This window comes from Micrococcaceae bacterium Sec5.7 (assembly GCA_039636785.1).
Taxonomy (GTDB): Bacteria; Actinomycetota; Actinomycetes; order Actinomycetales; family Micrococcaceae; genus Arthrobacter.
In genome coordinates this window covers 2,989,881-3,217,429 of record CP144169.1, presented here as the reverse complement: position 1 = coordinate 3,217,429, position 227,549 = coordinate 2,989,881, and the positions used below count along the sequence as shown (strand labels likewise).

At 64.0% G+C, this 227,549-nt stretch carries 214 protein-coding genes and 11 pseudogenes (2 of these 225 cut by a window edge); 108 read left to right on the top strand and 117 right to left on the bottom strand.

Translation table 11 applies throughout. From position 1 onward, the window contains the following. A protein-coding gene (locus tag V3C33_15375; protein XAS66841.1) for a sugar ABC transporter permease crosses the window boundary here: on the bottom strand, positions 1-567 show its 5' portion. It extends 378 nt beyond the left edge of the window; 567 of the gene's 945 nt are visible here — the first part of the coding sequence; the start codon lies at positions 565-567; its stop codon lies off the left edge, out of view. A 223-nt stretch (positions 568-790) separates the two neighbouring features. On the opposite strand from V3C33_15375, the gene V3C33_15370 reads away from it, so the two are divergent. Next, positions 791-1,993: a Gfo/Idh/MocA family oxidoreductase gene (locus V3C33_15370; protein ID XAS66840.1), complete on the top strand. Its 1,203-nt coding sequence runs from the start codon at positions 791-793 to the stop codon at positions 1,991-1,993. Positions 1,994-2,007: 14 nt separating this feature from the next. Continuing rightward, on the top strand, positions 2,008-3,027 hold the full coding sequence (locus tag V3C33_15365) for a LacI family DNA-binding transcriptional regulator (GenBank protein ID XAS66839.1): 1,020 nt from the start codon (positions 2,008-2,010) through the stop codon (positions 3,025-3,027). An 80-nt stretch (positions 3,028-3,107) separates the two neighbouring features. Here V3C33_15365 and V3C33_15360 read toward each other — a convergent pair whose 3' ends face one another. The 5 genes from V3C33_15360 to acs all read right to left on the bottom strand — a co-directional run bounded on the left by V3C33_15360 (position 3,108) and on the right by acs (position 9,389). Continuing rightward, positions 3,108-3,896 (bottom strand): DeoR/GlpR family DNA-binding transcription regulator, encoded by a 789-nt coding sequence (locus V3C33_15360; protein ID XAS69757.1) that lies wholly within the window; start codon positions 3,894-3,896, stop codon positions 3,108-3,110. Between the two features lie 57 nt (positions 3,897-3,953). Next, positions 3,954-4,871, bottom strand: a complete 918-nt coding sequence (locus tag V3C33_15355; protein ID XAS66838.1) for a carbohydrate ABC transporter permease — start codon at positions 4,869-4,871, stop codon at positions 3,954-3,956. Further along, positions 4,868-5,839 carry a sugar ABC transporter permease gene (locus V3C33_15350; protein ID XAS66837.1) on the bottom strand — a complete coding sequence of 324 codons (972 nt, stop codon included), beginning with the start codon at positions 5,837-5,839 and terminating at the stop codon, positions 4,868-4,870. Before V3C33_15350 ends, V3C33_15355 begins: the two co-directional genes overlap by 4 nt. 14 nt (positions 5,840-5,853) lie before the next feature. Further along, entirely contained in the window at positions 5,854-7,164 is a 1,311-nt protein-coding gene (locus V3C33_15345; protein ID XAS66836.1) for an extracellular solute-binding protein, read from the bottom strand. 227 nt (positions 7,165-7,391) lie between these two features. After that, positions 7,392-9,389, bottom strand: coding sequence for an acetate--CoA ligase (gene acs, locus V3C33_15340; protein ID XAS69756.1), 1,998 nt, complete (start codon positions 9,387-9,389; stop codon positions 7,392-7,394). Between the two features lie 587 nt (positions 9,390-9,976). Here acs and V3C33_15335 point away from each other — a divergent pair. The 4 genes from V3C33_15335 to V3C33_15320 all read left to right on the top strand — a co-directional run bounded on the left by V3C33_15335 (position 9,977) and on the right by V3C33_15320 (position 13,582). Then, entirely contained in the window at positions 9,977-10,351 is a 375-nt protein-coding gene (locus V3C33_15335; protein XAS66835.1) for a hypothetical protein, read from the top strand. A 263-nt stretch (positions 10,352-10,614) separates the two neighbouring features. After that, positions 10,615-12,021: a hypothetical protein gene (locus V3C33_15330; protein ID XAS66834.1), complete on the top strand. Its 1,407-nt coding sequence runs from the start codon at positions 10,615-10,617 to the stop codon at positions 12,019-12,021. Positions 12,022-12,095: 74 nt separating this feature from the next. After that, positions 12,096-12,905, top strand: coding sequence for an endonuclease III (gene nth, locus V3C33_15325; GenBank protein XAS69755.1), 810 nt, complete (start codon positions 12,096-12,098; stop codon positions 12,903-12,905). Continuing rightward, complete coding sequence (locus V3C33_15320) at positions 12,902-13,582, top strand: CoA pyrophosphatase (GenBank protein XAS66833.1); 681 nt, start codon at positions 12,902-12,904, stop codon at positions 13,580-13,582. The genes nth and V3C33_15320 overlap by 4 nt, the downstream gene beginning before the upstream one ends. Here the strand turns inward: V3C33_15320 and V3C33_15315 are convergent. The 4 genes from V3C33_15315 to V3C33_15300 form a co-directional block, all read right to left on the bottom strand. Continuing rightward, positions 13,579-13,776 carry a DUF1508 domain-containing protein gene (locus V3C33_15315; GenBank protein ID XAS66832.1) on the bottom strand — a complete coding sequence of 66 codons (198 nt, stop codon included), beginning with the start codon at positions 13,774-13,776 and terminating at the stop codon, positions 13,579-13,581. The two genes, V3C33_15320 and V3C33_15315, sit on opposite strands and share 4 nt — an antisense overlap. A 225-nt stretch (positions 13,777-14,001) precedes the next feature. After that, positions 14,002-14,964 (bottom strand): CHAD domain-containing protein, encoded by a 963-nt coding sequence (locus V3C33_15310; GenBank protein XAS66831.1) that lies wholly within the window; start codon positions 14,962-14,964, stop codon positions 14,002-14,004. Between the two features lie 788 nt (positions 14,965-15,752). Beyond that, a complete protein-coding gene (locus V3C33_15305) occupies positions 15,753-16,694 on the bottom strand; it encodes a hypothetical protein (GenBank protein ID XAS66830.1) in 942 nt (313 codons plus the stop codon). A 1,378-nt stretch (positions 16,695-18,072) separates the two neighbouring features. Continuing rightward, the gene (locus V3C33_15300; protein XAS66829.1) at positions 18,073-19,794 is read right to left on the bottom strand and encodes a bifunctional 3'-5' exonuclease/DNA polymerase; all 1,722 of its coding nucleotides are present in this window, start codon (positions 19,792-19,794) and stop codon (positions 18,073-18,075) included. A gap of 205 nt (positions 19,795-19,999) precedes the next feature. Between V3C33_15300 and ssd the strand changes: the two genes are divergently transcribed. From ssd to V3C33_15265, 7 genes are all read left to right on the top strand, one after another. Further along, on the top strand, positions 20,000-21,250 hold the full coding sequence (ssd, locus tag V3C33_15295) for a septum site-determining protein Ssd (GenBank protein ID XAS66828.1): 1,251 nt from the start codon (positions 20,000-20,002) through the stop codon (positions 21,248-21,250). 56 nt (positions 21,251-21,306) lie between these two features. Further along, a complete protein-coding gene (locus V3C33_15290) occupies positions 21,307-22,557 on the top strand; it encodes a TadA family conjugal transfer-associated ATPase (protein ID XAS69754.1) in 1,251 nt (416 codons plus the stop codon). Then, the gene (locus V3C33_15285; protein ID XAS66827.1) at positions 22,554-23,390 is read left to right on the top strand and encodes a hypothetical protein; all 837 of its coding nucleotides are present in this window, start codon (positions 22,554-22,556) and stop codon (positions 23,388-23,390) included. Before V3C33_15290 ends, V3C33_15285 begins: the two co-directional genes overlap by 4 nt. Next, on the top strand, positions 23,387-24,034 hold the full coding sequence (locus tag V3C33_15280; GenBank protein XAS66826.1) for a type II secretion system F family protein: 648 nt from the start codon (positions 23,387-23,389) through the stop codon (positions 24,032-24,034). Before V3C33_15285 ends, V3C33_15280 begins: the two co-directional genes overlap by 4 nt. 155 nt (positions 24,035-24,189) lie before the next feature. Beyond that, positions 24,190-24,519 carry a DUF4244 domain-containing protein gene (locus V3C33_15275; protein XAS66825.1) on the top strand — a complete coding sequence of 110 codons (330 nt, stop codon included), beginning with the start codon at positions 24,190-24,192 and terminating at the stop codon, positions 24,517-24,519. Next, entirely contained in the window at positions 24,516-25,046 is a 531-nt protein-coding gene (locus V3C33_15270) for a TadE family type IV pilus minor pilin (GenBank protein XAS66824.1), read from the top strand. Before V3C33_15275 ends, V3C33_15270 begins: the two co-directional genes overlap by 4 nt. Further along, a complete protein-coding gene (locus V3C33_15265) occupies positions 25,043-25,414 on the top strand; it encodes an Rv3654c family TadE-like protein (protein XAS66823.1) in 372 nt (123 codons plus the stop codon). The genes V3C33_15270 and V3C33_15265 overlap by 4 nt, the downstream gene beginning before the upstream one ends. A 12-nt stretch (positions 25,415-25,426) precedes the next feature. Here V3C33_15265 and V3C33_15260 read toward each other — a convergent pair whose 3' ends face one another. Both V3C33_15260 and V3C33_15255 read right to left on the bottom strand, forming a co-directional pair. After that, positions 25,427-27,835: a DEAD/DEAH box helicase gene (locus tag V3C33_15260; GenBank protein ID XAS66822.1), complete on the bottom strand. Its 2,409-nt coding sequence runs from the start codon at positions 27,833-27,835 to the stop codon at positions 25,427-25,429. Positions 27,836-27,898: 63 nt separating this feature from the next. Then, positions 27,899-28,591 (bottom strand): GNAT family N-acetyltransferase, encoded by a 693-nt coding sequence (locus V3C33_15255; GenBank protein XAS66821.1) that lies wholly within the window; start codon positions 28,589-28,591, stop codon positions 27,899-27,901. A 253-nt stretch (positions 28,592-28,844) separates the two neighbouring features. Here V3C33_15255 and V3C33_15250 point away from each other — a divergent pair, with 253 nt between their 5' ends. Further along, the gene (locus V3C33_15250) at positions 28,845-29,738 is read left to right on the top strand and encodes a rhodanese-related sulfurtransferase (protein ID XAS66820.1); all 894 of its coding nucleotides are present in this window, start codon (positions 28,845-28,847) and stop codon (positions 29,736-29,738) included. Positions 29,739-29,793: 55 nt separating this feature from the next. On the opposite strand, the gene V3C33_15245 is transcribed toward V3C33_15250, so the two are convergent. From V3C33_15245 to V3C33_15225, 5 genes are all read right to left on the bottom strand, one after another. Continuing rightward, positions 29,794-30,375, bottom strand: a complete 582-nt coding sequence (locus V3C33_15245) for a hypothetical protein (protein ID XAS66819.1) — start codon at positions 30,373-30,375, stop codon at positions 29,794-29,796. 168 nt (positions 30,376-30,543) lie between these two features. Next, on the bottom strand, positions 30,544-30,987 hold the full coding sequence (locus V3C33_15240) for a hypothetical protein (protein ID XAS66818.1): 444 nt from the start codon (positions 30,985-30,987) through the stop codon (positions 30,544-30,546). Positions 30,988-31,036: 49 nt separating this feature from the next. Next, the gene (locus V3C33_15235; GenBank protein ID XAS66817.1) at positions 31,037-31,834 is read right to left on the bottom strand and encodes a hypothetical protein; all 798 of its coding nucleotides are present in this window, start codon (positions 31,832-31,834) and stop codon (positions 31,037-31,039) included. Further along, complete coding sequence (locus V3C33_15230) at positions 31,723-32,193, bottom strand: hypothetical protein (GenBank protein ID XAS66816.1); 471 nt, start codon at positions 32,191-32,193, stop codon at positions 31,723-31,725. Before V3C33_15230 ends, V3C33_15235 begins: the two co-directional genes overlap by 112 nt. A 196-nt stretch (positions 32,194-32,389) precedes the next feature. Then, positions 32,390-33,376 (bottom strand): NYN domain-containing protein, encoded by a 987-nt coding sequence (locus tag V3C33_15225; protein ID XAS66815.1) that lies wholly within the window; start codon positions 33,374-33,376, stop codon positions 32,390-32,392. A 202-nt stretch (positions 33,377-33,578) separates the two neighbouring features. On the opposite strand from V3C33_15225, the gene V3C33_15220 reads away from it, so the two are divergent. From V3C33_15220 to V3C33_15205, 4 genes are all read left to right on the top strand, one after another. Then, the gene (locus V3C33_15220; GenBank protein ID XAS66814.1) at positions 33,579-34,337 is read left to right on the top strand and encodes a MerR family transcriptional regulator; all 759 of its coding nucleotides are present in this window, start codon (positions 33,579-33,581) and stop codon (positions 34,335-34,337) included. Positions 34,338-34,361: 24 nt separating this feature from the next. Further along, positions 34,362-34,514 carry a hypothetical protein gene (locus tag V3C33_15215; protein XAS66813.1) on the top strand — a complete coding sequence of 51 codons (153 nt, stop codon included), beginning with the start codon at positions 34,362-34,364 and terminating at the stop codon, positions 34,512-34,514. Between the two features lie 509 nt (positions 34,515-35,023). Next, positions 35,024-35,506 carry a hypothetical protein gene (locus V3C33_15210; protein XAS66812.1) on the top strand — a complete coding sequence of 161 codons (483 nt, stop codon included), beginning with the start codon at positions 35,024-35,026 and terminating at the stop codon, positions 35,504-35,506. A gap of 159 nt (positions 35,507-35,665) precedes the next feature. Further along, on the top strand, positions 35,666-37,390 hold the full coding sequence (locus V3C33_15205; protein XAS66811.1) for a methyltransferase: 1,725 nt from the start codon (positions 35,666-35,668) through the stop codon (positions 37,388-37,390). A gap of 82 nt (positions 37,391-37,472) precedes the next feature. Here V3C33_15205 and V3C33_15200 read toward each other — a convergent pair whose 3' ends face one another. After that, on the bottom strand, positions 37,473-38,783 hold the full coding sequence (locus tag V3C33_15200; protein XAS66810.1) for an MFS transporter: 1,311 nt from the start codon (positions 38,781-38,783) through the stop codon (positions 37,473-37,475). A 79-nt stretch (positions 38,784-38,862) separates the two neighbouring features. Here V3C33_15200 and V3C33_15195 point away from each other — a divergent pair, with 79 nt between their 5' ends. The 5 genes from V3C33_15195 (at position 38,863) to V3C33_15175 (ending at position 44,936) form a co-directional block, all read left to right on the top strand. Further along, positions 38,863-39,558 carry a winged helix-turn-helix domain-containing protein gene (locus V3C33_15195; GenBank protein XAS66809.1) on the top strand — a complete coding sequence of 232 codons (696 nt, stop codon included), beginning with the start codon at positions 38,863-38,865 and terminating at the stop codon, positions 39,556-39,558. 126 nt (positions 39,559-39,684) lie between these two features. Next, the gene (gene topA, locus V3C33_15190; protein ID XAS66808.1) at positions 39,685-42,411 is read left to right on the top strand and encodes a type I DNA topoisomerase; all 2,727 of its coding nucleotides are present in this window, start codon (positions 39,685-39,687) and stop codon (positions 42,409-42,411) included. Positions 42,412-42,530: 119 nt separating this feature from the next. After that, a complete protein-coding gene (locus V3C33_15185; protein XAS66807.1) occupies positions 42,531-43,004 on the top strand; it encodes an SseB family protein in 474 nt (157 codons plus the stop codon). Positions 43,005-43,078: 74 nt separating this feature from the next. Then, entirely contained in the window at positions 43,079-44,086 is a 1,008-nt protein-coding gene (locus V3C33_15180; GenBank protein ID XAS66806.1) for a Ppx/GppA phosphatase family protein, read from the top strand. Between the two features lies 1 nt (position 44,087). Further along, positions 44,088-44,936 carry a sugar phosphate isomerase/epimerase gene (locus V3C33_15175; GenBank protein ID XAS66805.1) on the top strand — a complete coding sequence of 283 codons (849 nt, stop codon included), beginning with the start codon at positions 44,088-44,090 and terminating at the stop codon, positions 44,934-44,936. A 125-nt stretch (positions 44,937-45,061) separates the two neighbouring features. Here V3C33_15175 and V3C33_15170 read toward each other — a convergent pair whose 3' ends face one another. Continuing rightward, positions 45,062-45,493 (bottom strand): ester cyclase, encoded by a 432-nt coding sequence (locus tag V3C33_15170; protein ID XAS66804.1) that lies wholly within the window; start codon positions 45,491-45,493, stop codon positions 45,062-45,064. A 602-nt stretch (positions 45,494-46,095) separates the two neighbouring features. On the opposite strand from V3C33_15170, the gene proC reads away from it, so the two are divergent. Continuing rightward, on the top strand, positions 46,096-46,929 hold the full coding sequence (gene proC / locus V3C33_15165; GenBank protein XAS66803.1) for a pyrroline-5-carboxylate reductase: 834 nt from the start codon (positions 46,096-46,098) through the stop codon (positions 46,927-46,929). 105 nt (positions 46,930-47,034) lie between these two features. Here the strand turns inward: proC and V3C33_15160 are convergent, their stop codons facing one another. The 3 genes from V3C33_15160 to V3C33_15150 are packed head-to-tail and all read right to left on the bottom strand — an operon-like array spanning position 47,035 to position 50,536. Next, positions 47,035-48,414: an MFS transporter gene (locus V3C33_15160; protein XAS66802.1), complete on the bottom strand. Its 1,380-nt coding sequence runs from the start codon at positions 48,412-48,414 to the stop codon at positions 47,035-47,037. Positions 48,415-48,423: 9 nt separating this feature from the next. Then, positions 48,424-49,110, bottom strand: a complete 687-nt coding sequence (locus tag V3C33_15155) for a TrkA family potassium uptake protein (GenBank protein ID XAS66801.1) — start codon at positions 49,108-49,110, stop codon at positions 48,424-48,426. Continuing rightward, positions 49,103-50,536, bottom strand: coding sequence for a potassium transporter TrkG (locus V3C33_15150; GenBank protein XAS66800.1), 1,434 nt, complete (start codon positions 50,534-50,536; stop codon positions 49,103-49,105). Before V3C33_15150 ends, V3C33_15155 begins: the two co-directional genes overlap by 8 nt. Positions 50,537-50,640: 104 nt before the next feature. Between V3C33_15150 and V3C33_15145 the strand changes: the two genes are divergently transcribed. From V3C33_15145 to gdhA, 3 genes are all read left to right on the top strand, one after another. Further along, entirely contained in the window at positions 50,641-51,852 is a 1,212-nt protein-coding gene (locus V3C33_15145; GenBank protein ID XAS66799.1) for an acetoin utilization protein AcuC, read from the top strand. 97 nt (positions 51,853-51,949) lie between these two features. Then, positions 51,950-52,477 (top strand): metalloregulator ArsR/SmtB family transcription factor, encoded by a 528-nt coding sequence (locus V3C33_15140; protein XAS66798.1) that lies wholly within the window; start codon positions 51,950-51,952, stop codon positions 52,475-52,477. A gap of 130 nt (positions 52,478-52,607) precedes the next feature. After that, on the top strand, positions 52,608-53,948 hold the full coding sequence (gene gdhA, locus V3C33_15135; GenBank protein ID XAS66797.1) for an NADP-specific glutamate dehydrogenase: 1,341 nt from the start codon (positions 52,608-52,610) through the stop codon (positions 53,946-53,948). Positions 53,949-54,028: 80 nt separating this feature from the next. Here the strand turns inward: gdhA and V3C33_15130 are convergent, their stop codons facing one another. Beyond that, on the bottom strand, positions 54,029-55,396 hold the full coding sequence (locus V3C33_15130; GenBank protein ID XAS66796.1) for an alpha-hydroxy acid oxidase: 1,368 nt from the start codon (positions 55,394-55,396) through the stop codon (positions 54,029-54,031). A 106-nt stretch (positions 55,397-55,502) separates the two neighbouring features. On the opposite strand from V3C33_15130, the gene V3C33_15125 reads away from it, so the two are divergent. Continuing rightward, positions 55,503-56,222 (top strand): FCD domain-containing protein, encoded by a 720-nt coding sequence (locus V3C33_15125; GenBank protein XAS66795.1) that lies wholly within the window; start codon positions 55,503-55,505, stop codon positions 56,220-56,222. Here V3C33_15125 and V3C33_15120 read toward each other — a convergent pair. Together V3C33_15120 and V3C33_15115 are read right to left on the bottom strand one after the other, a co-directional pair. Next, entirely contained in the window at positions 56,219-56,401 is a 183-nt protein-coding gene (locus V3C33_15120; GenBank protein ID XAS66794.1) for a hypothetical protein, read from the bottom strand. The two genes, V3C33_15125 and V3C33_15120, sit on opposite strands and share 4 nt — an antisense overlap. A gap of 28 nt (positions 56,402-56,429) precedes the next feature. After that, the gene (locus V3C33_15115) at positions 56,430-57,443 is read right to left on the bottom strand and encodes a LacI family DNA-binding transcriptional regulator (protein ID XAS66793.1); all 1,014 of its coding nucleotides are present in this window, start codon (positions 57,441-57,443) and stop codon (positions 56,430-56,432) included. A gap of 366 nt (positions 57,444-57,809) precedes the next feature. Here V3C33_15115 and V3C33_15110 point away from each other — a divergent pair. Continuing rightward, positions 57,810-58,337 (top strand): annotated as a pseudogene (locus tag V3C33_15110) (aldehyde dehydrogenase (NADP(+))). Positions 58,338-58,404: 67 nt separating this feature from the next. On the opposite strand, the gene V3C33_15105 reads toward V3C33_15110, so the two are convergent. The 6 genes and pseudogenes from V3C33_15105 to V3C33_15080 all read right to left on the bottom strand — a co-directional run bounded on the left by V3C33_15105 (position 58,405) and on the right by V3C33_15080 (position 64,277). Beyond that, positions 58,405-59,622 carry an NADP-dependent isocitrate dehydrogenase gene (locus tag V3C33_15105; GenBank protein XAS69753.1) on the bottom strand — a complete coding sequence of 406 codons (1,218 nt, stop codon included), beginning with the start codon at positions 59,620-59,622 and terminating at the stop codon, positions 58,405-58,407. A gap of 79 nt (positions 59,623-59,701) precedes the next feature. Next, positions 59,702-59,929, bottom strand: coding sequence for a hypothetical protein (locus tag V3C33_15100; GenBank protein XAS66792.1), 228 nt, complete (start codon positions 59,927-59,929; stop codon positions 59,702-59,704). Next, entirely contained in the window at positions 59,914-60,672 is a 759-nt protein-coding gene (locus V3C33_15095) for a class I SAM-dependent methyltransferase (GenBank protein ID XAS66791.1), read from the bottom strand. Before V3C33_15095 ends, V3C33_15100 begins: the two co-directional genes overlap by 16 nt. Before the next feature lie 283 nt (positions 60,673-60,955). Continuing rightward, positions 60,956-62,683, bottom strand: coding sequence for a SulP family inorganic anion transporter (locus V3C33_15090; protein XAS66790.1), 1,728 nt, complete (start codon positions 62,681-62,683; stop codon positions 60,956-60,958). After that, a complete protein-coding gene (locus V3C33_15085; protein XAS66789.1) occupies positions 62,680-63,057 on the bottom strand; it encodes a metalloregulator ArsR/SmtB family transcription factor in 378 nt (125 codons plus the stop codon). The genes V3C33_15090 and V3C33_15085 overlap by 4 nt, the downstream gene beginning before the upstream one ends. 165 nt (positions 63,058-63,222) lie before the next feature. Next, positions 63,223-64,277, bottom strand: a pseudogene (locus V3C33_15080) (M24 family metallopeptidase). Between V3C33_15080 and V3C33_15075 the strand changes: the two are divergent. From V3C33_15075 to V3C33_15015, 13 genes and pseudogenes are all read left to right on the top strand, one after another. Beyond that, a pseudogene (locus V3C33_15075) lies at positions 64,251-64,523 on the top strand (ABC transporter substrate-binding protein). The pseudogenes V3C33_15080 and V3C33_15075 overlap by 27 nt on opposite strands. A 361-nt stretch (positions 64,524-64,884) precedes the next feature. Beyond that, complete coding sequence (locus V3C33_15070; protein XAS66788.1) at positions 64,885-66,741, top strand: methyl-accepting chemotaxis protein; 1,857 nt, start codon at positions 64,885-64,887, stop codon at positions 66,739-66,741. Continuing rightward, positions 66,738-67,187 (top strand): chemotaxis protein CheW, encoded by a 450-nt coding sequence (locus V3C33_15065; GenBank protein ID XAS66787.1) that lies wholly within the window; start codon positions 66,738-66,740, stop codon positions 67,185-67,187. The genes V3C33_15070 and V3C33_15065 overlap by 4 nt, the downstream gene beginning before the upstream one ends. Continuing rightward, positions 67,184-69,247: a response regulator gene (locus V3C33_15060; protein XAS66786.1), complete on the top strand. Its 2,064-nt coding sequence runs from the start codon at positions 67,184-67,186 to the stop codon at positions 69,245-69,247. Before V3C33_15065 ends, V3C33_15060 begins: the two co-directional genes overlap by 4 nt. Further along, positions 69,244-70,290 (top strand): chemotaxis protein CheB, encoded by a 1,047-nt coding sequence (locus V3C33_15055; protein XAS66785.1) that lies wholly within the window; start codon positions 69,244-69,246, stop codon positions 70,288-70,290. The genes V3C33_15060 and V3C33_15055 overlap by 4 nt, the downstream gene beginning before the upstream one ends. Further along, positions 70,287-71,489, top strand: coding sequence for a protein-glutamate O-methyltransferase CheR (locus V3C33_15050; GenBank protein ID XAS66784.1), 1,203 nt, complete (start codon positions 70,287-70,289; stop codon positions 71,487-71,489). The genes V3C33_15055 and V3C33_15050 overlap by 4 nt, the downstream gene beginning before the upstream one ends. Further along, entirely contained in the window at positions 71,486-71,866 is a 381-nt protein-coding gene (locus V3C33_15045; GenBank protein ID XAS66783.1) for a chemotaxis protein CheW, read from the top strand. The genes V3C33_15050 and V3C33_15045 overlap by 4 nt, the downstream gene beginning before the upstream one ends. A 41-nt stretch (positions 71,867-71,907) precedes the next feature. Continuing rightward, positions 71,908-72,858 (top strand): diguanylate cyclase, encoded by a 951-nt coding sequence (locus tag V3C33_15040; GenBank protein ID XAS66782.1) that lies wholly within the window; start codon positions 71,908-71,910, stop codon positions 72,856-72,858. A 345-nt stretch (positions 72,859-73,203) separates the two neighbouring features. Beyond that, the gene (gene bioB / locus V3C33_15035; protein XAS66781.1) at positions 73,204-74,229 is read left to right on the top strand and encodes a biotin synthase BioB; all 1,026 of its coding nucleotides are present in this window, start codon (positions 73,204-73,206) and stop codon (positions 74,227-74,229) included. A gap of 208 nt (positions 74,230-74,437) precedes the next feature. Beyond that, on the top strand, positions 74,438-75,778 hold the full coding sequence (locus V3C33_15030) for an adenosylmethionine--8-amino-7-oxononanoate transaminase (GenBank protein XAS66780.1): 1,341 nt from the start codon (positions 74,438-74,440) through the stop codon (positions 75,776-75,778). After that, a complete protein-coding gene (locus V3C33_15025) occupies positions 75,775-76,944 on the top strand; it encodes an 8-amino-7-oxononanoate synthase (protein ID XAS66779.1) in 1,170 nt (389 codons plus the stop codon). The genes V3C33_15030 and V3C33_15025 overlap by 4 nt, the downstream gene beginning before the upstream one ends. Continuing rightward, positions 76,941-77,624 carry a dethiobiotin synthase gene (bioD, locus tag V3C33_15020; GenBank protein XAS66778.1) on the top strand — a complete coding sequence of 228 codons (684 nt, stop codon included), beginning with the start codon at positions 76,941-76,943 and terminating at the stop codon, positions 77,622-77,624. The genes V3C33_15025 and bioD overlap by 4 nt, the downstream gene beginning before the upstream one ends. 38 nt (positions 77,625-77,662) lie before the next feature. Further along, a complete protein-coding gene (locus tag V3C33_15015; protein XAS66777.1) occupies positions 77,663-78,823 on the top strand; it encodes a cytochrome P450 in 1,161 nt (386 codons plus the stop codon). Here V3C33_15015 and V3C33_15010 read toward each other — a convergent pair. After that, positions 78,807-78,971: a Beta-galactosidase C-terminal domain gene (locus V3C33_15010; GenBank protein ID XAS66776.1), complete on the bottom strand. Its 165-nt coding sequence runs from the start codon at positions 78,969-78,971 to the stop codon at positions 78,807-78,809. The two genes, V3C33_15015 and V3C33_15010, sit on opposite strands and share 17 nt — an antisense overlap. Positions 78,972-79,113: 142 nt before the next feature. Here V3C33_15010 and V3C33_15005 point away from each other — a divergent pair, with 142 nt between their 5' ends. The 4 genes from V3C33_15005 to V3C33_14990 all read left to right on the top strand — a co-directional run bounded on the left by V3C33_15005 (position 79,114) and on the right by V3C33_14990 (position 81,907). Continuing rightward, the gene (locus tag V3C33_15005; protein ID XAS66775.1) at positions 79,114-79,806 is read left to right on the top strand and encodes a hypothetical protein; all 693 of its coding nucleotides are present in this window, start codon (positions 79,114-79,116) and stop codon (positions 79,804-79,806) included. Positions 79,807-80,091: 285 nt separating this feature from the next. Then, positions 80,092-81,225 carry a 3-deoxy-7-phosphoheptulonate synthase gene (locus V3C33_15000; GenBank protein XAS66774.1) on the top strand — a complete coding sequence of 378 codons (1,134 nt, stop codon included), beginning with the start codon at positions 80,092-80,094 and terminating at the stop codon, positions 81,223-81,225. Positions 81,226-81,390: 165 nt separating this feature from the next. Beyond that, positions 81,391-81,603, top strand: a complete 213-nt coding sequence (locus tag V3C33_14995; GenBank protein XAS66773.1) for a helix-turn-helix domain-containing protein — start codon at positions 81,391-81,393, stop codon at positions 81,601-81,603. A gap of 205 nt (positions 81,604-81,808) precedes the next feature. Beyond that, entirely contained in the window at positions 81,809-81,907 is a 99-nt protein-coding gene (locus tag V3C33_14990) for an AURKAIP1/COX24 domain-containing protein (GenBank protein XAS66772.1), read from the top strand. A gap of 319 nt (positions 81,908-82,226) precedes the next feature. Here the strand turns inward: V3C33_14990 and V3C33_14985 are convergent, their stop codons facing one another. Beyond that, a complete protein-coding gene (locus tag V3C33_14985) occupies positions 82,227-83,045 on the bottom strand; it encodes an HAD-IB family hydrolase (protein ID XAS66771.1) in 819 nt (272 codons plus the stop codon). Between the two features lie 78 nt (positions 83,046-83,123). Here V3C33_14985 and V3C33_14980 point away from each other — a divergent pair, with 78 nt between their 5' ends. Beyond that, complete coding sequence (locus tag V3C33_14980) at positions 83,124-83,378, top strand: glutaredoxin family protein (protein XAS66770.1); 255 nt, start codon at positions 83,124-83,126, stop codon at positions 83,376-83,378. Between the two features lie 90 nt (positions 83,379-83,468). After that, positions 83,469-84,164, top strand: coding sequence for a redox-sensing transcriptional repressor Rex (locus tag V3C33_14975; GenBank protein ID XAS66769.1), 696 nt, complete (start codon positions 83,469-83,471; stop codon positions 84,162-84,164). Between the two features lie 80 nt (positions 84,165-84,244). Here V3C33_14975 and V3C33_14970 read toward each other — a convergent pair whose 3' ends face one another. The 3 genes from V3C33_14970 to V3C33_14960 form a co-directional block, all read right to left on the bottom strand. After that, complete coding sequence (locus tag V3C33_14970) at positions 84,245-84,910, bottom strand: hypothetical protein (GenBank protein ID XAS66768.1); 666 nt, start codon at positions 84,908-84,910, stop codon at positions 84,245-84,247. Positions 84,911-85,228: 318 nt separating this feature from the next. After that, a complete protein-coding gene (locus V3C33_14965) occupies positions 85,229-85,891 on the bottom strand; it encodes a hypothetical protein (GenBank protein XAS66767.1) in 663 nt (220 codons plus the stop codon). 441 nt (positions 85,892-86,332) lie between these two features. Then, positions 86,333-86,881, bottom strand: coding sequence for a YceI family protein (locus V3C33_14960; GenBank protein XAS66766.1), 549 nt, complete (start codon positions 86,879-86,881; stop codon positions 86,333-86,335). A gap of 220 nt (positions 86,882-87,101) precedes the next feature. Between V3C33_14960 and V3C33_14955 the strand changes: the two genes are divergently transcribed. Genes V3C33_14955 through ccsB form a run of 5 tightly spaced genes read left to right on the top strand, consistent with a single transcriptional unit; the run spans position 87,102 to position 92,133 of the window. Next, positions 87,102-87,782, top strand: coding sequence for a histidine phosphatase family protein (locus tag V3C33_14955; GenBank protein XAS66765.1), 681 nt, complete (start codon positions 87,102-87,104; stop codon positions 87,780-87,782). Between the two features lie 15 nt (positions 87,783-87,797). After that, a complete protein-coding gene (locus V3C33_14950) occupies positions 87,798-88,439 on the top strand; it encodes a TlpA disulfide reductase family protein (protein XAS66764.1) in 642 nt (213 codons plus the stop codon). 15 nt (positions 88,440-88,454) lie between these two features. Continuing rightward, entirely contained in the window at positions 88,455-89,210 is a 756-nt protein-coding gene (locus V3C33_14945) for a cytochrome c biogenesis protein CcdA (GenBank protein XAS66763.1), read from the top strand. Further along, positions 89,210-90,970, top strand: coding sequence for a cytochrome c biogenesis protein ResB (locus V3C33_14940; protein ID XAS66762.1), 1,761 nt, complete (start codon positions 89,210-89,212; stop codon positions 90,968-90,970). Before V3C33_14945 ends, V3C33_14940 begins: the two co-directional genes overlap by 1 nt. Next, positions 90,970-92,133 (top strand): c-type cytochrome biogenesis protein CcsB, encoded by a 1,164-nt coding sequence (gene ccsB / locus V3C33_14935; GenBank protein XAS66761.1) that lies wholly within the window; start codon positions 90,970-90,972, stop codon positions 92,131-92,133. The genes V3C33_14940 and ccsB overlap by 1 nt, the downstream gene beginning before the upstream one ends. Positions 92,134-92,354: 221 nt before the next feature. On the opposite strand, the gene V3C33_14930 is transcribed toward ccsB, so the two are convergent. Together V3C33_14930 and V3C33_14925 are read right to left on the bottom strand one after the other, a co-directional pair. Further along, positions 92,355-93,278 (bottom strand): hypothetical protein, encoded by a 924-nt coding sequence (locus V3C33_14930; protein ID XAS66760.1) that lies wholly within the window; start codon positions 93,276-93,278, stop codon positions 92,355-92,357. Between the two features lie 195 nt (positions 93,279-93,473). Beyond that, on the bottom strand, positions 93,474-93,893 hold the full coding sequence (locus tag V3C33_14925; protein XAS66759.1) for a PLD nuclease N-terminal domain-containing protein: 420 nt from the start codon (positions 93,891-93,893) through the stop codon (positions 93,474-93,476). A gap of 143 nt (positions 93,894-94,036) precedes the next feature. Between V3C33_14925 and V3C33_14920 the strand changes: the two genes are divergently transcribed. Further along, positions 94,037-94,387 (top strand): DUF4229 domain-containing protein, encoded by a 351-nt coding sequence (locus V3C33_14920; GenBank protein XAS66758.1) that lies wholly within the window; start codon positions 94,037-94,039, stop codon positions 94,385-94,387. Positions 94,388-94,440: 53 nt separating this feature from the next. Here the strand turns inward: V3C33_14920 and V3C33_14915 are convergent, their stop codons facing one another. From V3C33_14915 to V3C33_14895, 5 genes are all read right to left on the bottom strand, one after another. Continuing rightward, positions 94,441-95,322: a 1,4-dihydroxy-2-naphthoate polyprenyltransferase gene (locus tag V3C33_14915; protein ID XAS66757.1), complete on the bottom strand. Its 882-nt coding sequence runs from the start codon at positions 95,320-95,322 to the stop codon at positions 94,441-94,443. Between the two features lie 80 nt (positions 95,323-95,402). Next, on the bottom strand, positions 95,403-96,596 hold the full coding sequence (locus V3C33_14910) for an AMP-binding protein (protein ID XAS66756.1): 1,194 nt from the start codon (positions 96,594-96,596) through the stop codon (positions 95,403-95,405). A gap of 25 nt (positions 96,597-96,621) precedes the next feature. Beyond that, positions 96,622-97,575 (bottom strand): 1,4-dihydroxy-2-naphthoyl-CoA synthase, encoded by a 954-nt coding sequence (locus V3C33_14905; protein XAS66755.1) that lies wholly within the window; start codon positions 97,573-97,575, stop codon positions 96,622-96,624. Positions 97,576-97,596: 21 nt separating this feature from the next. Next, a complete protein-coding gene (locus tag V3C33_14900; GenBank protein XAS66754.1) occupies positions 97,597-98,037 on the bottom strand; it encodes a VOC family protein in 441 nt (146 codons plus the stop codon). A gap of 126 nt (positions 98,038-98,163) precedes the next feature. Beyond that, complete coding sequence (locus tag V3C33_14895) at positions 98,164-98,925, bottom strand: lysostaphin resistance A-like protein (GenBank protein ID XAS66753.1); 762 nt, start codon at positions 98,923-98,925, stop codon at positions 98,164-98,166. Between the two features lie 325 nt (positions 98,926-99,250). Between V3C33_14895 and V3C33_14890 the strand changes: the two genes are divergently transcribed. Beyond that, on the top strand, positions 99,251-100,951 hold the full coding sequence (locus tag V3C33_14890; protein XAS66752.1) for an ABC-F family ATP-binding cassette domain-containing protein: 1,701 nt from the start codon (positions 99,251-99,253) through the stop codon (positions 100,949-100,951). 114 nt (positions 100,952-101,065) lie between these two features. On the opposite strand, the gene V3C33_14885 is transcribed toward V3C33_14890, so the two are convergent. Beyond that, entirely contained in the window at positions 101,066-103,045 is a 1,980-nt protein-coding gene (locus V3C33_14885) for a hypothetical protein (protein XAS66751.1), read from the bottom strand. Further along, positions 103,045-103,497, bottom strand: a complete 453-nt coding sequence (locus V3C33_14880) for a hypothetical protein (protein ID XAS66750.1) — start codon at positions 103,495-103,497, stop codon at positions 103,045-103,047. The genes V3C33_14885 and V3C33_14880 overlap by 1 nt, the downstream gene beginning before the upstream one ends. 376 nt (positions 103,498-103,873) lie before the next feature. On the opposite strand from V3C33_14880, the gene V3C33_14875 reads away from it, so the two are divergent. Continuing rightward, positions 103,874-105,334, top strand: coding sequence for an amino acid permease (locus V3C33_14875; protein XAS66749.1), 1,461 nt, complete (start codon positions 103,874-103,876; stop codon positions 105,332-105,334). A 111-nt stretch (positions 105,335-105,445) separates the two neighbouring features. Here the strand turns inward: V3C33_14875 and V3C33_14870 are convergent, their stop codons facing one another. Beyond that, the gene (locus V3C33_14870) at positions 105,446-106,552 is read right to left on the bottom strand and encodes an FAD-dependent monooxygenase (protein XAS66748.1); all 1,107 of its coding nucleotides are present in this window, start codon (positions 106,550-106,552) and stop codon (positions 105,446-105,448) included. A gap of 25 nt (positions 106,553-106,577) precedes the next feature. Further along, positions 106,578-106,887, bottom strand: a pseudogene (locus tag V3C33_14865) (NDP-hexose 4-ketoreductase). Positions 106,888-107,260: 373 nt separating this feature from the next. Between V3C33_14865 and V3C33_14860 the strand changes: the two are divergent. The 3 genes from V3C33_14860 (at position 107,261) to V3C33_14850 (ending at position 110,806) form a co-directional block, all read left to right on the top strand. Then, a complete protein-coding gene (locus tag V3C33_14860; GenBank protein ID XAS66747.1) occupies positions 107,261-108,574 on the top strand; it encodes an ISAs1 family transposase in 1,314 nt (437 codons plus the stop codon). A gap of 145 nt (positions 108,575-108,719) precedes the next feature. Further along, positions 108,720-109,238 carry a hypothetical protein gene (locus tag V3C33_14855; GenBank protein ID XAS66746.1) on the top strand — a complete coding sequence of 173 codons (519 nt, stop codon included), beginning with the start codon at positions 108,720-108,722 and terminating at the stop codon, positions 109,236-109,238. Positions 109,239-110,200: 962 nt separating this feature from the next. Next, positions 110,201-110,806: a hypothetical protein gene (locus tag V3C33_14850; GenBank protein XAS66745.1), complete on the top strand. Its 606-nt coding sequence runs from the start codon at positions 110,201-110,203 to the stop codon at positions 110,804-110,806. A gap of 181 nt (positions 110,807-110,987) precedes the next feature. On the opposite strand, the gene V3C33_14845 is transcribed toward V3C33_14850, so the two are convergent. The 6 genes from V3C33_14845 to V3C33_14820 form a co-directional block, all read right to left on the bottom strand. Beyond that, positions 110,988-112,198, bottom strand: a protein-coding gene (locus V3C33_14845) for an IS3 family transposase (protein ID XAS66744.1) whose coding sequence is annotated in 2 segments (ribosomal slippage) — positions 110,988-111,940 and positions 111,940-112,198 — 1,212 coding nt in all. Because the reading frame shifts where the segments join, the coding sequence is not laid out codon by codon here. Between the two features lie 27 nt (positions 112,199-112,225). Further along, positions 112,226-113,155, bottom strand: a complete 930-nt coding sequence (locus tag V3C33_14840; GenBank protein XAS66743.1) for a Gfo/Idh/MocA family oxidoreductase — start codon at positions 113,153-113,155, stop codon at positions 112,226-112,228. A gap of 26 nt (positions 113,156-113,181) precedes the next feature. Continuing rightward, positions 113,182-113,604: a hypothetical protein gene (locus V3C33_14835; protein XAS66742.1), complete on the bottom strand. Its 423-nt coding sequence runs from the start codon at positions 113,602-113,604 to the stop codon at positions 113,182-113,184. Positions 113,605-113,926: 322 nt separating this feature from the next. Next, the gene (locus tag V3C33_14830) at positions 113,927-114,484 is read right to left on the bottom strand and encodes a nucleoside deaminase (protein XAS66741.1); all 558 of its coding nucleotides are present in this window, start codon (positions 114,482-114,484) and stop codon (positions 113,927-113,929) included. 78 nt (positions 114,485-114,562) lie between these two features. Beyond that, positions 114,563-115,033, bottom strand: coding sequence for a cyanase (gene cynS, locus V3C33_14825; protein ID XAS66740.1), 471 nt, complete (start codon positions 115,031-115,033; stop codon positions 114,563-114,565). Positions 115,034-115,066: 33 nt separating this feature from the next. Then, positions 115,067-115,726, bottom strand: coding sequence for a carbonic anhydrase (locus tag V3C33_14820; protein XAS66739.1), 660 nt, complete (start codon positions 115,724-115,726; stop codon positions 115,067-115,069). A gap of 427 nt (positions 115,727-116,153) precedes the next feature. Here V3C33_14820 and V3C33_14815 point away from each other — a divergent pair, with 427 nt between their 5' ends. Beyond that, on the top strand, positions 116,154-116,567 hold the full coding sequence (locus V3C33_14815) for a nuclear transport factor 2 family protein (protein ID XAS66738.1): 414 nt from the start codon (positions 116,154-116,156) through the stop codon (positions 116,565-116,567). A gap of 176 nt (positions 116,568-116,743) precedes the next feature. Here the strand turns inward: V3C33_14815 and V3C33_14810 are convergent. The 6 genes and pseudogenes from V3C33_14810 to V3C33_14785 all read right to left on the bottom strand — a co-directional run bounded on the left by V3C33_14810 (position 116,744) and on the right by V3C33_14785 (position 121,244). Continuing rightward, a pseudogene (locus tag V3C33_14810) lies at positions 116,744-117,106 on the bottom strand (transposase domain-containing protein). Between the two features lie 259 nt (positions 117,107-117,365). Then, positions 117,366-117,656 carry a hypothetical protein gene (locus V3C33_14805; protein ID XAS66737.1) on the bottom strand — a complete coding sequence of 97 codons (291 nt, stop codon included), beginning with the start codon at positions 117,654-117,656 and terminating at the stop codon, positions 117,366-117,368. A 481-nt stretch (positions 117,657-118,137) separates the two neighbouring features. Continuing rightward, a complete protein-coding gene (locus V3C33_14800; GenBank protein ID XAS66736.1) occupies positions 118,138-118,842 on the bottom strand; it encodes a class I SAM-dependent methyltransferase in 705 nt (234 codons plus the stop codon). A gap of 255 nt (positions 118,843-119,097) precedes the next feature. Next, positions 119,098-119,508 (bottom strand): recombinase family protein, encoded by a 411-nt coding sequence (locus tag V3C33_14795; protein ID XAS69752.1) that lies wholly within the window; start codon positions 119,506-119,508, stop codon positions 119,098-119,100. Between the two features lie 89 nt (positions 119,509-119,597). Next, positions 119,598-120,698 (bottom strand): IS30 family transposase, encoded by a 1,101-nt coding sequence (locus V3C33_14790; GenBank protein XAS66735.1) that lies wholly within the window; start codon positions 120,696-120,698, stop codon positions 119,598-119,600. A 132-nt stretch (positions 120,699-120,830) separates the two neighbouring features. Further along, positions 120,831-121,244, bottom strand: a complete 414-nt coding sequence (locus tag V3C33_14785) for a helix-turn-helix domain-containing protein (protein XAS66734.1) — start codon at positions 121,242-121,244, stop codon at positions 120,831-120,833. A gap of 82 nt (positions 121,245-121,326) precedes the next feature. Here V3C33_14785 and V3C33_14780 point away from each other — a divergent pair, with 82 nt between their 5' ends. Further along, positions 121,327-122,142 carry an NAD(P)H-binding protein gene (locus V3C33_14780; protein ID XAS66733.1) on the top strand — a complete coding sequence of 272 codons (816 nt, stop codon included), beginning with the start codon at positions 121,327-121,329 and terminating at the stop codon, positions 122,140-122,142. Positions 122,143-122,401: 259 nt separating this feature from the next. Here V3C33_14780 and V3C33_14775 read toward each other — a convergent pair whose 3' ends face one another. Further along, on the bottom strand, positions 122,402-123,001 hold the full coding sequence (locus V3C33_14775) for a GNAT family protein (protein ID XAS66732.1): 600 nt from the start codon (positions 122,999-123,001) through the stop codon (positions 122,402-122,404). Positions 123,002-123,105: 104 nt separating this feature from the next. Between V3C33_14775 and V3C33_14770 the strand changes: the two genes are divergently transcribed. Beyond that, positions 123,106-123,750: a class I SAM-dependent methyltransferase gene (locus V3C33_14770; protein ID XAS66731.1), complete on the top strand. Its 645-nt coding sequence runs from the start codon at positions 123,106-123,108 to the stop codon at positions 123,748-123,750. A gap of 240 nt (positions 123,751-123,990) precedes the next feature. Here the strand turns inward: V3C33_14770 and V3C33_14765 are convergent, their stop codons facing one another. The 5 genes from V3C33_14765 to merA form a co-directional block, all read right to left on the bottom strand. Continuing rightward, positions 123,991-124,305, bottom strand: a complete 315-nt coding sequence (locus V3C33_14765; protein XAS66730.1) for a transposase — start codon at positions 124,303-124,305, stop codon at positions 123,991-123,993. A 406-nt stretch (positions 124,306-124,711) separates the two neighbouring features. Next, positions 124,712-125,656, bottom strand: a complete 945-nt coding sequence (locus V3C33_14760) for a cytochrome c biogenesis CcdA family protein (protein XAS66729.1) — start codon at positions 125,654-125,656, stop codon at positions 124,712-124,714. 13 nt (positions 125,657-125,669) lie between these two features. Further along, positions 125,670-126,263, bottom strand: a complete 594-nt coding sequence (locus V3C33_14755) for a TlpA family protein disulfide reductase (protein ID XAS66728.1) — start codon at positions 126,261-126,263, stop codon at positions 125,670-125,672. Further along, positions 126,260-126,946 (bottom strand): organomercurial lyase MerB, encoded by a 687-nt coding sequence (gene merB / locus V3C33_14750; protein ID XAS66727.1) that lies wholly within the window; start codon positions 126,944-126,946, stop codon positions 126,260-126,262. Before merB ends, V3C33_14755 begins: the two co-directional genes overlap by 4 nt. A gap of 29 nt (positions 126,947-126,975) precedes the next feature. After that, positions 126,976-128,418: a mercury(II) reductase gene (gene merA, locus V3C33_14745; protein XAS66726.1), complete on the bottom strand. Its 1,443-nt coding sequence runs from the start codon at positions 128,416-128,418 to the stop codon at positions 126,976-126,978. Between the two features lie 155 nt (positions 128,419-128,573). Here merA and V3C33_14740 point away from each other — a divergent pair, with 155 nt between their 5' ends. Both V3C33_14740 and V3C33_14735 read left to right on the top strand, forming a co-directional pair. Further along, positions 128,574-128,963 (top strand): heavy metal-responsive transcriptional regulator, encoded by a 390-nt coding sequence (locus V3C33_14740; GenBank protein ID XAS69751.1) that lies wholly within the window; start codon positions 128,574-128,576, stop codon positions 128,961-128,963. A 133-nt stretch (positions 128,964-129,096) separates the two neighbouring features. Beyond that, positions 129,097-130,476, top strand: a complete 1,380-nt coding sequence (locus V3C33_14735; GenBank protein XAS66725.1) for an MFS transporter — start codon at positions 129,097-129,099, stop codon at positions 130,474-130,476. A gap of 135 nt (positions 130,477-130,611) precedes the next feature. On the opposite strand, the gene V3C33_14730 is transcribed toward V3C33_14735, so the two are convergent. Beyond that, on the bottom strand, positions 130,612-131,226 hold the full coding sequence (locus tag V3C33_14730) for a hypothetical protein (GenBank protein ID XAS66724.1): 615 nt from the start codon (positions 131,224-131,226) through the stop codon (positions 130,612-130,614). Between the two features lie 163 nt (positions 131,227-131,389). On the opposite strand from V3C33_14730, the pseudogene V3C33_14725 reads away from it, so the two are divergent. Next, positions 131,390-131,761, top strand: a pseudogene (locus V3C33_14725) (IS21 family transposase). A gap of 356 nt (positions 131,762-132,117) precedes the next feature. Here V3C33_14725 and V3C33_14720 read toward each other — a convergent pair. Further along, positions 132,118-132,687, bottom strand: a pseudogene (locus tag V3C33_14720) (IS21 family transposase). Positions 132,688-133,092: 405 nt separating this feature from the next. Between V3C33_14720 and V3C33_14715 the strand changes: the two are divergent. Beyond that, entirely contained in the window at positions 133,093-134,193 is a 1,101-nt protein-coding gene (locus V3C33_14715; GenBank protein XAS66723.1) for a hypothetical protein, read from the top strand. Positions 134,194-135,363: 1,170 nt separating this feature from the next. Here the strand turns inward: V3C33_14715 and V3C33_14710 are convergent. The 7 genes from V3C33_14710 to V3C33_14680 all read right to left on the bottom strand — a co-directional run bounded on the left by V3C33_14710 (position 135,364) and on the right by V3C33_14680 (position 140,642). Then, positions 135,364-136,026 carry a DUF2064 domain-containing protein gene (locus V3C33_14710; protein XAS66722.1) on the bottom strand — a complete coding sequence of 221 codons (663 nt, stop codon included), beginning with the start codon at positions 136,024-136,026 and terminating at the stop codon, positions 135,364-135,366. Then, positions 136,026-136,175 (bottom strand): hypothetical protein, encoded by a 150-nt coding sequence (locus V3C33_14705; protein ID XAS66721.1) that lies wholly within the window; start codon positions 136,173-136,175, stop codon positions 136,026-136,028. The genes V3C33_14710 and V3C33_14705 overlap by 1 nt, the downstream gene beginning before the upstream one ends. A gap of 596 nt (positions 136,176-136,771) precedes the next feature. Then, positions 136,772-137,776, bottom strand: a complete 1,005-nt coding sequence (locus V3C33_14700; GenBank protein ID XAS66720.1) for a radical SAM protein — start codon at positions 137,774-137,776, stop codon at positions 136,772-136,774. Next, a complete protein-coding gene (locus tag V3C33_14695) occupies positions 137,770-138,582 on the bottom strand; it encodes a PhnD/SsuA/transferrin family substrate-binding protein (GenBank protein XAS66719.1) in 813 nt (270 codons plus the stop codon). Before V3C33_14695 ends, V3C33_14700 begins: the two co-directional genes overlap by 7 nt. Then, positions 138,579-139,730 (bottom strand): acyl-CoA dehydrogenase family protein, encoded by a 1,152-nt coding sequence (locus tag V3C33_14690; GenBank protein XAS66718.1) that lies wholly within the window; start codon positions 139,728-139,730, stop codon positions 138,579-138,581. Before V3C33_14690 ends, V3C33_14695 begins: the two co-directional genes overlap by 4 nt. Further along, complete coding sequence (locus V3C33_14685) at positions 139,708-140,109, bottom strand: hypothetical protein (GenBank protein ID XAS66717.1); 402 nt, start codon at positions 140,107-140,109, stop codon at positions 139,708-139,710. The genes V3C33_14690 and V3C33_14685 overlap by 23 nt, the downstream gene beginning before the upstream one ends. After that, on the bottom strand, positions 140,106-140,642 hold the full coding sequence (locus V3C33_14680) for a TQO small subunit DoxD (protein XAS66716.1): 537 nt from the start codon (positions 140,640-140,642) through the stop codon (positions 140,106-140,108). Before V3C33_14680 ends, V3C33_14685 begins: the two co-directional genes overlap by 4 nt. A 552-nt stretch (positions 140,643-141,194) precedes the next feature. Here V3C33_14680 and V3C33_14675 point away from each other — a divergent pair. Further along, positions 141,195-141,536: a YciI family protein gene (locus V3C33_14675; protein ID XAS66715.1), complete on the top strand. Its 342-nt coding sequence runs from the start codon at positions 141,195-141,197 to the stop codon at positions 141,534-141,536. A gap of 360 nt (positions 141,537-141,896) precedes the next feature. Here V3C33_14675 and V3C33_14670 read toward each other — a convergent pair whose 3' ends face one another. The 7 genes from V3C33_14670 to V3C33_14640 all read right to left on the bottom strand — a co-directional run bounded on the left by V3C33_14670 (position 141,897) and on the right by V3C33_14640 (position 147,376). Next, positions 141,897-143,126, bottom strand: a complete 1,230-nt coding sequence (locus V3C33_14670; GenBank protein ID XAS66714.1) for a sigma-70 family RNA polymerase sigma factor — start codon at positions 143,124-143,126, stop codon at positions 141,897-141,899. Positions 143,127-143,130: 4 nt separating this feature from the next. Beyond that, on the bottom strand, positions 143,131-143,493 hold the full coding sequence (locus V3C33_14665) for a YciI family protein (GenBank protein ID XAS66713.1): 363 nt from the start codon (positions 143,491-143,493) through the stop codon (positions 143,131-143,133). 349 nt (positions 143,494-143,842) lie between these two features. Continuing rightward, on the bottom strand, positions 143,843-144,283 hold the full coding sequence (locus V3C33_14660) for a VOC family protein (GenBank protein ID XAS69750.1): 441 nt from the start codon (positions 144,281-144,283) through the stop codon (positions 143,843-143,845). A gap of 365 nt (positions 144,284-144,648) precedes the next feature. Continuing rightward, entirely contained in the window at positions 144,649-145,218 is a 570-nt protein-coding gene (locus V3C33_14655; GenBank protein XAS66712.1) for a GNAT family protein, read from the bottom strand. A 72-nt stretch (positions 145,219-145,290) separates the two neighbouring features. After that, positions 145,291-146,112, bottom strand: coding sequence for an MBL fold metallo-hydrolase (locus V3C33_14650; GenBank protein ID XAS66711.1), 822 nt, complete (start codon positions 146,110-146,112; stop codon positions 145,291-145,293). Between the two features lie 176 nt (positions 146,113-146,288). Then, positions 146,289-146,630 (bottom strand): YciI family protein, encoded by a 342-nt coding sequence (locus V3C33_14645; protein ID XAS69749.1) that lies wholly within the window; start codon positions 146,628-146,630, stop codon positions 146,289-146,291. 113 nt (positions 146,631-146,743) lie between these two features. Beyond that, a complete protein-coding gene (locus V3C33_14640) occupies positions 146,744-147,376 on the bottom strand; it encodes a TetR family transcriptional regulator (GenBank protein XAS66710.1) in 633 nt (210 codons plus the stop codon). A 121-nt stretch (positions 147,377-147,497) separates the two neighbouring features. Here V3C33_14640 and V3C33_14635 point away from each other — a divergent pair, with 121 nt between their 5' ends. Continuing rightward, positions 147,498-149,237, top strand: coding sequence for a CocE/NonD family hydrolase (locus V3C33_14635; GenBank protein XAS66709.1), 1,740 nt, complete (start codon positions 147,498-147,500; stop codon positions 149,235-149,237). Positions 149,238-149,243: 6 nt separating this feature from the next. Beyond that, positions 149,244-149,930, top strand: coding sequence for a hypothetical protein (locus V3C33_14630; GenBank protein ID XAS66708.1), 687 nt, complete (start codon positions 149,244-149,246; stop codon positions 149,928-149,930). A gap of 407 nt (positions 149,931-150,337) precedes the next feature. On the opposite strand, the gene V3C33_14625 is transcribed toward V3C33_14630, so the two are convergent. Both V3C33_14625 and V3C33_14620 read right to left on the bottom strand, forming a co-directional pair. Beyond that, positions 150,338-151,081 carry a dienelactone hydrolase family protein gene (locus tag V3C33_14625; protein XAS66707.1) on the bottom strand — a complete coding sequence of 248 codons (744 nt, stop codon included), beginning with the start codon at positions 151,079-151,081 and terminating at the stop codon, positions 150,338-150,340. A 189-nt stretch (positions 151,082-151,270) separates the two neighbouring features. After that, complete coding sequence (locus tag V3C33_14620; GenBank protein XAS69748.1) at positions 151,271-151,447, bottom strand: CsbD family protein; 177 nt, start codon at positions 151,445-151,447, stop codon at positions 151,271-151,273. Between the two features lie 126 nt (positions 151,448-151,573). Between V3C33_14620 and V3C33_14615 the strand changes: the two genes are divergently transcribed. The 5 genes from V3C33_14615 (at position 151,574) to V3C33_14595 (ending at position 155,810) form a co-directional block, all read left to right on the top strand. Then, a complete protein-coding gene (locus V3C33_14615; protein ID XAS66706.1) occupies positions 151,574-152,032 on the top strand; it encodes an SRPBCC family protein in 459 nt (152 codons plus the stop codon). Continuing rightward, positions 152,032-152,694 carry a pentapeptide repeat-containing protein gene (locus tag V3C33_14610; GenBank protein ID XAS66705.1) on the top strand — a complete coding sequence of 221 codons (663 nt, stop codon included), beginning with the start codon at positions 152,032-152,034 and terminating at the stop codon, positions 152,692-152,694. The genes V3C33_14615 and V3C33_14610 overlap by 1 nt, the downstream gene beginning before the upstream one ends. 235 nt (positions 152,695-152,929) lie before the next feature. After that, the gene (locus V3C33_14605; protein XAS66704.1) at positions 152,930-154,141 is read left to right on the top strand and encodes an acetyl-CoA C-acyltransferase; all 1,212 of its coding nucleotides are present in this window, start codon (positions 152,930-152,932) and stop codon (positions 154,139-154,141) included. Continuing rightward, on the top strand, positions 154,141-154,929 hold the full coding sequence (locus tag V3C33_14600; GenBank protein XAS66703.1) for an enoyl-CoA hydratase/isomerase family protein: 789 nt from the start codon (positions 154,141-154,143) through the stop codon (positions 154,927-154,929). The genes V3C33_14605 and V3C33_14600 overlap by 1 nt, the downstream gene beginning before the upstream one ends. After that, a complete protein-coding gene (locus V3C33_14595; protein ID XAS66702.1) occupies positions 154,926-155,810 on the top strand; it encodes a 3-hydroxyacyl-CoA dehydrogenase family protein in 885 nt (294 codons plus the stop codon). Before V3C33_14600 ends, V3C33_14595 begins: the two co-directional genes overlap by 4 nt. A gap of 43 nt (positions 155,811-155,853) precedes the next feature. Here the strand turns inward: V3C33_14595 and V3C33_14590 are convergent, their stop codons facing one another. Further along, the gene (locus V3C33_14590; GenBank protein XAS66701.1) at positions 155,854-156,255 is read right to left on the bottom strand and encodes a type II toxin-antitoxin system VapC family toxin; all 402 of its coding nucleotides are present in this window, start codon (positions 156,253-156,255) and stop codon (positions 155,854-155,856) included. Next, positions 156,252-156,608, bottom strand: coding sequence for a type II toxin-antitoxin system Phd/YefM family antitoxin (locus V3C33_14585; protein XAS66700.1), 357 nt, complete (start codon positions 156,606-156,608; stop codon positions 156,252-156,254). Before V3C33_14585 ends, V3C33_14590 begins: the two co-directional genes overlap by 4 nt. Positions 156,609-156,667: 59 nt before the next feature. On the opposite strand from V3C33_14585, the gene V3C33_14580 reads away from it, so the two are divergent. Continuing rightward, positions 156,668-157,276, top strand: coding sequence for a GNAT family protein (locus V3C33_14580; GenBank protein XAS66699.1), 609 nt, complete (start codon positions 156,668-156,670; stop codon positions 157,274-157,276). Positions 157,277-157,313: 37 nt separating this feature from the next. On the opposite strand, the gene V3C33_14575 is transcribed toward V3C33_14580, so the two are convergent. Beyond that, entirely contained in the window at positions 157,314-158,222 is a 909-nt protein-coding gene (locus V3C33_14575) for an SGNH/GDSL hydrolase family protein (protein ID XAS66698.1), read from the bottom strand. 243 nt (positions 158,223-158,465) lie between these two features. On the opposite strand from V3C33_14575, the gene V3C33_14570 reads away from it, so the two are divergent. Beyond that, on the top strand, positions 158,466-158,993 hold the full coding sequence (locus V3C33_14570; GenBank protein ID XAS66697.1) for a tyrosine-protein phosphatase: 528 nt from the start codon (positions 158,466-158,468) through the stop codon (positions 158,991-158,993). 91 nt (positions 158,994-159,084) lie between these two features. On the opposite strand, the gene V3C33_14565 is transcribed toward V3C33_14570, so the two are convergent. Beyond that, positions 159,085-160,128, bottom strand: coding sequence for a VOC family protein (locus V3C33_14565; GenBank protein XAS66696.1), 1,044 nt, complete (start codon positions 160,126-160,128; stop codon positions 159,085-159,087). 93 nt (positions 160,129-160,221) lie between these two features. On the opposite strand from V3C33_14565, the gene V3C33_14560 reads away from it, so the two are divergent. Together V3C33_14560 and V3C33_14555 are read left to right on the top strand one after the other, a co-directional pair. Further along, positions 160,222-161,184, top strand: coding sequence for a YafY family protein (locus V3C33_14560; GenBank protein XAS66695.1), 963 nt, complete (start codon positions 160,222-160,224; stop codon positions 161,182-161,184). Positions 161,185-161,314: 130 nt separating this feature from the next. Next, on the top strand, positions 161,315-163,936 hold the full coding sequence (locus V3C33_14555) for a trypsin-like serine protease (GenBank protein XAS66694.1): 2,622 nt from the start codon (positions 161,315-161,317) through the stop codon (positions 163,934-163,936). Positions 163,937-163,993: 57 nt separating this feature from the next. Here V3C33_14555 and V3C33_14550 read toward each other — a convergent pair whose 3' ends face one another. Further along, positions 163,994-164,425, bottom strand: a complete 432-nt coding sequence (locus V3C33_14550; protein XAS66693.1) for a PaaI family thioesterase — start codon at positions 164,423-164,425, stop codon at positions 163,994-163,996. 147 nt (positions 164,426-164,572) lie between these two features. Between V3C33_14550 and paaZ the strand changes: the two genes are divergently transcribed. Beyond that, the gene (gene paaZ, locus V3C33_14545; protein ID XAS66692.1) at positions 164,573-166,693 is read left to right on the top strand and encodes a phenylacetic acid degradation bifunctional protein PaaZ; all 2,121 of its coding nucleotides are present in this window, start codon (positions 164,573-164,575) and stop codon (positions 166,691-166,693) included. Positions 166,694-166,808: 115 nt separating this feature from the next. Next, positions 166,809-167,216: a VOC family protein gene (locus tag V3C33_14540; protein XAS66691.1), complete on the top strand. Its 408-nt coding sequence runs from the start codon at positions 166,809-166,811 to the stop codon at positions 167,214-167,216. A gap of 89 nt (positions 167,217-167,305) precedes the next feature. On the opposite strand, the gene V3C33_14535 is transcribed toward V3C33_14540, so the two are convergent. The 6 genes from V3C33_14535 to V3C33_14510 all read right to left on the bottom strand — a co-directional run bounded on the left by V3C33_14535 (position 167,306) and on the right by V3C33_14510 (position 173,796). After that, the gene (locus V3C33_14535; GenBank protein XAS66690.1) at positions 167,306-168,586 is read right to left on the bottom strand and encodes a haloacid dehalogenase-like hydrolase; all 1,281 of its coding nucleotides are present in this window, start codon (positions 168,584-168,586) and stop codon (positions 167,306-167,308) included. A gap of 191 nt (positions 168,587-168,777) precedes the next feature. Beyond that, positions 168,778-169,524 (bottom strand): DUF427 domain-containing protein, encoded by a 747-nt coding sequence (locus V3C33_14530; protein ID XAS66689.1) that lies wholly within the window; start codon positions 169,522-169,524, stop codon positions 168,778-168,780. A 144-nt stretch (positions 169,525-169,668) separates the two neighbouring features. Further along, complete coding sequence (locus V3C33_14525; protein XAS66688.1) at positions 169,669-170,289, bottom strand: TetR/AcrR family transcriptional regulator; 621 nt, start codon at positions 170,287-170,289, stop codon at positions 169,669-169,671. 41 nt (positions 170,290-170,330) lie between these two features. Continuing rightward, the gene (gene paaK, locus V3C33_14520; protein XAS66687.1) at positions 170,331-171,677 is read right to left on the bottom strand and encodes a phenylacetate--CoA ligase PaaK; all 1,347 of its coding nucleotides are present in this window, start codon (positions 171,675-171,677) and stop codon (positions 170,331-170,333) included. A 7-nt stretch (positions 171,678-171,684) separates the two neighbouring features. Then, entirely contained in the window at positions 171,685-172,149 is a 465-nt protein-coding gene (locus V3C33_14515; protein ID XAS66686.1) for a hotdog fold thioesterase, read from the bottom strand. A gap of 267 nt (positions 172,150-172,416) precedes the next feature. Next, on the bottom strand, positions 172,417-173,796 hold the full coding sequence (locus V3C33_14510; protein XAS66685.1) for a hypothetical protein: 1,380 nt from the start codon (positions 173,794-173,796) through the stop codon (positions 172,417-172,419). A 578-nt stretch (positions 173,797-174,374) separates the two neighbouring features. Here V3C33_14510 and pta point away from each other — a divergent pair. From pta to V3C33_14495, 3 genes are all read left to right on the top strand, one after another. Beyond that, complete coding sequence (pta, locus tag V3C33_14505; protein XAS66684.1) at positions 174,375-176,534, top strand: phosphate acetyltransferase; 2,160 nt, start codon at positions 174,375-174,377, stop codon at positions 176,532-176,534. An 8-nt stretch (positions 176,535-176,542) separates the two neighbouring features. Then, the gene (locus tag V3C33_14500; protein XAS66683.1) at positions 176,543-177,700 is read left to right on the top strand and encodes an acetate kinase; all 1,158 of its coding nucleotides are present in this window, start codon (positions 176,543-176,545) and stop codon (positions 177,698-177,700) included. A 169-nt stretch (positions 177,701-177,869) separates the two neighbouring features. After that, positions 177,870-178,436: a GNAT family protein gene (locus V3C33_14495; GenBank protein ID XAS66682.1), complete on the top strand. Its 567-nt coding sequence runs from the start codon at positions 177,870-177,872 to the stop codon at positions 178,434-178,436. A gap of 64 nt (positions 178,437-178,500) precedes the next feature. Here the strand turns inward: V3C33_14495 and V3C33_14490 are convergent, their stop codons facing one another. The 3 genes from V3C33_14490 to V3C33_14480 are packed head-to-tail and all read right to left on the bottom strand — an operon-like array spanning position 178,501 to position 181,495. Continuing rightward, positions 178,501-180,033, bottom strand: coding sequence for an EAL domain-containing protein (locus tag V3C33_14490; GenBank protein ID XAS66681.1), 1,533 nt, complete (start codon positions 180,031-180,033; stop codon positions 178,501-178,503). Beyond that, a complete protein-coding gene (locus tag V3C33_14485; GenBank protein XAS66680.1) occupies positions 180,023-180,439 on the bottom strand; it encodes a hypothetical protein in 417 nt (138 codons plus the stop codon). Before V3C33_14485 ends, V3C33_14490 begins: the two co-directional genes overlap by 11 nt. Continuing rightward, on the bottom strand, positions 180,440-181,495 hold the full coding sequence (locus V3C33_14480) for a hypothetical protein (GenBank protein XAS66679.1): 1,056 nt from the start codon (positions 181,493-181,495) through the stop codon (positions 180,440-180,442). Between the two features lie 169 nt (positions 181,496-181,664). Here V3C33_14480 and V3C33_14475 point away from each other — a divergent pair, with 169 nt between their 5' ends. Further along, positions 181,665-181,811: a hypothetical protein gene (locus V3C33_14475; GenBank protein ID XAS66678.1), complete on the top strand. Its 147-nt coding sequence runs from the start codon at positions 181,665-181,667 to the stop codon at positions 181,809-181,811. A gap of 67 nt (positions 181,812-181,878) precedes the next feature. Here the strand turns inward: V3C33_14475 and V3C33_14470 are convergent, their stop codons facing one another. Then, positions 181,879-183,477 (bottom strand): ATP-binding protein, encoded by a 1,599-nt coding sequence (locus tag V3C33_14470; GenBank protein ID XAS69747.1) that lies wholly within the window; start codon positions 183,475-183,477, stop codon positions 181,879-181,881. A 215-nt stretch (positions 183,478-183,692) separates the two neighbouring features. Here V3C33_14470 and V3C33_14465 point away from each other — a divergent pair, with 215 nt between their 5' ends. Together V3C33_14465 and V3C33_14460 are read left to right on the top strand one after the other, a co-directional pair. Continuing rightward, the gene (locus tag V3C33_14465) at positions 183,693-184,079 is read left to right on the top strand and encodes an STAS/SEC14 domain-containing protein (protein ID XAS66677.1); all 387 of its coding nucleotides are present in this window, start codon (positions 183,693-183,695) and stop codon (positions 184,077-184,079) included. A 5-nt stretch (positions 184,080-184,084) separates the two neighbouring features. Then, positions 184,085-184,912, top strand: coding sequence for a class I SAM-dependent methyltransferase (locus V3C33_14460; protein XAS69746.1), 828 nt, complete (start codon positions 184,085-184,087; stop codon positions 184,910-184,912). Positions 184,913-185,126: 214 nt separating this feature from the next. Here V3C33_14460 and V3C33_14455 read toward each other — a convergent pair whose 3' ends face one another. Continuing rightward, positions 185,127-185,414, bottom strand: coding sequence for a GIY-YIG nuclease family protein (locus V3C33_14455; GenBank protein XAS69745.1), 288 nt, complete (start codon positions 185,412-185,414; stop codon positions 185,127-185,129). A gap of 569 nt (positions 185,415-185,983) precedes the next feature. Then, complete coding sequence (locus tag V3C33_14450; GenBank protein XAS66676.1) at positions 185,984-188,227, bottom strand: S9 family peptidase; 2,244 nt, start codon at positions 188,225-188,227, stop codon at positions 185,984-185,986. A gap of 170 nt (positions 188,228-188,397) precedes the next feature. On the opposite strand from V3C33_14450, the gene V3C33_14445 reads away from it, so the two are divergent. Continuing rightward, complete coding sequence (locus tag V3C33_14445) at positions 188,398-188,751, top strand: hypothetical protein (protein XAS66675.1); 354 nt, start codon at positions 188,398-188,400, stop codon at positions 188,749-188,751. A gap of 22 nt (positions 188,752-188,773) precedes the next feature. Here V3C33_14445 and V3C33_14440 read toward each other — a convergent pair whose 3' ends face one another. Beyond that, on the bottom strand, positions 188,774-190,471 hold the full coding sequence (locus tag V3C33_14440) for an alkaline phosphatase D family protein (GenBank protein ID XAS66674.1): 1,698 nt from the start codon (positions 190,469-190,471) through the stop codon (positions 188,774-188,776). Between the two features lie 170 nt (positions 190,472-190,641). Here V3C33_14440 and V3C33_14435 point away from each other — a divergent pair, with 170 nt between their 5' ends. Together V3C33_14435 and V3C33_14430 are read left to right on the top strand one after the other, a co-directional pair. After that, positions 190,642-190,947 carry a helix-turn-helix transcriptional regulator gene (locus V3C33_14435; protein XAS66673.1) on the top strand — a complete coding sequence of 102 codons (306 nt, stop codon included), beginning with the start codon at positions 190,642-190,644 and terminating at the stop codon, positions 190,945-190,947. A 73-nt stretch (positions 190,948-191,020) separates the two neighbouring features. Beyond that, positions 191,021-192,169, top strand: a complete 1,149-nt coding sequence (locus V3C33_14430) for a HipA domain-containing protein (protein ID XAS66672.1) — start codon at positions 191,021-191,023, stop codon at positions 192,167-192,169. Between the two features lie 76 nt (positions 192,170-192,245). Here V3C33_14430 and V3C33_14425 read toward each other — a convergent pair whose 3' ends face one another. Together V3C33_14425 and V3C33_14420 are read right to left on the bottom strand one after the other, a co-directional pair. Beyond that, positions 192,246-193,346 (bottom strand): LCP family protein, encoded by a 1,101-nt coding sequence (locus V3C33_14425; GenBank protein XAS66671.1) that lies wholly within the window; start codon positions 193,344-193,346, stop codon positions 192,246-192,248. Between the two features lie 92 nt (positions 193,347-193,438). Next, positions 193,439-194,059 (bottom strand): low molecular weight phosphatase family protein, encoded by a 621-nt coding sequence (locus V3C33_14420; protein ID XAS66670.1) that lies wholly within the window; start codon positions 194,057-194,059, stop codon positions 193,439-193,441. A gap of 206 nt (positions 194,060-194,265) precedes the next feature. Between V3C33_14420 and V3C33_14415 the strand changes: the two genes are divergently transcribed. Both V3C33_14415 and istB read left to right on the top strand, forming a co-directional pair. Further along, positions 194,266-194,412 (top strand): hypothetical protein, encoded by a 147-nt coding sequence (locus V3C33_14415; GenBank protein ID XAS66669.1) that lies wholly within the window; start codon positions 194,266-194,268, stop codon positions 194,410-194,412. Further along, positions 194,409-195,216: pseudogene (istB, locus tag V3C33_14410) on the top strand (IS21-like element helper ATPase IstB). The gene V3C33_14415 and the pseudogene istB overlap by 4 nt, the downstream one beginning before the upstream one ends. Positions 195,217-195,403: 187 nt before the next feature. Here istB and V3C33_14405 read toward each other — a convergent pair. From V3C33_14405 to V3C33_14395, 3 genes are all read right to left on the bottom strand, one after another. Continuing rightward, a complete protein-coding gene (locus V3C33_14405; GenBank protein ID XAS66668.1) occupies positions 195,404-195,658 on the bottom strand; it encodes a hypothetical protein in 255 nt (84 codons plus the stop codon). Beyond that, the gene (locus tag V3C33_14400) at positions 195,655-195,978 is read right to left on the bottom strand and encodes a hypothetical protein (GenBank protein ID XAS66667.1); all 324 of its coding nucleotides are present in this window, start codon (positions 195,976-195,978) and stop codon (positions 195,655-195,657) included. Before V3C33_14400 ends, V3C33_14405 begins: the two co-directional genes overlap by 4 nt. Positions 195,979-196,103: 125 nt before the next feature. After that, positions 196,104-196,226: a hypothetical protein gene (locus V3C33_14395; protein ID XAS66666.1), complete on the bottom strand. Its 123-nt coding sequence runs from the start codon at positions 196,224-196,226 to the stop codon at positions 196,104-196,106. Positions 196,227-196,649: 423 nt separating this feature from the next. Here V3C33_14395 and paaA point away from each other — a divergent pair, with 423 nt between their 5' ends. The 7 genes and pseudogenes from paaA (at position 196,650) to galU (ending at position 202,917) form a co-directional block, all read left to right on the top strand. Beyond that, positions 196,650-197,669: a 1,2-phenylacetyl-CoA epoxidase subunit PaaA gene (gene paaA, locus V3C33_14390; GenBank protein XAS66665.1), complete on the top strand. Its 1,020-nt coding sequence runs from the start codon at positions 196,650-196,652 to the stop codon at positions 197,667-197,669. A 230-nt stretch (positions 197,670-197,899) separates the two neighbouring features. Further along, positions 197,900-198,172: pseudogene (paaB, locus tag V3C33_14385) on the top strand (1,2-phenylacetyl-CoA epoxidase subunit PaaB). Beyond that, a complete protein-coding gene (gene paaC / locus V3C33_14380) occupies positions 198,169-199,035 on the top strand; it encodes a 1,2-phenylacetyl-CoA epoxidase subunit PaaC (GenBank protein ID XAS66664.1) in 867 nt (288 codons plus the stop codon). The pseudogene paaB and the gene paaC overlap by 4 nt, the downstream one beginning before the upstream one ends. Positions 199,036-199,046: 11 nt before the next feature. After that, on the top strand, positions 199,047-199,604 hold the full coding sequence (gene paaD, locus V3C33_14375; protein ID XAS69744.1) for a 1,2-phenylacetyl-CoA epoxidase subunit PaaD: 558 nt from the start codon (positions 199,047-199,049) through the stop codon (positions 199,602-199,604). Positions 199,605-199,618: 14 nt separating this feature from the next. Beyond that, entirely contained in the window at positions 199,619-200,845 is a 1,227-nt protein-coding gene (gene paaE, locus V3C33_14370; protein ID XAS66663.1) for a 1,2-phenylacetyl-CoA epoxidase subunit PaaE, read from the top strand. A 239-nt stretch (positions 200,846-201,084) separates the two neighbouring features. Continuing rightward, complete coding sequence (locus tag V3C33_14365) at positions 201,085-201,864, top strand: enoyl-CoA hydratase/isomerase family protein (GenBank protein XAS66662.1); 780 nt, start codon at positions 201,085-201,087, stop codon at positions 201,862-201,864. Between the two features lie 162 nt (positions 201,865-202,026). Continuing rightward, entirely contained in the window at positions 202,027-202,917 is an 891-nt protein-coding gene (galU, locus tag V3C33_14360; GenBank protein ID XAS66661.1) for a UTP--glucose-1-phosphate uridylyltransferase GalU, read from the top strand. Here the strand turns inward: galU and V3C33_14355 are convergent. The 8 genes from V3C33_14355 to V3C33_14320 all read right to left on the bottom strand — a co-directional run bounded on the left by V3C33_14355 (position 202,914) and on the right by V3C33_14320 (position 212,452). After that, positions 202,914-203,318: a VanZ family protein gene (locus V3C33_14355; GenBank protein XAS66660.1), complete on the bottom strand. Its 405-nt coding sequence runs from the start codon at positions 203,316-203,318 to the stop codon at positions 202,914-202,916. The genes galU and V3C33_14355 overlap by 4 nt on opposite strands. A gap of 248 nt (positions 203,319-203,566) precedes the next feature. Further along, positions 203,567-204,163 carry an LPXTG cell wall anchor domain-containing protein gene (locus V3C33_14350; protein XAS66659.1) on the bottom strand — a complete coding sequence of 199 codons (597 nt, stop codon included), beginning with the start codon at positions 204,161-204,163 and terminating at the stop codon, positions 203,567-203,569. A 159-nt stretch (positions 204,164-204,322) separates the two neighbouring features. Further along, positions 204,323-206,218 (bottom strand): DUF4012 domain-containing protein, encoded by a 1,896-nt coding sequence (locus V3C33_14345; GenBank protein ID XAS66658.1) that lies wholly within the window; start codon positions 206,216-206,218, stop codon positions 204,323-204,325. 2 nt (positions 206,219-206,220) lie between these two features. Continuing rightward, positions 206,221-207,534 (bottom strand): UDP-glucose/GDP-mannose dehydrogenase family protein, encoded by a 1,314-nt coding sequence (locus V3C33_14340; protein ID XAS66657.1) that lies wholly within the window; start codon positions 207,532-207,534, stop codon positions 206,221-206,223. Between the two features lie 71 nt (positions 207,535-207,605). Next, a complete protein-coding gene (locus V3C33_14335; protein ID XAS69743.1) occupies positions 207,606-208,976 on the bottom strand; it encodes a sugar transferase in 1,371 nt (456 codons plus the stop codon). A gap of 131 nt (positions 208,977-209,107) precedes the next feature. Further along, positions 209,108-210,082 carry a GDP-L-fucose synthase gene (locus V3C33_14330; GenBank protein XAS66656.1) on the bottom strand — a complete coding sequence of 325 codons (975 nt, stop codon included), beginning with the start codon at positions 210,080-210,082 and terminating at the stop codon, positions 209,108-209,110. Next, positions 210,082-211,110, bottom strand: coding sequence for a GDP-mannose 4,6-dehydratase (gmd, locus tag V3C33_14325; protein XAS66655.1), 1,029 nt, complete (start codon positions 211,108-211,110; stop codon positions 210,082-210,084). The genes V3C33_14330 and gmd overlap by 1 nt, the downstream gene beginning before the upstream one ends. A 37-nt stretch (positions 211,111-211,147) precedes the next feature. Then, on the bottom strand, positions 211,148-212,452 hold the full coding sequence (locus tag V3C33_14320; GenBank protein ID XAS66654.1) for a glycosyltransferase family 4 protein: 1,305 nt from the start codon (positions 212,450-212,452) through the stop codon (positions 211,148-211,150). A gap of 746 nt (positions 212,453-213,198) precedes the next feature. On the opposite strand from V3C33_14320, the pseudogene V3C33_14315 reads away from it, so the two are divergent. Continuing rightward, a pseudogene (locus V3C33_14315) lies at positions 213,199-213,931 on the top strand (transposase). A 160-nt stretch (positions 213,932-214,091) separates the two neighbouring features. On the opposite strand, the gene V3C33_14310 reads toward V3C33_14315, so the two are convergent. After that, a complete protein-coding gene (locus tag V3C33_14310; GenBank protein XAS66653.1) occupies positions 214,092-214,973 on the bottom strand; it encodes a glycosyltransferase in 882 nt (293 codons plus the stop codon). Between the two features lie 64 nt (positions 214,974-215,037). Beyond that, positions 215,038-216,372 (bottom strand): oligosaccharide flippase family protein, encoded by a 1,335-nt coding sequence (locus V3C33_14305; protein XAS66652.1) that lies wholly within the window; start codon positions 216,370-216,372, stop codon positions 215,038-215,040. Between the two features lie 904 nt (positions 216,373-217,276). Between V3C33_14305 and V3C33_14300 the strand changes: the two genes are divergently transcribed. The 6 genes from V3C33_14300 to V3C33_14275 all read left to right on the top strand — a co-directional run bounded on the left by V3C33_14300 (position 217,277) and on the right by V3C33_14275 (position 224,582). After that, entirely contained in the window at positions 217,277-218,776 is a 1,500-nt protein-coding gene (locus tag V3C33_14300) for a polysaccharide biosynthesis tyrosine autokinase (protein ID XAS66651.1), read from the top strand. A gap of 362 nt (positions 218,777-219,138) precedes the next feature. Continuing rightward, positions 219,139-219,702 carry an alpha-1,2-fucosyltransferase gene (locus V3C33_14295; protein XAS66650.1) on the top strand — a complete coding sequence of 188 codons (564 nt, stop codon included), beginning with the start codon at positions 219,139-219,141 and terminating at the stop codon, positions 219,700-219,702. A gap of 65 nt (positions 219,703-219,767) precedes the next feature. Next, positions 219,768-220,643, top strand: coding sequence for a glycosyltransferase family 2 protein (locus V3C33_14290; protein XAS66649.1), 876 nt, complete (start codon positions 219,768-219,770; stop codon positions 220,641-220,643). A 1,650-nt stretch (positions 220,644-222,293) separates the two neighbouring features. Then, positions 222,294-223,292: a putative colanic acid polymerase WcaD gene (locus V3C33_14285; GenBank protein ID XAS66648.1), complete on the top strand. Its 999-nt coding sequence runs from the start codon at positions 222,294-222,296 to the stop codon at positions 223,290-223,292. Positions 223,293-223,314: 22 nt separating this feature from the next. Continuing rightward, the gene (locus V3C33_14280; protein ID XAS66647.1) at positions 223,315-223,995 is read left to right on the top strand and encodes a glycosyltransferase; all 681 of its coding nucleotides are present in this window, start codon (positions 223,315-223,317) and stop codon (positions 223,993-223,995) included. A gap of 68 nt (positions 223,996-224,063) precedes the next feature. Beyond that, the gene (locus tag V3C33_14275) at positions 224,064-224,582 is read left to right on the top strand and encodes a serine acetyltransferase (GenBank protein ID XAS66646.1); all 519 of its coding nucleotides are present in this window, start codon (positions 224,064-224,066) and stop codon (positions 224,580-224,582) included. Positions 224,583-224,656: 74 nt separating this feature from the next. Here the strand turns inward: V3C33_14275 and V3C33_14270 are convergent. Next, positions 224,657-224,776: pseudogene (locus V3C33_14270) on the bottom strand (transcriptional regulator). 344 nt (positions 224,777-225,120) lie between these two features. On the opposite strand from V3C33_14270, the gene V3C33_14265 reads away from it, so the two are divergent. The 3 genes from V3C33_14265 to V3C33_14255 all read left to right on the top strand — a co-directional run. Next, the gene (locus tag V3C33_14265) at positions 225,121-226,251 is read left to right on the top strand and encodes an acyltransferase (GenBank protein ID XAS66645.1); all 1,131 of its coding nucleotides are present in this window, start codon (positions 225,121-225,123) and stop codon (positions 226,249-226,251) included. A 313-nt stretch (positions 226,252-226,564) separates the two neighbouring features. Then, a complete protein-coding gene (locus tag V3C33_14260) occupies positions 226,565-226,735 on the top strand; it encodes a DapH/DapD/GlmU-related protein (GenBank protein XAS66644.1) in 171 nt (56 codons plus the stop codon). Between the two features lie 4 nt (positions 226,736-226,739). After that, positions 226,740-227,549: the 5' portion of an acyltransferase gene (locus V3C33_14255; protein ID XAS66643.1), read on the top strand. The gene runs 363 nt beyond the window's last position; 810 of the gene's 1,173 nt are visible here — the first part of the coding sequence; the start codon lies at positions 226,740-226,742; its stop codon lies beyond the right edge, outside the window.

Genomic DNA, 227,549 nt, shown 5'->3' with positions numbered 1-227,549 from the left:
CATATGGCGCCAGACGTTGACGAACGCGATGGTGGGGATGGCCCACTGCTCGCTGCCGAAGAAGGCGATGCGCGGCAGCCCCAACCAGTTGATGACCTCGTTGACGATGCCCAGCTGGTAATCGAGCATCCAGAACCAGAGCAGGGCCACGATCACATTGGCCACGAGGAAGGGGAGCAGCAGGGCGCCGCGGATGAACGTCGACTTGGCGACGCGGTGCATCAGCAGGGCCAGGCCGAGCGCGATGACGGTCTGGAACCCGATGTTCAGGGCCACATACTGGACGGTCACGGTCATGGCGTTCCAGAACAGCTCATCGCCGAGGATCGAGGTGTAGTTCTTGACCCCGATCCACTCCGGTTCCCCCAGGATGCTGTATTCGGTGAAGCTGAGGTAGACGCCCCGGATGGTGGGAATCAGGAAAAAGGCAACGAACCCGATCATGGCCGGGAAAATGAAGAAAAGCGCGATCCTCAGGTCTCCGCTGCGGCGCCTGTTTTTCCTGGCGGGGGCAGGCTGCCCGGCCCTGCCGGCCGTTGGATCCGGAAGCTTGGTGATGGTGGTCATCTTCGACCCTCCTGAATGTGATGTGGATAACAACTGAGATTGAATCTACACGAGTAGATATTTGCATGCAAGCCTGTTTTGCTTTTAATTGTTGAGACTTTATACGGGTCATTTGAAAGTTGTTGACTCGTGTAGATTCCAGTGAAAGACTCTTCTGAAGCCCATGTGGGCTACTAAGCAGCTGCCGGCCGTCTCGGATCGGGCAGCCCCAGAAAGGTAAACAATGACGTTTTCAATCGGAGTCGTCGGCGTCGGCCAGTTCGGCGGCCATTTCGCCCACCTCTTCAAGCTCCACCCCGGTGTCAGCGAGGTCTACGTCGTGGACGAGCGCCCCGAACGTGCCGCGGCGGCGCAGGAGCGCTGGGCGCTGGACGGCACCAAGGCGAGTTTCGAGGAGCTGCTGGCATCCGACGTCGATGCCGTGGCCATCTTCACGCAGCGCTGGACTCATGGGCCCCTCGTGGAGCAGGCGCTGCGCGCCGGCAAACACGTGTACTCGGCCGTGCCGATGGCCGTCTCCGAAGAGGAGATCCAGCGCATCATCGAAGCGGTGAAGGAAACCGGCCTGGTTTACGCCATGGGGGAGACCAGCTACTACAATCCGGCCACCGTCTATGCCCGGAACCAGCATGCAGCCGGCAGATTCGGCCGGATCTTCTACAGCGAGGGTGACTACGTCCACGACATGGACCTGGGCTTCTACGACGCCTACCAGTACAGCGGAGGCGAGGACTGGAAAGCGACGGCCAGCTACCCGCCCATGCTGTACCCCACCCATGCCATCGGCGGGGTCCTCGGTGCGGTGCCGGCACATGCCGTGAGCGTCAGTTGTGTCGGCGTCAAGGACGACCGCAACGACGGCGTGTTCGACAAGGACATCAGCATGTTCGGCAACGACTTCTCCAACGCCTCAGCGCTTTTTGAGCTGAACGACGGCGGTGTGATGCGCACCAACGAGATGCGCCGGGTGGGTTACCCCTCACACATCCGTGAATCCCGTTTCCGCTTTTTCGGCACGGACGCGAGCTTCGAGCAACTGGCCAACGTCACCGTGTGGCAGGACAAGAAGGATATCCACGATGTCTCCGAACAGATGGAGACCAAGCCCAGCATTTCGGCGGATGATCCCTCCCTGGCGGACGTTGCCCCCGAACTACGTGACGCCTTCATCTCCGGGCTGGCGCCGGTGCATGACCGCGGCAGGCTGCCGGAAGAGTTCCTGGGCGCGCCCAACGGGCACGAGGGCAGCCACCAGTTCCTCGTTGATGATTTTGTCACCGCCGTCAATGCCGGCATGCTCCCGCCGGTCAACGCCTGGGTGGCGGCGCGCTTCACGCTCCCCGGAATTGTGGCGCATGAATCGGCACTGAAGGACGGCGCACGCCTGCCCATCCGCGACTTCGGCGATGCGCCCGGGAGCCAGTAGCTAGCATGTATCTCATGACGACCTCGGCAGTGCCCACCCCGCGGACACCGGTAACCCGCAAAGATGTTGCCCGCTACGCAGGGGTGAGCACCGCCGTCGTCAGTTATGTGGTTAATGGCGGACCCAAGAAAGTGGCGCCGGCAACGGAGGCCAAGGTGCAGGATGCCATCCGTATCCTGGGCTACCGGCCCAATGCGGCGGCGCGGGCGCTCAAACTGGGGTCCAGCGAAACCATCGGCCTGGTCATCCCGGACAACAGCAACCCGTTTTTTTCCCTGCTCGCACATGCGGTAGAGGACGCGGCTGCCGAGCTTGGCTATGCTCTGTTGCTGACCAACTCGGACGGGAACCCGGCCAAGGAACGCCAGCACATCCGCAACCTGGCCGCCCGCCAGGTGGACGGTGTGGTGCTGGCCAGCGTCCTGTTCGAACCGGATCTCGCAGACCTTGAATCGGCCGAAATCCCCTCGGTGCTGCTGAACCACGCGGGCGAGGCCCCCGGATTCAACAGCGTGGGTGTTGACCTGGCAGCCGGCGCCCGGATTGCCGTTGACCACCTGATCGGCCACGGACACACAAACATCGCACTGGCCATGGGGTCCAACGTGTCCAACTCTCTAGACGGACGCGAACAGGGCTGGCTGCAGGCTCTCGCGGCGGCCGGGCTGCCCGAGGGGCCGATTGTGCGCGGAGATTTCAGCCGGCCCGGCGGCTACGCTGCGGGGAAGCGGCTGGTAGCCGCAGCCAACCGGCCGACGGCGGTATTTGCCAGTTCCGATATGCACGCGATAGGCATCCTGCGGGCCATCCGCGAGGCCGGGCTGTCTGTTCCCGGAGACATCGCCGTGACGTCCTTTGACGGTTCCGTTGAGGCCGAATACAGCTGGCCGGCCCTGACCACCGTGGAGCAGCCGGTGCGCGCCATGGCGGAAGCCGCAGTGGGTGCACTGGTGGGCGCCGCCCGGGGCCAGGAACCGCAACACCGGATCTTCCCCACCGAGCTGCGCACACGGCAATCATGCGGCTGCCCCTGAGCCGTCCGAACGCTGAGCCGTCCGGATCCCGAGCCGCGCTGAACCGGTGCGGAGGTCCCGACGGGCTCGACCGCCGGTGATCAGACGGTGGCGATCCTGAGCCGGCTGACCTGCTCCCGCAGGATCCGCTGGGCGTCGCCGGAAAGCCCGGAGTCGCTGATGACTTCATCCGCCTCTTCAAGCGCGGCGATGGTGCTGATTCCGAATGTTCCCCATTTACTGTGGTCGGCCAGAACCACCAGTTTGCGCGCTGCGGCAACAAATGCCCTGTCCGTTTCCGCCTCCATCACGTTGGGTGTGGTGAATCCTGCGACGGCATCCATGCCGTGGACGCCGAGGAACAGGAGGTCCAGATGCAGCTGTTTCAGGGCGGCGGTGGCGATGGGTCCCACCAACGCGTCCGACGGCGTGCGCTCGCCGCCGATCAGGATCACCGTTGAGCCGTAGCGGGCTGCCCCGGAGGACGATCCGTGGTGGAAGAGATCGGCGATCCGCACAGAATTGGTGACAACTGTAATGCGCGGGCCCTTGACGAGTTCCTTGGCCAGCGCCCAGGTGGTGGTTCCGGCGCTGAGCCCCACGGCCATGCCCTCGTGCACCAGCGTGGCAGCCTCCACGGCGATGGCCTGCTTTTCCGCCGTCAACTGGGTGGATTTCAGTTCAAAGCCGGGCTCGTGGGTGCTGGCTTCCCCCGGTAGCTTGGCGCCGCCATGGATGCGCTCAACCTGCCGGGACTCCTCGAGCTGCTCGATGTCCCGGCGCACTGTCATCAGCGAGACGCCCAGTTGCTGGGCGAGGTCCGAGACGCGGACGACGCGTTCGCGCTGGACAGTTTCAATAATGGCTTGGTGGCGTGCTGCGGGGAGCATGGATTCCCTTTCGGACGGAAGGACGGCGCGGGCCGGAACGGCAGCTTCCATCATGGCCTAACCCTTGCTGGCACCAAGAGTCAGCCCGGCAACAAATTGGCGCTGGAGCACCAGGTAGATGATCAGGGTGGGAATCACCGTGATAACGGCCCCGGCAGCCAGCAGGTTGTAGTCGTTGAGGAACTGGCCCTGCAGGTTTTTGATGGCGGTGGTGATGGGCAGGCGGTCACCGCTCTGGATGAACAGCAGCGGGAAGAAGAAGTCGTTGTAGATGAAGATGACTTCCAGGGTGCCCAGCGCGGCGAACGCCGGACGGCACAGCGGCATGATGATTTCCCAGTACTGGCGCCAGATGCCGGCTCCGTCCACCAGGGCAGCCTCGGTCAGGTCGGCCGACAGCGCCTTCATGTAGTTGGAGAGAACGAAGGTGCAGAAGCCGATCTGGAAGGCGGTGTTCGCGGCGATGACCGAGATGTACGTATTGAGCATGTTCCCGGAGTCGCTGACCGAGTACGGCACCTCGAAGTGTTTCATCATCTCGAAGAGCGGCGCCGCCAGCACCTGTGGCGGCAGGAGGTTGCCGGCTGTGAACATGATGAGCAGGGTGACGTTGAACTTCCAGTTCACCCGGCTCACGGCGAAGGCCATCATCGAAGCGAGCAGGAGCGTCAGCAGCACGGCCGGTACGGTAATGATCACCGAATTCCAGAAGTACCTGATAAAGCCGCCCTGGTTCCAGGCCTGGACAAAGTTGTCGAAGTTGAAGTCGCCTCCGAAGCTGAAGTAGCCGTATTCGTTGGTGGACTCGACGGGGCGCAGCGCTGTGTACACGGACCAGCCGAGCGGGATGAGCCACATCACGGCCATAACGCTCAGGAATATGTGGGTGCCGTAATGGCGTCTGGGCCGGCTGCCCGAACGCGTTTCCCCGGAAGCGTTGCTGCCGGGGCGGGTCCGGCTGGCTGTGGTGCTCATGCTTTGTTCTCCTTGCCGAAGGTGCGGCTTAGGTAGAAGACGATCGGGACAAGGGAGATGACCAGCAGCACCACTGCCAGGGCCGAGCCGACGCCGATCACCTGGCCTTCGCCCACCAGGTTCTGGATCACCAAGGCGCTGAGGAGTTCCAGGCCGTTGGTGCCGCGGTTGATGACATAGACGACGTCAAAGGCGCGCAGCGATTCAATGATGGTGATGACCACGATCACGATGTTGACCGGACGCATGGCTGGGAAGACCACCCGGAAGAATGACTGATACGCGTTGGCGCCGTCGATCGATGCTGCCTCGCGCAGGGTGGGATCCACGCCCTTGAGCCCGGCCAGGTACAGCAGCATGACGTAGCCCGAGTGCCGCCACGTCGCGGCAACCATGGCCGCCCAGATGTTGACTGAGGGATCCCCGAACCAGTCCACGGCCTGCGGTGTCCCCGCTGTGCCCAGCAGGAAGTTCAGCAGGCCGTTGTCCCGCTGATAGAACAGCTGCCAGATGATGCCCACGAGCGCGAGGGACAACATCACGGGGGCAAAGAAGATGCTCTGGTAGATCCTGCTGCCGCGGATGTTCTGGTCCAGCAGCACAGCCAGGAGGAGCCCCAGGGGAGTGGCAACCAAAGCCAGGAAGCCGAGCCACAGCAGGTTGTGCCCCATGGCAGGCCAGAACGGCGGGTAGTCCTGGGTGATGAACCGGTAGTTGTCCATTCCGGCGGTCCTGATGTTGCCCAGGTCCAGGCCGTTCCAGCGGGTGAAGCTCAGCCCGACGGACATCAGGGTGGGCAGCCAGATGAGTACCAGCTGGATCAGGGTGGGGATGCCCACCATGACGGCCAGAACCAGCTTGTCTCTTTTGGAAAGTCTGCGGACCCTGCCGGAGCGGATGCGTTTCGCGGGCCTTCCTGGTTCCGCCCGCGATCCGGGTGGAACCAGGTCCCGTGCTGTGGAGGTCATTGAACGTTCCCCGCTTACTGCGCCGCGTAGAGCGTCTTGGCCTGGGCCTCGAGGTTCTTGACGTCCATCTTGCCGTCCTTGATGAAGGTCTGCAGGGCCGGGATCATGACGTTATTGGCCATGGCCGGCAGCGCATCCCGGTCAAAGAACTGGCTGATGTACTTGGCGTTGGCGATGGTGTCCGCATTCTTCTTGTTCAGCGGGGTGAACTTGGACGTGTCCGCTCCCTTGGCCGTGGCGATGTTGGAGGGATCGACGGCTGCGTAGGCGTCCTGGGCCTCGGGAGTGCCCATAAAGGCCAGGAAGTCGCGGGCCGCCTTGTTCTCGCCGCCCTTCTTGGAGAGCAGCAGGCCGTCGATCGGAGCCTCGACGGCGTCCATTCCTTCCATGGCGATTTCGGGGAACGGGAAGAAGTCGATGTCGGCCAGGACCGCCGGGTCAGTGAACTGCTGGGTCACGAACGATCCCAGCAGATACATTCCGGTCTTCTTCGCTTCCAGGGCCTTGGCGGCATCCTGCCAGGTCTGGCCCAGAGCTGCCGGATCCTGGAACGGCAGCAGCGCGGACCACGTGTCAAAGACGTCGCTGACCTTCTTCTGGTCCCAGGATTCCTTGTGGGCGCAGAGGTCCACGTGGAACTGGTAGCCGTTGAGCCGCATGTTGATGTAGTCGAACGTGCCCATGGCCGGCCAGCCGTCCTTGTCCGCGAAGCCGATGGGGATGATCCCGTCCGCCTTCATCTTGGTGGCGAGGGTCTTCAGCGCATCAAATGTCTTGGGTACCTCGTAGCCTTTTGCTGTCCAGAGGCTCTTCCGGTAGAAGAATCCCCACGGGTAGTTGTAGTTGGGGACGAGGTACATCTTGCCGTCCGGGCCGGTGGAGGCCTTCTTGAGGGCATCCGAGTAGTTGGCGCCGATCGACTCCCAGACGTCGTCGATGGGGGCCAGCAGCCCCTTCTCCGCGTAGAACTGCATGCGGTAGCCGGCGAACCACGTGAACGTGTCGTCCGGGGAGCCCTGCAGGTAGGAGTTGATCTGGTTCTGGAAGTCGTTGTGCGGCACCACATTCGTGGAGACTTTCTTGCCGCTCTTGGCCTCGAACGCGTCGGTGACGGCCTTGTAGGCCTTCTTGGGGACCGCATCCGAGGAACCGGAACCGAAGGTCAGTCCGGTGGATTCCGAACCTCCCCCGGAGGGGCCGCTGCCGCCGGTGCAGGCAGCCAGCAGGGGGATTCCCGCAAGGCCTGCCGCGCCGACGCCCATGGTCTTGAGGATGGTCCTGCGCCCCGGGGCGGCTGCCGCGGACGGTTCCAGAAATGCTGCCATGTTTCTCTCCCTTGAAAATCAGCTGCATGTGAGACGCCTCACATGACAACGACTATAACCTCTCAAAAGGGATCAGGAAAGAACGGAAAACAACAAATTGGTGATGAGTATCCGGTTAAACGTGTCATCCGGCGGTTGAACTTGTGGAAACCAGGTTTCGACAGGCTCAACCACCGGATGACCGGTTCAATCACCGGATGACGGGTTTGACCACCGGAGGGCGGTACCTACTTTTTCAGCGAGTTGGCGATCTGCTGCATGACCGTGTTGTCCGCCAGGGTGGTGGCATCGCCCACCTCGCGGCCCTCGGCGACGTCCTTGAGCAGGCGGCGCATGATTTTGCCCGACCGGGTCTTGGGCAGTTCCGGCACCACCAGGATGGTCTTGGGCTTGGCGATGGGGCCGATTTCCTTGCCCACGTGGTTGCGCAGTTCCTGGACAATTTTGTCGCCGGAATCCACGGCGTCCCCGCGGAGGATCACAAACGCCACCACGGCCTGGCCGGTGGTCTCGTCCGCGGCACCGACAACGGCGGCCTCGGCCACTGCCGGGTGGCTGACCAGCGCCGATTCGATTTCCGTGGTGGAGAGCCGGTGGCCGGAAATGTTCATCACGTCGTCCACGCGGCCAAGGAGCCAGACGTCGCCGTCCTCGTCCTTTTTGGCGCCGTCGCCGGCGAAGTAGATGTTCTCGAACCGGGACCAGTAGGTTTCCTTGAAGCGCTCAGGGTCGCCCCAGATGCCGCGCAGCATGGCTGGCCACGGTTCACGGATGACCAGGAAGCCGCCGTGGCCGTCCGGAACGGATTCGCCGAGTTCATCCACCACGTCCACGGCGATGCCGGGCAGCGCAACCTGGGCGGAGCCGGGCTTGGTGGCCGTCACCCCGGGGAGCGGGGCGATCATCTGCGCGCCGGTCTCGGTCTGCCACCACGTGTCCACGATGGGCGCCTTGTTGCCGCCGATGACCTCGCGGTACCACATCCATGCTTCGGGGTTGATGGGTTCGCCCACGGAGCCGAGCACACGGATGGAGGAGAGATCATACTTGTCCGGGATATCCCGGCCCCACTTCATGAACGTCCGGATCGCGGTGGGCGCGGTGTAGAGGATGGAGACCTTGTACTTCTCCACGATCTCCCACCAGCGGCCCTGGTGCGGGGAATCCGGGGTGCCCTCGTACATGACCTGGGTGGCGCCGTTGATGAGCGGCGCATAGGCGACGTACGTGTGGCCGGTAACCCATCCGACGTCGGCCGTGCACCAGAAGACGTCTGTCTCCGGATGCAGGTCAAAGACTGCCTTGTGCGTGTAGGCGCCCTGGGTGAGGTAGCCGCCGGTGGTGTGCAGGATGCCCTTGGGCTTGCCCGTGGTGCCGGAGGTGTAGAGGATGAACAGCGGGTGCTCGGAGTCATGGCCGACGGCAGTGTGCTCGGTGGAGGCGGCACCAACGGTGTCATCCCACCACTGGTCGCGGCCCTCGTGCCAGTCCACGTCCTGGCCGTTGCGCTTCACCACCACCACGTTCCGGACGGAGTGGCCGTCCTTGGCCAGCGCTTCATCAACGGCGGCCTTGAGGGCGCTGGGCTTGCCGCGGCGGTAGGTGCCGTCCGCTGTGACCACGAGCCTGGCCTCGGCGTCGTCGATCCTGGAGCGGAGCGCGTCAGCGGAGAAGCCGCCGAACACCACGGAGTGCACGGCGCCGATCCGGGCGCAGGCCAGGATGGTGATGACGGCTTCGGGGATCATGGGCAGGTACACGGCCACGCGGTCGCCCTTGGAAACGCCCAGGGACTCGAACGCGTTGGCCGCCTTCTTGACCTCTTCGGTCAGCTGCGCGTACGTGTAGGTGCGGGTGTCGCCGGGTTCGCCCTCGAAGTAGATGGCGACCCGGTCGCCCAGGCCGTTTTCCACGTGGCGGTCCAGGGCGTTGTACGCGGCGTTGACCTCGCCGCCCACAAACCATTTGGCGAACGGCGGGTTGGACCAGTCCAATGCCTCGGTGAAGTCCTTGCTCCAGGTGAGCAGTTCGCGTGCCTTCTTCGCCCAGAAAGCCGGGCGGCCGGCGTCGGCCTCCGCGTAGTCGGCTGCGGTGACCACGGCGTTGGCGGCGAACTCTTCGGACGGGGCAAACTTGCGGTTCTCGTGGAGCAGGTTTTCAAACGCATCGCCCTGCTGGGAGTCGGTGGCAGCGGTGGCCGTCGAGCCGGGGGTGTCCTGGGACATGGTGAACCTCATCATTCATCGATCCTTGCTGCGCGGGACGCACCGCCACCATGCCGCGCCGTGCCGCTGTGCGCGACGTCCGGCAGCGGCCGATCACGGACATTCCGCAAAGAGCTGTTCCGCCATAAAGACTAGCGCCTGACTCCGCCGCTACGTGTCCCCGGTCACAAGCAGCGCCGTGAACGGCGTTTATTAAGCGTTGAATGGTGCTCCGGCCGGGTCCTGGAGGAGTAGATTACGACGACGAACTGCCGGGTTGCGCCACCGGTGCGGCTCCGGAGATGGCGAAGACGCGTCGGAAGTTGGGGGAGAGATGAGATTTTCGGTGCCGACGCCGCACAACCCTGGCCGCAGGGCATGGTGATCAGGGTAAATGACGTCCCGCATCACCTGCTCATCCTTTTGTTCGTCCGGCAAGCCCGGGGTATAGGCACCGCCGCGGACGTCCCTGAGCTTGACCCGCTTCCTGAGGCCGGTGATTCGAAGCTGCCGGATTCAGCCACCGTTGCAGAGTGGGATGAGCGTTCATCGCATGGGACCGGGCCTGGGAGTGGTACAGCGTCGAGGATCCGAACCCGCCACGACTGATGTCACCTGAAGAAATCCGTGCCGCATCCAGGCCGGGGGAGAATCTTCATCCGGTCATGCCGCCGTTCTGGTGGGCGGGGTACGGCGCGGTCGGAATCGATCAAGGGGCCTACAACGACTGGGAGCAGAGCCTTCAAATTGTGCCGCTCAAAAGGGCCGGGGATTCGCCATTGAGGCAAAGCCTGCCTGCCCTGATTGCTGCCTGGGAGGGCGGCCTGGACACCGTGATCATCGTTCCCTATGCCAGGTACTTCGCACGCCGCACCACAACGCGCCACCTGCTGGTTTCCCGTTCCGCACACGACAACCCGGCAGAGTTCACCCGGGCACTGGGAACCCGCCCTGAACGGGGCGGCCGGAAGGGACTGGCTTAGCGCATGTTGTGCCACGATTGAACCGACTCCCACTCGCTGCCGGAGTGACGTGGCGGACTCCTGGTTTCCGGGCTGTCGGCTAGTGATCGGCCAAGCACTTGGCTAGGCTGAGATGGAATTGTGACATTCGATGGAAGCAGCCGGACCGCGCGCGGTCCGGTGTCTGCCTGCCATTAGACGGAACTCTTTGGACGAGCAGACTTTTGAATGAGCAGTCTTTTGAATGACGCAGCCCAGAGTGCCGCCACGCTAAGGAGAACAGAATGAACAACCAGAGCATTGGCCAGGACCACGGCCAGTCGGGAGACGCGCCGAAGAGCGCGCAGCCAGGTGTGCAGCCTGACTCCGCCGGACCCCAGACAGGCCAGAAGGTAGCGGCCACGGCTGGCGGCAGTAAAACGGCCATCCGTAACGAAGCTGTGCTCGGCCCGTTCACGGTGCGTGACCTGACCGTTTTTGCAGCCACGCTGATCCTTTTTGTAGCCTCGCTGCTCCCGATGTTCACCGTCCGCTACAACCTGTGGAACATGGGCAGCCTTTTCTTCCTGGGGCTGGGAATCGTTCTTCCCCTGATTGTCACCGCACTGTTCGTCGCCCGGCGGCTTTCACCGGAAACCACGGTGCGCGTCGGCTCGCTTTCAATTGACCAGTTGGGCTCCGTGGTGGCGTCCTTCGCCGTGGCCTTCTTCTTCGTTGCGGTTGCCGCCGCGTTTGTCCCCAGCATGCTGGTGGCGCTGATCGGCTCTCTTCTTTTATTTGCCGCCACGGTGCTGGGCCGCTTTATCCCGTTCTTCGCCGGCGACTTCCAGAACCGCGCCGAATTCCCGGCCCACATTGTGGCCCGGGACGCTGCAGCCCCCACACGCAAGCCCAAAGCGCCCCATGAACCCAAGGCGCCGAAGCAGGCAAAACCGTCAACGGACGGCCCGACGGAGGGTGGCCCGGTATCGCAGGCCGGCACCCCCGCAGCCCACACCGGAGTTGTTCCGGGCCCGGCGGGAACGGCGCCTGACTCGGCTGCCTGGCCGGCCACCAACACAGCTCCCGGGGCTCCCGGAACCGGGGCCCCCGCCGTCGTTCCTTCTGCAACAGAGCCGTCTGTTTCTGAGCCACCTGCCGCAGATGCTTCTGCCCCGGAGCGGTCCTCTGTCTCCGAGCCGTCCCCTTCCGAGCCTTCCTCCTCAGCGGCTTCAGCCGCCACGTCTTCCGCCACACCGGCCGTCGCAACACCGCCGGCCGCCGAAGAGACCCGGCTGGATGGAACACCGGTAACAGCCGGGTCCCCAGCGGACAGCGGCAACGGGGCGGACGCCGCCGGACATGCCGGGAACGGTACCCCCACGGAATCCGCCGCCAAACCGGCTGCCGCTGAGCCCCTCGCTGCCACCACGGCGAACCCGCTGGTCAGGTCGCACAGCCCGATCGGCGCAACCGTGGATCCGGCAAGCCGGCCCGAGGAATCAGATCACCAGCCCGTTCACGAGGCCTTCTGGTTTGCCGTGTCGCAATACCGCACGGCTGTTGACCCGCGGACCGGCGCACCGGTTTTCGGGATTGAGCCCGGCGGCTGGGTGCTGGCACTCGAGGACCGCGGACACGAATTCCTCGTCCAGCACACGGACGGCCGCGTGGGCGTACTGCGCGATCTCAGCAACATCGAACGCGGCTAGCCTGACGCGTGGACACCTCCCGCACACCGAAATCCGGTATCGCCCAGCGAGTCGCAGCCAAGCCCGGCACGCCGCTGCCCGGTACGCTCAAGCCGCAGCCGTCCGGCGAGTCAGAGCTGGCGCTCAAGCGCCGGGCGCGCAGGATCAACCGGGCGCTCGCTGAGCAGTATCCGTACGCGCATGCCGAGCTGGATTTCCGGAACCCGTTCGAGCTGGTGGTTGCAACCGTGCTGTCCGCCCAGACCACCGATGTGCTGGTCAACCAGATCACCCCGCTCCTGTTTGCCAGGTATCCGGATGCGCGGAGCATGGCCGAGGCTGATTCCGCGAGGCTGGAAGCCATCATCAAGCCCACCGGTTTCTTCCGCGCCAAGGCACGGAACCTGATGGCGCTGGGCACGCGGCTGGTGGATGAGTACGACGGCGTGGTGCCGGGGCGGCTGGAGGATCTGGTGACGCTTCCCGGTGTCGGGCGGAAAACCGCCAACGTGGTGCTGGGGAACGCATTCGGCATTCCGGGAATCACGGTGGACACACACTTCGGGCGGCTGGCCCGCCGGTTCGGGTGGACGGAGTCCGAGGATCCCGTCCGGATCGAATTCGATGTTGCCGAGCTCTTCGAGCCCAAGGACTGGACCATGCTGTCGCACCGCGTGGTTTTCCATGGCCGGCGTGTCTGCCATTCCCGCAAACCGGCCTGTGGCGCCTGCTCTGTTGCTAACTGGTGCCCGTCGTATGGTGCCGGCGAGACAGACCCGGAGAAGGCCGCGAAGCTGCTGAAGTATGAGCTCGCGCCGGGCAAGGAAGCACTCCTGGCGCAGTTGCTCGCGGAAACCCACCGTGCCGCGGAAATCCGCATGGAGTCACAGAAGAGACCACAATGACGGCCCGCCAGGACCTCGTTGACCTCGTCGAGGCGATCCACGCGGGGACGGGTCCTGCCCGGAATCCGCAGTTGCGGGCGCTCTCGGTTGACCGCGCGGTTGCCCGCGAGGCGGCTGTACTGATGCTGTTCGGCGCACTGGACGATGTTCCAGCCGCGTCCGGAAAGCCCCTGGCGCCGGCGGATCTTGATGTCCTGCTGCTGGAACGCGCCCATACCCTGGACTCCCACCCCGGGCAGGTGGCATTCCCCGGCGGCAGCATCGACCCTAAGGACACCTCCGCTGTGGCGGCTGCCCTGCGGGAAGCCGAAGAGGAGACGGGGCTCGATTCCGGCGGTGTCGAAGTGCTCGGCGTGATGCCCCAACTTGCGCTGCCCCGGAGTAATTTCCTGGTGACGCCCGTGCTGGCGTGGTGGGCGGCGCCGTCGCCGGTGCGGGTGGTGGACTACGGCGAATCCGCGCAGGTTTTCCGGATCCCGGTCCGCGACCTTTTGGACCCTGCGAACCGGCTCACTGCGACCGTCAGCCGGCTGGGCCAGACGTTCAGGAGCCCGGCTTTTGCAGTCAACGGGGTAGTGGTGTGGGGTTTCACCGGACTGATCCTGAACGAGCTGTTTGACCAGCTGGGCTGGGCCGTTCCCTGGGACGCCACGCGGCTGCTTGAGCTGGACCTCTAGTTCTGCGGCTGCTGCTGACGCAGGTCCACCACGATGCCCGTGGCGGCATTTTCACGCATCGCATTGATGCCGGCCACCACACCGCTGATGTGCTTGAAATGCGGAGACACGGCCACAATATTGCCGTCGCCATCCGTCAGCCGGAACCTGAATGATTCTGAGCCATCCCTGTGTATTTCGAACTTGCCCGCCATAGGTACCGAACCTCCCCCTGCTTATGCTGCATCGCATCCACCGGCCGTAGATGGAAGAACGGCCCGATCTCTTTGACCATAGCCGGGGCTACGACACTCAGCCAGCTACTGCCGGGTACGTTACACAGTTGGACGTATTCCGCTTCTGATGACTGATTGACTGGCAACCCGCCAGGGTCGCCGTTAAGGTGCAGGTGCCGGTGCCGGTGCCGGTGCAGGTGCCGGTCAGCGGGCCAGTGCCGACGCGGGTGCCGGTACCGGATTCATCGCCGCGGCGCGGTAATACTCCACTTCGGCGTTTGCTGCGCGGTGGCTTTCCAGCTCATCCAGCGCGGCCGCGTCCCGGGAATCAATAGAGTGGACACCGGCGGCCTGTGCCAGTACCAGGCGGGACACCACGGCGTCGTGCTGCTCGCCCAGCAGCCGCTGCAGCGCGATTGCCGGCTGGACGATCGCCAGCGCGGCACCCTTATAGCCTGGTGCAACAGATTCCGCCGCGTACCGCAGGCACTTGAGCTCCTTCCGGACCTCGTGGAGGTCCCGGTTGTGCCGGTCTTCCGGGACTTCCGCCAGCGATTGCTCCATGTACTGCTGAACCCGCTCCCACCGATCCTGAAGGGCAGCTGTCACAGCACGCCGGGGGATGCGATTGCGCGCCTTGGCCTCCGTGGGTGATTCATCTGGCGGCCGGGTCTCGAGAGCCTGCCGCAAGCTCAGGAGCGCAGGGTAGCCGCGCCTTGCGACCCCTCCCGCTCCTGTCACGGCGGCTGCCCGTTGGGCTGCGTGCGCGTTGAGTGCCTCCACAAACCCGCGGAGCGCCGACATACGGCGCCACGACTCCCTGGTATCCAGGGCCAATGTGAGCCGCTGCGCCAGAACGTAGGCGTCCCGGGACTCGCCCAATTGCCTGGCCAGCTTCTTCAAGCGTGCGACGTCGTCAGCCGGCAAAGCGGGCAGCAGCGGCTTGAAGCAGGTGGTCACCGAGCGGAAGCGGCGCAGGGCGAGCCGCGCGGCGTGGATGGCTTCGGGGTCCGCCGCTGCAGCCAGCGGCAGGTATTCCTCGAGCTCAGTCAGCTGGAACGTCAGATACTCGTTCAACGCCGTGCCGGGGCGCACCTTTTTGCCTGTGGGCTTGCCGTTGGATTCTCCGTGGCCTTTGCTCTTGGTGTGTCCATTGCCGTGGCTCATGTGGTCAGTTTCCTCTGCCGCTCCGGCTCGGGCAAGGAACCGAGTTGACTCATCTAATACCTCCGCGTAGTGGGGATCGTTGCCTCATCTGGAAATCTCCGGCTATCTGATGCTTTCGGGCCGGGTTTCGGGGTACGCCTGACGGATGGAGCTTTCGATGAGTGAGCGTAAGGCTGTGACCAGGAAGCTGGCTGTTGAATAATCGCGTGCAGCAAGCAAGCGCAAGTCCCAGATCCTGGACGAGCTCACCGCGCTGACGGGATGGCACCGGGACTATGCCAGGACGTCGTTGGGCGGGGCGTTCAGGCTCAGGGTGGTTCGTCCGCGGCCACCGAGGCAGGCCAAGTACGGTGCCGTAGCTGCGGGCCGAGAAGGCCCTGGACCTGACCGATGCACAGCCGGTGCTGCTGGCCGGGATGAGCGCTGCAATGATCGACCGCCGGCTCGCCGCCTCAAAGTGCATCGGCGGCGGATGATCCGCCTGCGTGTGTGCGGGAAAGCAGAGCGGTTCATGCCGCGACCGCGACCGCGACACGAGAACATCGCGGCCCTCAAGGCACCACGACGGCGGAACGCCCTATGCCACGAACCCGTAGCCGTCACCGGTCAGATTCATGTGCAACGCAACCACCCGGCGATGCAGGGTGGATTTTCAAGAAAGGCCTCGTCGTTTTTCCGTGCAGCCGCACCAGAAGAAGTGAAGGCCCCGAGACGGCGGAAAGCATCCAGCGCACGCGCAGCAGCAGGATCGGAGGCAATGACATGCGGGGGCCGGAAGACCATTGGGTTCAAACGAACTTTGTTCGGCGCGCCCAGACTATGGCGCAGCATGCCGCGATGGAACACAATCCCAACATCATGAGCAGCAGCCCTACTCCCGCGGGGACGGGGAACATTGCCCGCGGGGTGAAGCCGCCCCAAAAATTGAAAACCCACTGTCCCGCGGTCGAAAGAATATTCCTCGGATCATAGGGCCCTGCGAAGGGTGCCACCATCAGTAGCGCGAATGCCAGGAGCGATGGAAGCACTATGGACCTCGTTGCCAGCCCTACGAAGAATCCAAGCTGTCCGAAGAAAAAGGCAGTGGCGGCGCTAAAGCCAATCTGCGCCGCCGGGTTGTTGTTCCCGGCAGCCTGGACATCAAAGGAGAAGTCAAAGTTGGTACCGGTAAGGAAAACTGCCTTCAGTATGGGAGCGGCCGCGATGCTTAGAGCCGCGCACAAAAGCACTGAAGCTATGGCTGTAGCCGTGATCATCATGACTTTTGCCAGCACGTATGGGCGCCGGCCTTGAACACTTACGCGCTGCTTTAGGATCCGCTGACGGACGTCGGTTACTGCCACTGCGCACCCGTATGTAAAAAAGAGTATAGGCAGGACGATAAACGTGATCATTTCCAGACCCGTGCCGATGGAGTTGAGCCCATCAAGTGCCCTGTGGGCGTTGTATGCGGTTTCATAGTCAAATCGGAGAGGGTTGTCCATGACCTGTTGGTTTCCCTGCACCGATATGTTGAGTGGGTGATTCATGGCGTCGCCAAGGCTGATGCCGTTGGCCTCCGCTTGAGCCTTAGTCGACAGCAGTCGATCCAGGGAGGACGCGGCATTGCTGACGCTCCCGCTAAAGGCTGCACCGAGTGACAAGACGGTGATGACCAACGGCGAGAGAAGCATCTTGCTCCATGCTTGGTACCTAAGTTCAGTTCTGAGAGAACGGAGTAGCTTCGTCATCGCGGGCTTGCTCCTTCGTCGGACGCGCGGGTGAGGGACTCGGCGGGTACCCGCCTAATGCCGGCCGGGCCAGCCGAATACAACGTGCTAGCCAGCCCCGCATAAAAATCCAAGTAGTGGTCAGAGACAATGACGCACCGCGTCTGGGCGGCATGTTCGAGTTGATCCCGAAGTGTCTTCCTCCCCGTCGCATCCAGGCCGGACGTTGGCTCATCCAATAGAATGCAAGGCCTGGTATCCAAGAAGGCAGCGGTGAGCGAGAGCTTTTTACGCTGCCCGAGTGAGTATGACTTCGTCTTTTTCTCAAGCCGATCTCTCGATAGAAGCTGAAACGTCGAAGAGTCAGACTTGAGTCGGTTCAGAGCTATGTCCAGCAGGGCACTCAGGTTCTGTAGCCCTGTCAACTCATTGTGGGCGGGGGCGTCGTCGAAAGCGAAAGAAATGTAGTCCGCTGCCGGCTTCTCGTTCCATGTGATCGAACCTTGGTATGTCTCTAATCCTGCTATGCATTTGAAGAACGTGGTCTTACCCGCCCCGTTGTCACCTGCAATGAGGTGAATACCTTTGGACGGGAAAGTCATTGTCAATGATGCGATGACGGAGTTCTTCCCATACGCCTTGGACAGATCTTCGATATGTAGCAACGCGCCTCGATCTTTGGGGAGGACCGGCCACCTGCTGTGGCCGGCCCCAGTATTTCAGCTGGATTCAATCACTGTGATTGCCATGTGTACCACGCGCCGTCACCGTAGACATTGGCATGCTGGAGCAAAATCCGGTGGTAGACGTTGACGTTTCCCCACGGCGTCGGCGCGCCGACACCCGCGTCAGTGCGTGCATTCCAGCTATGCTGCCATCGGCTTGCGTAGCTGCGGCCTATGCCAAGAGTCTGAACGGTGTTCAGACCGAATGCCCCTGCGCTCTGGTATCCGTAGCTAGATACGACTCTGCTCCAGTCGAAGTAGAAGTCGACATTCGCCTGGGTGTAAAGAGCCCAGTTGCCCGCATAATGGGACGCTCGTCTGTAGGCTACGGACATAGACATAGGTGTGATGCCGGTCTTTGACTTCTTAACCTTCGCCGGGGCTGGAACCGGGGCCGCTGAAACTGATTGCGTGATGGTGATGTCTTTGAGCGTTTGTTTGCTGTCAGGCAGCGCCGCGGTATCGTCCGCAATCGAGCTCTGAACCGGCCAACGCCGCCAGCGCGATAGTTGAAATGCCCGCTCTCATACCTCTACTCATGATCCCCCCGAATCTTGTAGTTGGTTGAAGCTGACCGAGAAAGAGTGCCTGAGGCCACCTGTAGATAAACACATCGAATAGATAAATACAAGCCGTGCGGCAGGGCCGATTTTTCTAAAATCAGCCGAGCCGCGTTACTTGGCGTTGTCGTAGGAGTCCACTACGGCCACACTGACCGGGAACTCCACAGGGATCCGGCCGAACAGCAGCTCCTTCGCGGCGTTGGCGGCTTCTTCGATGGCCTGGATGCACGCGTCCACGGAAGCCTCGGGCGCATGGACCATCACTTCATCGTGCAGGAAGAACACGAGCTCCCCGGTAGGGGAGCCTTCGGAACGCATGGTGCGGAGCCGCCGTCGTAATTCAGCAAGCCAGCACGCAGCCCAGTCCGCGGCGGAACCCTGCACCACGAAGTTGCGGGTGAACCGGCCACGGGAGCGCGCGATCGAGTCCGCCCGGCGCTGTTCCTCGGCGGTGCTGGACTGCTGGCTCTGGAACCAGCGTTCGGACGGCGGCGGGCTGCTGCGGCCCAGGCGGGAAGTCACGGTCTTGCCTGCCTCACCGTCGCGCGCGGCCTGCTCCACAAACCCTACGGCGCGCGGATACGTACGGGACAGCTGCGGCATGAGCCGGCCGGATTCTCCTGTGGTGGCGCCGTAAATGGCGCCAAGCAGTGCGATCTTTGCCTTGGCCCGGTCGCCTCCGAAACCCTGCGCGGCGATGCCCGCGTAGAGGTCCTTGTCCCGGGCGGCCTCGGCCATTTTGGAGTCCTGGGCCAGCGCCACCAGCACGCGCGGCTCCAGCTGGGCGGCATCCGCCACGATCAGTTTGTGGCCCGGATCGGCGTGCACGGCGCCGCGGATCTGCCGCGGAATCTGCAGGGCACCGCCGCCGCGCGACGCCCAGCGGCCGGACACCACACCACCTACCACATATTCGGGCTGGAAGCGGCCGTTTTTCACCCAGGCGTCCAGCCAGGCCCAGCCGTTCGCCGCGTGCAGCCTGGCCAGTTTTTTGTACGCAAGCAGCGGCTCGATGGCCGGGTGGGAGGATTCCTTGAGCTCCCACTGGCGTGTGGTTTTCACCTCGATGCCGTTCCGGTGCAGGGCCCGCATAAGCTCCTGCGGGGAGTCCGGGTTCAGGCCTGGCGAATTTAACAGTTGCCGCAGCTCGGCGTTGAGAGCCTCCAGCTTGGCCGGGCGGTGGCCGCTGGGAGGGCGCGGGCCCAGATACTCCGCCAGGATCTGCTCGTGCAGCTCCTCCCGCCAGGGCACCCCCGTGTGCTGCATTTCGGCAGCGATCATGGCGCCGGCGGACTCCGCCGCCAGCAGGAGCTGGAGGCGCTGCTTCCGGTTGCCTTCCGGATTCGCTTGGGCAAGTGCGTCCTGCTGCGCGGCATATTCGATGCGGAGGCCCTCCAGCGAATGCTGCGGTGCCGTGGCGTGGCCGGGTGCGTCGAAGAGCGAGCCCTGGTCCGCCGGAGGGGGCGGTGGCTGAAGGGAGCGGGGCGGCTGCTGGAGACCGTCATCAAGCGTGGGTTTTTCGGCGTTCCTGGCATAAGGAGTGTGGGACGTGAACTCCGAGCAACTCAGGATGGCGCCGCACAGCGTGAGGTCGTAACAGCGTTCCAGCTCCACGCCCGCGCCAAGCAGCGCGGGGTACCACTCCTGTGTGCGGTGCCAGATCCAGCGCGGGCGCGGCTTTCCGGGATCACGGTTTTCGAGGTCACGCACGACGGCGGCGAGCCCTCCGGCGCTGATGACCCGCGGTTCCGGGTTGTCTGGGTGCGGTGTTCCTGCCGCGGTGAGTTCCTGTAGAGCTGCGCCGTCGGTGTGGGCGGCGAGCAGCAGATGCATAGGCTCAATTCTGCCCTGCTGCGGGCGCGGTTCCGCGCGCGAACGGCCGCTTCGCGGACAGCTGGCGTCCGCATGTGCCGAAGATTCACCTGACGTGCCGGCCGGAGCCTCCCACCCGTCCTCCACAGGTGCCGCACTTTCCGGGTTGTCCACATAGCCCCATCCGCCCCTTATTCTTCGTGCCCGCGCCGGGAACAGTGGCTGCATGAGCAGGCACCATCAACAGAATCCAGGGTCAACTACCCCCTCCGGCCTGGCCGGTCCGGTCGCCGGTCCGCCCGGCGCCCCGGTCCTTGGCCGGCCTCCGGGGTCGGCGCACGGGCTTTCCCAGGGCCGTTCTCCGCGGCTGGCACAGCGTGCCCAGGAGGCGGCCAGAGGGCCAGGTGCCTGGCTTCCCGCCGATTCTGCCGAAGTCCTTCTTGTCACCGGCTTCGACTTCCTCCGGGGAGAAGTTGAGCGGATCGTGGCCGCGGCCGGCGGGCAACTGAGGGTTGTGGCCGACGTCGCCGAGGCCGCGCAGTTCTGGGACACGGCCGCCGCCGTGCTGGTGGGGAGCGATGTCCGCGAACTGCCTCCCCGCCGCAGGGCTCCTGCCGTGCTGGTGGGTCTGAGCGGCGAGGGAGACAGCCTGTGGCATCTTGCAGCAGCACTGGGCGCAGAGCGGGTGGCGGTCCTCCCGGACGCCGCGGCGTGGCTGGCTGAGTATCTCAGCCGATCGAGGTCGCCCGAAGCCGGGGGACTGGTGCTCGGGGTAACCGGCGGCTGCGGCGGCGCCGGCGCCACCACCGCTGCCATCTGGATAGCGCAGGCCGCGGCAGGGCTCGGCGCCCGGGTGCTGCTGGTGGACGGCGACCCGTGGGGCGGCGGACTTGAGCTGGCCCTGGCCGCCGAGGAATCGCCGGGGCTCCGGTGGCCGGACCTGTCCGACGCCAGCGGCAGTATTGATCCCGAACAGCTTTCGGACGCCCTGCCGGTGGCGGGAGGCTTCTCCTTCCTGTCATGGCCGGGCAGCCGGGACCGGCCGGCAACTGTGGATTCCGCCACGGTGGGCGGGGTGCTCGATGCCGCCCGACGCGGCTACGAGCTGGTGGTGGTGGACATCGGCAGGGGTACGGAGCCATTGCGTAACTTCGCCTGGGACTGCGACCGCATCCTGGTGGTGGCGCCGGCCCAGCTGAAGGCAGCCGTAGCGTCCGCCCGCTTGCTCCAGGAACTTCCACCGGTGGAGACCGCCTTGGTTGTCCGGGGGAAAGCAGGCGCGGCCCTGGACGGTTCGCTGATTGCCGATTCCGTGGGATTGCCGCTGCACGGGGTCATGCCGGAAGTGCGCGGTGCGGCTGCGGCGACGGAACTCGGGCGCCTATTGGAACTCGGAAAACGGCGGGGTGTCCGCCGCTTCGCCGCCTCGGTGCTGGACCTGCTCGTCGGTGACCTGGCTGCCGGTGACCTGCCGTGAGCGGGTACTCGCCGGTTCCTCCTTCCCTGGGCGTCCGCCGCCGGCAGGCCCGTGTGATGGACTCCGGGTTGCTGGAATCTGTCCGCGAATCGGTCATGGCAGACGCCGGACCCGTGACCCCTTCCCGCGTCGCGGCTGCAGTGCAGGCCACGGGCAAACTGCTGGGAACGTCAGGGTCCCTTGCCGCCGTCGAGCGCATCAGTGCCGAACTGAACGGGCTTGGCCCGTTGCAGCAGCTCACCCGGGATCCGACGGTGACCGACATCTTTGTTAATGCCCCGGACTCGGTCTGGATTGACCGCGGCAAGGGCATTGAACGGGCTCCGGTGGCGTTTGCCGGCGAAGCACAGCTCCGCGCGCTGGCGTCCCGCTTGGTGGCTGCCGGTGGCCGCCGTTTGGACGACGGTTCGCCGTGCGTGGATGTCAGGCTCGACGGCGGCTACCGGGTCCACGCTGTCCTCCCTCCGATCTCGACCGTCGGAACGCTGCTGAGCATCAGAATCCGGCGGGAACAGGTGTTCTCCATGGACGAGCTGCGCGCGGGTGGAATGTTCACTCCGATGGTCCAGGATGTGCTTGAACGGGTGGTGGAGCGGCGGCTGAGTTTCCTCATCAGCGGCGCCACCGGCTCCGGCAAGACCACCTTGCTGTCGACGCTGCTGGGGCTTTGCTCTCCCGGGGAACGGCTGGTGCTCATCGAGGATGCCTCCGAACTCAATCCGGTCCACCCGCATGTTGTGTCCCTTGAATCCCGCCACGGAAATCTGGAAGGCGGCGGCGAGGTGGACCTGGGTGAACTGGTGCGCCAGGCACTTCGGATGCGCCCGGACAGGCTGGTGGTGGGGGAATGCCGCGGCGCCGAGGTCCGCGAACTGCTCACCGCGATGAACACCGGCCACACTGGCGGTGGCGGCACCATCCATGCCAATACAGCTGCCGCCGTCCCCGCCCGGCTCACGGCGCTGGGTGCGCTCGCCGGACTGGGTCAGGACGCGGTGCGGCTCCAGGCTGCCAGTGCGCTGGATGTGGTTGTCCATGTGGAGAGGTCGGCTGGGCGGGGGCGCCATGTTGCCTGCATCGGCGTAGTGGGGGACGAAGCCGGCGGGCTTGCCGTAACTGCTGCCCTGGAAGTCCACGGCAGCAACGTGAGTTTTGGTCCGGCATGGGCTACCTTGGCTGAGCGACTTGGACTGGACAGCGTCGCACTTCCAGATGGCGCTGCCCTGCCGGCCTGCGCGGCTCGTCCAGAAAACGGTGTCTCGCGGCTCGGCGAGCGGATTCCAACCGGATCAGGGGCTGCCGCATGATTCCCCTGTTGATGACGGTCATTGGCTTGGCGCTGTGGCTCGTCCTGCGGCCTCCGCGGGGGCTGGCTGCTCGAGTGCGTTATGCACTGGGCGGACGGTCTGCCAGGGACGAGGGCACAACGCTCGCTGCCAGGACCATCCGACGGCGTTCCGGCCGGATCGGGGCCTTCGGAGGGGCCGTGCCGGCCGGTCGCTTCAACCGGGGAGGGGCACACATCTCCATGACGCTGGTGGTCCAGCAGCTTGCCGCTCTGTTGAAGGGCGGGCGCACACCGGCGCGGCTCTGGGACGAACTGTGGCTGGTCTACGCCGTGGCCGGTGATCCTGGCGGGAGGCCGGCCGGCCGCACCGAGGGTCCGCGAATCAGTCCCGGATCCTTGTCCATGCTAGCCGCTGCCCGCGCCGCCGCCCTCCGGGGTTCCCCCGTTGCGGACGCCATCCGTTCTGCTGGAGCGGCAGCTTTCCCCCAATCAGGCGGCCGCGAACCCCGGATCTGGTCGGAGCTGGCTGCATGCTTTGACATCGCAGAGGCCAGCGGATGCCCTCTGGCGGATGTCCTGACCCGATTCGCAGCCCAGCTTGAAGTCGAGGACGACGCTGAGGCCGCGAGGCAGACAGCCTTGGCCGGGCCAAAGGCCACGGTCAGCCTGCTCACCTGGCTTCCGCTGCTGGGGCTGGGGCTGGGAATCGCGCTGGGCGTTGACCCGCTGGCCATTCTGCTTGGCACACCCCTGGGCATGGCTGCCCTCGCCGCCGGCGTTGCGCTGACCGTCGCCGGCCGGATCTGGTCGGCTCGGCTGGTCCGGTCCGCAGCCGGTGCAGGGTCGCCATGACGGGCGCACTGTTGCCGGGCGCATTTTTCCCGGGCGTCCTGATGGTGGCCCTTCTCGCCGCAGCTGCTGCCCTCGCGTTCACGGACCGTGCCCGGGTGCGGAAACGGTTCCTCAATCGACGGCGGAGTTGGAGCGGCACCGACGGGGCAGAAGTACCCGGCGGCGGGGACGGTGCGGACAAACCAGAGGGCTCGCGGTCCACTCGGCAGGGCCTGCGTGACACCGCCATGATGCTCGAACTCGTTGCCGCCATGCTCGACGCCGGATCCGGCATTGGCCGTTCCCTCGAACTCGTGGCCGCGTCGGCGTCGACTGAATACGGCCGTTCGCTGCGTCCTGTGGTGTCGGCGCTTGCCATCGGCGCCGACTGGGAGACAGCTTGGCGCAGCTCCGAGGTCCGATCGCCGGAAATCCTGGCGTTGCGGGATGCGCTGGGCTTTGCCGCACTCACGGGAGCGCCTTCGTCTGCCATCCTCTACGCGCAGGCTGCCAGGATGCGGCGCGAGCGCTTCAGAGCCGCGGAGAAGCGCGCTGCATCGCTGGGCGTGAAGCTGGTGATTCCGCTCGGGCTGTGCTCGCTTCCTGCATTCATCTGCCTGGGCGTCGTGCCGGTGCTGCTTGCCCTGATCCCGGCCGGAGCCTAGGCAGAAGTCTTCCTCCACAGGGATGTCCATCCCTCCACAATCAGCGCCTACAAGGTTTTATCCACTTAGCCGAACTCAACTCTTACCGGTTTGATTCCGGGCCGGGAGAGTCGGAACAACCGGTAAATCAGCCGGGACCAATGAAAGGGAACACCATGTCAACCAGTTCAAATAACCTCGGTGCAAACAGCGCCCGTCCAAACACCGCCGGTCCGGGCAACACGGGAGCTAATCCGGTGGCGCAGAAGAAACCGGGGCAGGCCGACGTCCTGGAGATTTACCCGGGCGCCAGCGAGGAGCCACGCGTCCGCAGCCGCACGCGCAAGGGTCTGACGGGCTCCGAGACCGGGATGGCTACCGCAGAATATGCCATCGCCACTTTGGCAGCTGTGGGGTTCGCCGGGCTGCTGGTCTTCATTCTTCGGAGCGACGAAGTCCGTGGATTCCTGCTGAACCTCATCCGTACGGCACTGGCCTTGCCGTGACCCCGGTGCATCGCGGCGATGACGTCCGCGGGCGGGGGAATGCCCGCGGCGCCGTCAACTCCGGCCGGGGCGGAACATCCCGAACCGGGGACAGGTCCAGGGGCGCGGTGACAGCGGAGCTAGCGGTGGTCCTGCCGGCAGTTCTGCTGCTCCTGGCGCTGCTGCTGGCTGGATCCGCCGCCGGAGTAACCCAGCTGCGGCTGGAGGAAGCGGCCAGGGCGGGTGCACGGGCGCTCGCACGAGGCGAAAGTGCAGGGGCGGTGGATGGGATTGTCAGGACGCTTGCGGGGGCTTCCGCCTCCGCGGCTGTGGTGGCCGACGGCGAATGGCTCCGCGTGACAGTCTCGGACCGGGCGGGTGGACCGTTCGGCTCCACGGTGCCGTGGACACTGACGGCCAGAGCCTCGGCGCGCGCCGAAACAGCATCATCGGCCGCGGCGAGTTTGCCGCTCGCGGCGGTGGTCGCCCCGGTGGCTTTTGTGCACACCGTGGAGTCGCGCTGCTACGGCCGGAGTGCCGTTGCATGAGGCCGGAAGCGCGCGGCGTATTGCCGGATCATTCGGAACGTGGGTCCGGCACTGTGCTGGCTGCCGGCCTGGCCATGGTGGTCATGATAGCCATGGCCATGCTGCTCCTCCTGGCGCAATCGGCAGTGATGGCCTCCCGCGCTGCAACAGCGGCAGATCTCGCTGCCTTGGCTGGCGCAGACGCGGCGCGGGAAGTGACCACTGGTGAACCGTGCGCGGTTGCGGCCGAGGTGGCAGCGCGTCACGATGCAAGGCTGCTCAGCTGCAATGAAGGAGGTGGCCAAACAGTTGAGGTCCGGACAGAGTTGACGGCCCGGACCATGTTGGGCGCGGCAACAGGCCGTGCCAGAGCCGGACCTCCGCCCTGAGTCCCCGCCGGCCTAGAACGCTGGCAGCGGGCCGGGCTGCCCGGCCAGCTGCCCTGGTTCAGGCCCGGCTTCCAACAGCTCAGTAGCGTCCTTCAACAACACCTCGATGAGCGTGATCGCCGCAGCCTTGTCCAACGGGTTGTTCTTGTTCCCGCACTTCGGTGACTGCACACAGGACGGGCAGCCGGATTCGCACTCGCAGGCTTTGATGGCGTCCCGGGTGGCAGCGAGCCAGACCTTGGCCTTGTCGAAGCCGCGCTCGGCGAATCCTGCGCCGCCGGGGTGTCCGTCATACACAAAGATGGTGGGCACCCCGGTGTCCGCGTGGACCGCAGTGGACACCCCACCGATGTCCCAGCGATCGCTCGATGCGACCAGCGGCAGCAAACCAATGGCGGCGTGTTCGGCAGCATGCAGGGCACCCGGGAACTGTGCCTCAATGAGTCCGGCGCCGGTCAGCGAACGGTTGTCCATCACAAACCAGACTGCCTTCGTGAACAAATCCCTGGCGCCAAGCTGCAACGGCTCCTCGCCCAGAATCTCATTCGAAATCAGCGCCTTGCGCTGGAACGAGACCACCTGTGTCGTCACTTTCACATCCCCGAAGTGCACGGCAACATCGCCCCACTGGGCCGTTCGCTGCGTTTCCAGCACCTCGATCTGGGTGACGTCCCGGGCCGTGGTGTAGTAGTCAGGGTTCGCCCGGCGCACCATAACGCAGTGGTCGTCCTCGTTCAGGTGCTCCACCACATAGCTGTCGCCCTGATGCACATAAATGGCGCCGGTGTGCGCCTGATAGTGGGTCTGCGGCGAATCCATGGTGCCCAGCAGTGAACCCGTATCCGCATCCACAATGCTTACAGGTCCGCCGCCGTCGGCCCTCAGATTCACCATCGCGGCAGCGCTCTGCGGATGCGTCCAGAACCAGCCTGCCGGCCGCCTGCGCAGGTATCCCTGGGCCACCAGCTGGTCCAGCAGTTTCTCCGCAGTGCCGCCGAACAGCCCCAGCTCCGCCATACCGATGGGAAGCTCGGCGGCCGCGGCACACAGATGCGGGCCCAGTACGTAAGGATTGGAGTGATCAAACACCGTGGCCTCAACAGAGACGTCAAATATGGCTTCGGGGTGGTTCACCAGGTAGGTGTCCAACGGATCGTCGCTGGCCACAAAGGCAGCAATGGCGTCCTGGCCCGCGCGCCCGGCCCGGCCGATCTGCTGGAACAGCGATGCCCGCGTCCCCGGCCAACCGGCAACCAGCACGGCATCCAAGCCTGATATGTCGATGCCCAGCTCGAGCGCCGAAGTACTGGAAACACCCAGCAGCTCGCCGGACCGCAGCGCACGTTCCAGGGCCCGCCGTTCCTCAGGCAAGTAACCGGATCGGTAGGCCGCCACGCGCTGGGGCAGGCTGGGATCCACTTCGTTCAGCAGGCGTTTGGTGATGGAGGCGATGGTCTCGGCCCCGCGCCGGGACTTGATAAAGGCGATGGTCCGGATGCGGGAGGAAACCAGATTGGCCAGCAGATCGGCGGTCTCAGCCACGGCCGTCCGGCGTTCCTTGGCCCCGTTCTCACCCCGCAGCTCGGTCAGGGCAGGCTCCCAGAACGCCACAGTGGTGGAACCGTGGGGCGAGAAATCTTCGGACACCGCACGGACGGGCGCCCCGATCAGCCGCCCGAAGGACGTGCCGGGTTCGGACGCCGTGGCCGAAGCCGCAATGAACACCGGACCGGGATGGGAGGTGCCGGCGCCGTAGTACGTGCAGATACGGCGCAGCCTGCGCATCAGGTTGGCCACGTGCGAGCCGAACACGCCACGGTAGCTGTGCGCCTCATCCACAATGACGTACCGCAGCCTGCGGAAGAAGCCGGCCCACCACGGATGGTTGGGCAGAATGCCGAAGTGCAGCATGTCCGGGTTGGCCAGGATGAAGTTGGCGTGGTCCCTGATCCAGCGGCGCGAGGCCGGGTCAGTGTCGCCGTCGTATGTTTCTGCCCTGACGGTAGGTAGCTTCAGCGCGCGGATGGCGGCCAGCTGATCAGCAGCCAGGGCCTTGGTGGGGGACAGGTAAAGGGTGACGGCGCCGTCGTCGTGGATTTTGCCCGGTTCGGAGAGCACCCGGAGCTCCGAGCGGTGGATCGCGTCCAGCGCCGGCAGCTGGTAGGCCAGCGACTTCCCGGAAGCCGTGCCCGTGGCGATCACCACATGCTTTCCTGCATGGGCGAGGTTGGCGGCCTGGATCTGGTGACGGTAAGGCTCGTGGATTCCGAGGGAACCGTAGGCCGCCACGAGATCGGGATGTGCCCACTCCGGCCAGGGCTCATGGACCGCGCGGCGGGCGGGGATGGTGCGCACATGACGGAGCTGTTCCGGGTCCGGGCCGCCGCCCAGCAACGGGATCAGCGAGTCATGTGGGTTCACCTCAACATTCTGTCACCAGGGCAGAAATCGCCGGCCGGCGGATCCCGCCATCCCGGCTGGAAGTCAGCCGACGGAAAGGTCCGAACCCTCTCCGGATGCGGACAGCATCAATACCTTGCTCACCGGCTTCCACCCCAGGTGCGAGTACAGCTTCTGGCCGTCCAACGAAGCCAGCAGCAGGCCGTCTTCAACATCGTGTTCGAACGCCTGCGCGGCAAGGGCTTTCATGATGAAGCTGCCTAGCCCGCGGCGCTGGAAGCCCGGTTCGGTGACGATTTTGTCGAATACGGCGGTGTGGCCCACCACCAGAACACGCCCGCTGGCGGCGACGGTTTCTGCTGAATGGACCACGGCATGGTGGACGCCGTTGGACTCGGAAGTTGCCAGCGAGAGGTCGTCGGCGGAAAGCCAAGGGTCCTCGGCGTCCTGGGTTTCCATGTCCACGATCATCATGCTCTGGGATGCCGACGTCACGTTCAGCCCGTGTTTTTGGGCCAGGAACATGTAGCGCGCGACGTCGTTGCTCAGGATGGTGAGGATCCTCGCCGGCGCCTCTGCCGTCTTCGTGGCCAGCTCTGCGAACTCGGAATCCGAGGGATCGTGCGCAAAATATTCCCAATCCTGCGTGGTGTCCGCCCGAAACGCGGCGGGGAAGCGACCTTCAGTGCTGGTCTCATAACCGCGGCAACCGGCCCAGCCGGTTACCCAGACTTCTAGAAGGTGGGTGATGTCTTCAACCATGGCATCTGGACTCATGAGATGAGACTATTCCAGCGCTGCCACAAGCAACAGGGCTAAGTCGCGGATACCAGACTTGCTTATGCAATTGTGACCGGACCGGACCAAGCCAGATGCAAGCGACGCCGGCCACAGCCGCGGAACTTCAGCACCCCCGCAGCGAGCCGGCGTACCGGATGCCACTCCCGTTGCCCGTGTTCATCGCTGCCACGATCGCGCCTGCGGGGAGCCTGGTTCCGCAGGTTTCCGGGCACCAAGTACCCTTAAATACGTGGCTTTGAACCGAATTGTGCTCTTTTATGGCTTTACCCCGATCGCGGACCCCGACGCTGTGCGTCTGTGGCAGCGCGCCCTGTGCGAGAAACTCGGCCTGACCGGCCGCATCCTGATTTCCAAGGACGGCATCAATGCCACAGTCGGCGGCGAGATGGGTGCGGTCAAGCAGTACCTCAAGACCACCCGCGAGTACAAGGGTTTCCACGGCGTCGACGTGAAATGGTCCGACGGCGGCGCGGAGGACTTCCCGCGGCTGAGCGTCAAGGTCCGGGACGAGATCGTCTCCTTCGGTGCGCCCGGCGAACTCAGAGTCGACGCGAACGGCGTGGTGGGAGGCGGCAAACACCTGCAGCCCGAGGAGCTCCACGATCTGGTGGACGCCAGGAAGAGGGGCGGCGAGGAGGTGGTGTTCTTCGATGGCCGCAACGCCTTCGAGGCGCAGATCGGCAAGTTCAGGGACGCCATTGTTCCGGATGTCGCCACCACCCACGACTTCATCAAGGAACTCGATTCCGGCAAGTACGACGCCCTCAAGGACAAGCCGGTTGTCACCTACTGCACCGGCGGCATCCGCTGCGAAGTGCTGTCCAGCCTGATGGTGAACCGCGGCTTCAAAGAGGTCTACCAGCTCGACGGCGGCATCGTCCGCTACGGCGAAACCTTCAAAGACAAGGGCCTTTGGGAAGGCTCCCTCTACGTGTTCGACAAGCGCATGCACCTGGAATTCAGCGAGGACGCCAAGACCATCGGCGAGTGCGTCCGCTGCTCGGCACCCACCAGCAAGTTCGAGAACTGCTCTAACCTCAGCTGCCGCACGCTTACCCTGTACTGTGCCGGGTGCGCGTCGAACCCGGAGACCCTGCGCTGCCCGGAAGGCTGCGCCGCCTGACCTGGTGATCGGGTCTGTTGAGTCCGGGGGCGCGGCAGGCTCAACGCGTGGGCGCTCAGATCCGGCTGACGCGGTACGCGAAATTCGAGGCCGACTGGGAATCCACCCGCACGGTGAGCAGCGTATCTGCGCTCAGATACACCACGTTCACCCTGGATGTTCCGCAGCGCAGGCTGAGGTCCACGAGGGCAAATTGGTCGTCCCGCACCGTGAAGGAAACCCGGCGCTGGCTCCGGCACGCGAGAGTCAGCGCGTATGTCCCGCTGGGCAATTGGCCGGTGGATTCCGTCCTGACGTGGCCGGCTGCCAGCGACCCGAAACTGCTGCGGAATTGCTGCCCTTCAGCGTCCGGCAGGACCTGCGCCGCCCATGCCTCCAGTTCCGCCCCGGACACGGGCTCGTTCAGGCGGGGATCCTGAGGCAACGCGGCGCTCGTGAACGGCGGTGCCGCTGATGAAACCGCGGAATCGGGCAGAGGTTCCCGGCCGTCGTCATACGAATACTCGCAGCCGGTCAGGACAGCGCCGGCACACAGCGCAACGCAAAGTACGACGGCGGCTGCCGGGGTGCGCAATGGAGGCACCCGGGGTGCCGGCCAACGGGGAGGACGCACCTTGGCCACATGCGCGGTGGGCATACTCTGACTTTATGCCCGTGCTTGGCTCCAAACCATAGGGGCAGCCGGTCCGTCCGCCGCCCGTGTGTCTCACGACGTGCAACGTGACAGAACCAGTCTTGAGCTGAACCACATGTTGCGTGACGCCGCGCAGCCGAACGTGAGCTCCAGCAGGGTTCCGCCGCCCAGTTACCAGGCGGCCACCAGCTGGTAGGCGTAGATGAGCGGGGCGTCCACACTGGAGGCGCTGATCGCCACTGGGCCCGGCGCCGGCAGGGTTACTTTCACGGTTTCGCGGCTGCCGTTACACGCTGCGCCGGTGTCCACCAACTTCTTGCCCGCGGAGCTCACGGCTAAAAACGCCTTGCCGCCGCCGTCGCATGTCAGGGTCAGCGTGTAGCCGCCCGCGGCAACGTTGGGCGTTTCCCGGACGACCGGATCCCGGTTCAGAATCTTGCCGGAATCCTCCAATATCATCCCGCCTGCGGACGGCAGCGCTGTGGCTTTCCAAGCAGGAACATCGGCGTTTTCAATCGAAACGGCCGCAGAGCAGGCGGTTGCGGCCAGCAGCACAACGGCGGCGCCGGCCGCCCCGGAAACGGCGCGGAGGAGCACCGGAGGAAGTTTAGCCATGCCTCCAATTTACCCGCTGAACCTTGGCATGACTGACGCCCTGCCACGCCTACCCCGCGATCAGCTCGGGCACCAGCCCCTGATGCAGAGCCAGATACACCCTGTCCCGCAGGCCGTTGGCTTCCTGGTCAGTCAGGGTGCGGTCCAGCGGCTGCAGCACCAGCCGAAGCAGCACGTTCACCTCCCCGGGAGCCATGCGGAGGCGTTCGACGGCGGCCGGCGGCAGCTCCGCCGTCGGCGTCACCGCTTTGACCTCAAGCGTTGCCAGCACATCAGCATCACCACCGAGAGCGCTGCGGGCGAGGTCGCCGAGCCATTCGGCGTCGGCGTCTGCCGCGTTTGCCAGCACCAGCGAGAGATCCCGCCTGACCTCCGGCATCACCGAGACAGGCCGGTACGGCTGCAGATCCAGCAGCTGCGCCTGGACCTCCGGGCTTTGCGAGCGCAGGAGCCGGATATCGCCGATCCCCTTCCGCAGCATCAGAGCCCGGTCCAGGCCCATGCCCAAAGCCAGCCCTGCCCAGCGCCGCGGATCCAGGCCGGAACCGCGGAGGATCGGCGCGGCCACCAGCCCGCACTCGGCCAGCTCCAGCCATTCGCGGCGTCCGTCCGGCAGGGCGATCTGCACATCCAGCTGCCGGCCCGCGGCCGTATAGCTGTGTTTCGAAGGCGTGGCGCGCCACCGCACGTCCGGATACTCTTCGGCGGGCAGCACGGCTTCAACCACGGCGGCCATCATGGTGTGCAGCTCTGCGGCCCCCAGCAGCCCACGCGATTTGATCCGCCACAGGTCCACCTGGTGCGGGGCACCCACATGGGTGCGGTCAATCGCGTCTCGACGGTACACGAGGCCAGGGAGCACATGCAGCTGGTCGTAATAGCCGAGTTCGTCCCGGAGCGAGTCCAGCAGCGCCGGGATAGCGGCGACGTGTGGCTGCGGAGCATAACCGTGGGGCTCACATGGCGGGAGTAGCGCGAGTCCCGGGTGACGTCGTCGGGCGAATATCCCAGGCGGTCGTAGTTGTGCGAGGTGGCCACCAGCGGATTGATCCGGTGGGTCTGCGACGGCACGTCCCAACGCCGTTCCAGGGCGACGACCACCTCTGCCAGGAGCAGCTGCATGGCGTGCGGGCCGGCGGCAGGATCGGACAGATCGCGGAGGGCCAGGGCGGAATTGAGGTCAGTGAGGGAAAGGTAGTTTTTCATGGCAGGGTCCTTGGGTTCAGCTGCGGGAGGGGAGTTCACCCTCAGCCGCTGAGCCGGACGGACCACGGCAGCTGCAGTTATGCGCGCGACAAGTAGCCCGTGCGGCCGGGAAGCGGCCGAGGGCTCATAAATCGCTGCTGCATACGCATGCCCCAATGATTCCCTGCGTGACCTGAATCCGCAAGGCGGAAAGCTGTTAGACCAGTTCGTCGAGGCGCCGCCAGAACGTCGCGCGGAGGGCTTTGCGGATGTCTTGGATGTCGGTCTTCGTTTCGCCGATCTTCGCGGCACAGTCCTTGATGAGGACGCGGTCAATATCCGGCGGCAGCAAAGGACGCTCGGCCAATAGTTCATTGATTTCAAGCTGGGTGACGCTCCCATGCCAGTTGTTCGCGAGGCTGACGGCCACCTGCTCCGCAGATTCAACCAGATCAAACCATGGGCTGGGAGTAGGAGCAGCACCCGATTCCGTTGAGTACACGGGTTCCCTGCGAACGGCAGGATGCGGCCTGGCCACTTGTATGGCACGCCGCGGCCCGGGCGAAGGAACCGGCCGGGTGTGCCCGTCGGCTGAGCTGACCGGGAGGAGGACGTTCGGCGCAGTTGTGGCAGGGGCGGGGTCGCTGAGCTGGCCGGATTTCGCGAAGCACCCGTCCAGCAGTGACTGCGGAAGGGTTGCAATGTCGTCAACCTGCAGGGCCAGGTGTTCCGCCACGGCCGTGACGCCCAGTCTGTGTCCTTGATTCTCGATGCCAAGCAGGACCACTTTCATGCCGAGGTCCTGGGCGGCTTCGACAGCTTCGGCGAGATCGTCGTCGCCGGACAGCAGGTATGCGACGTCGGCCGACCGGTTACGCGCCACCCCCACGAGGTCGAGGCCGAGCTTCAGGTCAACCCCCTTCTGTTCGCCGTTGTACGACATCCGTCCCAACCGGACCTTCACCCCGGGAAGAAGCCCAATCCGTTTGTGCTCATCGCTGAACAGGCCGTCCTTCGCGGCGTCGTACCAGTACGTTCTGAGCAGGTCACGATCATCCCTCTTCCTCACGAAACTCTGGATGCCGTCCGCCAGACTCTTGTACTGGACCGTGAACGCCGACCTGAGTGAATTCCCGGTGACCCGAAGGCCGCCCGTAGCGAGGAGAAACCCTGCATCAACGAAGATCACACTTTTGCGGCTCATGGTGAGAAGCATAGGTTGTGCCGGCGGCAATCTCTGCAGCGCGGTGCCGAGCCGGCCGCCCCCGGTGCGCCGGCCACCGCGGCGCTCGCCGCGTCGCACGCCTTTGGCCGCGGAAGGCCTTGACCTTGACGTAGCGTCAACCTTTATAGTCACATTGTCGGGTCATTCCCACCCGCAGATGACACCACCGGAGGAGGGGCCCATGGACTGGTCCATCCAGGAAATCGCCAGGATCGCCGGCACAACAAGCCGGACCCTGCGCCACTACGATGACATCGGCCTGCTCCGGCCAAGCCGCACCGGCTTCAACGGCTACCGCTACTACGATCAGGCCGCGCTGGTGCAATTGCAGCGCATCCTGCTCCTCCGTGGCATGGGGCTCGGCTTGCCGGTGATCGCCCAGGTGGTGCAGAACGAGGCTGATGCCGCGAAGGCCCTGAGCGGTCACCTCGGGTGGCTCCGGCAGGAACAAAACCGGCTGGCGCGGCAGATCGCGTCGGTCCAGCAAACCATCAAAGCAGTGAAAGAAGGAGGGGAAATCATGGCAGAGGACATGTTCGACGGCTTTGACCACACCCAATACAAGGATGAGGTTGAGGAGCGTTGGGGCAAGAGCTCCTACGCAAAGAGCGACGCATGGTGGCGCGGCATGGGCGCGGACGAAAAGACCGCGTGGAAGCAGCACTCCCAGCAACTCGGAAACGACTGGATCGCCGCTGCGGAATCAGGCGCCGCGGGGGACAGCGCAGAGGCGCAGGAGCTCGCGAAGCGTCACGTCGAGTGGCTCACCGGCATTCCGGGAACTCCGACGGCGGCGCCAGGCGGCGACGCCAAGGGGTACGTCACCGGTCTCGGCGAGATGTACGCTGCGGACCCGCGCTTCGCCGCGAACTACGGCGGCGAGGCAGGTGCCGGTTTCGTCCGCGACGCACTGCGCATCTACGCGGAGAAGAATCTGTAAATCCGGTGTTAGCCTCGGCATTTCATGAAGGTGCTCGCCTTCGCCGGCACCCGCGACCGGCGATGGGAACCAAAGGAACTCCGCGCGAGGGTCTTCGAGATCGCCGGGAAGGTCAGCCGGCACGCCCGCCAAACCGTCCTGCATGTGGCAGCGTCAGCCCCCGAACGTCTCTGCTGATAAAGGGCCTCGCCGCCCGGGGTCAGCGGCCGCACTGTCACACCCTCGTGCAAGAATCGACCAGGTCAGGCAGCCGGTAAGCCCTGACCAGGGCGAAACCCCGCCTCATGAAAGATCGAGGTTAAGCCCTGACCCATCCGAAACCCTGCCTCAGGAAAGATCGAGACCGGCGAACCTCTATTACGAACAGATAGACGATTGGCTGCCAGGGACTCCGACGCATTGTGCTGCCCGGTCTGCCGATCTAAGTTGATCCGTAATCGCAATTCTGCAGTTGGGAGCTAGGGAATGCCGAGTGGAATCAGACTTAGCAATAAGGTTGGTGGCAGAGCAGTCGACAGTGGAGGACCGGTATATGACTGCTATCTTCCGGGCGGTGTCCGAGCAGTGGGTATCATCATTGGCCTGGTTTTAGACATAAGCCCCGTCAAGCCTTGCTATTACTTCCCTTGGCAGGCCGTGACCTTGAGACTCGGTTCGGCCTCCGGCAATTTGCAGATTGATGTCGGATGAGAACGCTGGCGCGGGGAGTCTGTATCGTCCTTGCGGTTGTCGCCTTTACGCTAGGGATAGCCGCATGTGATCAGGGTCCGGCGTCCCACGCAGGATTCCCCGACACCCTGTGGAACGCCGCGACCGTTGACCCCCTTCAGCCGGCCGGCCTACTCCCGGACGAACATCCGCAGCCCGTACACCTCGTACCGACGTACAGGAGCGGCGATGAGGTGGGTGCGTGGCGACTCCTGGAAACAGGGGATGGCGGAAAACAACTTGTCATTCGGTACTCCCAGGCAGGGGAATGCCAGACCGATAAGGGCGTTATTGTGGTCGAAACGTCCACAGAGGTCGCCATCGTCCCCGTCTACCGCAACCCAGCCACGCCGTGCCAAGACGTTGCGGCACTGCAGACGCCCAGCGGAATCGTTGACCTCGCCCAACCCCTCGGAAACCGCAAACTGCTCCATATTCCGGGCGACAACGCGTTCTCCTAGCCCGGACCACGCAGTATTCCGTCCAGTCATGCAAAACAGTGTTAGCCAGGCGTACTGCCGGGGTGTGGAGATGCCCGCCCCGGCAGTATCAGCGCCCGGAGTACCCGCGCCCAAAGCCAGCGCGTCCGCCTACACCCCCGCCGAGAATAGACTTGCCCGGTGACCGAATCAACGCACTTCACCGCCGGCAACACGCCCGATGCACCCCGGAGTGATCGCCCCGAACTCCTCACGGCGCTCGCCGCTGACCTGCGGGGCATCGGCTACACACTGGACGGCGTGGCCGGACTGCTGGGCGAATCCGCCTCCACGGCCCTGAACCGGGACCAGCTCATCCCCGCGCTGATCGTCACCGAAACCGCCACTCACGGTGACCCGCGAACCGTGGCGCTGGCCGCCGTCGTACGCCTTTGGCTCCTGGCCGTTCCACAGACGGTTGAAACGCTCGACGCCGCCCTCCCGGGTATCCGCACGGAAGGTCTCCTGACGCTGGGGCTCGTTGAGCCGGTGCCCGGGGCGGGGGATCCGGCGGAATCGGGCGCGGTGATCGCAGCGAAGGCTGACCTGCGGCCGTATGGCTGGGAGGGGACCGCAGGGGAAGACGCCCCGGGCAGCGGCGGTGCTGAGCTCTGGGTGGCCAGCGACCTCGCCGCCCATCAGCAGGCCGGAGTGCTCCGGCATGATCATGTGCTGGGGATCGGGCAGGCGTCCACCACCCTCGTGCAGTCCACCATCCGCCGGCACGTGGCAAAAGCCCTGGACGTGGGAACCGGCTGCGGCATCCAGTCATTCCATCTCTTGCACCATTGCGAGCATGTGACGGCCACGGACATTTCGGCACGGGCCCTCGCCTTTGCCCGCTTCAACGTGCTGCTCAACGCCGAGGCCCTGCACGTGGACCCGGCCCGGCTGGAGGACAGGGTGAGCCTGCGGCTGGGCTCGTTGCTGGAGCCGGTGGCCGGCGAGGAATTCGGGCTGGTGGTGTCCAACCCGCCATTCGTCATCACGCCGCGCAGTCTGGGTGAAGCAGCAACAGACCAGTTCACCTACCGGGACGGCGGCCTGCCGGGTGACGAAATCGTGTCCCGTCTTGTGGCATCGCTGCCCTCTGTTCTGGCACCCGGCGGCACGGCCCAGATGCTCGGCAACTGGGAGATCACAGCGGGGAAATCCTGGGATGAGCGGCCGCAGGACTGGGCCGGCACGGACACCGATGTGTGGTTCATCCAGCGCGAGCAGGTGGGCCCGGAGCAGTACGCCGAGACCTGGCTGCAGGATGCCTCCGAGGGCCGGGACCGCAGCCTCTACGCCCGCGCCTACGGGGCCTACCTGGACGACTTTGCCGCCCGCGATGTGGAGGCGATCGGCTTCGGCATGATCTGGCTGCGGAGGCCGGACGTCGTGTCTGCTTCTGCCGACGCTGGTGTCACGGACCCCGGTGCCGCAGTCCCCGGTGCCGCAGTCCCCGGTGCCGCAGTCATCCGCCGGTTCGAGGAAATCACGTACCCCATCGAACAGCCGGTGGGCCCCCACCTGGGTGCCGCCGTCGAACGCGCTGACTGGCTGGCCACGAACGTCCTTGCCGAAACGCACCTGCTTGTGGCAGACGACGTCACCGAGGAGCGCCATCAGCGTCCCGGTGCCGAACACCCTGGCGTGATCCTGCTGCGCCAGGGTGCCGGGCTCCGCCGGACGAACCTGCTCAGCACCGAGCTGGCCGGGTTCGTCTCAGCGTGCGACGGCGATCTGTCCGTCCGGCAGATCATCGGCGCCCTTGAGGCTTTGCTCGGCGGGGCAGACGGATTCGACGGCGAGGCGCTCCGCTCCGGGCTCCTCGCCGAGGTAGGCAACCTGGTCAGGGACGGCTTCCTGCTTCCCGTTTGAACCTGCTTCCCGTTTGAACCTGATCCCCGCGTGAACACTGCCGCCGTTTGAACACTGCACAGAACTCCATCAGCTATGTAACTTAGGGCGCTGGAACGTGCCGATGGAGCTCAGGCTGATGGAGTTCTGCGACGGCGGCACCCCCGTGACCGAACCGCGGCAGAACATACGCCGCAAGGGCCACCGCCACCAGAACTCCTGCGGCGCCCGTGATCATAAAGCTGCTGCGGATCGGCAGGAGGGCACCGAGCAGTCCGCCCACGCCCAGCGCGGCGATGGACACGGCCCGGGTCATTCCGCCGATGATGGAGATGGCCTGGCCCCGGCCGCTCTCCGGGATCCGCAGGATAACGATCGCCCCGAAGCAGGCATTCAGCGCCCCGCACGCCACCCCCATGGCGGTGTAGGCCACAAACAGCAGGGTGATGTTGGGAACCAGGCCCATGATGGCCAGAGATGCGGACGTTAGGGCCATCGAAACGAGCAGGATGCGAAGCCGCGCCGGGGGCGTTTTGATGCGCCCCGACAGCGCAGCGCCGGCGGCCATGCCCAGGCCGAAGACTCCGGCCAACAGCCCGTACTGGGTTTCGCTGGCGCCCAATTCACCGCGGGCCAGGAAGACCTCCAGTACGTTGGTGGCCTCGCCCGCGGTGATAAAGAACAGTGCGCCGAGCACCAGGGCCCACACCAGGCTGTCCTTCCGAATCAGGCTCAACCCGCCCATGAGCGCAGGGCGCTCGCGGCCGGCCTGTTCGGCGGCTGTTCCGCGCCTGGTCCGGATGAGCAATGCGCCCATGCCCATGGCCACATAGCAGGCGCTGGCCACCGCAAAGACCAGTGAGAAACCGCCCCAACCGGTCAGCAGCCCGCCCGCAGCCGGGCCAACCATTCCGGCAATCATTGTGGTGGCCTGCATGGTTCCGACAGCACTGGGGGTGCGGCGCTCGCCCACGATCCGGGGCAGCAGGGCCTGCCACGTGGGCCCGGCAACCGCCTGTGCGGTGTCCAGCACAAACGTCATGGCGAACAGTACGGGGATGTAGTTGTCCACGTACTGCATGCCCAGTCCCATGCCGGCGACAGCCGCGGCACTGACTGCGGAAGCCGCCGTCGCAAGCGTCCTTGAATCTCTAGTGTCCGCCAGCCGGCCCGCCCACGGGGCAAAAACCACCAGCGGCAGGGCCGAGCACAGCAGGTAGCCGGCCACCAGCCAGGGGCCGGGGATGGCGGCGTTTCCGGCCGCCGCGGCGCTCTGGAGGTGCAGCATGATGGCGACGACGACGGCGCCAATGCCTGCCGTGGCGATGAAACGGGAGCTGCTGGCGAGCACAAAGTCGCGGTTGCGCCAGAGAGGCCGTTCAGTATCCGCCACTTTATGAAGTGTCTGTTTCATATTTCTGAAAGTACTCTTTCACGAGCAATAATGTCAAGCACTTATTTCACAACTGGACGCCTCCGGATAGACTGGGGCGGTGAATACAGATCCTTCAAAGGCGGAGCCCGCCGGCGCTGCCGCAACAAACGCAGCTCCGTCGCCCGCCAAGCCGGCGCCGGAAACGGCCAAGCGCAGGCCGCGGCCGGAGAAGAAAGTGGAGATCACCGATCCCAAGGCCATCAGGGCACTCGCCCACGCGGCCCGGCTTGAGGTCATCTCGGAGCTGTATTCCACTCAGCAGAGCCGCACGGCCACCGAGCTCGCAGCGCAGACCGGCCTGACACCGAGCGCCATGAGCTACCACCTGCGGGCGCTGCAGAAGTGGGGGATGGTGGTCCCCGCGGAGGCATCCGGTGATGCCAGGGAACGCCGCTGGAAAGCCGCCGGAACGGACTTCACCATCAACTCCGGCGGGGGAGCGGCCAGCCCGGAATTCGCGGTGCTGGATCTCGAGCTGGATGCCTTCCGCCGCCGCGCAAGCGCCTACGCCAAGGTCCGCGACGAACGGCGCAAGCGCGGTGAGTCGTCAGAGGCGTCGTCCGTGGTGGTCCTGGCCAGCAACCTGCTGTACCTGACGCCGGAGCAGCGGGCCGAGCTCACCGAGCGGGTCTTCGAGCTGTTGAAGGACTACGAGCTGGAGGACCCCAGTCGGATTCCGGCGGGAGCCGAGCGTATGTCCACCATGTGGTCCATGATTCCGGACGACCGTGCGGGTGCCGTTACCGGGCAGTAGCTTTGCATCCGCCCATGTGACGGGCAGCACGCGTTTTCCACACGAATGGGCATGATTCTGCAAAATATGGTGAACTAGGCGGGTATGGGCGCATCTGCCCGAGCAACCTTTTTCTGTAGGAGCACCGTGCCAAGCAAGGCCAAAACCGGCAAGAAACTCGTGATCGTAGAGTCTCCCGCCAAGAGCAAGACCATCGCCAAGTACTTGGGCGAGGGCTTCATCGTTGAGGCCTCCATCGGTCACATCCGCGACCTTCCGCAGCCCTCCGAGCTCCCCGCGGAACTGAAGAAGACACCGCTGGGCAAGTTCGCCGTCGACATTGAAAACGACTTCAAGCCCTACTACGTGGTGTCCCCGGACAAGAAGAAAAAGGTCGCCGAACTCAAGGCGCAGCTCAAAGATGCCGACGCTCTCTATCTCGCAACCGATGGGGACCGCGAGGGCGAGGCCATCGCGTGGCACCTGCTGGAAGTGCTCAAGCCCAAGGTGCCGGTGTACCGGATGACCTTCGGTGAAATCACCAAGGAAGCCATCCACCGCGCCATGGATAACCTGCGCGACGTGGACCAGGACCTCGTCGACGCGCAGGAAACCCGCCGCGTGCTGGACCGCCTCTACGGCTACGAGATCTCCCCGGTGCTGTGGCGCAAGGTTGCCCGCGGCCTCTCCGCCGGCCGGGTGCAGTCCGTGGTGACCCGGATGGTTGTGGACCGTGAACGCGAACGCATGGCGTTCAAGGCTGCGTCCTACTGGGACCTGACCGGCCAGTTCGGCGCAGGGGCCGCTTCATTCAAGGCCAAGCTGGCTGCCGTCGACGGCGCCAAGGTGGCCACCGGCCGTGACTTCAACGACGACGGCGTACTCACCGCCCGCAATGCGGCGCACCTCGATGAGGAGCTCGCCACCTCGCTGGCGGCAAGCCTCCAGGATGCCGACTTCCGGGTCCGCTCCGTCGACACCAAGCCGTACACCCGCCGCCCGGCCGCGCCGTTCACCACCTCCACGCTCCAGCAGGAAGCCGGACGTAAGCTCCGCTTCTCCTCCAAGAGCACCATGCAGGTCGCCCAGCGCTTGTATGAAAACGGCTATATCACCTATATGCGTACGGACTCCTCCGCGCTGAGCAACGAGGCCGTCACGGCTGCCCGCCGCCAGGCTTCGGAGCTTTACGGCCCAGAGTACATTCCGCAGTCTCCGCGGGTTTACAGCAGCAAGGCAGCGAACGCGCAGGAGGCGCACGAGGCCATCCGCCCCGCCGGTGACTCCTTCCGCACCCCGGCCCAGGTTGCCAAGCAGCTCAGCGGCGATGAATTCCGTTTGTACGAGCTGATCTGGAAGCGCACCGTTGCCTCCCAGATGGGCGATGCCAAGGGCTCCACCGCCACCATCAAGCTTGGCGCTGTGGCTTCCGACGGCCGGGACGCCGAATTCTCCGCCTCCGGCACAGTCATCACCTTCCCCGGCTTCCTGGCTGCCTACGAGGAAGGCAAGGACGAAAGCCGCGGCGACGACGAATCCGAGGAAGCCCGCCGTCTGCCGAACGTGGCCAAGGACGACGCCCTCGCAGCCTCGGACATCCTCGCCGTTGGCCACGAGACCTCCCCGCCGCCGCGTTTCACGGAAGCGTCGCTGACGGCCGAGCTGGAAAAGAAGGGCATCGGCCGCCCGTCCACCTATGCCTCCACTATTTCCACCATCCAGGACCGCGGTTACGTGCGGAAGCAGGGTTCCGCGCTGGTTCCCAGCTGGATCGCGTTCTCCGTGATCCGCCTCCTGGAGCAGCACTTCACCGACTACGTGGATTACGAGTTCACGGCAGACATGGAAGCTGACCTGGACAAGATTGCCAACGGCCAGGCCGCCGGTTCCGCTTGGCTGAAGCACTTCTACTACGGCGAGGATTCCGATCCCGGCCTTCTGAGCATTGTGAACAACCTGGGTGAAATCGACGCCCGTGAGATCAACTCGGTGCCCATCACGGACGGAATCACCCTGCGTGTCGGCAAGTTCGGCCCGTATCTGGAAAGCTCCATCCCCACTGTGGATCCGAAGACCGGAGAGGTTGTCGAGGCCTCCCGCGCCAACGTTCCGGAGGACCTGGCACCGGATGAGCTCACGGCGGCCAAGGCCATCGAACTTATGGAGACGGCCGCTCCCGAGGAGCGCGTCCTGGGTGCAGATCCGCACACCGGGCACACCGTGGTGGCCAAAAACGGCCGGTACGGCGCATACGTCACGGAAGTCATTCCGGAGATGACAGAGGAACAACTGGCCAACCAGCCGGTGGAGTACTACAAAAACGGCAAGCCCAAGCCGCCGAAGAAGCCTGTCAAGGCCAAGCCCCGCACGGGCTCACTGTTCGCGTCCATGGCGGTTGACTCCATCTCCCTGGACGAGGCCCTGCAGCTGATGAGCCTGCCCCGAGTCCTCGGTGCGGATGCCGAGGGCCACGCGATCACGGTGCAGAACGGCCGGTTCGGCCCGTACCTGAAGAAGGGCACGGACTCACGTTCCATCGGGTCTGAAGATGAAATCTTCACCATCACTCTGGAGCAGGCCCTGGAGATCTACTCCCAGCCCAAGCAGCGCGGCGCCCGTGCCGCTGTTCCGCCGCTGGCTGAGTTCGGCCCGGACCCGGTGTCGGAAAAGAACATCGTGGTGAAGGAAGGCCGCTTCGGCCCGTACATCACCGACGGCATCACCAACATCACGGTGCCCCGCACCACCGCACTCGAGGAACTGACGCGGGAACGCGCCGTCGAACTTCTCGCGGAGAAGCGGGCCAGGGGGCCGGTTAAGCGGACCGCCACAGCCCGCAAGGCTCCGGCGCGCAAGGCTGCCGCGAAGAAGTAGCTTCCTGCCGCGCCGAGATCGCGGGAAACGTGCGAGTTCGCCGGAAATTTACGGCGAACCCGCAGGTTTCCCGCGAACTCGCGTTTGCGCCCGCGGGCTCAACGTGATCGAGTAGGAACATGACTGAACAGCCTGCTCCGACAGACATCCAGCCGCTGAACGAACTCGAAGAGAAGCTCGCCCAGGGTGAACAGCCCGGCTCGAGCCCCGTGGACGTCATCCTGTCCTTCCTCAACAGCGAGGTCTACGTCATCAGCACCGAGGGGCTCGAAAGCGAGGACGCCCCGGTGGAGCCGCTGGTGCTCGCGAACTCCGAGGGCCAGCCCGTTCTGGCCGTTTTCTCGCACCCCAGCCGTGCTGACGAGCAGTACCTTGCAGCCGCACCCAATGTGCTGGGAACGCAGGGCGCCGCAATCATTGCCAACATCGGGGAAGAGCTGGGCATGGTCATCAACCCGGGCAGCGCGTTCGGATTCGAGATCAACCCGGAAGGCGTGGCCAACATCAAACGCGACTTCAAGCGCGCCGACGAAGCTGCCGACGAACCCGCCGACGAAGCTGCCAAACCCGCCACAGGACCTTCTGCCGAATAGCCGTCCGCTGCGCCCGGCAGGAAATGTGATGGCGCAGTTGCATCTGCCGCACCCTGTCGGGGAATAATGGCAGCATGCGGCTAGGCGTCCTCGATATCGGGTCCAACACTGTCCATCTACTCCTGGTGGATGCGCACCCTGGCGCGCGCCCTGTGCCTTTTGCCTCGCACAAGCGTCCGTTGTCCCTGGTCCAGTATCTGGACGGCGACGGCAACATCAACGACGCCGGGCAGCATGAGCTGATCGAGTTCGTCCTGGAAGCGTGGGAGTTTGCCGCCCGGCACAAGGCCGAGGATCTGCTGGCCTTCTGTACCTCCGCCATCCGGGAAGCCACCAACGGCCCGGCCGTCCTGGCCAGGGTGAAGCACGAGACCACCGTGACGCTGCAGGAACTCACCGGCAGCGAAGAGGCGTCCATGACGTTCTTCGCGGTCCGGCGCTGGTACGGCTGGGGTGCCGGGCCCATCCTGGACCTGGACATCGGCGGCGGCTCCTTTGAAATGGCCTTCGGCCAGGACGAGCTTCCTGAACTCGCCACGTCCGTGCCTCTGGGTGCCAGCCGCCTCACGCGGGAGTGGCTGCTCGAGGATCCGCCGTCGGCCAAGAGCGTGAAGGATCTGCGCCGCTACATCCGTGCCACCCTCAAGCCTGCCGTCCGCCGCTTCGGCAAACTGGGCAAGGCCAACCTGGTGGCCGGCACTTCCAAGACCTTCCGTTCCCTGGCACGTATTGCCGGGGCCGCCCCCAGCGGAGCCGGCCCGTACGTCAAGCGTGAACTCCACGCCACAGACCTTGGCCTGTGGGCGCAGCGCATCTCCGCCATGCAGGTGGAGGACAGGCTGCACCTGCCCGGCGTCTCGGAGGCCCGTGCGCCCCAGCTGCTCGCCGGGGCGCTCGTGGCCGAGGCTGCCTTGGAAATGTTCGAATTCGCCAGCATGGAAATCTGCCCCTGGGCGCTGCGTGAGGGCCTGATCCTGCGCCGTCTGGACCAGCTGGTCTTCGACGGCCCGCTGGACCCGGCACCCCACGTCGGGACACCGCATGCGCCGCTGACCTCCGCCATCGGCGGGCTGGCCAGCTGAGATGAGTGACGGCGTCGGGCGTTACCCGGAAGAGCCAAGCCCCCAAAACGGGCGCACCGTCCCGGTGGCGCTGTCCAGCGCGTCCGTGTATCCGCTCAGCGTGCACGACGCCTTCGCCGTTGCGCAGGACCTTGGCTACGACGGTGTGGAGGTGATGGTCACCAACAACGCCACCAGCCAGAACCCGCACGCGCTGCTGGAGCTGAGCCACCGCTATCGGCAGCCGATTGTCTCCATCCACGCGCCCACGCTCCTGCTCACGCAGCAGGTCTGGGGCGCCGCTTGGAACAAGATCGAGATGTCCTGCCGGATGGCCCGCGAGGTGGGCTGCGATACCGTGGTGGTGCACCCGCCGTTCCGCTGGCAGAGCAACTACGCCGAGAATTTTGCCGCCGGCGTCCGTGAATTCGCGGACATGTACCAGGTGCATATCGCGGTGGAGAACATGTACCCGTGGCGTGCGCGGGGGCGCGAGGCGCTGGCGTATCTGCCGCACTGGGATCCGATGGAGCAGGATTACGACGACGTCACCTGGGATTTCTCGCACGCCGCCACTGCCGGGGGCAACAGCCTTGAGGCGATCAAGTCGCTGCGCAGCAAGCTGCGGCACATCCATCTGACCGACGGGTCCGGCTCCGGCAGGGACGAGCACCTGATCCCCGGCCACGGCACCCAGCGCTGCGCTGAGGCCTTGCAGTATCTCGCGGCCAGCAACTTCGGTGGTGTGGTGGTTGCCGAGATCTCCACCCGCCGCGCCAAGGCAGCCGGCGAGCGGGAGGGATGGCTGGCAGAGACGCTCCGGTTCGCCCGGCAACACCTGAACCATCCGGTGAGTGTGCTGGGGGCGTAACTGTCACCGCACTGTGGCGCGCAGCGGGACAGCCCGCCCGGGGACCGCATGCCGGTATATAGCGGTCCTGAATGACAATGACGTAGACAGTCCACGCGCCGTTCCCGCGTGTGCGCAGCGCCCGGTCAGGTTCCGGGGAGCAGCCCCAGCTGCCCCATGAGAGCCGCGACATCCGGGTGGGCTCTGAAGGAGACGATCTTTCCGTCCCTGACCGAGGCAAAGTAGGTTCCCGTGCCGGTAATTGCCCGTCCCGTCGCCGGGATCTCTTGGCCCCCCATCAGCAGGGGCCCGGTGTTGGTGCCAGTGAATTCGACTTCCGCGGCGACTTGATCCTCGCTGACCACCCGGTTCGTGGTTTTTGAGCGCATGTCCGGGAACGCCGTAAACCAAGTCTCCATGTACTCTCTTACCTGGTCCCGCGAGCGCAGAGGTTCAGGGACTGATACATCTGAAAACGTAAAATCATCGGCCAGCAGGCCGGCGAACGCGGCCGCATCATGCTGGTCCCACGCCGCCATTCCCCGGTCATCAACCTGCTCAACGTCGGCTATGGACATCACACATCTCCTCCTCGAAACATACTGATGGGCACCATCGTAGGCCGCGTGACATGGGAGTCAATGCCGCGCCGTATTGTGCGGTTCCTTCGGCCCGGAGGCAGGACCGGCCCGCGTGCGGTGCTTGGGGATTCGGGGCTTAAACGAGTAAACGCCGGACGGCGTCGCAGAAGGAGTTGGGGGAACACTCCTGCAACCGTCCGGCGCCGCGCCGGTTCCGAAGAACCCGCTCTATCACTCGCACCTTGTGAGGCGCTTTCCAAGCTACCGAACGAGTTTGGGGATTCCTCGTGTTTTACCTGAACGTGGGCTGGCAATCTAATCTGCCCTGAAGCTGCGTTGGGACATTCATTCGCTCGACGGAAGGTGTCCGGTGCTTAAAAGCGAAGGCACCGATGGGCCGCTGCAGGAAAATGGGGGAAAACCTGCTGCAGACCACCGGTGCCGGGCAAACATCCCCATGCTTGCCTCATCACTCGCACCCTCAATGAGGTACTAACCAAGTTACGGCCGCATTTTGTGTGGAAGCTGCAGCCACCATGGGAGGAGGCTGGGAATCGGGCCGGACTGCATCGCGGCCGGCTAACTGCAATGATGGAGGCATGAGCAACCGAATCGCATTCCTGGGCTGTGGATCAATGAACGAGGCCATCATGGGCGGCCTGCTGGAGGCGGGCACTGACCCTGCCGACGTCGTCGCGACCGTCCGGCGCGCCGAACGGGCTGCTGAGCTGGCCGAACGGCACCAGGGCATTACGGCCATCGCGGGGGCCGAGGAGCCCGACAACAACAAGCAGGCAGCCACCGGCTCCGCCGTCGTGATTCTGGGGGTCAAACCCGTGGGCATTGCCGACCTCGCCCGCGAAATCAGCGGTTCGCTCTCTCCTGACACGATTGTCATCAGCGTGGCCGCCGCCGTATCCATTGAGCAGCTGGAGGCTGCGCTGCCTGCCGGACAGCCCGTGATCAGGACCATGCCCAATACACCCTCAAAGCTGGGGCGTGGTGTGGTCTCCGTGTCTGCGGGTACCCATTGCACCGCCGAACAGCTTGAAAAGGCCAAGAGTATTCTGTCCGCCGTGGGAACGGTGGTGGAGATCCCGGAAGAGCAGGTTGATGCGCTGTCTGCGATCAGCGGCTCCGGTCCCGCATACGCGTTCTACTTGGCTGAAGCGATGGCAGCAGCCGGCATCGAGCTTGGCCTGGCCCCTGAACTGTCCCTGCTGCTGGCGCGCGAAACTGTGGCCGGCGCGGGCTTCATGCTCGCCGAGCCGGGCGCCGATGCATCGGCCCTGCGCAAAGCCGTGACCAGTCCCAACGGCACCACGGAACGTGCCATTGCCACGTTTGATAACCGCGGCATTCCGGCGATCATAGCTGCCGGCGCCCGTGCGGCCGCAGACCGGGCTGCGGAGATTACCGTTCAGCTAGGGTAGGGCCAGCTGGCTACAGCGCGGGCTACGGCCGCCTGCCCGGCGAGGTTCCGGTGGCGCCGGCGAACCTGACGCCGTTCCACGGGCTTGGCTTCGTCAGGCTGGATCTCATGGTGCCAGGGATTGCTCTTCCGTTAGCTGCTGCTCTTCAATCCTGGCGGACGTGAACATTGAAAAGAGCAGTACCAGGGCGCCAACGAGCATAAAGCCGGCCGCCACCCACAGCGCAGCGCCAATACCGACTCCCGAGGCAATGAGGCCACCCAAAGGCGCTCCCAGCACGATCATCCCCCGGTTAACGGACCGCATGGTGGCGCTCATCCGCGCGATCAGTCTGTCCGGGGTCACGGCCTGGCGGTACCCCATTTCCAGCGGGCTGTCGGCGCCCATGGCGAATCCAAAAAGAAACTGGCCAAGCGCCGCAAGGATGAACGCGGCCCACAGGAACGCAGGCCATCCTCCGGGGGTATTGACTGCAGCTTCGGTAAGCCCATTCAATGCTGCCGCAACCGGGGACGTGGCTGCAACCGGCGCCAGAGCCATCAGGACAACAGAGAATGGCTGGACCAGCCGCGCCGCCACCATGGTTCTGCCTGTGCCCCAGCGCTCTCCCAGGCGTGTTGAGATGGTGGTGCCAAAGACTGCGCCAACGCCGGCGCAGCCCAGCACAATTCCGAGCCCAAGGGCGCCCAGCTTCAGCTCATTCAGAATGAGTGACGGAACCACCGCACCCAGCGTGGCTGAGCCGATGAACCAGATGTGGGTGCTCCAGGCCAGAGGGCCCAGCTGCGGGTGCCCATACACCCACCGCAACCCCTCGCCGATGCTCTGACGCAGCGTCGTATTGCTGCGCGGGGGAGGGTTCTCGGCGGCGGTGCGCTGCAGGGTGGTCAGGGCGAGGCCTGAGAAGAAGAAGGAGCATGCATCGATCAGCAGCGCGAACGGGGCTGAAACCAGCGCCACCACTCCGCCCGCCAGTGCGCTGCCCGTTGTCTGCGCCACGGTGTCACTTTGTTGAAGGCGCGCGTTGGCCCTGGTCAGCAAGGGCCTGGGAACCAGCTGCGGCAGGAAGGACTGATAGGCGGCGTCGCTCATCAGCGCCAGGGTGCCAAAGCTGAACATCATAACCATCAGCAGGGGAATGGTCAGGATCCCGGTGGCGCCCAGAAGGCACAGCCCCGCCAGGATGATGCCGCGGCCCAGATCTCCGGCGACGAGTACTGTCCGGCGCCGGAACCGGTCTACCCAGACTCCGGCCAATGGTCCGAACAGCAGGTACGGAGCCCACCGTGCGGCGTTGACCAGACCCTGGTCCAGCGGCGTGCCTTCCATGGACACGAGAATAAGAACCGAAAGCGCCAGAGTGGTGATGTACGTGCCGAAATCCGACACGGTGGAAGCGAGCCAGAACCGGACAAACCGCGGGTAGCGCCGCAGTCTGTTGGAGCCCGTGCCCGAGCCCGTGCCCTCCAAGCCGGTTCGGTCCATGGCAGAGGCCTACGGCCGCGCCGCGAACCGTTCCAGCAGGTCCACGTGCCCGGACACGATGAGCATGTCCCGTGAGGAAACCTTGGTCTCCGGACGCGCGTACGTGAAGTCCTCGCCCGGCGATTTCACGCCCACAATCGTGACACCGTACTTGGAACGCACTTTGGATTCGTCCAGGGTGAAGCCCACGGTCTCCCGCGGCGGGTACATCTTCACGATCGCGAAGTCGTCGTCGAACTCGATGAAGTCCAGCATCCGGCCGGACACCAGGTGCGCGGCGCGGACACCGGCGTCGGCCTCGGGGTAGATTACGTGGTTGGCCCCGATCCGGGTGAGGATCTTGCCGTGCGACGGTGTGATGGCCTTGACCCACAGATGCTCGATGCCAAGGTCCACCAGGTTCACGGTGATCAACACCGATGACTCGATGGACGTCCCCACGCCCACCACGGCGGAGCTGAACTCCTGAGCACCCAGCTGGCGGAGCGCATCGATGTTGGTCGCATCGGCCTCCACAACGTGCGTGAGGACCGGCGCCCATTTCTGCACAAGGTTGCGGTCGCGTTCGATGGCCAGCACCTCGCGACCCTGCTTGACCAGCTGTTCGGCGGTGGAAGCGCCAAAGCGGCCGAGCCCGATCACCAATACAGGTGCATTGTGGGCGGGACGGTTGGCGGCGCCTGACGAATTAGCCAATGATCGGTCTCTCTTCCGGGTAGTGGAACAACTGGCTGCGCTGGCGCAGGGCCAGGGCAGCGGCAAGGGTGACGGTGCCTACGCGCCCTGCAAACATCAGGGCGGACAGGACATAAACGCCCGACGGCGGCAGCTCGGCGCTGAGATTGGTGCTGAGTCCCACGGTGGCAAAGGCGGAAATGGTTTCGAACAGCACCCGGTCCAGGGATGCCCCGCTGATCTGCAGGAGCAGGAACGCGGACACTGAGACGAGCGTGGCGGCGGCCACGATGACCGAGATTGCTACCCGCATGGTGCCCTGCGGGATGGTGCGGCCGTAGATTTTCACGTCGGCATCACCGCGGGCTTCGGCAACGATCGCCAGGAACATCACGGCAATGGTGGTCACCTTGATGCCGCCGGCCGTGGAAGCCGAACCGCCGCCGGCGAACATCAGGGCATTCGAAAGCAGCATGGTGGTGGATTCCATGTGGTTCTGGTCCACCAGGCTGAATCCACCCGAGCGTGTCATGACGGAGGCAAAAAGCGAGTGCGTAATTTTGTCGCCCACGTTCATGCTGCCGATGGTCCGCAGGTTGTCCCACTCCATCAGCCCCCACAGCACCGTGCCGGCCGCCAGCAGGATGAACGTCACCTGGATGGTGAGTTTCGTGTGCAGGTTCCATTTCTTCCAGTTGAGGCCGTTCTGCCGCAGCACCATCACCACGGGGAAACCCAGGCTGCCCAGGAATACGCCGAGCATCAGGGGAATGAGGATCCAGAGGTCCGTCTGGTAGGGCACAATCCCGTCGGAATGCGGCGTGAATCCGGCGTTGTTGAAGGCCGAAATCGCATAGAAAATGCCGTGCCACACGGACTGCCAAAAGCCTTCGCCCAGCGCCAGAAACCGGGGGATCAGTGCCAGGGCCAGCACGCCCTCGATGGTCACGGACGTGGTGATGACGATCCGCAGCAGGGTACCTACCTCGCCCAGGCGCCCGGCATGGTTCATGGCCTCCTGGGCAATCAGCTTGCCGCGGACACCCAGTTTCTTGCTGACCATCAGCGCCAGCAGCGAGGCCAGCGTCAGGGTGCCCAGCCCACCGATAAAAATGCCGATCAAAATTGTCAGCTGGCCGAAGAAGGACCAGTGCACCGCCGTCGAAACCACTGTCAGTCCCGTGACACATACGGCAGATACCGCCGTGAAGAGTGCCTGGTGCAGGGGGGTGAAGTCGCCGGTGGCGGAGGAAGCGGGCAGGGACAGCAGCCCGGTGAACAGCAGGATGACCAGGCCGAACGCCACGAGGGCAAGCCTCGCCGGGGCGGTGTTGGCGATGTCGTCGATGAAATCGCGCAGTCCTGTGAAGATCCACAGGTCCTTCCGCTCCGGTCCGGCAGGCTGCCAGCCGGCCGGGCTCGTGGACCTCGACTGGCTTTGCGTCATGTGTGGCTTTTCCTCGGTTGAAACTGCTTCCTTCAGTAGTAAACCACTAAAGTCCCCGAGATGGCCGGGACTGCGCGCCACCACGCTCGGGTAGCCTGTCATTGATGACTTTCCTGCCCGGACTCAGCCAGCCCGCCCTGCCCACAACGGTGGTGTGGGACTCAGCCATGACAGCCTACAATTTCGGCCACGGGCATCCGATGGCTCCGGAACGTATGGATCTCACGGCACGCCTGGCCCGCAGCCTCGGTCTGCTGGATCTTGAGCACGTCACGGTGGCGGCTCCGGAGGTCGCGTCCGACGCCGAGCTGCAGACCGTGCACAGCGCCGAATTCGTGGCGGCAGTCCGCAGGGTCAGTGAAAATCCGACGGCGCCGGAGGAGCCCCGCGGGCTGGGCACCGAGGACGATCCAGCCTTCGCCGGCATGCACGAGGCCGCCGCGCGGCTGGCCGGCGGTTCGCTTCTGGCCGCTTCGGCCATCCTTGACGGCTCAGCGGTGCGCGCTGTGAACTTCGGCGGCGGTATGCACCATGCCTCCCGCGACCACGCCAGCGGCTTCTGCATCTACAACGACTCCGCGCTCGCTGTCCAGAAACTGCTCGACGGCGGCGTGCAGCGGGTGGCATATATCGACGTCGATGCCCACCACGGCGACGGGACAGAGAGCATCTTCTGGGACGATCCGAGGGTCCTCACCATTTCGTTGCACGAATCCGGGCTGACTTTGTTCCCTGGCACTGGCTTTGCCAACGAGATCGGCGGCCCCGATGCCCAGGGCAGCGCCGTGAACGTGGCCTTGCCCGCCGGTACCGGTGATGCAGGCTGGTTGCGCGCTTTCCACGCGATTGTGCCGCAGCTCGTTGGCGCGTTCGAGCCCGGTGTCATTGTGAGCCAGCACGGGTGCGATTCCCACCGGCTGGATCCGCTGACACACCTCAACATCAGTGTGGACGGCCAGCGCGAGGCAGCCACCGCGGTCGGACATCTTGCCGAGCGCTACTGCGGGAGCCGCTGGATCGCCACGGGCGGCGGCGGGTACAACGTCACAGGCGTGGTGCCGCGGTCCTGGAGCCACCTGATCGCCATCGCCGCCGGCCGGCCGGTCCCGCTGCGGACCCCCGTGCCGGAAGACTGGCGGGAGTACGTTCAGGAGAAGTTCGGAGTGTCCGCGCCGGAGCTGATGGGCGATGACGTGGATCTGTGGTGGCGGTCATGGGAAGTGGGGTTCGATCCCAACGACGATGTGGACCGCACCGTGATGGCCACCCGCAAGGAAGTGTTCCCGCTGTACGGCCTGGATCCGTGGTTCGACTGAGTCCCCGGTTTCTCTTTCCACGGTCCGGCTCAGTTTCAGGTTCCTCCGTCCGAAATAGTTGATGCCATCCGGCGTATATGTCGCTAGGGTGGGAGGCATGGTGACAGACGACGTATTTGCCGTCATTGCAGAGGCAACCCGGCGAGACATTCTGGTATCCCTCCGCGCGGGGGACAAGGCAGTGGGGGAGCTGGTGGAGGAGCTGGAAGCGAGCCAACCCACCATTTCCAAGCATCTGAAAGTGCTTCGCGAGGCCGATCTCGTGAGCATGCGCGCCCAGGGGCAGAAGCGCTACTACGCGCTGAATCCGAAACCCCTCGCGGGGATTGCCAGCTGGCTGGAGACGTTCGACGTCGGCCCGGCGGCCGCCGTCGGGAAGTCACCGAACGCGAACGCCCAGGGCCCGCTTGCGGCCGCGGGCGTGGCCGGTGTGCGGCAGAATGCGCGGCCTCCGGGACGTTCGGCAGGCGGTCAGCTGAGCCCCGCCGTTGTTGCCCCGGGCGGTACCGTGGGGGCCGCGGGAGACGACACCGTGCCGCAGCAGATCGGCCGTACCGTTGGCCGGGCGGCCACCAAAGCCGCCGATCTCCTGGCCAATCTGCCCAAATTCGGCCGCAAGAAGTAGAAAACCCCTGGTCCGTGCCGCCCCGGCCGGTCGCAATCGGTTGGGTTGGCGATCTGGTGCGCCCGGTGAAACCATGGCAATTCATGGTTTTGCTGCGCCGCTGCCTGGCGCCGAGGATTAGGGGAGTTGCATGGACTCGAGGCTCGAAGCCGTCAGGGACACGGTGCTGGCGCGGAATCCGGGGGAGCGCGAGTTCCACCAGGCGGTGATCGAGGTCTTCGAAAGCCTGGGCCCCGTGCACGACCGCCACCCTGAATTCCTCGAAGGCGCCGTCCTGGAACGGCTGTGCGAGCCCGAGCGGCAGATCATTTTCCGTGTTCCGTGGACGGACGACGCCGGCCGCGTGCAGATCAACCGCGGCTTCCGGGTGGAGTTCAACTCGGCGCTGGGTCCCTACAAGGGCGGGCTGCGCTTCCACCCCTCGGTGTACCTGGGCATCGTGAAGTTCCTCGGCTTTGAGCAGATCTTCAAGAATGCCCTCACCGGCATGCCGATCGGCGGCGGCAAGGGCGGTTCGGACTTCGATCCCCGCGGCCGTTCCGACGCCGAGGTCATGCGTTTCTGCCAGTCATTCATGACCGAGCTGTACCGGCACATCGGCGAATACACGGACGTCCCGGCGGGTGACATCGGCGTCGGCGGCCGGGAAATCGGCTACCTGTTCGGCCAGTACAAACGCATCACCAACCGCTACGAATCCGGCGTTCTCACCGGGAAAGGCACCTCCTGGGGCGGCTCGCTGGTGCGGCCGGAAGCCACCGGCTACGGCACCGTGATCTTCACCCAGGAAATGCTCAAGACGCGTGGCAGCTCTTTCGACGGCCAGCGTGTGGTGGCGTCCGGGTCCGGGAACGTGGCCATCAACGCGATCGCCAAGGCGCAGGTCCTGGGCGCCCACGTGGTGGCCTGTTCCGATTCCACCGGTTACATCGTGGACGAGGCAGGGATCGACGTCGCGCTTCTCCGCCAGATCAAGGAAGTGGAGCGCGGGCGCCTCAAGGAGTACGCGGTCCGCCGGGGTCCCGCCGTAGCCTATGTGGAGGGCGGCTCGGTCTGGGACGTCAACGCCACGGTGGCGCTGCCCTGTGCCACGCAAAACGAGCTCGACCGCCATGCTGCCGCCCGCCTGGTCAGGAACGGCCTGGTCGCAGTGGCTGAAGGCGCCAACATGCCGTCCACCCGCGACGCCGTGGCCGTATTCCAGGATGCCGGAATTCTCTTCGGGCCGGGCAAGGCAGCGAACGCCGGCGGGGTTGCAACGTCTGCCCTCGAGATGCAGCAGAACGCCAGCCGCGACTCCTGGAGCTTTGAGCACACCGAGCGGCGTCTGACCGAGATCATGGTGGGCATACATGATCGCTGCGCCGCCACCGCGGACGAATACGGCGCGCCCGGAAACTATGTGGTCGGCGCCAATATCGGCGGCTTCGTCAAGGTTGCCGACGCCATGCTCGCGCAGGGCCTCATCTAGGCCCTCTTGCCCAACTGACTCGCAGTTAATGTCGTTCTGAGGGCTCAGAACGACATTAACTGCGAGTCAGTTGGGGTCCTTCACTTGCCGAGCAGCCGAACGTGGTCGGGGGTGAGCTCGGAAAGCTTGCTGACGCCGAGCAGGGCCATGGTGCGGGCCATGTCCTTTTCCAGGATCTGGATGGCACGGTCCACACCGGCACGGCCGCCTGCCATCAGTCCGTACAGGTACGCCCGGCCGATCAGGGTGAAGTCGGCGCCGAGGGCCAGGGCGGCAATAATGTCCGCGCCGCTCATGATGCCGGTGTCCAGGATGATCGCGGCGTCGCTGTTGTCCGCCTTGAGGGCGGCCGAGACCTCGGGCAGCAGGTGGAACGGGATGGGCGCGCGGTCCAGCTGGCGGCCGCCGTGGTTGCTCAGGACAACGCCGTCGGCGCCGTGGTCCACCACCTTGCGGGCGTCGTCCACGGTCTGGATGCCCTTGACCACCAGCTTGCCCTTCCAGGTTTCGCGCAGCCAGTCCAGGTCATCGAACGTCAGCGTGGGATCGAACATCGAGTTGATCAGGTCCGCCACCGTCCCGGTGTAGCGGGACAGCGAGGCGAAGGTCAGCGGCTCATGGGTGAGGAAGTTGAACCACCATGCCGGGCGGTAGGACGCATCCAGCACGGTCTTGATGGTGAGCGCCGGCGGGATGGTCATGCCGTTGCGGACGTCGCGCAGGCGCGCCCCGGCCACAGCGGTGTCCACCGTGACCATGAGGGTGTCGTTGCCTGCCTTGGCAGCGCGCTCGATCAGTTCCAGCGAACGGTCGCGGTCGGTCCACAGGTACAGCTGGAACCAGTTGCGGCCGTTCGGCGCCGCCTCGGCAACGTCCTCGATGGACGCCGTGCCCATGGTGGAGAGCGTGTAGGGAATACCGGCGGCCTCGGCAGCCTGGGAGCCGGCGTATTCGCCTTCGGACTGCATCATCCGGGTGAAGCCCGTAGGGGCGATGCCAACCGGCAGCCTGGACGACTCGCCAAGAATGTCGGTGCTGAGGTCGATACTGGAAACGTCCCGCAGGATGCCGGGGCGGAACTCGATGTCCAGGAAGGCCTCGCGGGCCCGCCGCAGCGTGATCTCGGCTTCGGCCGCGCCGTCGGTGTAGTCGAAGGGGGCCTGGGGCGTGCGGCGCTTGGCCATGTCCCGCAGTTCCCAGATGGTGCTGGCCCGGCGGAGCTTGGAGGCACGGCTGAACTCGGGCTTCTTGAACTGCATCAGGGGTGCAAGGTCCGAATACTTGGGGAACCGGCGCTTCAAAGCAGGCGGCACCGATACCAGGCCCGGCGCAGTGGAAGCCGCCGCGGCGGCGGAGCCGCTCTGCCCGGCTGACGTGCTCGCCGGGGGAGCGGTGTCCTCCGGCGTTGTGGGTGCCTCAGGGTTGGTGGGCCCGATGGTCTGTTTCATTGCTGCCTCCGTTGCTTGGCCTGAGCGCGGCGGTTCACCCGCAGGTCTCTGTGGTCTAACCACACTCTAAGGCATGTGGTCCAACCACATCAACTAGAATGGCACCATGCGTACCCACCAACTGGTCCTGCACTGGATCGAGAACCGGCTCATTGACGGCCAGCTCACCGTCGGCGGGCGTCTGCCGGCCGAGAGGGCCCTTGCCGAACAGCTGGAGGTCTCCCGTACGTCTGTCCGTGAAGCGATCCGGATTCTGGAGGTAATGGGTGTGGTTCGTGCCGGTGTGGGTTCGGGCCCGGGCGCCGGGACCGTGGTGATCGCGGACCCAACAGCCGCGCTCGGTTCAGCGCTGCGGCTGCACGTCGCCACGCAGCACCTGCCGGTGGCAGACATCGTGGAAACCCGGGTGCTGCTCGAATCCTGGGCCGCTGCCCGCGCCAAGCCAGGTGCCCGGCAGCTTAGCCAGGCCGCTGCGCTGCTGGACCAGATGGATTCGGACCCCGCCGTGGACGACTTCCTGGAACTGGACGTCCGCTTCCACCTCGCGCTCGCGGACGCCGCCGGCAACGCCGTAGTCAGCGCCATCATGGGATCTTTGCGCGAGGCCATCCAGGGCTACGCCGGCCGGCTCACGGCCAATTTGCCGGACTGGGAGGCCACCGCGGCACGGCTCCGCGCGGAGCACCGTGAAATTCTGGCGGCCATAAACCACGACGACGGCGTCCGCGCGGCAGCGCTGGTAGCTGCCCATATCGAGGGGTACTACAAAGAGGCCGGGCTGGGCCCGAAGGAAACGGGCCGAGCAGCCAGCCGCCAACAGCCCTAGCGCAGCTCGATGTCCAGCGATTGGAAGGCGTCGGACACGTGCCGGCACACCAGCGGCCGGAACGATCCGCGCTCAATGTTCCAGCCGCCGTCGTAATTTCCGAAGGCCCTGGCCGGAATCCTGATTTCAACGCTCTCAGTTCCGCCGGGCGCCAGATGCGTTCCCGCGTTGCGCGGCATTGGTGCCGACCGCCCCTGGCCTGACAGCCTAAGCCCTGACCGGCCCCGAACTCCCGCGCACCTCAAGCTGCGGCTGGAAGGTTTTTCCGGGGCTGGGGGTGTCATCGTTCCGGATCAGCGCACGCATCCGGTGCCAGGCCTGCTGGCCGAGCTCGGTAATGGGCACGGCGGACGTGGTCAGCGGAGGGGTGGTGTACCTCGCGAACGGGATGTCATCGAAACCCGTCACTGAGATCTCTCCGGGGACGCTGATGCCGCGCTCGTGGAGTCCGCTGAGCAGGCCCATGGCCACAAGGTCATTGAAGGCCAGGATGGCGGTGGCGCCGCTGGCCACCACGGCATCCACCGCCCCGTGGCCGGTCTCGAAATTGGACCCGCCTTCCAGCGTCTGAAGCGTGACCTCGGGGTGGGCAGCCCTGAAATTTTCCAGCCCTTCAACGCGGAGGGCGTTGGAGGCACTCCGGGCAGGACCGGCCAGGAAAGCCAGCTTGCTGTGTCCCAGGCTGACGAGGTGTTCGGCCAGCTCCTGGATGCCCCGGCCATAGTCCACCATCAGGCTGGGTGTCCGGGCCGCTGTTGTGGTGCGGTTGATCAGCACCATTGGATGCAGCGACGGGGCGAGTTCCTCGAGCTCCGCATCACTCATCCGCGTTGCGCAAAGCACCAGGCCGTCGCACCGCCGTCGTGCTTCCCCGGCCAGAATGGCCTCTTCGCTGGAGACCTCGGAGGAGTCGGCGATCAGCACCCGGTAACCGTCCTGGGCAGCCGCCATGCTGAGGCCACGCAGGATGGCCTGGAAGGTGGGGTTGGAGAGGTCGGGCACCACGATCCCGATGGTGTCCGTCTTGCCCAGGGCGAGGCTGCGACCCACCGGGTTCGGCTGGTAATTCAACTCGGTGGCGGCGGCGCGAACACGCGCGGCAATCTCCACGTCCACGGTGAAGTTGCCGTTCATGACCCGCGAAACTGTGGCATGCGAAACGCCTGCCATCAGCGCTACGTCGGCAATGCCGATTCGCCGCGTGGTTGATCTCCTGCCCATGGGGCCCCTTTCCGGGTTGCAGTCATCGAATCTCCGGACCGTGGTTCCGGCTGACGGTTGACGTAACCACTGATGTCTTGACACAAAGCATATAACGCTTTGAGAAAACGCTTTCTCAAAATCTTCTCTGATCCTCACCGGCCGTCAAGCGGCTGTCACGCCTGCCTTTGGAAAGGGGCACTCCCCATGATCGCCGCCGAGACCGCCGCTTCACTGCCCACCTCCGCTTCGACTCCGGAAGAAACTTCCCAGGCCGCGCCGGAATCGAACCCGCGCACGCCAGCCGCAAAGGCGCGCATCGCCCTCATCGGCACGTGCGGACGCTCCGAAATGTACATCCGGGCCATCTTCGGCGAGCACGCCGGCGTCGCGGCACTGCCCGGAGCGGACGTGGTCAGTGGCAGCGTCGATCAGGACGCGACGCTGGACGGCGCGGCTCCCGTGGTCTTTTCCACCACCGCCGCCAATGTCCTGGCGCACCCGGATGAGCTGCTGGAGGAATGCTTTGGCCCCGCCACCCTGCTCATCGAATACCGTGACGCGGACGAGCTGTCCGCGGTCCTGGCCAAAGTGCCGGGAAGCCTCGCGGCCACGGTCCACGCGCAGCCCGGCGAGGACATTTCCGGACTTGTTTGAGCAGCTGTCCGGATTGGCGGGACGGGTGCTGTTCGACGGCTGGCCACCGGCGTTGCCGTGAACCGGGCCCAGCAGCACGGCGGCCCGTACCCGGCCACCACGTCCCTCTTTACCTCGGTAGGAGCGACGGCGGTGCGCAGGTTCCAGCGGCCGGTCGCCTACCAGGACGCACCGGAGAGCGTGCTGCACCCCTCCCTGCGCGAAGCCAACCCGCTGGGCATCCCGCGGCGCGTGGACGGTGCGCTGGTGCTTTCGTAGGGCTGAGCGCCCCGCCGCCCGAAAGAGCGGCGGGGCGTTCTGCATCCCAGCCCCGCGAGTTCCGGGATTAACCCAGGCGTGCTTTCAGGTTCCCGTCCAGGGCGGCGAGGAAGTCCTCGGTGGTCAGGTGCGCCTGGTCCGGGCCCACCAGGAGCGCCAGGTCCTTGGTCATTTTGCCGGACTCCACGGTCTTGATGACCACGTCTTCGAGCGTCCGGGCGAACTCGATTACTGCCGGGGTGTTGTCCAGCTTGCCGCGGTGCATCAGCCCGCGGGTCCAGGCGAATATTGAGGCGATGGGGTTGGTGGAGGTGGGCTTGCCGAGCTGGTGCTGGCGGTAGTGCCGGGTGACGGTGCCGTGGGCTGCTTCGGCCTCAACCGTTGTGCCGTCCGGAGTCATCAGCACCGAGGTCATCAGGCCGAGGGATCCGAAGCCCTGGGCCACGGTGTCCGACTGGACGTCGCCGTCGTAGTTCTTGCAGGCCCAGACGTAGCCGCCTTCCCACTTCATGGCGGAAGCAACCATGTCATCGATCAGCCGGTGCTCATACGTCAGGCCGGCTTCCTCGAACAGGTCCTTGAATTCATCGTCGAACACTTCCTGGAACAGATCCTTGAACTGGCCGTCGTAGGCCTTCAGGATGGTGTTCTTGGTGGAGAGGTACACCGGGTAATTCCGCTGCACGCCGTAGGCGAACGAGGCACGGGCGAAGTCCCTTATCGAATCGTTGAAGTTGTACATGCCCATGGCCACGCCGCCGTCCTCCCCGTACGTGACGACTTCCTGCTTGATCGGCTCCGAGCCGTCGGCCGGCGTGAACGTCAGGGTCAGGGTGCCTGCACCCGGGACCTTGAAGTTGGTGGCGCGGTACTGGTCGCCGAACGCGTGCCGGCCGATGATGATCGGCTTGTTCCAGCCCGGCACCAGGCGCGGGATGTTGGAGATGATGATGGGCTCCCGGAACACCACGCCGCCCAGGATGTTGCGGATGGTCCCGTTGGGCGAGACCCACATTTTCTTCAGGCCGAATTCCTCAACCCGGGCCTCGTCCGGGGTGATGGTGGCGCACTTGACGCCCACGTTGTGTTCCTTGATGGCATTGGCGGCGTCTATGGTCACCTGGTCGTCGGTGGCATCGCGGTTCTGGATGGACAGATCGAAGTACCTCAGATCCACATCGAGGTACGGGGTGATCAGGCGCTCCTTGATGATCTGCCAGATGATGTGCGTCATTTCGTCGCCGTCGAGCTCCACAACGGAGCCAAGAACCTTGATTTTCGAGATATCAGTCAAAGGGTTTCCTTTTGTTGGTCGGACAGGGGGGCGTCCATGGTTGGAATCCGGCGGATAAAAGCCAGAAGACTCAGCCGTTTTCGTCTGGGGGAGCCGCGGGACCCGGATGCTGGCGGAGGGCGTCGAATAGTTCGGCGACGCTCATGCTTGCCGCAGCGGCAGCAGCCTTGACCGGCACCTGGGCGGCCATTGCCTCGCACAGCGACCGCACGAGATCGTCCCGTGCCTGGTCGATCCGGAGCTCGAGGGTTTCGATTTCCACGGATGCGGCGTCGATGTTTTTCAGGTGTCGTTCCATGGTTGGCTTCCGGGCTGTGGGCGGGGCGGGGGACATGATCGTGCCGGCGCGGCGGTCAGTCTCCGGGGTCCGGGGACCGGGCCGGCGCGGCCCAGAACCACGCAGTCCAGTGCCGGACGGCGGGCACCGGGAACGGGCCGGGACCGGGATTCGGCTGATTCAACGTGCAGTCCGGACTGCCGGAGCCAGGACGCCGCCTCGGCGCTGTCGTGAAGCACAGCTTCGGTCCGTGGCCGGCCGGCGCTTTCGCGCTTGTCCGCCGGGGCGTGACCGATGTACAGGAACAGCCCGCCGGGGACCAGAGCACGTGCGGTGCGGGCGGTGGTGCGCTCGAGGTCCGTGCGGGGCAGGTGAAGGAAGGCTGCCAGGACCAGGTCCAGGCTCGCAGGGTCCGGGGTATGGGCTATGACGTCGGCCACGGACCACGTGATCAGGTTCTTCACGCCCTCGGCGTAAGCGCGTTCGCGTCCGATCGCCAGGGCCTCGGTGGAAAAATCCATGGCCTGCACGTGCCAGCCGCGGCTGGCCGGCCACACGGCATGGCGCCCGTCCCCGGCTCCAAGATCCAGCGCACGGCCCGGAGCAATCCCGTTCAGTTCTGTGCGCACCGACGTGCTGGCAGGTGCCCAGCCGTAATCGGTTTCGGTGTACCAGCTGTTCCATGCGGCGGCGTCGGCGGTGTGGTCGGGCCGGCCCGGCCAGGCGTACTTCCACGCCGGCAGTGAGCTGCGTTCGGCGGTCATGGCCGGCCTCTGTCCGGCCGTTGCACGGTTGGTCCGTCTGAGTGGTGGCCCGCCCGGTTCCGACTGTGGAGGGCGGTGAGGCCGGCGGGGACGGCGAAGGCCAGCGAGATCAGGACCATCTTTGGCGTCCAGGCCACGCTCCCGGGCACCGCAGGGACTGCGGAGAAACCGTCGGGCAGGAGGAGGGCCGCAAGAGCGAAAACCATGGAGTACTGCGGCAGGCGGCCCCGTTCCGGCCGGGATTCCGCGGGTGCTGCTGGCGGCAAGGAGTGCTCCGTATCATTCATTGCGCCGTAGTACTGCCGGGGGCTTCTGACGTGTCCGGCCCTGGCCCGGCGTCCCGTCCGGGGTGCCCGGCGGCCCGGGCGGGGTGCCCTGCGGCCCGGGCCCGGACCACGTGGCTGCGGGCGTGTTCCACGGCAGGGGGCAGTTCAGCGAAGAGGTGTTTGTGGTGGCGCAGGGATTCCAGGACGCCGACACGTGTGATCAGGGCCAGGTGGCGGTCCTGGATGCCTTTGATCAGGACGGTGATCCCGCGGCGTTCGAGGGCATTGACGATGTCGGTGATGACTCTGGCCCCTGTCGCGTCCAGGACCTGGAGCTGAGACATTCGGATGATGACGACGTCGGCGTTGCGGATCGCGCTGACCCGGTCCAGGACGCGTTCGGCGGCAGCGAAAAACAGGGCCCCGTCGAGGCGGAAGACGGCGATGTGCTCGTCCCCGTCCTGCACCGGCCCCGGGATTTCCTCCCGGTGCACGCCACTGGACCTGACCAGGGAGCGCAGGGCGAAGAATGACGCGACGGCGATGCCGATCGCCACTGCCTCGATCAGATCGAAGGACACTGTGATCACCGCTGTGACGAAGAACACGACCGTGTCTGCCCGCGTGGATCCGATGACGCTGCGCAGCGTGGCGAGGGAGACCATGCGTGTGGCGGTGACCATCAATACCCCGGCCAGGGCGGCGAGCGGGATCCGGGAGACCGGGCCGGTGGCCAGGTAGACCACGGCCAGCAGGACCAAGGCGTGCGTGATGGCTGCCAGCCGGGTCCGGCCGCCTGAGCGGATGTTCACGGCGGTGCGGGCGATGGCCCCTGTGGCGGGCATGCCGCCGAAGAAACCGGAGCCGACTGAGGCCAGGCCCTGGCCCAGGAGCTCACGGTCGGCATCATAGGGGCCGGTATCGGAGATCGACGCGGCAACCCGGGCCGAGAGCAGCGATTCGATCGCTGCGAGGGCAGCGATCGTGGCGGCCGGCCCGGCCAGCGCCGTTATGGTCGCCCAGTCCAGGGAAGGCATGACCGGTGCCGGCAGCGTGTCGGGCAGCGATCCTATCCGGGCCACCGGAAGGTCCAGCACCTGGGCGGCGATACTGGCCACGACGATCGCGATCAACGAGCCCGGGATCTGCGGGTGGATCCGTGGTGCTGCAAGCATGATCAGCGCCACCAGAACAACCAGCGCCGCCGGTGCAAGGGCGGCGCCCGGGGACGCCGTTCCGAGGCCCTGCATGGCCGAAGCAGCGGCATTGCTGCTCGGCCCTGCTTTGACCCCGAACGCCGCCGGGACCTGCTGCAGGAAGATTATTACCGCGATCCCGAGCGTGAAGCCCTCGATCACGGGCCAGGGAAGAAACGTGACGACCCGGCCTAGTTTCAGCAACCCGGCGGCGGCGACGATCACCCCGGCAAGGACAGAGACCGCGGCCAGGGCTCCCGCGCCCTGCGCGGCAATGACCGGGCCGAGAACCACTACCATGGCCCCGGTGGGGCCGGAGACCTGGATGTTGGAACCTCCGAAGACGGCGGCAATCACACCGGCGATCACGGCGGTGATCAGTCCGCTGGCCGCTCCGGCGCCGGAGCTGACCCCGAACGCCAACGCCAGCGGCAGCGCAACGATGCCCACCGTGACGCCCGCGACCAGGTCCCCTTTCCAGGTGCGCGGCAAATCCGCGTAGTCTTGCCGGCCCGGCAACAGTGACCGCGCCGCATCCAGCGCCCTCATCGGGTGCTGCCTGGTATTGCCGCCTGAGAGGCGGCCTCGGAGTGCTCAAGCTGCTCCCGTGTGGTGTGCAGCATGTCATTGAGCAGGAGCCTCGCCACCGCCAGAAGGTCGGACACCTGCGGGTAGGCCAGCGAATAGAACATCTGCAGCGCCCGGCGCTCCCCCCGGACCAGATGGTAGCGGCGCAGCACGGAGAGGTGCTGGGACAGATGCGAGGCCTCCAGGCCGGTGGCGGCCAGAAGATCCGTCACCGACACCTCCGGCGCCGCCGCCAGCAGTTCCAGCACCCGGATCCGCACCGGATGGGCCAGACCCTTGAAAAGGTTGGCCTTCACCTCGTACAGCGGCGCCCGGAAATCCGAGAATTCTTCCATGCCTGCCTCCCGGCCGATCACAATAAGCCCTTGCTTGACTATTTTATAGATCCATCATCCAGTATAACAGGGGCGGACTGGTGCGGGCAGGGCGCGGTGGCCGGAATCGGTCCACGACCGGGCGTGGCGCACCGGTGTCGCGCCACGGAATCCCAGCCGAAGTTGTTACAGCTGAAGCGCCACGCCCCAGAGTTCCAGCGTCACCGGGTGTTCCAGGCCATTCACCACCGTGGATGGCCAGCGGCTGTCCGTCGTCAGTACCTTGAGCCCCGCCTCCGTCGGTTGGACGGTGTCCTCGATCTTCACGCCCGGCCCGGAGGGGTTCCAGGTGAACGTCTGGTTGGGGACCACCCGGTCATCGGCGGAGGCCGTGACGCGGGGATCGCGGCCTGCGTAGCCGGCAGGTCCTCCCTGGTGGTGCAGTTCCCACTGCTCAGCGCCGAAGCCGTGGCGCACGTACGCCGCCTTGATCTCGGTGAAGATGCTGTTCAGCCGGGCGCCAGGGACCGTGGCATCAAAGATGTCAGCCTCGACAGCGGCGATCCTGGTCTCGGCGTCGAGCTCCTCCGGACCGGCGGAATCGAACCTTACCCAGCGAGTCAGGTTGGCCACCAAGCCGTCGCGCCGGGCGCACGCCACCATCATGGCCCGGCGACCGATCGGTGCATGTGTGGCCAGCGGGTGCCGGAAGGCGCGGGGCGAGCTGCCGTTGCAGAGGAGAACCAGCGGTTCGGCTCCGGCGGCCACCACCCGCTCCGACAGTGCGGCCACCAACTGGAACTCGGTGCTATCGGGCCGCGCCGCGGACAAAACGTCCGTCATGGCGGCCGCCGTTTCAGCGCTCAGCCGGGCGTACCGCAGACTCTCCGCCGGCAGAAGGGACTGCCTCGCGGCCCGCAGCTGCGAGGCAACAGCGCCCGCAGCTGGGAGGCAACAGCGCCCTCGGCCAGCGGCTCGGCGCCGCGTGAACTTTCCCTGCCGAGAGCGGCCGCTGCCTCATGCAGCTGGCCGTACCACGGGATCTGGTGCAGCGATACGCCCGGCGGCAGCTCTTCGGCGGAAATCCTGCCGGCCTCGTTGTTGAACGTGACCAGGTGGTCGCCTTCGCGGTCCACCAGCAGTGCGGCTATTGGATCACCCGCCAGGCTGATGTGCACCCGGCTTCCATCGAGATACCAGGCCAGGGCCGTGTGGCTGGTCAGCTCGCGGACCGCGGCGTTGCGGCGAACTCCGGGGTCCGCGCGGCTATTGAAACCAAGCTGACGCCGGCAGACGTCAAGGTGGTCAAGTTCATCGACGATATCAAGGATGAACTCGGCGAGGCTCCCGCTCCGCCGCCGAAGGGCGCGGGCGCCATCCAGGAAATCGTCAAGCGCTACACCTCCGAAGTGCTGTTCAACAGGCTATCGACGGAGGACGCCGGCAAGAAGGCCGTGGATGAAATGACATCGGCCATCAGCGGCTGACCCGGCTTCAACGCCCGTCCGACGCGGATGGCGGACATGCCCCAACCGGAACCTCCTGGTTCAGCTTGGGGCACTTCTGCCTGTCTCCGCCAGTCTCGCCGTACGCGTTCACCCGGCCGTCACGGTACTCCTGAATGAGATTGGCATAGACAACCCATCCGTCGCCGACTAGGGTGGGCAGGCGATGGATGGGGGGAGTCAGTGCGACCTTCGGGGAGTTGTCCCGGAATCGGAATTGCGATTGGGGACCGATTCGGGTTCGGTCCCGAACGCACGCGCGCGCATTCGGTCCGTCAGCGATGAAGATCGCCTGGCCAACGTGGTGAAGCCGCTCTCAATTTTAGAAAGTCCGGGAACTGACATGGCCACGCCCACCCAACGCCGCTGGCGTGCACTACCGCGCCGTTTCGGCGTTCAGATGGTGGCGGCCAGTTTGCTGGTGTCGCTGCCTCTCATGATCGTGTTGGCGGTGCTCCTGACGACGCAGTCTTCGGCGAGCCTGACCGCTGCCGCCCAAGACAAGGGAGTTGCCCTGGCCAGTGTGGCCGCGTTGCGGGTGGAGGACTGGCTCTCCGAACGTCAGGGCGACCTGAAGGTCATCGCCGGAACCGTCGGCGGTCAACTCGATAGCCCCGCAACTGCGGCCCGGCTTGCGGCAATGGACAAGGCCCACGGCAGCTACACGCTGATGGAGATCACGGACGTCGCCGGCAAGGTTCTGTCGACGAGCAGGGCCGGGATCGAACTGGCCCCGGCCGGGCAGGGCTGGTTCCAGAGCGCCGCCGCCGGCAAACCGGCGGTGACGTCACTGGTCCGTCAGGGGAATCAGATCGACTGGATCATCGCCCAACCGGTAATGGACGCCAACGGACACGTCCAAGCCGTCGTTGTCGCCAACCTCGACCCTATGGTGTTGCCCAAACTGCTCAGCCCAGGACTCGGCACGGGCGACGAAGTCGTCGTGTCCGACTCCCGGAACCAGCTGATCTACGACACCGGGTCGCTCGGAAAGGCGACCGACGGGGCCGCGCTGCTCGCGGCAGGCGTGCTGAGCACGACCGTGGACACCGAGGCGACCCGCCAGGCCTTGAGCAGCGGTGTCCCTGGCTCGGCCAGCTTCACCGGCTACAAGGGCAACGCCGTCATTGGCGGCTATGACGTCGTAGGAGAACTGAACTGGGTCCTCGTCGTGAGGCAACACGCCGGCGAGGTGCTTGCACCGGTAGCCACCCAGATCGAGCGCGCCGTCATGCTCGTCATCGTCGGCGCAGTCCTTGCCGCGGCCGTTTCGATCGGCCTGGCCTGGCGCACAATCCGATCGGTCAAACGGCTGGGCGCAGTGGCGCACCGGGTAGCACAGGGTGATCTGACGGCCCGCGCCGTTCCGGCAGGATCCGTTGAACTCGTCGTGCTGGCCGAATCATTCAACGCCATGCTGGCCACCTGCCAGCAGCTCGTCGGCCAACTCGGCGCTGCCGGGGTCGAGGTAAATTCCGCGGCAACGGAGTTGTCGGCATCCTCTGACGAATTGGCGGTGATCACCACCCAACAGAGTGCGGCGGTCACACAGGCCACCGCGACCACCGAGGAGCTCGCGCGGTCGTCGGTCGCCATCGCGGACACCGTCGACGCGGTCGCGCGCCAGACCGCAGAGACCAGGCAGAACCTGGAGCAGGCCGAGACCGACATCACCCTGTCGAGCGAGCGCACGCTGGCCCTCGCCGGGCGGGTCAATGACATCGACGCACTGGTGGTGCTGATCAACGACATTGCGGATCAGACCAACCTGCTCGCCCTCAACGCCGCGATCGAAGCGGCCCGCGCTGGGGAAAACGGTCGGGGTTTCGCGGTGGTGGCCGACGAGGTTCGCCGTCTGGCCGAGCGGTCCAAGACTTCCGCGGGCGACATAGCCGCGATCGTGGCGGCCGTCCAGCGCGAAACCAACGCCACTGTGATGGCCATGGAAAAGGGCGCCAAGCAGATGCAGCACGGACTGATCCTGCTTGAGGCTGTCACGGATGCCAACGGGCAGGTCAGTCTGACCACCCAGCAGCAACGCAGCGCCACAGCCCAGGTCGTCGAGACGATGGAGCAGCTCACCGACGCCAGCCGCCAGGTCTCGATCACCGCCCAGCAGATCGCTTCCTCCGCAGGAGATCTCGCGGATCTGGCCCACAACCTTGAATCCACCGCAGGTGTCGGCAGCGGACACCGATGACTGACGTGCATGCCGTGCTTCTCCCGGTCGGGGCCGATCTGTACGCCGTGCCCATCGACCGGGTCAAGGAAGTGGTGGCGGCCCCGATCCTGACCCGATTGGTTACCGCGCCGCCGCACGTGCTCGGGCTGTTCAATTTGCGGGGGCAAATCGTGCCCCTACTCGACACCGCCGCGTTGCTGGGGCTTCCCGTCGCCGGGCCTACCGCATTCGCACTCGTCCTTCAGTCCCGGCAAGGTCCGATCGGGCTTTCAGCGACGGCCTTCCCCCATCGGGCGATTCTCGGCGCGTCCATCGGCCCGTCGGAACTGCCCGGAACCGGCGGCACTTATCGGGTGGAACACCGGGTGGCGGTGCTGTTGGACGCAGATGTTCTCTTGACCGCCGATCGGCTCGGCCGCGCCCCCGGCAGCGAAATCATGGTCTCGGGCGGAGCGGGAGGGTGAGCGTGCTCGGCTTGGAACAGGTGAGGGAACTGTTCGCCCAGGAAGCCGAGGTTCGCCTCGCCGACCTGGATCAGCTCTTGCTCCAGCTCGAGCAGGCCGGGGGCGACGAGACCCTGATCCGCTCCGTGTTCCGGGAGCTGCACACCCTCAAGGGTTCCGCGGCCGTCGCTGGGCTCGACGAGGTGAGCCAGGTCGCTCACGAGCTTGAGGAGATCGTCGACGCTTTGAGGGCGGGACGGCAGCTCGTCACCCCCCAGATCATCGACACACTGCTCGCCGGGGCCGATCGGCTCGGCCACGTCATCGCAAGGACACTCGGTACAGCCGAACCTTTGGCGGTCGTCAGTCGGCCGGAGAGCCCTGCGGCCTCCGAGCCGCCGACCGGCGGCCAGCTCGCCGCCGTCGAGCGACGCACGGTGACGCCGGCTGGCGACCTTTTGGAGGCGCAGCGGCCACATCCCACCGCCGAGGCCACCGGCGATAGCGACACCGGCGGCGTCGTCATGGTGCCGATGGAACGGCTCGACGAGATGGTCCGGCTGATCGGCGAGTCGGCTTCCGCCCACCTGCGCGTCGGACGCATGCTGATGGAGAAATACGGCGCCGACCCGACCCTCAACTCCGAATTCAACGATCTCTCGCGGGCCCTCAACGAACTGCAGGACCGCGCAATGCGCACCCGGATGGTGCCCCTGGCCACCATCACCGGCAAGCTTCAGCGCGCGGTGCGCGATCTGTCGCGGGGTGAAGCCAAGACCATCCACTGGGACGTGCGAGGAGCGGACACCGAGCTCGACCGCGGGGTCCTGGTGCAGCTGTCCGACTCCCTGCTGCACATCGTGCGCAACGCCGTCGATCACGGCATCGAGTCCGACGCCCTGCGGGCGGCAGCCGGGAAACCGGCGGGGGGCACCATCAGGCTGCACGCGATGCAGCTCGGCTCCGAAGTCATCATCGCCGTCACCGACGACGGCAACGGGATCGATACGGGGCGAGTCAGGGAGCAGGCCGAACGCGAGGGCATCGACACCGACGGGATGAGCGAGGAGGACATCCTTCACCTCGTCTTCCACCCCGGACTCTCGACGAGAACCTTTGTGACCGACGTGTCCGGCCGGGGAGTCGGACTCGACGTCGTTCGCGCCAGCGTCGAGGCGGCGCACGGCCGGATCGAGGTGCGCTCCAAACCAGGGCTGGGCACCGAGTTCCGCATTATCGTCCCGATCACCCTCGCGGTGCTGCGCTGCCTGCTTGTCGAATCCGGAGGCCAGCGCTTCGCGCTGCCGTTCCATCGGGTGGTCCTGACCCAGCGCTACGACCCGTCGAGCCGGTCCAGCGCCGAAGGGCGGCCGGTCATCTTCGTCGAGGACCAGCCCGTGCCGGTGTCGACCCTGGCCGGCACGCTCGGCCTGGACTCCGCCGAACCGAGCAACGGCCCCGTCGTCATTCTCGCCGACACGGCCCGCCGGCACGCGTTCCAGGTGGACCGACTCGTCGGCCAGCGCGACGTCGTCGTCAAAGCACTGAACGGGCTGCTCGCACACCTGCCCGCGGTCGCGGGCGCGAGCGTCGAACCCGACGGCTCCGTGCTCATCGTGCTGGACCCGCCGGGACTCATCCAGCGGGCCCGGCACTCCGGTCGAGGCCGGGCCCCGAAGCTGAGGGAAGCGCCGTCCACCGGATCCGTCCAGCGGATCCTCGTCGTGGATGACGCCCTGACCATCCGCGAATTGCAGCGCAGCATCCTGGAACGGGCCGGCTTCGATGTGCGGGTCGCCGTCGACGGCATTGATGCGCTTTCGAAGCTCGCCGAGGAAGCCAGCGATCTGATCCTCACCGACATCGAAATGCCGAACATGGACGGTTTCGAGTTGACCGAAGCGGTCCGCGCTCATCCATCACTGGCCAACATCCCCGTGCTGATTCTCAGCTCCCGCTCGAGCGCGCCCGACCGTCAGAAAGGGCTCGACGCCGGCGCCGACGGCTTCATCCTCAAGAGCAGCTTCGACGAGGGCAGCCTGCTCATGGCCGTGAACCGTCTGATCGGCGCACGAGCATGACCGGCACCTCGCTCGGCAAAGAGATCAGGGTGCTCATCGTTGAGGACGCGCCCACCCACGGCGGCCCGCTCACCCGCGGTTTGCAACGCGACGGGGACATCGCCGTCTTCGGCCAGACGTCAACGGGGGCGGCCGCAATCGGGCTCGTGGCCCGCGAGAATCCCGACGTCATCATCCTCGGCCTCAGCACGAGCGACGGCAGCGGTCAGTATTTCATCGAACAGGTCATGGCGCTTACGCCGACGCCCATCCTCGTACTCTCCTCCCGGATCGAGGACCGGCATTCCCCGTCGGCCGTCGAAGCCCTCGTCGCCGGTGCCCTCGACGCGCTGCCGGCTCCGGGCTGCTGGAGCACGGAGCTGGAAACACGGCTCCGCCGCACCGTTCGCCAGATCAGCAAGGTCCAGGCGATCCGGCATCCCCGCGGTGGCCTGGCCAAGATCCCGCGGGCGGACCCGCCGAAGCCGGGCAGCGGCCGGCAAGCGGTCGTTGCGGTGGCCGCATCGACCGGCGGCCCCAAGGCGCTCGCGACCGTGCTGGCGGGGCTCCGCGGGCTGAACGCGCCGGTGCTCGTCGTCCAGCACCTTCATCCGGACTTCACCGGCGGACTGTTGGATTGGATGACCCGTGCATCGGCGTTGCCGGTGGAGATCGCCAACCACAACAGTGTCGCGCGGCCAGGGCGTGTCTACCTTGCGCCCGGAGGAGTCCACCTGCGTCTGGCCGCGAACCTTCGGCTTGAGCTCGCGACCGTCCCGGTCATGATCCACCAGCCGTCCGCCGACGAACTCTTCCGTTCCGTGGCGGAGCAGGCCGGATCCGCCGGCGTCGGGGTCATCATGACTGGCATGGGTCACGATGGCGCCAAGGGGCTGCTTGAGATCCACCGCAAGCGGGGCCAGACCCTGGGCCAGGACCAGGCCTCGTGCGCGGTCTTCGGGATGCCGCAAGCCGCCCAACGCCTCGGTGCGCTCACGAGTTTGTTGCCGCCGGAGCAGATCGCGACCGCGATTCTCAGGGCCGTTTCGTTGGTGCGGCCATGAGCGCGCTCGAACCGTCGGAAATGATCATCGACCGAGTGGCCGAGCTCTTGAGGACCGAGGTCGGCCTCCGGCCCGAGCCCGCCCTGCGTGCCCGGCTGCGGCGCTGCATCCGCGACGAGGCCGCTGGCCTGAGGATGGACCCCGACCGCTATCTCCAGGCACTCTCGACCAGTGCCGGCCTGTGCCAGAACCTCCTCAACCGGGTCACGGTGCAGGAGACGGGATTCTTCCGCCACCCCGAGCATTTCGAGGTGCTCTCTCGCGACATTCTCCCGACGCTGCCGCAGCCGATCACCATCTGGAGCGCCGGCTGCGCCAACGGGCAGGAGGCGTTCAGCCTTGCCATGCTGCTCGAGGAACACGGGGTCACAGGGTCGGTGATCGCAACCGACGTGTCCACCTCTGCACTGCACCGGACGAGAGCCGCCCGTTACACGGCCGGGGAAGTCAGGGGCCTGGCGCCGGATCGGATCGCACGCCACCTGACACCTGTCGGCCAGTCGTGGGAAATCAACCAATCAGTCCGGGACAGGGTCAGCACGCTGCACCACAACCTCACGGACGCCGTCCCTGACCGGGTGCGTTCGTGCCAGCTGGTGTTCTGCCGCAACGTGCTCATCTACTTCTCTCCCCAGCATGCCAAGGTTTTCCTCGACCGTGTCGCGAACGCGCTGCCTGCGGCGTGGTTGTTTCTCGGCGCGGCCGAGACGATCTGGGCGGTCGGCGACCGCTATGAGACCTTGAGGATCGGCGGCACCTACGCCTACCGGCCGCTTGCGGTTCCCGCCGTGCCTTCATCCGCCACCGCCGTGCGGGCACCGGTGAACGGCAAGCGGGCGACCGCACGGCTCGCGAGTACGCAACGTGTCCCGCCCCTGGAAGCCGAGAACGAATCCGCCGCCATAGCACGCCTGGCACAGGCCGGGCAGCAGGCGTTCGCGGCGCGGGACGAGCGGGCCGCCGTCGTCATCTTCCGCAAGTGGGTTTACCTCGCACAGGACGATGCGCTCGCCCACCTGCATCTCGCCCTTGCTCTCGAGGCCCTGGGCGACCAGCTGTCGGCGCAACGCGCCTTCGGGGCGGCTCGGCGTGCCCTGCTGGAGTCCGACCCGGCGCAGCTTCGGTTCGCGATTGACGGCTACGACCCGGCCGAACTCCATAAACTTCTCGACGCCAAACAGCAGGAGCCGACCCTATGATGACCATGGTCTGTTTCCAGTCCGCCGGAGCGGCGTACTGCCTCCCGGTGGAGGCGACCCGGGCGGTGCGCACCGCCGCCGGCATCCGTTCCTTGCCCGGGACAGCGTCCGACATCGTTGGCATCCTGCCCGGCCACCCGCCGCTGACGGTCATCTCGGTGTTGGGCGGCGGCGGCACATACGTCCTCGTCGTCGAGACCGGCGGCACGACGTTCGGATTGCTCGTCGATGCCGTCACGGGGCTTCGGCGCATCGCCGTGGCCGACATCCGCCCGGCCGCCACCGGTCCGGACGTGGCGTTGATCTCGGGATCAATCGATACGGATGGCGAGCTGATGCTCGTGGCCGATCCTGACGCCATGGCTGCACGGCTGTGATGGGGGCGTCCGCGTCCGCGGCTGTCGGGACCGGGACTACCGTGCTTATCACCGACGATTCGCTCGTCATCCGCGCCGTCGTCCGCTCCCATCTCGAAGCGGAGGGCTATCACGTCGTTGAGGCCGTCGACGGGACGGCGGCGCTTGAACAGTGCAGGCGCCTTCCACCCGACGTCATCCTGCTCGACATCGAAATGCCCGGGCCCGACGGATACGAAGTGCTCGCCGAACTCAAGGCCGACCCGAAGCTCATGGACCTGCCGGTCGTCTTCCTCACCACACTCACCGAAATGGAGGACGTCCTGCGCGGGCTGCGCGGCGGCGCCCACGACTACCTCAAGAAACCGTTTGAGCCGGCCGAACTCGTGGCCCGCGTCGCCGCGGCCGCGCACGTCAAGAAACTGCAGGACCAGCTTCGCCAGCGCAACACCGAACTGGACCTGCTCAGCCGCACCGATGGGCTCACCGGCCTGCACAACCGGCGTCACATCGAGGAGGAGCTCGCCCATCACCACGCCGAGGCCGTGCGCCACCACGACCCGCTGTGTGTGCTCCTGCTCGACATCGACCACTTCAAACTCGTCAATGACAGCTACGGCCATCCCGCCGGCGATGTGGTGCTCGCCGAGTTCTCCGCGCGCCTCCTCAGCGAATTGCGCGCCGGCGATGTGGCCGGCCGGTGGGGTGGTGAGGAATTTCTCGTCATCCTGCCGCGGACCGACCTCGGTGGGGCGCTCGTCGTCGCGGACCGAATCCGCCGGGTCATCGCGTCGAAGCCAATGGCGGCGGCGGGCGTGGAAATCGATGTGACGGTCAGCGGCGGCTGCGCGTTGGGGCCCGCCGGATCCGCAGAAGGACTCGTCGACCTCTCTGACGCCCAACTGTTTGCCGCCAAGGCCGCCGGCCGCAACCGGATTATTGCCCCGACCGCGCCGGCGGATTACCAGGGTGGACTACCCAGCCGGATTGCCGAGGGCATTGGTTTCCGGTGACACGGTGAAGGCGAAGTCGTCGTTGGTGGAGAGTGGCACGTGCGGCGAGACAGGGATCGAACGCCCGGTCGGCTGAGGCATGGAGGCAGTTCACATCCACCACTGGAATCTGGGTCCGGGCTTTAGGCCTGGTGCACGCCTTATCGCGACGCCCCGGATGACCATCCGGTAGGGCGGGAGCCCGATGTCCGGCGGGCGGGGCCCTCGGTCCCTGATCAGATGTCTGTTCAGGTCAAAACCGGTGCAGCCTGTTTGTAGGCATCCAACAAAAAAACCAGTCCGCAGCCGAACTAGCGTCGGTGGGGACCAGCCGCTCCCGCTCAGCTCCCGTTCAAAGGACAATCGATGACGATTCAGGCACGCACCCAGGCAATCCGCCATGAAATTCTGGTAACCGCGCGAGTGCAGGTGTTGGAACAGGGTGTGGGGCTCACGCAAAGCCAGCTTGTGGAGATACTCCGGCTGCCGGACGACGCCCTCCCGGCCGCCCTCCAGCTCGCCCATGAAGTCCGCCTGAAGCACTGCGGCGAGGACGTCGAGGTGGAGGGCATCGTCTCCATCAAGACCGGCGGCTGCCCCGAGGACTGCCACTTCTGCAGCCAGTCCGGGCTCTTCGATTCCCCTGTCCGCGGCGTCTGGCTGGACATCCCGGAACTCGTCAAGGCCGCGAAGGAAACAGCTGCCACCGGTGCCACCGAATTCTGCATCGTCGCGGCCGTCCGCGGTCCCGACATCAAGCTCATGAACCAGATCAAGTTCGCGATCGACCGCATCAACGAAGCCGTGGACATCAACATCGCCTGCTCGCTCGGCATGCTCACCCAGCGCCAGGTGGACCAGCTTGCCGAATGGGGCGTTCACCGCTACAACCACAACCTTGAAACGGCTCGCAGCTACTTTCCCGAGGTGGTGACGACCCACAGCTACGAAGAGCGCCTCGAGACCTGCAACATGGTCAAGGCCGCCGGCATGGAACTCTGCTGCGGCGCACTGATCGGCATGGGTGAATCGCTCGAACAACGTGCAGAGCTGGCCGCCCAGCTCGCCGCCCTCGAACCGCACGAGGTCCCGCTGAACTTCCTCAACCCCAGGCCGGGCACACCGCTGGAAAACCAGGGCATCATGGACGGCAAAGACGCTCTCCGCGCCATCGCCGCCTTCCGCCTCGCCATGCCCCGGACGGTCCTGCGCTACGCAGGCGGCCGCGAGCTGACGCTCGGCGACCTGGGAACGCGGGAGGGGCTGCTCGGCGGCATCAACGCGGTGATCGTGGGCAACTACCTCACCACGCTGGGCCGCCCGGCGACGGCGGATCTGAACCTCCTGGTCGAGCTGAACATGCCCATCAAGGAATTCCAGAAGTCGCTGTGAACGCCGCCATCACGGAAACCTACTGCGGGCATTGCGGCGAGCGAGCGGCGCAAGGTGAGCCGCCGGCGTCGGGCTCTCACCGCCGCTGCGGCGAACTGCTGCGGCTGGAACCGCCGCGCTACTGCTCCCAGTGCCGGCGCCGGATGAAGGTCCAGGTCACGCCGACGGGCTGGAGCGCGGAGTGCTCGCGCCACGGGGTGTTTGTCCAATGAACCTGATCCAGCGGGACCGGGCCCGTCTTTGGCACCCCTATGCGCCCGCCGGTTCCAGCCTTCCGCTGTGGGAAGTGGAAGCGGCCGACGGCGTGCGGCTGCGGCTGCGGGACGAAGACGGCACCGTCCATGAGGTACTGGACGCCATGTCTTCGTGGTGGTCTGTGATCCATGGCTACCGCCACCCTGTGCTGGACGCCGCCGCCAAGCGGCAAGTGGACGATTTCAGCCATGTCATGTTCGGCGGCCTGACCCATGCCCCGGCCGTGGAACTGGCCGAGCGGCTGGTGGACATGGCACCGTCAGCCCCCGGCCGGGCCCGGCTGGAGCGGGTCTTCCTCGCGGACTCGGGTTCGGTCTCCGTGGAGGTCGCGCTCAAGCTGGCCGTCCAGTTCCAGACCGCGTCGGGGAAACCACGGCGGCAACGGTTCCTGAGCCTTCGCGGCGGCTACCACGGCGACACCTTCGCAGCGATGGGAGTCTGCGATCCCGTGGACGGCATGCATGCGGCCTTCCCCGGGTTGCTGGCCGGCAACGTGTTTGCGCCCCGTCCGCCTGCCACGGCTACCGCCACTCCGGAAGCCGTTCAGGCGTGGGCCTCGGAGCTTGAATCCATCGCAGCGGCGCATTCCGGGGAGCTGGCGGCGATCATCCTGGAACCGGTGCTGCAGGGCGCCGGAGGCATGTTCATGTACCCGGCCGAGTGCCTGCGGGTGCTGCGCCGGGTGGCGGACCAGCACGGGCTGCTGCTGATCTTCGACGAGATCGCCACCGGCTTCGGCCGTACCGGCGAACTGTTTGCGGCCGGCCACGCGGGGGTCGTCCCGGACATCATGTGCGTGGGCAAAGCACTCACAGGCGGCTACCTGACGCTGGCCGCAATGCTGTGCACCGGCGAGGTGGCGGCGGCCGTTTCCGGCGGCCCGGCAGGGGCGCTGCTGCACGGCCCGACCTTCATGGCCAACCCGCTGGCATGTGCCGTGGCCAACGCCAGTCTCGGAATGATCGACGGCGGCGCCTGGCAGCAGGACGTGGCCAGGATCAGCGCCGGCCTGGAATCAGGGCTCAAGTCCGCCCTTGGACTCGAGGCCGTGAAGGAAGTCCGCACTATCGGCGCCGTCGGGGTCATCGAACTGCACGACGGCGTGGACGTCCCCGCCGTGACCCGGGCCGCAATCCGGCACGGGGTCTGGGTGCGCCCGTTCCGGAACCTCATTTACACCATGCCGCCGTACATCAGCACGGCGGAGGAGATCGAAACGATCACCGCGGGCATGGTGGCGGCGGTGGCCGAGGTCCACGAAGGGGCCACAGCCCGGATCGGGGACGCGGCGTGAGTGCCTCGATGACGCAGTGGCTGGAGCGGCAGGCCACGGTCCGTGAGCGCCGCGGGCTGGTCCGCCGGCCGTCCGCCCGGGGCGCGGGCGAGCACTTCGTGGACCTTGCCAGCAACGACTACCTCGGTCTGTCCAGGGATCCCCGCCTGGCGGAGGCCGCCGCGGCCGCGGGCTCACTCTGGGGTACCGGCGCCACGTCCTCGCGTCTGGTGGCCGGGACCACGGAACTGCACCTGGAGCTGGAGCAGGAACTTGCCCGGTTGACAGGCATGGAGGCGGCGCTGGTCTTCTCCTCCGGCTATCTGGCGAATCTGGGAGTGATCACGGCGCTGGGCGGGCCGGGCACCCTGATCGTGGCGGATGAGCATTGCCATGCGTCAATGATCGACGGTTTCCGGCTGAGCCGCTCGCGGACGGAATCGTTCCGGCACAACGGGCTGGATGAAGCCGGCCGCCTGCTTGCCGGGCGGACGGAACCGCGGGCGCTGATCGCCGTCGAGTCCGTGTACAGCGTGCTCGGCGACGAGGCGCCGCTGCCCGGACTGCTGGCTCTGGCCGAGCAGCACGACGCCGTGCTGCTGGTGGACGAGGCGCACAGCCTGGGTGTGGCGGGCGCCGGTGGCTATCAGGGATACGGGTCGGTGGCCGGGACGGTTCTTGCCAGCCACCCGAACGTCGTTGTTACCGCCACGCTGTCCAAGGCCCTGGGCAGCCAGGGCGGCGCGGTCCTCGGTCCGGCGCTGCTGCGCGAACACCTCATCAACCGCTCCCGCAGTTTCATCTTCGACACCGGGCTGGCACCGGCGTCCGCCGCTGCCGCCCTGGCCGCGGTGCGGATCATCCGCGAAGAACCGTGGCGCGCCGGGGCTGTCCGGAGCAATGCCGATGCCCTTGCCCGGGGCCTGGCGTCTGTTCTGCACTCGCGCGGATCTGCGCTCGAGCAGGCAGCCGGAGCTGTGCAGTCCATCGCGATGCCGTCCGCCGCTTCGGCGGTGGAAGCGACGGACGCCGCCCGGTCTGCGGGCCTACGGATCGGATGCTTCCGGCCGCCGTCGGTCCCGGACGGGGTATCCCGGCTTCGGCTCACGGCGCGCGCCACACTGACGCCGCAGGACATTGAACACAGCTGCGCGGTGTTGCGCAGCATATTGGAGGAATTGCCATGAGCCTGCCTGACATCATCCTGGTCACAGGAACGGACACCGGCGTCGGAAAGACGGTGACCACCGCGGCCCTCGCCGCCGCTGTGCAGGGCCGCGGGCGCACTGTGGCCGTCTACAAACCTTGCCAGTCAGGGAGTGCCTGCGGTGATTCTGATACCGCCGAAATCGTGCGGTTGGCGGGCGCCATGACGGCCGAAGCCGGCGTTGTGCTGCAGCAGCCACTGGCTCCGGTGGCCGCTGCCGCCGCCGACGGAGTGGAACTCCCGCCGCTGGCGGCACACGCAGACAGGATCCGCGAACTCGCCCAATCCCATGATCATGTCCTTGTTGAGGGCGCCGGAGGCCTGCTGGTGGATCTGGATTCCGACGGCGGCACGCTGGCCGGTCTCGGAGCCCTTCTGGCGCCTGATGCGGCATTCCTGCTGGTGACCCGGCCAGCCCTTGGCACTCTGAACCACACCGCGTTGACGCTCGAAGCGCTGGAAAAGCGCGGGCTGGGGGTGCTTGGCGTGGTGCTCGGCAGCTGGCCGGGCAACCCGGGGATGGTGGAACACGGCAACCGGCAGGTGCTCGAATCCTTGCCGGTCCCGCTGATCGGCGCCATTGGGGCGTCGGCGTCGCAGCTGTCTCCCGCAGATTTCAGGGGTCAGGCCGCCGCATGGTTGAACGGGCTGCCCGAATGAAGGCGGCGCAGGCGAACACCGTACTTAAAGATCCCGGGATGGAGAATTCCGGAGCGGCACAGTGCCCTTACCTGGTGCTGCGGGAACCGGACGCCGTCAAAGAGGTGCTGCACAGGCCAGCCGACTTCAGCCCGGCCAACGCCCTGATCGCGGCGACGCCTCTTTCCGGCCAGGCGCTGCGCGTGCTGCAGCGTGCACGCTTCGCCCTGCCTTCGGTCCTGGCCAGCAACGATACAGACTCGCATGCGGGGATCCGCAAAGTGGTTGCGGCCTACTTCACACCGGCCACCGTCGCCGCCATTGAGCCACGCATCCGGCAGCTGGCACGGGAATCGGCTGCAAAGGCCCTGGAACAACTCAACACTTCCGGCCAGGTTGATCTGGTGCAGGCGGTGGCTGCTTTCCCGCCGGCAATCATCATGCTGGAGCTGCTGGGACTTCCGGTTCGTGATCTGGCCCGGCTCAAAAGGTGGAGCATCGACTCCCTGGAACTGTTCTGGGGCTGCCCGGACGAGGCACGGCAGCTGGAGCTGGCCCACAGCGCAGCGGATTTCTACCGTTGGTTGCGGGAACTGGTCCTGGAAGCGGTGGACGCCCCGGGGCGGAATCTGTTCAAATCGCTCGCCGTCCACGGTTTGTCCACGCCGGAAATCTGTTCCCTTGGATACTTCCTGCTGATCGCCGGGCAGGAAACCACCACACAGTTGATCAGCACGGCACTGTTCCGGCTCGTCCAGGGATCCGGGGTTGTGAGCTGGGACGAGGCGGCGGCAGAGGCAGGCGCCCGGGCCACGGTCAGGCACGTGCTCGCCACCGAATCGTCCGTGCCGACATGGCGGCGGGTCGCCGTGCAGGATACCCTCCTGGGTGATGAGCTGATCCCGGCAGGGGCCGAAATCCTGCTCGAACTGACGGGGAATCACGGCAGCTCCGCAGGGCCGAACCCTGTGCAGATTCCGGGATCCTCCGGGCAGCTGCCCGGAGATCCAGGCGAAAGGCCAAACGCCTACAGCCTGGCCTTCGGCTCGGGCATCCACCGGTGCCTGGGTGCCAAACTGGCGGAGCTGGAGGCCGCCGTCGTCGTCCAGGAAACGGCGTCCGCGCTGCCCGGAATCCGGCTGCAGGACCAGAAGCCCGAGTGGATCCGGCTCCTGTCCTTCCAGGCCCCGCGGACGGTCACCGTCAATCCTCCGCGATGACCGCCATGCCTCCCGCCTCAACAACGCCGCCGAAGCGCCCGCCCGAGAGCAGATCGATGCCGGATGCCTGGATTGTTGCCTCGGTCCGGGAATGGTTGATCGCGAACAGGAAGCTCCTGCCGTCCTCTGCCCGCCGCCGAGTTCGCACTGGATCACCTGATCCAGTTGCCTGACGGTTCGTTGGGAACCAGCCCGTCCACCTCGCCGGAAAACAGCTTCTCTGCGTCTGCAGTCAACGGCGACGCCAGTGAAGAAATACCCGCCCGCGCGCCGTGGACGAGTCCTCCACCATGGACCTCACCCTGATCCCCGATGTCTTCACCATGCTCTTGTCCCTCGCGAAGACCCTGGGCCTGGAGGACCATGCCGTGGTGGCCGAAGCCCGCTCCGCCCTGCCGCGGATTCCCCGGCCCACGCCCGGGCAGAACGGCCGGCTCCGCGAGTGGCTCGCGGGCGACGCCGAACTCAGCCCGGAGCTGGAGGCGGCGGTGAGTGCAAGCCTGGATTCCCGTGGCGATGAATCCACCGGGTGGTCCCTCGCCTGGAAGATTCTGTTGCGGGCACGCCTGCGCCAGCCGGCCAGTGTCAGTGCCCTGTTTCGGCTGTACTTCAGGGACATGACCACGGACAGGGGAGGGCTCAGCGGTGGTCTGTACACGAACCTTTTCGGCGCGCACCCGCCCTTCCAGATCGACGGCAATTTCGGCTTCGTCGCGGGCCTCGCCGAATGCCTGGTCCAAAGCCATCGGGTGCATGGCGGCCGGCACGCGATTGAGCTGTTGCCGGCGCTGCCCGCGGAACTGCCCGACGGCGTGGCCACCGGTCTGCGTGCCCGTCCAGGGGTTGTGGTCTCAATGAACTGGAACAACGGACGCCTGACCGGGGCGAAACAGGTCTGCCCACCCCAACTGGCTCGCAATAGGTGTCGTTTTGAGCCTCCAAAGCGACATCTAATGCCAGTCAGTTTGGGCCAGAGAACCTGACTCGCAGCACTGGATCAAACAGCTTCAGTTCCTGCGGGAGGTACTCGCTGACTGACCTAATCGGGACCACAATTTGCCGTCCGCAGGAAACCGTGGTTATTCTGTGCCTATGACTAACCGTTGGTATGCGTATTTTTCGTTGGCTCTGGAGGAGCCCGCGTCTAACTGACACGCATCCAACTTCCTTCAGAGCCAACAGGGCAGAGATCATTCTCTGCCCTTCGCCATTTCGCCGGCGGGTTCTGATCAGGGCCCGCTCCGTACCATCCGGAACAGGACCCGAACATGAGCCCCGCAGCATCCACCGAAGCCCGGCATTCCTCCTCTAAGCAGCCCACCTCAAATCTGCGGATCAGCGAGTTCACTTCGCTGCCAACACCGCAGGAAATGATTGCGGAACTGCCGCTGGACACCCGGGCGGCGGACGTCGTCGAACGCGGGAGGGACGAGGTCCGCGCCATCATGGATGGCGTTGATGACCGCCTGCTGGTGATTGTGGGCCCCTGCTCCATCCATGACCCCAAAGCCGGTCTCGAGTACGCCCGACGGCTGGTCAGCCAGGCGGAGAAGCACAAGGAAGACCTGCTGATCGTGATGCGGACATACTTCGAGAAGCCGCGCACCACGGTGGGCTGGAAGGGTCTTATTAACGATCCCCGCCTGGACGGCACCCACCACATCGCCGGAGGACTGCGCGCCGCCCGCGGCTTCCTGCAGCAGGTCACCTCGCTCGGCCTGCCCACGGCCACAGAATTCCTGGAACCGATCAGCCCGCAGTACACGGCGGACCTCGTCTCGTGGGGAGCAATCGGTGCGCGCACCACCGAAAGCCAGATCCACCGCCAGCTCGCCTCCGGCCTGTCCATGCCCATCGGCTTCAAGAACGGGACCGACGGCGATCTCCAGGTTGCGGTCGACGCCTGCAGCGCCGCCGGCGCAGCGCAGTCCTTCCTGGGGATGGACGGCGACGGAAGGGCAGCGCTCGTGGCCACCGCGGGCAACCCGGACGCTCATGTGATTCTCCGCGGCGGACGCAGGGGCCCCAACTACTCGGCCGCCGACGTCGAAGCGGCGTCAGCCAAACTCGCCGCTAAGGGGCTCAACCCGAGGCTCATTGTGGATGCCAGCCATGCCAACAGCGGCAAGAGCCACCACCGCCAGGCCGAGGTTGCGTTCGAAATCGGTGCCCAGCTGGAGGATTCCGGTGCTGCGGCAGGGGCAATCGCCGGCGTGATGCTGGAGAGTTTCCTGGTGGGCGGGGCACAGACTCTTGACGTCGAAGATCATGCGGCGGGGCGTTCTGAACTGGTCTACGGCCAGAGCGTGACAGACGCCTGCATGGAGTGGGACGTGACGGCGTCGGTGCTGGGCCAGCTAGCGGCGTCGGCACGCAAGCGCCGCCTGGCACTTCAGGGCTAAAATCCGGGGCGGTAACGAGAACTGATTACCTCCAATGGCTTTCACAATGGCCCCATCAGCCTCTAGAGTATTTAGCACATGGTTGTTGGATGACTCAGCATCGGCACACCGCAGTTGGGGATCAATACGTTGCCGTTGTTAGCCGTCAGCAAAGGAATAAGGGAAATGTCCGCAGAGCAGAACTTCTCGAACGCGAAGTTCCTGACCGTGGCCGAAGTGGCCGAGGTCATGCGCGTCTCCAAAATGACCGTGTACCGTCTGGTCCACTCCGGAGAAATGCCCGCCGTACGTTTCGGCCGCTCATTCCGGGTGCCGGAAAACGCCGTCGAACAGTACCTCAAAGGTGCTGTTGTGGACGGCCAGTCGGAGACTGCCTGAGCCCTCGCGCCCCGGCCTCGCGGTGCCTTTGACAGAAGCCGCAGGTAATCATCGGTCCGGCGGTCAGTGGGTGCCCTCGATAAGCGGTACCCTGTAAAGGAACGTTTTAGGTCATTGTAAGAATCTGTCAGTTGTTCAGTCTGTTGCTTAGTCCACGGACCTCATCCAACAGGCAGGTACTGCATCTAGTTGGTAAGGAACTTTCGTGGGTTCAGTTATTAAGAAGCGTCGCAAGCGTATGGCCAAGAAGAAGCACCGCAAGTTGCTTCGTAAGACCCGCCACCAGCGCCGCAATAAGAAGTAGAGATACTTCGCACTGCGTGAAATGCCCGTTGCCTTCCGGCAGCGGGCATTTTCGTTGGGCGTCCGACCGTCCGCGGCGCTTCGCCGTCGCTTAGCGTTCAGCCCTGCCCAAACCCTCGCAAGCTCGGGCCGGGACCCGCGGGCTTTCACTTCGCCTGAAAGGCGCTCCGGCGGTCGCTGGGCGACCTCTGTTCCGCGTTCGGTCGCGATGCGCTCCTACGCGAAGCACCGCGGCCGGTTGATGCTCCGGAATGCCGGCTGCACGGCCGGGGACGGCGGACGGCGGTGCGGGAAGACGGTGGGAGAGGGGAGCCAGGGGCCTAGACAGTGGGCCTGCGGAAGCGCGAGAAGCCCCGCCAGAGGCCGTACACGGCGCCGCCCACAGTGGCCGCCTTGAGTCCGAGGGTGGCCGCGCGGCGTCCGGAGCGGAAATCGTAGACCGGCCAGTTGTGCTCGCGCGCGTGCCGGCGCAGCCTGGCGTCGGGATTGATGGCCACGGGGTGTCCCACGAGAGTCAGCAACGGGATGTCGTTGTAGGAATCGCTGTAGGCCCAGCATCGTTTGAGGTCCAGGCCTTCGGCGTCCGCGATGCCCTGGACGGCCACGGCCTTCGCCGGGCCGTGCAGGATGTCACCCACCAGCCGCCCGGTGTAGGAGCCGTCCTTGATCTCGCCAACTGTCCCCAGGGCGCCGGTGAGGCCCAACCTGGTGGAAATCACGGTGGCAACTTCGATCGGCGTGGCCGTCACAAGCCAGACCTTGCGCCCCACCCTCAGGTGCTGCTGGGCCAAAGCCTTGGCTCCCGGCCAGATCCTGGAGGCGATCATTTCGTCAAAGACTTCTTCGCCCAGCGCCTTGACATCGGCAACGGTGATGCCGGCCGCGAGCGTAAGAGCGGAATCGCGGACCGCGTGGACGTCGTCCATGTTTTCGCCGCGGAGCACAAACTTGAACTGCTTCCACGCGAAACCGGCCGCCTGTGTCAGCGTGAACGCCTTGCGTTCGTACATTTTGCGGGCCACGTGGAAGAGGCTGGCACCCTTCATCAGGGTGTTGTCGACGTCGAAGAACGCAGCTTCGCCGTGCTGCTGCAGCGCAACCGGCTGCGTGACTACAGCGACGTACTTCTCCTCGGGCATGCCACGAGTCTAGTCAATCCATAGACCCGCTGCCGTATCGCCGTCGCCTCGCCCCGCCAACGGCGATACGGTTGAGCCATGGCAAAACCGGAGGTTATCCTCATCACCAAAGCAGACTGTCACCTGTGCGCAGAGGCGCGCGACGCCGTCGGGCGCGTTACAGGGGCTCTGGGACTTGAGTGGACAGAAGAGTCAGTAGACAACAATCCGGCACTGCGCGACCGGTACGCGGAGGAGATCCCGGTGGTTCTGGTGGACGGCATCCAGCGTGATTTCTGGAAGATCGATGAGATCAGGCTGGAACGTGTCCTTCAGCGGGCCATGGCGCAATAGGAAACCGGTTCCACGAAATGGCACCTGCTTTGTCGACACATGTGTCGGGGATCTAGAGTGGACTCACAACGCGACGCAATGGAGCAGATAGTGACTTCGCTGGAATCAACTCCCCAGGCTGTCAATGGGGGAACAGGAGCTGCTGCAAAGCAGATTCCGCCCGCAGCCGTGGCCCGGCTGACGCTTTACTTGCGTGCCCTGAACACTCTGCTGGCTGAAGGTATTGAGAGGGTTTCCTCCGAATCCCTTGCCGAAGCCTCTGGCGTGAGTTCGGCAACGCTCCGTAAGGACCTCTCCCACGTGGGCTCGTACGGCACCCGCGGAGTGGGCTACGAAGTGCAGTACCTGAGCAGGCACATCGCCGCAGCGCTGGGGCTTACGCATGACTGGAAGGTCGCGATTGTGGGTGCCGGCAACCTCGGCAAGGCACTGGCCCGGTATGGCGGCTTTGAGTCCCGGGGCTTTGACGTGGTGGCCATTTTCGACGCCGACCAGATGGTGGTGGGCAACGAGGTGGGCTGGTTGCGGGTCAGCGATGTGGCGGACCTTGAGCCGGTGCTGCAGCGGACTGGCGCCAACATGGTGGTGCTCGCCTTGCCCGCCACCGTGGCACAGGGCGTGTGCGACCGTGTGATTGCTGCTGGCGTCCGCAGCATCCTCAGCTTCGCTCCGGTCATGCTCCAGGTCCCGGATGGAGTGAATCTCCGCAAGGTGGACATGGCCACCGAACTGCAGATCCTTGCGTACCACGCACAGCGGGCGCAGACCCCGGGTGAGACTGCCTAGATCGCTCTTGGCTCTGGGGCCCACGCCCGCTGGATGGGTTTAACACATAAGCGGTCGGGGCTTGACGCCCCCGGTTCCGGCTACTGGCCGTATGGGTTGCCTGGCTGTGAATAGGGAGCGGCGAACGGCTGCTGCTTCCGGAAGTACGGCGCCGAAGCAGGCAGGTACAGCATCACGATCGCAGCGATCCCGGCCAGGATGGCCAGCGTACCGAGGCCCAGCGGGCCGAGGGTCAGGAGCGAAAGGGCAGCGAACACAGTTCCCAGAATGCGGGCCCAGTTTTTACCCTTGCGGACGTTGAAGGCCACAAGTGCGTAAAGTCCCGCACCGATGATCGCAATGACCACCATGGTGCCGATGATGAAGCCCTTGATGTCTTCAAACTGGATGTCCGCACCACCGGCGGCGATCTGCTGATCGAACATGCGGCGCATGGCCGGATCGTCCAGTGTGGGGATCGCGATCATGAATGAGATGACCCACACCGCGGCTGCACCGAGGATCAGCCAGAACGCGATGTTGACCAGCCGGGGGATTCCACCTGGGCTCTGGCCTTGAGCCTGTTCCGATGGGTACTGCGCGTACGGGGACTGGCCGTACGGCTGCTGGCCGTACTGCGGTGCGGGCGGGGTGTTCTGGCCGTACTGGGGTGCGGGCGGGGTGTTCTGGCCGTACTGGGGGACCGGGGGCTGGCTGCCGGACTCCGGCTCGTTCGGGTTCAGAGGCTGGACTGGGGGAGTGCTCATGAGCGGTCCTTTGCGTGTCGACTTTTCGAATCGGCCACCGGGACCAGCAACGTTGCCCTGCCCCCAGCATGGTTTAGTTCCACCGTACCCCGCGGCAGGTGTGCTGCGGGTCATTCCTGAGCGGTTTTCCGGTGCCGGCATTGGCAAGAGTGCCAGGTCGGCGCAGGGCAGGCGACGGGCCTTGGTCGGTTCAGGCTTTGGGCACGCTCTGGTCTGGAAAAGCGGAAGGCCGCGGCGGGGTGGACTGCACCCGGCCGCGGCCTTCTTCGCCCAGCTGCGGGGGACGCTGTGTCCCCGGCCGCAGCCGTTTGGCCTTTGTCAGTTCTTGAAATGTTCCTGCGACTGCGGCAACCACATAAGAATGGCCGCTGCGGCGGCGACCGCTGACCCAATGAAGTTCAGATTGGCCGTGACCAGCTGAATCATGAATGCAAGAATGGCCAAGCCGCCAAGAATCGACAGGACCAACCGGGCCCAACGGGCGCCCTCTTTGAGCCGGATGGCGATGAATATGTACAGGGCCGCAAAGATCAGGCTGAAAATGAGGCCTGTGATGCCCGCACCCACCATCAACCCACCGAGGGCATTCGTGATGGTGAACATGTTGACCAGGCTGAGAACCACGCCCAACGCTGCTGCCGCGATCCAGAGCCAGTACGCGATGACCAGCTGCTGCGGGACTCCCTGGGTGTTTGACACGCGCTGCCCGATGTTTTCGAAATTCAGCCCGAACGTATTCCGGGCCGGTGCGGCGTATCCGAGACCCGGCGGCGGTGCATTATTCGGTGCGCCCATGGGCGCACCATAGCTGGGCTGGCCCGGCGCCTGGTAACCCTGCTGCGGTGCCTGGTAGGCCGGGGGCTGGTATCCCTGCGGCGGCTGATAGCCGGCGGGAGGTACATTGCCTGCGGGAGGTACGTTGCTTGCCGGCGGCTGCGCACCCGGCTGCTGAGGCTGAGGTACATCACTAGGGTTCGTCATGGCTTCACTGTAGACCGCACATCGGGCGAATTCTAGGAAATTCTTAGCCAAATCGTGTTGAACGGCCGGGATCACTCCAGTCGACTTTCGCCACAGCAGCACCAAAGCCCTACGCGATTAACCACCTCGTAGGCCACTGAACCGCATCTCTTACACAAAGCACACCGACAAACACAGCTCGCCGTTAAACACAGCACCCCCGCTCCGTGGACTCCAGGGAGCGGGGGTGCTGATAACAAAGCATGGCTGGAAACAGCCAAGGCGGCCCACGGCAACCTGCGACCCTGCACAATGAGCGCATTCCCCAGGACTACGCTGACGGCAACTGACAAGACGTCCGGAAGCGCAACTGCTTGCGCGCCCTTTGTTGGCTCGTCCGCAGTTGCGTCCCGGTTGCGTCCCGGTTCGACTGCGGTTGGGGCCCTCCTGGGCCGCCGTTGGTCAGGCTGCGGGTGCGATGAACGCCAGTTCCAGGCTGACGGCAACCTTGTCGCTGACCAGGACGCCGCCGGCATCCAGGATTGCGTTCCAGGTCAGGCCGAAGTCCTTGCGGCTGATGGTGGTCTCAGCGGAAACGCCGGCGCGGGTCGCACCGAAGGGATCCACGGCAACGCCATTGAACTCGGTCTCGAGGGAAACAGTGCGGGTAACGCCCTTGATGGTGAGGTCGCCGGTCAACGCGTAGTTCTCGCCGTTGGCAACGAGGCCGTTGGAAACGAACGAGATTTCCGGGAACTTCTCGACGTCGAAGAAGTCTTCGCCGCGGACGTGTCCGTCGCGGTTTACGTCGCCGGAGTCAAAGCTGGCGGTCTGGATGGTGGCGTTGATCGTGGAGTCGGCAACGTTCTCGGCGAGGTCCAGGGTGGCGGCGGCGTCCTTGAACTGGCCGCGGACCTTGCTGATGCCTGCGTGGCGCACGGTGAAGGCGATCTCGCTGTGTGAGTTGTCGAGGGTCCAGGTGCCGGTGGTGACGTTAGCGGGAAGTGCCATGGTGTATCTCCTTGGGTCTGCTGTGAAGAGTGTTGGGTGGAAGGACATCTGATCGTCGGTTGAAACTTCATTTGTTGAAGCCTCAACTAACTGCTTCACCAAGTATAAACATGCATTTGCATCCTTTATTCCGGCTGCAGGGAACATTTTTCAAAATTCTTGAGTTCTACTCCCTGTAGAAGATTTCAAATCGCCCGACATCTTTGAGAAACTGGTACACATGCCCCAAGCCACTGTTCATTTGCTCCGCCACGGCGAGGTCCACAATCCCCGTGGTGTCCTCTACGGCCGGCTGCCGGAATTCCACCTCTCGGAGCTTGGCCGGCAGATGGCCCACACGCTCGCTGAGTACTTCCGCGAGCGCGCTGCGCGGGGTGCAAGGATCGTCTACCTCGCGGCCTCCCCGCTGGCCCGGGCCCAGGAAACGGCACTGCCCACCTCGCAGGCCCTCAACCTGGAAGTCGTCACCGAGGGCCGCATCATCGAGGCCGGCAACTACTTCGAAGGCATGAAGGTCACCAAGGCCGAGCTCAGGAAACCCAGGCACTGGCCGCACCTGCTCAACCCGTTCAAGCCTTCCTGGGGCGAGCCCTACAGGGAGCAGGCAGCCCGGGTCATGGCCGCTGTGCAGGACGCCCGGCTCCGCGCCATCGACCTGGCCGGCGATGACTATGGCACTCACGGCCCCGAAGCCATCCTGGTCAGCCACCAGCTGCCCATCTGGGCCACCCGGCTCAGCGCCGAGGGCAAACCCCTCTGGCATGATCCGCGCAAACGCGAGTGCACGCTGACGTCGCTCACCTCCCTGGTGTTCGACGACGACGGCTCCCTCCTGCGCGTTGAGTACAGCGAGCCTGCTGCCGCGCTTCTTCCCGGTGCTGCCAGCACCCCGGGCGCATAGACATGGATGACAGAAATGACCAGGATCATCAGAAATAACAGGATCACCGGAAACAACGGATCAACGTCCCGCCGCAGCGTCCTCGCCGCCGGCGGTGTCGCCCTCGCCGCGCTGACGCTGGGCCTGTCCGCCTGTGCGCAGGAAGACGCACTGGCCAAGCAGGCCAAAGCGGGAGATAACAAGAACTACGTTGCCGGGGACGGCTCGGTGACGGAATTCGCGGCGGCCGACCGCAAGGCCGCCGTCGAGATTAACGGAGCGCTCTTTGATGGCACAGCCGTGGCACCCGCTGATTTCCTCGGCAAGGTGACCGTCCTGAACTTCTGGTTCGCCGCGTGTGCACCGTGCCGTGTGGAAGCGCCGTCGCTGGAGAGCCTGCACCAGGAGTTCAAAAGTCAGGGCGTCCAGTTCTTCGGCGTGAACCTGCGCGATGAGAAAGCCACTGCCGAAGCGTTCGACAAGACCTTCAACCTGACGTACCCCAGCTTCGACGACAAGGACGGCGGCGTGCTCCTCGCCGTCTCCGGCCTGGTGCCACCGGGAGCCGTGCCCACCACACTTGTGCTTGACAAGCAGGGCCGGGTTGCCTCACGCGTGCTGGGCGAAATCCAGAAGGGCACTCTCAGAGCCCTCATTTCCACCGCCGTGGCCGAGTAACGGCGGCCCCGGACAGTGAACAGTCCCTTCGCGGAGGCCATCCTGAACGGCTCGCTGCTGCTGGCCATCCCGGTGGCGCTGCTGGCCGGATTCGTGTCGTTCCTCTCGCCCTGCGTCCTGCCCCTGGTGCCCGGGTACCTGGGCTACGTCACGGGACTGACCGGCGTCGATCTTCAGAAGCAGAAGCGCGGCCGCATGCTGGCCGGCATTGGCCTGTTCGTGCTGGGGTTCTCTGTGGTCTTTGTGCTGCTCGGCGGGGCGTTCGGCCAGCTGGGCACCCTGATCACGGGCAGCCAGAACGCCTGGATCACGCAGGTGCTGGGCCTCCTGGTGATGGTTATGGGCGTGGTGTTTATGGGCGGCGTCGGCTGGCTCCAGCGCGACGCCAAAATCCATGCCAAGCCGCCGGCCGGTCTGTGGGGTGCACCGCTGCTGGGCATCACCTTCGGACTCGGCTGGGCGCCGTGCATCGGCCCCACCTACTCCGCCGTCCAGCTGCTGAGCCTGTCCGGGGGATCCTCGGCTGCCAAGGGCGCGTTCCTGGCCTTCGTCTATAGCCTTGGCTTGGGCATCCCGTTCCTCCTGATCGCGCTTGCCGTGCGCCGGGGGATCGGCGTGATGTCCTTCTTCCGCACCCACCGCCTCGCCATCCAGCGGATCGGCGGCGGAATCCTGATAGTGCTGGGCCTGCTGATGGCCAGCGGCGTGTGGGGGACCTGGGTGACCGGGTTGCAGTACTGGTTCCAAACCGATGTGAAGTTGCCGATCTGATGAGCGAGCGTGTGAACGTAAAGAAGAAGTCCCCTGCCCCGGAGGCTCCCGCGGCCAGCCCCGTTTCTGCGGCCAAGGCTGAGGCGGCATTGCCGGCGTTGGGGGTCATAGGCATGCTGCGCTGGGCCTGGACGCAGCTGACCAGCATGCGCACCGCGCTTTTCCTGCTGCTGCTCCTGGCTGTTGCCGCGGTGCCCGGATCGCTGTTCCCGCAGCGGCCCGCCAACCCGTCGATCGTCACGCAATACATCGCGGACCACCCGGATTACGGGAAGATCCTGGATTCCGTGCAGCTCTACGACGTCTACTCGTCCGCGTGGTTCTCAGCCATCTACATCCTGCTGTTCACCTCGCTGATCGGCTGTGTGGTGCCGCGGGCCATTGCCCACTACAAAGCCTTGCGCTCCCAGCCTCCCCGCACGCCCCGTCGGCTCTCCCGCCTGCCGGAGTACGGCACCATGGTGCTGCCCGCCGAATCCGGCGTCCCGGCGTCCCGCGCCATCACAGATGCCGCGCAGCTGTTGAAGAAACGCGGTTACCGCGTTGAGGTGAGGGACGACGACGGCGCCCGGCCCTCGCTGGGGGCCGAACGCGGCCTCGTCAAGGAAGTCGGCAACCTGGTCTTCCACACTTCGCTGATCGGTGTGCTGGTGTCCGTGGCCCTCGGCGGCCTGCTCGGGTATAGCGGCCAGCGCATCCTTGTGGAAGGCGACACCTTCGTGAACACCCTGGTGGGCTATGACCAGTTCACGCCGGGGACCAACTTCCAGAGCAGCCAGTTGCAACCGTATTCCATCCAGCTGGACAAGTTCCAGGTCGCGTTCGACCGCGAATCGAAGGGCAAGTTTGGCCAGCCCATCGACTTCAAGGCTGACGTGACCACCAAGGAGACCCCGGATTCGCCCGCCCGGAAGCAGGTGCTGAAGGTCAACGATCCCCTCAGCCTCGGCGGCACCAGCATCTACCTCACGGGAAACGGCTACGCGCCCCTGGTCACCATCCGCGATAGCAAAGGGAACATCGCCATGCAAGGGCCTGTCGTGGCCAAGCTCCAGGGGGAGAACTACTACTCCTCCGTGGTCATCAAGGTCCCGGACGCCAAGCCCGATCAGCTTGGCTTCGCGGGCTTCTTCCTCCCCACCGCCTTCGTCACAGACAAGGGAGTCTCGTTCAGCGGGGATCCCGAACTCATCAACCCGCAGCTGACCCTGAACTCGTACTATGGCGACCTCGGGCTGGATAACGGATCCCCGCAGAATGTCTTTGAGCTGGACGTCAAGAAACTGACGCCCCTCAACGCCAGGAACCTGCCCACCAAGGGCATCACCTTGGCTCCGGGCAGCAGCTACACCCTTCCGGACGGCAAAGGCTCCATCAGCTTCGACGGCGTGAAGCGGTACGTAGGCGTGGACATCCACCACAACCCGGGCCAGCTCTACGTCCTCATCTTCGCCCTGACCGCCGTCGGCGGCCTGGTGACCTCGCTTTACGTGAACCGCCGCCGCGTCTGGGTGCGCACAGGAACGCACGATGACGGCCGCACCATGGTTGAGTGCGGGCTCCTGGCCCGCGGCGAGGACCACCGGCTGGCCGCGGAAGCAGCTGCCATCAGGGAAATGCTTGCCAAAGAATGGGGGCTGGACACAGCTGCCTCCGCCCCGCCCGGGATCACCCAGAATATTCCCAGCCGCCCGGGCGATAATGGCGCAGACTCCATCCAGTCACCAGCTGGCTCACACGAGCCGAAGAAGGACCAGTAATGTTTCCCATCAACGAAATCATGGGCCAATACAGCGAGCTGTTTATGCTGCTTGCTGCGGGCACGTACACGGTGGCTTTCATCGCCTTCGCCTGGGATCTGGCCAAGAGCAGCAAGGCCTTGCGCGCGGTGGATCTCAGGGCTGCCGAGGCCGCCGCCGGTACAGGTGCCGCCGCCAAGGTAACCGTGGGTGCCGGAGTTGGCGCGGGCGGTGCCTCGGGCGGTTATTCGTACGACCGTGGCGAAAGCGGCGTTGACGCTGCCGACGCTGACCGGACCGGGGGGCACCTTGCCGGGCCGGCGGGCCGTGCCGAGCGGCCGTCGTCGTCCGTCTCCGCAAAGCAGTCCGGCGGCAATGCCGGGGTGGGGCAGACAGCCGACGCTGACATGCGCTACGCAGCCGAGCGCCGTGCACCCGCCCGTGTGGCCGTGGCGCTGACCGTTCTGGGTGTCCTGATCCATGCCGCCGGCGTGATTACACGGGCCGTCGGCTCGGGCCGGGTGCCGTGGGGCAATATGTACGAATTCCTGACCACCGGCGCATTCGTGGCCGTGGCAGTGTTCCTGCTGGTGCTGATCCGGCGCGACCTCCGGTTCCTGGGAACGTTTGTGGTGGGTCTGGCCATCATCATGCTGGTCGCTGCGTCCGTGGCCTACTGGACGCCTGTAGGCCATCTGGTACCTGCGCTGCAGAGCTACTGGCTCGTCATCCACGTGTCCATTGCCGTGATGTCCTCGGCGCTGTTCACCCTCACATTCGCCATGTCCGCGCTGCAGCTGGTGCAGTCGCACCGGCAGAAGACGATTGCCGCCGGCGGGGCCGACAAGCTCGGATTCATGCGCCTGGTGCCGTCCGCACTGAGCCTGGAGAACCTGTCCTACCGCATCAATGCCATCGCCTTCATCGGCTGGACGTTCACACTGATGTTCGGCGCCATCTGGGCCGAGAAGGCCTGGGGCCGCTTCTGGGGCTGGGACACCAAGGAAGTGTGGACCTTCGTGATCTGGGTGGTCTACGCCGGCTACCTGCACGCCCGCGCCACGCGTGGTTGGACGGGGACCCGGGCGGCCTGGCTCTCGATCGTGGGCTACTTGTGCGTGATTTTCAACTTCACCATCGTGAACCAGTTCTTCAACGGCCTGCACTCCTACTCGGGGCTGTAAGGGCCCAGGAGCTTTCAGGATTTTGGGGCCGGGACTCATCGGCCCGGAGTCTCATTGATTCGCCAAAAATGGCCGCTAAGCCTGGTTGCTGAGCGGCCATTTTGGGCGAATCGTGGAGTGGGCCGGGGTTGTGGAGCAGACGGGGTGGAGTTGAGCAGACGGTGGAGTTGGCCACGCCGGCCTGGCTAGCTTCCCGACGTGCAGTAGTTTCCCGACGTGCCCTAGGTTCCCGAGCTCCATCCCCGGTCCTGAAGCGCCGCCCGGACTCTTGTGACGGCGTTGGGCTCCATGCCGGGCCCAAACGGGTCAAGGTCCCACTGCGTCAGCACCACTACGAGCCACCCGAGGTCTCTCGCATTCTCGTCGCGGAAGATGTCACTGCGGCGTTGGGCGGCTGTGGCGTGGTGGCCGCCGTCGTATTGGACGGCAATCTTGAGCTCTTCGTAGGACATGTCCGGGTCCTGGATCCAGCCGCCAGTTTCATCGAACATGGGCTCGTTGATGGATGGCTCCGGGATGCCGTGCTTCAGGAGCAACAGCCGGAGCTCGGTCTCCTTCGGCGAATCAGTGCCCGGACGGACGAGGGCACGAGCCGCCATGACCTTCCGGTACCTTGGCCTGCCGGCCTTGGTAGCCAGGAATTTGTCCAGGGCTGCCAGCGTGGACAAAGGGTTCCTGCGGCGGAGCAGGAAATCACCGGCGATGACCAGCTCGTCCAGGCTCAGGATTCCGGCGAGATCGAACCAGGTCCGGAGCGGCGAAGTGCACGTTACATAGCGGCCTTCGGTGATTTCGTCCGGCACCAGCGCCAACTCATGCCCGGCCACGTCCTTGCGACGCACGGCGCGGCCGCCGGGCAGGCAAGTCAGATGGATGAGCACATGGGCCTCAAAACAGAGGGGCAGCGGGAATCCCCAGAGCGCGGCGGCGGTCAGGTGGCTGACAATTGCTCCCGTTGCGTCGGCCAGGGACCGGGCTCGGACCAGCAGGGTGATCTCGATGGCGGCCGGCACACGGATGCCATGGCTGGGGGCGTTCAGGTCCTTGGCCCGCGTTCGCCTGCGTGTCAGGCCGGACGCCTTGGCCTGCACGATTGTGAACGGCTGGCTGAGCAGATGCCTGGGAAGTGCTGGAGGACGGCGCATAAAAGCATTCTGGTGCCCCTGGAGGTCCTCTGAAGCGTTATCCACAGTTCCGGGGCGGTGTGGAGGACAAGTGGAGGGCCCGTGGGCGGTTTCGCAGGCGCGCTGCACCGCCACAAAGCCGCGGCCATTCACCATATATGGCCGCATTGGGGGCGATCATTCCGGCCAAAATTGGCGAATGGCCAGAGAACAGGCCTATTTGACCCCGTCGCTGCCTTCGACGCCAGAGTCGCCGCTTCCGCGGGTGCCGCCCGCGCCGCCCGACCCACCAGCGCCGCCTCCGGGATTGCGCTCTTTGGCGTCGAGGTCGTCCTTGAGCTTCTTCAAGCGGGCGGCCTCGGCCTGGTTGCGGCGGCGGAGTTCAAGGTTGCGGAGGAAATCGGGGTCGTCGTCCGGGGCGGTGGGGTGGCTGTAGCTCCGCTGAACCTGGGGAGTGTTGCGCGGGCGGCCGATCAGGAACCAGAGTGCGGCGCCCACCACCGGCAGGACAATCATCACAACGATCCAGGAAGGCTTGGAAATGCCCCTCGTGAGGCGTGCTTCAGTCCGGATCACGTCCACCAGTCCGTAGACAAATATGGCAAGAACGGCGACTGCTATAACAACACGGAGCATGCATTCAAGTCTATCCTCCGCAGCCCGGCCCGGAGATTACGGTATGCCCACAGAAGAACACCGGAAGAACATCGGAAACGCCTCCTGAAGCGCCCGACGGCGGCGCGGAGCGGGCTCACAGGCAGGGCGGCTAAACTTGGACCGTGGCTTTCGTGAAATACTCCCTGATCCGGCTCGCCCTGTTCGCGCCCCTGTTCGCGCTTTTTGTGGTCCTCCAGCTCGGGTGGCTGTTGTCAGTAATATGCGCGGGCCTGATCGCCTTCGCCGTCAGCTACCTGTTTTTCCAGAAGCAGCGCGATGCGGCCACGGCCTCGATGCACGGGCGCTTCTCTGGCAAAGCCAAACCGATCCGCTCTGCGGGCGAGGTTGAAGACGCCGAGGCCGAGGACCGTCTGGTGGACGCCAATCCGGACATCGCAGTCCACACGGACAACGGGCGCGGGGAGGCCCGAGACCCGCGCCTGGGCCCGCCCCGGGATCCCCAGGAACTCTGAATCCCCCAGGGACCCTGAACCGGGGTCCCCAGGGACCCTGAATCCCAGGAACCCTAGAACCCGTGGCTCAGTACAAGTCCGAGCGAGAACAGCAGGCTGTAGCCCAAATTGATGAGCCCGGTCTGCTTCAGCACCGGGATGAGGCTCTTGCGCTTCCGGCCGTTAATCATCAGCCAAGCCGGCATCAGGCAGGCGGGGATCAGAAGCAGCGCGATCAGCATCCACGGGCGCCCGGGAGCCAGGATCACCACCAGCAGGATGGCCACGGCCAGCATCAGCACATAGCTTTCGCGGGCGTGTTTGTCGCCCAGCCGCACTGCCAGCGTCTTCTTGCCCGCCTGGATGTCGGTGGGGATATCCCTCACATTGTTGGCCATCAACAGCGCGCAGGCGATGAGCCCGGTGCCGATGGCGCCCAGAATGGCGGCGAGGCTGAGCTGGCCCGCCTGGGTGTAGGTAGTTCCCAGGGTGGCCACCAGGCCGAAGAATACGAACACAAACACGTCGCCCAGGCCCATGTAGCCGTAAGGGTTTTTGCCTCCGGTGTAGCCCCAGGCCGCCACCACGCATCCAAGGCCCACCAGGATCAGCCACCAGCTCTGCGTGATGACCACGAGTGCCAGGCCGAACAGCATGGCTATTGCGAACGCACCGAACGCGGCGTACTTGACGTGCTGCGGGTGTGCTGCGCCGGAGCCCACCAGCCTTAACGGGCCCACACGGTCCTCGTCGGTGCCGCGGATGCCGTCCGAGTAATCGTTGGCGTAGTTGACGCCGATCTGCAGCAGGAGAGCCACGAACGCGGCCAGCACGGCGTTGACCGGGCGGAAGGAGTCCATTTCGTAGGCGGCTGCCGAGCCGATCAGTACAGGCGCGATCGCTGCCGGCAGGGTGCGCAGTCTCGCGCCTTGGATCCATTGTGCGGCTGTGGCCACGGTCAGTACCTCGTGTTGGTTCGGTGAAACCCGGCGGGTTTCAGGGTGTGCTGCGGAAGTGCAGCTGGTGCGGAACTAATCTATTTTCCCTGATGAAGTGCGTTCAGCTGCGCAGTCATGGCCAGCCGGTCCGGTTTTCCGTTCGGGAGCATGATCAGCGCCGCGGCAGGAAGGATCGTTTTGGGGGCGAGCACGCCGAGCGTCCGATGCCATTCCTGCGCGAGTTCGACGGCGGTTTGGCCACTGCCGGTGTCCCCGGCGCCGCCGTCAGCCACCGCCACAAAGGCTGCAACAGCCTGGCCCCATTCCTCGGACTGCACGCCGGTCACAAAAGCCGCCAGCACGCCGTCGGACTTCTCCAGCTCTTCCTGCACGTGCGTGGCGGAGACTTTGAGTCCGCCGGTGATGATGACGTCGTCGGCGCGGCCCAGGACAGTGAGCTTCCCGTCAGCGTCCAGGGAACCGAGATCGTGGGTGCGGTACCAGCGGACACCGTCGTGCACGAAGAAAGTCCTTGCGGTCTGATCCGGGGCCCCCAGATAGCCTGCCGCCACCACATCCCCGCCCAGGAGGATGCGGCCTGCCACAGAGGAAGCACCCGCCACGGCGGGGTTTTCCAGCCGGACTTCCACACCGTCCAGCGGCATGCCGTCGTAAATGCAGCCGCCGCAGGTCTCCGATGCACCGTAGGTGGTGACCACCCGGATGGCGGCGTCGCGGGCCGCAGCCAGGAGCGATGCAGAAGCAGGCGCACCACCCAGCAGGATGCCGTTGAAGCGCCGCAGCACGGCGATGGTTTCCGGCGACGGGGAGTCCAGGAGCCGTTGCAGCTGGGTGGGGACGAGCGAGGTGAACCGCATCTTGTCCGTCAGCTCCAGCGCGCCGGCGGTAAACGCTTCCGGCGTGAAGCCGTTTCGCATGTCCATGGCCCAGGGGCGGGTTCCGGCGAAGAGCGAGCGGACCAGCACCTGCACCCCGGCCACATATTGCACGGGGAGGGCCAGCAGCCATTGGCCCTCGCCCTTGAGCGCCAGCGCGGTGGCCATCGACGAAGCGGCGAGGGCCTCCACTGTCAGGACGGTGGCCTTGGGCGCACCCGTGGATCCGGACGTGCGGACCACAACAGCGGCGTCTTCAAATCCGGCGGCCCGGAGCACGCCGGTTTCAACAAACGCAACCACCGGATTGCCGTCCGGACCGTCGGACAGTTCGACGGCCGGCCCCTCACCGTGGAGGGCAGCAGTGATGGCAGTGAGGGCGGGTTCAATATTCACGTGTCCAGTAGTCACAGTGGCTGCCTTAGAAGTAGTGCGGGAATTTGGACCAGTCGGGATCGCGCTTCTCGAGGAAGGCTTCCTTGCCTTCCACGGCCTCGTCGGTCATGTAGGCCAGGCGCGTGGCTTCGCCGGCGAAGACCTGCTGGCCGGCCAGGCCGTCGTCCGCCAGGTTGAAGGCGAACTTGAGCATGCGGATGGCCTGCGGGGACTGGCGGGCGATGTCCGCGGCGTACTCCAGCGCCACGTCCTCGAGGCGGTTGTGGTCAACGGCCTCGTTCACCGCGCCCAGCCGGACCATGTCCTCGGCGGAGTATTCGCGGGCGAGGAAGAAGATCTCCCGGGCAGCTTTCTGGCCGATCTGGCGGGCCAACAGCGCTGAGCCGTAACCGGCGTCGAAACTTCCCACGGTGGCGTCCGTCTGCTTGAACTTGCCATGCTCGCGGGAAGCGATGGTGAGGTCCGAGACCACATGCAGCGAGTGCCCGCCGCCGGCCGCCCACCCGTTCACGACGGCGATCACCACCTTGGGCATGGTGCGTATGAGCCGCTGGACTTCAAGGATGTGGAGCCGGCCGGCGCGCGCAGGGTCGATTGTTTCCTGGGTTTCGCCGTCTGCGTACCTGTACCCGTCGCGGCCCCGGATCCGCTGGTCGCCGCCTGAGCAGAACGAGTGCCCGCCGTCCTTGGGGGAGGGGCCGTTGCCGGTGAGCAGCACGGTGGCCACGTCCGGGCTCATCCGGGCGTGGTCCATGGCGCGGTACAGCTCGTCCACCGTACCGGGGCGGAAGGCGTTGCGGACCTCGGGCCGGTTGAAGGCGATGCGTACGGTGGGCAGATCCCGCACCGCCGAGCCCTCCGCGGACCGCTCCACCTGCCGGTGGTAGGTCATGTCCTGGAAGTCGTCGAAGCCTGACACGGTGCGCCAGCGGGACGGGTCAAAGACGTCGGATACCTTGGCGGGGATTTCGTTGCTCACAGACCGAGTCTAGTAATCGCCTCAGCTGATGCAGAACTCGTTGCCTTCCGGGTCCGCCATGGTGTGCCACGAATGGGGGCCCTGGCTGGCGGTCCAGAGGAAGGTTGCGCCGCGTGCTTCCAGGGCTTGCCGCACGGCGTCCTTGTCCCCGCCGGCCAGATTCACGTCCCAGTGCACGCGGTTCTTGACGGTCTTCCCCTCGGGGGCAGTCTGGAACAGCAGGCGGCGGAGGGGCGGCTTGGCATCGAGTTCGTCGGGCGGGCGGATCGCGGCGCCGTCCCGCCAGACCAGCTTGCCGTTGTGGGTGAGGGTGTCCGCTTCCGTGGCGAAGCCCTGCTCGATCATGGACCGGATGAACGCCTCGTCCTGGGGCTCCACCGCCCAGTCCAGCGTTTCCGCCCACCAATCGGCGAGCGTGTGCGGGTCCTTGCAATCGACTGCGATCTGAATGTTCAGTGCCATGGAACAAAAGTACGACGACGGCGCGGCGCCCGGAAGAGCCATGCGGACAGTTTTAGTCCGGGTTGAGGCGGTCCGGGCGCGGCGCGCGGTCCGAACGCGGGCGCTGGGCCCGGGAGGTGGGATGCGCTACTGCTGGACCTGCTGCAGCTGCTCGAGCAGCTCGGGGGAGATGGCATAGAGGACCACCGCGGCCAGCAGGTTCTTGGCGGCATGGACAAAGTAGGAGAACATCAGGTTCTTGCCGGTCCACATGTACACAAAAACCAGCGTAGCGCCCATGGCCAGGTAGGGCAGCAGCGCAGTGAGCGTGATGGCCTCCTGGCCCACGATGTGCAGCGCGGCAAACAGCACCACGGACAGGGCGCAGCAGAACCAGACGTTGATCCGCCGGCTCAGCTTGCCGATCAGCAGGTGCCGGAAGACGTACTCCTCCACAAACGGACCCACCACCACCAGCAGCGGCACCATCAGCCAGGCAGGAACCTGCTGCAACAGCGCCAGGATTCCGGTCTGGTTAGCAGAGGCCTGTACCGATCCGCTGACGGCCACCAGGATTGCGGTGAGGATCAGCATGACGATGACAGCGAGCGGAACCATCAGGAGCGTGAACCACGGACGAGTTGCCAGCACTCTGAGATCCCGTGCCACCACGCGGCGCGCTGCCACCAATGCCAGGGCGCCGATGCAGCCGTAGAACAGCAAATTCACGGCATACGATGCGAACGCGGGGCTCGGGGCCAGCTGCCGGAGGATGGGCAACAACAGTTCGCCGGCCAGCGCAAAGAACGCGGCGGCGGCCACGTACAGGCCTGCGGTGGTGAAATCGAGCCGCGAAAAACGGTACAGTTCCGGCCCCGGGGCCGGCAGTTTGCGATGCGTAATGGCCATGTCTCCAGCCTAGCGTTGCCTTGCCTTTGCAGGATCCCGACGGCGGCACATAGAACGTTCGGCCTGCCTGACTATTTGATTCGGTGCGCCCCGTGCGCCAGGTTGTCGGGGCCACCGGAGCGGAGTTCGGCGGTGTCCTGTACGCGGGCTCTTTCTCGCCGCTTGACGTGGTGGCCGCCGCCGGGCAGGCTGGACGGATGAAGTCCTAAGAAGCAGCCTTGGCGCGCGCCCAGGCTGCACCCCGGTACCAATAGCCCCGTAGAGCATTCCCGAACCGTCCCGGTTCAGCTCCGGCGGCCACACTGCGGACTTGCGAGGACCCCTCATGACTGAGCATCTTTATCTTTCCGGCGTATCCCACGGGTACGGGGACCGCCAGCTTTTTGACGGCGTCGAGCTGGTGGTCAACGCCGGCGAACACACGGCGATCGTGGGCGAAAACGGCGCCGGCAAGTCAACGCTGCTGCGGATTCTGGCCGGGCTCGAGGCTCCGGATGAGGGCACCACCGGCAGCCACGGCCGGGTGGGCTACCTGGCCCAGACGCTTGGCCTGCCCGAATCGTTCACGGTGGGCGGGGCCATCGACGCCGCCCTTGCGGCGCTGCGGGACATCGAGGCGGAACTGGCGCGACTGGAAGACGGGCTGGCCAATGCAGAGGACGAGGAGCTCGAAGCTTACGGAAACCTGCAGACGCAGTACCAGCTGAGGGAGGGTTACGCCGCCGATTCCCGGGTGGAGGCTGCGCTGGACCGGCTGGGACTGGGCGGGCTGGACCGGAAGCGGACGCTGGGATCCCTGTCCGGCGGCGAACAGGAACGCGTGGCGCTGGCCTGCGTGCTGGCTGATCCGGCTGACATTCTGCTCCTTGACGAACCCACCAACCACCTTGACGCCAGCGGCACGGCCTGGCTTGAGGCGCGTCTGGCGGCCCACCGCGGGACCGTGGTGGTGGTCTCCCATGACCGCGTGCTGCTGCGCAAAGTGGCGTCGACCGTGATTGAAGTGGATGCCGAACGTCGTCAGATACACCGCTACGGGAACGGCTACGAGGGCTACCTGCGGGAGAAGGCCGCGGAACGCCAACGCTGGGTGCAGCAATACCACGGGTGGCTGGACGCCATGGCAGCTGAAAGGCTGCAGGCGGACACGGTGGCCGGGAAAATGGGTTACGCCCGCCAGCGCGATAACGACAAAATGGGGTTCGACTTCAAGGCCGGAACCTGGCAGCGGGCAGCCACCAGCAAGGTCCGCAACGCCCAGGAGCGACTTCGCCGGCTCGAAGCCGCCCCGGTTGACCGTCCGCCGGAACCGCTGCGGCTTGCCGTGGAACTTGGGATGGAGGCGGGCACCGAGGGGCCCGGAACTCCGGTACGGGTGGCTCCGGTACTGGAAGCCCGCGGAGTGCTGGTGGCCGGGCGCCTGGACGTCCCGCGATTCCGAGTGGACGCAGGGCAGAAGATCCTGATCACGGGGCCCAACGGCGCCGGAAAGTCCACGCTGTTGTCCGTCCTCGCCGGCACTCTGGAACCAGAGCAGGGTGCCGTGACCAGGCCTGCGCGGATCGGTTATCTGCAGCAGGAACTGGAGCTGCCGGTGCGCCCGGGCATGCGGCTTCTTTCCGCGTTCGCCTCAGGGCTGGGCGGCAATATCGACGAGCACGCCGAAGCGCTTCTCCGGCTGGGGCTCTTCCGCACCAGCGAGTTCCACGTGCCGGTGGGCGGGCTGTCTGCCGGACAGCAGCGCAGACTGGCCCTGGCACGGCTGCTGCTGGGCGGATACGGGACCATGATCGTTGACGAGCCCACCAACCACCTGGCACCTGTCCTTGTGGAGGAACTCGAGGCGGCCCTGGCCGGATTCGCCGGGACCCTGATCATGGTAAGCCATGACCGCGCCCTGCGGGAATGGTTCCGGAACTGCGCGGAAAAAGGCGCTGCAAAAGCCGCCGGAAACAGCGCCGGCTCCTGGCTGAGGTACACGATGGAAAACGGTGCGGTGATGCCTGCGCCGCCGACAGTTCGCTAGATGCCGACAGCTTCTGGGTCCTGACAGTTCCCTGGATCCTGCCCTTAAGGCGACACAACAAACGCCAGGGCCGCCGGCAACTGGCCGGCAGCACCTGGCGTCAGCGCCGGTCGGTTACCGGAACAGATCCTTGTAGGTTCCCATGATGATGCGGTCCCCGGGGGTGGACTTCCGGATGTAGTCAACCACTGCCCAGTCATCCAGGGATATGCAACCAGCCGTCGGCACCTTGTTCATGTGGAGGAAGATGGCGAAGCCTGCGTTCTGGACAATGCCGGGGCGGTTGTAGTTGACCACAACGCCCTGTCGGTAGTCGTGCGTGGAGCGCGTGGCGAAGTACCACATGTTCTCATCCCAGCCCACCCAGGAAGAGGAGTCGAAGTACTTGTTGTACGTGGAGGTCCACGGGTTTCCTCCCCAGCGTGAGCGAGGGCTCAGCGTCCGGTAAGCCAGCTTGGTGCCGGGGCTGCCCAGCCCGAAGGCTTCTGTCACGGAGTACGATCCCGTGGGGGAGAAGAGATTGCGGGTGGGCCCGGATGGAACCCCCGGTGCCTTGAACCCCGATGCGCCAACATAGCCATCCGTTTTCCAGTCGGGGACATAGGTTCCGGCCATCTTGACGCAGTAGATGTTGGTGGCCCGGGACAGCCCGTATCCCTGCGTGAAGGTGAGGAGAACCCGGCTGGCCCCGTACGTGGGGTACCTGGACTGTCCGTTGTTCAGCTTCTGGCATTCGGTCACCGCATACACACGGCTCCCGGCCGAACGCGTCCAGCCGATGAACCCGCGCTCGAATGACTGGATGCACTGCCCGGCGGCGCACCTCTCATTGGACGTGGGATAGCCAAGGGCCCCGCCGGCTGCCCCGCTGGCCACGTACTTGCCCGCTATGCCGGCCCGGGTAATCCAGGGCCCCGTTGCGGGGGACCAGTAGATGGACCCTCCCTGGAAGCGCTGGACGCAGCCTCCGGCGGCCTGGCCGCAGACTTCGTTGCCGAGCGGGTAGCCGAGGGAACTGCGGTCGGCGCCGGCCGTGCTGTATCGGGAGCCGATGCCGGCCCGGGTAATCCAGGGCCCCGTTGCGGGGGACCAGTAGATGGTCCCTCCTTGGAAGCGCTGGACGCAGCCTCCGGCGGTCTGGCCGCAGAGCTCGCCCATGACCGGATAGCCCAACACACCGTTCTGGGCTCCGGCTGCACGCCAGCGGATGCCGATGCCACCCTTGATCACCTGGCCGCCGCTGAATGGCGACCAGAAGATGGTCCCATGATCAAAGACCTGCGAACAGCCGCCGTTCTTCAGCCCGCAGCTCTCGTCAGCCAACGGCAATCCCAGTACAGTCTCGGCCCCGTCAGCCGCCCAGCGGCCTCCGATTCCGGTCCCGGTGGAGAAAGGGAGGAACAGCTGACCAGTCCATATGAGGACCTTCCCGGTGGAGAACTTCTGCAGCGACCTGCCCGCGATGCTGGTCTCGTCGCTGATCGGATAGCCGAAAACGGCCAGGCCGCCGGCGGAGTTCCAGCGCGGACCGGTCCGGCCGGAAGCCAGGAACACCGGGTGCGCGCCGGTGGCCCAGGCCCAGTAGATTGAGCCGCCCTTGAACGTCTGGACACACAGACCGGCCTGGCACGCCTCATGGGACGTGGGCTCGCCGAGGACGCCCTCGGCACCCTTCAACTCCAGCCATTTGGTGCCTATTCCGCCACCGGTGTTGAACACCGGTGGTGGGGTCGGGTCAGGCGTTGGCGCCGGATCCGGGGTTGGCGTCGGCGAAACGGTGAGTTCCGGCGTCGGCAGAATAGAACGCGACGGCGGACTGGACGGCGACGGCGTGGCGGTCAGTTTCGGGGGCAGCAGGGTGGCCGGCGCCGGCTCAGCCGTTTCCCCGGGCTCCGGGAGCGTCGGTGGAGAAGTCCGTGCTGAGGTCCGTCCCGAAGAGGGCGCCGCGGGTGGCGGCGTGCCGGTGGGTGTTGGTGTAGGGCTGGCGGCCGGCGCCGGAGCAACTGTCCCTTCGGCGGCCAGAGCCGGCGAGGCCACAAGGGAAGCGGCCGCGAAGCTCAGCAGCAGCGCAGCCGTGAGGAGCGTATTTTTCATTATTTGCCCTCCACAGATACAACCGGTTCGCACGTGCCGTTTTGGCCGGTGGACTTGGCAAACTTTTCTGCTGTCACGTCAGCCGATTTACCCGCCGGAACGGTTTCGGTGATGATGGTGTGGCCCTGGACGGCCGCGCCAACGGTAACGGCGACAGCAACCGTGTAGGTCCTGGATTCGGTGGAGCCGTTGACCAGGGTTCCCTTGAACGTCCATGATCCGTCGGCCGCCGCTGTGCAGGTGTGCTTCTGCAGGTCGCCTATCGCATTCAGCGAGGAAGATACATCCGTTGGCTCGGAGGTCCCGGGCGCCGGTGCCTCTGAAGACGGCGCCGCGGAAGACTTCGATGATGTTGGTGCCGATTGACCGGGTTCGGCAGCACCGGATCCGCCGCCTGAACAGCCCGCAAGTGCCAGCAGCAAGGCCGCCGGCAATAGTGCTCTTTTTCTCATAGCCCCCCCTGAGGTATGGCGCGAGTGCCATATGCCCACACGAGCGGTGTGGACGCAGGGACCGGAAAGATCCCGCCCCATGATGCTCAGGGTAGCGGCACCCGGAGCGGCACGAGTCTTTTGGACACGCGAAATCATGTCGTTTCGCAGCGTTCCGGAGGCGGCGTCCATCCGGAGGTGTTGCCCGCGTCACGGACGGTCCCGCAAATCTTGTAAGATGGACGTGCCGCGCGAACCTTCGACGCGTTGTAAGTTTTTGTACACATAACGCACTCCAACCGGGCATAAACCCGAATTATGTGTACGTAAACTCCCGCGTTCCGGTCCCGGCAAGACCCCAACCTACAGCAAGACGCCAACCCACAAGGAAACAGCTGTGCCTCAAAGTACCCCCACAGAACTTAAGAGCCAGACGGCACCATCCGCCGCCGTCGACTCCACCCTCAGCGCCGAGGGCTACAAGAAAACCCTGAGCCGCCGCCACGTCACCATGATCGCCATGGGCGGCGCAATCGGAGTCGGCCTCTTTATGGGAGCAGGCGGACGCCTGGCGTCCACTGGCCCCGCACTGATTTTCTCCTACGCCATTGCCGGTGTGATCGCCTACCTGCTGATGCGGGCGCTGGGCGAGCTCATTATGTACCGCCAGACCTCCGGCTCCTTCGTGAGCTACGCCGGCGAGATGTTCGGCAAAAAGGGCGCCTACCTCTCCGGTTGGATGTACTTCATCAACTGGGCCATGACCGGCATCGCCGAACTCATCGCGATCGGCCTCTACTTCCAGTTCTTCTTCCCGAATGTGCCGGTTGAGCTGTCCGCCATTGCAGCGCTGGTGCTGCTGGTGGCCGTGAACCTGCTGAGCGTCAAGGCCTTCGGCGAGTTCGAATTCTGGGCCTCCTGCCTCAAGGTTGCCGCCATCCTGATCTTCCTGGCCGTGGGCACCTTCATGGTTGTCACGAACGCCAAGGTGGGCGCCGGCCACGCGTCGGTCAACAACCTCTTCCACGACGACGGCGGCATGTTCCCCAAGGGCGCGCTGGTGATGATCCTGGTGCTCAACGCCGTGATCTTCGCGTACAACGCCATTGAACTCGTGGGCATCACCGCCGGCGAGATGGAAAACCCGGAACGCGAAGTCCCCAAGGCGATCCGCGCCGTCGTGGTCCGCATCGTGGTGTTCTACGTCGGATCCGTACTGCTGCTGGCCATGCTCCTGCCGTCGGACCAGTACAAGGCCGGCGTCTCGCCGTTCGTCACCGTGTTCGGCCAGATGGGGCTGGGCTGGATGGGCGATGTAATGAACATGATCGTCATCACCGCCGCTCTGTCATCATGCAACTCGGGCCTGTATTCGATCGGCCGGATTTTCCGCACCATGGCCAACAACGGGCATGCTCCGCAGTGGCTGACCAGGATGTCCACGCGCCACGTGCCGTATGCCGCCATCCTGGCCATCGCCAGTGTGTACCTGGTGGGCATCCTGCTCAACATCTGGCTGGGCGGATCCCACGCCTTCGACCTCGCGCTGAACACTGCATCCATCGGTGTGATCTTCACGTGGGGCACCATTTTTGCCAGCCAGATCGCTTTGCGCAAGAAGAAGGGCAATGTGTCGAGCCTGCCCATGCCGGGCGCGCCCTGGACCAGCTGGGCCGGGCTGATTGCGCTGCTGCTCATCGCTGTACTGATCGGCTTCGACACCATGACCAGCAAGACCGGCGAGGTCTTCCTGCTGGGCATGTGGACCCTGGCCACCATCCCGTTCTTCGCGGTGATCCTGTGGCTGGGCTGGCAGAAGGTCAAGGACAACGAGCCCAAGAGCGAGCTCTTCAGCTAACTCTTAAGGGGTGGCTTGTGAATTAGTGGAATATCCGACGGCAGGTTCGTCGGATATTTCACTAATTCACAAGTCACCCCTAGATGACGGTCGCGACTGGGGGTGCGATCCTCAGCGCGGGAGTAACCCGGCGGTGAGGTTGCGGGCAATGAGGCCCGTGCGGGTCGCGGGGACGAGCAGCGCGGCGGCCAGATTATGGCCGCGTTGGCGCGAGCTGGCCAGCTTGCGGTGGCGGGCTTCGTATCCACGCAGCGCCGTGGTGGGGTCGTCGGGGGTAGCGGCCATGGCTTCGGCCAGGGTGGCGGCACCGGTCATGGCGAGGCTGGACCCGTCGCCGAACAAAGATACGCAGGAGGCGGCGTCACCCAGCAGCGTCACCCGCCCCCGGGACCAGCTCGACAGCCGGACCTGGCTGACGGAGTCGAAATATAGGTCCTTGGCGGTGAGGACCTGCTCGGGCAGGTCAGGTAGCTCGGGAACAGGCCAGTCGTGCGCGGTGTAGGCGTCGAGAACGATCCGTTGCTGGGTCCGGGTGTCTCGATAGTCCAGGCCGGGTGGGCCGCGGAAGATGAAGCCGGCCCCGGCGGTTCCGCATACCGGATGGATGGTTAGCGACAGGCCCGGCTGGTTGTACATGAGCACCGTTCCGGGGTCGGCTGCGGGTCTACCGAGCGATAGCGTGGCGATGTAGAGGCCGAGATGGCGGACGAAACCGTTTTCGGGGCCGAACGCCAGGGCCCGCACCGTGGAGTGCAATCCGTCGGCGCCGACGACCAAGTCGAACCGGCGCGGGGCCGCCCGCTTGAAGGTGACGTCGACGCCGTCGTCATCCGCCCGCAGGGCGGTGATCGAGTCCCCGAACAGGAACTCGGCCTCGTCCCGGCCGGCCTCGCAAAGGATCGCCGCGAGGTCGGCACGGGGTATCTCGACGTCATCGCCCCGGGGCCGGCCGAGCCGCAGCGGGCCGACCCGACGCCCGGATGCGGTCACGAAAGCCAGGCCCGGCGCGTTGGTCGCGGCCTCGTGCAGACGCGGCAGGATGCCCATCCGCCGGGCCACCTCGGTGGCCGCGCCATGAACGTCGACCGGGCTGCCGCTGGAGCGCAATGCCTGGGCGCGTTCGACCACCGTCGGCTGGAACCCGTGGCGGGCCAGCCAGTACGCCAGGGTCGGGCCGGCGATGCCCGCCCCGCAGATCAACACGGTGCGTTGTCCCATGCCCGTCAGTTTAACGGGAACGACACGGCCGGGCACCCATCGCGGGGTCGTAGCCGCGGGTTGCCAGGAGTACCTTGGCCGCGGTCGTGAGCTCGATGCCCATGTCCTTGTCCGCCAGTCGCTTCTCCAGCCGTCCGACGAACTGTTCACGATCTCGATGATCTCGTCCTGGGTCAGCTGGGGGGAAGACCACAACGTCGTCAACACGGTTCAGGAACTCGGGGCCGAAGTGCTGCTTGAGCTCCTCAGGTTACGCGGGCGCGCATCCGGTTGTAACCGGTTTGCGTGTCCGTGCCGGACTGGAAGCCGGTGGCCACGCTCTTGGAGATGTCGCGGTCGCCGAACAGTAACGCTCCTTAGCGCTACTTTTCCGCGGAATGGTCCTCGACCCCCATCCCCTTCCTCCACTGAAAAAAGCGTCAGCTGCTCGCTGCGCTGACGGCCACCTACGCGGAAGTCATGGAAATCCGCCCCGACACCATCCGGGTGGTTTTGCACGAACTCCCTCGCGAGAACTGGTCCGTCGCCGGCGTCACCCTGGCGGACTCAGGACAGAACAGGGCGACTGCAAAGTCGTCCGTGAGCGCCTGGCGTCTTAAATAGTGAGACGATCCCTGCGCAGCTGTTAAAAGAGCGGGAACCCCTGTTAAGCATGTGAATGTTCAAGCCCACATGTTGCCAGGAGTTCCCTGTTGTCATCTTCCCACCTTGCCGCGTTCATCGACGAATTCACCGCCTTCCGCGCCGGTCGCCCTCGCCCCCGGACAGGTGCTCGTTGCCCTGTGTGAACTGTCCGATCCGAGGGCCCGACGCGGAGTCCGGCACCGCCACCCACACCTGTTGGTCATCATGCTTTGTTCCGTGCTGGCCGGGGCCAAAACATTGGTGGAGATGGCCGAATGGGCGTCCGACACGGCCCGGGTCCAGCTCGCGGCATTGGGGATCGGTGCCCCGCACGCGACCACGATCGGGCGCGTCCTGGAGCGACTGGATGCGGACACCTTGGACCGGCTCGCCGGGGCGTGGGCGCAGGCCCGGACCTGCGCGAGGGCTATTGCCATCGACGGGAAGGAAGCCCGGGGCGTGAAGAACGGCGGCGGGACGCGGGTGCATTTGATGGCCGCCATCGACCACGACACCGGGGCCGTGCTGGGCCAAGTCGACGTCGGCATCAAGACCAACGAAATCAGCCTGTTTAGGCCCCTGCTGGAGACAATTCCCGCCCTGAACGGCGTAGCCGTGACCGCGGACGCACTGCACACGCAGACCGGGCACGCCAACTATCTGGCCGGCCGGGGCGCCCATTATGTGCTCACGGTCAAGGGAAACCAGCCCACATTGAACACCCAGCTGCAGTCGCTGCCCTGGAACAAGGTCCGTGCCGGGGACCGGTCCCTGGCCACGGCGAACGGCCGGGAGATCATCCGTACCGTCAAGTGCGTCAGCGTCGCCGCCGGCATCGGCTTCCCGAATGCGGAACAAGCCGTCCAGATCACCCGCAAGTCTCGGCCCATCGGAACCAGGGCATGGTCCACCGAGACCGTTCATGCCGTGACTTCCCTGTGGCCCGTTCCTGATCCGTCGGGACCCCGGGACATCAGCCGAATCTGGGTGTTAGAACCAGAGGAGGCTCATTATGTGGAGGTTCCCTACCGGACGATGGCGAACCCGTCTGTGAGCCTGTGGGAGCACAAGCACGCCCTGGCACGGCCACACGAGCGCGGCATAGCGCAAGTGGATGAGGCAGCCTTGTTCCGAACGATGACCGTTTCGTTTGCTGGTCATCACCGGGTCATGGATTCGCGGACCCGCGTCGATGAGCAGGAAGCCCTTGCTTGGGTCCGTGCAGTACTGGGCGACGAGTGGGCTGCCGGTGCCTACTGGCAAGGATTGCTGACGGGCTTAGGGGCAACCGCGCAGACCCTATATTTCAGGGTCTTCCTCAATGAGGATTACAAAGCGTGTGAGGCACCCGCCATATTTTCCGGCCCGGAACTTGAGCCGGCGAGTTTCTCCGCGTGATCGAGAGCGTTCCACTTCCAATGGCTGAAGCTGCCGCCTGAAATAATCAGGAGCTGGGTAACGCGCAGGCTGAGTGTCGTTCGCCAAGCTGATATTCTCCGTTCCAAGTAGTTGATGGGGGACTACTTTTTAGAATGGGGAAAATGTGAAGAAGAAGATATTGGCATCGTTGACAGGATCGGTCATCCTGTTGAGCACTTTGGGCGCATTACCTGCACAGGCCCAGGATCAGCACCCTCTTGAAAGTACTCTGGAAAGCAATGCCGCCGTTTCCGGATCTGCGGGGACAGATCGGGACTTGCTCGCCAATGCAGTAGATCCATCAGCCATCGTTGAGACTGAGGATTCCATCACAATCTCCTCAGAAGAGGGCGATGTAACACTCCCGGATTCGGCAACGGTACCCACCACGGTGGAAAGTACCGAGGGAACTGTATTGATTGGAGTTCCGTTCGCCGATTCTGCGTCAGCTCCTGAAACCTTGCGTCCTGGCGCCGTAGCTTATGAAAACGGGAACCAGACAAGCACAGTGCGGACAATCAAGAACGATGGGACCGTTCAAACTGCTTCCATTATTGAGTCTGCCGCTTCTCCTGAGCGTTTTGATTACCCATTGACGCTCCCAGCCGGGCAACTACTGAGGAGTTTGAAGGCGGGTTTTTGATTCGTTCTGTTGAAGGGAACCTGATCGGCGGCTTTACGCCCGCTTGGGCGACAGATGCGAACGGGAACGACGTACCAACGCGATACGAGCTCAACGGATCGACATTGACGCAGATCGTGGACCACCAGAGCGCTGATGTTGCCTACCCAGTGGTGGCCGACCCCGCTTACAGCAGGGGAATGATTCACTCTGTAATTTGGGAAAGGTGGGCGCGTGGTGGCTGGGAAATCCGACTTCAGGTGACAGCTCTCGCTCGCTGGACACAGCTAGTAGACCCAGCCATTGTCTACACCGAAGGGTTGCGCGACTTGCGTCAGCACCACCCTCGGTCGATGGCCAGCGCTACGATGGCTCAGCAGTGGGATTGCCACGTGGTGGGACTTCCCGGCACAATCAACATCGACCTCGAAAGCTACCGTCGCAGCTACCCCGGGTGGCGTGCAGGTCTTCTCCCTTCAATTATCAAGAGGAATCCAGCAGCGGCCTGCAACTGGTGAACATCTCAAACCCTTAAGTGACGGAGATGAGCCTGTAATTTATCTCTCCCCTCCCTTACGGGCTCCTAGAAAGTCGGTATATGTCCAAAGACCTGAAATCACATCGGACTTTCTGGTGGATCATTGCCGGATGTTCTGTCCTGCTTGCGGTGATACTCGTCGTTCTCACTAGCGGGGCACTTTCAATCTGGTTTGACCCAGATGACAATGACAGCACTGCGGGAGCGACGCTACAGCTACTTGCCTCACTGCGGATGTAACCTTACGAACCAACAAATCGAAGTAACATGTGGTCGTCGAGAATCATCGACGGCCACATGTTTCTTCTGCAAGGAAGACCGTCCCAGTTCCAAGAACTGAGACGCTGTCGTCCCCAGGGCGACGGCAGGTTCAAGCGGTCATCGCAACAGTGAGGGTCGGCAGGTTCAAGCGGTCGGATATTCCACGATTTCACAAGCCACCCCAGTGTGGGCGCGCTTTGTCCCCGGAATGCAGCGCTCCTTCGACATCATCGCCTCCGGGGAAATCGGCCAGGTGCAATGGGTCCAGGCGGAGCTGGGCTTCCCAGTCCCGGATGACCCGACAGCCCGCATCTGGGCACCTGCGGACGGAGGCGGCGCACTCCTGGACCTGACCGTCTACCCGCTGCTCTGGGCCTGGGGAGCCCTCGGGGCGCCCCAAGCGGTCAGCGCCACCGGCACCCTCACGGAGCTGGGCGTGGACAGCCAGAACGCACTCACCCTCGGCTACTCCTCCGGGGCGCAGGCCCAGCTGATGTCATCCCTCACCGCCGCGGGTCCGCAGTCCGCCGTCGTCGCCGGGTCCAAGGGTCATCTCCGGACCATGGGCTCGGTCAACAACCCGGCCGCCCTGACTGTGCAAACCGGCCGGGGCGACACACGGGTGGAGACTTTTGAACCGATCGGCAGCGGCTACACGTACCAGCTGCGCGAGGTGACACGCTGCATCCAGCAGGGCCTGACCGAAAGCCCGACAATGCCGCTGGCCATCATGGACCTCTTTGACGGCATCCGGGCCGAGCTGGGCATCGTCTACCCCAACGCCGCATAGCAGCCGTCGGCACGAACCAGACCGACCCTCCGCTTGTCGAGACCGAACACCCGTCAAAGTTTCTGACCGCTGGTAGGTCTGATCCAGTGCCCGGGAAGGGTTATGCGTCCGCGGCAGCCAAGGATTCGATGATGTGCTCTGCGGTCGTCAAGTTCTTGAGACAGTTCGTGGTTGATTCGAGTTACGCGGCCAGGGGTTCCTGGGCACGGGTCTGATGGGTGGCGAGGGCTTCTGCCGGAGGGATGCCGCCGGCCCGCCGGTTTGGCCGGCGGCGGTTGTACCAGCCCTCGATATATTCCATGACAGCGGTTCTAGCGGCGAGCCGGTTGCCGAAGGTGTGATGGTGGTACATCTCGGTCTTTAGGTGTGAGAAGAAATTTTCGGCGACTGAGTTGTCCCAGCACACCCCGACGGCTCCCATGGACTGGGTGACGCGGTTCCCGGCGCACCATTTCTGGAATTCGCCAGAGGTGTATTGGGAGCCCCGATCAGAGTGAAACACCGTTGTTTCTGCTTCGAGATACCCGTGGTCACGGGCCATTGCCAGCGCGTCGGTACAGAGCCTGGCGCGCATGTGATCGGCCATCGCCCAGCCGATGATCATGCCCGTGCACAGGTCGATCACGGTGGCCAGATACAGCCATCCCTCGCCGGTGCGCAGATACGTGATGTCCCCGCAGAGACGGGCACCGGGCACCGTGGAGGTGAAGTCCCGCTTCCCGTCCTGATCGAGCATGTGGTTGCGGATGTGCGCGGTCTTGGCCTGCGGGTCCTGCACGGTGGTCTGCTTCCACGCCCTGGTGCGTACGGCCCGCAGGCCCTGCTCGCGCATGACCGCCCCGACCGTGGGGGCGGAGACCTGCACGCCCTTGGCATTGAGCATCAGGGTCAGCTGGTCACGGCCAGCGCGGCCCTTTTCCTTCTCGAACAGGTCAGTAACCTCGGCAACCAGCCGCTGGTGCCGGACGGCCCGCGGGGAAGGACCCGCGGGGTTGCGCCACCGGTAGAAAGAGGCCCGGGATACCTTCAGGACCCGACACAACCAGGCGATCGGATGATTCGCCTTCTCTGCTTCGATGAACTCGTAGAAATCCTCTACCGTTGCTTCGCTGCAAAGAAGGCGCTGACTTTTCCCAGGAAATCGACGTCCTGCTTCAGCCTGGCAATCTCAGCCAGCGCCTTCTGATGCTGCTCCCAAGACACCGGCGCCTTCTCCTGGCCAGCGGTTACCCGATCCGGATGATTCTCCCGGTACTTGCGCACCCAGTTCCCCAGCGTGCCTTCAAGGACGCCTATCTCCAGACACACCTGTGAGATCTGACGGCCAGAGGAAATCACCAGCTCAACAGCCTCATCCTTGAACTGCTGCGTGTACTTCTTACGATCGGTCATGCGGGAAAGAGCTCCTATCAAGCTGTCTCACAAAACCATACGGCCGCACTCGCACAGCTCGTGTGTGGTCAGTGCGTCTCCGGCATCGAGTCTCGTGCCGGTGCGCAGTGCGTCCAGGAAGTGCCGGCACATATCCTCGATGCCGCGTCGATGGCCCACCGGCTCCCAGGCGTCGCCGGGCAGCTGTCTTGTCTCGCCGTCGTGGGTCACGGTTTCGCCCAGGTTGGTGACATCGCGCCGTTGGCCGGCGCCGGCTGTCTGCAGCACTTCACTGTTGGACCCGCTGGTGCGGTTCATGATGGCCAGGCCGTTGAATCCACCGTCCGCCAGCTGGAGGATGACGTGGTGCAGGAGGCCGTCCGCATCGATCCGGCCGCGCACGCCAATGTCGGCCGCACCCGGCGGGGCCAGCATCCGCAGTGTGTCGACAAGGTGGATGAAGTCGTCAAGGATGATGGTTCGAGCGTTTCCGAGGCCGTTGTGGCGGTCCTTTTGAAGGACCACCAGGTCGCGCGGGTGTTTCAGCGACTCCGTATAGGCTGGTGCGAATCGCCGGTTGAAGCCCACCATGAGGGAACGTCCGCGCTCTCGCGCAAGGCCCACCATTTGCCGGCTTTCGGCAATGCTGTAGGAGAGGGGTTTGTCGACGAAAACGTCGATGTCGGCCTCGAGCAGGCGGGTGACGATGTCGTGGTGGTGTTCGGTGGGCGCATGGACGAAGGCAGCGTGCAGGCCCGCATCAATGAGCGCCTCCAGGTCCGTGTAAAGGCGGGGGACCCGATACGCCGCACCGATCCGTTCCAGCTTCTCCCGGTCGCGTGTCATGAGGTGGAGCTCCAGCCCGGGCTGGCTGGCCAGGACGGGAAGGTAGGCCTTTTGCGCAATGCTGCCAATGCCTACGACACCTATCCTGCGAGTATCATCGCGGGCACTGGCCCCGTTTAGGGTATTTTTCATCTGAACCTCATGGTGGCTTGTGACTGTTAGTTGGGAATGGCGGTTTTTTCACGCTTAGATATGGCGGTTTCGGTGACGTGCAAGCCGGAGCCCTGGACGGGCTTTTGATGGAGCGTGTCCGCAGCATCTGCCTCCAGCAGATGTCCAAGAGCCTCCTGGCGCCTCCACCCGTCGCTGTGCCGTGACATCCAGCACGCCAGAACAAGGCGCTGGGTTGACGAAAGATCTGAAAGAACGTCGGCACTGGGCCACTCGTAGCGCAGCGGGTAGGGAATCTGGACCAATTCGCCTTCCACCCAAATCTCCGGGTAGTCGGCCGTGTGTGCGTACGTGTCCTGGATCAGCTCAGCAGTTGTGGCGTATTCGGCGCGGGCCAGGGTTCGCATCGCAAGGTGGGCGTCCTTACGAACGGAGGCAGGCACTGCCCGCAGCAGCAGAGGATCGACCACAGCTAAAGCATCCATCGGCCCATTAAAGCAATGTGACGGCGCGAATCCGGCAAGCGTGGCCTTTCCGGCCGCGTTGCCGTCCCGTAAGGCGGTCCTCCGGCGAACTGCCAGGCGCCGACCCGTGAGTGAATGTTGACCGGGAGGGGCTTCGAGCAGCTAGGCGGCCGTTCAGCGGGCCAAGCATCTTTTGTAGCAATATCAACCGTATTCGCTACAAGCCAGCAGGCGCGTTCAATGGTGTGAATCGCAGCGGTATTGGGCGTTGTTCTGTCAGCGCTAAGTGGCAGGCCCGGCTCAGCGCTCCGTGGGTGGGCTTTGGCTATTAGGTGTTGACCGTAGTTGGAGGTGCCGGGGATTCCCGCTCATCGCCGGCCGGTGATGAGTGCCCGGTGTCCGGTATGAGCACGTGGCGGTTGCCCGAGTTGCATTGCTGCCATTCACGGTAGACGTCGATCGCGGCGTCCCGCGGCTGGTACTCCATCGGCAGCCGGCGTTCGGTCCAGTCCTTGGCGAACTCGGAGTAGAAGGAGGCCAGTTCGAAGTACCTCCGGTCATCGACGTAGTGCGGTCCGTAGTCGTCGCGCTGGGTGAGGAAGACGACCTTCTCGGGGCTGCAGTAGTACAGCGAGCCCAGGCACATCGGGCAGGGATGGGCGAGCACGTAGATGGTGCACCCGGTCAGGTGCTCGGTATCGAGTTGGGTACAGGCCTCGCGGATCGCGAGGATCTCGGCGTGCGCGGTGGGGTCGTTCGTCTGGGACAGACGGTTTGGGCTCTCGGCGATAATTTCGTCGTCGCGGGCAATGACGGTCGCGAAGGGTCGCCCACCTTCCTCGACGTTGGCACGGGCGATATCGATGGTGCGTTGAATGAAGTCCATGATGTTCCTGGGCTGAGAGGTAAGTTGGGGCGCAGCCGTGGCTGTGTCCTCATTTCGAGAACACAGCCACGGTGGGGATCAGAACGGTTTGGTGGGCAGGTATTTTCCGTCGAGGGTGATCACGGCACGTGAACCGCCGTCGGGGTCTTCAACTTTCTTGATGTCCAGCTTGAAGTTGATGGCACTGATGATGCCGTCACCGAACTGTTCGTGCACCAGGGCTTTCAGGGTGGAACCGTAGACCTGGAGCATTTCGTAGAAACGGTAGATGGTGGGGTCGGTTGGGATACCGCCGGGGATGCTGCCGCGCAGCGGGATGGTCTGCAGCAGCATGGAGGCGTCCTCGCCCAGATCCAGCCGCTCAGCGACGATTTCCGCAGCGGTTTCCGGCAACGGATGCTGGCCGAGCAGGGCGGCGGTGACGAAGGCAAGGCTCAGACCAGTGCCATCGGTCAGCTCCTGCCAAGAGAGGCCCTTGCGCATCTTGGCATCGATGATGGCGGCGGTCAGTTCCTCGCGCGGAGCCTGGGCGTTCTGGGAATGAATCATGGTGTTTCCTTTTCCTTGGGTGCTATCAGGTGGTTAGGCGGCCAGGCCGGATGTGGCCGGCGTGGCACTGGTCTGCGGGTTGTCCGCAAGTGGGACAAAGAGGCCTGTGGCGCCGTCGAGGGTGTCGATGGAGCCCGTTTCGATGTCGTAGACCCAGCCGTGGAGGTTCAGCCGGTTCTGGTCCAGGGCCAGGGAGACGGAGGGATGGGTCCTGATGTTGGTCAGCTGGGCGATGACGTTCCCGCGGACCATGGCCTCCAGTCGCTCCTGGGCCGATCCGTGGGTGCGGGCGGCGTTGACGACCTTCGCCGCGTCGGCATGGGCAAGCCAGCTGGCCACTGCCGGCAGGTGGTCCAGGTTCGTGTCGGAGGAGATGGCAGTCATCGCTCCGCAGTCGGAATGGCCACAGATGATGATGTCCGTGACGCCCAGGACGGCGACCGCGTACTCGACTGTCGCGGAGACACCGCCGGGCTCCGGGCCGTAGGCCGGCACGATGTTGCCGGCGTTGCGGATCACGAACAGATCGCCCGGTTCCCGCTGGGTCAGCAACTCCGGCACGACCCGGCTGTCCGAGCAGGCAATGAACAGAGCCCCGGGGTTCTGGGCGGTGGCCAGCTCCTTGAAGAGTCCAGAGCGCTTCGGAAAGGCTTCCCGTTGAAATTTCAGAAAGCCTTCGATGATGTCTTGCATGGGCCGTCTCCTTGATGTTTTGGCGGATAACTCAAGGATGACGGAAACTATCTATAGTGTCCAAGACTTGTTTACAATAAAGTCAATAAGTATTTCCTATAGTTGGAGAGCCGTGATGCTACGCCGCCTTCGTTACCTGACCGGGGTCGCGTGTGACTTTTAGTTGAGAATGGCGGTTTTTTCGTAGTTGGGGTGGCGGTTCCGGTGCCGCGTAGGCGGCCATACTCGGCCGCATGCTTCTTCGTGATCTCCCGACGCGCACCCATCGACAACTGACCCATCCGCCAAGCACACCGCAGCACCCGGGCGGCCACCGGCATTTCGCGAGCATTTATCAGATGAGGCACGCACCCCATTTCGCGAGCACTATACGTGAGTCTCGTCGGGGACTGGTTCGCTCGGAGTCGTTCGCGCTACAATGCCTGTCATGGACGATGTTCCGGTCTCGGTCGCGGACCGCTGGGTCTCGGCTCTGTCGCGTCATGACCTAGATGCGGCGGCGGACTGCTTCACCATCGACTATGCCGACGAGGCGCCGGCACGGCGCGGCGAGTCGGTGCACGGCCGCGCCGCGGCCCGGCGCAACTTCCAGCGGCTCTTCGCGGATGTGCCGGACCTGACCGCCACGATCCTGCGCGCGGTTCAGGACGGGACCGATGTCTGGATGGAAGGGCGGATGGAGGGCCGCCGCCGCGACGGAAGCCGGATGGAGTTTGTCGGCGTGAACATCTTCGAAGTCGAGAACGGGCAGTTCCGTTCCGGCCGTATCTACACCGAGCTGGTCCGCGACGCGGGCGGGATCGACGCCCAAATCGACAGGATGGCCGCTGGCAGCACGTGAGTCTCTTGTTGGTGGTGTCCATAATGCCGAGGCTCTCAATCATTGTGGTGGGCGTGTTCCTGTTAATGACTGAGATGGGAATGGAGCGGAGGCGACGACCCAACCAAGCTCGGGAGCTTGTCAACACTGACCAGGCGCCAGGACCGGTAGAAACCAGGCCCTCCCGGCACGGCCAGCGGCTTGGCCGCCTCGGCAGAGAGGTCACTCATCACCGTCGAACCCAACCGGGCACGCGCCTTGAAAATCGCCGCTTTCGTCGGCATCTGCCAACCACCAAACCGGCCGCTGATCTAATCAAGACCGGCCAGCAAAGAACGCATCACTTCCTCGTACGAGCCCTGGGCAAACAGGGCCGGCACCATTACGTAATAGACCATCAAACGCGCACGCAGCAACCGGTTCCGGAGCTGCCCGGCCCCGGCCCGGGCCACCACCTTGTCCACCATGGCCGGAGGAAAGACGCGGGTCAGCACGCCCAACGACACATGATCGTTCAACCGCTCAGGATTCTCCGGCTTCACCCAACCACTACGAGCCATGCCCGAAGATTAACGGACAGAAGCTTAAGTAAACGGTATTGTACCTAGCCCAATTTTTTCATGGGAGATTTGAACGGCCGGTGTGATTCGGTTCTTGCGGGCCCGGAGCGGACGAATGGTTCAGGGCGTGGGAATCTGGCCCTGGTTCGCCGGGTTGGGCGCCGGGTCCACGTCCGGTAGGCCTTGCTGGTCTATGCCCCGGTGACGCGGCGGGGCAGCGCGAACGACTTCCGCTGCCCGGCCGGCCGGAGACGGACGTTCAGTCTTGGAGGTTGCTGGCAGTGACTTCGAATTCTTCCACTTCAAGGATCTGGATTTTTTGCTCCTTGCTGGTATCCGCGCGGATGCTGTTGGCGGCCTGTTGGCTCGCAGTGAGAGCTTCCTCGGTGTCCCACAGGGTGATGGACAGGGCCTTGTCGGATTCCTTTCCATTCAGGAAATAGATCCCGCGGCATCCGGGGATTTCAAGCACCCGCTTAAGCGTTTCCTCCGTGGGTGCATCCGAGATGGTTTCGGGGCTGGTTTTATAGGTGCTGACTCGGGCGAACATCGATCCTCCTCCAATAGTTCCTTGGCCGGAGCCCGCGTACCATTTCAGTCCTCGACGCAGTGCACTGACCGCGTATGGCGGGAATACACGTTGCCGCGCGGCAAGCAGCACCGGATGGTTCGGGTTCCTTCCACCAGTAAGGACCCAACAACGTGCGAGTGCAAGGTCAATCTGAATGGATACATTGCTGCGGACATCGCCTCCAACCCGCGGCAACGTGGAAAGCGCACGAGCAAACCCGGACTGGACATTGAAGCCGCCCAGCGGCTCGTTCATGATGTGCCGTATTCGAACGTTTTAGCCACAAACGGGAACTGTCATTTTCAGGAGTCGTCTGCACCAAACGGCAGCTGCTACAGCTGTGATTCACGGCGATACGTAGGGGCGTTTTTGCAGGGCTAGATATCGCCATTGGTGCCCGTTAAGCGATCCCTATCTGGACAGCGTGCGACTCGTGGGCCGGGGTGGGAGTTGAGTAGCTTCAGCTCGCATCCAGCACGAAGAAGATGAAACTCAAGAACGATCTCCGGTCTCTAAACTGTGGTGGGAGCATCTCTCTCGGCGTCTCTGGCGAGACGGGCGGCTCACTGATGACCGCGACTCGAAAGCCCGCATCAGTGAAGGCATCCGTCATCGCGTGCAACGGCCGGTGCCAGTAGGTGAGAACGGCTGGCTGACCACTGAACGCGTACGTGTCCGACCACTCGGTGAGGGCGAAGTAGTCGGCGTCGGGGTTGCTCATCTTATGGATGAAGGGATGGTGAACCGACAGGATGAGGCGGCCACCAGGCCTCAACACTCGCCGTAGCTCAGCGAGTGGTCCGGTCCAGTCCTGCAGATAGTGGAGGACCAGCGATGAGACCACGTCGTCGAACGCACCATCGGCGAACGGAAGCGGCTGACTGAGGTCGGCAACATGCAGTTCTGCCGCCTCGCCAAGCCTTTGCCGGGCTAGCTCGACCATCGCCGCGCTGGAGTCGAAGCCCGTCACGGTGGCGCCCCGAGTTTGGAGTGCCGCAGCTAACGGTCCGGAGCCACAACCAGCGTCAAGGACTCGACGACCGCGCACGTCTCCGGCGAGGTCCAACATCGCTGGTCGTTCGTAGTGACCATTGACAAGATTGGTCTCGTTGTCCGCCGAATAGGCCTCGGCGAAACTGTCGAAATCGTTGGTCTTGGCCTGCACTTATACCCCCAGGTTCGTCAGATCTCAGAGTGGAACGACCACGGTCTGGAGCCTACCAGTGCTACGTCATCGTTACTCGCCGAGGCTTATGTCCGATAGCCGATCCCTCACAGGGCAGACGCGCTGGTCCGTACGAGCCAATCTTTCACTAGCGCGGCAGTAAGATCCGGGCGTTCGAGATGAGCATTATGGCCAGCCGCGTCGAGCACAGGGGGCACCACACCGCCCTAAGCCACGGACGCTGGGGCCGTTCTCTTAGGCGTTCTGCTGGTTATCGGCGGTCAGTGTCTCTGGGGAACGGGTCGGCAGGTGGCGGTAGAGGCTGGAGCGGGTGATACCCGTGGCTTTGACGATCTCGGAGATGGACTGGTCCTCCTGGTCACGAAGGTGTTCGGCGTAGGCGAGTTTCTTTGGATCGACCACGCTGGGCCGGCCGATCCTTTTGCCCTTAGCAGCAGCGACGGCACGCGCGTGGGCTGCGCGTTCGATCGCGTAGGTTCGTTCCATTTGGCCGAAGAGTGCGAGCATCACGACTGCCAGCTGCGACATGGGATCCTCTGGATTGGCGGAATCAACGCGGATCGGGTCGGCTATGTTCCGGACTCCGACGCCACGGCCTGCCAGGTCGTGGATGAGGTTCAGGGTGTCCCGGACGCCACGGCCCAGTCTGTGACTGTTAACGTCGTTTGGCGGTTAAATCGCAGCTTGAAATGGCGGTTTTGCCGTTCCGTTTAGGGAACGGCGGATTCAGGCGGTCATTGCAACAGGAGGTTTTCGATCAGTTCGATCGGTTTCCTGAACTCTAGTCTTTTCCGCGGCCGGTCGTTGAGTTCCTGGGCAACCCAGTCGAGATCTGCGGCGCTGTGGATGCTCAGGTCCGTGCCCTTGGGGAAATACTGGCGCAGCAGGCCATTGGTGTTTTCATTGAGGCCGCGCTGCCAGGGCGAGTGCGGGTCGCAGAAGTAGATCTCGATGCCGGTGTCGATCTTCACGGTTTTCCAGTCCTGCATCTCGATGCCCTGATCCCAGGTCAGGGAATGCCGCAGCGCCTCGGGGAGCGTCTTGATCTTCGCGGTCAGCGCATCACGCATCTGCTCGGCCTTGTACCCGTCCGGCAGGTGCACGAGCATCGTGTAATTGGTGGTCCGCTCGACCAGCGTCCCGATCGCGGACTGATTCCCCTTGCCGATGATTAAATCCCCTTCCCAATGCCCTGGCACGGCCCGGTCCTGAACCTCGGGTGGGCGTTCGGAGATATTGATCATCCCCGGGATCCGGTTCTTCCGCTGGCCGGCCTTCCTGCAGGGCTGCCTGATAGCCCGCCCGGTGCGCAAACACGCGGCCAGATCGCGGTTGAGTGCTCCGCGGGACTGAACGTAGAGGGACTGGTAAATGGTCTCAGGTGACACCCGCATCTCCGGCTCATCGGGAAACTCAACCTGCAGGCGTCCTGCGATCTGCTCCGGTGAGTACTTCTTTTTCAGGTCCCCTTCCACCTTCGCACGCAACACCGGATTGGTGTGCAGTTTCGCCGGTTTCGGCCGCGAAGCCCGCTCATACGCCAGCGCGTGAGCCGACGTCGCCCGGTAGGGCAATCCTGCCACCGAGTTGCGCCGCAGCTCCCTGGACACCGTCGACGCCGCTCTGCCGACCACGGCCCCGATCTGCCGCAATGATCGTCCCTGGGCGCGCAGCACCGCGATCTCCTCTCGCTGGGCGAAGGTCAGGCAACGGCCCTTCAGATCCCGGCCCCGCCGGGGCCTGACACCCCCGGCCTCCGCGAGAACCCGGCGCCCAGTCCGCCGGCTCGTATTGATCGGAGCCACGGCTTCGGTGATGAAATCACCCGCCTGCATCCCGGACCAAAAAACCTGCAAAAGATCCGGCCTCAAATAAATTGAATACCCCGCCATGACAACACCCATCCGCTAAGTGTTGCAATCACCGCAAGAACCCAAGGAACCCTGAGCGGTCACTCCATTCGACGGCTACCGGATCCCGTGGTCTGGATTCTCCTCGTCGTATAGGTCCCTTGATCGTCCAATGGCATCCTTGTGCTCCAACGACCAGTCAGCGAGCTGCTTTACCAAATAGGTGAGGCCGTTGCCGCGGGCGGTGAGTTCGTAGGTGACCCGCGCAGGGACCGTAGGGTAAACGGTCCGGGTGACCAGGCCGTCTCGTTCAAGCCGCCTGACCGTCAGAGTCAGCATGCGCTGGGAAATCCCGTCGATGGCGCGTTGCAGCTCCCGGAAGCGCCTGACCCCGGAGGCTAGTTCGACGATGACGAGGACAGACCATTTGTCGCCGATCCGGTCGAGCACGTCCCGGATCCCGCAATCCGGATGGTCCGCGCCGCCGCACGGATCCAGCGCTGCGGTTACTTCGGTGTGACTGTCTAACACGAAAGTGCCTCCTTGTGCAGGTCCAGATAGTTACCGAGGATGAGTCTAGTTACCGAAAAGAACCAGCGAAGGAAGCCAATACATGATTCTCGTTACCGGAGCCTCCGGCCAGCTCGCCCAGGCAATCCTCCAGCACCTTTCACAGGCCGGCTGTGAAGCGATTGGCGGAACCCGCCGGCCGGGCGACGATCCGCACCTTCGACTGCTCGACTTCGACGACCCCGCCACTCTGAACTTTGGTGACGTGGACACGCTGGTCATCGTCTCCGCCGGCACGGCAGAGGACGACGTCGTCGTCGCCCGGCACGAAAACGTCATTGCCGCCGCCGAACGCGGCAACGTGCAGCACATCATCTACACGAGCCTGGCCGACGGCGGAGACCACCTGGGATTTGCGCTGGCCCACCGGTGGACCGAACAGCGCCTCAAGCGGTGCACCATTCCCTGGACGATCCTGCGGAACGGCCTCTACGCCGAGCTGATCGGACAACTCCTCGCACCTGAATCCGGCGCAATTACGGCGCCGTTCGGCCACGGACGGGTGGCGGCGATCGCCCGCCAGGACCTGGCCGACGCAGCATCACTCGTCGCGCAGGATCCCCAGCCACATGCCGGACGAACCTACAACCTGGTCGGCACGCGGGCGATCTCCGCGTTGGAGGTCGCCGACGAAGTGGGGGCCATCTACCGGCCCGGCACGTTGGGGGACCTCCGGCGGTCTCTGAACACCGCCGGGCTCCTGCCGTTCCAACCGGCCATGCTGCTGTCCATCCACGCCGCCGTCGCCCACGGCTTCCTTGACGGAACCACCGATGACATCGCCCAGCTTCTTGGACGGGCGCCCCGGGACCCGTTGACCGTGGCGGCTGCTGTCGCCCAAGGAGCCGGGTCGAGGTAAATGCCGGTCCAGGGCCACCCTTAGGGCCATATGGGTGGCCCTGGGTCAGGGTCGCCGCCAGACTCCGACCGGCGCGGGCCATGGTGTGAGGCGGTGGTCGCGTCCCAGGCTGCGTCCGCGGCCGGCCCCCGTTACCTTTTTAGTACCACGGATATCTCACGATCCGCCCGCGCCACCGCCCACACTAAGTCTTGGCCAGCCCTTAGCCGAGGGCTGTGGGGGTTGACTGATCGTGCCCGTCCTGGCCGAAGAGGGAACCTTAAAAGGTCAGTCGGTTTTCTATTTCCCAATCAGAGCGGAGTACGGACATGACGATTGCATCGACATACTTACCGTCGAACTTGAGCGCCGCACGCTTCCGCCCTTCGTGAACGAACCCGCTGCGCTCATAGACATGGCGTGCCCTCGGATTGAACGCGTACACGTCCAGCTCGATCCTGTTGAGGCTGGTGGCTCGGAACGCGTAGTCGACAACCATTCGGGTTGCTTCCGAACCGATACCGCGATTGCGGCCAACTGCCCCAATCAAAATGCGGAAGTTGCATGCGTCGTTGTGTTCGCTCCATTCGTTCAACACAACTTCGCCCACACACTTATCGGTCACCTGGTCCACTATTGCAAGGTCGAGCCGATCGGCTTGGTCCGCCCGAGTCTCGTACCAGCGCCGCGTGGGTGCGTCCAGTCGAGAGGCTCGGCCCTCCGTTTCGGCGGTCGTGTGCACTGATCCGGTAAACCGGAGCATCTCAGGGTCAGAAAGGATCAGCCCCATCGCCTCAATGTCAGCCGGCGTGAACGGACGAAGCTTCGCGTGCTTACCCTCGATTGTCGGCTTGATCGTGAAGATGCCAGGCAGCGTCATTAGTGCACCCTACCTCGTCGCGATTCCCATGATCGAGCCGATAGCGGGACGGTCAATGCGGCACGCCGAACCCACAATTGAGAAGTACGAATAGGATTCTGTGCATGACTGAACCCATCGACGTGGGCGCCACGCGCGCGGCCTACGACACCGTGGCCGTTGACTACTCCGAGCTGCTGCGCACCGAGCTGGCGGCTAAACCATTTGACCGCGCGATGCTCGCGGCATTTGCCGAACTAGCAAAGGATGCCGGGAGCGGAACGATTGCCGATATCGGCTCCGGGCCGGGCCGAGTTACGGCACATCTGCATTCTCTGGGGCTGACGACGTTCGGGATTGATTTGTCACCGGAGATGGTCGCAGTCGCCCGTCGGGAATACCCCGAACTTCGATTTGACGAGGGGTCAATGGAAGCACTGGGCCTGGCGGACAGCATGCTTGGCGGAATTGTCGCATGGTACTCAATCATCCATACACCGCCGGAGCGGTTGCCGGTGGTGTTCGCAGAGTTCAGCCGTGTACTTGCAGCCGGCGGAATCCTGCTGCTCGCCTTCCAGACCGGTGAGGAGCCCCGACACATTAAGCAGGCGTACGGACACGACGTAGCACTCGACGCTTACCGGCTGCCGCCCGACCGCATCGCCGCCATGCTCCGTAACGCTGGGATCGAGGTTCAAGCTCAACTCCTTCGTGAACCCGACGAATTCGAGAGAACACCTCAGGCCTTTGTTCTAGCGCGCAAACTGTAGACCACTAGCCCTCCTACCCCCGTTACCTTTTTAGTAGCCCCTAATTGAGTGAGAATCGGGGTTGTTGGCCTGTCGGTCCCGGCATGATTAATTCCCCCAGTCGTTAATGATCCGGGGGGGGTGTCCCTATGTTTTTTGTCAAGCAATTGGGACCGGTTTTCTTGCCGGGCGGGTCGAGTGGTTTTCGGGCAGGGCGCGCCGCACTGACAGGGTCATTCCGTCAGTGCGGCGCCGGTGCGGTTAGGCAGTTCGGGGTGCGGGCCCGTCGTAGAGTGTGCCGTCGCGGAGCATCGCGAACAGGACGTCGCAGCGGCGCCGTGCGAGAGCGATCAGGGCCCGGTTGTGGCGTTTGCCCTCGGCGCGTTTCCGGTCGTAGTAGGCCCGTGACAGGGGGTCTTTCAGCGCAGCGAAGGCGGAGAGAAAGAACGCCCGTTTGAGGCTTTTGTTGCCCTTCTTGGAGGGGTGGTCGCCCCGGATCGAGGTGCCCGATCGCCCCGGTTCGGGGCAGCCGCCCGCGCCGCGCCGACCACGTGTGGGGTGGCAGATGCCGGACACCCGAATCCGCCGTTGCCGACGGGTAGCCTACGCAGGTTCGTGTTGGGGACTCCTGCCCAACATGTTGGAGTATGAAGACGCCTTCGGACAAATCCATGTTTACAGTCCTCTGCACAAGAATCGTTCGGCCACCAGCACTTCCCACCACTCGGGCGGGAACGCATCAACCTCACCGGCGACTACATCTGGCCCCGCACGAACCGCATCAAACCCGGCAAATACAGACCACTACGATGCCCGAAAGGGCCTTTGCGTCGAATATTCCACTAATCCACAAGCCACCCCATTAAGGTACTCGACGGTGCCGTCTGCGGCGGGCTTGTTCTCGTCCGCTGAGCCCGGGGAGCCCAGTCCCCTCGTTCCAGGAGCCGGGCGTGCAGGCCACCGGTGGCCTGCGGGTGGTATTTCAGCGTGGTGGATCCGATCTTGCAGACGTGGGCGGGTCCTCGTTGGCTGGGCGTTGGTGGGGCGCACCGGCCGATAGGGGTTTGTTGTCCTTGTCCGTCCCGGTGGTGCGGTGGCGTGCCCGGAGGGCTGCCAGCAGCACGATGACGGTGACGGTGAGGGCGAGGACCGCAATCAGATAGGTATTCGCTCCGATGACTCCGGTGAGGGTGGATGATAGGGCGTTCATTGTGCCGGCGATGGCCTGGTTGGATTGACCGGTGAGCAGGGCCGGGGCCCAGTAGGCGATCAGGTAACCGCCGGAAATTACCAGGACGGCGCCCGCGATCCGCGGTATGTAACGCGCGGCCCGGTGGAGTACCGCGGTGAGGGCCCCGCTGGCGAGGGCTGATGAGAGTGCCAGCAGGATCAGGATGGTACTGGCACCGGCGGCATAGGCGATGAAAACAGTGATCAGGGTGGCGGTGCTTCCGGTGGCCAGGGCCTGGGCGATGACGGCCAGCAGCACCGCCAGGGTGCAGGACAGGGAAGCGACGGCGTAGGCGGTGCCGAAGGCGATCATCGCGCCGGGTCCGCGGCCCGGGCGGTTGATCCGGTTGGAATTCAGGGTCAGGCCGACGCGGTGGCCGGCAAGCATGGCGATGCCCGCGGCGGCGAGCAGGACACCGATCAGGACGGCCGCCCAGGGGACGGCCCCGATGAGGGTGTGCAGTCCGAGCGCGACGAGCAGCCCGGTGAGGGTAAAAACGGCCGCGAAGCCCAGGCTGACGAGCACGCCGGCGCGCAGTCCGTTGACGGCACGGCGGAGGATCGAGCGTTGACCGGAGGGGGAGGTTGTGTCCTGGCCGAGATAGTAGGCCAGGAAGGCCGGGAGCATGGCGAACCCGCAGGGGTTGACCGTGGAAAGCATGCCGGCGCCGAAGGCGAAGGCCAGTATTCCTGTCATGGCCGGGTTCTCCTTAGGATCCGGCCGCGGCGAGGGCCTGGGCGATCTGGTCCGCTGACGGGTCCACGCCCCGGTAGACCTCTTTCCCGGCCCCGTTGAGCACGACGGTCAGTCCGAGGGCGTCGACGTTGAATTTCTTCAACAGGGTGCCGTCGTCGCGGGTGAACGTCAGGGGCGGGTTACCGATGGAGCTCATGAACGCGGTCAGGGTCTCGGTGGGCTCGCCGGGGTCAAGATCGACGGCCATGGCCTGCGCCCCGGGGGCGGCTTTGGCCAGGCCCGCGGCGACGGCCTTGGCCCCCGCAACGCAACTCCCGCAGGAGGCGGTGAAGAAGTACAGGACGGTCGGATGGCCGGTGGGGATCGTCAGGGACGCACCGCCGAGGGTCTGTACCTGGACGGATCCGGCCGCGGCCGCACCTGAGGATGCGGGAGCGGATGCCCCGGAACTGGGCCCGGCGGTGGCTGGACCGGCGGGCGTGGAAGGTGCTCCGCACCCGGCCAGCAGTAGCCCTGCAAGAAGTATGGCAGCAGGGCCGGCCAGACCGGTGGCCCGGCGCAGAGAACCGGTGCGCCCTGCTGTGCCCGGTGCAGGGGAAGTCTTCATGATCGGTGGTGTCCTTCGTTTGTTGCGTTGGCGACTCCGACTGCAGTATCACCGCGGCCCGGCCGACAGCAGTCCTGCGCGCCGGCCGGTGTGGCCAGGTCCCGGGCGAGCCGGCGGGCCAGTGCGTGGGCTTCGTCAACGGGCACGGCCGTGGCACCGGGGTGGGCGTCGAGCCAGGGTCCGGCGGTGTGTGCGGAGGCGAAGAAGCGGACCTGGTTGCAGAAGCCGGTCCGGACCGGGACTTTCCCGTCGGGGGTGACGAGGGAGACGACGGTCCCGGACGGTTCAACGCCGCTGACCCCGCCGGTGGGGTCCACGGTCAGCCGGATGGGTGCGCCCGTGGCGTGGCAGGAGGATTCCACGACAGCTGGTGCGTCGAGGATGGCCGGGAAGATCAGGGTGTCCAGGGCACACCATGTATACAGGGTCCTGCCTCGGGTCCTGAACCGGTACGGGGTCGGGTTCAGGGTCAGGCCCTGCCCGACGATGCGGCCCTCCGGGTCGTGTTCGGTATCCGGATGCTCATCGAGGGCGTCCTCGACATCATCAGGTGTACGTCCGGTGGCGTCCGCGAGCTGGCGGACGGTGACCGGTTGGCCGCCGGCCAGCAGCCGCAGCAGCGGCCCGAAGAGCCAGTTGGTCGTGAGCCGGCCGGTCAGCTTGGTCAGGTCGGTGGTATCCATGGTGATCCCCGTTTCTTGTAAGAGTGTTCTCAGGAGGCGCAGCAGGAGAGTCTGGAGACGTCGGTGCTGAAGGACTGGCAGGCGATTTTGATGCCCTCGGCCATGGTCAGGTAAGGGCTCCACATATTCGCTACCTGATTCACGGTCATGCCTGCTTCCAGGATGTAGACCCCGGCGGCGGCGAGGTCCCCGGCGTCCCGGGCGACGGCGGTGATTCCCAGGATGCGCCCGGTGCGGGAGTCCGCGACGATCTTGATGAAGCCGCGTGTATCCCGGTTCACCAGGGCCCGGGGTACGTAGTCCAGGGGCAGGACCCGGCAATCGCACGCAATGCCGGCTTCCCGGGCCTGCTCGTCGGTCATGCCGACCGCGGCCACGGCCGGGGTGGTGAAGGTGACCCGTGGCAGGTGCCGGTAATCAACGCTGCGGTTCGCGTCATTGAACGCGTTCTCCACCATCAGGGAGCCGTGGTAGGCGGCGACATAGACGAATTCGGGGTGTCCGGTCACGTCCCCTGCGGCCCAGATCCTCGGGTTGGTGCTGGTGAGCATGTCATTGACCATGATCTCGCCCCGGTCCCCGGTCTTGACCCCGACGGCGGTCAGGTTCAGCCCGTCGGTGACGGGCTGCCGGCCGGTGGCCACCAGCAGTTTGGCGGCACGGATTTCTTCCCGGGCACCGGAGCTGAGCGTGTCGGCCACGACTTGCCCGCTGACCGGGTCTGTGCCGATGGAAGAGAGCGTGGCCCGGCGGATGACCCGGATGCCTTCGTCGGCGAACACGCCGGCCAACGTGCGGGAGGCTTCCGGTTCCTCCCGGGAGGCCAGCCGGGTGCGGGCCAGGATGGTGACTTTGCTGCCCAGCCGGGAGAAAAGCTGGGCCTGTTCCAATGCCACATAGCCGGCGCCCAGCACCAGCAGGGATTCGGGGACTTCGTCCAGTTCCATGGCGGTGGTGGAGGTCAGGTAGTCGGTCTCCTGCAGCCCGTCGATGGGCGGGGCCCACGGGGCCGAACCCGTGGCGATGATGTAGTGGGTTGCCCGGACGGTGGTGGTGCTTCCGTCGGGGGCGGTGATCTCCAGGGACGGGTCCTCCGGGGTGCCGGTGAAGGCGGCGTTTCCCTGGCGCAGTTCCCACCCGTACTCGCCGATCAGATCCACATATTTCTCCGCGCGCAGCGCCCCGACCAGCTCACGCTTGCCCGTGATCAGCGCGTGCATGTCCACCGGCCGGACGGACGCGGAGATCCCGGGGAACCGGGCAGCGTCCGTGGCCGTCTGACGGGCGTCGGCGGCCGCCAGCAGGGCCTTGGAGGGCACGCAGCCGGTGTTCACACAGGTTCCCCCGATGGTGGCCCGCTCCACCATGACCACACGCTTTCCCAGATTGGTGGCCCGGATCGCTGCCGCGAACGCACCCCCGCCGGAACCGACGACCGCCAGGTCAAAAACAGCTGCTGATGCTTCGGGCATGAAACCTCCAAAATCGTGACGAACACGTACCTTCAAGGACCAAGACTCCGGTTTCGGACCCGGGCCCGTCCCTCTTCTACCGCCAGTCTGCACCTTCCCCTAGACTGGAAGGTCAAGCCGGTGATTCCTGCCGGGCCAGGTGGAAGAGGTTCATGATGCGCATCGGGGAAACGGCCGAGGCATCCGGTGTGACGGCCAAAACCGTGAGGTTCTACGAGGACCGCGGACTGCTGCCCCCGGCCGGCCGCGCTTCCAACGGGTACCGGGAATATGGGGAAGAGACCGTCGGCCGGCTGGGTTTCATCCGCCGTGCCCGGGCCGCGGGGCTGACCCTGGCGCAGATCCAGGAAATCCTGGACCTGCGCGACGCCGGCCAGGCCCCGTGCATCCATGTGCGGGACCTGCTGGCCCTGCGTCTGGCCGAACTTGATACCCGGATCGCCGAACTGACCGCCCTGCGGGCGACGGTGGCAGACCTTCATGAGGTGGCGGCCGGAGCAGACCCCGCAACCTGCGATCCCGGACGAATCTGCAACTACCCCTGAAAACCACCCCGCCGGCCGGTAACCCCCGGGCCGAAGCTGCCCTCACCGCCGTCTCCGGAATCATCGTGGCCGGACGGATGCGCGGAACCGACCACTTGCCAACTACACCGGACACCAGCAGGAAGGCCGTCCCATGAAGCGGCCCAACCGCGACGGACTCAAGGCAGAAACGGGAACGAAGGGTCACCAGTCCCACCCACCCCGGACCGGCATTCCACACAACGCCGTGGCCGACAGGGATGTGACGCTCCGCTCCTATGCGGACTCCGCGGAGAAGCGGCAGGGTTTGTACCGGCGCACGTTGCTCATCGTCGTCGCTTCTCAGATTTTCGGCGGCGCCGGCCTGGCCGCAGGCATCACGGTAGGTGCCCTGCTGGCTCAGGACATGCTCGGCACCGGAAGTTTTGCCGGTTTGCCCTCTGCCCTGTTTACCCTCGGCTCGGCGGCCGCGGCCCTGCTGGTCGGCCGGCTCTCCCAGCGTTTCGGCCGGCGCACCGGCCTGACAGCCGGTTTCCTCGCCGGCGGAATCGGTGCCGCAGGCGTGGTTCTGGCCGCGGTCAACAACAACATCGTGCTGTTGTTCGTGGCCCTGGTTATATACGGCTCGGGAACCGCGACAAACCTGCAAGCCCGCTACGCCGGAACAGATCTCGCCCAACCCCAACAGCGCGGGACAGCGGTCAGCATCGCCATGGTCTCCACCACTGTCGGTGCGGTCGCCGGCCCCAACCTCGTTGACGCCATGGGTGGGATTGCAATCTCTCTGGGGATCCCGGCCCTTGCCGGCCCGTTTTTGCTGGCCGCCGCCGCATACCTCGTCGCAGGATTCGTGCTCCTGGCATTTCTTCGGCCGGACCCCTTCATGATCGCGAAAGCACTCGCACTGAACGAGCCGACCTCCACTACCCCATCCAGCGCGGAGCCGGGAGCTCCGGAAACAACGAACCGGGGCGTCGCTGTCGGCGCGACGGTGATGGTGCTCACGCAGGTTGCCATGGTCGCGATCATGACTATGACTCCGGTCCAAATGAGGCAGCACGGCCACAGCCTTGCCGAGGTTGGCATTGTGATCGGCGTGCACATCGGATCGATGTATCTGCCCTCACTCGTGACCGGTGTACTCGTTGACAAGATCGGCCGCATTCCGATGGCGATCGCGTCCGGCCTTACACTGCTGACAGCAGGAATCGTCGCCGCGGTTGCACCGTCGGACTCTATGACCGTCCTGATGATCGCCCTTGCCCTGCTGGGGCTGGGATGGAACTTCGGACTCATCAGCGGCACCGCCCTGATCGTTGACGCGACAGCCCCTGAGACGCGGGCAAGGACCCAAGGAGCGGTCGATGTCCTCATCGCCCTGGCCGGCGCCACCGGGGGCGGTCTCTCGGGTATCATCGTGGCCGACTCCAGCTACGCCGTGCTCTCTCTCGGCGGCGGCATCCTGGCTTTGTTTCTCATACCCGTCGTCGTATGGTCACGACGCAGCCCCGCTTCAGAGCGGGAAAAGCGGTGACGGCAAGCCCCGCCGCAGTGCCTGTCACCGAATCGAGCAACTCCCGAACCATGCAACCCAAACAGAATCCATAGCGCCAACGACCGTTCCCCTACAGGTCAGAACCCAAGCTGGCGAAAAAGATGGGCGAGCTGCTCAACATCCACGCCGGCATGCAACGTCTCCGACACCGTCTGGTGGGCGGCCCTCGACGCCGGATGGCGCGACGAGGACCTCGCCGAGGCCTTCGCCCACATCGCCGCGAACCTGTTCACCAACTACTTCAACCACTACGCCGGCACGGAACTCGACCTCCCCGCAGCCCCCGAGCCCACCGCCTAAGGAACCGGGGTGTGCACCTCGGTTACGCCGCGGCACACACCTTCCACCGGGAGCACGCAGCCCGGGCTGCCGGCCCTGCGGACGCTGCCTGACGTGGACTACACCGGCCCGGCCGGAGCCAACGCCTGGGCCAGGCCGCCGAGGCCCGTGATGCGCAAACAGTTTTTCCGCGACCTGCGGGGATCCGTTGGTCAGGGTGACCAGCCGGTAGCCTGCCGACTTCAGTGTCCGGACACCGTCTGCGACATCCGGATGCAGTCCGAGCGCTGCCATGCCACCCATGACATGTTCCACCGCGCCGTCCAGGTCCCTGTCCAACGCCGTACGTCCCAACAACCCGCGTAGCACTTCGGCACCGACGTCAGCGAACCGGGCACCCATCGGGGACATGTCCGAAAGCGTGGTTATGGCAGTTTGAGTGGGTACCACTTTGGCAGTCTGACTTGAGCCCACCTCGCGACTCGCCGGAGCATTAATCGCAGTTTCACTTGAGCCCACCCCACCGTTGATTCCGTCAGAGTGTTTTTCCGATGGTGGAAGGCAGTGATGGAGTCGAGTGGATGTTTTTGCTCAGATCCGGCGGGACGCCCGAATGGATGGCTTGTCCATTCGGCGATTGGCAAAGAAGTATCGTGTTGCGCGGCGAACGGTTCGTCAGGCGCTGGCATCAGCGGAACCGCCGAGCCGAAAGACCCCGGTCCGGGTCGCCCCTAAGCTGGATCAGTTCAAGCCTGCCATTGACGAGATGCTGAAGCAGGATCTGGTTGCGCCGCGGAAGCAGCGGCATACCGCTCAGCGGATCTTTGACCGCCTCATCGATGAACACCGGGCAGAGGTTTCGTATTCGACGGTGCGCCAGTATGTGAAGGCCCGCCGGGTCCGGATCGAGTATGAGGCAGGCAAAACATCTCTGGAGGTGTTCATTCCTCAGGAACACGCCCCGGGTGCTGAGGCTGAAGTCGACCTCTCGCCCCTGGGATGGGAACACATTAACCTCACGGGCGATTACAACTGGCCGCGCGCGAACCACATCAAACAGGGAGCCCAGGCCTGTGGGGAACATCGGAACGAAAACCATCGGTAGCGCCACCAGAGGGATCTGAGGCTGGATAGAACAGCTTTGGGACCTGAGGATGCATGAAACAGAAACAGGCGTTAGCGCCTTCTGTTCCACATCGAGGAGGACCCCGTTTGCGGATCGCTGAATAAGCGACGGGCTCCGTGGATCGCATGGGTTTCCAAGGGCTATCGCCGGATCCCGCACCGATCCTCCCCAGGCCCCAGGCCTGCCGGTCACCTCGGCGATGGCCTCCGGGTCGAGATGCCGCCGATCGTGGCGAACGCGTCAAGATGGCCTTCCAGAAAGGCCTCCTGGCCCTGGTCCGGTCCGGTGCACGGCTTTGCCGAGTATGAGGGCCGGAACGCGAACATGTAGCACTTCGTGCGCACTTCGGCCAGATCGACCCAGACCTCACCAAAATCAACCTCAGCCTCGGCGCCCGGGGCGTGTTCCTGAGGGATGAATGCATCCAGCGATGTCTTCCCCGCCTCGCACTCGATCCGAGCGCGGCGGGCCTTCACATACTGACGCGCTGTTGAATACGAAATCACGGCCCCGTGTTCATCGACCAGCCGGTCAAAAACACACTGGGCCGTATGACGCTGCTTCAGCGGAGCATCAAGATCAGTCGCAGCATCCCCTCACGGGTTGAATCGGTCCCGCCGTGGCGCTGAACGGACCGGAGCCCTTCTCCCAGGGGGTTCAGCCGAAGCCAGCCTGACGCACCGTCCTCCGCGATACACCATGCTCTCCGGCAAGCCTGTGGATTGATAGACCTCGACACGGGCATCCCGACCGATCCGTTCAAACAATTCCACCCCTAACCCCATCACCGCCTTCCATCGTTGGAAAAACACTTTGATGAAATCAATGGTGGGGTGGGCTCAATTGAAACTGCGATTCATCTTCCGGCGAGCCGCAAGATGGGCTCCGAGCAAACTGCCAAAGCGGTACCCAATCAAGCTGCCATAATCATCCGGTACACCTCAAGCCAGGTATGCCCTGAATGCAAGAAGAACGACTATTTTGTCTCGGGCGAACTCGCCAACGAGCCAACCGCATGTCCCAAACACTGCCGGAGTGCGAGAACTCGACATAATAAGAATGGTCAAAATATTTGACGAAGCAATTGTAAAGGAACGAGGCCGGGCCTAATGTGATCACATTGGGGGATCGGTCAAGCGCATTTTCAGGGCGAGACGCCAACTCATCTGCACTCGAGAAAGTTGACGAAAATGCGCCGCTTCAGACGCACATTCATTGTGCCTTTTATCGTGATGTCGCTCGCTGCTGGACTGGTAACCGTTGCTCCGGGAGTCGTAAGCGCTGCCCCAACCGCCCCGCCCGGCCTGGCTGATTTCGAGACCGCAGTCCCCGCAGCCGCCGCAGCCAACGGTTTCTCCGATCGGCTTTCGGTTTGGGCTGAATCCGACGGCATCATTCAGGTTGGGCTCACCAGCGTCCGCGGAAACGAACTGCAGGCACTAAAAGCCGCCCTGGGGAACAACGTCAAGGTCTTCCAACACGCGCTCGTCGAGCCAACCGTCAAGAAAACACTTGCAGGCAAGACTCCCCCGCCGCTCGGTAAGGCCCCCACCGAGCCAAAGAAACAATCCCCAGCAACGGCGGGTGCGCCTCCTTCCACGACCGCCACCATTAGCTCCAGCCCAACGCCAGGCTTCTATCCCCCCTTTATTGACAGCCCGCCACTCTATGGAGGCGACAGGATTGTCAGCTACCAGCTGATCAATGGGCAATGGTGGATCTTCCAATGCACCGCCACCGCTCCCTACGGGAACGGAGCGCCAACGTATATGATGACCGCCGGGCACTGCGCCCCGATCAACACTCTGTGGTATCAGGGCTATTTTGACGGAACCACGGTTTGGTCCAACTACCAAATGGGTACCGTCACTAACGTTCAGTGGGGCAACAACCGGATTGATAGTGAACTGGTCTCCGGCGCTAGTTACTCGCCGAATATCTGGACAGGAAAAATCTCACAGGAGCATGTGCGAGGTGCCGTCACGGTGACGCCGAGAATGGCGGTATGCACCGACGGATCGTTCACCGGATACGCCTGTGGCGGCACCGTAGACTTCATCAACGCGTGCATTACATATACGGACGGAACTCACGTCTGTGGACTTGACAGTGCCAATGCACCGACAATGATAGTGCAGTCCGGGGATAGTGGCGGCCCGGTCGTGTTCAAAGTCTCAGATGGCGTAAAGATCGCCGGTACGATCAGCGGTCTGTCAAACGGAGGCAACACAGTGTGGTTTGCGGACGTGGGTCTGCAGCAGAAAATCTTCGGTGTCTCCCCAGCCCAATAGGATCAGCATGAATCGGACCAGGCGCATCACTCTCGCGGCGCTTATGGCTGTCGCAATGGCTCTCAGCGCCCTCACGGCTTGCGCTCCTTCGACCGGGGGTGCGCCTGGTCCGACAGTTCCTGCAACATCCGAGCCCACGGGCTCCCAGCTGCCCACCTCCATCCGGCCGGAGGGGAACGAGTTACCTAGAGACAATTCGACGGCTGCCCCCGGAGCGACTCTCCCATGGTCGCTGGTCAAGGTCGACAAAACGCTTAACCGCATCTATCTCAGCTCGTCGCAGAAGTCCTGCACCGTTCCTCGGAAAGTTCGGGTGAGCGAAACCGAGACCTCAATCAAGCTGATAGTCATTGCCGAGACATTTGGAGAACCCTGCACGGCTCAAAATATGACACTGGTCGGCTATGTCACTCTCGCAAGCCCCATCGGAGGAAGAACCATTGAAGGCAGCGGCGGCTGACTGATAGTGGACCCGACCACAGATCGGCGGGTACTGGCTTGGGGCTGCTCTGGCCTTCTTCCGCCGTCGACAGAGCCTGCGCTCCCGCCGTGCGACCCGGAATACCCGGCGGCTCCCGATTCCTGGGCCGTCCTGGCCCGTGGATCGAACCGCTTTGGGACCTGAGGATGCATGGAACAGAAACAGTCCTTAGCGCCTTCTGTTCCACATCGAGGAGGACCCCGTTTGCGGATCTCTGAATAAGCGACGGGTTCCGTGGATCGCATGGGTCTCCAAGGGCCTATCGCCGGATCCCGCACCGATCCTCCCCAGGCCCCAGGCCTGCCGGTCACCTCGGCGATGGCCTTCGCCGAGGGGGTTCCGGCCTGGCGCCGAAGAAGAGCGACGGATATGGCCGACCAGCCTGATCTGGGGTCGCGGGTGGTGGTTCAGCGTCTGGGTGGCGCGACGTCGAGCAGTTCGGTGACTTCTGTGACGGCTTCGGCGCCGGGTTTGATGTAGCGCAGGACGGTGCGCGGGTTGCGGTGGCGGGTCAAGAGTCAGCCTCGATTATTCGCGAGGTGGGCTCAAGTCAGGCTGCCAAAGTGGTCTCCACTCAAGTTGACATTGTCAAAAGCGTCTCGTTCACATCAAACACAATGACTGACGGTGCGTTGTTCATATGGTTTCTCCTTCCAAGCAGCCCGCAATGCCCGGATTTCAATGGGGTCTCATGGTCTTACGGCCGGGCGGTGTGCCAGTGCTGCCTGCAGTGCCCGGGCGAATCGGCTGTGGGGAATTTGTTCTGAGACTTGAACCGCGGTGCCGATGGTGTCCACGTCGGTCAGTTGGGGGAGCAGACGGACCCGGTGACCGGCCTGGAGCAGGCGTTCGAGCTGCCGGGCTCCGGTGGCTGGCGCGGACATGGGCACGCCGCGGGTCAGGTCCCCGTCGGGGTTGCGCAGTGCCAACGCCCAGAAGCCGCCGTCACCGGACAGGCCGATCCAGCTGTCGACGCCGGGTGCCGGTTTGAGGCAGGCCCGGAGGTGACCGGCTCGAAGCTGGGGGGTGTCCATGCCGATCAGGAGCGTGGCTCCCCACCCGTATTCCCGGGCGGCATCGAAGACGGCGGCGAGGCGCTGGTCGAGGCCGCCGTCGGGTTGTCGAAACAGTTCAAAGCCGGCAGCCAGGGCCGGGCGTCGGTCGGTGGTGTAGGCAAGGACCCGGCGTGCCACGGGCAGGGCCGCGACGGTGGACAGTGTGTCATCCAGGCTCGCGGCGGCAACGTCCGCGGCCAGGGCATGGCTCAGGGCCGGCGTCAGCCGGGTCTTGACCTGTCCGGGTAGGCATTCCTTGGCCATGACGACGATGGTGAGCGGGGAGGCCGGGTGCATCAGCTGTTCCGCGGCCGGCGTGACACGTCGATCACGGCCGTGATGGCGCCCCGTACGGTGCCGGTGGCCTTGGACTGTCCGGTGCGTGGCCGGTAACCAACCGGGATATCCTCAATCCTCCGCCCGGCGCGCGCGGCCTTGAGGATCATTTCGAAGGGTACCCGCTGCGCGGGTCCTGCAGATCCAGGTCCAGGGGGCGTTGGCGTGAGGCCACGGGCATGGGGCCGAGGTCGTGAATGCTGATGTTCAGGCGCCGTCGGAGCCGGTGAGCCGGGACGGCGTTCGACGGCCGGGCGTGAAAGGGCCAGGAGCCCCGGGCTGGTCGTCGTCCCGGCATCAGATCTGGCCGTCCCGCCGGATCCGGTGCGGCAACGCGGCGCAGGTCCTCCCCGCCCATCGACCCGTCGCAATCGCAGAATGCCACATCATCCGATGTTGCGGCGGGCAACCCGGCGTGGGCTGCCCGCCCGAAACGCGTCCGCGGCTCGGACACCACGGTGGCCCCGGGTGCGCGGGCAATGGCGGCGGAACCGTCTGTGGGTCCGTTATCCACCACGACGGGGCCGCAGGTGGCGGGTAACCCCGCCAGAACATGCGGGAGCGCGGCCGCCTCCTTCGGGCAGGGCCCGACAACGTCGATGCCCGGCCCTTTCCGGTCATGTTTTGACCCTGATCGCTACGGGGCGCGGCGGGGGCGGGGTGCCTGCAGCATCCCGCCGGGTGGCCCGGCCCGCGGCTCGTGTGCTCAGGCGCAGGGAAACCATTGGGCGGCGGCGTTGGCGCGTGCGCGGTAGTCGCTGAATCGGCGGCGGACCTCGGCGATGGCCTCGGCCAGCGGGAAGATCTCGGCCGTGACGAGCTGGTCGGTGTCGTCGGCGCTGACGGGGTGCCAGTAGACACCGTCGGCGGTGACGGTCACTTCGGGGACGAGCGATTCGATGGTCAGTTCCAGGCCGGCGTCGGCGTTGCCGCGGTGGGCGAGGGCGCGGATGACCTGGTCAACGGGCGCGATGCCGAGCGAGTCGAGGAAGGTGTGGAACGGCTGGAGTTCGTGGCTCTGCCCGGCGGGCAGGGTTGCGGCGACCCGGACCCGGAATCCTTCGTCCTGCGCGGTCCGGATGCCGGCCACGGCCCGGGCCCACGATCCGGTTCCGCGGTGGCTGTCGTGGGTGTCCGGGGTGGCGGAGTCGAGGCTGATCTGCAGCGCGAGCCTGCTGCGGTCCATCCTGCGCAGGCGTTCGAGCCGGTGGCCGCGAAAGAGCATCCCGTTGGTCAGCAGCGTGGTCGGCAGCGCGGCCGTGCATGCTTCCACGAGGTCATCGAGGTCCGGCAGCAGGAAGGGTTCCCCGCCGGTGAGCAGCAGCTCGCTGACTCCGGCCGCGACGGCCTCGCCGGCCAGCCGGCGTACACGGTCGATGCCCAGGGCCCGGCGGGCGGTCTGCGGTGAGGACCGGGCGCAGCAGTAGTCGCAGGCCAGGTTGCAGTCAAAGTTGGTGTACATCCACAACCGGGTCCCGGGCATCTGCCCGGACGCAAGCCCGGCCAGCGGGTCCGGGGCACGGCCGCGGCGGATGATGGCGGCCCCGCCCCGGACTTCGAGGAGTTCGTTTCCCGTCCGGGCACACCATGCGGTCACAGTCTGCGTCAGTGGGCCCTGCTCGCCGGGTCCCAGCGGCACGGCCACCGTAGCGCCGTCGGCCACGGAGGCGATGCGTTCAACCAGATCCAGGACGATGCCGTGTTTTACCATCGGGAGCCGATCCTCTGCTCGTGCACCGCCTCGAACAGCGATGCGTACCCCTCCAGCCGGGGGGCCACCCAGCGGCGCAGGCCTTCCATTTCAAGGATGGGCCGGTGCCCCGGGTTGTCCCAGTCCATCGTAAGCAGGTGCTCGACCCAGGGTGCGGAGCGCTCCTCGGAGAGGGCGGGCAGGGCGGTGAAGTTGCAGTGGCTGTAGACCGGGGATTCCCAGAAAGCCTCGAGCGCCCCGGGCATCAGCTCATCGCGCCCGATTGCCTCCCAGGTGTTGATGCCGATCGCGGCGGCGTCGGCCCTGTCATCGAGGACGGCGCGCAGGGCATCGAGCTCGCTGCGGCCGGTGTCGCCGTGTTTGCCGACGTCGCTGTCGATCCGCAGTAGGTCGACGTCGGCCTCGGCGATTCCGGCTTGGGTCAGGAAATGGAGGGGCAGGATCGCGGCCTGCGCCGAATCCCGGGACCCCAGCGCCAGCCGGCGGCGCTTCAGGTCTGCCAGGCCGCCCAGCCCGCTGCCGGCTCGGGCCACGAACATTGTCCGGAAAACGGTGTCGGTGTCCCGCATGGCCAGCGCCCGGCAGGCGCCATTGGTCTGTGCGACGGTGCGGACCCAGGCCAGGCTGGTGTTCCAGGCCACGTCGATCGTGCCCTGAAGCAGCGAATCCACCTGCCGCCCGTAGTTGGAGAAGAGCACGAAATCCATCTCGGCTGGGCTGCCGGCGAAGTAGTCGCGGATCCCCTCCCAGATGGTGACGACGTTTGGCGTGTAGGCGACCGAACCCACGATCAGCGGGGCGCTCACGCCGGGGCCTGTTCCGGGGCGGACGGCTGGCTCTCAAACAGGGGCTGTCCAGTGATGGCCCTGCCGTAAAAGTCATAGAGCACGTCGGCGGTGGGGGCCATGACGTGGCCGGCCCGGGCGTCGCGGAAGTACCGGTCGATCTGCAGATGCTCAGAGAACGCCGCACCGCCGCAGACGCGCATCGCGGAGTCTGTGATGCGCAGGGCCGCGTCGTTGGCCGCGGCCTTGACCCCCAGCACATGCAGCATGGTGTCCTCGCGCGGCTCGGCAATCCGGCCGGCGGCCTGTGTGAGATAGGCCGAGGTGGACGCCAGCTCGATCGACATCCGGGCCAGCTGGGCACGGATGGTCGGCAGCGCCGACAGGCTTTCGGCCAGATGTTCCAGCCGGGCGGTGCTGGTGTGCCGGATGGCGGCGTCCACCGCGGCGCGGGACAACCCGACCGACACGGCCGCGTTGCCCAGGTTGAACCACGGCAACACCGTCTGGAGCATCAAGTCCAACCCGGCGCCGGCCGCACCGAGGCGGTAGCTCTCGGGCACCTCGGCGTCGAAGGTCATCGGGGTCGAGGCGTTGCCCCGCAGCCCCATGCCGTGCCATCTCCCGGCCACCTCGACGCCGGGTGTGCCCGCCGGGACCGCGAACAGGTCAACGGTGTCGGCATCGGCGGTCAGCGTCGAGGCGATGTAGACATCGGCATGACCGGCCGAGGTCACCCAGCTCTTCCGGGCGTTGAGCCGGACCCCCGCACCGTTGAGCCGTGCCCGGGACACGGGCGCCCAGAAATGCGATCTGGATCCGGCCTCCGAGAACGCCAGTGAGCCCAGGGTCCTGCCACTGGCCAGATCGGCCACCAGGTCCGGCAGTCCCGGCGGTGGTGCGGCCGCCACCGGCATCGCGGCACTGACATGCATCAGATAGATCATCGCGGTCGACCCGCAGGCCCCGGCCAGGGCACCCAGGACCTCGACCAGTTCGTACGGGCCGCCACCAAGACCACCCACTTCCACCGGCAGCGTCAGCCCGAGCAAACCGGACTCGCGCAGGGCCGCGACGGCCTCCTCGGGGAACCGGGCATCGGCGTCGACTCCGACGGCATGGTCACCGGCAACGGCGAGCACCGGATCAAGCCGTGCGTTCAGATTCATCGTGTGTCTTCCTGTCTGTGGCCGTGGAGAGGGGACGCGGTGTCAGCGCAACGGCGAGCAGCCCGAACCCCAGACCGCCCATCAGCGCCAGCGTGGAGCCATCCCCGCCGAGCCAGTTGACCGGCTGGCCGGCCTGCAGCAGCTGAATCACCGCGGCCGCCACGAGACCAGCACCGGCCACGATCACCAGAACACGCCGGCGCAGCACCCCGCCGAGCACCGCGACCACCCCCAACGCCACGATCACGATCAGGCCCGCACCGCGGACATGGATAAAGTCCACCGGCGCCGGTCCGCCGGTCGAGAAGGCGAACAGGGAGCCCAGCAGTGCGGCCACACCCAGGACCACCGCGGCCCGGTCGAAACGCCGCCCGGTCATGACAGCTTCACCAGGAGCGCCCCAAGGCGTCCGGTGGATTTCTGCCAGCCGGGGCGCAGGACACCGTCGACCCCGAAGCTGCGCCCGGCGGTGGTGGCGAACACCGCGACGTGCGCCAGAATCATCAGATAGTAGGACCAGTGCCATTCATTGGGTGCGTTCAGGACGGACAGCATGATCGCCAGCGACTGGGCCAACCCGACCACCGCCCAGAACCGGGTGGCAAGCCCGATCAGCAGGAACGCACCGAGACCGGCCTCGATGAGCAGCGTCATCCACCCGAAAAAGGGGAAATTCGGCAGCACCACGTGTTCAACGAACCATGCATAAGGGGGAAACACCGGGCGGTCGACCGCGAAACGGGTGAAAAAATACAATCCGGTGTTCGAGTGCTCACCGAAGTCTGGTGGCACCTTCCACGCCACGTTCTGGATCCACAGCAGCGCCACACCGATCCGCAACGCGGCGACACCCCCACGGGCCAGCCGTGAGTCCCCGCCCGACTCAACGGGGGCGGCCGTCGCAGCAGCCATGACCGGCGCCTTTCCCATGGCTCTCATTAAAGACCCGCGGCCGGGGCCGCGCAACATCAAAGTCCTTACATATCCCGAACGGCCTCCATTACATAGGGCAGTCAGGGTGCCGGGGCGTATGGGCGTACGGCGGCCGGATCGACCAGGGGTCGGGGACCAAGGCGCGGCAAACTGGGCGCTAAAGCCGTTTGGGAGTGTCGGGTAACGTTCGTTCGCAATAGACGTATTTGCCTTCAAACGAAGCCACCAAGATCGCCGGATCCTTTGTAGCGCTTCCCGTGTACGGGCCTATGTATCGCGCAAGTGGGCTAGTGATGCGTGGCTGCATTCCGTCCGGTAGAGACTGGCCCCTACGACGCCCGAACGAGCGCCAGCTGTGAATCGCAGCGATAAATGGCGGCCTTTTCACGGCGCTAAATGTCGCACTCGGTGCCGGTAGCCGATCCGTGAGCGGGCACCGGTATCCGCGGGACCGCCGAGAGCCTTGCACGGCACGATGGCATCGGCGAGGATGAATGCGATCCCCCGTGCTGCGAAGAAGGAGTCGACGCGATGACCAAGTATCTGATCTCGTTTCCGAGTGCCGCCATGGTCGTCCCAGACGAAGACCTGCAGGCCGTTTCGGATGCTGCGCACGCGGTCGTTCAGGAGGCGAAGGACGCCGGCGTCTGGGTGTTCGGCGGCGGCATCGATGAGAGCATCCCGCCCGTCACGGTCGACGGCGATGGGACCGTGCGCGAGGGCACCTACCCGCAGACGACGCAGCTCGAAGGCGGCTACTCGGTGCTGGAGCTGCCCTCGTACGATGCGGCCTTGGAGTGGGCCGCGAAGATCGCGGTCGCCTGCCGTTGCGCGCAGGAGGTGCGCGCTTTCCAATACGACCCTGCCAGCTAGGTCTCGGCTGGGTGATCCTGGTCGCTGGGCTCGCGGTCGACATATTCGCGATCGCAAGGATTTGTCGCGCTCGACATCGGTCTCTATCACCGAAACGATCCAGTTCCCGTCTCCCGCGGGAGGATTGCGGTACCAAACCTCACAAGCCAGACGCCAGGCCCCGGAGAGCTCCGGATGATGGGGCGAGCGACCCAAATGGTCTACCGACCGACGCCGATGTCCGCCCGGAAGCCGGTGGCTCATCGGGCCCTCACAGTGCCCGTTAGCCGATCCCTCACCGGGCATCTTGGCTTGTCCCAGATGCAAGAAGCACTCGGGACGGTGTCCGATAGCCGAACGGCTTGCGGGTCGTCGATCCGTTCAGCGTGGTCCTCGGCCGCCGGCGCTGAGGAAGTCGCGTTCGGCTCCGGGTGGTGTCATGGCTGCCGCGCGTTTGTAGGTGGCTGCTGCCTCGTCGGCGCGGCCGAGTCGTCGGAGCAGGTCGGCTCGCGTGGCATGGAAAGGCTGGTAGTGGTCGAGGTCCAGGGCGTCGACCAGTGCGAGGGCGGCGGCGGGGCCGTGCACCTCGCCGATCGCGATGGCCCGGTTGAGGGCCACGACTGGTGTGGGCGCGATGGCGAGCAGCTGGTCGTACAGGGCTACGATCTGCATCCAATCGGTCTGTTCGATGGTCGCAGCGTCCGCGTGCACAGCGTTGATCGCAGCCTGGATCTGGTAGGTGCCGGGTCGGTTGCGGCGCAGGCAACGGGCCACAGTCGCGAGGCCCTCGTCGATCAGATTCCGGTCCCATTGTGTGCGGTCCTGTTCGTCGAGGGTGACGAGCGACCCGTCGGTGCGAATACGTGAGGCGCGCCGGGACTCGGTGAGCAGCAGTAGTGCGAGCAGTCCGGCTACCTCGGGTTCGTCGGGCATGAGGCCGGCCACGGTCCGGGCCAGCCGGATGGCTTCCACGCACAGACCGGGTTCGGCCGGGGCGGTCAGCCCGGCGTTGTAGATCAGGTAGATGACGGCCAGCACCGGGGGTATCCGGTCCGGGAGCTCGTGGTCGGCTGGGACGCGGTAGGGGATACGGGCGGCCTTGATCTTGCGCTTGGCGCGCACCAGACGCTGAGCCATGGTGGGTTCGGTCACCAGGAACGCGTCCGCGACCTCGGGGGTCGACATACCACCAAGCAGCCGCAGCGTGAGCGCCACCTGCGCCTCGGTGGACAGCGCCGGGTGGCAGCAGGTGAAGATCAGGCGCAGCCGGTCGTCCTGCAGGGGTCCCGCCTCCTCCGGCAAGGGATCGTCCTTGCGAGGCGACAGCACAGAGACTTCATGGAGCAGTTCGTGTCCGCGCGCCTCGCGGCGTAGTCGGTCCAGGGCACGGCGGCGGGCGGTCGTCGTGATCCAGCCACCCGGGTTGAGCGGAAGCCCGTGATTTGGCCACTTCCGCAGGGCGATGACGAACGCTTCCTGGACCGCGTCCTCGGCGACGTCGAGGTCACCGAAGACCCGGGTCAGGGTGGCGACCGCTCGGCCGGACTCCTCGCGGAAGACCCGGCCGACCTCGCCCGGTCCCGGCCCGGATCCGGCATCGGCGGCACGCACGGGCTCAGGCCGCGGGCTCGTCCCAGAAGGGCCGGACCTCGATTGGCGCTCCGACCAGAGCGGTGGTCCTCGACGCCCAGTACATGGCACCGTCGAGGTTGTCGGCCTCGATGATGTAGAAGCCGGCCAGGTACTCCTTCGACTCCGCGAAGGGGCCGTCGGTGGTCACGGCTTCCCCGTTCGACACGCGGACCACGGTGGCGGTGTCGGGCTGGTGCAGGCGTCCGGAGAACACGAAGGCGCCGGCCGACTTCATCTCCTCCTCCAGAGCATTCATCTGCTGGTATGACTGCTGCATCTCGGCGTCGGTCATCGGCGCGCGTGTCTGGCCGGCAGTGTTGTGGACAGATACCAAGTACTTCGTCATGACGTTCTCCTCCTCGTGGGCTGGATCCTCCCGCCTGCACTACTACTACGAACGGGTCTCGCCCAGATCGACAGGTGCGCGTAGAAAGAATCTCCGCCACGATCGACGGGACCGCCCGTCGGTTCGCGACCTCTCCGTCTGATGATGGCACGAGACTCCCGCCGCCCACCTGAGGAGCGCGAACCTCCGCCGTCCGGAATCGCCCCGCAAGCCGAATCTTCACCGAAACACCTCGCCATCCCGAAAGACGATCGGCATTCGGGACGCCGGGCAAACTTGCGTTGAATTCGGAGCAACCCGGACGGGTTGCACCCGCACGAGCAGGCGGTCTGACTCGCCGACGGTGGCGTTAACCGATCCGCTCGGCCAGGGACACGATGATTCCTTCCGGTCCGCGCACGTAGGCCATGCGCCAGACGTGCTCGTATTGACCGACGCCGCCAATCAGGCCGTAGCCGTCCGCGGCCAGCCGTTCGAGGGCTACTTGAAGGTCGTCCACCTCGAACGCCACGTTGCGCAGTCCTAGTTCGGTGGACATCGCGGCGGGAGACCCCGGCTCGTGGTCGGGTCGGACGAAGCTTGTCAGCTCCAAGCCAGCGCCTCCGTCGGGCGGCCGCAGCATGACGATCTCGCTGCGGGAGTCGGCGATGCCGATGACGGTGTCCACGAACTCGCCCTCCATGAACATCCGGCCCTCGACCTCGAGACCCAGACCGACGAAGAACGCCGTTGCTCTGTCGAGGTCAGCAACGGTGATGCCGACGTGGTCGAAGCGTCGCACGTGTGACATGGGGTGCAGTCTCCAGTTCTCGTTGGCGACGCCTGCGTCGACGTCTGCGTAGGCGGGGCGGCCGTGGAAGCCGCCCATCCCGAATGTCTTAGCGGTCCTTAGCCTACCCGCCTGGCCTGGACGAAAGGCACCCGCTGAGATCCGCCGTTTGGAACCCGTAACTGGTTGCAAGAGCTGAAGTGACGCCACGGGGTGCCGGCGCGTGAAAGAGCCAGGCTGGGAGGAACTCGAACCTCGCTTCATGCTCACCCCAAATCATCTCCTCGAAGCAATGAAGCGCTGGACCGCGACCGGACACGAATGAGATCTGGATCAATCGCGCGCAACGCTGGCTCGAGTGGTTGGGCTGCCCGCAAGCCGGTCCCTCAGCGGACTGTGCTCTCCCGGATTGCGGCGTACAGGAACATGTCACAACGCTCTCCGGCGATCTCCTGATGACTGCGAAGTAGTCCCTCGCGTTCGTAGCCGGCACGTTCGGCGGTGCGGATAGAAGCTGCGTTCCACGGCTCGATATACAACTCGAGACGGTGCAGATGCGGAATCGTCCCGGCAAAGGTAGTGAGGGCGCACAGGGCATCGGATGCAATGCTGTGGCCTCTCTCGTTCGGGGCAACGGCATATCCAACCTGAGCGCGGCCTGTGTCCAACTCCCTGGTCCATAGTCCGATGTTCCCCATGGAGCGACCAGTTTCAAGGTCGGCTATCGCGAAGGAAAATCCTGTCCCTTCGATGTGGCGCTGTCGCTGCCGCTCAATCCACGCTAAGGCTTCTTCATGAGTGGCATGCGGTGGGAGGCTTCCCACCGTGGGGACATACGGATCTTGGGAAAGGTCCATCGCCATCCCCGCGTCCAGATTCGTGAACGTGCGCAGCCGGATACGGCCATGCTCCGGGTCGGAAGACGGCCAGGGCGGAATATCACCGCTGATGCTCATCTCCCTAGTTTTGCATTGGGGCGCCAAAGTAAGTTGCGCGTCCCGTTCTTCACCGTCCCCGCAAGCCGAACGCTATTCGGGCGTCTCGGTCTGCTCTCTTTGCGCGAGCCGCTGTAATTGCCATCTATGCACGTCGGGCAGCCAGTCCAACGGGGCCGATGGACCGACCCGTGGGTCGTCAGGAGCACCGCCGTCTCGGAGGGCCTCCACGTACGCGCGATCCTGTTTGATTCGTGCTCGTAGCTGCTCAGCTCCGCCGACTGAGCCGTGACCGGGGATGACGGCAACAACGTCGTCGGCCACACTCTCGAACAGCAGGAGCGCGGAGAGGTAGTCCTCGATCGGATTCGCGGCCCCTAGATCAAGGAACGGCATCAGGATGTCGGAAAGCATGTCGCCGGCGACGAGGACGCCGCGCTCCTCGATCAGCAGCGCCGCATGGCCTGGGGCATGGGCCTGGTGCTCGATGATCCGGACTTTAGGGCCCTCCCAGGGAATCTGCGCTGCTCCGGCGGGCAGACCGGTCATGAGACCGAGCAGATCCATCGGGATCTCCTCGGCGAGCTCCGGCGGTAGCGCCCCGGCTACGCGGGCCTTCCAGTCCGTGTGCGACAGCAGGTCTTGGATGGACGCCGCGCAGCGGCCTGTACCGTAACGGGGCACGTCGCCGAACATCGCGTGCCAGAGCACGTGGTCCCAATGCGGGTGCGTCGAAAAGCCTGCAACGACGGGCTGGCCTAACTCGTGAAGGTCGTTCGCGAGTGCGGCCATCTCGTTGCTCGTTATACCGGCGTCGATGAGCAACACACCGGCCCGGCCCTGCACGGCAACGGAGTTGCTCTGGATGAACTCGCTTTCGTGAACGAGAACGCCCTCAGCGACTTGCTTCAGCATGAAACGCCTTCCGCTTGTGGTTTGCAACCCCTTGTCGAGACCGTATTACCGAGCGGTAGTTGATCGCAAGCATTATGGGCAAAGCGGATGAGCCGCGTTCGGGATTGCTCCGGCCAGCAGGCAGCGCTGGACGTCACGACCGCGAGCCCAGCTGACGAGGATCGCCCAGCCGAGACCTAGCTGGCGGGGTCGTATTGGAAAGCGCGCACCTCCTGCGCGCAACGGCAGGACACCGCGATCTTCGCGGCCCACTCCAAGGCCGCATCGTACGAGGGCAACTCCAGCACCGAGTAGCCGCCCTCGAGCTGCGACGTCTGCAGGTAGGTGCCCTCGCGCACGGTCCCATCGCCGTCGACCATGACGGGCGGGATGCTCTCATCGATGCCGCCGCCGAACACCCAGACGCCGGCGTCCTTCGCCTCCTGAACGACCGCGTGCGCAGCATCCGAAACGGCCTGCAGGTCTTCGTCAGGGAAGACCATGGCGGCACTCGGAAACGAGATCAAATACTTGGTAATCGCGTCGACTCCTTCTTCGCAGGACGGGGCGTCGCACTCATCCTCGCCGATGCCATCGTGCCGTGCAAGGCTCTCGGCGGTCCCGCGGATGCCGGTGCCCGTTCACGGATCCTTTACCGGACGCTACTTTGACCTGGCCGGTTGGGTGCGAGGATCTGCTGGATGGCCGGCGCCAGGATACCGATCAGTTCTTCGGTTTCTGTGTTGAGGAGTGTTGGTACGCCGATGATCCGGCGGCCTGTCACCACCCCCACCAGCATGGAAGCTGCGAGGCCGGCCCGCAATGTCGCATTGGCGTCGGTACTCTCGGCAGTGCCGTCCACCAGCCGTGCCTGGATGAACTCGCGGAGCTGTCCCACCCCTTTGTCGTTGACAATGGCTCCGCGCAGCATGGCCATCAGAGGCTCCGACTCTTCCGGCGGTCCTTCCCAGGCGCTGAGGTAGGCGCGGACCACCCGTTCACCCAGGTGTTCGTCTGGGCCCTCGAATGCCGTGCTGAATTTTTCCAGGGCCGACGGCGGCACGGCCATCACTGCGGCGAAGAGTTCGTCCTTGGACTTGAAGAACTGCATCACCTGGGAGGCGTCCACCTCCGCATCGGCGGCCACCAACCGGATGGTGGTGGCGGCGAAGCCGTCGGAAGCGAACCTGGCACGGGCGGCGTCCAGTACGGCCTGTCGCGTGGTGGACGGTCCGGGCCGCCTTCCGCGGCGGGCCTTCGGAGCTGACGTTTTAGGTTCCGGCATGTCCCCAATCTATCGGCCGCGCGAACTGTTCTCAACGCTTGTTGAGTTAAATCGGAATCCGGCGTACGCTCGCAGCAGTTCGGGAAGTAATTTCCCGGGTCCCAGACCAGAGGAGCTCCCCATGAGCGATGACCAAAAGCTGTTTGTTCCGTCCCACCCGTTGCCGGCGCCGCGGACCGGGGTGCTGACCGGTTTTGATCCCGGGACCCGGACGCTGGCAGCCGGGTACCAGGTGGCGCCGCAGTTCCGGCCCCTGCCGGTCGACGTCGTCTTCGAGAAGGACGTTGCCGTCCAGCTGCGTGACGGCGTGACCATCTACGTGGACATCTTCCGCCCTGCCGGCGTCGAAAATGTTCCGGTCATCGTGGCATGGAGCCCGTACGGCAAGGGCCAAGGCACCTCCCTGAGCGTGATGGGCGTCTTCGGGCTGGTGGGCCTGCCGAACAGTGTCGTGTCCGGGCTGGAAAAGTTTGAGGCCCCGGATCCGGCGTACTGGTGCGCACAGGGCTACGCCGTGTGTAACCCGGACGTTCGCGGGGTGGTGGACTCCGAGGGCGACAGTGTGCTGTGGGACCGGCAGGAAGGCCGCGACTGCTATGACCTCATCGAGTGGCTGGCCGACCAGTCCTGGTGCTCCGGCAAAGTGGGCATGAGCGGCACCTCGTACCTGGCCGTTTCCCAGTGGTTCACCGCGGCCGAGCAGCCACCGCACCTGGCAGCCATCAACCCCTGGGAAGGTGTCAGCGATGTGTACCGCGACCTGGTGATGCGCGGCGGTATGCCCGACACCGGCTTCGCCCAGCAACTCCAGGACGGCAGCTTCTTCGGCAAGAACCGCAAGGAAGACATCCTTGCCGAAGTCGAACGCTACCCATTGATAACGGACCTTTGGGAGAACAAGATCCCGGACTTCAGCAGCATCACCGTGCCGGCCTACGTGGTGGCCAGCTACTCCAACACCCTGCACACTGCGGGAACGTTCCGGGCCTGGCGGCGGATGGCCTCCGAGGAGAAGTGGCTTCGGATCCACAACGGGCAGGAATGGCCGGACTACTACGACGAAGCCAACGTTGAGGACCTGCGCCGGTTCTTCGACCGCTACCTCAAGGGCGAGGACAACGGCTGGGAGCAGACTCCCCGCGTCCGTTACTCCGTCCTCGATCTGGAAGGCGGCGACCAGGTCGCCGTGCCCGCGGAGTCCTTCCCGCCCGCCGACGTCGCATCAACGAAGTACTACCTCGACGGCAGCACCCGCGCCCTCGCAACGACGGCTCCCGCTGCCCCGGCCGAAGTCTCCTACAAAGTGGACTTCAACCCGAACGCAGTGTCCTTCATTGCCCGTTTTGACGAGGAGACGACCCTCGTCGGCTACCCGAAGGCGCGCCTGTTCGTTGAGGCGCGCGACGCCGACGACATGGACCTGTTCGTCCTGATTCAGAAGCTCGACGCGTACGGCACTCCGCTCCAGGCGTTCACCGTTCCTAACACCAGCCCGATGGCGCACGACCTCACTGACAATGGGGCGACGATTCTCCGTTACAAGGGTTCGGACGGCCGGCTCCGTGTCTCCGCGCGGCACCTGGACGAAACCCTAACGACCGATGACGTGCCCGCGCACAGCTTCGACCGGATCGAAAAGCTAAGCCAAGGTGAAATTGTTGAGATCGAGATCGACCTGCTCCCCGTAGGGCTTGCGTTCCGCCCTGCCGAGCAGTTGCGCTTCGTGATCAGCTCCCGGAATCTGCTGGGAACACTCATGCCGGGGATCCATGAGTACATCGGCGCGAACACTGGCACGCACGTCATCCACACCGGAGGCGCGCACGCGTCCTACCTCCAGCTGCCCGTCCGAAAGAACTGAGGGATAATGAACACGGAAGACACGACCGCACCGTGGGTGCGTCTGGCTGGACAGAGCACCGAGACGAGCATCGACGGATTCGAACTGTTCTCCGCCCGACGCGCACTCCGGCTCCTGAAAAGCAAGCTCGGCCGAGAACGGCTCCTGGAACTCCTCAGTGACGAGATCGCCGCCGGCGACGCTTTCCTCCGAGACCACCTCGACCGGTCCGGTGGCGAGGAGACGACCGGTACCACGACCCTCCTCGCCCATGGCATCACTGCGGCGCAGTTCACGGGCTGGCTCAGTCGCGCCTTCGCCCGCGAAGATGTCATGCTCGCCGGGCACCCGGAGCACTACTCGATTTACGCCGAACCCGGCAGCAACGTCAACGTCGTCGAGACCCTCGGCGAATACGTGTGCTCGTTCTTCGTGCGACCCTACGACGACAGCGTCATCGCCGACGACGGACTACGCAGGGATCAGCCGGCCGGCCGGCAATCCCACATGCTCCTTCAAGACGGGACCATCGTCGGGTCGATAGCCAACGCCTTCGACGAGGAGCCCGACGGTTTCACCGCGACACTCTCCGTGACCCTTCCGGCCACGTGTGCTCCCGACGTGGTCCAACAGCACCTGGAACATTTCGCGGTCGAGTTCCGCACATGGATTCTCAGAGCGGCTGTATCCGTGCCGGCACCGAAAAGCAGCTGAAACGGCTGGGCGCCGGTACATCCCATGGCAAAGGCAAGAAGACATGTATCCGCCGTCTCCGAAATCTACAGGTTGAAGACATCCCACTGCTGCCGAAACCCACGTGTGAATCGCAGCAATAAATGGCGGTCTTTTCGCAGCGCCTATATGTCATCTCGCAGCCCGCAAGGGGATCGGCTTACGGGCGCTGGTGCGACAAAGAGCGATCACAAAACGCCGCCATATAGCGATCAAATCCACAAGCGCCAGCGTCGGATATTCGACTAATTCACAAGCCACCCCTTAAGGCGCACGACTAACTCTTAACGCGCACGACGGCGGGACTCCCGGAAGGGGGCCCCGCCGTCGTCGTCGCTTAATTGCATCGAGTGCTCCGTAAGTGCCTTTATGGCGCCTCAAAACGGCAGTTACGAAGCAATCGATGGTGGGTTTTGGAGGTATTTCCCGAAGTGGTCTTCGATCCGCTGCCAGGCCTCCGGGGAAGCTTCCGGGTCCGGTCTGATGCCCATTACGCGGGTGAGGGGCCGTAGGAGCTTGGGGCCCACTTCCGCATCGTTCATGAACGCGTGGCCGGCGGTGGGGAACTCCTTGACGTCGTTCTCAATGCCGAGGTTGTCCAGCGCAGACTCGAGCTTCGCGGCCGCGCCCCGAAGGGTGCGGTCCTGGCCGCCGTAGTTTGCCACGACCGGGCAGGCGCCGCGCAGGGAAACCTCGATGTCTTTGGGGAGCTGCCCGTAGTTCACGGAAGCGGCGTCGAAACCGTCCTTTGCGGCAAGCAGCGCGAAGCCGCCGCCCATGCAGAAGCCGAGCACGCCCGTCTTGCCGGTGCTGCTTTCCGAAGCGCTGAGCCACGTCCGGGCCGTGGCCAGATCCGTGAAAGCCCTGCCCTTACCGGACATCATGGACCGCATGGTGCTGACGAGGCAACGGCGGGCCCCTCCATCGCTGTACAGGTCAATGGCCAGAGTCAAGTAGCCGGCAGCGGCCAGCCTGTCAGCGTGGCGGCGCATCACATCGTCCAGGCCGAAGGCTTCATGGATCATCAGGACGGCCGGAAACGGGCCTTCCCCTGCGGGCTCGGCAAGATAGCCGCCCAGCGTGCCCGAGCCGCCGGCTCTGATGCTTGCTTCGGTCAGATCGACGTATGGCATGGCTCTGGCCTTCCTCTTGACGGATACCGGACAGTCTTGCACCGGATACCGCGCATCGGCCGTCTTGCGGGAAAACGACGAGGGCGGCCTCCCCCAAGGAAAGTCCGCCGTCGTTGTGTTCCTGCATCGGCTGCTCCACAAGTGCCGTTATGAACGCTCAAAACGGCACTTGTGGAGCAATCGATCGGATTAGTCCTTCTTGAACTCGTCCTTGATGTTTTCGCCGACCTTCTTTGCGTCGGCGGCGACCTGATCCTTCTGTCCTTCAGCCTTGAGCCGATCGTTGTCCGTGGCACTGCCGGCGGCTTCCTTGCCTCTGCCGCCCAGATGCTCTGCGGCGTTCCTGATCTTGTCTCCGATACCCATGTTGTTGGCCACCTTCCGTTTCTCGTTGAAATCCTCAAGCACTTTCACCCTAACACGAAGCATGCTTAGCATTTCAAGCTGTCTAGCCGCGTGCCGATTGTCGCGGCCCGGGGATAGGCTCGGGGGATGGACCACAGCACCAGCCTGACTCAGCACATCAATGCCGCACCGGACAAGGTCTGGGCGGTGATTTCGGACATTCCCGGCTCGGCTGCCACGCTTTCGGGCATCAATGCCATCCAGATGATCAGCGACGGCCCGTACGGCGAAGGCACGCGCTGGAAAGAGACGCGAACCATGATGGGCAAAGCGGAGACAGTGGAGATGTGGGTATCCCGGGCTGATCCGCCACGCAGCACTACGGTCAAGGCCCTGCAGGGCGGCGCCGACTACACCTCCCGCTTCACCCTGGACGAGCGCGACGGCGGCACGGACCTTACGCTGACATTCGGCGCCGTGGTTATCAAACCCACGGCGGTCAGCAAGGCGATGATGGCGCTCTTCGGCAAGATCGGCATGGGCATCACGCGCAAGGCGCTGGCCAAGGACCTGGCGGAAATCGCGGCAAAGGCGGAATCGCTCTAGTGGCTGCGAAGACTCCCAAGGTGACGGCCCCCCGGCTTTCGCCGGTACACCTGGATGAGTTACGCGATGATCCCGCCCCGGACTTCCAGCGGGGCGAAAGGTACGACGGCGTCCGGTACAGCCGTGCGGCCGCAGACGGTCTGGAACTGAGCGGCACGGACTTTGCCGAGTGTGAGTTCGCGGGTGTCTCCTTCAATGAAACCCAGCTGCGCGGCGCCACGTTCCGGGACTGCATCCTCGCCGAGGCCTACGCTCCGGTTTTCACCGCCGCCCGCTCCACTTTGCGGGACGTCGAGTTCAGCAATCCGCGCTGGGGTTCGGCCGAGCTCTACGAAAGCGGCTGGCAGTCGGTGCGGATCGACGGCGGCAAGCTCGATTATGTGAACCTCCGCGGTTCAAGGCTCACGGACGTCCTGATCAGCGACTGCATCATCAATGAGCTGGACCTCGGCTCGGTGGCCGGTACGCGGGTGGCGCTGAAAAGCTGCACCATCGGCACACTGGATCTCAGCGGCGCCAAACTCAAGGATTTCGACATCCGGGGGACGGACTTCCGGACCATCAGCGGACTCGGCAACCTGGCCGGCGTTGTTATTGACGACTACCAGCTGAGCCTGCTCGCGCCGTTGCTGGCGGGGCATCTGGGGCTGGTGGTGGCATAGCCCGCCTCTCGCCCCGGCGCAGCGGCGTCGAACGTCACTGACAGTTCTCGCACACGCATGACGCCCCAAAAGTGCCTCCGGGGGGCGTCATGCGGACAACAACTCGGAGGTTTGGGGTCACGTAACAGCACCGGTGACCGGTTGACCCTCCGGACTTGCCGTGTAATCTTTATAGAACGAACGGTCGGTAATTTATTCCCTCGCCGACCCCTTTCCCTTCGCGAAGGATGTTCTCATGGTTGAGGCTTTTCTTGTTGGCGGTGCCCGCACCCCGGTAGGCCGGTACGGCGGCGCCCTCTCCGCAGTCCGTCCGGATGATCTGGCAGCGCTGGTGGTCCGGGAAGCCGTCGCCCGCGCCGGCGTTGATCCGGAGGCCATTGACGAGGTCATCCTCGGCAACGCCAACGGCGCCGGTGAGGAAAACCGCAACGTGGCCCGCATGGCCACCATCCTTGCCGGACTTCCCCTCCATATCCCCGGAATCACGGTCAACAGGCTGTGTTCCTCGGGCCTGAGCGCCATCATCATGGCCAGCCACATGATCAAATCCGGAGCCGCGGACATCGTGATCGCCGGCGGGGTGGAATCCATGAGCCGCGCACCTTGGGTCCAGGAAAAGCCGCGGGCGGCGTTTGCCAAACCCGGCGAGATTTTTGACACCTCCATCGGCTGGCGCTTCGTCAATCCACTGTTCAAGAAGGGCGAACTGTCGCGGGACGGCAAGATGACGTTCTCCATGCCGGAAACCGCGGAGGAAGTGGGCCGGGTTGACGGCATTTCCCGCGAGGACGCCGACGCCTTCGCCGTCCGCTCGCACGAAAAATCGCTGGCGGCGATCGAAGCGGGACGCTTCAAGGATGAGATCATCCCCGTCACGGTCAAGACCCGCAAGTCCGAGACCGTGGTGGACACCGACGAAGGCCCCCGGGCGGGCACCACCATGGACGTCCTCGCAGGTCTCCGCCCGGTGGTTTCCGGTGGCTCGATAGTCACCGCCGGCAACTCGTCCACCCTCAACGACGGCGCCTCGGCCATCATCGTTGCGTCGGAAGCAGCCATCAAAAGGCTCGGCCTGACGCCGCGCGCCCGCATCATCGACGGCGCCTCCGCCGGCTGCGAACCGGAAATCATGGGCATCGGCCCCGTTCCGGCCACCCGGAAGGTGCTGTCCCGCAGCGGACTCAGCGTCGGTGACCTTGGCGCCGTCGAGCTAAACGAAGCGTTCGCCACGCAGTCGCTGGCCAGCATGCGGCGGCTTGGCCTGGACCCGGACATTGTGAACAACGACGGCGGCGCCATCGCTTTGGGGCATCCGCTGGGTTCCAGCGGCTCACGGATTGCCATCACCCTGCTGGGCCGGATGGAACGCGAGGACGCCAAGATTGGCCTCGCCACCATGTGTATCGGCGTGGGCCAGGGCACCGCGATGCTGCTGGAGCGTGTGTAATGACGGCGAATTCCACGCTGAATCCGGAGAAGTTCAGCACCCTCCTGGTGGAAGAGCGCGAGGACCGGGTGGTGGTGCTGCTCAACCGCCCCGAGGTCCGCAACGCGATCGACCAACAGATGGTTGACGAGCTCCACCTGGTCTGCGCGGCGCTGGAACAGGATCCGAAGATCCTGATCATCGCCGGGGTGGAGGGTGTGTTTGCCTCGGGCGCGGACATCTCCCAGCTGCGCGAACGCCGCCGGGACGACGCCCTGCAGGGCATCAACTCCACGCTTTTTGCCCGGATCGCCAAGCTGCCCATGCCCGTCATCGCGGCGCTGGACGGCTACTGCCTGGGCGGCGGGGCCGAACTCGCCTATGCGGCCGACTTCAGGATCGGCACCCCCGGCCTGCGGATCGGCAATCCGGAAACGGGCCTGGGAATCCTGGCTGCGGCGGGTGCCAGCTGGCGGCTCAAGGAGCTGGTGGGGGAGCCCGTGGCCAAGGAAATCCTGCTGGCCGGGCTGGTGCTGCGTGCCGAGCAGGCCCTCGCCGTCAACCTGATCACCGAGATCCATGAGGCTCCGTTGTTGATGGAAGGTGCCCACGAGCTGGCGGACAGAATCGCCCGGCAGGATCCCTTGGCCGTGCGGATCACCAAATCCGTATTCCACGCACCCGCAGAATCGCACCCGCTGATCGATCAGCTGGCGCAGGGGATCCTCTTCGAGTCCCCGGCCAAGTTCGAGCGGATGCAGGCGTTCCTGAACAAAAAATCAGCTGACCGGAAGAAGAAGTCGACATGAGCAACCCTGTATTTCCGGCCAAACTGCCAGCCAACCTTCCCGCTACCGTCGGTGTTCTGGGCGGCGGCCGCATGGGTGCTGGCATCGCGCACGCCTTCCTGATCAAGGGGGCCGATGTCCTCGTTGTCGAACGCGACGAGGCCTCGGCTGAGGCGGCGCGGGAACGGGTGGAGTCCGCGGCAGCGAAGTCGATCGAGCGCGGGGCCGCGGACGGCAACCTGGGCGAGATGGTAGCCAGGCTCTCCGTGACGGTGGATTACGCCGACTTCGCCGGCAGGCAGCTGGTGGTGGAGGCCGTCCCGGAGGACTGGGATCTGAAAGTAGCCGCGCTCCAGGGAGTCGAGGAGCGTCTGGCCGCCGATGCATTCCTGGCGTCGAACACCTCGTCGCTGTCCGTCAACGGCTTGGCCCGCGAACTGAAGCGGCCACAGAACTTCCTGGGCCTGCACTTCTTCAACCCGGTCCCCTCATCCACGCTCATTGAGGTGGTGCTCGGCGAGCACACGTCGCTTCGGTTGGCCGAGGCTGCCCGCCAATGGGTCGAGGCACTCGGCAAGACCGCCGTCGTGGTTAATGACGCGCCAGGATTTGCCTCCTCGAGGCTGGGCGTGGCGATTGCCCTGGAAGCGATGCGCATGGTGGAGGAGGGCGTGGCGTCTGCCGCAGACATCGATGCCGCCATGGTGCTCGGCTATAAGCATCCCACCGGCCCCCTGAAAACGACGGACATCGTTGGGCTTGACGTGCGGCTGGGCATCGCCGAATACCTGCACTCGACCCTGGGGGAGCGGTTCGCGCCTCCGCAGATCCTGAAGGACATGGTGGCCCGGGGGGAGCTGGGACGGAAGAGCGGAAAAGGGTTCTTCGACTGGGCGGACTGACTCGGGACCGGTCGACGCCGGGCGGCAGCGTTCCTGGGTCCCGTTACGGTTGCGCGGACCAGCCTGGGCTGGCGGTATCAAGCCCGTATACCCGGCACGCTTCAAGCATGCGTTGATCGTAACTAACAACCACCCCTGCCTTCAGCGTCAGGGCCGTGGCAAGGTGCAGGGCGTCAAGGGTGCGCAGTTCGGGCGGTTGAAGCTCCGCTGCCAGCGTCACGATGTCCGCGTTCATAGGAGCCGTGGCAAGGCCTGGAATCAGTCGTTGGGCGCCGGCCGCAGCAATCGGGCCAAGTCGCCGCGCGCTGCGGAGCAATTCGACAACGCCGATCTGGGATGTCACCAGTGTGTCGGTGGCAGCAACTTCGAGATACTCCCTGAATGCGCCCGACTCCGTTTCCAGAACTATGAGTTTGAACAGCGCAGAAGTGTCCAGATAGATCACAGGCGGTCTGCCCTGCTCTGATCCAGGAGCTCAGCCGTTGATGGGTGGCCAGCCGGTGCGGCCACGGCTGCGGTATCCCGCCAATTGGCAGTGGGAGGAATCAGGCGGCCTTCGGTGATCAGCTGCTCATGCCAGGAGAAGTCGGCGGTGATCGGGTGGATGACGGCCTGAGGCTTGCCATGGTTGGTAACGGTGATGCTTTCTCCCGTGCTCTGGACCTGCTCGAGAATGCTTGAGGCGTGTTGGCGGAGTTCACGCACTCCGATGCTCTTGCTTGCCGCCAGGCTGTTGCCCGGCGTTGATTCTCTTTTTGGGGCGGGTGGATCCGGAACCGCCTGGTGCCTTGTCGTCATCTTCTACATGTAGCACATTTTGTGTCACATGACTAAGAGTTTGCCGCTACGATGGTCCGGTGACGTCGATTGAACCCATTACCCTGACCGGACAGCACGTTGTCCTGGAGCCGCTGAGCCAAGCCCACAACCATGGCCTGGTTGAGGCGGTCCGCGACGGCGAACTCTGGAAGCTCTGGTATACCTCGGTGCCGGAGCCCGGGGGCATGGCAGCGGAAATCGACCGGAGGCTCGCGCTGCAGGAGCAGGGTTCCATGCTGCCGTTCACCACGCGGCTGATCGACGCCGCCACGGGCGGCCCGGGCAAGGTGATCGGGATGACCACATACATGAACATCGACGCCGGGACGCCCCGACTGGAGATCGGGTCAACCTGGAATGCCGCTTCTTCGCACGGCAGCGGCAGCAACGCGGATTCCAAGCTGCTGCTCCTGCGCCACGCCTTTGAGGCGCTTGGCTGCCCCGCCGTCGAGTTCCGCACGCATTGGTTGAACCACCAGTCCCGCGAGGCGATCGCGCGGCTGGGCGCCAAGCAGGATGGTGTGCTGCGCAGCCATACGCGGACCGCGGACGGCGTGCTCCGGGACACCGTGGTGTTCTCAATCCTTGAGCACGAGTGGCCCATGGTCCGCAGCGGCCTGGAGTTCAGGCTGGCCAGGCAGGGTTAGGAAGCTGCCCGGCCGGCCGAAGAATTGAGGGCCGGACCTACAGCTTCGCCAACTGCGCCGGCTTCACCGCTCCCATCAGTGCGGCGACATAGCCCTGGGAATAGCCCGTGACGTTCGGGTGGAAATTGCTATCCGCGAACGGATTCGATGTGTCCAGGACCAGCCATGGATCAAGCGAGTTTGCTGCATGCCCGGTGAATCTGGAGGTGACATCAACGTACTGCCCGTTGGCCCCATACAGGCTGTTGGCTGCGGTCACCGCGGCCGCGATGGTCGCATTGAGGCTTCCGGTGGCCTGATTAACCAAAGTCTGGTTGTCGACCGGAATCACCGGGATTCCATTGACCGGATCGAAGAGACGCGGATAGCCCATGACGGCGATCTTCGCGTTGGGCGCCACGCTGTGGATGGCCAAGTAGGTCTGGGCGAGGCCGGCTCCAAGGGCCGGGAGGGCCCCACTGGCGGTGGCTACGGCGGCACCGCAAGCCGCCTCGGTGGAAAGCGCACAGATTTGCAGGATCTGGTAGACGCCCACATCATTGGCGCCGGCAGTGATGCTGACCAGGCCAGTGCGGCCGTTCAGGAGGCCTGCCCCGGCCAGCCCGCCAATCTGTTCAGCGACGCTGGGCGTGAAGAAGTCGTAGGCCGGGCTTGCCGGCGACAAGGCAGCTCCATGGCACGCCCCATTCCCTACCAGATTCACCCGGCCAGTGCTGCCAACAACGTCAACGTAGCCGGGGTTGCTCCGCCAGCACGACGTGGCAGCAGGCCTCATCGCCGTGCCGGAACCAGTACCTGCGGTGTAGGAATCGCCCACGGCCACATAGCTCACCTTGGGCGGCGGAGCGGCCTGCGCCGGGGCAGCCGCAAAGCCCAAAGCCATGGCCATGGTGGCGAGGCCGGCTGCGAGAGCCGAGCGCCGCCGTCGTACGTTCAAGGTGCCCATCATTTCCCCTAACGGTGAGTAGCTGGTCTGCTGATCAGGTAAACATGTGCTCACACTACGCCCGCAACTGGCGCTGAACCGGCCGGGCAGCCCTCGTTTTGTCGCCGCAAAATGGCCGGACTGCTCAGTCCGGACCGCGCGGGTTCTCAGCGGTTTGTGTTTAGCTGGAGGAGTGGAAAAGCCTGGCGGGGCCGTGAACTGGGAGCGGTGAACGCCTGGCGCGTGTCCGGCAGCATATACCGGATGGGGCGCCGTGAGTGGCTCACCGAAGCGGGGCGGCAGCAAGCGTACGACGACGGCGTCCGCACGGTCATTGATCTGCGTAACCCTGGTGAAGTGCAGCGCCGGGACACCGATCCGCAGGTGGACGACGAAGTATTGGCGGGCATCGACGTCGTGCTCGCCCCCACCGAGGATCCGGACGATCCGGAATTCAAGGCGATCTGCGTGCCGTACCTCAACGATCCCTCTTGCTATGCGGACAATGCCCGGCTGTTTCCGGAGAAACTTGCGGCCGTTTTCAAGGCCATTGCCGCCGCTCCGGGCGGTGTGGTGATCCATTGCGGGGCCGGCCGGGACCGCAGCGGCTTGATCGCCGCCATGCTGCAGGACCTGGCCGGGGACAGCGACCAGGACATTGCGCAGGGCTACCAGCTGGCGATGCGCGGCATCAATGAACGCCACCGAACGCACCCAACTCCCCATCCGCATGATCGGTTTCTGGACGAGGCAACGATGGCGCCATGCTGGAGGACCGCGGCCGCAGCGTAGCGGAGTTTGTCCGGCGGCTGGACACCCGGGAATGTCAGCAGCCACTGCCGGCCTCCGTCAACCTCCCATTGTCAGCCGTTGACTGATACTGCTAACTCTGCACTGCTAACTCCGCGCTGGTGAGGTAGTCCATGGCCTGCACGAACTCCGGCTGGACAGAACGCTCGTAGGCTTCGTCCTCGGTCAGTTCCAGTACTCGGCAGTGGATCCACCAGAGGTTCCCGAACGGATCGCGGACCCGGCCCACCCTCTCACCCCAGAACATTTCGGTCATGGTGGTCACCGGGGTGGCCCCCGCCGCCAAGGCCGCGGCGAAGGTGGCATCGCCGTCGTCCACGTACAGCCGCAGGAAGGCCGGCGTCTCAGGCCAGTCCGGTCGGGAATCGAAAGCCAATACATTGGAATCGCCGATGCGCGCCTCCGCATGGCCGATCGATCCGTCCTCCATCGGGACGCGGAAGCTCTCCTGGGCGCCAAACGCTGCTGCGATGAAATCCAGGAAGCCAGCTGTTTTGCGGGAAATGATCCAGGGTTCCACCGAACGGTATCCGTCCGGTACGGCCTTCACTCCGCTCACCCGTGGCCGGACCGGAACGGAGGGGACCAGCTCGGGCACATCTTCCGTTCCGTTGCCTCGCCCCGTCATTTCGCGGTCGAGTGACTGGATGGCGTAGTCCATCCCCGCCGCGTACTCCGGCGCCTGCCACCGGCGGGTGGCCTCGTCGTCGCTGACTTCTTCCATGTGGGACGTAATCCACCAGATGTTGCCCAGCGGATCCCGGACGCGGCCACCGCGATCGCCCCAGGCACTGTTGCCGAGTTCCGTAACCGTGGTGGCACCGGCGGCCAGTGCGCCGGCGAAAGCTGAATCGGCGTCGTCAGTGTAGAGCCGCAGGAAGGCCGGCGTCTGGGGCCAATGCGGACGGGAATCGAAAGCCAGGACCACCGAGTCCCCGATTGTGGCTTCCGCGTGCCCGATGGATCCGTCTTCGCCGGCAACGCGCGCAATCTCCTCTGCGCCGAAAGCCCGGCTCACGAATTCGAACAACGCTCCGGTGTCCCGTGAAATGATCCACGGGCTGACGCTGGCGTAGCCCTCGGGAACGGTGCTGATATTGGGATCTGATGTTGTCATGGTTCGATTCCTCTGCTCTGGTCCGTCCGATACATGCAACTCTAGAATCGATGTAGGACAGTTTGTGTCCTACATCGAGAGTGGAATTGGGCCATGACAGATACACCCGCCCGGCTGTTGAAATTGCTTTCCCTGCTGCAGATGCGGCGTGAATGGCCCGGCAGCGAACTCGCTGACAGGCTTGAGGTCAGCGCCCGGACTGTCAGGCGGGACATCGACCGGCTGCGGGGGCTGGGCTATCCTGTGGCATCCACCATGGGCGCCGCCGGGGGATATCAACTGGCAGCGGGCGCCGCCATGCCGCCTCTGATACTTGACGACGACGAGGCGGTGGCGATCGCCGTCGGGCTGCGAACATCCGCGGACCAGGCGGTGGCCGGGATCGCCGAATCCTCGGTGCGTGCGCTGGCCAAGATCGAACAGGTGCTCCCGCCGCGGCTGCGCTACCGCGTCCGCTCCCTGGGCTCCGCCACTGACCAGCTTGCAGGAGTTCCCGTTGCGCCCGTTGACCCGGAAACGCTGTCGGCGCTGGCGGTCGCGATCAATAACCGTGAGCGCCTGAGGTTCAGATACCTCCCACGGGACGGGGCAGGTACCAGCCGCCACGTAGACCCGCACCGTCTGGTGGCCGCCGGCCGGCGGTGGTATCTCGTCGCCTGGGACAACGACCGCGGCAGCTGGAGAACCTTCCGCGTCGACAGGATAAGCGCTCCCCTGAGCACCGGCGTCCGGGTCACGCCCCGCGGATTGCCATCGGGAGGCGCGGCCGAGTTCCTCAAGGACACCTTGTATCAGCTTGCGCCGAGCTACTCGGCGGTGGTCATCCTGCAGATGCCTGCCGAGCGGGCAACCCAGGTGCTCGGCCCCGGCTCTGGCCAGATAGTTCCCCTGGACGCCGGCAGCTGTGAACTGCGGGGATACGCAGATACGCTCGAGTGGCTCGCTGCCAGGCTTGGCATGATCGGCTGCGACTTCACGGTAGTGGAGCCACCCGAGCTTGTGGACTATCTCAACGACCTTGGTGGCCGGTTGGTGCGTGCCGTATCCGGCTTGTAATTTGGGTTCTGACCAGGTGATCCCACCGCGGCCCTGAGTTGGGCGCGCGGCCGGTACGCGTCTGGCCTTGGCGTTGGAGCGGCTACGCTGAGCTTGGAAACGGACAGCTGGGGGAGTTTTGAATCAACGCATGGCAGGGGAACGCTTTTCGGGAGGTCCGTTTCGGCGGGCTGTTGCGCTTGGCGCTGCGGCGGCTGTGTCTCTGGGGGCGGCTTTCGCGGCCGTTCCGGCCTCGGCCGAGACAGGACCCCCGACGCCGGCCCCGGCTTCCACGTCCACGTCGCCTTCGAGTCAAGCATCCAGCTCTCCTTTCAGCCCTCCTGAATCGCCGGAGCACGCCGGCGTCAGCGCTGCCGGCGTCAGTGACGCCGGCCTGGCGGACGCGGTCATGCGGGATCTCGGCCTCACGCTCGAGGAATTCAACGCCGCCGGCGAGCAGGGCAAACGTGCCGCGGACGCCGTCGCGGTCCTGCGGGAACTGCCCGGTTACGTGGGAACGAGCCTTGAACGTGGCCGGATCGTGGTCGCGGGAAGCGGCCCCGAGCTGCAGGCAAAAGTTGATGCGCTGAACAGCGCCGCGGGCAGTCACGACGGTGAGTTTGTGCTCAAGGCGCCCGCATCAGCAGCAGCGCCGTCGGCACCTGCCGCCACCGCACCCGCTCCCTCGGCACCCGCTGCAGCCATTTCGGATGCTCCCGCTCCCACTGCATCTGCCCCGGCATCGCCTACGGCAGCGCCTGAGCTCCTGGCCACCAGCACGGATCAGCTCTACCAGGCCTACCTCCGCGATGTGGGCGCAGCGGGCCTCCAGGCCGTGGCGTATGCCAACGGCGAATTCATCATCCGCACGGGCGGAATCAACAACCCCGAATCCGGACTGAAGCGCTACCTGGCCGCTACGGCGCAACCCAAATTGTCGGCGTCGGAATTTGTTTCCCGGTATACCAACGTCACGCTGGAAGAAGGCGAGCCGCTCGCCGCCGAGGAAGACTTCTTCGGAGGCCAGGGCTACTACGTCGACCGCGCGAGTATCTGCTCCGCAGGGTTCAGCGGCTTCAGCCCCGCCGGCAAACCGCTGCTGCTCACGGCCGGCCACTGCGCCGAAGACGGAGCGGCGCAGTTGGCGGAAATAGAACCACCGGCCTCGTCGCCTTCCGGAGGGGCTACGGAGCCGAATGCACCCGCCGGCGTGATCGGCGCTTTCGGCTTCAGCCAGTTCGGCGGCCCCAACAACTCCTGGATCACGGGCGACGAACTAAACCCGGGCAACGTGGGCACGGACATCGCCGTCATCGAGTCCATCCGCCCGTCTCTCAACCTCCAGCCGGCCGCCACCCAGTGGGATGACCCCGCCAACCTGGGGGCTGCCGCGGTGAAGATTGTGGGCACCGCGTCGCCGTTCCAGGGCCAGGCCGTGTGCCGATCCGGGCGTACAGCGGGCTGGTCCTGCGGCAACGTGGACGAGGTGGGCATCTACGTGGTGGGCGGCGGCTCCGGCGTGCCAGAGGACGTCCGGGCATTCCGCGGATTTCTTTCCGGCTCCGTTCAGTCCAGTGGCGGTGACTCCGGCGGCCCCTGGATCAGCGGAAACTTCGCGGTGGGCACACATTCGGCCGGCGATGCCGCCGGGTCCGGGCCGAACTTTGCCGTGGCCACAACTCTCGAGGACGCAATGACCCGGCTGCCCGGCGTCCAGCTCCGGCTCTTCCTGAACAAACCGGTCATGACGGCAGCTGCAGGCGGAGGAACGGTCACAGCCGGCGACGCCATCACCGGCCAAGTTCTGGCGGCTCCGGCCGCGGCTATTGCGGCCAATTCGAAAGTACGGATCACCATTGCCGGCCAGCCGCCGCTCGAGATCCCTGTGGACGCTTCCGGCCGATGGTCGTTTGCCGCGCCGGTACCTGCCGGGCAGCTGAAGTTTTCGGCAGAGACTGCCAACGGATTCAGTGCCTCAGGTGCCAGGGAATTCGAAATCACAGTATCAGGCCTCCCGGCTCCCGCGATTGTCATGCCCACGGAGGACTCGGTGCTGACCACCGTCAAGGGGGTCGAGGGCACAGGCACACCCGGCGCCACGGTGGAACTGTCCGGCGATGTGGCAGGCTCGGCCGTTGTTGGGCTGGGCGGCCACTGGTCCATGGCCGTGACCAGCCAGCCCGGGTACGGTGCCCTCAGGGTCACCGCCGTGCAGACGTCACCGGGGACTCCGGACAGCCCGGCGTCGGTGCGGAACTTCACCCGTATTCCGCCGGCCCCTGCTGTGGCGAACATCCAGGACGGGCAGAACATTGCCCAGGCAGCGGTTCCCGGAACCATCACGGGAACCGGGCTGGACGGGGCAACCGTCAAGGTGCTGATCGATGACGCCGCCGTTCCGCAGGTCCCCGTGGACGGCGGAAAGTGGAGCATCCCGTTCCCGGCCGGGCTGCCGCCAGGGGCGCACACGCTCGCGGTCAGCCAGACCATCGACGGCGCCACGTCAGCGGTAGCCACCAGGAAGTTCACCATCATGGCACCTCCCCGGCCGTCCGCGAAGCCGCCCGCGAAGCCCCCTCTGGTTCCGCCGGGCCAGCCGTCCGGGCCACCCACCATCATTGCAATCCTGCCCGCAGGCGACCCGGGAGAAGGTTCCGGCCAGCTGCCGGACACCGGCGTTTCGGCGGTGCTTCCGATTGCCGGTATGGCGGGCGGTGCGCTCCTGATTGGCGGCGGGGCGATTCTGGTTGTCAGGCGCCGGAAACGCCGATAGGTGTAAGAATCCGAGGCGGATTCTTACACCTATCTGGACGGCTGTAAGAATCCCCGGCTAGCTCTTCTTGGCCAGCAGCAGGTTGGTGATCCTGAGCGTGCACAGCCGCTGGCCGGCGTCGTTGGTGATCAGTACTTCATGGGTGGTGACGGTTCCGCCAAGATGGATCGGGGTCGCCGTGATGGTGATCAGCCCCTCGCGTGCGGACCTGTGGTGCGTGGCTGAAACGTCCACCCCCACGGCGGTCTTGCCCAGTGTGCTTGCGTGGATCACGGCGGCCCAGGAGCCAACGGCCTCGCCCACGGCCAGGGATGCGCCGCCGTGCAGCAGCCCGAACGACTGCCGGTTGCCTTCCACGGGCATGGTGGCCACCACGCGCTGAACGGATTCCTCCACGATCCTGACGCCCATTTTCTCGTCGAGTTCACCGAGCGTGATCTTCCACAGCCCGGCGGTCTCCGGGGTGGCCTTGTGCTGCTCGGGTGTCATTTGCTCTCCTCAGGGGCGGCCGGTCAGATGTCCGGACTTCTAGTGTGCAGCTGTGTACATTCATGTACTGTAGTCATATTACCGAACGGACGGTCAGTAATGCGCTGGCTGGATTCGTTTGCCCCGCGTTGGAAGGACCCGTCAACGATGACCAGCACAGCAAACTCCACCGGAGAAGCAGTAGCCACAGTAGACACTGTAGAGACCGTCCCCAGTTTTGTGCAGGATTCCTGGTGGACGCCCGACGCCGGTTCGGCAGCTTCCGCTGTTGCCGTGCGCGATGCGAGCACCGGCGAAGTCCTGGCGAAGGTGAGCACCGACGGCCTGGACCTCGCCGCCGTCGTACGTTACGGACGCACCACGGGGCAGACGGAACTCGGCAAACTGACGTTCCACCAGCGCGCCCTGAAGCTCAAGGAGCTGGCGCAGTACCTGAACGCACGCCGCGATCGCTTCTACACCTTCTCCGCCCAGACCGGCGCCACCAAGATCGACTCGATGATCGACATCGACGGCGGCATCGGTGTGCTGTTCACGTTCGCATCCAAGGGCCGGCGCGAGCTGCCCAACTCGCAGGTTGTGGTGGACGGGCCCATGGAGGTGCTGTCCAAGGACGGGTCCTTCGCCGGTGAGCACATCTACACCCGCATCCCGGGTGTTGCCGTGCAGATCAACGCTTTCAACTTCCCGGTCTGGGGAATGCTGGAAAAGCTGGCGCCCGCTTTCATCGCCGGTGTCCCCACCATCGTCAAGCCAGCCACCCCCACCGGCTACGTGGCCGCCGCCGTGGTGAAGGCGATCATCGAGTCCAACATCCTTCCCAAGGGTTCGCTCCAGCTCATTTCCGGATCCGTGCGCGGCCTGCTGGACGAGCTGGACTACCGCGACCTCGTGGCTTTCACGGGTTCCGCCTCAACTGCGCAGACGCTGAAGTCGCACCGGAACGTCGTGGAAGGCGGCGTGCGCTTCACCTCTGAAACCGACTCCCTCAACGCGGCCATCCTGGGCCCGGATGCGGTTGAGGGCACCCCGGAGTTCGACGCCTTCATCAAGTCCGTGGTCACCGAGATGACGGCCAAGGCAGGCCAGAAGTGCACGTCCATCCGGCGCGCCATTGTGCCGCAGGAGCTGGTGCCTGCCGTCATTGCCGCCATCGGGGCGCGGGTTGACCAGCGGGTGGTGCTGGGCGATCCCCGCGCCGAGGGCGTCACCATGGGCGCGCTCGCGTCGCTCGAGCAGCTCGCCGATGTGCGTGCCGCCGTGCAGTCCATGCTCGACGCCGGTGGCGAGCTCGCGTACGGAACGCTGGATTCGCCGTCGGTCACGTCCGCCGACGGGGGAGTGGGCGTTGCCGACGGCGGCGCCTTCATGTCCCCGGTGGTGCTCAGCTGGGCCGACGCCGAGACGGAAGAGGTGCACTCGCTGGAGGCGTTCGGCCCGGTGTCCTCGGTGATTGGCTACAAGGACCTTCCCGACGCCGTCCGCCTCGCCGCCCGCGGTGGCGGCTCCCTCGTGGCCTCGGTATGCACCAACGATCCTGACGTGGCCCGCGAACTGGTGACCGGCATCGCCGCCCACCACGGCCGCGTCCTGATGCTCAACCGCGAGGATGCCCGCAGCTCAACCGGCCACGGCTCACCCGTCCCGCACCTGGTCCACGGCGGCCCGGGACGCGCAGGCGGCGGCGAGGAACTGGGCGGCATCCGCTCGGTCATGCACCACATGCAGCGCACCGCCATCCAGGGTTCGCCGAACATGCTGACGGCTGTCACCGGCGTCTGGCACACGGGCGCCGACCGCAACTTCACTCTGGACACCGAGTCCACGCACCCATTCCGGAAGTCGTTGGAGACGCTGCGGATTGGCGACGCTGTGCGGTCCGGGCTGCGACAGGTCTCGCTGGAGGACATTACTGCGTTCGCCAACTCCACCGGCGACACCTTCTACGCCCACACCAACCAGGAAGCCGCGGAGGCCAACCCGTTCTTCCCGGGCATCGTGGCGCACGGGTACCTGCTGCTCAGCTGGGCTGCGGGCCTGTTCGTGGAGCCCTTGCCGGGGCCCGTGCTGGCCAACTACGGCCTGGAAAACCTGCGCTTCATCACCCCGGTGGCTGTAGACGATTCCATCCGTGTCACCCTGACGGCCAAGAAGATCACACCCCGCGAGACGGACGAGTACGGTGAGGTGTCCTGGGACGCCGTGCTCACCAACCAGAACGACGAAATCGTGGCCACCTACGACGTCCTCACCCTCGTGGAGAAGTAATCATCGCTGGTCGAGCTTGTCGAAACCTGGATCTCGCTAGGCCCGATCACCGACCAATTCGTAAGATCTTTCGGAGCCGCCCAGGCGTATTATTTTCAGGGTAGGAGGTGGCCAAATGACCCTAGTATTGAAAACAGCCACAACCGTATTGCCAGTCGATGATGCAGCGCGCGCCCGCGGTTTTTACGCGGACACCTTGGGGCTCCCGCACCATGGCGTGGCAGACGATGGAAGCGAAATGTTCGGCAGTGACGGCGGCCCGATGCTGCAGTTGATGCCCGTGACGGACGGCAAGCATTCCGAGCACACCACCCTGAGTTTCGAAGTCAGCGATATTGAAGGGACCGTGCAGGACATGGAGTCCCGGGGCGTTATGTTCCAGGACTACGATCTCCCGGATCTCAAGACGGAGAACCATATCTGTTCAACCGAATCGGAAAAGTGCGCCTGGTTCATGGACACCGAGAGCAACATCCTGTGCGTCCACGAAAGCCTTGGTGTACAGGCTGAATACCAGCTCTGAACTCGGCTCATAACCCAACGCAGGTAATGGCGTCCCGGCAGCGGGACGCCATATTTATGGGCGATTCCGGCGTCCCGAGATCCGGCTGATCAGTGAACACTGTCCGTCTGGTCTGGAATCACATTGCCGTCTACCCGTTTTACCGGCCCGGGGCTGTTGTTGGGGTTAGTGTAAGCCTTCGTAGAGCAAGCATAAGGATCGGTTCGCTGGGGTTTGGGATCTATGAACATCGGCGTCACCAGCCATTTGCCGTCGTCATTATCGTACGCACGGCACATGAGTTCGGCCTTGTTGCGGTTGATAACGAGGCGGGCCTCGGTGGCGTCACCGACAAAGGTGACATCAGTGACAGAGTCACCCGCAGAGAGTATCTGACGGTGCTCCGCCGGGAGCTGCTCAAATGCCGCCGGCCCTTCGACTCCGAAGATCACCTGGTTTGCCCAGCAGCGCTTCCCGTCGATGTAGGTCATGACAGAATCGTCGCCGTCGGGCACTCCGCCGCAGCCCTTCAGATGAGGTGTCTGGATGCCGTTTTCATAAACGCTTCGTACACCGACGATATGCGCAGTGTCGATCCCGACCTCCTCGGCCCATACCTTGACAATGGGTTCCGGCGATGCTGAAACCACCCAAGTCTCCACACCGTGAGCCTGCAGGGTGCCGATGAGGTCCTTGATTTGCTGGTACACCCGGATGTAACCGTCCACTTGCTTCGTCCCGACAGTCTGCGTCGCGCCTTCCGGGGCTCCCAGGTTCTCTTGTTTCATCGCGGCAGCGAATCCCTCCAAATCCTCCTCGGTGTAACCGGCAGACAAGGCCGCCCCCCAAGAATATGCCCCCGTCATGCGGCGTGCGTCGAAACCTGCAAAGGCGGGTTCACCAGCGCGCGTTGTGTCATCCAGGACTGCAACGATCTCGTCGGCACACTCGGCATCAGTGCTTGTCTTCAGCGGCTGGCCTGCGGGAGTCTCGCTGCCACAGGCGGCGCTCAAAGCGACAGCCGCCGCATCGGTGAGATAGCGGTCGGTCGTTTTCCAATCCTTGTTGGCAGGCTGAAGAACCTTATCGTTACGCAACATCCAGAAGTTCGTCCCGTACCCGATGTCGTTCTTGACAACCGTGTTGTCCCAGTCAAAGATCGCCACCGGCGCCCGTCCGCCTGAGAACGTGCCGGTGCAGCTGCTGTGTGCGTCGATCGTCGTCTGCAACCGTTCGCGGACGTTCCCGAACCATGGCAGACCCGGATCGAGCTGCCGACATTCCGTGACCGTCGATCCGCCGCTCCCCGTGTTGGCAGCGCAACCGGCCAATGCCATTTGGGCGACAAGAGAGGCCGCAACGATGGCGGTCAGTCGGACTTTACGGCGCATGAGGTGTCCCCTTCGAAGTGGTATGGAAACAGACCATAGCATTTGATGCAACAAGTTGTATATAGCGCAACAGGACGCTCCGGCAGCTTGGATGGGGACCCCCGCTCCATGCAGACGGTTCGCTGCCCGGAGCAATGGCTGCTGGCCGGACCAATGGCTGCTGGCCGGGCTAACCACGTACGTCTACGGCGTCAGGACCAGGGGCTGACGGGCCTGTCCTGCCGCACGCCATCCACGGAAATGTCCGTTCTCTCGTTGAAGAAACACATCAACCCGTGGATCTGGGCAGCGTCAACAAACCTGGAGTCGTACGCCCAGGCGATGTTCTCACCCGTGGCCGAGCCGGGATAGGACCAGTACCTCGCCTCGCCCTTGTACGGACAGACCGTCCGTTTGGAACTCTCTTCCATGAGGTCAAGCCGGACGTCCGCCGGCGGGATGTAGTAGCGGACCGGAAGCAGCGTTTCGTAGAGTACCTGGGCGCCGCGGGTGTCAGCCAGCTTCACGCCGTCGAGCATCACTTCCACCCGCTGCAACGATGCCCTGATGTCCACGCGCTGGAAGGGATCGCGCGGGTGGCCGATGATTTCCTCGTCGTCTTCAAGCCAATCAAACGCATTGATATCCAGCACCACATAACCGGCCAGATCCGGGTCCGCCGGCCTGAATGCAGCGCGCGGCAGGGTTGTGATTTGGGTGGCGACGTCCAGTACCTCACCCGGTGCGGTGTGGCAGCTGAATCCGGTCCGTGGGTCCAGCCCCAACGGCGCATTCGGCCGCATGGCGATCGGAAACTCCTGATCGTCACCGGCAGCCAGCGCCGGCGGCGAAAGTTCAGCCCGCAGATCGGCTTCGGGGACCGCAAAAACCGGGGTGACACGCTTGGGTTCCCAGATGAGGTACGCGTTCAGGGTATCGACGACGGTGTTCCCGCCCACGCTCGCACGGATCCTTTTTGGGGTGGGTTCGTAACGCAAGTCCGGAAACGCGCCAAAGAATACTTGGGATAATTTCGTGGCCATGACTACAGCGTGGGCGCGCCGTCCCCGCAACGTCAATGGCTTCCCCGGGACGGAGCGTACTCAGGCCTGGGCGTGGAGGCCGTCGAATACCATGGTGATGACGTCGTCGGCGAGCTTTTCGGGGGACAGCTGGCCGCCCGGTTTGTACCATTCAACGATCGAGTTGATGGTGCCGAACAGCAGCCGGGTCACGGTGCGGGGATCGATGTCCTGACGGAGAGTGCCGTCGTCGCGGGCTGCGGAAATCAGTCCGGCCACCTTGTGGTCGAAGGCCCGCCGGCGCTCCATCGCGTTCCGTTCTATGTCCGTGTTGCCGCGCAGGCGGAGCAGCAGCGTCACGAACGGCAGCCGCTCCACCAGCACCGCGATGGTCTGCCGCAGTACAAATTCGAGCCGCGCATCGGCGGCCCCCGTCTTTGCCAGAGGCTGTTCCAGGATGGCTTCGAGCCCGCCGAGTGCATGGTCCAGTGCGAGCTTCAGGAGGTCACCCTTGGACGGCACATGGTGGTAGATCGCGGACTTGGAGATGCCCAGGTTCTCGGCCAGGATGCCCATGGAGGTGGCGTCGTAGCCGTGGCGGTTGAAGACGTCCACAGCGATCAGCAGCACCGACTGCTGGTCGTAACCGGGGCGGCCGCGCTTTGTGGTTACTGCTGAACCGGGTGCATCTACTGTGGACATACCGGCCATTTTCTCACGAACGTTCGGTCAACCACCGCAGGCTAGCCCTTCGGCCGCAGGTCGTAGATCCGGCGCAGCTTTCCGTTGGAGCGCTCCAGCGAGCCGGGCTCCACCACGGCCACGACGCAAGAAGAACCCACGTGGATCTTGATCTGCTCGCGCAGGGTGTGGGCCGCCGTCGTGCTTCCTTCAGCGGTGACCGTCTCCCGACGTTCGATCTTGACCGTGAGCTGGTCCATCCGCTGGCCCTCGGGCCGGGTGAGTTCCAGCTGGAAGTGCGGGCTGAGCTCCGGGATGCGCAGCGCGATTTCCTCGATCTGGGACGGGAACAGGTTCACGCCGCGGAGGATGATCATGTCGTCGCTGCGGCCGGTGATGCGGCCCATCCGGCGGTGCGCCGGGCGGGCGGTGCCGGGCAGCAGCTGGGTGAGGTCCTTGGTGCGGTACCGGATGATGGGCAGCGCTTCCTTGGTGAGCGCGGTGAACACGAGTTCGCCGTGTTCGCCGTCGCCCAGGACGGCGTCCTTGCCCACGGCGGGGTTGAAGGCATCGATGATTTCGGGGCGGAAATGGTCCTCCCAGATGTGGCTGCCGTCCTGTGTCTCCACTGCCTCACCCGCAACGCCGGGGCCCATGACCTCGGAGAGCCCGTAGATGTCGCACGCCTTGATGTTCATGGTGACCTCGAGCTCGTGGCGCATCTCCTGCGTCCACGGCTCGGCGCCCAGCACAGCGAATTTGAGCGAGGTGGACGTGGGGTCGATGCCCATGTGCGCCATGGCGTCGGCGATGGTGAGGAGGTAGGTGGGGGTGGCCAGGATGGCGTCCGGCTTGAAATCCTGAATGAGCTGGATCTGGCGCTCGGTCTGTCCGCCCGACATCGGGATCACGGTGCAGCCCAGGGCTTCGGCGCCGGCGTGGGCGCCCAGGCCACCGGTGAACAGGCCGTAGCCGTAGGCGTTGTGGACCTTCATGCCGGGACGGACGCCGGACGCGCGCAGGCAGCGCGCCACCAGCTTGGCCCAGTCGGCGAGGTCCTGTTTGGTGTACCCGACGACGGTTGGCCGGCCCGTGGTGCCCGAGCTCGCGTGCACCCGGGCTACTTCGCTTTGCGGCACGGCGAACATCCCGAACGGGTACTCAGCGCGCAGGTCCTCCTTGGTGGTGAACGGGAAGTTGCCCAGATCGCTGAGTTCGCGCAGATCGGACGGGTGGACGCCGGCGTCGTCGAACTTGCGCTTGTACAGCGGCACGCGGTCATAGGCGTAGGCGAGGGTGTGCTGCAGACGGCTGAGCTGGAGCGCCTCGAGCTCGTCGCGGGAGATGGTTTCCTCGCGGTCCAGAGCAGCTGGGTCAAGAACAGGGGCGGCGGTGGTGTGAGTTGTCATGGTGTTCCTACTTCTTGGGGATGGTGCGGCTGCGCCCGCGGAACTCGGCGATGAGCTCGCCCGGAGCGGTGTTGCCGGCGGTGGCACCGGCATCGGCGGCGAAAATCTGGATGTCGTACAGGCCGCTGCGGCCCTCGCTGGAGCGGCGGTCGGCCACGGCGGTGATCACCTGGCCCTGGAAGGCCGGCTTGAGGAAGTTAATGTCGACGCCGGAGGCAACAGTGATGGTGTCTGCTTCGGCGGCAGTGGGGCTGGCCGGGTTGCAGGCCAGGGCGAAGGCCGAATCGGCGAAGGCGAAGATCATTCCGCCGTGCGCCATGCCGAAGCCGTTGAGCATCTCCTGCCGCAGGGTCATGCGGATGGTGGCGTGTCCGTCGCTGAAGGCGAGGACCTCAACGCCCATCCATTCGGAGGCGTGGTCGTTCTCAAGAATCGGGTGGGTTGCACCGGGAATCGTGGTTGTTTCAGCCATGCGTCATTGCCTCCAGCTTTATTTACCGAATGTTCATTAGGTAATCCCATTTAGGTGCCCGCTGTCAAGGGTGCGGGCGAGCCTGGCTGGCCCCGCGTAGGCAATTGAAGACTCATCATGCCTGAGGCGGGAGCGTCCCGATCAGCGACAATGAAGCTTGATCCGTCGACACGAGAGAACCGCGCCGGCGGGAACGAATGCGGCCGCTCGAGGCAGGGGCTTCGGTCCAAAAACCTTGCCGGACCTTATCCGTTCGCGTCGGGAGCCCTAGGGCTTCTTTCTGGAGTGGAATATGAGGATGTCTCCGTGGGTTCCATATCCGAGAATTTCGGGGCTGACGGGGGTGCCGTCAAACGTGATCATCCACGTGGTCTCGGGCCGGTCGATTAGCAGTGGGTGCGGGATATTCGACTCGTACGGAGCGCGGATCTGCGCAATCCTGTTCATCTGAAGATCGTAGACCGGGTAGTCCTTCGCGTCTCCGTCGCTCGCCAGCAGTCGCAGCTCGGTCCCAAGCTGGGTCAGGATTGTTCCCTCTGTTTGATGGTGCAGCAAGTCGGCTCCCACATAGTCGTATTCAGAGTTGTAGGATGCACCTTCCTGGGCTCGGGCGAGGGCGGGGCGAAAATCGAACCGGGGACTGAACGCCTGGCACTCGACGAATCCAAGCCACCACCGTCCCTCGTGATGCTGCAGTGTCGGATCCCAAGTATTGAAGGCCGTGGGCAACGCCAGTGGTTCCGAGGAGAGTACGTGCACGCCCGAGAGTATTTCGGTATCCGTACGCAAGTGCCGGATATGTACGTTTTCGTCGAAGTCTCCCCAAGAGCTCACCACAACGATGGCGCTCCCGTCGTCCTCGATGACGATCTGGCCTGCGTGGTCACCAAGGATCCTGCCGTCGCGCTCGAAGAATAAGTGTCCGACTTGAACCATGTCGCAGGGATTATCGGGGTCGATGGAGAACACACCCCAGTGCGCGGTTTGGAATGGCCCTGGCCCCGCGCAGGTCATGGTCGCGAGCAAGCGCCCGTCGATCATGTAGTTGGAACCGTCCATGTGCTTGACCAGTTGCGGGTCCCTCAGCCCGGTGTGCCCGAAGTACCCTACGCTCACGGACGCGGGGCTTCCGACAGCGACGGCGCGCAAGTGGCCGGTGCCCGCGGCGGCCGGAAGGTCAACCTCCGACTCCGGATCTAGTCGGTGAGTAAGGAACGCGTCCCAATGCCCCTTGGACTGCTCCCAAAGCGTGACGACGTTCTCCGTCACGGTAACGGCGACTATGGCGCCGCTTCCAATCGAAGCCGTGCTTGAGGCCACGACGCGGGCATCGTCGTTTACGGTGACCACGATTTGTTGCGTCCCGGCCCCAGGGTCGAAAGAACAGTGGACCGCTAGCCCCGGTCCCGTCACGGCGACACCAGCGCCACTTCCGTCCAACTCCATTTCGAAAGCGATGTACGGAGCCTTTAGCGCGACCGACGAGAGATCGTGAAGTGATGCTGAGACCGCCGGGCTCCACGATTCGATCACGAAATTCTCAGACAGCAACTCAAAAGGACGGAACGAAGCAAACTTCTCGAACGCGTAACCGGCAATATCCGCTGTGGACGCCTGTGAGAAATCCTGCCGACCGTTGCCTGCCAAATCCCGAAGACGTCGGCGAATGCCGCGCACTCCGCGCATGGCCAGGAGCCCGGACTGAGGGAGTGCGCTAAATGATGACCTAGTCACTGTGCAACTTTCCGAAGATATCGATTGCGTGCTTGTTTGGGCCGGACGACTTCCTCCCGCAAGGATGAGACCGCGCGCCATAGCGACGGTGTGCAGACAGGCCCAACGTGCATCCTAAGTGGTTAGGTGACCTGAGGCAACGGAACTGGGGTGGCGCCCGTTTTGGGCTTTCGAAACAACGATGCAACCGCCGCGCCGAAGCCGAACCTGCCGGAACTGGTAGGCCGGAACGGGACAGGGAATCCGGAATGCGGCCAGCGTGGTTTATCAGTACCACCATCAGTCAAGGTGTGCCCATGGAAACAATGGATCGGTCCCGCGGTGCTGGCCCCGCCCCCGGATCCTGAGCGGCGCGTGGGCGCCGACGTGGCGATCAACACCATCGTGTGCTGCCGAAAGCGAGGGAACAAGTGAAAGTATGGGGGATGGCGGGCGCCGGTACGTCTGCTGCAGCACGTCCCACGCGGGACCTTCGAACCAGAGGACTGATAATGGCCAAAGGGATTTATGTCAGTGCAACAACTCCGGGTTCAGGCAAGTCGCTCGTAGCCCTGGGCGTGGCGGACACACTCCACCGGCACGCGGACCGGATCGGCTTTTTCAAGCCCGTGGTCCATGGCAACGACGCTGCCGCCGACCCCATGGTTGCGCTGATGAAGGCCCGTTTCGAGCTCGATGATGACCGGTGCCGCGGCGGGCTCACCTTCGCCGAAGTCCGCGGGCTCCTGGCCGAAGGAAAACGCGCCGATATCGACGCCCGCTGCGTTGAGATCTTTGCCGAAATGGGCCGGCACTGCGACGTGATCATCGTGGAGGGAACGGACCTCACAGGCCACGACGCCGCCGTCGAATTTGATCTCAACGCCCGCCTGGCGAACAACCTGGCCGCCCCCGTGGTTGCGGTGGTTGGCGCGAAGGGCCGCACCGTGGCGGAGGCCGCGGACGCCGTCGAGGTTGCCCGCAAGGAGCTCATCGCGGAGAAGTGCTCGCTGCTCGCCATCATGGTGAACCGCGCGAATCCGGAGGATCTGGATGCCATCGCCGCTGCCGTGCGGCCGGGGGCTTCCGGCCGTCCGGTGTACGTTTTCCCGGAGCTGGAGGACATCGCGCGGCCCACCACGGGCGAGGTGGCCACCGCCATCGGCGTCCGCCAGATCGCCGGCCGCGCGGACATGGAGCGCGATGTCCACTCCATCAAAGTGGCGGCCATGAACGTGGGGAACTTCCTGAACGTGCTCGACGACGGCGCCCTGGTGATCGTGCCGGGTGACCGTGCGGACGTGATGGTTGCGTGCCTGGCCTCGTCGTTCTCGCCGGAGTTCCCGGTGCCGTCCGGGCTGATCCTCACCGGCGGGCTGGCCCCGGACGCCAACATATATCCGCTCCTCGCGCAGGCGCCGTTCCCGGTTTTTGCCTCCAGCGAGGACACATACATGACCACCCGCCGCGTGTCCGAGGTGCGCAGCGAAATCTGGTCCGGGCACCGCCGGAAGGTGGCCTCGGCGCTCGGCCTGTGGGCAAAGCGCGTTGACGAGGCGGAGCTGATCGAACGGCTGCACCTGCCCCGGGCGGAACGGATGACGCCGCTGCGCTTCCTGCACGATCTGATTGAGCGGGCTCGGTCCCAACGCCGGCATGTAGTGCTGCCCGAAGGCACAGACGTGCGCATCCTCCGGGCCGCCGAGATCCTGCACCGGCGCGACGTCTGCGATCTCACCGTGCTGGGCCGCGAATCCGATGTCCGCGAGCTGGCCGCAAGCCAGGGCATCGACCTCTCCGGGATCAACATCATCGACCCCGCCACGTCCGGGCTCCGTCAGGAATTCGCGGCCAAGTACGCCGAGCTGCGGGCGCACAAGGGCGTGGACCTCGCCAAGGCACTGGAGATCATGCAGGACGGGAGTTACTTCGGCACCATGATGGTCCAGCTGGGCGTGGTGGACGGCATGGTCTCCGGCGCCGCGCACACCACCGCCCACACCATCCGGCCGGCGCTCGAATTTGTGAAGACCCGCGAGGGCGTGAAAATCGTCTCCTCCGTGTTCCTGATGCTCATGCCGGACCGGGTGCTGGTCTACGGGGACTGCGCCGTGAATCCGGAACCCAACGTGGAGCAGCTGGCTGACATCGCCCTGGCCTCGGCCGGGACGGCAGCGCAGTTCGGTGTGGAGCCGCGCGTGGCCATGTTGTCCTACTCCACCGGCGGCTCGGGTTCGGGCGAGGCCGTGGACGAAGTCCGGCAGGCCACCGAACTGGTGCGGGCACGCCGCCCGGACCTCGCCGTCGAAGGGCCCATCCAGTACGACGCCGCCGTTGATGCAGCCATCGGCGAGTCCAAGATGCCTGGCTCGTCCGTGGCCGGGCAGGCGACGGTGTTCATCTTCCCTGACCTCAACACCGGCAACAACACGTACAAGGCGGTGCAGCAGAGCTCGGGGGCAGTCGCCGTCGGGCCGGTCCTGCAGGGGCTGCGCAAGCCGGTCAACGACCTCTCCCGCGGCTGCACCGTGGAGGACATCGTCAACACGGTGGCCATCACGGCGATTCAGGCCCAGACTCTGGAAACGCACCCCGCCGAAACCCGGAGATCCGGAATCCCCAGTTCCGAAACCCGGAGTCCCGCACCCCGGACTTCAGACGCAAAGGCTTAGGAGGCCCCATGCTTGTGCTCGTTATCAACTCCGGCTCGTCCTCGCTGAAGTACCAGGTCCGCGATGTGGCGGCTGGCAGCGTGCTCACCGAGGGCCTGATCGAGAAGATCGGGATGGGTAACGGCGGCGAAGGCGACGGCGGGATCGAGGGCCCCCGGGACCATGCCGACGCGCTGGAGCAGGTGGACGCCGCCCTCCATGAGGTGCTGGGTGACAGGGAGCTCGACGCCGTGGGGCACCGCGTGGTGCACGGCGGGGAGCGCTTCGCCGAGCCGGTGCTGATCGACAACGAGATCACCCGCGCGATCGAACGGCTCAACCCGCTGGCCCCGCTGCACAACCCGGCCAACGTGCTGGGCATCCGCGCCATCGCCAGGAAGTGGCCGGAGCTGCCGCAGGTTGCCGTGTTCGATACCGCCTTCCACCGCACCCTGCCCGAGCACGCCTGGCGCTACGCCGTGCCGGATGAGCTGTACACAAACCACGGAATCCGCCGCTACGGCTTCCACGGCACCTCGCACGAGTACGTTTCGCACCAGGCAGCAGCGCTGGTGGGGCTCGCCGTGGAGGAGTTCGACGGCGTGATCGCCCACCTGGGGAACGGCGCCTCCGTGACAGCCATCCGGGGCGGCAGGTCCGTGGACACCTCCATGGGCTTCACCCCCCTCGAGGGCCTGGTGATGGGCACCCGCTCCGGTGACCTGGACCCGTCCATCCTGGTGTTCCTGGCGCGCGCCGGCTGGAACGCCGAGGACATCGACTCCATGCTGAACCGCCAGTCCGGGCTCAGGGGCCTGGCCGGCAACAACGACATGCGCACCGTGGTGGAGGCCTCAGAGGCGGGCGATGCGCGTGCGTCCATGGCGCTCGCCGTCGCGTCCTACCGGCTGGCCAAGTACATCGGCGGTTACCACGTGGCCGTGGGCGGGGCGAAGGCGCTCGTGTTCACGGCAGGGATCGGCGAGAACTCGCACCAGTTCCGGGCGCTGGTGGGGGAGCGGCTGGGGGCGCTGGGCATTAAGCTCGACGACGGCCTGAACCGTGGGCCGTCCAAGGAACCGCGAGTGATTTCCACTGCGGACTCGGCCATTCCCGTGCTGGTGGTCGCAACCGATGAAGAGCGCGCCATCGCGGAGGCAACGGCCGCCGTCGTGAATGCTGGTTGAGCCTGCCGAAACCGAGCCTGCCTCAACCATTCGCCAAATTTGGCCGCATTGAGGGCTCCGTAAGCGGCCAGATTTGGCGAATCGTGGGCGAGGGCGCCGCTGGTTGAGCCTGTCGAAACCGAGCCAGTCGAAACCTACGCAACAGCGGAGCGGGGCGTACCCTCGAACCATGCCTGAAATCCACCTGCCAATCCACACTGACCGGCTGGTTCTGCGTCGCTTCGAAGCCACGGACCTGGACGCCTACCACGCGTATCACTCACTGCCTGAGACCGCCCGGTTCCTGCTGCGGGATGCCAAAACCTACACACAGTCCATGGAACAGGTGGGCAGGTACGCCAACTTCGTCTTCGAAAAGGAGGGCGACTGGGTGAGCCTGGCCATCCAAGCCAAGGACTCGCCGGGACTGATTGGCGAAGTGGTGCTCAAGTGGCTGTCCGGCAGCGGCCAGGGTGAGCTGGGCTGGACCCTGGCGCCGGAAGTCCGGGGCAAGGGCTACGGCACCGAAGCAGCGCGGGCCCTGCTGAAACTGGGCTTCGAGGAGCTGGACTTCCACCGGATCGACGCCAAGCTGGACGCGCTCAACACCGGGTCCGCAGGGATCTGCGCACGGCTGGGCATGCGCCTTGAAGCCACGCTGGTGGACAACTGGCACTACAAGGGTGCGTGGTCCACCGAACAGATCTACGCCATGACCGTTGACGAATGGCGCGCGCGGCAGAGCCCCGGCACGTGAACGCGGCAAGTAAAAGCTGCCACCAGCCCCGGCAAGGAAACGCGGCCGGTAGCCGCGCAGGAAACTAAGCCTGCCCGGGCCACACCTGTTGACGCACCAGCAGTTCCGTGAACTCAGGTTCGGGCAGCGGCCGGGAAAAGTAGTACCCCTGCCCGCTGATACAGCCAAGTTTCCGCAGGTGTTCTGCCTGTTCTGCGGTTTCGATGCCTTCCCACACGGCTTCCAGGCCACAGGCACGGATCAGCTGCAGGATGGCTGCGATCAGGGCGGGCTGTGCGGGATCGCTTCCCAGCGCGGTGAGGAGCGTGCGGTCCACCTTCACCCGGTCCACGGGAAGGCGGCGCAGGTAGCTGATGGAAGAGTAGCCCGTTCCAAAGTCGTCGATCTCCAGGCCCACGCCGAGTTGACGCAGACTTGCCAGCGTGTACCGGTCCAGCTCGTCGCCCTGGATGACAGCGCTCTCGGTGAGTTCCAGCACCAGCAGCGCCGGTTCCAGGGCGGCATCGTTGAGCGCGTCCCGGACTTCCTCGACTAACTCGAGCCGCTGCAGGTCCGTGGCCGAGACGTTGATCCGCATGGAGAGCTCCTGGCTGATGCGCGGATCGTCCCTCCAGCGGCGCAACTGCTCCACGGCAGTCCTGAGCACCCACCCTCCGAGCACCGAAATAATGCCGATTTCTTCCGCGATCGGAATGAAATCGTCCGGCATGATCAGGCCGCGGGTGGGGTGGCTCCAGCGGACCAGTGCCTCAACGCCCTCGATCTTTCCGGTGGCCAGTTCAATGACCGGCTGGTAGTGAAGGACCAGCTGTTCGCCGGTGATCGCCTCCCGCAGTTCGCCCACCATCTGGTTGCGCCGCTGGCGGGCGTGGAGCATGGCGGGCTCGAAGACCTTCAGCTTGCTGCGGCCGTCGGCTTTGGACGCATACATGGCGATGTCGGCTTCCATCAGCAGCTCTTCGGCTGTCTGGCCGGGCTCCGCCATGCGCAGTCCCATGCTGGCGCCGCAGCGGACTCTGGTGTTCTCCAGCTCCAGGTTCCTTTTGAGGGCTGCCAGTACCCGGTTGCCGATGCCCGCTGCCCGTGCCGGTGTTGTGTTCCGAATCAGAACCGCAAATTCGTCGCCGCCCAGGCGCGCCACGGTATCGGTCACGCGGACGGATTCCCGGATGCGTGCCCCGATCATGGTGAGTACCTGGTCGCCGGCGGAATGCCCCAGCGAATCGTTGACCCCCTTGAAGCCGTCAAGGTCCAGCAGCAGGAGTGCGGGCGGCAGCCCGCCGTCCGCGGCCTGGGCCTCAGTGAGGGCGGTGACCAGGGCGGTGCGGTTCAGGAGCCCGGTCAGGGGGTCCGTGAGGGCCATCTGCCGCATCGCCTCATGGGCCTCATTGAGCAGCTGGGTACGGGAATCCACCCGCTGCTCCAGTTCCTGATAGATGATCTGGAGGTCCTCGGCCAGCAGATTCGTGCCCATGATGACAGCATCGATTTCATCCCTCGCCGGAGACACTTCAATCCTCGAATCGAGCTCTCCCGCCGCGAGCCGGACGATTCCGTCCAGAAGCTGCCCCAGCCGGGGGTCGTCCTCAGCGAACATCAGTGGTTTCTGTCAGCCAGCCAAGCGCCTCGTCTACCGAGCTGAAGTACCGCGCCGGCCCGGAGCTGAACTCGGCTCCGAGGAGGAAATGTCCGATCAGCCGGTCCACGGGGGATTCCCCTACCAGGGCCCAGGCTGAAACGGACGGAATGCGGCAGTAGACGCTTCTTGCGGCGCGGCTCACCGAGGCCACTCCCGTTACCTCAAGTACGACGGCGACGGGCCAGCTTCCGGTGTACGCGCTGAGTTGCACTCCGAAGCGGTTCGCAGCTTCCATGTCCAGGTGCGCCTCCTTAGGCAGCACGGCTCTGACGATGCCGTCGCGCACGAGGTGAAACTCGACGTCGTCCGCCCCGGGCAGCGGAAATCCTGGCGCCCTTTCGGGAACCATAACTGCTTCTGACATTTACCCCCCTTGTAGATGCCGGCGGTGCCCTTCGACACTTGCAATAAAGGAACGCACGGCGGCGCTCCGTTCCGACGCTTCAGCCGTATCGAACAGCGTAGCCGCCTCCTCGAAGAAGTGCACTGATTCGCTGGCCACGCCGGTGGCGAGGAGCGCCTTGCCGAGCAGGAAGTACGCCTCGGCGGCCGTCTGCGCTGCCAGGATGGCGGACTGCATGCACAGCGGCTCCAGGAGGCGGATGGCAGCGCTCATTTCGCCGGTGAGGTAGTGCCAGTGCGCCCTGACCAGCGACATCTCCAGCAGGTCGCGGTCGGTTCCGCCCACAACAGCGGTGGCGAGCTCCGCCCGTTCTATGCACCGCAGCGTCGCGGCGTCGCCCAGGCGGGCTTCAAGGCGCATCTCCGCGGAGGCCCGGTTGAAGCGGGCCCAGATGTCCACGTTCTTGGACGGGGACAGGCGCTCGGCGGCGAGGTCGTGGTAGCGGCTGCCTTCCAGGACCCTGTTGCCGAGGAAGGCGACGTTTCCGATCACCCAGTAAGCTTTGCCGGCGGTGTCCTCATCAACATCGTCCGTCAGGAGTGATTCGAGGATCAGGCAGTCGTGCCAGGCCTCGTCGAGGAGGCGGCTTTCGGCGAGCGCGGCGATCAGAGCCAGCTGTGCCTGGATGTGCAGGTACACGTGTTCGGAGTCGCCGTCCACAAGGGAGGCGGCGGACGTTGCGGCCTCTGCGGCTTCCGAGAGCCGGCCGAGCCCCTGCAGCGACACTGCCAGCAGGGTGGAGGCACGGGCCGCCAATTGCGGTGTGGTGCTGGACAGCGGGTGCTCGGCGAGGGTTCTGGCAACTTCCATGCATTCCAGAACGGATCCCTGGTCCCGCAGGCACTCGGCCTGCAGGTAACGCATGTTCCACCAGGACACCTGATCCTGTGCTTCGGACGCCAGCGCGGCGGCTTCGCCTGCCTGATCGTAGGCTGCACTGTAGTCCCGGTGCTTCCAGCTGTCGCGGGCCTGCAGCGCTGCAAGCAGGTGCGGGGAAAGTTCACGGGGCGTCGACATGAGGCAATTATCCATGCCGGAAGCACGTCTTGTTCAACCGCGGATGGGTCGCCGTGTTATTCCTGCGGCGCCTTGATCGAATCTTGACCGAAGGACCATATACTGACCCGCGTACTGTGCTGTACATCTCACTGACCGCACTGATTGAACTGATTGAAGGGACCAACGGATGAAGAAATTTGCCGCAACACTTCTCATGACAGGCATCCTGGCTGTTGCAGGATTCGCTGCTCCTGCCAATGCCGCACCGGCCAAGGACACGGCTGTCAGCACCTCCACCGTCTACTACACGCAGATCGGTTGGTGGCCCAACTAAGGTTGGCTGCCACAATCAGCGTGATGTAAAGATTGCCCCCGGACCACAGGTCCGGGGGCAATCTTTCTTAAGGGCCTGCCCGCGGCAGGCGGGCCGACACCGTAGTTCCTGTTCCCAGCGTGGAGGTGAGCTCAAGCTGGCCGGAGTGGCGGCTCATGATGTCGTGGGCAATGGCCAGGCCCAGGCCGCTGCCCGGAATGGCCGCGGAGGAGGCATTGGAGGCGCGGAAGAAGCGGTTGAAGACCTGCTGGAGTTCCGCCTCGGGGATGCCGCAGCCCGTGTCCTGCACCTGTACCAGCAATCCAGGGTGGCCGTCCGCGTCCGTTTCAGCCGCGCCCGTGATGGTGACCCGGCCGCCGTCGGGGGTGAATTTGATGGCGTTGGCGATGATGTTCGTAAAGACCTGTTCGAGCTGGCGTTCATCGGCGCTGATTTTCAGGTCCTCGGCGTCGTCGGCGAAGCTGATGGCAACGCCCCGGGAATCTGCGAGCGGCCGGAGTGTGGCAACGACGATCTCCAGCAGTTGTCCGATGTCCACCTGGGTCAGGTTGAGAGTGGTGGCCCCATCCTGCTTCGAGACTGTCAGCAGGTCCTCGATGAGGCGGCGTAACCGGTCTGAATTCCGCGAGATGATTTCCACCATGCCCGCAATACCCTCGGGCACCGGGCCGCCGGTGCCGTCCCGGATCATGTCCAGATAGGCCGTGATGGAGGTCAATGGGGTCCTGAGCTCGTGGTTCACATTGGCCAGGAAGTCCGTTTTGGCTTTGTCGAGTTGCCGCAGCTGCTGGAGCACCTGCTGCTGGGCGCTGATGAGGTGACCCTGGATCAGGCCGTGTGCCACATTGCCCGCAACGTGCTGGATCAGTGAGATTTCGGCGCGCGTCCACTCGCGCGGCTCGTCAACGTGGCCGATCCAGATGACTCCGAGGGCGGAATCCCCCTCGCCTACCGGAACCACCACCGAGGCCCGGGGGTTCGGCTCTCCGCTCCAGCTCTGCAGTTCCTGGGCGAAGGGCGCGTAGTGTTCCTGATGGTCAACGATGGTCAGCACCTCGGCCTGCTGCCACAGGCGGTTGGCGACCCGGTGGGCGCGGTCCTCTAGCAGCCCAAGGCGCGATGGAAGCTTGGATAGGCCGGGCCGGCGCCATTGCGCCCTGATCATGGGGACGCGGTCATCCCGGAAGGTACTGAACCAGACCCTGTCCGCGCCAAAGGATGCCCCGAAGCCGTTCACCAGGTGCTCTGCGATCAGTTGCGGATCGTTGGTGGCGCGGATGGCCGCGGAAACGTTCCGGAGGCTCTCCCGGAGGGCTTCTGCGGCTGACCTGGTGCGCCGCCGTCCCCCGGCGCGGCCGGTGAGCGACTTCACCCGGTGGACCAGCTCTTTCGCGGCGGGAGGCTTGGCGATGTAGTCGGAGATGCCCCACGCGGCAATTTCAGCGAGCCGGAATGGCTTGTCCAGGTCCACGAGGAGCAGTACCGGGGTGCCTGTGCCCGTATGGCTGTGGCTGAGGGAACTGTCCAGGACCACGACGGCGGGACGGTGGCTTTTCATTAGACCGGCCAGTTCAGCGCCGTCCTGGGTGGTGACAACCGAGAATCCGGCATGGGCGAGCACTGCGGCTGTGTCAGCCAGCCTCAGAGGATCCGGGTCCGCGACCATTGCCACACGCAGAGCCGACGGCGTATCCGTCCCGAGTTGACCCACAACGCCCCCTGACATGGTGGGCGCACGAGTGCAGCCACCCACGATTTTGGACTCACCCTATCAGCGATCCATGCTACTTAGTTGCGTTCGGCTCCGAGATGCGTTGAGGTGTGAAGTCGGCAGCCTGTACCTTGATACGTGTTCCACCAGCCATCGCAGAGGATGCAATTGTGAATGCCAATGAAAGCGGCCAGAGTCCTGACGCGGCGCTGTTTGATTTAGAGCTGGACCCGGCCGGATATCTCCGCCTGACCTGGCTCCGGGACGCCAGCATCTCGGAGGCCGACGCGGAGACCGCCATGGCCCAGGTCAACCTGCTCTGCGGGGAAGACCGGCACCCCATGGTGGTGGACATGGCCACCACCGCAGATGTCAGCCGCGGAGCACGTGCCGTGTTCGGCAGGCCGTGCCAGGCATCGAGGATCGCATTGCTGGGTGCCTCCCCGGTGGACCGGGTGATCGCCAACTTCATCCTGGGGATCAACAAGCTGCCGTGCCCCACAAAGTTCTTCACCTCCGAACGCGAGGCCCTGTCCTGGCTTGTGTCCCCGAAGTGATCCACGTGTTCGCGGCGCTAAAAAAGTACCTGATTATCCCCAAGCTGGTGCGGCTCTCCGCGGCTGCGCCCAAGGATCCGCTGGCGGCCTGGGACCAGTACTGGGGCAAGGTGCAGACCACCGGTGCCCGGGGCGAGGTGCTGTGGGACTCCGGGGATGACCACGAAATGCTGGGGTACGTGCAGGCGCTGAAGACGCACTTGGACCCGGAACTTCCCATCATCGATGTGGGCTGCGGCAACGGCACCTTCAGCCGCCGGCTGGCCAGGTACTTCCCCCACGTTCTGGGCGTGGATGTGTCCGCGAATGCCGTTGCGCGGGCACGTAAGGACTTCGACTCTCGCACGCCGGACGAGCCGGACAATGTGTCTTATCTGGTGTGCGACATGACCGCCAGCGGTGCGGGAGCACCTGTGGCGGCGGCCCTCGCGGCGGCAGGCGGAGGCAATGAAGCCAATATCTTCATCCGCGGTGTGCTGCACGTCCTGGACAGGTCCGACCAGGCTGCGCTGGCCCGGAATCTGCGGCCCTTGATGGGATCCAGGGGGCGGATCTTCCTGGTCGAGACCAACTTTCCAGGGAATGCTGTGGAATATGTCAGTCACCTAGGCGCAACGCCTCGGAAGATTCCTGCGCCTTTGGAGGCCGCCATCCGCGGGCTGCCCATGCCCGGCCGTTTCGGGGCGGCGCAACGCGAAAAGGCGTTCCCCGCCTCCCACTGGGACGTCATTGAGGACGGTCCGACGACGATCGAAACAGTCCCCATGAAATCCGCCACCCAGGCGGAACTCATCCCGGGATACTTCGCCGTGCTCCGGGCTACCGCTGGTTGATCCCGGTCCGCTGGTAGAGCTTGTCGAAACCGAGCCGTCCGCTGGTTGAGCTTGTCGAAACCGAGCGTCCGCTGGTTGAGCTTGTCGAAACCGAGCCGGTCCGCTGGTTGAGCTTGTCGAAACCGAGCCATCCGCTGGTTGAGCTTGTCGAAACCGAGCTTGTCGAAACCGAGCCGGTCCGCTGGTTGAGCTTGTCGAAACCGAGCGTCCGGTGTCAACCGCCGGCGCCGGGCATTGGCCTGGATTTGCTTGATGACAGCGCTGGCAATGACTCGTAGCTCCCCGCAATCAGGGCTTCGCGCTTGGCTCGGCTCCACCCCTGTATCTGTTTCTCCCTGGCATATGCCTCATCGATGCGGTCGCGTTCCTCTGCCCATACCAACTCAACTGGGCGCCGACGCCGCGTGTATGCCGCTCCTTCTCCTGTCTCGTGTTGGGCAAGCCTGATTTCAAGATTTCTTGTGCTGCCGACGTAGTAGGAGCCGTCCGAGCATCGAAGCATATAAACATGTGGCATCCACTGAGCATTTCGTCCGGGGGCACAGCCAGCAAGTAACGCAGGCGCCTATGTGGATAAAACCGGGGTTGGTTTCGACAAGCTCAACCAGCGGGGCTTTTGTTTGACTCACGCGGTTTCGACAAGCTCAACCAGCGGGGCTTTTGTTTGACTCACGCGGTTTCGACAAGCTCAACCAGCGGGGCTTTTGTTTGACTCAAGCGGTTTCGACAAGCTCAACCAGCGGGGCTTCTGTTTGACTCACGCGGTTTCGACAAGCTCAACCAGCGGGGCTTTTGTTTGACTCACGCGGTTTCGACAAGCTCAACCAGCGGGGCTTTTGTTTGACTCACGCGGTTTCGACAAGCTCAACCAGCGGTGCTTTTGTTTGACTCACGCGGTTTCGACAAGCTCAACCAGCGGGGCTTTTGTTTGACTCACGCGGTTTCGACAAGCTCAACCAGCGGGGCTTTTGTTTGACTCACGCGGTTTCGACAAGCTCAACCAGCGGGGGTTTGGGCAGGCTCAACCAGCGGGGGTTTGGACGGGCTCAACCACTAGGGGTTTGGACAAGCTCAACCAGCGAGGCCGGCACCGGGCAGGAGCTCCACCGCACCCAGAGAGTCGGCGACGAACGCGTAGTCCCACGCCCGTTCGCGCCACTGCACGTACCGGCCGGAGGCGCCGCCGTGGCCGCCGTCCATCTCGATCTTCATTATGATCGGCTCGGATCCCGTGGTGGCGGACCGCAGAACCTGCACCCACTTGGCGGGCTCCACGTAGAGCACCCGCGTGTCATTAAACGAGGTAACGGCCGCGATCTTCGGGTACCTGACCGCGCGGATGTTCTCGTAGGGCGTGTAGGACTTCATGTACTCGTACACTTCGGGGTCCGTGATGGGGTTGCCCCATTCCTCCCACTCCAGCGCGGACAGCGGCAGCTCCGGGTCCAGGATGGTGGTCAGCGCATCAACAAACGGCACGGCAGCCACAATCGCCGCGTACTTCTCCGGGGCAAGGTTGGCCACGGCACCCACCAGCAGGCCGCCGGCCGAGCCGCCCATGGCCGCAATGCGGTCCGGTGAGACCCAGCCGGACTGCGCAAGCCAGTCGGTGGCGGCCACGAAGTCCGCGAACGTGTTCTTCTTGTGGAGCTTCTTGCCGTCCTCGTACCAGTGCCGGCCCAGTTCGCCGCCGCCCCGGATGTGCGCTATCACGAACACGATGCCGCGGTCCAGCAGCGAGAGCCTTGGAATGCCGAAGCCCGGATCCATGCTCAGCTCGTAGGAGCCGTAGCCGTACACCAGCCCCGCCGCGGTGGAGTCGCGTGCAACGGAGGCGTGCCGCAGCACGGACAGCGGGATACGCGTGCCGTCGGCAGCCTCGGCCCATTCGCGGGTGGCCACGTAGTCTGCGGCCGAGTAACCGCCCAGCACGGGGCTTTCCTTGCGGAGCAGGAGCTCGCCGGCGGGCTGCGCCGGAGTAGGCAGCACGAAGTCGTACACGCGCGACGGCGTGAAGTAGGAGGTGTAGCCCATCCGGATCACCGGAGCCTCGTAGTCGGAGCCCGCCACACCCGCCGTGTACAGCTCCTCGTCGAACGCCGGCTCCACGGGCCCGCCCTGCGAAGGCGTTCCCAGCCCGGCCAGCGGAAGCACCTGGACGCGCTCAATGGTGTCCTTGCGGACCGAGACGATCAGGTGCGTGGAGGTGACCCCCGCACCGTTGACGCGGACGTCGTCGGAATGTTCGACGACGGTGGTCCAGTGCTGCTCGGCCAGCGGCTTGGCGAGTTCTGCCGGGTCCGCCAGCGAGACCATGGAGTTGATGGCGCCACGGTTGTGGGTCAGCAGGATGGCCTCGGCCCTCTGCCCGTCAAGCCCGTCCAAGAGGAACGGCTCGGCCTCGTAGAGGACGTGTTCGTCGCGCAAAATCACGGTGGTCAGCCCGGCGTCGTACGCGTCAAAGCGCAGCAGCCGCGTTTCGCTGAACTCGGAGCAGCCGATGCTCAGCACCAGGTGGCGCCGATCCGCGGAGATCTCGAACCCCAGCCACATGGCGACGTCGTCTTCCTGGTAAATCAGCTCATCCTCGGTGACGGGCGTGCCCAGCACATGGGACTTCACCTGATACGGCCGCCAGGCGTCGTCCACCACGGTGTAGAAGATCCGCGTGCCGTCGGGGGAGAAGGAGATGCCGTAGAAGACGTTCTCGATCACATCGGGAAGCATTTCGCCGGTGCGGAGGTCCTTCATGCGCAGGGTGAAGCGTTCGTCGCCGGCGTTGTCCACGGCGTAGGAGTACAGGTTCCCGTCCACGGTCACGGCGGAACCGCCCACGGAGAAGAACGGCTTGCCTTCGGCTTCCACATTGCCGTCAAGCAGGACTTCCTCACCGGGGATTTCGACGCCGGCCTTAACCGCGGGGGGAGTCCAGTCGGCCACGGGGTCGCCCGTGTTCCGGGCGCGGACGCGGCACTGGATGCCGTATTCCTTGCCCTCCGCCGAACGGGTGTAGTACCACCAGCCGTCCTTGCGGTTTGGTACGGAGAGGTCGGTCTCCTGGGTGCGTCCCTTGATCTCCTGGAAAATGGCTTCGCGGAGCGGTTCCTGGTGCGCCGTGACAGCCTCCTGGTAGGCGTTCTCGGCCTTGAGGTGCTCCACCACGTCCGCGGATTCCTTCGCGCGCAGCCATTCGTAGTTGTCCACAAAAGTGTCGCCGTGGTGCGTGCGTTCGGTGGGCACCTTTTTGGCAACGGGCGGGGATGCGGGGGCAGCGGCGGAGGTGTTGGCGGAGTGCTGCAGCGGAGTCTGGGTCATGGATTCAATATATAGAGCTGCACCGACAATAGAGCCGGCGTTCGCTACTGGGGTAGCCGGGGCAGCGGGCCGGGTTGCGAAATATTCGCGTCCACTGTTGCGTACGTCACATTCCGGGCTAAAGTTATATCCGGTCGCAGCGTCGCGGCCGTGCTTGACGGGAGAAGTACTTGAACAACAAGCTTCGTGTTCTGGTCCGGGTAGATCTGGACTGCGGTGAGGCCCAGGTGGCCGCCCAGGGCCATGTGACGGCCCAGAGCCTTCAGGCCCTTTATGTGGTGATGAAGCGCGCCAACCACCTCAGGCAGGGCCTCAGGCTCGTGGTCGATGTGAGCCAAGCGAGGGTGGAGCCTTCCGCCCTCGAGCAGCTCCGCGCCTGCTGCGCATCACACCACCTGCCCGCGTCGGTTGATCCGCAGCAGGCCGACTGCCAGCTCAGCCTCCTGGCGCCAGAAGAACTTGCAGCTCCCGCAGAGATTGCAGTTCCGGCCGGGCCGGCAGCCCCGGTAGCAGTCGCAGCGTAAGCCAGCACCACCGGATACGCGGCTACACCTCCGGCGTCAGCACCTTGGAGAACAGTACGGCTCCGTTGGCATTCCGCAGGCTCGCGGTGAATGAGTTGTCCGCGCCCAGTTCCACGTGCCCGAAGAACTGGTTTTCGCCGTCGCGCGGGGATTCGCCGGCGAAGCGGCCGGCCTTCGAGAAGACCACCTCCGGGCCGAAGGTCCCGTCCATTGCGTTGGGGCCGAAGGAGCCGGCGGCAATGGGGCCGGCCACGAATTCCCAGAACGGATCGAAGTCCGTGAAAGCTGCGCGCTCGGGGGAGTAATGATGGGCTGCGCAGTAGTGCACATCGGCGGTCAGCCACACCACGTTTTTCACCCGGTTCCGCTTGAACGCGCTGAGGACGCCGGCGATTTCCAGTTCGCGGCCCAGCGGCGCGCCAGGCTCCCGGTTGGAAAGGCTCTCCTGGTTCACCGGCCCGTCCGGGACGACGATCCCCAGGGGAAGGTCGGCGGCGATGACCTTCCACGTGGCCTTGGACTTCCGGACCTCGCCGACCAGCCAGTCCACCTGCTCCTGGCCCAGGATGCTGGTTGCGTAGGGTTCCTTGCCGTCCGTGTTCGGGGATTTGAAGGTGCGCATGTCCAGGCAGAAGATGTCCAGCTGCGGGCCGCGTGAAATCTTCCGGTAGATCCGCGCCGGCTGGTGCTGCCCGCCGTCGAACGTTCCCGGGCGCCACAGTGCCGAGCTGTCCGCGATGGGCATGTTCTCCTGCCACGCCTGCCGGCCGCGGGCGGCGAGGACGTTCACGTCCCGGACGGTGTAGCGGGAGTCGTCGATGATCTGGCCGGGGTACCAGTTGTTGTGCGTCTCGTGGTCGTCCCACTGGGCGATCACCGGGACGTCGGCGAACATGGCGCGCATGTTGGCGTCCATGGAGTTGTAGCGGTGCCGACCCCGGAACTCCTTGAGTGTCTCGGCCACCTTGGAGACTTCCTCGGTGACCAGGTTCTTCCAGATCCGGCCGTCCTTCTCCGCAACAGCGGCGGCGATGGGGCCGTCGGCGTAGATGGTGTCGCCGGAGTGGATGAAGAAGTCCGGGCGGGTGCTGTGCATGGCGCGGTAGCCGCGCATGCCGCCGATTTCCTCGTTGATGCCCCAGCCCTGGCCGGCGGTGTCGCCGCTCCAGACGAAGCTCTGGGAGGACGACGACGGCGAGTCCCCGCGGAAGCGCCCCTCGCCTTTCCCGCGGCCGCCGCCGTTGGCGTCCGGTGCGGTGCGGAAGGAGCCTTTCACGGACTCGCCGGCCGCGCCGTCGCCGTCGTCGAAGCTGAGTTCCAGGGCAAAGCGGGTGTTGGCCGGCAGCTTGTCCGCGTGGATCTTGGCGGTGAAGTCGCTGCCCTGGGTGGCCTGCGGGCCGCGGATGGTGCGGCTGAAACCGTAGCGTCCGCGCAGCACCTCGCCGGCGTCGTCCACGGCCTGCAGCCTGGCGGTCAGGCGGCCGGGGCCGGAGGCGCGGGACCACAGCACGGCCGAGTCCGAGGTGACGTCCCCGGTGGCCATGCCGCTGGGCAGGGTGAGCCGCTTGCGGACCAGCGGGACCGCGGCAGGTCGCGCCGCGCCTGCTGCCCCCGTGGCGGCTGCTGAGGCCGCGGCGGCGCCTACGGCGTTGAGGCCGCCGGCCAGGGCCATGGCGGCGAGGGAGCTCTTCACAATGCTGCGGCGCGAAATGTCAGTCATGGCTCCTACTCTGGCGCCCTGCGGTAAACGTCAGGTGAGCCGGGCATGAACCGCCAGGGACCTTCGGGGGTTCCGAGATGTTCTAGTAACGGGTCCCTGGGATAATAGTGTTGGTTATACTGATCACTAACGTACATAGCGTTCAGAATAACGGACACTAAAGGATTGTCATGGCCAGGACACCTATCCCGATAGCACGCGCTCTGAATCAGCTGGGCGAACACATCAGTACTTCCAGGAGGTTGCTGCGGATCACCTCGGAGCAGCTCGCAGACCGGGCAGGCATTTCACGCGGGACGCTCAGCGCGCTGGAGAACGGAACCGGCGGGACGAGTGCCGAGAATCTGCTGCGGGTCACGCGTGCTCTAGGTGTCCTCGATGCGTTCGTCGCGTCTGTGGATCCATACGCCACCGACGTCGGCAAGCTCCGCGCGGACGAGATTCTCCCTCGCCGAGTCCGCCAGGATAAGCAATGAGTGCCCGTGAGGCGATTGAGGTCACCGTTCAGTTGGACGGCACGGACATCCTGCCGGAACGCTGTGATTCCACGTGCGGCGAAAGCAAAGCGCCACGTTCAGATACACCGGTGCCTACCTGGCCCATCCTGGATCATACGACCTCGATCCGGCGCTGCCTCGGTCAACCGGCGTTTTCCAGACCGATGCCCGCCTGACGATCTTCAATGCGTTCTCCGACAGCGGCCCCGATCGCTGGGGTCAGAACCTGCTGCGCCGGGAAGAACGGGAGCGCGCCACGGAAGCCGGGTCCACACCCAGGGAGCTCCTTGGCGCCGACTTTCTCCTCGGCGTCCGTGACGATGTGCGACAGGGGGCGCTGCGCTACCGGGACCCCGGGTCTGGAAAATTTCTCTCATCGCACCACGGAGCTGTTCCGAAACTGATGGACGTTGCTCGGCTCCTGGGGGCAGTGGACAAGCTTGATGCTGAATTGCCTTTGGACCGCGACATCAAAGATCTCATCGATGCCGGCGGATCCCTGGGCGGCGCACGGCCGAAGGCCGCCGTGACAACCTCCAGCGGGGGCCTCGCCATTGCCAAGTTCCCCCGAAAAGGCAGCGATGAATGGGATGTCATCGGCTGGGAGTCGCTCGAAATGGAGCTGGCGGCGAAATGCGGCATCCATGTCGCCGCCACGTATCTGGTTGACGCCGGGCCGCGGAAGGCGCTCATTGTGGAACGGTTCGACCGCAAGGGAAGCCGGCGCATCGGGTTCTCCAGTGCATTGACGATGCTGGAAGCTGCGGACGGTGAGCAGCACAGCTATCTGGACATCGTCGACGTCATCGAACAGCACTCCAGCGGCGCCGGGCGCGACCTGGAGGGACTTTTCCGGCGAGTTGCGTTCTCCATCCTCACCGGAAACACCGATGACCATCTGCGCAACCACGGGTCTCTGCGTGCAGTAAGCGGGTGGGCGCTGTCCCCGGCGTACGACCTGAACCCTAACCCCGATTCGCCATCCAAGATGAGCACCACCGTCGGGTATGGCGATGACGCGGCGGATCTGGAACTACTGCTGTCCACCTCTGGCTATTACCGCCTCAGTGATGCCAAGGCCAGCAGCATCATCTCGGGAGTGGAATCTGCCACCCGGAACTGGCGCAAGGAGGCTCAGGCCAGGGGCATGCCGGACGGACAAATTCAACGGATGGAGTCCGCCTTCGATACCGCTCAGTGAAAGGCTACGGTATCGATGGGGTGAAGTCAGCTCAGTCCGCAGGCGTCAATATAGGGCGTTGTGCCGGAGGAAAACGTCAGTTCCCGTCCTGGAGCTTGTTGGCCGTGATGTGCTTGCCCAGGGTGTCCGCCGTCAGGGCTGCGGCCACCGCGGCGATGGCGGCGGGGTCTGGCAGGACAATGGACTGTCCGTCCGTGGCGAATCCTGTGCCTGCGGTGGGCAGGGTGAAGAACACGGCGTCGCCGGCTCCAAGCCCGCGGAGGCTGAAGGCAAGTCCGCCCAACGTGGCTGCGTTGAGACCTTTGTCCACGCTGATGAACGGTGCGATCGAGCTGACCGCATTGTGCAGGGTGAATGGATTGGCCAGTGTTCCGGCTCTGAGGCTTTTACCCAGCACCGCTTTCAGGAACTTCTGCTGGTTGCGGACCCGTTGGTAGTCGCCGTCGGGAAAGGCGTAGCGCTCGCGGACGAACTCCAGCGCCTGTGACCCGTTGAGCAGGTTCCGGCCCTTCTTGAAGTGCACGTTTTCATGAAGGGACGAGAACGGCGCCTCAACGTCCATTTCAACGCCGCCCAGCGCGTCCGTGAGGCCCTTGAAGCCCTCGAAGTCGAGTATCACCACGTGGTCGACATGCTGGCTGAGGAGGGCCTCCACGGTCTGCACCACCAGCGGCACCCCGCCGATGGCCAGGCTCGCATTGACCTTGGATTGTCCATAGCCGGGAATGTCCACCCAGAGATCGCGCATGATGGAGATGCCGTAGACGTTCCGGCGGTCCGCGGGGAAGTGCAGGAGCATGATGGTGTCCGCGCGCTGGTCGGCCACACCCCCGTTCTCAGCAGCTTCGGCTGCGATCTGTTGGGCGCCAACGCGGCTGTCGCTGCCCAGCACCAGGATGTTCATGGGGCCGGAGGGCGCGAGGAAGGTGGGCGTCGCCGTGGGGCTGGCGGCCGGCACCGGTCCGGGGTTGGCAGCGGGCGTGGGCAGCGCATTTTCAATGATGGTGGCCTGCGAATCGAAAATCCGGCCCAGGTTGTAGAAATAGCCGCCGGTCACCACCAGGGTCAGGAGAACCATTCCCAGCAGCACTTTGACGGCGGAATAGAGCCTGCCGTTCCTGCCCCGGGCAAGGTGCTCGCCGGGAACTGTTCCCTCCGGATCCGGCGGCGCCACCATGATCGGACGCTACCACCAAAACCTGGGGAAACAATGGGGGACTCCGCGGAAAAACCACCTGATTGCGGCACCCACGTCCGACGGCGGTGCGGTCAGCTTTCCGGGGCAGCGTTCAGCCGGGCGTAACGCAGGATGGAGATGATTGCGGGGGCCAGTTCGTCTTCCATCTGGCGGTAGTGTTTCTTGCTGCGTCGGTACGGGTCAATGACGTCGTTGTCCGCCGCCTCACCCGCCAGCGCCAGGTGCCGCACGGAGGCGGCCCGGGCAGGCAGACCGCGCCACAGTTCGCCATTGTGCGGAGACTGCGCGGTGCCGGCGTGGTGCTGCAGTGCGTCACGCTCCTCCAGGACGTCCAGCATCCGCGCGAACTCGCGGATGGTGAACGTGCGCTTGAGCAGGGAAGCGTCCAGCTGGAGCACTTCGCCGCGGTGCCCGGTGGTCATGGTCAGGACAATGTCAATGTCGCCGAGAATCTCCCCGGTCAGCTGGCGGGCGGCAAATCCGTGGGCGCTGCCGCCGAAGGTGCGGATGATGTCCGCGGACAGCGGCTGGATGGGATCCCCCACCATGGCCCGGGTGCCCGCGCTCGATACGTGGAAGCCGTGCGGCAGTACCTGGTCCAGGCCGGCCTGCAGGAGCCGTTCCGCCACCGGGGAGCGGCAGATGTTGCCCGTGCAGACGGTCAGGATTCGGACTGGTGAAGGCGATTCCACGGTGTTGGCTCTTTCCGGCTGGTGTGTCGGATCGGGACGATCCCCCCACGGTTCAACTTAACACGCACGGGCCACTAGGCGCCGCGGAGCCGGACGGAGAGGCCGCGCAGAAAACCGCGCAGGATTCAACGGGGAGGCTCCCAGCGGCAGCAATTAACACTAGGACTGGCCTGTATGAATATGTCAGTCTCACCCAGCGCCGGCTCATGGATCCCGCCGCGGTCATCGCTGGGCTGCCGCCGGACACGCGTCCGCTTCCGTCGATCGGTGTCTATGACGAGCTGCTGGCCAAACGCACCGAAGACTCAACAGCAACAGCAACAGCCACAGCCTCGAAGGAGAACATTTCATGAGCCCCACCGCATCGGCCGCCACCATTACCCCGACGCTGCGCCGGCGGCGCGGCCTGACCGAGCAGGCCGCCGTCGCTGCCGTGGACCAGGCCTGCCGCCGGCTCCGCCTGCCCACGATCCGGGCCGTGCTCGATGAAGCCCTTACCGTCGCAGCGAAGGAACAACTCTCTTACCAAGGCTTCCTGGCCGAACTGCTTCTGGCAGAGTGTGATGACCGGGACCGTCGCTCCTCGATCCGCCGCGTCAACGCGGCCGGCTTCCCGCGGGACAAGTGGCTCGGGGATTTCGATTTCGACGCGAACCCGAATATCAACCCGGCCACGGTCCACACTCTGGCCACCGGGGACTGGATCCGCAAGGGATCGCCCCTATGCCTGATTCGTGATTCCGGGACAGGGAAGTCCCACCTGCTCATCGGCCTCGGCACCGCCGCGGCCGAGAAGGGCTACCGCGTCAAATACACCCTGGCCACCCGGCTCGTTAACGAACTCGTCGAAGCCGCCGACGAAAAGATGCTGGCCAAGACCATCGCCCGCTACGGCCGCATAGATCGATGAGCTCGGTTATATGGAACTGGACCGACGCGGCGCCGAGCTCCTCTTCCAGGTCCTCACCGAACGGGAAGAGAAGAACTCCGTCGCGATAGCCTCCAATGAATCCTTTTCCGGCTGGACGAAAACCTTCACCGATCCGCGACTCTGCGCCGCGATCGTGGACCGGCTCACCTTCAACGGCACCATCATCGAAACCGGCACCGACTCATACCGGCCCGCTGCCACACTCGCCCGACAGGGCTCCCACTAGCGACCGGCCAGCATCGCGGGAGTCCGTCAGTGGCCTCAGCGCCAAGACCCGCCAATTCATCACCGGCTGGAACGACCGATGCCGCCCCTTCGTCTGGGCCAAGACCCAGGAACAGATCCTCGCGAAAGTCAACCGTCCCACAACTTCAGGAACGCGACACTAGATCCGAAGCACCCCTACTGTTGGGCTACTGTAGAGCTTCGGGGATGCCGAATCGCCTCCCAATGAGTACGCGAATGGCCGCGACTAAAGGCTGATCTTCTAGCTCAACGCCCTCGCCCCCGTAATACACGCCCGTTTCGTCGGCCACTGCATCGATGTCAAAAAGGTTGAGGATCTCGCTCACGCGAAACTGATACTCGGTGGCGGTCATTTGGCGAGACGCACGAACTGGAATTGTGCTGAGTGTGCGCGCGACCTCAGCATCGATGGATTCAGTCATGCGAAGTTCGCGTTCCCTCCGCACCAGTCGGTCACCGTCCGGATGTTTCCAGCGCTTTCCACCCTCCAGTTTACTGTCCTGGTTCCGTAGTTGAAGGAATGGTCAAAGCCGCCGAAGTCCGTGTAGCGCCGGGCGGTGCCGGAGAAAAACGTGGCCTGTGCGCTGTACTGAGTCACCACTGATACCCACACGACCTGACCTACGGGGCAGCTGAGCGAGCCGCTGACGCTCGTCGCTGATGCCTGCGCGGGCAGCGCGGATGCCGCTACCAATGCCATTGCCGCACAAATGCCGATCGCGCCGACTTTTCGAGTTTTCAATGCTTCCCCCTGAGCGTCCGGACTGGATTTCGGTGCAACCGCCGCCACTATTCGTGCACTCTTGCATGACGTTCGCCATTGCACAAGGGAACCCTTCGGATCTAATACGGGAGTATGAGGCGACGTCAGGCATTGGCTGGGGTGATGGTGACGCTGTAGCCGAGGCTCTGGAGCTGGCGGATGGCGCGGTTGGTGGCCTTCTGTGGGTTCGCGAGCGGCTCGGGATCCTCGTCGAGGTCCTGTTCCATAACTCAACTTCACTCTTGACCCATCCCGGCCTTCCTGAACTTGACCTGACATTGATGGGACCAAGGCCCGCAGGTGGGTACCGTTCAAGCCGTCCTAGTGGGCTCCGATCAGGTTGACACAACCACCGTATCCCGGCAAAGCATTCATATTGACTCGGGGCGACGTATTGATCCATTTCCAGACCTGTCACGCTTTGGTGAATTCGGGTCAAGCCTCTACGCCCAGTCCATTCGCCGCACCCGAAATTTTCCGGTCAATGTTCATTCAATGGGATAGCCGTGGCACGACAGCTACTGCTGTAGGCCCGTGCGGCCGTTCCCTGGGCTTCCGGTGCTTGACGCATCTCCGGGCGTCCGCATATCCTGAACGAACGGTCGGTAATTACTTATTGAGATACGCACGGTCTATGTATAGGAGCAACCATGGCATCGCAGAATCTGCAGTCAGTGCCCGCGGAGCTGACGCCGGAACGGCAGGAAGAACGCCGGGCAGAAGCAGCACAGCGCGAGGCCGACGGCCAGGCGAACTTTGACCGCGTGATGGCGGATGACTCCCGGATCGAACCCAGGGACTGGATGCCGGCGGCCTACCGCAAGACCCTCCTGCGCCAGATCTCGCAGCACGCGCACTCGGAAATCATCGGCATGCAGCCTGAGGCCAACTGGATTTCCCGGGCTCCGAGCCTCAAGCGCAAGGCCATCCTGATGGCCAAGGTCCAGGACGAGGCCGGCCACGGTCTCTACCTGTACTCCGCTGCCGAAACACTCGGCCAGCCGCGCGACCAGATGATGGACGATCTTATTGCCGGCAAGGCACGCTACTCCTCCATCTTCAACTACCCTGCGGTCACGTGGGCGGACATGGGAGCGATCGGCTGGATGGTGGACGGCGCCGCCATCTGCAACCAGGTGCCGCTGTGCCGCGCCTCCTTCGGCCCCTACGGCCGGGCCATGGTCCGGGTGTGCAAGGAAGAATCCTTCCACCAGCGCCAGGGTTTCGAGATCCTGCTGGAGCTCTCCAACGGAACCCCGGAGCAGAAGCAGATGGCACAGGAAGCGGTGAACCGCTGGTACGCCCCGTCGCTGATGATGTTCGGTCCGCCGGATGACGATTCGCCCAACTCCAAGCAGTCCATGGCGTGGAACATCAAGCGCTTCAGCAACGATGAACTGCGCAGCCGCTTTGTGGGCATGATGGTGGAGCAGGTCAGGGTCCTGGGCCTCACGCTCCCGGACACCCAGATCCGCTTCAACGAAGGCACCAGGAAATGGGAGCATGGCCCGCTGGACTGGGAGGAGTTCAAGGAAGTCCTGGCCGGCCGCGGCCCCTGCAACTCGCAGCGGCTGGAACGCCGCCGCGAAGCACACGAGAACGGCGCCTGGGTGCGCGAAGCAGCCGCGGCGTACGCCCGCAAGCAAGCACGGAAGGAATTCGCAGCATGAACCCGGAAATTGAGCACTCCCCGGTGGTTAAGCCTTCCCCGCTGGTTGAGCCTGTCGAAACCCAGGTTCCTGCCCGCCCGGTTTCGACAGGCTCAACCAGCGGTACCAGCGACTCGGTTTCGACAGGCTCAACCAGCGGTACCAGCGACTCGGTTTCGACAGGCTCAACCAGCGAGGTTTCGACGGGCTCAACCAGCGGGGTTTCGACAAGCTCAACCAGCGGGAGCGGCTGGGGGCTCTGGGAAGTATTCGTCCGGTCCAGCCGCGGGCTTTCGCACGTCCACGCGGGTTCCCTGCATGCACCGGATGCCGCCATGGCCCTGCGCAATGCCCGTGACCTCTACACCCGCCGCAACGAGGGCGTGTCCATCTGGGTTGTCCCGGCGGACGCCATTGCCTCCAGCGATCCTGACTCCAAGGGCGCGTTCTTCGAGTCGCCGCAGGGCAAGGACTACCGGCACGCCACGTACTACACCAAGAGCGAAGGCGTGAAGCACCTGTGAGCCACTCACCTGAAATCCCCACGGCCTTCGGTGGGGACACCGCCACCCGCATCACCCCGGGCAACGCCCTCCGTCCCGAGGACATCGCCCTCGAAGTCCGCACCGGCCTCGCCAAGCCAACAGAGGACGTGGCCGAGTTCGCGCTCCGGCTCGGCGACGACGCCCTTGTTCTGGCCCAGCGCCTGGGCCACTGGATCTCGCGGGCACCCGAGCTCGAGGAGGACGTGGCCCTGGGCAACATCGCCCTGGACCAGCTGGGCCATGCTCGCTCCTTCCTTAGCTATGCCGGGGGAGCGTGGGGCAAGACCGAGGACCATCTCGCCTACTTCCGCCGCGAGCCCGAGTTCCGTTCCGCGCACCTCTTTGAGCAGCCGAACGGTGACTTTGCCGTCACCATCGCCCGCCAGTTTGTGGTGAGCTACTACCAGTTCGGGCTGTACCGCCGCCTGACCGAATCCACGGATGCCACGCTCGCCGCCATTTCGGCCAAGGCCGTCAAGGAAGTGGACTACCACCGGGACCACAGCGCCCAGTGGGTGCTCCGGCTCGCTCTGGGCACCGAGGAATCGCGCCGCCGGATCACAGACGCGTTCAAACTGATCTGGCCCTACGTGGACGAGCTCTTCGAGGACGACGAGCTCACCGCCAGACTTACTGAAACCTGCGCCGCCGTCGAGCCTTCCAGCCTGCGGGCCGACTTTGACCGCCTCACCGGCGAGATCCTCGCCGAAGCGGAGCTGGAGGTGCCGCAGGTGCCGTCGTCGCTGGGCGGGGGACGCCGCGGGAAGCATTCCGAGCACCTGGGCTACCTGCTCGCCGAAATGCAGGTGCTGGCGCGGGAACACCCGGGAGCCAGCTGGTGAGCGCCGTGGACATGTACGTGCAGTCCGCAGGTGCGGCGGCCAGGAAGGCCACGGCCGAGGAGAGGGTGTGGGCCATCGCGGCCACCGTCTGCGACCCGGAAATCCCCGTCCTCACCATCGAGGACCTGGGGATCCTGCGCAACGTGGAGCTGCTGCTGGACCAGGATGCCGGCGACGGCGGATTCCTGCCCGTTGTCCGGGTCACCATCACGCCCACGTACTCGGGCTGCCCGGCCATGGACGCCATCCGTGACGACCTCAAGACCGCCTTCTACCGGGAGGGCTACCCCGGCGTCCAGGTGGATCTGGTGCTCGCGCCGGCGTGGACCACGGACTGGATGACTGACGCCGGCAAAGCCAAGCTGGAGGAATACGGCATCGCGCCTCCCAGCGGAAGGGCTGCCGCCGGCGGCCACTCGGGGCCGGTCCGCCTCAGCCTCGCCGTGAAATGCCCGCAGTGTTCCTCGCTGAACACCAAGGAGCTCACCCGTTTCGGTTCCACGTCGTGCAAGGCGCTGTACGTCTGCCAGGACTGCAAGGAACCGTTCGACTACTTCAAAGTTTTGTAAGGAACAGGTACCCCATGCCCGTTGTCCGCCAGACTGCCGCCGAATCGGCGAAGGCCTCAGGCCGCCGTCGTCCGTCCTTCCACCCCCTCTCCGTCACGGAGGTGCGCCGGCTGACCGAAGACGCCATCGAGGTGACCTTCGGCGTGCCGGCGGAGCTCGCCGGGCAGTTCGACTACCTGCCGGGCCAGTACGTGGCCCTGCGCACCACGCTGCCGGATGAGGACGGCGAGCCGCACGAGGTGCGCCGCAGCTATTCCATCTGTGCCGAACCGCGGGGTTTCCCGGACGGCAGCAGCGAGATCCGGGTGGCCATCAAGAAGGACCTGGGCGGGCTGTTCTCCACCTGGGCGAATGCGGGGCTGAAGGCCGGCGATGAGCTGGACGTCATGAGCCCCATGGGTGCATTCGTCTCCAAGCACGGCAGGGACGGCAAGGCTGTCCAGCAGAACGTGATGAACTCGATGAACCATCCGGAGGAGCTGGCGGGGGAGCCGGGCAGCTTCGTGGCCATTGCGGCCGGGTCGGGCATTACACCGGTGATCGCCATCGCCCGCACGCTGCTGGCCGCGAACCCGGACACGCGCTTTGACCTGGTCTACGCCAACAAGGCCGCCATGGATGTGATGTTCCTGGAGGAGCTCGCGGACCTGAAGGACAAGTACCCGGCCCGGCTGGCGCTGCACCACGTGCTGTCCCGTGAGCAGCGGATCGCGCCTTTGATGACCGGCAGGATCGACGCCGAGAAGCTGCAGGCGCTGCTGGGCACAGCCATCCACAGCGAGGACGTGGACGAGTGGTTCCTGTGCGGGCCGTTCGAGCTGGTGCAGCTGTGCCGGGACACCCTGGCCGAGCGCGGGGTGCAGCCGGAGCACATCCGCTTCGAGCTCTTCAGCTCGGGCAAGCCGGACCGCCCCGAGGGCAACGCCGGCCGCCCCGTGGTGGAGGACACCTCCAAGGAGACGTACAAGATCACCTTTAAGCTGGACGGGCTGCAGGGCGATGTCACCAGCCCCACGCACGCCCGCGAGTCAATCCTGAACGCGGCCCTGCGGGTCCGCCCGGACGTGCCGTTCGCGTGCGCCGGGGGCGTGTGCGGGACGTGCCGCGCCAAGCTGGTCACCGGCACCGTGACCATGGACGAGAACTACGCGCTGGAGCAGGATGAGCTGGACAAGGGCTACGTGCTGACGTGCCAGTCGCACCCCACCAGCCCCGAAGTCACCGTCGACTTCGACGTCTAACGCTGGTTGAGCCCGTCGAAACCCGCTGGTTGAGCCTGTCGAAACCAAAGAAACCCGCTGGTTGAGCCTGTCGAAACCCCGCTGGTTGAGCCTGTCGAAACCAAAGAAACCCGCTGGTTGAGCCTGTCGAAACCGAGAAACCGTCGAAACCCGCTGGTTGAGCTTGTCGAAACCGAGAAACCGTCGAAACCCAATCACCGCTGGTTGAGCTTGTCGAAACCCGAAACCAAGGAGCCCGCATGATCTCCCTCTCCATAGCCAACGGCATCGCCGAGGTTGTCCTGGACGCCCCGCACAAGTTGAACTCTCTGGACGAGCAGGCGCTCGCAGACCTGGGAACCGCATACGACGACGCCGCTGCCGCCGCCTCGCGCGGCGAGGTGCGGGCGCTGCTGCTCAGGGGAGAGGGTCGCGCCTTCTGTGCGGGCCGGGACATCTCCGGCGTGACGCCGGAGAACGACGACGCCGAGGCGTACCTGGGCGGTCTGGTGCAGCCGCTGCTGAAGAAGATGAGCGCCTTCCCCGCGCCCACCTTCGCTGCTGCCCAGGGAGCATGCCTGGGCGTGGGCCTGGGGCTGCTTCTGGCCACCGACGTGGTGTATGTGGCGGAGAACGCCAAGTTCGGCTCGCCCTTCGCCAAGCTGGGGGCCACGCTGGATTCGGGTGGGCACTGGTACTTCTCTGAACGGCTGGGCATGCACCGGACGCTGGACCTGATCTACACGGCGGAGCTCATGAGCGGTGCCGACGCCGTGGCGCAGGGCCTGTTCAGCAGGGCCATGCCCGCAGCTGAACTCCTGGACTCCACGAGGGCCATTGTGGCCACGGTGGCTACAGGGGCCACGGGCGCATTCAACGCCAGCAAAGACCTTGTGGCCCACATCCGTGACCAGCGCCTGGGCCTGTGGGAAGCCATGGAAGAAGAAAACGCGGAGCAGGCACGGCTCTGCAAGAGCGAGGACTACGCCGAAGGCTTCCGGGCCTTCCACGAAAAGCGGGCTCCCCAGTTCAAGGGGTAACGGATCCGCTGATTGAGCTTGTCGAAATCGTCGAAACCAAGCCCGCTGGTTGAGCCTGCCGAAACCTAGGTGGTCGAAACCAAGCCCGCTGGTTGAGCCTGTCGAAACCCGGTTGTCGGAACCTAATTTTGAAATATCGATGCCGATTTATAAAGTTCCATCATGACTATGGGGAAATCAGTTCGAAAAGCAGTTATTCCGGCCGCCGGATTGGGCACGCGCTTCTTGCCCGCCACCAAGGCGATGCCGAAGGAAATGTTGCCGGTGGTTGATGTGCCGGCCATCCAGTACGTGGTTGAGGAAGCCGTGAAGGCCGGCCTGACGGATCTGCTGATGATTACGGGCCGCAACAAACGGTCCCTGGAGGATCATTTTGACCGTGCGCCGGCTTTGGAGCGCACCCTGGAAATGAAGGGCGACACGGCCCGCCTGGACGCCGTGCAGCATGCCTCCGGGCTCGGGCCCATCCACTATGTCCGGCAGGGTGAGCCCAAGGGGCTGGGCCATGCAGTCCTGTGCGCCCGCCAGCACGTGGGAGAGGAGCCGTTCGCCGTGCTGCTGGGTGACGATCTCATTGATGAGAGGGACGAGCTCCTCACCACCATGATGGACGTTCAGGCCAAGACCGGCGGTTCGGTGATTGCGCTGATCGAAGTGGATCCGTCCCAGATCAGCGCGTATGGCTGTGCTGACATCACCGCCATCGATGGCCAGGAGTACGTCCGGGTCAATAGCCTGGTGGAGAAGCCCTCCGTTGAAGAGGCGCCGTCCAACCTGGCCGTCATTGGCAGATACGTTCTTCACCCGTCGGTTTTTGATGTCCTGGAGAAGACCGGGCCTGGCCGCGGAGGAGAGATCCAGCTGACCGATGCACTCCAGACCCTGGCGGCTGCCGAAGGCGATGGCTCCGGAGTGTACGGCGTGGTCTTCAAGGGCCGCCGCCACGACACCGGAGACAAGCTCAGCTACCTGAAGGCCGTGATCACCTTGGCTTCCGAGCGGGCGGAGTTCGGCGAAGACCTGAAGAGCTGGATGAAAGAGTTCATCAATTAGCGCCGGGCACGGGCGAAGAAAATACCTATGACCGCCCCAGCCGTGTTTGTGACAATATCCAAGGGACTGGCGACTCGGTCGTGAAGAAACAGGAGCTGGCCCAGCTCCACGCAAGCAGAAGTAAATAGGCTTAAGGCCGCGATTTTCCATGAGCGGATTTTTGGAAACGCCATGGCAGCGGTGAATCCCACAGGCACGAATAGCATCACGTTTGCTGCTGCCTCCACAAATCCGTAGTTGAACCACAGCGGAATGCCGCGGACGTGGAGGAAGGAAAGAACGTCGGCCAGCGCGCCCTGCGCCGGCGTGTCCACCGGTGTTGGCCAGAAACCCACCAGAGCCAGCAGTCCGAAGTAGAGCCCCAGGAACCATCTCCACGCACGGAGGTTGCTCAGGGCCATTGTAGTTTCAGGACGTCAGGGCCAATAGGGAGAGCCAGAGATAGGGGAGCGATTGGCACGGCGGCAACGGAACAGTGAAATCGAACTGCAGCCGCCGCCTCCGCCAATGTCTCCCCATATTTCATATAACTACCGCATGTTGCGGCTGCTCGGTGCTGTCCCTGTTGGACAAAAGCAGAGGGTGGGTGGCTCTCCGGGTTCCCGGAGAGCCACCCACCCTCTTTGGTGCTTGTCAGTGCGCCTGGCGCTTAGGCAGTGGCTGCGTCAGCCTTGGCGCGGCGACGAACCACAACTACTGACGCGACACCTGCGGCAAGTGCGCCGCCGCCAACCAAGGACCAAAGGACCAGACTGGAGTCGGCGCCGGTGTTGGCAAGGCCAGCGCCCGTGCCTGAACCTGCGGCCGTTCCTGTGGCTGCCTTGACGGTTACCGTGGCGGTGACGGTGTGACCCGAGTTGACGCCGGTGGCGGTAAGCCGGTAGGTCCCGGCCTCGTTGATGGTCAGCGGCAGAGAGAATGTGCCGCTGCCGTTAGCCCTGGTGGCAAAGGTCTGCGGTGCGAGAGGCAGAGAAATCTTGGCCGCTACGGCCAGGCTTGCTACCCCTGAGAAGCTCCCACCGATTGCTTGGGGGCCGCCAGTCTGCTCAACTTCGACATTGATGGGTTCGTTTGGATCGAATCCGCCGCCGGAAAAGTTGAACTGCTCGCCTTCTTGAATGTTGCCGTCATCAACCTGGCCCTGTTCATCCGAGCCCGGCGCCGGGTATGTGGTGGCGATGGCCGGAACTGCGCCGACGAGTGCGATGGAACCTGCGAGTGCGATTGCTGCAAGTGATTTTTTCATGTTTGTCCCCCCGGAGACCGTGAAATTATGATTACCCGAATTGAGGAGATCTCCTCGGCGCACGAGACCGAGTGCGGAAATCCCGATTGTCTTGCCCGAGTTGAGAGTACCATCAGGAGTTAACCCTGCCAAAGTTAAATCCACTCCTGTTACATAGCTTTAACCTGCAGTTTTTGTTGGCGCAACGCATTCCTTGGAAATCGCAGGGAGCACCACGTCTTTTACAGCCTGCACGGTCGGTGTGACAACCAATTTCGGCTCTGTGTGTTGCACAATCTTGCCGAATGTCAGCTCCACCGTGCTGCTTTGCCCGGGCGCCAGGCTGGTTGTCACGGTCCCTACAGGCCGTCCGCTGTGGCGCTGCGCTCCGAACAGAATCTTCTTCCCATCCTGGACTGCGGTCTCAATCAGGGCCTGTACTGGGCCGTACACCACGATATTGCTCTGCACTGTTCCCGCCGGTACCCCGTAGGCCCCGCCGCCGGTGACATACGCGGGTAGCGAAGTTGCTGCGTCCAGGGGGGCCGTGTTGGTGCTGGTGACGCGAACCTTGATCTGTGAATACTCGTCATTCGTGCATTCGTCGACCAGCTGCGCCGTCCGTTTGACGTAATAGTCCATTTTCGCACCGGTGCCGTCGTTGAAGTAAACGCCAAACTGTGCCGGAGAGACAGCAGCGCCGGAAATAGAACCGCCTAGTGGATAGTCGGCGATCACGGACTGTTCCTCGCTGTTGGCAGACCAAACCATGATCCTTCGCTCGTCGGCGCCCCTGGTTAGGCCACCAACAAGTGCCTTTGAGTCTCCTTTTCCGGTCGAAAGCGCTCCGAAAATCTCCTTTGCCACTCCGGCGAAGTACGCATCTTGAAGTTGTGGCTGCGCGATCGTGGCATACACCTTGGACAGCAGCGTTGGTACAACATTCTTGCCGGTTAGTTTCGTTGGTAGAGCGCTCCCCGCCAATACTTTCAGGGCAGGGTCAGTCAGTTCAACCGGTCCCGTGGCATCCAGGATGTATCCCAGCGCTACGGGATCTATTGAAATGACGCCATCCAAGCGATCGCCGGTCTTTTTCTCCCACATCGCATGGGCTGTGCTGGCCGCGGTGGGGAAATCGGGGGTGAGGTTGACGTCCTGCATGTACTTGCCAAGTCGAGCCGAGTAAATCTGTTGCTGATCGGAATCTACGGCCACTGGAGGCGTAAACGATCCCAGTTCAGTTGCGCTAGTCTGCGATCCCAGCGTCAGCTTGCCATTATCGATGGTGAGCACGGCCAACGCGCCTGGAATCCCTCCCGTGGCGCGGACCTCGGCGTTGTTCTGGATCAGCAGCAGGTAGTGCCGCGTGCCTTGGGCCGCCATCATGTCCGGGGCGATGCTGGCCGCGTCGGCGGCGGCGTCCAGGCCGTCGCGCAGGGATTCAAGTTGCTCCCGGGCCTGGACCAGCGGTCCGGAGACCTGAGGTAGCAGTTTTTCAGCGTCGATGGCGTTCAGACGGTCTGAAGATTGCCTGACGGCGTGCGCTGAGGAGACAAGCTTCGGCTTCGCCGTTGTCAGTGGATCCAGGTTGATCCCCTCGTTGTTCGGCGCGAGTGTTTTCCAGTCCAGTGATTGGAAAACGCTGACTAACGGCATTGCACCTAGCCGCACAACGTCGTCTGCAGACGTGGCGATCTCGTTGGCGGTCTGAAAATTAGCCCCAATCCAGGGCAGTGTCCCCGCCAGAGTCCATAAGGGGTCGCTCGCCGCCCCCCGGGCAGCAGCAGTGTGGACCTGCAGCTGTTCGACTCTCGTTGTGGCGGCTGCAGCATCGCTACGGACGATGTCGTCCTTGAGCTCAGGCAGTAGTTGCGTGGCGGCGTTGAGCTCGGTCTTGATTTCGGATGCCTTTAAGCCAAGCCATATGGCAGATCCACCAACAGAAACGCTTACTAAGGAAAGCCACAGTGCACCAACGAGCACCCGCCGACGCAGTTGCTTTGGAGACGTCCTGCCGGTCCGGGTTCGCCGGACGGGGGAGAGTTTGCCGCCGTCAACTGTGGAAGATTCCGCCATGCCTATGGCCGTCCCAGCCCGCGGTAAGTCCAACCTGCAGCCCGCCACTTGCCTGGATCAAGGACGTTGCGACCGTCGAGGAGGCGAGGCGAGGCCACGCGGGCGCTGAGAGTGTAAGGATCCAGATCTCTATATTGCTGCCACTCGGTGAGAAGCAGTATCGCGTCGGCCCCGGCAACTGCAGTTTCCAGCTCAGGCTGATAGTGAAGTTCCGGGAACCGCTTTGCAGCGTTCGTAAGGGCTTTGGGATCCGTTACGGTGACATCGGCGCCCTGGAGCTGGAGCTGCGCAGCAATGCTCAGGGCAGGGGAATCCCGGACGTCGTCGCTTTCGGGCTTGAATGCCGCACCAAGGACTGTGATCCGCTTGCCCAGCAGACTGTCGCCGCACAGCTCGCGGGTGAGTTCGACGACGCGCGTCCGCCGGCGCATGTTGATGGCGTCGACTTCACGGAGGAAGGTAAGTGCCTGGTCTGCGCCCAGTTCGCCGGCGCGAGCCATAAAGGCGCGGATGTCCTTGGGGAGGCATCCGCCGCCGAACCCGATTCCGGCGTTAAGGAACTGCCGGCCGATACGGTCGTCCATGCCGATGGCGTCGGCCAAACGGGTGACGTCTGCGCCTGCAGCTTCGCAGAGCTCGGCCATGGCGTTGATGAAGGAGATTTTGGTGGCCAGGAAGGAGTTCGCGGCTGTCTTCACCAGCTCTGCTGTGGGCAGGTCTGCCACGAGTCGCGGTGTACCGGTGGACAGGGGTGTGGCGTAAACCTCGTCAAGTACCGCAACCGCCGGGTGGTCTTCGGAACCGTCTGGAACCCCGTATACAAAACGGTCCGGGTGTAGGGTGTCGGAAACGGCATGGCCTTCACGAAGGAACTCAGGATTCCACACGAGATGCGCTGCGGGCTCCTCTTTCTGTATCAGTCCAGCCAGTCGGGCAGCAGTGCCTACGGGCACTGTCGACTTTCCGACGACTATGTTGCCGGGCGCGAGGTGCGGCAGGAGCCCGGCGGTTGCGGCGTCAACGTATGTCATGTCGGCACCGTTTTCGCCCTTCTTCTGGGGGGTTCCTACGCAAATGAAGTGGACGTCATTACCGGCCGCCGCGGACATATCAGAAGTGAAAGTCAGGCGTCCGGTCTCCTGGACTTCCTTGAGGAGTCCTTCGAGACCCGGTTCATAGAACGGTGCAATTGCAGCAGAGAGATCGGCTATTTTCCGTTCGTCCACGTCGATTCCGACCACTTCGTGGCCAAGCTTTGCCATACATGCAGCATGCACGGCTCCGAGGTACCCACAGCCAATGACTGAAATACGCATGTTTAGTGCCTTCCCCATGACCAAAATGCAACGGCACTCAGCCGCTGAGATCAGAGTTAGACCGGAACGGCTTAGACCGCCCCGGTGCTTGCGAATACTGCCTTGAAAGTCTTGAAAAGAATCACTACGTCGCCCATCAGAGACCAGTTCTCCACATAGTAGAGGTCAAGCCTGATGCTTTCTTCCCAGCTGAGATTGGAACGTCCGCTGACCTGCCAGAGCCCGCTCATTCCGGGACTTACATACAGCCGCCGCAGGGCAGCATCATCGTATAGGGCTACTTCTCCTTCACGCTGAGGGCGCGGCCCAACAAGGCTCATAGTCCCGCCCAGAACATTCAGCAGCTGTGGCAACTCATCCAGCGAATACTTGCGCAGAACCCGGCCAATCGGGGTAATTCGAGGATCGTTCTCAACTTTGAAGAGCGGCCTATGTGCGGAACCCTGCGCCTTGAGCAGTGCCAGCAATTCTGCGTCCGCATTTGCCTTCATCGAGCGGAATTTCATCATTTTGAATGTTGTTCCGCGCAGGCCGATCCGTTCTTGGTAGTAGAACACTGGACCCGGGCTGCTGAACCTTACGAGGAGTGCCAGCGCCAAGAATACGGGCGAAAGACAGACAGCCAGCACTCCCGCGATTGAGATATCGAACGCCCGCTTGGCAACCTTCTTGCCCCCCGTGAGTTTGGGAGTCGAAACGTGAATGAGTGGAAGACCAGCCACGGGCTGAGTGTGGATTCGGGGGCCGGCAATATCGGTGAGGGCTGGCGCCAAAATCATTCCGATGTCTCTTGCGGCCAACTCCCACCCGAGTCTACGAAGGTCCTGGGGATGCATATTCACCCCGGCGGAAATCGCCACGGCGTCAACGTTGGTGGCGAGGATGACCGACAGGATGGCATCGAAGTCGGGCTGGACGCCAGTTACGGGGATCGCCAACCCGGTCGCGTAATCTGTCTCAGGCTTGGCGCCGGGCAAGTGGGCGGCCACGGGGAGGTATCCTGCGGCGGGCACGCTGCGGAGTGAGCGTACCAAGTGCGCCGCTGAATGCGGATCGCCAATGATCAGCACGCGCGAAGTACTCTGCCCGCGCTTTCTCTCGAGACTGAGGTGCTGACGTACAAGCCAACGTCCAACCAGGAGCCCTATGGCTCCGGCAGGAAAAGCCAGCCCGACATATCCTCGGGCCGTATCGATTCTAAGTGCGTAAGAGACAATCGCCAGAAACCCGAACAGCCATGCTGAAGCAGCTATGACTCGCTTGTACTCCTCTGATCCAGAACCGAGCACTTTAGCTTCCCGAGATCCCCAAAGCTCCAGCATTAGCCACCAAGCTACCGCCAAAACTCCGGATAGAACTAAGTAATCAGTATCTCGGACGGATCCTGCACCGATATCAGAAAACCCAAACCGGACACCAAACGCACCCGCCACGGCCCAAATGACAATCCCCGCGTCCAAGAGTCGAAGACGGCGTGCATATCTCAAATGCCAATACGTTTGATTGTTCGTGGCGCTTTCAACTGTCCTTTGTTGCAGTTTGACTACTCCATTGCCCCCAGCCACGAATCTCCTCAGGCTCTCACATGGTCGACATTGGCGCGATACCAGGCGACAGTTGACCGAATGCCATCAACGAGGCCGATTTTCGACGTCCAACCGGCTTGAGCCAGTTTCGAGACATCCAGTAGCTTTCGAGGGGTTCCATCGGGCTTGGACGTGTCCCAGTCGAAGTCGCCTTCGTAACCGACTGCGGACGCCACCATGGCTGCCAATTCCTTGATGGTCACGTCCAACCCGGTTCCAACGTTTACTTGCGACGGGCCGTCGTAGTTCTCGAGAAGATGCAGGCAAGCTGCAGCCATGTCGTCAACGTGAAGGAACTCTCGCCGTGGGGATCCTGTTCCCCAGTTGGTCACGCTGGCGGCCCCGGACTTGGCGGCTTCATCGTACCGGCGGATCAAGGCCGGCAACACGTGCGAGCCCTCAGGTGAGAAGTTATCCCCAGGGCCATACAGATTCGTTGGCATCGCCGAGATCCATGGGAGTCCGTATTGTCGCCGGACTGCTTGGACATGCATAATTCCTGCTATTTTCGCGATGGCGTACGCGTCGTTAGTCGGTTCGAGGTGACCCGTGAGAAGTGAGTCTTCACGAATTGGCTGCTCGGCGAACTTCGGGTAGATGCACGATGATCCGAGGAACAGAAGCCTTTCAACCCCGTGCTCCCGGGCAGCATCCAGCACGTTTACTTGGATTCTGAGGTTGTCGCTCAGAAAGTCAACGGGGAACGTGCTGTTAGCAAGAATCCCGCCAACTTTTGCGGCGGCCAACACAACATATCGAGGCTTAGTTTCTGCGAAGAATGCGAAGACGCTTTCGCGGTCCTTGAGATCGAGCTCAGATGAAGAGCGACCGACGAGATTGTTGAATCCTTCGCCCTGAAGGTTTCGCCAGATCGCAGAACCCACTAGCCCCCGGTGTCCGGCCACATAGAAGGTGGCGTCGCGACTAAGCTCGCCTGGCAAGAAGTAAACGTTGTCCCCCACTAGTTTTTCCAGCTTTCGAGGTCCACAGCGTCAATCCAGTGATTACCTGCATGCTTCAGCGCCTCGACATCGGCGTCGACCATGATGCGGGCCAATTCCGGCGTGTGGACGGTGGCCTTCCATCCCAACTTCTCCTGTGCCTTGGAAGCATCCCCTACGAGGGCATCCACTTCGGTGGGGCGCAGATAGCGCTCATCGAAGCGCACGTGGTTTTCCCAGTTCAATCCCGCGTGTTCAAAGGCGATCTGGAGAAAGTCCCGCACGGTGTAATTGCCGCCTGTTGCCAACACAAAGTCGTCCGGTTCGTCGGCCTGAAGCATGCGCCACATGCCTTCTACATACTCAGCGGCATAGCCCCAGTCGCGGACTGCGTCCAAGTTGCCCATATACAGCAGATCCTGCTTGCCTGCCTTGATGGCGGCAACTGCACGGGTAATCTTGCGGGTTACGAAGGTTTCGCCGCGTCGGGGGGATTCGTGGTTGAACAGGATCCCATTGACGGCAAACATGCCGTATGCCTCGCGGTAGTTCTTGGTAATCCAATAGCTATACACCTTGGCTGCACCGTAGGGGGAGCGAGGGTAGAAGGGCGTGTCCTCATTCTGCGGGGGAGGAGTGGCCCCGAACATTTCAGAGGAGGAAGCCTGGTAGAACTTGGTGTCGATACCGGCCATGCGGACTGCCTCAAGTAGACGGACTGTCCCAACGCCAGTGGTGTTGCCCGTGTGCTCCGGTTCATCGAAAGAGACGCGAACATGAGACTGTGCGGCTAGGTTGTAGACCTCGTCGGGCTTGATCTCCGCCAGAAGTGTGACCAGGCGGGCGCCGTCACTCAGATCGCCGTAGTGCAGGAAAAGTTTTGCCTTGGAATCATGGGGGTCAACGTACAAGTGATCGATCCGGGCTGTATTGAATGTAGATGCCCGTCGAATCAGGCCGTGAACCTCATAGCCCTTATTCAGAAGCAACTCCGCGAGGTAGGAGCCGTCCTGTCCCGTGATCCCAGTAATAAGTGCGCGCTTTGTCATAGTGCCCCCAATGGTGCGAAAAGAAGAATCGCGCAACCTAGTGGTCGCGCGAAGATGCCAGACTCGTGATGAAATTATCATAGAGGGCGATCGCGGTGCTTTCGGACAATGTTTCGTGTCTAAATCGCAAACCGTTGGCGCCCAGCTCGGCCGCCTGCCGTCGGTTCCGGCTCAGAGCTTCCGCTGCCTTAACCAAAGCAATTGGGTCCCCAGCATTCACACGAAGCCCGCCACACGATTTTTTGAGTTCCTCCGCTGTCACGCTTCCTTCATCGGTTGCCGCGATGACAGGGATGCCTGTGCTGTAGTACGAGGTGAGCTTGCTGGGAACAGACATGTCACGAACTCCAGGCAGCTCGTTGACAAGGAGCACGTCAGCGGCCTGCAACGCGGCCTGGAACTCGTCTTGAGGAAGGGAATCGACAAAGCTCAGGTTTGCGACTCCCCGCCCAGCCTGCATTAGCGCTGGCCTTTGATTGCCGTCACCCATCAGTACGAATCTGGTGGGACTGCCCGTTGCGTGCGCGCTTTTCGCAGCTTCAACCACGTTGGTGAGCCCCTGTTTCTTGCCCATGTTTCCGGAGTGAAGCACTATGATCTCGTCCTGGCCCCAGCCAAGCCTTTGCCGCGTTTCCGACCGGTCCCCAACAGGAATGTCCGGAAGATGCGTCCAGTTTCTAACCACTCGAACCGAGTCTGCAGAGACCCCCAGTTCGTCGACAATGTACCGCGCAAACCTCTCGTGAATTGCAACCACACCCGTGGCTAGACCCAGGATTTTGCCCTCCAATTGCGCGGCGAGTCTGGACAATAGACCAGCCTGTCCACCGGTTTCCACAATTCCACGGCTGTACAGGTCCTGCACCCATACGCCTACAGCTGGCCGCCTCAGTCCAAACCTTGCACGCGCGAGAGCGAGGCCACTGGAGAACAAGGCAGGACTCACCAGAAGGACTACGTCCGGGCTGCCCCATCTAGCGAAAACGAGTCGACAGCCAAAGCTGAGTTCCATGTGGAGCCGGGTCAGCCCTGTGGGCCGCCTTGGTATGTGATGTCTGAGCCTGGCCACAGGGATTCCGTTGATGACCTCGTCGGCTGACCATCCTCGGTATCCGGTGTGAAGCTGCCATTCTGGATAATGTGGATAACCAGTCAGTACACGAACTGTGTGACCCCTTGCAGCCAAGCCCTCTGCGAGGCTGGTTGTGTAGGGGGCGTTCCCGGATGGTTCAGGTGCATAGTGGAGCCCTAGGATGGTGATCTTGAGCGGAGATTTTTTCACAGATGCAACAATACTGGGAGTCAGTTCGGATGCGGCGCCGGGAGAGAATTCATGACACATAATATTAATGCGACTGATGGGAATGTCCCAGTGATCGATTTGTCCCTTGCTCCGGGCGAACACGCGGCGTGGGACAGGCCGAAGGCGATTGTCTATCTGTGGTCCGTGATTGAGCTTCTATCGGTGACGAACGCTTGGCAGATCAGCTCGCGTCTGCGTGTCGCCGTCCTCCGACTTTTCGGGGCTGAGATTGGTCGTGGAGTCATTTTCCGGCCTCGCACGAGGGTTAAGTTCCCGTGGAAGCTTCATATTGGTGACAATTCATGGATCGGTGAGGGCGTGTGGTTTCACAATCAGGACCACATTTATGTCGGGTCAAATGTAGTGATCTCGCAGGAGGCAATGTTGACCACTGGAAGTCACCGTCATCGTGACGACATGGGATTGATAACGAGTCCGATTTACATCGACGACGGCGCCTGGGTCACATCACGGTGCATGGTGCTCGGAGGCCGGCGAGTGGGGCGGTCAGCCGTTGTCCGACCAATGACCGTAGTCGATGTGGATATTGAAGCTAATACTGTGACCGATTTATCGGAAGCAAACCCGCGGAAGAGATTTGGGTAGAATTGCTCTGATGCACGCTGTTCAGTGTTTTGAAGTTCGTTCAATTCGGGCAGCTATGGTGGCTCAAGCGCTTGATTCCAAAAGATATTGCTAGGAGCGTGAATCAGTAGTCGGGCAGAGGTTTAAAGCGCCGGGAAATTAGCCCGGGTCCGGCGGGTGAGGCTGGGAGAATCGCGGGTATGGATGCTGCTTCTTCTTCGCCGGATGGTTTGTTTGCCGAGTCGCTCGTGGAGCGTGTTGAGGTGCCTGTCGTTGAGCCGATGGATGCCAATGGCGGGGTGAGGAAGCGGTTCAAGGCGTTGAGCCGGATGCGGTGATGCTGGTTCCGCCGTCGTTGGATGAGTGGTTGCCGCAAAATCATTTGGCCCGGTTCATTGCCGAACTCGTTGATGGGGAACTGGACCTGGCCCGTTTCCATGCCTCCAAGGCCAAGGGCCAGCCGCCGTATGATCCGCGGCTGATGCTGCGCATCCTGCTCTGCGCATCCTGCTCTACGGATACTGCGTGGGGGTCCGCTCTTCGAGGGAGTTGGAGCGGGCCTGCACGGATGTGGTCGCGTTCCGCTGGTTGTGCGCCCAGCAGAGCCCTGATTTCCGGTCCATTGGGCGCTTCCGCCAACGCCATCTGGCAGCGTTGGCGAACGTGTTCCTGCAGGCCCTGGAACTCTGCCGGGCCGCCGGCATGGTCTCCTTGGGCAGGGTTGCCCTGGACGGGACGAAGGTGCGGGCGAACGCGTCACGGCCTCAGACGATGAGTTATGCCCGGTTGACGTCGAAGCAGAGGATCCCTGCCGATGAGATCAGCGATCTGATGAACGAGGCGAGGACCGTGGACGCCGACGAGGACGCCCGCTTTGGGCCGGGCAAACGCGGCGATGAACTGCCCGTGGAGCTGGCGAACCGTCCAGCACGTTCGGCCGCGAAGAGCCGCCACATTCCCGACGCGGCATGGATCAACAAACCATCCCAGAAACGGAAACAGCCGTAGCCGCCAAACTCCCACTGGCCTCGTTCACCTTTACAAATTCCGCTACCGTCCCCGAGGGAATCGGTCCTATTTGTTTCGATGTAGGTCAAATACGCCAGAGACTCCAGCGGCGCGCGACCCTGCGCAGAACGAGGCGAGGAAACAATAGAGGTGTAAATTGTATGGCTTTCAAAATGTGGCGCAGCTTGACGATGAAGTGTGACCGACCGGGAACAGCGTAAGCGTCTCTCAGGTGGGCCATACTTTGTATCTCATTGAGCCCGCGTTTGCGGATCTTAATACCATTTGCGTGCGCATAATATCTTCTGATGCGTTCGGCCGCCACATTGTCCCGAAATGGCGAAACTGCAGATTTTCCACCTGACAGCGTGTACTTGCATAGCACTGTCGGTTCCTGTTCGATTCTGCCCCTCATCGTCACGCGCAGAAGCATTTCATAGTCCTCGCCGAAGCGTGGCCACAAGGCCCGTACGCTCGAGTCCATCGCAGCCCTGAGTTCGTCCGAGCGCCATAGAAATGATCCAGCGGGTCCTGGACAGATGCCGCGATTGAGAAGACTCATTAGATTGACGCCTTCCGGCCATCCACCCATCTGCCTCGTCGACCCGTCCGAGGAAAAACAAAGTGAGCGACCTTGAAGGCCCGACCATTCCGGATAGTCTCCGATACCGCTCATCATCTCCCTGAAACCCTGAGGGTTTAGTTCGTCGTCGGCGTCGAGAAAGATAACCATCGCCGTTTTGGTAGCTGCCAACCCAGCTATGCGTGCGAAGGCGGCGCCCTGGTTATTCTGGGTAACGACCCGGCATCCGAGTCTGTCGGCGACGGCGCCAGTCCCATCGGTCGACCCGTCATCCACGACTACTACCCGATCAATACCGGAGGCGAGTGCGCTCTCGATTGCGCGTTCTATGTGCGCTTCTGCGTTAAACGCCGGGATAACAATGCTCACGTCTGGTGAATCCATTTCTAGCCTCCTAATCACAATCTACTTGTATTCTCCGGCCGGCGATCCAACCAATCTGGAGTTACTATAATCCTGCATCCCAGAAACCAGAAGTTGTTGCAACAATGAAGAACAAAGAAGCTACAACAAACCACTGGAAGAACTGCACAACGAAGATTCTGCTCAGGGCCATTGCAATCGATTGACGATGTATTAAGGCGAGAGTGAGAGGTTGGATGAGTCCTCCCACGATTACCAAGGAAACCAAGCCGCCTGCAAAATTCACGGTAGTTGCTGTCGCAACCACTGAAATCGGAGTGGTTAGAACGGCGAGGAAATGAAACAGGGTGCGCAGCTTGCCTCCTTCGACCTGCGTTGACCATGCCCCAAAAGCCGCGGCTGCCACTCCCGGAAGGCACGTCGCCATTGCAGAGAGGGTCACATTTACTAGTGGCCAGCGCGGCCCGAAGAGGATGAATTGGATCAGGCTTGAAGATAGGACGATGAGAACACCCGACAGGATTGCGATTCGTTGAAGCCAAATCCACAGCTTCAAAGACGCAATGCCAGCACGGTTCAGGTCGTCGCGCTTGGCCTTAGAAAACTTCTCTACGACCACAGAACCGAGAGACAGCTGCAGTTGGGAGATAGGTACCACCACTACCTGATAGCTTCGAGCGTAGCCCGCCGCAGCCGTCGCCGAAACAATCGACGGTAGTAGCCCTGAATCGAGAGCGCGGCTTAGGTATGAAGCAAGATTTAGCGGCACCACGCGCAGTCCGAATGCAACTGCTTCCCAGAGAGGTGGACCCTTGCGACTCTGTTGAACAGCGCGGGGAGCCCCGAGCGACATTAGAATCGTAATGAGGAACTTAGTGAGCACCGTCACGGCCAACTGTGCGACGAGGGAGTACGCTCGATAAGTTGATTGAGCGAGCAGTATGGCCGCGATGCAGCCTGAGAGAGTCCCGATGATATCCGTCATAGCCATGGCTCTGTAGCGGCCGGACACGACTAGTTCTGCTCGAGGAACTTGCATGAAAGCCTGTGTCGCTAGCGTTAGACACAGCATGGCCACCTCCAACAATTTCGGAGAGCCAAGCGGTATCGAGTAGTTTGCCGTCAGCAGGGCAACCATCAGGAGAGTTGATCCGATGGCAGCGGATATAAGGGAGACTCTTCTTGCTGTACTTAGTATTCCTGGCTGAAGACCCTTCACTAGAATGTAGCCTTGAGGTGAAAGATCAGTAACCAAAGAAATTGCCGAAAAAAATAGCAGGATTACAGCAAATCTCGCATATTGTTCCGGGCCCAGTTCCCTAGCCAGCCATGCAAAGGTAACGGTGGATAATGTGAGGACGATTCCTTGCGAAAGCGGAAGAACGCCAAATCGATGAACTAGTTTCTTGATTTCATCCAATATCCAGACACCTCAATGGAAATGAACGTGCGTCAAAATTGCGAATCACAATTTTAGGTGGGGGCGTCAGCCTTCGCGTGAGAATCGGAACTGGCCGAGTGTAGGGAAGGGGTCTCGCAGCACACACCACTTTCGGTGACGGTTTTATAATTTCATTGACTCGGATCATTTTGCCTTCATGCTCGGCGTGATAAAAGCTCTTGAATACAAGACGGACGGCTCAACCAACAACCGGGATGGAGAGCTTGCAGTTACGTCTGCGAAACCTTGGATTGTTCAGCAAGAAATCTTGGGTTGATAATCAATCGGGCCCGTGTAAGCGCAGGACGAACTAGAGAGTCGCCTAGGTTAGTGTAGCCCGACATTCGGCAAGCTACGTCCTTGCTTGAATGCGTCGGTGTTGTACTTTTATCCGACGACGCTTGAGGTTGCTAGCTCTGACAATCGGAGAAAGCCTGATTTCCCCGGTTGGTTCATGCCGGGAAGGTAAGAACCAGTGGTTGGCGTCAGCGGTGCACGCAGCCAATTTGGTCGCGTACGATTAGCGGTTGCGTCCCTGGTGCCTTTCATGGGCGGAAAGCTGTTTCTTCGGTCCCATAGTGCCGGTCTCATCGCCTGGCTTAGAGTGTGCAACGTGAATCAACACTACTGAATCGTCACCTCGTTTGAGTAACACTGTCACGAGCCCGGCCGGCCACAGCCGACAAGGGAACGGAGGGGGCCACGCCGAGACCATCAAGCGACGAAATGAGTCAGTTGTTCTTTGCCTATTTTGGACCCGGTGAGCAGTCAAGATCGTCCGATGTCGCAGTGCTAGCACGGTAGGATAAGGCTGAGTCGAACGAACATGGCCGCGCTGGGCGCGCAGTAGGCAGCCCAGAACACGAAACAGGGGGACCTAGGTTTGGATTTACGCGACTATTTGCGCGTCCTTCGTCGCAACTGGATGCTGGTTGTCGCCACGACGCTGGTTGGGCTACTTGGTGGAGCCGTATTCTCGGTACTAATCCGGCCTACATATACATCGGAAACCCAGTTGTTCGTTGCTATTCAGAGCTCGGGCAGCGTATCTGAACTACAACAGGGCAATACGTTCGGCCAGGCGCGGGTTCAGTCCTATGTCAAGACCGTAGTAACCCCGGTGGTCTTGCAGCCGGCCATTGAATCCTTGGGACTCCAGGAAACTGCCTCTGGGTTGGCTCAGCGTGTTACGGCAACCACGGATCTAAATACAGTCCTAATTAACATATCGGTGACTGATCATTCCCCGGTTCAGGCGGCGGCCATAGCGCAGGCCGTCGCAAATAGCCTTATTAAGGCTGTGGACACATTGGAAAAACCAAAGTTAGGCGGATCATCGCCAGTCAGCCTATCGATCATTAAGCCCGCTGTGGCGCCCGCCTCTCCATCCGCCCCGAATACTCAGGTCAACTTAATTCTCGGAATACTATTCGGTGTCGCCAGCGGCCTCGGCCTCGCTGTCCTCCGAACCGCTATAGATAACCGTATTCGGGCAGAATCAGATCTGCGGCGAGTAACAGACGCTCCGATACTCGGCGCAATCAGCTTCGACCCAGATGCGGTAAAGAAGCCACTCCTGACTCAGGCGGGTCCGCAAAGTCCAAGGGCTGAATCATTTCGCCAGTTGAGAACCAATCTCCAGTTTGCGAATGTATCGTCCAATGCCAAGACGGTGCTAGTAACGTCTTCGCTCCCAGGCGAAGGCAAGAGTACGACCGCAATAAATTTGGCCATAGCGTTGGCTCAAGCCGGTCAGTCTGTGTGCTTAGTGGATGCAGACCTTCGACGTCCCATGGTGAATGAGTATCTGGGGTTAGACAGGAATGCGGGCCTAACTACAGCGCTGGTCGGTGCAGCGGACGTCAACGAGTTGCTGCAGCCCTGGGGGGATGACGATCTGTACGTGTTAACGTCGGGCTTGGTGCCGCCCAATCCCAGCGAACTCCTCGGTTCTGATGCAATGAAGGAACTTGTCATCAGGCTAGAGGAAGCCTTCGACGTTTTGGTGATTGATGCTCCGCCCTTGCTTCCTGTAACTGACGCTGCAGTCCTCGCCCGCCATGTTGGCGGAGTTGTAGTCGTAGTCGGTATGCAGTCAGTGCGCCGGAACGATCTTGAACGTTCCCTCAGTGCTCTCAGCCTCGTGGGTGCGGATCTGCTCGGCGTGGTCCTTAACAGATTGCCTATTAAGGGAGCCGATGCTTACACATATTCATACAAGGCCTACACCATTCCGGACGAGCACCAGGGATACCCTGGGTCGACTCATCTTGAGGCTACCGTGGATACAGCTAAGAACGACGACGAATTTTACCGTCAGGTTCTGAGCGGGCAATCAAAGCCGCCGAGCACATTTCTTGGAAACAGGGCGCTGGGCGATTGAAGCAAGGCACTCAATCGCATTTGTGACAATTCAAATTTCGTCTGTGCGAATAGCGTCGCATTAGATTCTCATAGAAAGCCAATAAGTTGCGAAGATTGAAAAACTCAACGCTTTTATGGTTGCAGGGCGGTGTGGGTAATCAACTTTTCCAGTGGAATGCGGGCTTGCACATGGCTGAAAGGGCCGCATCCCCTCTAATGGTCTCGACTGCTAGTTTCAGACGAGACAAATTGCGTGATTTTTCCCTGCGAGAACTGGAGAGGAATCTTGATCTAACTTCGTCTTTTGAAAACTTCGTGATTGGGCCCCCGCACCACCGAGGAGGCCCAGTTCGTCAGCGGGTTGGATTCTATAGACTACCTGTGCGGCAGGACGTCGACGGCCCGAGTACGCCTGGGCAGGTGCTCGTCGGGTTCTTCCAGGACGCTTCTAGTCTGGCACTGGGTACAACACCTGTTCGTGCGGCACTTCTGAAGCGGCGCGAGGATCTCCTGTCCACCGAGATCGCGAAGTTTGTAAAGGACCGTCCAGTTGCGCACATCCGGAGAGGTGACTACGCCACTGTGCAGGCGGCACGAAACACGTTCGGGTCGATTCGTCCGCAGTATTATGGTGAGGCGTTTGATCTTCTCGACCACAAGCTTCATGACGCGGCCTTTTTCACTGATGATCCCGCGTATGTCAAAGAAACGTTCGGCGTGCCAGAGCGTCAGATTTTCGGCCCTGGCTCCACTAAGAGTGACCTCGAAAGCTTGCTTGTGATGTCGATGGGACAGGCTCTAGTTATTCCGAATAGCACGTTCTCCTGGTGGGCGGCCGAGCTACTAGAACCAAGCCAGGGGGTCGTTTCTCCGCAAGAATGGTTCAGGGACCGTCGTAACGAACATAATTTGGCTCGGGATCACTGGAAGAGGGTTCCCAACTGAGACAGCTTGACGGGTATCAGTTCATGGCCTGTTGTAACAATCGATTCTGGACCGGAGGCTGAGCAATGGCTATTGCGGACGTCACGGTTGTTATTCCCGCGTACAACGCCGCAGCGCACATTCATGTGGCCATAGAAAGTGCAAGGGAAGTTGGAGCATCCGAGGTTGTGGTCGTCGACGACGGGTCGACCGACGAAACCGGAAGAGTAGCCCGAGAACTTGGATGTCGCGTCATTACTCAAAGAAACGGGGGCGCCGCCCTAGCGCGTCAGGCCGGGATCGTGGCCGTCGCGACGCCCATGGTCATTCTGTTGGATGCTGACGATGAAATCGTCCCTCGCGGCGTAGCAGAGTCCTTTAGGCTCGCAGATACCAGCACAACATGGGCCTTGATCGCGGGTGCGGCTTTGTCAAAGGGAACCGGCCACTCGGCAGTTGTTTCTCCCTGGACGGAGGGCATCAGCGTTGATTCTCTGTTGGCTCGTGGGCACTCGGCTGGGCCGCCAGGAGCCTTCCTCTGGCGAACCAGTGTCCTCCAAAAAGCCCTGCGCGACGACCCTCCTGCGCTTCGGCCCAGATACGCAGAGGATTATGAGCTATTGATTCGTGGAGCCATGTTTGGAATCGTGCTATGCCACAATGAGGTCACCTGCATTTACGCGTCAGAGGGCGGAAAATCGGCATTGGCCCCGCTTCGCAGTAACGCAGCGGCGGAGGATATCCGAAGGTTTTACGCCAAGGCCCTTAACCTGAACATTCGCGAGCGCAGCGACAACGAACTGCAAAGCATGGCGTATCTCCGCATGGCTTCTGCATGCCCCGACCGGTCCTTCACTAAGTTTGCCTTTTTCCTGATGGCAGCCGGCAAATCCCCGATGTTTTTTCCAGCCTTGGCCATACGCAAGGTACGTCGGATCATTCGGACATCTCGAACGAGCTGATCGAGAGTCGACTCGCGGCTTGGGACGGTTGGAACAACCTACGCACCCACTCAAGTTCCTCGTTGGCGGCGCGCTCATTGCTGACGATGTTCCGTACACGGATCAGGCGGCACCGCTCCTCGAGAATCTTCGCACGCTGTATGATAATCCAGAGTTCTTAGCGCCAATCGCGCGTCTAGACACAAGCGATGATCGGTGGGGGTTTGCTTTGAGCCTTAGAAATGTTCTCCAGTTGAACGTGCGCCTATCGGAAGGCGGGGCGGCTGGCGTAGCCCGAACATTGGCAGATGAGTTGGTGTCGAGGGGTATTGCTAGTCCTATAGCTTACGGATACAGCCGTGGGGGACGCGCTTCGCCAATGGAAGTCGCATACGATGGCGTGCGAGTCACTCCGCGCTTGAACGCAGCTCTGAATCGAATAAGTCACTCAGTCATTGGACGAGATACGAAAGTCACCAGTCGGCGACACTGGGGCCACTTTCTTGACGCCCTGGGCGAGGCTGATGTAGTTCATCTACACGCTATTCACAGCCATATAGTCGACGCGGGCTTGCTGTTTCAAACCCTGATAGATGCCAGGAAGCCAGTCGTCTGGACCCTACATGACCAGTGGGCGATGACAGGACGGTGCGCACAGCCGGGAACGTGCCGCCTTTGGGAGCAGGGGTGCCCTAAGTGCCCAGATCTGGACGCCTATCCGCCTGCCAAAATTGATAATGCGGCACAGCGCTGGAGTGACCGCCGCGAGATGATACAGACACTGCAGGCGGCTGTGCCAACGGCAGTGGTTGCCTGCGCAAGCTGGCTCGGGGCAGAGGCGAAGATCGCCTCCATCCGCAACGTTGGTGTTGTCAAGAACTCCGTGGATAGGGCGTTTTGGCTGGCGACGGCTACGAGCGTCCCCAGGGAACGAAGAGTGGGCGGAGTTCGTAACCTTTTTATGTGCAGAGATCTTCGAGACAGACAGAAGGTGAACTGGCCGGTTCTTAAGCGGGTTTGCGCCTTGCCGAATCAGAAGCTAACCATCGTGGGTGACCAAGCTACTCAGACAATTGAGGGAGCCGAAAGACGTCCGGCTGTGTCAGATCGAGCAGAGCTTGCAAATCTGATGCAAGAGCATGACCGATTGGTGTTCACTTCACGTGTTGACTATTTTCCGCTCACGATAGCTGAGGCGTTGACGTCTGGGCTGGAGGTCAACGCCTTGGACTCGCCCGCGGCCCGAGAATTCTCCACGCATCCACGCCTCAACATATTCCAGGATGAGAACGCGCTCTTGTCGCATCTCGCGAGCGCACCCTTGCCGGTTCCCAGCACGACCGAGGTCTCGGATGAGGAACGGCAGTTCTTTAACCCGCAGCGAATGACAGACGAATATGTAGACATCTACAACTCACTATTGGGGGGGGTAGTTTGCGTTCGAAGACGGTCGCTGTCCTAGTTTTTATCACCATAATATTTCAGCATTTTCAATTACTTAAGATCGGCACATATTCGCTTACCCTTGGTCTACTGACCGGAGGTCTAGCGATATTCATTGCCTCTCGGCGTCCGTCCCCCGAGCGAATCACGCTTGTCTGGGCGAGCATCGTCTCCTTGGCCTCCTTGGCGGCAATGGTTGCTCCCGATATCCAAGTATCCTGGAAATTTATGACGACGCTGGTCATGTTTCTCCTGACATCATTGTTTGTCGTAACGGCGACACACGGACTTCGCGACGACCTGGATACAACGCGACTCTGGGGCGCCGTCCGACTGGCGCTATGCGTTGTCGTTCTCCTCTCCGTGGCTCAGGCTGCCACCGGTCATCTAGGCTCTGAGGCCCTCTTCAACCCGTTTGGGGCGTATCAGTTTCAGCACCAATATAATCCTCACCTTGAGTTCGTCTCGGTCCCACGGGCCCATGGCTTTTTCCTGGAGCCCTCATATGATGCATTCGTGATCGGGACCTTAACCGTTGCCCTTCTTTGCCGTCGCGATCATTTCCGCTCCACTCTAGCTCTGGCTCTATTGGGCATGGCCGCATGCCAGTCAGCAACCGGATTGATCCTTATTCTCGGGATTGCGTTTTTGATCGCCATCCGGTCTCGGCCGCGAATCTCGATTCCGGTTACTTTTGGGGTTGCCCTCCTTTTGCTATCTTTTGGTAATTACCTCATCTCGCGTCTGGAGTCCATCGGGAATGTGGGCTCAAGCGGCAACTATCGCTTGATTGCGCCCCTCCAAGTATTAGGTGACGTACTAACTGCACATCCGCTGGGCATGCCATTTGGATCAATCTATGAGATTATCTCCACCTATGGTTTGCAGATGGATGGGGTTGAGCAGACTATTTCGTTGGATAACGGCATTTATGTTATCGTATATTACTTTGGTTGGATAGGTTTAGTTGCAATTGGGACCTTGGGGGTTTGGGCCTTAGTCTCAGTATTTCGAAGATTAAGGATAAGCGAGGACCGAGAATATGACTGGATCGTGCCTTTGTGGCTCTTCGCGGCGCTATTATTTTCGGGTGGGATAATGGCGCCAGAGTATGGAATCATGACTTGGTTGATCATTGTCAGTTTTGTTGAGTCTCGCAGAATAAGAAAAGGACGGATAAATGCAGCACCGACCTCTCCTCAGTATCGTCACCGTTACATTCGATGACACAGATGGGTTGAGGAGTACCTTGGCCTCGCTCGAAACAATTGCCCAAGAAGCGGCAACGGATCTAGAGGTAATCGTCGTTGATGGTGGTTCCGGACCGGATATCCTTAGAGTTGCTGGAGAATTTCCTTGGGCTAATATTATTTCCGAACCCGACAATGGAATATACGATGCAATGAACAAAGGCCTTGATCGATCTCAAGGTTCTTTCATCTGGTTTCTCAATGGCGGTGATGAGTGTTCGTTGTCTTCTTGGCAAGTCATTAGGGAGCCGCTGGAGTGTTTGCCTCAGGCGGTTATCTTCGCTGCCTACCATCTCCGCATCGGACCACGGTCCATCCGTCGTTTGCCGCGAAAACCCGGGTATATGTGGCATGGACTACCAACGTCTCATCAAGCGATATTTTATCCCGGTGAAAAGGCGCGAGAGGTTAGATATGACGAGCGGTTCTCAATGGTGGGCGACTACCACTTTACCGCCCGTATGTTAGGGATTGGTCTTCCGGTCCGACTTATCGATCTGGCCGTAGCTAGCTTTTACATGGATGGAGTTTCATTTAAACACTCTCACCGCGTAGCCCTTGAGGCCGCCGTCGTGCAGAGGGAGACTCTGAAGTCGCCAGCAGTCCTGCGTTATGTTAGTCGAGTCCGTCACAGCATTAGTAGAAATGTGAGGCGATTTCAGTCCGACATGTGGCGCTAGTCCTGTTTGTTGTCGCACTGGCCAATTTGGCACCAATTAGCTAGCTAGCAAATTGAATGGAGCAATAGATGAAGGCAAATATTGAGACCGGCTACTGGAGAGAAGACCGCATTCGCTACGGTCGGATGGCCTGGTTGGTGCAACCTTCGTATTGGGCAGTAATGGTTTATCGATTCGGACGATGGACAAAGTTGACCGATCACCCTTTGCGCAAGCCTGCTCATGCAACGTACTTTCTTGCGTATTCGTTCACCCGTCTAATGACGGGAATTGATATTCCGAGAGGTGCGGCGATTGGACCTGGTCTGCTTATTCACCATTTCGGTGGAATCATAATCAACCCACGTGCTGTCGTGGGCGCCAATTGCACAATGCGTCAGGGAGTAACAATTGGAACGAAGTATGATGGAGGCGGGTGTCCAGTGCTCGCCGACAATGTTGTGCTCGGCGCATACGCCCAGGTCTTGGGGGATGTTAAAATTGGTACTGATGTCACTGTTGGTGCGATGAGTCTCGTCATGACGGATATACCGAGTGGTAGCACCGCCGTTGGAGTGCCGGCGAAAATCCTCGACCGACGCGCTTGACGCTTGTATTGCGGCCACTCGGTGCGGGTGTTTCAAATCGCTCAGGTTGCGTATAATTCAGATATCTCGCGGAGTCAGCGAGTATCCACGTCCTCGAACACGAGGAACGTCTGAGTGTCCAAAACTCCCGCCATCGACTGCAACTGGTCGAAGATCACCCGGAGAAGGTCGGTGTTGTCGATGGCCCGCACTAAGGGCTGCGAGTAAAAGACACGGTGTTATGTCGTTTGGGCGGGGTTCAGGACTCTGGATATGGTGAGATTTCGGGTGTGCGGTTTTAGGGTTTTTCTTTATCTTGTAGTGCAGGATGAGGCCGGTGCCTGGGTAGCGGGTTTTGGTTTGGGTGAGGTGTGCGCAGAGTTCGGCGAGGGCGTTGGTTATGGCTTTTGTTGGCAGCGGGTCCAGGGTGATCGTCAGGATGCCGGGGGCGGTGGGGTCGACGTCGCCGCTTGATGCCAACGCGGTTCGCAGCAGGGTGTGGGCTTCGTCGGTGGCGCGTTTGTAGCCTGGTCTGGGCCGGATTTATCCGCCGGGTATTATGAGGCCAACTACTTTTGGGGGAACCTTGGGGATCGTACGGCTCCTGTTGGCATTGAGCGTGGTACTGGCCCACAGCTCACCGATGTTTGGTACTGACCTGGTCGGCGGCCGCACGGCCGTAGAATGCTTCTTTGTTATCAGCGGCTTCTACATGGCGATGGTCCTGGAGAAGAAGTATTTCAAGCTCGAAAGAGGCGTGTGGAGAACGTTCATGGCGAGCCGATTGGCTCGCCTTTTCCCCGTGTACTTGGTGGTCGTGGCAGCCACCCTGCTGGCCACCGCCTACACGGTGGCTAAGGGGCAACAATCGGGCTTCCTGACCCACTTCGCTGACCTTTCGCCCACTGGCGCGGCAATGGTTGCCATTTCCAACGTGACGATGGTCGGCCAGGACTTCATGTCCTTTTCAGTGATCGGCGCCGACGGCATACCGTGGATAACTGCCCACCCATTGGACAGCGCCGCCCGTGGAGAGAACCTGCTGCTCATTCCTCCCGCTTGGTCGCTCAGCGTAGAGCTGTTTTTCTACGTATGCGCCCCGGTCCTGCTGCGCCTATCAACGCGCACTCTTGTTGGTATCGGACTGGCATCTCTGGCCGTGCGGATCGTCTTGCAGTTCGCGGGCCTCGACTACGACCCGTGGACGTACCGTTTTTTCCCATCTGAACTTATCTTTTTCCTTGCCGGCGCAGTCGCGTTCCGATTACTCACAGTGAAGGCGACCAAGCAGTCCGCATGGACCGGGCCAGCGCTTCTAGGCTGCCTAGTCGTCGTCGCAGTTATCTATTGGTGGATCGCGCACGTTCCTGGCGTCGAGTTCGCTACTCCGCTGCTGTTCGCTCTGGCAGTGCCGCGCCTGTTCGCGTGGACTTCACACAACAAGATCGATCGCTGGGTGGGTGAACTTTCTTACCCTCTGTATGTGGTCCATCTGCTCGTAGCTAAGGTTCTGGACTCATTCAGGCTCCCTATCACTGGCGTTACCCTCACGCTCGCATCTCTCGTGGCGGCAGCAGTACTTCTGCTACTTGTGGACTTGCCGACTGAGCGCGTACGGCAGCGGAAGCTAGATCGAATCCTCCGAGACACGCCGATTTTGCCAGATCCCATAGTTGAGGGGTCACGTTGAGAAAACAGGTTTATCACTCAGATGGCTCTCGATGCTCCCGATCGTTTCAGTCAATCGAAGGTGGAGGATTCTCGCCTTCGCCGGGATGAACGTGCGGGACGTCGGCATTGAGGCAGGCGTCCACTTTGGTAATCCGAACCTGACAGTAGGGCACGGTTCGTACATCAATCGTGGGGTCATATTTGATGGTGAGGCCCCGATTGTCATAGGCGAGAGAGTGGCCATCGGGCCACGAGCCATGGTCCTTACGTCCACTCACGACGTCGGGCCTTCCTCTTGGCGAGCCGGGGCGGGGGTGCCAACGTATGCGCCTGTGACGATCGGCAATGGCGTCTGGATCGGCGCCGGCGCCATCATCCTTCCTGGGGCTGTCATCGAAGACGGCTGCATCATCGCTGCGGGCGCAGTTGTCAGAGGGCATTGCTCAGCTGACCAGCTCTGGGCGGGCGTTCCCGCAACTCTAAAGCGGCCGCTGTCAATCTGAACTTATGACGCGGCAAAGCAGCGAGATTTACCCGACCCCTATACTTGGGCGCATGACTATGGGGGTAATTCAAGATACGCGCCGCGCTGTCCGGCTGGATTCACTGACTGGGTTGAGGTTCTACGCGGCGATACTCGTCGTCCTGACTCACGTCACGCATGAGTTTTCAGGGCCGGTCGTGAGTGCCTTGTTCAAGCAGGGCGGCGTTGGGGTCAGTTTCTTCTTTGTGCTTTCAGGGTTTGTTCTTACCTGGTCGCGGAAGGATGGGCAGCGTAAACGCGATTTTTACCGCAATCGCTTCGCCCGCGTATACCCGCTGCATCTGATCACATGGGGGCTAACGCTGGTGCTCCTGGCTGTCACTGCGTCAGCGGCGAGCCTTCCCGTCGCGCTGGTGTGTCTCATTTTGGTTCAAGCATGGGTCCCGAATTCCAGCTATTACTTCGGCGTCAACGGCCCGAGCTGGTCCCTGTCGGACGAGGCATTCTTCTATGCTGTGTTTCCGTTCCTCGCACCGCTGCTGGTCAAGGCCCGCACCGCAACCCTTGTCAAGGCTGCGATCGGTCTCTACGCGCTGGTTGCCGTGGTCACGTTGGGCGGCTCACTGTTCCTGACCAACCTGCCGGTCGGTGACATTTTCTACTCGAATCCGTTGTATCGGCTGTGGGAGTTCGTGCTGGGCATAGTATTGGCGGTTGCTTTGAAGAATGGCTGGCGTGCACCGATCGGGCTGCGGACCGTCGCCGGTCTGTCAGTTGTCGCGTTCGCTGGCGTCACCGCATTGAACATTGGTCTGACGAATAAGTTCGGCCCG

What these genes read in the sequence shown, in the direction of transcription:
- V3C33_15240 (XAS66818.1), bottom strand. Translation starts at nt 30,987, where the DNA reads ATGGCTAAACTTCCTCCGGTGCTCCTCCGCGCCGTTTCCGGGGCGGCC.
- V3C33_14995 (XAS66773.1), top strand. Translation starts at nt 81,391, where the DNA reads ATGTCCGCAGAGCAGAACTTCTCGAACGCGAAGTTCCTGACCGTGGCC.
- V3C33_14940 (XAS66762.1), top strand. Translation starts at nt 89,210, where the DNA reads ATGAGCGAGCGTGTGAACGTAAAGAAGAAGTCCCCTGCCCCGGAGGCT.
- V3C33_15170 (XAS66804.1), bottom strand. Translation starts at nt 45,493, where the DNA reads ATGTCCATAGCCGACGTTGAGCAGGTTGATGACCGGGGAATGGCGGCG.
- ssd (XAS66828.1), top strand. Translation starts at nt 20,000, where the DNA reads ATGAGCAGGCACCATCAACAGAATCCAGGGTCAACTACCCCCTCCGGC.
- V3C33_14880 (XAS66750.1), bottom strand. Translation starts at nt 103,497, where the DNA reads ATGAGAAAAAGAGCACTATTGCCGGCGGCCTTGCTGCTGGCACTTGCG.
- V3C33_15015 (XAS66777.1), top strand. Translation starts at nt 77,663, where the DNA reads ATGGAGAATTCCGGAGCGGCACAGTGCCCTTACCTGGTGCTGCGGGAA.
- V3C33_14365 (XAS66662.1), top strand. Translation starts at nt 201,085, where the DNA reads ATGATCTCCCTCTCCATAGCCAACGGCATCGCCGAGGTTGTCCTGGAC.
- V3C33_14790 (XAS66735.1), bottom strand. Translation starts at nt 120,698, where the DNA reads ATGCAGGCGGGTGATTTCATCACCGAAGCCGTGGCTCCGATCAATACG.
- V3C33_14500 (XAS66683.1), top strand. Translation starts at nt 176,543, where the DNA reads ATGCTTGTGCTCGTTATCAACTCCGGCTCGTCCTCGCTGAAGTACCAG.
- V3C33_14600 (XAS66703.1), top strand. Translation starts at nt 154,141, where the DNA reads ATGACGGCGAATTCCACGCTGAATCCGGAGAAGTTCAGCACCCTCCTG.
- V3C33_14350 (XAS66659.1), bottom strand. Translation starts at nt 204,163, where the DNA reads ATGAAAAAATCACTTGCAGCAATCGCACTCGCAGGTTCCATCGCACTC.
- V3C33_14890 (XAS66752.1), top strand. Translation starts at nt 99,251, where the DNA reads ATGACTGAGCATCTTTATCTTTCCGGCGTATCCCACGGGTACGGGGAC.
- proC (XAS66803.1), top strand. Translation starts at nt 46,096, where the DNA reads ATGAGCAACCGAATCGCATTCCTGGGCTGTGGATCAATGAACGAGGCC.
- V3C33_14415 (XAS66669.1), top strand. Translation starts at nt 194,266, where the DNA reads ATGGATCCCGCCGCGGTCATCGCTGGGCTGCCGCCGGACACGCGTCCG.
- V3C33_15130 (XAS66796.1), bottom strand. Translation starts at nt 55,396, where the DNA reads ATGAAACAGACCATCGGGCCCACCAACCCTGAGGCACCCACAACGCCG.
- V3C33_14345 (XAS66658.1), bottom strand. Translation starts at nt 206,218, where the DNA reads ATGGCGGAATCTTCCACAGTTGACGGCGGCAAACTCTCCCCCGTCCGG.
- V3C33_14355 (XAS66660.1), bottom strand. Translation starts at nt 203,318, where the DNA reads ATGGCCCTGAGCAACCTCCGTGCGTGGAGATGGTTCCTGGGGCTCTAC.
- V3C33_14290 (XAS66649.1), top strand. Translation starts at nt 219,768, where the DNA reads ATGGCTATTGCGGACGTCACGGTTGTTATTCCCGCGTACAACGCCGCA.
- V3C33_14475 (XAS66678.1), top strand. Translation starts at nt 181,665, where the DNA reads ATGAAGAAATTTGCCGCAACACTTCTCATGACAGGCATCCTGGCTGTT.
- acs (XAS69756.1), bottom strand. Translation starts at nt 9,389, where the DNA reads ATGTCCCAGGACACCCCCGGCTCGACGGCCACCGCTGCCACCGACTCC.
- V3C33_15140 (XAS66798.1), top strand. Translation starts at nt 51,950, where the DNA reads ATGGTGACAGACGACGTATTTGCCGTCATTGCAGAGGCAACCCGGCGA.
- V3C33_14705 (XAS66721.1), bottom strand. Translation starts at nt 136,175, where the DNA reads ATGATCCTCAAGGCCGCGCGCGCCGGGCGGAGGATTGAGGATATCCCG.
- V3C33_14655 (XAS66712.1), bottom strand. Translation starts at nt 145,218, where the DNA reads ATGAGCATCAGCGGTGATATTCCGCCCTGGCCGTCTTCCGACCCGGAG.
- V3C33_14275 (XAS66646.1), top strand. Translation starts at nt 224,064, where the DNA reads ATGAAGGCAAATATTGAGACCGGCTACTGGAGAGAAGACCGCATTCGC.
- pta (XAS66684.1), top strand. Translation starts at nt 174,375, where the DNA reads ATGGCCAAAGGGATTTATGTCAGTGCAACAACTCCGGGTTCAGGCAAG.
- V3C33_15255 (XAS66821.1), bottom strand. Translation starts at nt 28,591, where the DNA reads ATGAGTCCAGATGCCATGGTTGAAGACATCACCCACCTTCTAGAAGTC.
- V3C33_14635 (XAS66709.1), top strand. Translation starts at nt 147,498, where the DNA reads ATGAGCGATGACCAAAAGCTGTTTGTTCCGTCCCACCCGTTGCCGGCG.
- V3C33_15310 (XAS66831.1), bottom strand. Translation starts at nt 14,964, where the DNA reads ATGAGCCACGGCAATGGACACACCAAGAGCAAAGGCCACGGAGAATCC.
- V3C33_14715 (XAS66723.1), top strand. Translation starts at nt 133,093, where the DNA reads ATGCGCCGCTTCAGACGCACATTCATTGTGCCTTTTATCGTGATGTCG.
- paaK (XAS66687.1), bottom strand. Translation starts at nt 171,677, where the DNA reads ATGACAACTCACACCACCGCCGCCCCTGTTCTTGACCCAGCTGCTCTG.
- V3C33_14760 (XAS66729.1), bottom strand. Translation starts at nt 125,656, where the DNA reads ATGACAGGAATACTGGCCTTCGCCTTCGGCGCCGGCATGCTTTCCACG.
- V3C33_14770 (XAS66731.1), top strand. Translation starts at nt 123,106, where the DNA reads ATGACTGAACCCATCGACGTGGGCGCCACGCGCGCGGCCTACGACACC.
- V3C33_14425 (XAS66671.1), bottom strand. Translation starts at nt 193,346, where the DNA reads ATGGTGGCGCCGCCGGATCCGGAGGGAACAGTTCCCGGCGAGCACCTT.
- V3C33_14660 (XAS69750.1), bottom strand. Translation starts at nt 144,283, where the DNA reads ATGTCACACGTGCGACGCTTCGACCACGTCGGCATCACCGTTGCTGAC.
- V3C33_15330 (XAS66834.1), top strand. Translation starts at nt 10,615, where the DNA reads ATGAACAACCAGAGCATTGGCCAGGACCACGGCCAGTCGGGAGACGCG.
- V3C33_14555 (XAS66694.1), top strand. Translation starts at nt 161,315, where the DNA reads ATGGCAGGGGAACGCTTTTCGGGAGGTCCGTTTCGGCGGGCTGTTGCG.
- V3C33_15175 (XAS66805.1), top strand. Translation starts at nt 44,088, where the DNA reads ATGAGTGACGGCGTCGGGCGTTACCCGGAAGAGCCAAGCCCCCAAAAC.
- V3C33_15180 (XAS66806.1), top strand. Translation starts at nt 43,079, where the DNA reads ATGCGGCTAGGCGTCCTCGATATCGGGTCCAACACTGTCCATCTACTC.
- V3C33_14895 (XAS66753.1), bottom strand. Translation starts at nt 98,925, where the DNA reads ATGGCCATTACGCATCGCAAACTGCCGGCCCCGGGGCCGGAACTGTAC.
- merB (XAS66727.1), bottom strand. Translation starts at nt 126,946, where the DNA reads ATGGATACCACCGACCTGACCAAGCTGACCGGCCGGCTCACGACCAAC.
- V3C33_14620 (XAS69748.1), bottom strand. Translation starts at nt 151,447, where the DNA reads ATGGGTATCGGAGACAAGATCAGGAACGCCGCAGAGCATCTGGGCGGC.
- V3C33_15350 (XAS66837.1), bottom strand. Translation starts at nt 5,839, where the DNA reads ATGACCTCCACAGCACGGGACCTGGTTCCACCCGGATCGCGGGCGGAA.
- V3C33_15335 (XAS66835.1), top strand. Translation starts at nt 9,977, where the DNA reads ATGTCACCTGAAGAAATCCGTGCCGCATCCAGGCCGGGGGAGAATCTT.
- V3C33_14840 (XAS66743.1), bottom strand. Translation starts at nt 113,155, where the DNA reads ATGAAAAATACCCTAAACGGGGCCAGTGCCCGCGATGATACTCGCAGG.
- V3C33_14515 (XAS66686.1), bottom strand. Translation starts at nt 172,149, where the DNA reads ATGGCTGAAACAACCACGATTCCCGGTGCAACCCACCCGATTCTTGAG.
- V3C33_14680 (XAS66716.1), bottom strand. Translation starts at nt 140,642, where the DNA reads ATGGCTGCTGCGACGGCCGCCCCCGTTGAGTCGGGCGGGGACTCACGG.
- V3C33_14755 (XAS66728.1), bottom strand. Translation starts at nt 126,263, where the DNA reads ATGAAGACTTCCCCTGCACCGGGCACAGCAGGGCGCACCGGTTCTCTG.
- V3C33_14685 (XAS66717.1), bottom strand. Translation starts at nt 140,109, where the DNA reads ATGACCGGGCGGCGTTTCGACCGGGCCGCGGTGGTCCTGGGTGTGGCC.
- V3C33_15095 (XAS66791.1), bottom strand. Translation starts at nt 60,672, where the DNA reads ATGACCGCCGAACGCAGCTCACTGCCGGCGTGGAAGTACGCCTGGCCG.
- V3C33_14650 (XAS66711.1), bottom strand. Translation starts at nt 146,112, where the DNA reads ATGCTGAAGCAAGTCGCTGAGGGCGTTCTCGTTCACGAAAGCGAGTTC.
- V3C33_14405 (XAS66668.1), bottom strand. Translation starts at nt 195,658, where the DNA reads ATGACTGAATCCATCGATGCTGAGGTCGCGCGCACACTCAGCACAATT.
- V3C33_15065 (XAS66787.1), top strand. Translation starts at nt 66,738, where the DNA reads ATGACTGACGTGCATGCCGTGCTTCTCCCGGTCGGGGCCGATCTGTAC.
- V3C33_14480 (XAS66679.1), bottom strand. Translation starts at nt 181,495, where the DNA reads ATGTCGACGCCCCGTGAACTTTCCCCGCACCTGCTTGCAGCGCTGCAG.
- V3C33_14285 (XAS66648.1), top strand. Translation starts at nt 222,294, where the DNA reads ATGACGACGCTGGTCATGTTTCTCCTGACATCATTGTTTGTCGTAACG.
- V3C33_15160 (XAS66802.1), bottom strand. Translation starts at nt 48,414, where the DNA reads ATGGACCGAACCGGCTTGGAGGGCACGGGCTCGGGCACGGGCTCCAAC.
- V3C33_15120 (XAS66794.1), bottom strand. Translation starts at nt 56,401, where the DNA reads ATGCCGCGCAACGCGGGAACGCATCTGGCGCCCGGCGGAACTGAGAGC.
- V3C33_15215 (XAS66813.1), top strand. Translation starts at nt 34,362, where the DNA reads ATGAAGGTGCTCGCCTTCGCCGGCACCCGCGACCGGCGATGGGAACCA.
- V3C33_14955 (XAS66765.1), top strand. Translation starts at nt 87,102, where the DNA reads ATGCCCCAAGCCACTGTTCATTTGCTCCGCCACGGCGAGGTCCACAAT.
- V3C33_14965 (XAS66767.1), bottom strand. Translation starts at nt 85,891, where the DNA reads ATGACGAACCCTAGTGATGTACCTCAGCCTCAGCAGCCGGGTGCGCAG.
- V3C33_14675 (XAS66715.1), top strand. Translation starts at nt 141,195, where the DNA reads ATGACCAAGTATCTGATCTCGTTTCCGAGTGCCGCCATGGTCGTCCCA.
- V3C33_15275 (XAS66825.1), top strand. Translation starts at nt 24,190, where the DNA reads ATGTCAACCAGTTCAAATAACCTCGGTGCAAACAGCGCCCGTCCAAAC.
- V3C33_15185 (XAS66807.1), top strand. Translation starts at nt 42,531, where the DNA reads ATGACTGAACAGCCTGCTCCGACAGACATCCAGCCGCTGAACGAACTC.
- bioB (XAS66781.1), top strand. Translation starts at nt 73,204, where the DNA reads ATGACGATTCAGGCACGCACCCAGGCAATCCGCCATGAAATTCTGGTA.
- V3C33_15365 (XAS66839.1), top strand. Translation starts at nt 2,008, where the DNA reads ATGACGACCTCGGCAGTGCCCACCCCGCGGACACCGGTAACCCGCAAA.
- V3C33_14710 (XAS66722.1), bottom strand. Translation starts at nt 136,026, where the DNA reads ATGCACCCGGCCTCCCCGCTCACCATCGTCGTCATGGCCAAGGAATGC.
- V3C33_14740 (XAS69751.1), top strand. Translation starts at nt 128,574, where the DNA reads ATGCGCATCGGGGAAACGGCCGAGGCATCCGGTGTGACGGCCAAAACC.
- V3C33_14540 (XAS66691.1), top strand. Translation starts at nt 166,809, where the DNA reads ATGACCCTAGTATTGAAAACAGCCACAACCGTATTGCCAGTCGATGAT.
- V3C33_14625 (XAS66707.1), bottom strand. Translation starts at nt 151,081, where the DNA reads ATGCCATACGTCGATCTGACCGAAGCAAGCATCAGAGCCGGCGGCTCG.
- V3C33_14925 (XAS66759.1), bottom strand. Translation starts at nt 93,893, where the DNA reads ATGCTCCGTGTTGTTATAGCAGTCGCCGTTCTTGCCATATTTGTCTAC.
- V3C33_14320 (XAS66654.1), bottom strand. Translation starts at nt 212,452, where the DNA reads ATGTGTCATGAATTCTCTCCCGGCGCCGCATCCGAACTGACTCCCAGT.
- V3C33_14985 (XAS66771.1), bottom strand. Translation starts at nt 83,045, where the DNA reads ATGCCCGAGGAGAAGTACGTCGCTGTAGTCACGCAGCCGGTTGCGCTG.
- V3C33_14930 (XAS66760.1), bottom strand. Translation starts at nt 93,278, where the DNA reads ATGCGCCGTCCTCCAGCACTTCCCAGGCATCTGCTCAGCCAGCCGTTC.
- V3C33_14640 (XAS66710.1), bottom strand. Translation starts at nt 147,376, where the DNA reads ATGCCGGAACCTAAAACGTCAGCTCCGAAGGCCCGCCGCGGAAGGCGG.
- V3C33_15045 (XAS66783.1), top strand. Translation starts at nt 71,486, where the DNA reads ATGATGACCATGGTCTGTTTCCAGTCCGCCGGAGCGGCGTACTGCCTC.
- V3C33_15285 (XAS66827.1), top strand. Translation starts at nt 22,554, where the DNA reads ATGATTCCCCTGTTGATGACGGTCATTGGCTTGGCGCTGTGGCTCGTC.
- V3C33_14970 (XAS66768.1), bottom strand. Translation starts at nt 84,910, where the DNA reads ATGAGCACTCCCCCAGTCCAGCCTCTGAACCCGAACGAGCCGGAGTCC.
- V3C33_14815 (XAS66738.1), top strand. Translation starts at nt 116,154, where the DNA reads ATGGACGATGTTCCGGTCTCGGTCGCGGACCGCTGGGTCTCGGCTCTG.
- V3C33_15125 (XAS66795.1), top strand. Translation starts at nt 55,503, where the DNA reads ATGCGTACCCACCAACTGGTCCTGCACTGGATCGAGAACCGGCTCATT.
- V3C33_14665 (XAS66713.1), bottom strand. Translation starts at nt 143,493, where the DNA reads ATGACGAAGTACTTGGTATCTGTCCACAACACTGCCGGCCAGACACGC.
- V3C33_14495 (XAS66682.1), top strand. Translation starts at nt 177,870, where the DNA reads ATGCCTGAAATCCACCTGCCAATCCACACTGACCGGCTGGTTCTGCGT.
- V3C33_14950 (XAS66764.1), top strand. Translation starts at nt 87,798, where the DNA reads ATGACCAGGATCATCAGAAATAACAGGATCACCGGAAACAACGGATCA.
- V3C33_14440 (XAS66674.1), bottom strand. Translation starts at nt 190,471, where the DNA reads ATGACTGACATTTCGCGCCGCAGCATTGTGAAGAGCTCCCTCGCCGCC.
- V3C33_14775 (XAS66732.1), bottom strand. Translation starts at nt 123,001, where the DNA reads ATGACGCTGCCTGGCATCTTCACGATCAAGCCGACAATCGAGGGTAAG.
- bioD (XAS66778.1), top strand. Translation starts at nt 76,941, where the DNA reads ATGAGCCTGCCTGACATCATCCTGGTCACAGGAACGGACACCGGCGTC.
- V3C33_14470 (XAS69747.1), bottom strand. Translation starts at nt 183,477, where the DNA reads ATGGTCGCGGACCCGGATCCTCTGAGGCTGGCTGACACAGCCGCAGTG.
- V3C33_14535 (XAS66690.1), bottom strand. Translation starts at nt 168,586, where the DNA reads ATGCGCCGTAAAGTCCGACTGACCGCCATCGTTGCGGCCTCTCTTGTC.
- V3C33_14805 (XAS66737.1), bottom strand. Translation starts at nt 117,656, where the DNA reads ATGTTCGCCCGAGTCAGCACCTATAAAACCAGCCCCGAAACCATCTCG.
- V3C33_14615 (XAS66706.1), top strand. Translation starts at nt 151,574, where the DNA reads ATGGACCACAGCACCAGCCTGACTCAGCACATCAATGCCGCACCGGAC.
- V3C33_14700 (XAS66720.1), bottom strand. Translation starts at nt 137,776, where the DNA reads ATGGTAAAACACGGCATCGTCCTGGATCTGGTTGAACGCATCGCCTCC.
- V3C33_15290 (XAS69754.1), top strand. Translation starts at nt 21,307, where the DNA reads ATGGACTCCGGGTTGCTGGAATCTGTCCGCGAATCGGTCATGGCAGAC.
- V3C33_15085 (XAS66789.1), bottom strand. Translation starts at nt 63,057, where the DNA reads ATGGAAGAATTCTCGGATTTCCGGGCGCCGCTGTACGAGGTGAAGGCC.
- V3C33_14570 (XAS66697.1), top strand. Translation starts at nt 158,466, where the DNA reads ATGGGGCGCCGTGAGTGGCTCACCGAAGCGGGGCGGCAGCAAGCGTAC.
- V3C33_14690 (XAS66718.1), bottom strand. Translation starts at nt 139,730, where the DNA reads ATGAATCTGAACGCACGGCTTGATCCGGTGCTCGCCGTTGCCGGTGAC.
- V3C33_14560 (XAS66695.1), top strand. Translation starts at nt 160,222, where the DNA reads ATGACAGATACACCCGCCCGGCTGTTGAAATTGCTTTCCCTGCTGCAG.
- V3C33_14960 (XAS66766.1), bottom strand. Translation starts at nt 86,881, where the DNA reads ATGGCACTTCCCGCTAACGTCACCACCGGCACCTGGACCCTCGACAAC.
- V3C33_14525 (XAS66688.1), bottom strand. Translation starts at nt 170,289, where the DNA reads ATGTCCACAGTAGATGCACCCGGTTCAGCAGTAACCACAAAGCGCGGC.
- V3C33_15265 (XAS66823.1), top strand. Translation starts at nt 25,043, where the DNA reads ATGAGGCCGGAAGCGCGCGGCGTATTGCCGGATCATTCGGAACGTGGG.
- paaE (XAS66663.1), top strand. Translation starts at nt 199,619, where the DNA reads ATGCCCGTTGTCCGCCAGACTGCCGCCGAATCGGCGAAGGCCTCAGGC.
- V3C33_15345 (XAS66836.1), bottom strand. Translation starts at nt 7,164, where the DNA reads ATGGCAGCATTTCTGGAACCGTCCGCGGCAGCCGCCCCGGGGCGCAGG.
- V3C33_14885 (XAS66751.1), bottom strand. Translation starts at nt 103,045, where the DNA reads ATGAAAAATACGCTCCTCACGGCTGCGCTGCTGCTGAGCTTCGCGGCC.
- V3C33_14830 (XAS66741.1), bottom strand. Translation starts at nt 114,484, where the DNA reads ATGGACTTCATTCAACGCACCATCGATATCGCCCGTGCCAACGTCGAG.
- paaA (XAS66665.1), top strand. Translation starts at nt 196,650, where the DNA reads ATGGCATCGCAGAATCTGCAGTCAGTGCCCGCGGAGCTGACGCCGGAA.
- V3C33_15070 (XAS66788.1), top strand. Translation starts at nt 64,885, where the DNA reads ATGGCCACGCCCACCCAACGCCGCTGGCGTGCACTACCGCGCCGTTTC.
- V3C33_14455 (XAS69745.1), bottom strand. Translation starts at nt 185,414, where the DNA reads ATGCTTCGATGCTCGGACGGCTCCTACTACGTCGGCAGCACAAGAAAT.
- paaZ (XAS66692.1), top strand. Translation starts at nt 164,573, where the DNA reads ATGACCAGCACAGCAAACTCCACCGGAGAAGCAGTAGCCACAGTAGAC.
- galU (XAS66661.1), top strand. Translation starts at nt 202,027, where the DNA reads ATGACTATGGGGAAATCAGTTCGAAAAGCAGTTATTCCGGCCGCCGGA.
- V3C33_15370 (XAS66840.1), top strand. Translation starts at nt 791, where the DNA reads ATGACGTTTTCAATCGGAGTCGTCGGCGTCGGCCAGTTCGGCGGCCAT.
- V3C33_14450 (XAS66676.1), bottom strand. Translation starts at nt 188,227, where the DNA reads ATGACCCAGACTCCGCTGCAGCACTCCGCCAACACCTCCGCCGCTGCC.
- V3C33_14595 (XAS66702.1), top strand. Translation starts at nt 154,926, where the DNA reads ATGAGCAACCCTGTATTTCCGGCCAAACTGCCAGCCAACCTTCCCGCT.
- V3C33_14340 (XAS66657.1), bottom strand. Translation starts at nt 207,534, where the DNA reads ATGCGTATTTCAGTCATTGGCTGTGGGTACCTCGGAGCCGTGCATGCT.
- V3C33_14630 (XAS66708.1), top strand. Translation starts at nt 149,244, where the DNA reads ATGAACACGGAAGACACGACCGCACCGTGGGTGCGTCTGGCTGGACAG.
- V3C33_15210 (XAS66812.1), top strand. Translation starts at nt 35,024, where the DNA reads ATGAGAACGCTGGCGCGGGGAGTCTGTATCGTCCTTGCGGTTGTCGCC.
- merA (XAS66726.1), bottom strand. Translation starts at nt 128,418, where the DNA reads ATGCCCGAAGCATCAGCAGCTGTTTTTGACCTGGCGGTCGTCGGTTCC.
- paaD (XAS69744.1), top strand. Translation starts at nt 199,047, where the DNA reads ATGTACGTGCAGTCCGCAGGTGCGGCGGCCAGGAAGGCCACGGCCGAG.
- V3C33_15300 (XAS66829.1), bottom strand. Translation starts at nt 19,794, where the DNA reads ATGCATCTGCTGCTCGCCGCCCACACCGACGGCGCAGCTCTACAGGAA.
- gmd (XAS66655.1), bottom strand. Translation starts at nt 211,110, where the DNA reads ATGACAAAGCGCGCACTTATTACTGGGATCACGGGACAGGACGGCTCC.
- V3C33_15090 (XAS66790.1), bottom strand. Translation starts at nt 62,683, where the DNA reads ATGAGGGCGCTGGATGCGGCGCGGTCACTGTTGCCGGGCCGGCAAGAC.
- V3C33_15145 (XAS66799.1), top strand. Translation starts at nt 50,641, where the DNA reads ATGACTTTCCTGCCCGGACTCAGCCAGCCCGCCCTGCCCACAACGGTG.
- V3C33_14900 (XAS66754.1), bottom strand. Translation starts at nt 98,037, where the DNA reads ATGGCACTGAACATTCAGATCGCAGTCGATTGCAAGGACCCGCACACG.
- V3C33_14435 (XAS66673.1), top strand. Translation starts at nt 190,642, where the DNA reads ATGGCCAGGACACCTATCCCGATAGCACGCGCTCTGAATCAGCTGGGC.
- V3C33_14265 (XAS66645.1), top strand. Translation starts at nt 225,121, where the DNA reads ATGAGGCCAACTACTTTTGGGGGAACCTTGGGGATCGTACGGCTCCTG.
- V3C33_15000 (XAS66774.1), top strand. Translation starts at nt 80,092, where the DNA reads ATGAGCCCCGCAGCATCCACCGAAGCCCGGCATTCCTCCTCTAAGCAG.
- V3C33_14870 (XAS66748.1), bottom strand. Translation starts at nt 106,552, where the DNA reads ATGGGACAACGCACCGTGTTGATCTGCGGGGCGGGCATCGCCGGCCCG.
- V3C33_14395 (XAS66666.1), bottom strand. Translation starts at nt 196,226, where the DNA reads ATGGAACAGGACCTCGACGAGGATCCCGAGCCGCTCGCGAACCCACAG.
- V3C33_15315 (XAS66832.1), bottom strand. Translation starts at nt 13,776, where the DNA reads ATGGCGGGCAAGTTCGAAATACACAGGGATGGCTCAGAATCATTCAGG.
- V3C33_15055 (XAS66785.1), top strand. Translation starts at nt 69,244, where the DNA reads ATGACCGGCACCTCGCTCGGCAAAGAGATCAGGGTGCTCATCGTTGAG.
- cynS (XAS66740.1), bottom strand. Translation starts at nt 115,033, where the DNA reads ATGATTCATTCCCAGAACGCCCAGGCTCCGCGCGAGGAACTGACCGCC.
- V3C33_15220 (XAS66814.1), top strand. Translation starts at nt 33,579, where the DNA reads ATGGACTGGTCCATCCAGGAAATCGCCAGGATCGCCGGCACAACAAGC.
- V3C33_14780 (XAS66733.1), top strand. Translation starts at nt 121,327, where the DNA reads ATGATTCTCGTTACCGGAGCCTCCGGCCAGCTCGCCCAGGCAATCCTC.
- V3C33_14490 (XAS66681.1), bottom strand. Translation starts at nt 180,033, where the DNA reads ATGTTCGCTGAGGACGACCCCCGGCTGGGGCAGCTTCTGGACGGAATC.
- V3C33_15320 (XAS66833.1), top strand. Translation starts at nt 12,902, where the DNA reads ATGACGGCCCGCCAGGACCTCGTTGACCTCGTCGAGGCGATCCACGCG.
- V3C33_14575 (XAS66698.1), bottom strand. Translation starts at nt 158,222, where the DNA reads ATGGGCACCTTGAACGTACGACGGCGGCGCTCGGCTCTCGCAGCCGGC.
- V3C33_15280 (XAS66826.1), top strand. Translation starts at nt 23,387, where the DNA reads ATGACGGGCGCACTGTTGCCGGGCGCATTTTTCCCGGGCGTCCTGATG.
- gdhA (XAS66797.1), top strand. Translation starts at nt 52,608, where the DNA reads ATGGACTCGAGGCTCGAAGCCGTCAGGGACACGGTGCTGGCGCGGAAT.
- V3C33_15355 (XAS66838.1), bottom strand. Translation starts at nt 4,871, where the DNA reads ATGAGCACCACAGCCAGCCGGACCCGCCCCGGCAGCAACGCTTCCGGG.
- V3C33_15050 (XAS66784.1), top strand. Translation starts at nt 70,287, where the DNA reads ATGAGCGCGCTCGAACCGTCGGAAATGATCATCGACCGAGTGGCCGAG.
- V3C33_14980 (XAS66770.1), top strand. Translation starts at nt 83,124, where the DNA reads ATGGCAAAACCGGAGGTTATCCTCATCACCAAAGCAGACTGTCACCTG.
- V3C33_15225 (XAS66815.1), bottom strand. Translation starts at nt 33,376, where the DNA reads ATGAGCCGCAAAAGTGTGATCTTCGTTGATGCAGGGTTTCTCCTCGCT.
- V3C33_15115 (XAS66793.1), bottom strand. Translation starts at nt 57,443, where the DNA reads ATGGGCAGGAGATCAACCACGCGGCGAATCGGCATTGCCGACGTAGCG.
- V3C33_14565 (XAS66696.1), bottom strand. Translation starts at nt 160,128, where the DNA reads ATGACAACATCAGATCCCAATATCAGCACCGTTCCCGAGGGCTACGCC.
- V3C33_14735 (XAS66725.1), top strand. Translation starts at nt 129,097, where the DNA reads ATGAAGCGGCCCAACCGCGACGGACTCAAGGCAGAAACGGGAACGAAG.
- V3C33_14485 (XAS66680.1), bottom strand. Translation starts at nt 180,439, where the DNA reads ATGTCAGAAGCAGTTATGGTTCCCGAAAGGGCGCCAGGATTTCCGCTG.
- V3C33_14310 (XAS66653.1), bottom strand. Translation starts at nt 214,973, where the DNA reads ATGGATTCACCAGACGTGAGCATTGTTATCCCGGCGTTTAACGCAGAA.
- V3C33_15360 (XAS69757.1), bottom strand. Translation starts at nt 3,896, where the DNA reads ATGCTCCCCGCAGCACGCCACCAAGCCATTATTGAAACTGTCCAGCGC.
- ccsB (XAS66761.1), top strand. Translation starts at nt 90,970, where the DNA reads ATGTTTCCCATCAACGAAATCATGGGCCAATACAGCGAGCTGTTTATG.
- V3C33_15245 (XAS66819.1), bottom strand. Translation starts at nt 30,375, where the DNA reads ATGCCCACCGCGCATGTGGCCAAGGTGCGTCCTCCCCGTTGGCCGGCA.
- V3C33_14550 (XAS66693.1), bottom strand. Translation starts at nt 164,425, where the DNA reads ATGACACCCGAGCAGCACAAGGCCACCCCGGAGACCGCCGGGCTGTGG.
- V3C33_15150 (XAS66800.1), bottom strand. Translation starts at nt 50,536, where the DNA reads ATGACGCAAAGCCAGTCGAGGTCCACGAGCCCGGCCGGCTGGCAGCCT.
- V3C33_15200 (XAS66810.1), bottom strand. Translation starts at nt 38,783, where the DNA reads ATGAAACAGACACTTCATAAAGTGGCGGATACTGAACGGCCTCTCTGG.
- V3C33_15230 (XAS66816.1), bottom strand. Translation starts at nt 32,193, where the DNA reads ATGAAAAACTACCTTTCCCTCACTGACCTCAATTCCGCCCTGGCCCTC.
- V3C33_15305 (XAS66830.1), bottom strand. Translation starts at nt 16,694, where the DNA reads ATGACGAAGCTACTCCGTTCTCTCAGAACTGAACTTAGGTACCAAGCA.
- V3C33_15005 (XAS66775.1), top strand. Translation starts at nt 79,114, where the DNA reads ATGGACCTCACCCTGATCCCCGATGTCTTCACCATGCTCTTGTCCCTC.
- V3C33_14820 (XAS66739.1), bottom strand. Translation starts at nt 115,726, where the DNA reads ATGCAAGACATCATCGAAGGCTTTCTGAAATTTCAACGGGAAGCCTTT.
- V3C33_15030 (XAS66780.1), top strand. Translation starts at nt 74,438, where the DNA reads ATGAACCTGATCCAGCGGGACCGGGCCCGTCTTTGGCACCCCTATGCG.
- V3C33_14605 (XAS66704.1), top strand. Translation starts at nt 152,930, where the DNA reads ATGGTTGAGGCTTTTCTTGTTGGCGGTGCCCGCACCCCGGTAGGCCGG.
- V3C33_14585 (XAS66700.1), bottom strand. Translation starts at nt 156,608, where the DNA reads ATGACGACAAGGCACCAGGCGGTTCCGGATCCACCCGCCCCAAAAAGA.
- V3C33_15100 (XAS66792.1), bottom strand. Translation starts at nt 59,929, where the DNA reads ATGGAACGACACCTGAAAAACATCGACGCCGCATCCGTGGAAATCGAA.